Genomic DNA, 230,686 nt, shown 5'->3' on the forward strand with positions numbered 1-230,686 from the left:
TTACTTTCTATCAGACAATCTGTGTGAGCACTTCGAAGGCAGAATCCAGGTTAAGGAGGTGATCCAACCACAGGTTCCCCTACGGTTACCTTGTTACGACTTCACCCCAGTCATGAATCACAAAGTGGTAAGCGCCCTCCCGAAGGTTAAGCTACCCACTTCTTTTGCAACCCACTCCCATGGTGTGACGGGCGGTGTGTACAAGGCCCGGGAACGTATTCACCGTGGCATTCTGATCCACGATTACTAGCGATTCCGACTTCATGAAGTCGAGTTGCAGACTCCAATCCGGACTACGACGCACTTTATGAGGTCCGCTTGCTCTCGCGAGGTCGCTTCTCTTTGTATGCGCCATTGTAGCACGTGTGTAGCCCTGGTCGTAAGGGCCATGATGACTTGACGTCATCCCCACCTTCCTCCGGTTTATCACCGGCAGTCTCCTTTGAGTTCCCGGCCGAGCCGCTGGCAACAAAGGATAAGGGTTGCGCTCGTTGCGGGACTTAACCCAACATTTCACAACACGAGCTGACGACAGCCATGCAGCACCTGTCTCACGGTTCCCGAAGGCACTAAGGCATCTCTGCCAAATTCCGTGGATGTCAAGACCAGGTAAGGTTCTTCGCGTTGCATCGAATTAAACCACATGCTCCACCGCTTGTGCGGGCCCCCGTCAATTCATTTGAGTTTTAACCTTGCGGCCGTACTCCCCAGGCGGTCGACTTAACGCGTTAGCTCCGGAAGCCACTCCTCAGGGAAACAGCCTCCAAGTCGACATCGTTTACGGCGTGGACTACCAGGGTATCTAATCCTGTTTGCTCCCCACGCTTTCGCACCTGAGCGTCAGTCTTCGTCCAGGGGGCCGCCTTCGCCACCGGTATTCCTCCAGATCTCTACGCATTTCACCGCTACACCTGGAATTCTACCCCCCTCTACGAGACTCAAGCCTGCCAGTTTCAAATGCAGTTCCCAGGTTAAGCCCGGGGATTTCACATCTGACTTAACAGACCGCCTGCGTGCGCTTTACGCCCAGTAATTCCGATTAACGCTTGCACCCTCCGTATTACCGCGGCTGCTGGCACGGAGTTAGCCGGTGCTTCTTCTGCGGGTAACGTCAATCGACCCGGTTATTAACCGCATCGCCTTCTTCCCCGCTGAAAGTACTTTACAACCCGAAGGCCTTCTTCATACACGCGGCATGGCTGCATCAGGCTTGCGCCCATTGTGCAATATTCCCCACTGCTGCCTCCCGTAGGAGTCTGGACCGTGTCTCAGTTCCAGTGTGGCTGGCCATCCTCTCAGACCAGCCAGGGATCGTCGCCTAGGTGAGCCGTTACCCCACCTACTAGCTAATCCCATCTGGGTTCATCCGATAGTGAGAGGCCCGAAGGTCCCCCTCTTTGGTCTTGCGACGTTATGCGGTATTAGCCACCGTTTCCAGTGGTTATCCCCCTCTATCGGGCAGATCCCCAGACATTACTCACCCGTCCGCCACTCGCCACCTGAGAAGCAAGCTTCTCTGTGCTGCCGTTCGACTTGCATGTGTTAGGCCTGCCGCCAGCGTTCAATCTGAGCCATGATCAAACTCTTCATTTAAGTTTGATGCTCAAAGAATTAAACTTCGTAATGAATTACGTGTTCACTCTTGAGACTTGATATTTTTAAAGTCCTTGGACTTATTGATATCTGTCCTGCGAGTGCCCACACAGATTGTCTGATAAATTGTTAAAGAGCATGCCGCTATTACTCAGCGGCGAGGGCTGTGTATATTACGCTTTCCTCCCTCAGAGTCAACCACTTTTTTCAGCGATTTTCTCCGGCGACTCAGCTGCCTGCACCTCCTGAACACCGCATTCCGTAAGCCGTTGTGCCGTGTCAGTGGAGGCGCGTTATAGGGCGTCGTTCAGCAAGCTCAAGGGGTAATATTGAAGTTTTGTATCGTTCGTCCGATTTCTGCACAAAGCGCGCGTTTTTAGCGCTTTTTGATGGCATCAGGCAGGTCGGCCAGCGAATTAATCACCCAGTCGGCCGCCGCCTCCCCTTCCGCCATCACCGCTTTACCGCTGCGCACCAGCACTTTGGTGCCGACGCCCGCCGCGCTGCCAGCCAGCATATCTTCTAATTTATCGCCGACCATATAGGAGGCAGCCATGTCGATATGCAGCTCCTTTTGCGCGGAGAGCAGCATACCCGGCTGCGGTTTACGGCAGTCACAGCTTTGACGGTAGGCTTCGACCGGCGCGTCCGGCAGATGCGGACAGAAATAGATGCCATCGAGATCCACATCGCAGTCCGCCAGCGACCAGTCCATCCACTCGGTCAGCTGCATAAACTGATCTTCCGAGAACATGCCTCGGGCCATGCCTGACTGGTTCGTTACCAGCACCAGCGCAAAGCCCATTTTCTTCAGCGCCTGCAGCGCTTCAATTGTGCCGTCGATAAACTGGAAATTATCGATTTCATGAACATAGCCGTGATCGACGTTCAGGGTGCCATCGCGATCGAGGAAAACAGCCGGGACGTTATTCGCCACTGAGAAACTCCTGCTACAAGATGCTACTAAAATTGCCGCCTAGTATTGCATGATTGCAATAAAAGAGAGAATGGCAGTTTATAGCACTTTGATTGATTTAGACGTCTAGATGCCTTAATATCCGTTCAGCTTTCGCGCTCTGGTCGGCGAAAAGGGTTCCACACCACGGACAACGCAAGACGATAATAAATAATCTAATGATTAACATTGAAAATACCACCAAAGTGTTTCAGCAAGGCTCACGTACGATTCAGGCGCCATCCAACGTCAGCCTGCATGTGCCTGCGGGACAGATATATGGCGTGAATCGGCTTGTCCGGCGCCGGCAAAAGCACGCTGATTCGCTTCGTTAACCTGCTGGAGCGCCCTACCTCAGGACGCGTACTGTTCGATAATCAGGGTCTGACTGCGCTGAGAGAACGTCAGCTGACGCAGGCGCGCCGTCAGATCGGCATGATTTTCCAGCACTCCAACCTGATGAACTAGCGCACGGTATTTGGCAACGTGGCGCTGCCGCTGGAGCTGGGCAGCCTGTCGCGCAACGAAATCAAACAGCGCGTAACAGAGCTGCTGGATCTAGTTGGCCTCGGAGACAAACATGATGCCTGGCCGGCCAATCTTTCCGGCGGCCAGAAGCAGCGCGTCGACATCGCCCGCGCCCTCACCAGCAACCCCAAGGTGCCGCTGTGTGACGAAGCCACCAACGCGCTCGATCCGGCAACTACCCGCTCCATCCTTGAGCTGTTGAAGGATATCAACCGCTGTCTCGGCCTGACGATTCTGCTGATCACGCACGAGATGGACGTAGTGAAGCGCATCTGCGATCAGGTTGTGGTCATCAGCCATGGCGAACTGATTGAGAAAGACAGAGTGAGCGAAGTCTTCTCCCATCCGAAAACGCCGCTGGCGCAGCAGTTCATCCAGTCTACGCTGTACCTCGATATTCCTGACGACTATCAGCAGCGCCTCACGCCGCAGCCCGGCGCAGAGAGCGTGCCACTGCTGCGCCTCGAGTTCACCGGTAAATCAGTTGACGCGCCGCTGCTCTCTGAAGCCGCGCGCCGCTTCAACATCAATAACAACATCATCAGCGCGCAGATAGATTATGCCGGCGGCGTGAAGTTCGGCATTATGCTGGCCGAAATGGAGGGCGCTGAAAGCGACGCAAAAGCCGCGATCGCGTGGCTGTAGGAAAATCATGTCAAAGTAGAGGTGCTGGGTTATGTCTGAGGCGATGATGGCTTTACTAGCGCGCGGCGTCTGGGAAACGCTGATGATGACCTTTGTCTCCGGCTTCTTCGGCTTTGTGCTCTGCCTGCCGGTCGGCGTTCTGCTCTATGTTACCCGTCCGGGACAGATTCGTGAGAATGCCACGCTCTATCGCATCCTGTCGGCGCTGGTGAATATCTTCCGTTCGATTCCCTTTATATCCTGCTGGTCTAGATGATCCCCTTTACCCGCGCCATCGTAGGCACCTCGATTGGCCTGCAGGCAGCTATCGTGCCGCTGACCGTCAGCGCCGCGCCCTTTATCGCGCGTATGGTAGAGAATGCGCTGCTGGAACTACCGACCGGACTGATTGAGGCCTCACGCGCCATGGGCGCGACGCCGCTGCAGATTGTCCGCAAGGTGCTGCTGCCGGAAGCGCTGCCCAGTCTGGTCAACGCCGCAACCATTACCCTGATCACCCAGGTCGGCTACTCCGCCATGGGCGGCGCGGGCGGCGCCGGCGGGCTGGGACAGATCGGCTACCAGTACGGCTATATCGGCTATGACGCCACTGTGATTAATACGGTTCTCGTGTTGCTGGTGGTATTGGTATATTTAATTCAGTTTTGTGGCGACCGCGTTGTGCGTACCGTGTCCCATAAATAAGTGCAATATCATTATGTCTCCATAAGCAAGAGATATGACTTTTACATTTAAAAAGATTGCCGCTGTGAGTGCACTGATTAGCGCAATTGCGCTGGCAGGATGCGATCGGCGCGGAGCAGCAGGTCGCGGAAGCGGCGCAAAAAGTGGCGAAGGATAAATATGGCCTTGATGTCGAGCTAGTGACCTTCAACGACTACGTACTGCCGAACGAAGCGCTGAGCAAAGGCGACATCGACGTCAACGCCTTCCAGCACAAGCCTTACCTGGATCAGCAGATCAAAGATCGCGGCTACAAGCTGGTGCCGGTCGGCAACTCCTTCGTTTATCCGATTGCTGGCTACTCGAAAAAATAAAATCGCTGGACGAGCTGCAGAACGGTGCGCAGGTAGCGATTCCTAACTATCCGAGCAATCTTGGTCGTTCGCTGCCGCTGCAGAACGTGGGCCTGATCAAGCTGAAAGAGGGCGTCGGCCTGCTGCCGACCTCGCTCGATATTGTCGAGAACCTGAAAAACCTGAAGATCGTCGAGCTGGAAGCGCCGCAGCTGCCACGCTCGCTGGATGACCAGCAGATCGCGCTGGCAGTGGTCAACACCACCTGCGCCAGCCAGATCGGCCTGACACCGGCCAAATACGGCATCTTCGTTGAAGACAAAGATTCCCCTTAACTTGAACCTGATCGTCCGCCGCGAAGACAACAAAGACGCGGAAAACTTGAAGAAGTTCGTGCAGGCTTACCAGTCCGACGAAGCCGCGGAAGCCGCGAACAAAATCTTCAACGGCGGCGCCGTAGAAAGGCTGGTAATCCCTTTCCTGACACTTCTGACCAGGGCGGCACTTAGCCGCCCTTTCTTTTACGCCGCATCCGCCGCTACTTGTTATTTCGCCTGGTCCTTGTTTCAATAACGCCACTTTTTACAACCTTGAGGATGTTGCCATGCGTTTATTACCGCTCTGCTTGTTGGCATTGATGCTAACCGGGTGCGTTCACGAATATCACCCGATAAGCAGCGGCCCCCTTCATTCGCAGCCATCCCACGAGCCGGCGCGTGAGCCGATGCCGCGTCCCGCGCCGGTTAAAGTCTATACCGACGCTGCCGATCTGATGAGCAAGCCGTTCCGCGATCTGGGCGAAGTGGCCGGCGACGATTGTCAGAGCAGCCGACAGGATTCGCCACCTAATCTCGCCACCGCGCGCAAGCGCCTGCAGGTTAAAGCGTCCTATCTGAAAGCCAATGCCGTCCTGCTGCACAAGTGCGAAATCGTCAGCAGCACGCCGGGCTGCTATCGTCAGGCGATCTGTCAGGGCTCCGCGCTGAAATTGAATCAATGAGCGCATTCGCCTTCGAGCAGATCGGCGTGATCCGTTCGCCGTGGAAAGAGAAGTTCGCCGTTCCGCGTCAGCCGGGCCTGGTGCAGGACGGCCACGGCGAACTGCACCTGCTAGCGCTCTACAACCAGCCGGAAGCGGTGCGCGGTCTGGAGAGCTTTAGCCATCAGTGGGTGCTGTTTGTGTTTCATCAGACCATGGCGGGCGGCTGGCCTCCCACGGTGCGGCCGCCGCGCCTGGTCGGCAACGCCCGCATGGACGTTTTCGCGACGCGCTCGACCTTTCGCCCTAATCCCATCGGCATGTCGCTGGTCGAACTAAAGGGTATACGCTGCGAGAAGCAGCAGGTGATCCTGCAGCTCGGGAGCCTGGATATGGTGGACGGCACGCCGGTAATGGATATCAAGCCCTACCTGCCCCTTGCCGAGGCGCTGCCGCAGGCGTGAACCGGTTTCGCGCAGGCGGCGCCTGCAGCCGATATGCCGGTGCGCTTCTCGCCGCAGGCTGAGCAGCAGCGCGCCGTTCCCCATCTGGAGCGCTTTATCCGCGAGGTGCTAGCGCCGGATCCGAGTCCCGCCTATCGCAAAGGCGAGGCGCAGACGCGCGACTATGCCGTCTGGCTGCTCGATTTCAACATGCGCTGGCGCGTCGATGAAACCGGCACCGAGGTCATAGCGCTCGACCCGTGTGAAAACGCGCTTTTGAGCCCGTAAACTCACTGGTACACTAGTAGCCGCCAACAAAAATTTTCTCAGTGACTTTTCCGTTCAACAGGAATCTTAATCAATGCGTACTACTCAATATTTGCTCTCCACTCTGAAGGAGACGCCCTCCGATGCGGAAGTGATCAGCCACCAGCTGATGCTGCGCGCCGGGATGATCCGCAAACTGGCTTCCGGTCTCTATACCTGGCTGCCGACCGGTTTACGCGTGCTGAAAAAAGTCGAAAACATCGTGCGCGAAGAGATGAACAACGCGGGCGCGATTGAGATCTCCATGCCGGTGGTGCAGCCTGCCGATCTGTGGCAGGAGAGCGGGCGCTGGGAGCAGTACGGTCCGGAACTGCTGCGAATAGCCGACCGCCACGACCGTCCGTTCGTGCTGGGTCCGACGCACGAAGAGGTGATCACCGATCTGATCCGCAACGAGCTCAGCTCCTACAAGCAGCTGCCGCTGAACCTTTATCAGATCCAGACCAAATTCCGCGATGAAGTGCGCCCGCGCTTCGGCGTGATGCGCTCGCGTGAGTTCATCATGAAGGACGCCTACTCCTTCCATACTACGCAGGAGTCGCTGCAGGAAACTTACGACGCGATGTACCGCGCCTACAGCAACAGCTTTAGCCGCATGGGCCTCGACTTCCGCGCGGTACAGGCGGACACCGGCTCTATCGGCGGCAGCGTGTCGCACGAATTCCAGGTACTGGCGCAGAGCGGCGAAGATGACGTGATCTTCTCCACCGAATCGGACTACGCCGCCAATATCGAAATGGCCGAAGCGATGGCACCGGCGGGCGATCGTCCGCAGCCGACCCAGGCGCTGGCGCAGATCGACACACCGAACGCCAAAACCATCGCCGAGCAGGTAGAGCAGTTCCAGCTGCCGATTAAGAAAACCGTCAAGACCCTGATGGTGAAAGCCACTGAAGAGAGCGGCCATACGCTGGTCGCGCTGCTAGTGCGCGGCGATCATGAGCTGAACGAGCTCAAGGCCGAGAAGCTCGACATCGTCGCCTCACCGCTGACGTTCGCTACCGAAGAAGAGATCCGCGCGGCAGTCGGCGCCGGCCCAGGCTCGCTTGGCCCGGTAGGTCTGGCGATGCCGATCGTTGCCGACCATAGCGTCGACAAGATGAGCGACTTCAGCACCGGCGCCAACGTCGACGGCAAACACTATGTCGGCATCAACTGGGAACGCGATCTGCCGCAGGCGATGGTGGCCGATATCCGCAACGTGGTGGAAGGCGATCCGAGCCCGGACGGTAAAGGCACACTGCAGATCAAACGCGGCATCGAAGTGGGCCATATCTTCCAGCTCGGCACCAAGTACTCTGAAGCGATGAAGGCGGCGGTTCAGGGCGAAGATTGTCGCAACCAGGTCATGACCATGGGCTGCTACGGCATCGGCATCACCCGCGTGATAGCGGGGGCGATCGAGCAGAACCACGACGAACACGGCATTATCTGGCCGACGGCACTGGCGCCGTTCGAGGTGGCGATTCTGCCGATGAACATGCATAAATCCTTCCGTGTAAAAGAGCTGGCGGAAGAGCTTTATCACACCCTGCGCGCCAAAGGCGTTGAGGTGATCCTCGACGACCGTAAAGAGCGTCCGGGTGTGATGTTCGCCGATATGGAACTGATTGGCGTGCCACACACCATCGTCATCGGCGACCGCAATCTTGATAACGAAGAGATCGAGTACAAGGCGCGCCGCGCCGGCGAAAAAGAGATGATCAAACAAGGCGACATCGTCGAGTTCCTGCTGAAGGCGCTCAACAAGTAATGCCCCGCTCGCCCCCGCCTGCGGGGGCATTTTTTTTACAGCACTTTTCCCCGCAGCGACTTGGTCGAACTGCGCCGCGCTTTGCCTTCCAGCTGCCGCTCTTTCGAGGCCCGCGTCGGTCGCGTCGCGCGTCGCGCCTTTTCTACGCGCGTCAGCTTCTGAATCAGACTCACCAGCCGCTGAATCGCCGCCTCGCGGTTCATCTCCTGGCTGCGATACTCCTGCACTTTGATAATCACCATGCCTTCCGGCGTAATCAGGTGGTGCTTCGCCGCCAGCAAACGCTGCTTGTGAAACGGCGGCAGCGACGACGCGGCGATATCGAAACCCAGATGAATGGCGGTGCTGGTTTTATTAACGTGCTGGCCACCTGCGCCCTGGGCGCGAATGGCGCTCAGCTCAACTTCACTGTCCGGTAGCTCAACCGTGCGCGAAACCTTAATCATCCATCACCTAAACGCGCGGCGCTCTGTTTAACCTGTTCATCAACTTAACCTTTTGTGCTTGCTGTTTTCGCGGCTTAGCCAGCGAATTCTGTTACTTTAGCGCCTTTCGGCGACGCGATCCTGCTTTGCCTTGGCTGAAATCCCGGAAATGCCTGTGATATAGTGCCTCAGGCAACCAGAGTATTCTTGCTCTGCTGAGGAGGTGCACGTGCAAAAATATTGTGAATTAGTTTGCCAGAAGTATGCCGAGATCGGCAGCGGCGAACAGGGATATGTGCCCGACGCGATCGGATGCGTTTTACAGGCACTCGATGATATTGCCGCAAATTCTGCGCTAAACTCTTCTGACAGGGAACAGGCAGTGTACGCCGCTGCAAACTTATTGGTAAGCGACTATGTCGACGAATGAAGCCTACAAACCCATCAACTGCGACGATTACGACAACCTGGAACTCGCCTGCACCAGACGCTGGACGCTAGAGCTGACCCTGAAAAACGGCGAAGCGCTGAAGGCGAAAGCGACCGATATGGTTTCACGTAAAAACGTCGAATACCTGACGATCGACCACTCTGGTGAAACGCGCGAGTTACGCCTCGATCACATCGCCAGCTTCAGCCATCCTGAGCTGGGCACCGTTGTCGTCAGCGAAGAGTAACGACAACGCCACGGGCGGGATCTTTCCGCCCCCTTCCTCGCCTACGGCTTCAGCGACCCATAGTAAGCCGACAAATCCGCCATATCGCTGTCGCTCAACCCTGCTGAAAACGCCTTCATCACTTCCGCCTGTCCGCCGCTGCGCTCGCCTTTTTTATAGACCTGCAGCGCATGTTAAGGTAGGCGGCGTTCTGCCCGGTAATATTAGGAGAGCGGCACGCTGCTTTTCCCTGCTACGCCGTGGCAGACGGTGCAGGCCGCCGACTTCTCGCGCCCGCGTGGCTGTCGCCGTCCGCCAGTGCCGGCCAGGCCGCCGTCAGCAACAGTACGGCCAGTAATTTGCTTATGTTTGCTCTCCAGCATTATCGTTATTGTTGCCAGACCGCCTGCCAGCCCGCGGCATCCGCAGCGGCGCCTTCCCGGGTAACGAACAGGCCGGGCGCGCAGACAAGCGTCTGATTGTAGTAAATAAGGGGAATGCGTTCGCGCTGCCACGGCGGGATCGCCAGCTCCTGCCACAGCTTTTTGATCTCACGCCCGCCGGCGCGCCCCACCAGATGAAAGTAGCCCTGCGCCTGAAAGCGCACGCTGATCTGCTCGCCGGCGTTGGGCTGGCGCAACACCGACGGCGCGCCGTGCGCGTGCAGCGCACCGAGCTGCTGCGGCAGCGCCAGCGGCTGACTGCGATCGCGCCAGCAGAGCACCTCATCGCGCAGCGAGGCGCGGCGCGGCAGCCAGCAGAGTTTGTCGCGGTAGCGGCGCGCCTCTGCGTCGCCAAACCGCAGGCGCGGCTGCGCATCCTCGCGGCTTAGCATGACCTCCTGACGCAGACGCGACAGCGCCGCGCGCGACGCCATCGGCGCGCCCTGCCGGGCAATCCAGCGGCGCAGCAGCGCGTTGGCGCGCGCCTCGCTCATCTGCAACAGCGGCGGGAAAAAGAGGCTGCCGTCAGGCTGCATCAGACCGTCCAGCTGCTCCGCCAGCAGCTCGTCCAGCAGCTGCTCCTGCTCGCCGCACAGCGCCGCGCTGCGCACGCACGCCTCGGCGAAGCGCGGCCAGCGCGCCTGTAGTTCAGGCAGCAGGCGCTGGCGCAAGAAGTTACGGTCGTAACGCGTATCCTGATTGCTTTCGTCTTCGATCCAGCACAGCTGATGATGCTGCGTATAGGCTTCCAGCTGGTGGCGCGACTGTTCGAGCAGCGGGCGTAGCAGGACGCGGCCGTGCTGCTCTCGCCGCACCGGCATCGCCGCCAGCCCGGCGGGACCACTGCCGCGCTTCAGCGCCAGCAGCAGCGTTTCGCACTGGTCGTCGAGATGCTGCGCGGTCAGCAGCCACTCTTCCGGCGCCAGCGCCGCGGTCAGCACCTGATAGCGCGCGGCGCGCGCGGCGCCCTCAATGCCCTCTTCGCGCGCGTTGATCTGCACGCGCAGCACTTCGCAGCGCAGCTGCCAGGCATCGCAAAGCGCCACGCAGTGCGCCGCCCAGCTGTCGGCGTTGGGGCTTAATCCGTGATGGACGTGCAGCGCGCGCAGGCGCGTTCGCGGGTGCGCCGCGCGCCAGCGAACCAGCTGGTGCAGCAGCACGGTGGAATCGAGACCGCCGCTGAAGGCCACCACCAGCGCGGCATCGGCGGGTAACAGCGAGGCGAGATGTGACAAAGACATAGCGCGTTCCAGAATCGGGGCCGCCGAATGCGGCCCGTCGTGCGCTATTTTACGCCTGATAAAGCTCCAGTGACAAACCTTTCGGGTCGGCGAAGAAGGTGCACTGCTTCCCGGTCAGCTCGTCGATGCGGATCGGCTCGCAGGTAACGCCTTTCTCCGCCAGCGTGGCGACAGCCGCCGCGACGTCTGGCACGGCAAACGCCTAGATGGCGCAGGCCGCAGGCTTTAGGATGGCTGACGCGTGCCGGCGGCAAGGGAAAAGAGAACAGCTCAATGGTGTACTGGCCTTCAGCGCCAGGTCGCCCTTCCATGAATCGCGCGCCTCGCGATAGTATTCCCCCATCAGCGTGAAGCCGAGTACGTCGTAGTAGAACGCCTTGCTGCGCGCGTAGTCGGTGGCGATGATAGCGATATGGTGGATATGAGATAACTGCAGCATAACGACTCCCTGGCTGTTTTTGCCTATCCTGCAGCGTCTGGCTACGGCTTGCAATGCGCAATTGTCTGAAGCCGCAGCCTTTTTCGCTATTCCGCCCCGTTTTTCAGCACGCGCACCCGGTAGTCGCCCTCTTCCGTCAGCGTGGCGCCGTGAATATCGGTTTCAAAGCCGGGATAGTGGCGTCCAATGGTGCAGAGCATCAGCAGGAAGTCGAGCACCGCGCGGCTCTCTTCGGTGATAATCTCGCCCGGCATCACCAGCGGCACGCCCGGCGGATAGGGCAGGATCATATTGGCGGAGACGCGTCCCACCAGCTCGCTGAGATCTACCGTTTCCGCCTTGCCCTGCACCTGCTGCTGAAACGCCTGGTGCGGCGTCATCTTAATCTCCGGCAGCACGTCGAACGCCTTCAGCATCAGGCGCGGCAGATCGTGCTGGCGAATCAGCTGGTGGATGCCCTGCGCCAGCTTCTGGATGCGCATATTGCGGTAGAAGTCAGGATCTTCGGCGTATAGATCCGGCAGCATGTTTTTCACCCGCAGGTTGAGATCGTAGGCGCGCTTGAACTCGGTCAGGCCGCGCAGCACGCTCATCGCACGGGTTTTATCAATGCCGATACTAAAGAGAAACAGCAGGTTATAAGGCCCGGTTTTTTCCACCACGATGCCGCGCTCGTCGAGGAACTTCGCCACCAGCGCCGCCGGTATCCCCTCTTCCGACATGTCGCCCAGCTTACTCATACCTGGCGTCAAGATAGTGACCTTGATGGGATCGAGGTACATGTGATCGGCGTCCGCCTGGGTAAAGCCGTGCCACGCCTCTTCGCCCGGCTGGATCGGCCAGCATTCCGCTTCGTCGACGTGCTCCGGCTGCCAGATATCGAAGAACCAGCTGTCGGACTCCTCGTGCAGCCGCTGGATCTCGCGGCGAAAGTGCAGCGCGCGCTCCACCGAGCGGTTGATTAGCCGCCTGCCCGGATTGCCGCGCAGCATCGCCGCCGCGGTTTCAATCGACGAGACGATGGCGTAGTTGGGCGAGGTGGTGGTGTGCATTATGTAGGCTTCGTTAAAGATCTGCTCGTCGTAGTCGCCTTTAATGTGGATCAGTGAGGCCTGAGAAAAGGCGGCCAGCAGCTTATGGGTCGACTGGGTCTCATACACCACTTTGCCGGGCGTGCGCTCGCCGCTCATACCGCTCTTGCCCGCATAAATGGGATGAAAGTTGGTATAGGGCACCCAGGCTGAATCGAAATGGATCGACGGCACCTCCAGCGTCTGCTTGATGTATTGCGTGTTGTAGAGCAGGCCGTCGTAGGTAGAGTTAGTGATGACGGCGTGCACCGGCCAGCTGGCGCGCGGAGTGGCCGCCACCTTCTGCTCAATGCTGTCGCGGGTAAACTCCCGTTTCGGGATGCCGCCGAGAATGCCGAGCGCGTTGCGCGTCGGCTTCAGCCAGATCGGCACGATATCGCTCATCATCAGCAGATGGGTCAGCGATTTATGGCAGTTGCGGTCAATCAACACCGTGCTGCCCGCCGGCGCGGCGTACATGCCGACAATTTTATTCGAGGTCGAGGTGCCGTTGGTCACCATATAGCTCTGCTCTGCACCGAAGGTACGGGCGACATAATCCTCCGCCTCGAGATGCGGGCCGGTGTGATCGAGCAGCGAGCCCAGCTCCGTCACCGAAATCGAAATATCCGCTTTCAGCGTATTAGCGCCGAAAAAGTCGTAAAAGAGGCTGCCGACCGGGCTTTTCTGAAAGGCGGTGCCGCCCATATGGCCGGGCGTACAGAAAGTGTACTTGCCCTCTTTCACATAGGTGAACAGCGCCCTGGTAAGCGGCGGCGTGATATGGTCGATGTAGTCGTCGGTGTACCGCCGGATGTGCAGCGCAATATCGTCCGCAACGCTCAGCGCATATTCAAAGAAGTGCAGCGCCATGCGCATTTCATTGATGCTGACGTCCATCTGCGAATGGGTGTTGATAAAGGCGTAGAGCGGCAGATGTTCGTTGAGCTGGTTGATATCGGCGCAGAGAGCGGGACTGTTGTGCGCGCCCCAGTCGAAGATAACGCCGCAGATGCGCGGGTTATGCTCAATCAGCTTTAGCAGGTCATCGATGTTTTTCGGGTAGATGATCTGAAAGCCCTGCTGCGTCAGCGCCGTATCCAGTTCGCGCAGCGGCTCATCTTTGTAGAAAACGCCGTGCGAACCCATAATCGCCAGAATATTCAATGCGCACCTCCCTTTTATGTGCACTGTTAAGCATAGCGAAGAGTAGCGGCAGGCTGCTGTCGGAATGCTCCCTCTCTTGCGGCCGTAGCACAGGCATAAAAAAAGCGGACCGGAGTCCGCTTATCAGGCTTTTGCGCGCTTACGAGTAGCCGTAGCTCATCAGACGCTGATAGCGACGGTCGAGCATCTCTTCAGTGCTCAGCGCGTCCAGATCGGCGAGATCCGCCAGTAGCTGGTTTTTCAGCGACAGCGCCATATCCACCGGCTGGCGATGCGCGCCGCCCAGCGGTTCTGGAATAATCGAGTCGATCAGCTTCAGCTCTTTCAGGCGGTTGGCCGTAATGCCCATCGCCTCCGCCGCCAGCGGGGCTTTATCCGCGCTTTTCCACAGAATCGAGGCGCAGCCTTCCGGCGAAATCACCGAGTAGGTGCTGTACTGCAACATATTCACCTTGTCGCCGACGCCAATCGCCAGTGCGCCGCCGGAGCCGCCTTCGCCGATCACGGTACAGATCACCGGAATTTTCAGGCCGGACATTTCGCGCAGGTTACGGGCGATCGCTTCCGACTGGCCGCGCTCTTCCGCGCCCACGCCCGGATAGGCGCCCGGCGTGTCGATAAAGGTGATCAGCGGCATTTTAAAGCGCTCGGCCATCTCCATCAGGCGCAGCGCTTTGCGGTAGCCTTCCGGCGCCGGCATGCCGAAGTTGCGGCGGATTTTCTCTTTGGTTTCGCGACCTTTTTGATGACCAATGATCATGACCGGGCGACCGTCGAGACGGGCGATGCCGCCAACGATCGCTTTGTCGTCAGCGTAGGCGCGATCGCCAGCCAGCTCGTCAAAGTCGTCAAAAGCGTTGCGAACGTAATCCAGCGTATAGGGACGCAGCGGATGACGTGCCAGCTGTGCGACCTGCCATGCGCCTAAATCGGCGAAGATTTTACGCGTCAGCTCTACGCTTTTCTCGCGCAGACGCTGCACTTCCTCGTCCAGATTAATATGTTTATCATCCTGACGGCCAATCGACGTCAGCGAATCGATTTTCGCCTCCAGTTCTGCGATTGGCTGTTCAAAATCTAAGTAATTAAGACTCATAATGTTCCTGTTTTAGTCAAACTCCAGTTCAACCTGCTCCGACCCTATCAACGAGCGTAAATCGTTGAGCAGGCGATCGCTGGGCGAAATACGCCACGCTGCACCAAAGCGTAGCTTCGCTCGCGCATCGGCTCTCTGATAGTAGAGATTCACCGGAATCGTCCCCGAGCGATAGGGCTCAAGAGACTGGCGGAGCCGGTCTAATAGCTGGTCATCAATTTGCCTATCCGTCAGCGAGATAGCAAGTCCACGCGCGTATTTTTCGCGCGCTTCGTCAATATCCATGACTTCTCGGGCGGTCATTTTAAGGCCGCCGCTGAAGTCATCAAAGCTGACCTGTCCGCTGACGATCAGGATACGGTCTTTCTTCAGCAGCTGCTGGTACTGATCTAACGCATCGGTAAATAACATCACTTCCAGACGGCCGGAACGGTCGTCCAGAGTACAGATACCAATTCGGTTGCCGCGCTTGGTCACCATCACGCGCGCCGCCACCACCAGCCCGGCGGCGACGGTAATTTTACCACACTCGGTGGGATGCATGTCCTTCAGGCGCATGCCGCCCACGTAGCGCTCAATCTCTTTCAGATACTGGTTGATCGGGTGGCCGGTCAGATAGAGGCCGAGCGTTTCGCGCTCGCCGTCAAGCTGCACCTGCTCGGGCCACGGCGTCACGCTGGCGTAGGATTTATCTACCTGCTCCGGCTCTTCCGCCAGCACGCCGAACATGTCCGCCTGGCCAATCGCCTCCGCTTTGGCGTGCTGATCCGCCGCCTTCAGCGCGTTGCTGAGGGAGCTCATCAGCGCCGCGCGGTGCGGCCCGAGGCGATCGAAGGCGCCCGACATGATCAGCTTCTCCATCACGCGGCGGTTGATCTTTTTGGTATCGGTGCGCGCGCAGAGATCGAACAGCTCGCGGAAGTAGCCATCCTGGTTGCGCGCCTCGAGGAGCGCTTCGATCGGCCCTTCGCCGACCCCTTTGATCGCGCCAATGCCGTAGACGATCTCGCCGTCGTCGTTGACGTGGAACTGATAGAGGCCGGAGTTGATATCCGGCGGCAGCACTTTCAGCCCCATGCGCCAGCACTCGTCCACCAAGCCAACCACCTTCTCGGTGTTATCCATATCGGCGGTCATCACCGCCGCCATAAATTCGGCCGGATAGTGCGCCTTCAGCCACAGCGTCTGGTAGGAAACCAACGCGTAGGCGGCGGAGTGCGATTTGTTAAAGCCGTAGCTGGCAAACTTTTCCACCAGGCCGAAGATCTTCATCGACAGCTCGCCGTCGATGCCCATGCTTTCCGCGCCCTCTTTAAACACCGAGCGCTGCTTGGCCATCTCCTCCGGTTTCTTTTTCCCCATGGCGCGACGCAGCATATCCGCGCCGCCCAGCGTATAGCCGGAGAGCACCTGGGCTATCTGCATCACCTGTTCCTGATAGAGGATGATGCCGTAGGTCGGCTGCAGCACTGGCTTCAGGCTCTCATGCTGCCACTGGATATCGGGATAGGAGATCGCCTCGCGCCCGTGCTTACGGTCGATAAAGTTATCCACCATGCCCGACTGCAGCGGGCCGGGACGAAACAGCGCCACCAGTGCGATCATATCTTCAAAGCAGTCCGGCTTCAGGCGCTTGATCAAGTCTTTCATGCCGCGCGATTCAAGCTGGAACACCGCCGTGGTTTCCGCGCGCTGCAGCATATCGAAGCTTTTTTTATCATCCAGCGGGATGGCGGTGATATCGATCGGCGGCAGCCCCTGCTTTTCGCGTCGCGGATTGATCATCTTCATCGCCCAGTCGATGATGGTGAGCGTGCGCAGACCGAGGAAGTCAAACTTCACCAGACCGGCGTACTCCACGTCGTTCTTGTCGAACTGCGTCACCGGATGATTGCCGTTTTCGTCGCAGTAGAGCGGCGCAAAGGCAGTAATTTTCGTCGGGGCGATCACTACCCCACCGGCGTGCTTGCCGGCGTTGCGCGTCACACCTTCCAGCTTGCGCGCCATGTCGATCAGCGCCTTGACCTCTTCGTCCGCGTCGTACATCTCCGGCAGCTGCGGCTCGACGGCGAACGCTTTCTCCAGCGTCATGCCGGGATCTGGCGGGATCAGCTTGGATATGCGATCGACGAAGCCGTAGGAATGGCCGAGCACGCGGCCGACGTCGCGGATGACCGCTTTCGCCGCCATGGTGCCGAAGGTAATGATCTGCGACACCGCCTCGCGGCCATACATTTCGGCGACGTGATCGATCACCTGATCGCGCTTTTCCATGCAGAAGTCGACGTCGAAGTCGGGCATTGAGACGCGTTCCGGGTTAAGAAAGCGTTCGAACAGCAGATCGAACTCCAGCGGATCGAGATCGGTAATTTTCAGCGCGTAGGCGACCAGCGAGCCGGCGCCGGAACCGCGTCCTGGCCCCACCGGAATGCCGTTGTCCTTCGACCACTGGATAAACTCCATCACGATCAGGAAATAGCCGGGGAAGCCCATCTGGTTGATAACGTTGAGTTCCACTTCCAGACGTTCGTCATATTCAGGACGCTTCTGCGCACGCACTTCCGGATCGGGAAAGAGAAACTCCAGGCGCTCTTCCAGCCCTTCGCGCGACTTCATCACCAGAAAATCTGCGGTGCTCATGTCGCCGGTCGGGAACTGCGGCAGAAAGTACTCGCCGAGGCGCACCGTGACGTTGCAGCGCTTAGCAATCTCTACGCTGTTTTCCAGCGCTTCCGGGATGTCCGAAAACAGCTCGCACATCTCCTCTTCACTGCGCATATATTGCTGAGGACTGTAGTTGCGCGGGCGCTTGGGATCGTCAAGGGTGTAGCCGTTGTGAATGGCGACGCGAATTTCGTGCGCGTCGAAATCCTCTTCGTTAATAAAGCAAACTTCGTTGGTGGCGACCACCGGCACGCCTTCGGCGATGGCAAGCTCCACCGCGGCGTGCAGATAGCTCTCTTCGTCCGGGCGCCCGGTGCGCGTCAGCTCAAGGTAGTAGCGATTCGGGAAGTGCTCCTGATAGAAGCTCAGGCACTGCGCCACCAGCGCGCTGTTGCCACGCAGCAGGCTGCGACCGACGTCGCCGCGGCGGCCGCCGGAAAGCAGGATTAACCCCTCACCCAGCTCCACCAGCCAGTCACGGTCGATAACCGGCCCGGCAAAGCCGTAGCCGCGCTGATAGGCGCGGGAGATCAGCAGCGTCAGGTTTTGATAGCCGACGTTGTTGGCGGCGAGCACCGTCAGCTGCGCCAGCTCATCGCCCATCAGCTCGCTGGCGACGTTGAAGTCCGCGCCGATAATCGGTTTGATCCCCGCGCCGTGCGCGCTGCCGTAGAAGCGCACCAGCCCGCACAGGTTGGTGAAGTCCGTAATGGCGATAGCCGGCATGCCGAGCGCAGCCGCCTTTTTGACCAGCGGCCCGGTTTTCGCCAGGCCATCGACCATTGAGTAATCACTGTGAACGCGCAGATGTATAAAACGAGGTTCAGCCATATCATTTTCCGGTTAAAACAGCATCAGGCTATGAAAGCGTTGTCGGCTGGCCTGCGGCCAGCACGTCGGCATCAATCAGGGCGTTGCGCACCGGCGCAAAGCTGCGACGATGGTGCGGCGTGGCGCCGTGTTGCGTCAGTTTTTCCATATGCAGCGCCGTGGGATAGCCTTTGTGCTGCGCAAAGCCATAGTCAGGAAACAGCAAATCCAGCGCCGCCATTTCCCGGTCGCGCGTCACCTTAGCGATAATCGACGCCGCGCTGATTTCGGCCACCAGGCTATCGCCCTTCACCACCGCCTGCGACGGCATCGGCAGCGCGGGACAGCGGTTGCCGTCCACCAGCACGAAATCGGGCGTGATGGCCAGACCAGCCACCGCGCGCTGCATCGCCAGCATCGTGGCATGCAGAATATTGATCTGGTCAATCTCCTGCGGCTCGGCGCGCCCCAAGCTCCACGCCAGCGCTTTATCTTTGATCTCGTCGAACAGGGCGAGACGGCGCTTTTCCGACAGTTTTTTCGAGTCGGCCAGCCCCTTGATCGGGTTAGCGGGATCGAGGATCACCGCCGCCGTCACCACCGCACCGACCAGCGGGCCGCGACCCACTTCGTCAACGCCCGCAATTAGACGGGCGTCAGGATAGATAAAATCAGCCATTGGCGATCTCCAGTACGGCGTCCGCTGCCTGTTCGTCGGCGTTCCAGCGGATCTGCTGATGCAGCTCACTGAAGGTCGCCAGCAGCGCATCGCGCTCTGGCCCGGCATGCAGCAGCGGCTCTAGCGCCGCCGCCAGTGCGTGCGGTTCGCACTCCTCCTGTAGCAGCTCTTTCACCAGCTCGCGTCCCGCCAGCAGATTCGGCAGCGAGACGTAAGGCGTCTTCACCAGCCGCTTCGCCAGCCAGAAGGTCGTGGGCCTCATACGGTAGCCGACCACCATCGGGCATTTTGCCAGCATACACTCCAGCGCGGCAGTGCCGGATGCCAGAATCGCGGCGTCGCTCGCAATCATCGCTTCGCACCCCTTGCCGTTCAGCAGGTGCATCGGCAATTCCGGGGCGATATCGGCTTTGATCTGCTCGAACTGCGCGCGATGCTTCACATTAACCAGCGGCACCACAATCTCTAGCGCCGGATAGCGCATGCGCAGCAGCTGTGCCGCCTGCAGAAAATCGGCGCTGAGCATCTCCACTTCCAGATGGCGGCTGCCGGGCAGCAGCGCCAGGCAGATCGCCCCGTCGGCGATGCCGAGTTCGCGACGCGGCGCCAGCTTGTCCGGCTGCAGCGGCATCGCGTCCGCCATGGTATGGCCGATAAAGCGGCACGGCACGTTATAGCGATCGTAGAAGGCTTTTTCAAACGGCAGAAAGGCTAGCACCAGATTGGTGTTGCGGCCGATCTTAAATACGCGCTTTTGCCGCCACGCCCAGACCGACGGGCTGACGTAGTGAATAGTGCGGATGCCGTTGCGCTTCAACCGTCCTTCCAGCGTGATATTGAAATCGGGCGCGTCGATGCCTACGAAAACGTCCGGCTGAAGTTCGGTAAAGCGCTGCGTCAGGTCGCGGCCGATTTTCATCAGGCGCGGCAGACGACCCAGCACTTCAACGATGCCCATCACCGCCAGCTCTTCCATCTCATACCAGGTTTCGCAGCCTTCGGCCTGCATGCGCGGGCCGGCCACGCCGACAAAGCGGGCGTCAGGATGGCGTGTTTTGAGCACGTGGATCAGGCCGGCGCCAAGAATATCGCCGGAGGTTTCTCCGGCGACCAGGGCTATAGTAAGGGGACGCACTGACATTGATTAACGAATTAACCCACGCGTAGAACGGGCAAAGAAGTCGTAGAACGGCTGCACTTCGCTATGCTGCTGCGCCAGCGCTTCGATCTCCGGCTTCGCTTCGTCCAACGTTTTATTGCTGCGGTAAAGGATTTTGTAGGCGTTGCGGATGCCATGCAGCGCCTCTTTGCTGAAGCCGCGACGCTTCAGGCCCTCAATGTTGATGCCGAACGGCGTCGCGTGGTTGCCCTGCGCGATCACATACGGCGGCACATCCTGCGCGACGCCTGAACAACCGCCTACCATCACGTGCGCGCCGATGGTGCACCACTGATGCACCGACGTCATGCCGCCGATAATCACAAAGTCGTCCACGGTGACGTGGCCGCCCAGCGTAGCATTGTTAGCGAAGATGCAGCGGTTGCCGATCACGCAGTCGTGCGCGATATGGGCGTTCACCATTAGCAGGTTATCGCTGCCGACAGTAGTGACGCCGCCGCCCTGCACGGTGCCGCGATGAATGGTGACGCTTTCGCGAATGCGGTTGCGATCGCCGACTTCAACACGCGTCGGCTCGCCCGCATATTTCAGGTCCTGATTCACTTCGCCGATTGAGGCGAACTGATAGATCTGGTTATCTTTCCCGATGCGCGTGTGGCCGTTGACGACCACGTGCGATTTCAGGACCGTGCCCTCACCGATCTCCGCATGGGCGCCAATAAAGCAGAACGGACCGATGTGAATATTGGGACCGATAACGGCCCCTTCTTCGATGACGGCACTGGTATGGATGGTGGCGGTTGGATCAATCACAGATTATGCCTCCCGGCTACGGGCACACATCATGGTCGCTTCACAGACAATCTTGCCGTCAACGGTCGCCACGCCCTTAAAGCGCGTCAAACCGCGGCGGGTTTTCTCGAATGTCACTTCCATAATCATTTGATCGCCTGGCACGACCGGACGTTTGAAACGGGCTTCGTCGATACCGGCGAAATAGTAGAGTTCGCCCGGCTCCAGTTTACCGACGCTTTTAAACGCCAGGATACCGGTGGCCTGAGCCATGGCTTCAAGGATCAGAACGCCCGGGAAAATCGGTTTACCAGGGAAATGCCCCTGGAAAAACGGTTCGTTTACAGAGACGTTCTTTACCGCGCGCAGATACTTGTGCTCTTCAAACTCCAGCACGCGATCAACCAGCAAAAACGGGTAGCGGTGCGGCAGCAGCTCTAAAATTTCTTCAATTTTCAGAGTATGAGTTTCAGTAGTCAAAATACTCTTCCTGTCCTAAAAAATCTGATGACATCAATAACACGGCCTGCACGGATCACCAAGATCCTCCGCAGGCCGAAATCGGTTCAATGGCGCCGGGCTTTCCTGCTTTGCAGTTTTTATTGGAAAAGCCGGTCGCATGTGGGATGGCGTTTAGTCGTCTTTTTTGCCGACCTTCCGCTCGATGGCTTTTAAGCGCTTGCTCATGTCATCGATGTTCATCACCAGCGCTGCAGTTTTGCGCCAGGTTTTGTTGGGTTGTAGCGGGATGCCCGACGAGTATACCCCAGGCTCTGTGATAGGACGCATAACCATGCCCATACCGGTCACAGTCACCTTGTCACAGATTTCCATATGGCCGTTAATGACGCTGGCACCGCCAATCATACAGTAACGTCCAATTTTCAAACTACCCGCCATGATCACACCACCCGCTACCGCGGTGTTGTCGCCAATAACCACGTTGTGTGCGATCTGACACTGGTTGTCTATGATAACACCATTGCCAATCAGAGTGTTATCCAGCGCGCCACGATCGATGGTGGTACAGGCGCCAATTTCCACGCGATCGCGGATAATAACAGCGCCAAGCTGAGGAATTTTCACCCAATTGCCGCGATCGTTGGCATAGCCGAAACCATCCGCGCCAATAACGGTGCCAGACTGAATCAGACAATCCTGACCGATTTCAATTTCGTGATAGACGGTGACGTTGGCCCAGAGACGGCTGTTGTTGCCGATGCGCGTCTTTTTACCGACGAAGCAGCCGGCGCCGATCACCACGTTGTCGCCCAGCACCACGTCAGATTCGATCACCGCGTTGGCGCCGATCGAGACGTTTTGCCCGAGCTGCGCGCTGGGATCGATTACCGCACTCGGCGCGATGTTCTGCACCGGCTGCGGCGTAGTATCCAGCAGCTGCGCCATGCGCGCGTAGGTCAGATAGGGGTTTTTCACTACCAGCGCGGCCGAGTGGCACCACTCCAGATCCGCTTCCGTCAGCACCACGGCCGAAGCCTGACACTGTGCGAGCTGCTCGCGGTAGCGGCTGTTGCTGAGAAATGTGATTTGGCCGGTTCGGGCGGATTGCATAGAAGCAATGCCGGAGATGGCGAGGTCGCCATCTCCGTGCAATTCTGCATCCAACTGCTGGGCTAAATCAGCCAGTCGAATTGATGACATCGATTATTTAACCTGTTTCAGCACGTCAGCGGTAATGTCTTTCGCGTTTGCCGCGTAAGCCACTGCTTTGGCATCAATCACCATGTCATAACCGTCATCATCCGCCACTTTCTTCACGGCGTCCTGAATACGGCTCAGCAGCTTGTTGCGCTCTTCCATCTGGCGACGGTGATTGTCCTGCTCGAACGCCTTCGCTTTAGAAGAGAAAGCTTCGCGCTGTGATATGATGTCTTTTTCCATGCGGCTGCGATCGCTGGCCTTCATGGTTGAGCCATCGCGCTGAAGACGCTGCATTTTGGTCTGCAGGTCACGCTCCTGGCTCTGCAGCTCAGTGGTGCGGCCTTTGAACTCGTTTTCCAGCTGTTTAGCAACGGTCGCACGTTGCGGTAACTGTTGGAAAATGCTAGACACGTTTACCACTGCGATTTTGTCAGCAGCCTGAGCGCCTACGGAAACGGCTAATGCAAGACCCAGACCTGCAGCGCACAACAACTTTTTCACTATAAACTCCTTACCATCAACATTTGTGTCAGCGACATAGTGTTTTCTCCGAACCGCTTTACCTGCCGCAGTCCGGTAACAAGACTTCAGCTACGCTTGCCTGCTCAGAACATTACCAGGTTTTACCAATGTTAAATTGGAACTGCTCTGATTTGTCCCCATCCACTTTTTTGACCGGCTGCGCATAGGAGAAGACCAGCGGTCCCAGCGGCGACATCCACTGCAGCGCAATACCGGTTGAGACGCGGATATTATTTGGATCGCTGTAGTCCGGAATGCCGGCGACGCGCGTATCCTCGCTGTTTTCCCACTTGGTGTCCCAGACGGTACCGGCATCCACGAACAGCGACGTACGCACCGAGTTCGCATATTTCTCGCTCAGGAACGGCGTCGGGGTGATCAGCTCCATACTGGCGACCGCCATGGCGTTGCCACCCACCGCGTCGTTCGACTTACAGAAGCCTTTCAGAGCGCCCTGCTTACAGGTGGACGAACCCTCTTTCAGGTAAACCGCTTTCGGACCAACGGTATTGGAGCGGAAGCCGCGCACGGTGCTGGAGCCGCCCCCATAGAAGTTCTCGTAGAACGGCATCTCTTTACTGTCCAGACCGCTGCCGTAGCCGACGCGGCCACGACCCAGCAGCACCCAGGTGTGATCGCGGTTCAGCGGCATATACTGCTGCATGCCCAGCGTCGCTTTGTAGAAGCAGTTGTTCGAGCCCGGAATGGTGATCTTACCGTTCAGGTTGGTGCGATTACCCTTGGTCGGGAAGACGCCGCGATCCAGCGTATTGTAAGTCCAGCCATAGTTGAAGGCGAAGTCATCCGCGGAGAAGTCGCCTTCGTCGTTGAGCTGCTGCGGCTTACCGACGGAATCGAGGTAGCGCCACATAGCCACCTGCGGCTGCATGTGGGAGAGGGAGTTGTGCACGTAGCCCAGACCGACACGCAGCGTGTTGTTTTCACTGACCGGGAAGCCCAGCGTGCCGTCTAAACCATAGCTCCTGTTGGTATACTCCGACAGGTCAGCGTCGTCCGCCTTAAAGTCGTTATAGAAGAGGCGACCGCCGAGGCTCACGCCGTCCACCGTAAAGTACGGGTCGGTCAGCGAGAATTCCGCATAGGTCTGGTAGTCGTTCTTGGTGCCGCTGACGCTGACCTTGTTGCCAGTGCCCAGCCAGTTATCCTGGGCAACACCGGCCTGGAAGCCGATGCCGCTTTCGGTACCGTAGCCGATGCCGAAGTTAAAGGTGCCGGTGTTACGCTCTTTTACCTTGTAGACCACGTCGACCTGATCCGGCGATCCCAGCACGCGCTGTGTGTCGACATGCACGGCTTCGAAGTAGCCGGTACGGTTCAGACGCTCTTTGCCCTGCTCCACTAGATCGCTGCCCAACCATGCGCCTTCCATCTGGCGCATTTCGCGACGCAGCACGGCGCCTTTCGAAGTGTCGTTGCCCTCGAAGCGCACTTTACGCACGTAATAGCGGTTGCCGGCATCCACGCTGATATGCAGCTTCACCGTTTTGTCGTCGTCGCTGATCTCCGGCTGCGTCATGACGCGCGGATAGCCGTAGCCGTAGCGGCCCAGCAGCTTTTTGATGTTACCTTCCATCTGGGTAACTTTGGTGCCGTTATACAGCTCGCCCGATGGAATTTGCGTCAGGTGTTCAATCTCAGCCGAATGGCCCACCATGCTGCCGTTAACGATCACGCCAGCGATTTTATACTGATCGCCCTCGGTGACGTTGACGGTAATGTAGATGCCTTTTTTATCCGGCGTCAGGCTGACCTGCGTCGAATCGATGTTGAAGCGCGCGTAGCCGCGAGCGAGGTAGAAGCTGCGCAGGGTTTCCAAGTCGCCCGCCAGTTTCTGCTTCTGGTATTTACGATTGCCTACCACGTTCCACCACGGCACTTCGTCGCGCAGATGGAAAAGAGAATTCAGTTTATCCGAGCTAAAGGCTTTGTTGCCAACGATATTGATCTGCTGGATTTTGGCGGAGACGCCTTCGGTAAACACCAGCTTCAGATCGACGCGGTTGCGCGGCAGAGGCGTTACCACCGCCTTCACGTTCGCGGTGTATTTGCCGACGCTGTAATAGAAATCCTCCAGTCCCTTCTCAATGGAAGAGAGCGTGGTGCGATCCAGCGCTTCGCCTACGCGCACGCCGGACGCTTCGAGTTTCTGCTTGAGCGGTTCCACTTTGAACGCTTTGTTGCCGGTAAAGGTAATGCTGGCAATGGTGGGACGTTCTTTGACCTGAACTATCAGCGTATTTCCATCACGCAGGACCTGAACATCCTCAAAGCTGCCGGTAGCGAACAGTGAGCGAATGGTGTTTTTAACATCTTCGTCATTCACCGTATCGCCAACTCGTACCGGCATGCTCAGCAAAGCCGCGCCGACGGTGACTCGCTGCAGCCCTTCGAAATGAATATCCTTCACCACGAAATCGTCTGCACCGTAAACGGTGGCGCTGCTAAACAGCAGCGACGCTATGAGCAACTTTTTCATCGCCATCGTTATTATGCGTTTTCCTAACACATCCCGCGTCTATCTACGTTACAGCGATTACAGACGAGAGAAATCATTGAAAAGTGCAAGCCCCATTAACAGCACCAGCAGTATTGAACCGATGCGATAACTGAAGTCCTGAACTCGCTCGGACACCGGTCCACCTTTAATCTTTTCGATCGCCAAGAAGAGCAAATGCCCACCATCTAACACCGGCAGCGGGAAGAGATTGATGATCCCCAGGTTAACGCTAATCAACGCCAAGAACATCAGGTAGTAAATCATCCCATACTCCGCTGACAACCCTGCACCCTGCGCGATCGAAATCGGCCCGCTCAGATTGTTAAGCTTCACATCGCCGATAATTAACTTGTCCAGCATGGAGACCGTCACCTTCATCAACTGCCAGGTTTTCGCACTGGCCTCACCAATAGCGTCAAACGCGCCATACTGCCTTACCGTCTTGTAGGCGTCCGGCAGCGGGATGACGCGCGGGGTGACCCCGGCGAAACCTTCTGCCTTCGCGCCGGGCCTGGCTTCCGGCGTCAAGATCAGCTGCACTGCCCTGCCGCCGCGATCGATCTCCAGCGCCATGCTTTTGCCCGCATTGTCCCGTACCTGCGCCACAAAAGCCTGCCATTGCGTTAACGGCTGACCATCGACTTTAACGATCCTGTCGCCCGCTTGCAAACCGGCGACGCTTGCCGGCGAATCGGCCTGAACCTCCGCCAGCGTGGTTTCGATCTGCGGCCCGCGGGGACGGATGCCTAACGCTACGACCGGATCTTCTTTGTCTGGCTCGAACTGCCAGTTGTGCAGATCGACCGCATTCTGCTGCGTCGCCTCTTCACCGAAGCGCGAAACGGTCAACACCGTGCTCTCTTCGCCGATTTTACCAATCAGCGCCATGCGCACGGCATCCCAGTCAGGCGTTTCGATGCCGTCTACCGCTTTAAGTTCCATCTCGCTGGCAATTTGCGCTTCCGCCGCCACCGAACCGCTCACAATTTCTCCAACCACCGGACGCACGCCAGGCACGCCGTGCATAAACACCAGCCAGTAGGCGAATACGGCAAAAATGAAGTTGGCAATGGGGCCTGCAGCGATAATCGAGGCGCGCTGCCAGATAGCTTTATTATTGAAGGCCTGATGGCGCAGCTCGGCGGGTACGCTTTCTACCCGCTCGTCGAGCATCTTGACATAGCCGCCGAAAGGAATAAGCGCGATGACGTACTCGGTGCCCTGGCGATCGCGGCGTTGCCAGAGCGCTTTGCCGAAGCCGATGGAGAAGCGTTCAACGCGCACGCCGCAGCGGCGCGCCACCCAAAAATGACCAAACTCGTGCACGGTAATCAGCACGCAGAGGGCGATGATAAAGGCGACAAAACTCCACAGTATACTTAACATCTACGCCTGTCCTCAGAGAGTACGGAATACCAGCAGCAGCAAACAGGCAAAAACCGGCACTGCCGCGGTCAGGCTGTCGATGCGATCGAGAATGCCGCCGTGGCCCGGGATCAGGTTGCCGCTGTCTTTGATTCCCGCTTCGCGCTTGAACATGCTTTCGGTCAGATCGCCCAGCACTGAGGTGAGGGTCGCCAGCACCGCGTAAACCACCAGCGTGCCGGCAGAGACGCTCAGCGGTGCAAAGCTGGCGAACAGCCAGGCGAGTAGCGCAGAGGAGAGCAAGCCGCCGAGAAAGCCTTCCCAGGTTTTGCCGGGCGAGACCTTTGGCGCCAGCTTATGCTTGCCGAACAGCTTGCCGAACATATAGGCACCGGAATCCGCGCCCCAAACCAGGAACATAACGAACAGCAGCCACCAGGAGCCAGCGTAGTGGTCGCTATCATAGTGATACTGGCGCAGCGCCATCATGCCCCAGAAAAAGGGAACCAACGTTAGCAGGCCAAACAGCAGGCGCAACGGACGCGAGTTGCGCCACAGCGCGGCCGACATGGGATAGGTGAGAACCAGAAGCAGCGCGGCGATCCACCACGCCAGCGACGCCCAGAGCGACGTGGCGACCTGCGGCAGATGCACGTCGCGCTGATAGGGGGGAAGCGTAAACTGCATCGCCGCCAGCAGCAGGCCGCACAGCACGGAGAGCCATATGCGCTGTTGACGCGACGCCATGCCCGCAAGCTGACCCCACTCCCAGGCGGCCAGCATGCAGATAATAATTGTCATAATAGCAAACCCAACGGGCGGTAACCAGAATAGTGCAGCGATCACCAGCGGAATGAGAATAAGTGCGGTAATCAGACGAGACTTCAGCAAAGGTTACCCCCTGTTTGCTCAGGCGCCGCTTGGTGCAGCGCCGCCAAAACGACGCTCCCGCAGAGAAAATGCATTCAGAGCACCTTCAAAAACGTATTCATCAAAATCAGGCCAGAGAACATCGGTAAAATAAAATTCAGCATAGGCAATCTGCCACAGCAGGAAGTTGCTAATCCGATGCTCTCCCCCGGTCCTTATCACTAAATCCACTGGAGCCAGCCCCTGCATGCAAAGATGCGCAGATAGGTTTTCCTCGCTGATCTGGTCAGGGCGCAGTAAGCCCTCCTGAACCTGCTCCACGAGTTTTTTTACTCCCTGGATAATATCCCAACGCCCGCCATAGTTCGCAGCGATATTGAGAGTCAGTCCACTATTTTGCTGAGTCAGTTCCTCGGCGCGACGAATACGCTCTTGAATACGGTTACTGAAACGGCTTATGTCACCTATAATGCGCAGGCGCACGTTGTGCTTGTGCAGGCTTTTCACTTCGCTGTCGAGCGCCCAGACAAACAGCTCCATCAGCGCAGTGACCTCCTGAGCCGGACGGCTCCAGTTCTCGCTGCTGAAAGCATAGAGCGTCAGCGCCTCGAGCTTATGGCTGACGCCGAAGCTGACGGAGCGGCGCACCGCTTTCACACCCGCTTTATGGCCCGAGATACGCAGTTTTCCCTGATTTTTAGCCCAACGACCATTGCCATCCATAATGATAGCCACGTGACGCGGGCCAGTTCCCTGCTGGTCATCGGTTTTATTTTGATTGTTGAACGACATAATGCGTAATCAATTCCTGTTGTCAGAAATGCTGTGGTTTCTGAATACATTGCGCCCGGTACTCTCTCCGCCCAAAAGGGGCGAGGCGCATCTGATGCGATGCCATAGCCGGAAACGCGATCGAGCGACTATACCATCTTCGCTACAGGCGAACAAATGGCGGCACGCGCTAGCGCGAGGTCGCGAAACGCGGCAATATCTCTGCGGCTCTGGCGCGTGCGGCGCGGTCTATCTCCAGCACGGCGTCCACGCTCTCCGGCTCCGAAAACGCCTGCGCCGCCAGCACCTCGCTGTTGAGCGCCGCGATGTCGGTAAAGCGTATCTGGCCGTCCAGAAAAGCCGCGACCGCAACCTCATTGGCCGCGTTCAGCGTCGTGGTCGCCGCCTGTCCCGCCTCACAGGCGTCAATCGCCAGCTTCAGACAGGGATAGCGGCCGAAGTCTGGTTCAGCGAACGTCAGTGCAGACATACGCGTAAAGTCCAGCGGCGTCACGCCTGCTGAAATACGCGCGGACCAGGCCATGCAGTGCGCGATGGGGGTGCGCATATCCGGCAAACCGAGCTGAGCCAGCACGCTGCCGTCGCAGTAGCGCACCATGGAGTGGATCATCGACTGCGGATGCAGAATGACCTCCATCTGCGCGGCGCTGGCATTAAACAGCCAACGGGCTTCAATGTATTCGAGACCTTTATTCATCATCGTGGCCGAATCGACGGAGATTTTACGCCCCATCGACCAGTTCGGATGCGCGCAGGCCTGATCTGGCGACATGGTTGACAGGTCGGCCAGCGGCGTGTCACGAAAAGGGCCACCCGATCCCGTAAGGATAATGGACTCAATGCCATTTTCTCGCAGGTCAGCGTAGCCTAACTGATGCTGAATGGAAGCGGGCAAACTCTGAAAAATGGCGTTGTGCTCGCTGTCGACCGGCAGCAGCTGCGCCTGATGATAGCGAACCGCCTCCATAAACAAACGGCCGCAGGTGACAAGCGACTCTTTGTTGGCGAGCAGTACGCTTTTGCCCGCGCGGATCGCCGCCAGCGTCGGCAGCAGGCCAGAGGCGCCGACGATAGACGCCATCACCTGATCGACCTCATCCAGCGCCGCCAGCTCGCAGGCGGCCTGAACGCCGGAGAGCACTTCGGTATTGACGTTGAGTGCTTTCAGTCGTTCACGCAGCGCCTGTGCGGACGCCTCGTCCGCCATCGAGGCATAGCGCGGCTGAAAAGCCAGGCACTGCTCCACCATCAGCGCGACGTTTTGTCCGGCGACCAGCGCCGTGACGCGGTAAAGATCGGGGTTGGCGCGAATCACCGCCAGCGTGCTGGTGCCAATCGAGCCAGTAGAGCCCAGTAAGGTTAATCGCTTCATTAATGCTGTCCCTGTGAAGTCGTCGACAATCTCCGCGGACGCGGAAGGCAAAATGTAAAACGCCGCCAGAGCGCATTCGCAATGAATACCACTCTGAACGGCGTTTGATACCCGGCGCGGCCGGGCACAGAGCGAAACCGATGGGGTTAGAACTTCATCAGCTCCTTCTCTTTTTCAGCCAGTGCGGCATCGACGTTCTTGATGCGCGCATCGGTCATTTTCTGGATTTCGTCCTGGGTGCGACGCTCGTCGTCTTCGCTGATCTCTTTGTCTTTCAGCAAGGCCTTGATCTTGTCGTTAGCGTCACGACGCACATTGCGCACGGAGACGCGGCCCTGCTCGGCTTCGCCGCGCACAACCTTGATCAGCTCTTTACGACGCTCTTCGGTCAGCGCAGGCAGCGGAACACGGATGTCGCTGCCGGCTGAGCTAGGGTTCAGACCGAGGTCGGAAGCCATAATAGCTTTTTCCACTGCCGGTCCCATTGAGCGATCGAACACGTTGATCTTCAGCATGCGGGAATCTTCTACGGTAACAGACGCCAGCTGACGCAGCGGCGTCGGGGTACCGTAGTATTCGACGACGATACCGTCGAGCAAGGCAGGCGAAGCGCGACCGGTGCGCACTTTGCTGATGGTGTTTTTGAACGCTTCGACGCATTTGTCCATGCGCGTTTCAGCATCTTTTTTGATATCGTTAATCACGTTGAAACCCTTGGATTCGGTTTGACTTGGCCATTCCGGCTGTGCCGGAAGCGGTATCGCTGTAGAGCGATAATCCTGAATGGTGCGCGGTGGCGTCCGATGGCGCCCACTGCGCCGACAGAATATACCCTATTTTACCTTGCGTCGGGTATTAATGCGTAATCAGGGTGCCTTCTTTTTCACCCATCACCACGCGGCGCAGCGCGCCAGGCTTGTTCATGTTAAATATGCGGACCGGCAGCTGGTGATCGCGCGCCAGCATAAAGGCCGCTAGATCCATGACCTTCAGCTCTTTTTCTAGCACGTCGGCATAGGAGAGCTGATCGTACAGCGTCGCGTCTGGGTTCTTCACCGGATCAGCAGAGTAAACGCCGTCAACCTTGGTCGCCTTCAGCACCACGTCCGCTTCGATTTCGATGCCGCGCAGGCAGGCCGCCGAGTCGGTGGTGAAGAACGGGTTGCCGGTGCCGGCGGATAAAATCACCACGCGGTTGTTGCGCAGCAGGCTGATCGCTTCGGCCCAGCTGTAGTTATCGCACACGCCGTTGAGCGGAATCGCCGACATCAGGCGCGCGTTGACGTACGCGCGGTGCAGCGCGTCGCGCATCGCCAGGCCGTTCATCACCGTGGCCAGCATGCCCATATGGTCACCAACGACGCGGTTCATGCCCGCCTGCGCCAGTCCTGCGCCGCGGAACAGGTTGCCGCCGCCGATAACCACACCGACCTGTATGCCCAGCTCGACCAGCTCTTTCACCTCTTGCGCCATGCGGTCAAGCACGCTCGCGTCGATACCAAAACCTTCGGCACCTTGCAGTGCTTCGCCACTCAGTTTCAGCAGGATACGTTGATATACGGGTTTTGCGTTGGTCGCCATAGTCGGTACTTCCTGGAAGAGTTGAAAAGGAGAAATTAAATCTGATCGATCATCCGCTTAGCACGGCCAAATTACTATTGGGATGAGACTGAAAAGTGCCTGCTTTGCGCAGCAGGCAAAAAAAGAACCGCCTTCTTGCGGTTCTTTCAGTGCATTAAGACTGTTTAGACATGGCCGCTACTTCAGCAGCGAAGTCGCGTTCCACTTTCTCAATGCCTTCGCCCACTTCGAAGCGGATGAAGTTGATGACGTCAGCGCCCTGCTCTTTCAGCGCCTGGCCAACGGTTTTGCTCGGGTCGATAACGAAAGCCTGACCGGTCAGAGAGACTTCGCCGGTGAATTTCTTCATGCGGCCTTCAACCATCTTCTCTGCGATCTCTTTCGGCTTGCCAGACTGCATCGCGATGTCCAGCTGAACCTGGTACTCTTTCTCAACCACTTCTGCAGACACGTCTTCCGGCTTAACGAACTCCGGCTTGCTCGCGGCAACGTGCATAGCGATTTGCTTGATCAGCTCTTCGTTAGCGCTTTTCGCGGAAATCAGCACGCCGATGCGCGCGCCGTGCAGGTAGGAGCCCAGCTGCTCGCCTTCCAGCACAGAGATGCGACGGATGTTGATGTTTTCGCCGATTTTCGCTACCAGCGCCACGTGCTCTCCTTCGAATTTCGCTTTCAGCGCTTCAACGTCGGTGATGCGCTCAGCGGTCGCTGCGTCCAGTACTTTGTCAGCGAAAGCCTGGAAGCCAGCATCTTTTGCAACGAAGTCGGTCTGGCAGTTAACCTCCAGAATCACGCCGTAGTTGCCGTCGATTTTGGTTTTGATCACGCCGTCAGCCGCGACGTTACCCGCTTTTTTCGCCGCTTTGATCGCGCCGGACTTACGCATATTCTCAATCGCCAGCTCGATGTCGCCGTTCACTTCGGTCAGCGCTTTTTTGCAGTCCATCATGCCCGCGCCAGTACGCTCGCGCAGTTCTTTTACCAGTGCAGCGGTAATTTCAGCCATTCCAGAATCCTCGGTTCGTACCTGTGTGCTTGCGCACCAAGGCACCTGTTACGGAAAATTTACTTTGTCCCGCCCGCCAGAAAGGAGGCGTGACCGACTTGGATAAAATAAAGGGGCCAATACTGGCCCCTTAACAGATTACATCTGATGTCTAAGGGCTCTTTGACAGAGCGAACCTTATTAAGTTAAGCGTTTTCTAAAGACGCCTCTTCAGCCTGCTCAGCCAGATCCTGTGAACGACCTTCGCGCACGGTGGTGGCAACGGCAGTCAGGTAGAGGCTAACAGCACGGATCGCATCGTCGTTACCCGGGATAACGAAGTCAACGCCGTCCGGATCAGAGTTGGTATCAACGATAGCAAATACCGGGATACCCAGGTTGTTTGCTTCTTTGATAGCGATGTGCTCGTGATCGGCATCGATAACGAACAGCGCGTCCGGCAGACCGCCCATGTCTTTGATACCGCCCAGGCTGTTCTCCAGCTTGGCCAGTTCGCGACCGCGCATCAGCGCTTCTTTCTTGGTCAGTTTGTCGAAGGTGCCGTCCTGAGACTGAGTCTCAAGGTCTTTCAGACGTTTGATAGACTGACGAACGGTTTTCCAGTTGGTCAGCATACCACCCAGCCAGCGGTGGTTGACGAAGAACTGGTCGCAGCTCAGTGCAGACTCTTTTACCGCTTCGCTGGCAGCACGCTTTGTACCGACGAACAGGATCTTGCCTTTACGGGCAGAGATTTTATTCAGCTCAGCCAGAGCGTTATTGAACATCGGTACAGTCTGCTCAAGATTGATGATGTGAACTTTGTTACGCGCACCGAAGATGAACGGCTTCATTTTCGGGTTCCAGTAACGGGTCTGGTGACCGAAGTGAACACCAGCCTTGAGCATGTCGCGCATGGAAACAGTTGCCATGATTACCTCTAAAGTATGATTGGGGTTGGGCCTCCATGTATCCCATGCAACCGACCTCTTTCGAAGCACCCCGGCGCATGTGTCGATACATGTGTGTTTTAGTACACATATGATATTGTCGGTAACGGCAGCGGACAAGCGGCAGTGCCCTCATTTCGCTCGCGCGTTACGCAGATTGTGTTTCTCGCCCGGCCTTGCGGTCTGACAGAGAATCGCCGGCGCTTTATACCACAACCGCGCTGCTGAAGCCAGAATTTGTTCAGCGCGCGACCGCGCGGCGCGAACTGTGTTTGGCTGCCTGGTTCTCGGCTGCTAACATGATAGCACATCGTTCATTATTGCTGAAATTTTCGGCAACTGCGGATTAATTAATGTCAATTTCAATCAAAACCCCTGAAGAAATCGAAAAAATGCGCGTTGCGGGCCGCCTGGCCGCAGAGGTGCTGGAGATGATCGCCGAGCACGTTAAGCCCGGCGTCTCTACCGGCGAACTGGATCGCATCTGCCACGACTACATCACCAACGAGCAGCACGCTATCTCCGCCTGTCTCGGCTACCACGGCTTCCCGAAATCGGTCTGCATCTCGGTCAATGAAGTGGTGTGCCACGGCATTCCCAGCGACGATCGCATCCTGAAGGATGGCGATATCATCAACATCGACGTCACCGTGATCAAAGATGAGTATCACGGCGATACCTCGAAGATGTTTATCGTCGGCAAGCCGACCATCCAAGGCGAGCGCCTGTGCCACATCACGCAGGAGAGCCTCTATCTGGCGCTGCGCCTGGTGAAGCCGGGCATCCGCCTGCGCGAGCTGGGCCGCGCCATCCAGACATTTGTCGAATCGCACGACTTCTCGGTGGTGCGCGAGTATTGCGGCCACGGCATCGGCAAGGGCTTCCACGAGGAGCCGCAGGTACTGCACTACGACGCGGACGACGACGGCGTTGTGCTGCAGGCGGGCATGACCTTTACCATCGAGCCGATGGTCAACGCCGGCGACTACTGTATCCGCACCATGAAAGATGGCTGGACGGTAAAAACCAAAGATCGCAGCTTGTCCGCGCAGTACGAGCATACTATTGTGGTGACCGATAACGGCTGTGAAATCCTGACCCTGCGTAAAGACGACACCCTCGACGCGGTGCTGGTCAACAAAGGGTAACTGTTCCCACTGAAGAAAAGCCGGCCCTGCGCCGGCTTTTTTATGGCGCAAAAACAGAGAAGCGGTATGAGCGCGATATTGACGGAAGCGGTTAATGAGGGCCTGAAAGACTCTCCGACGCACTGGGATGACACGCAGATCACCCGCGAGGCGCTGAAACAAAAGCTGGAAACCTTTAACGCCTGCCTTTCGGCAGCGTTTGACACCGGCGAAGCGGTGGCGACGCTGGTGGACGCGCGTACCCGGTTTATCGATCGTCTGCTGCGCCGCCTGTGGCGCTTTTACGGCTTCGACGCCCTGCCCGCTATCGCGCTGGTCGCGGTCGGCGGCTATGGCCGCGGCGAACTGCACCCGCTCTCTGACGTCGATATTCTGATCCTCAGCCGCGAGCCGCTGGATGATGCCAGCGCGCAGCAAACCAGCGAATTGCTGACCCTGCTGTGGGATCTCAAGCTGGAGGTGGTCCACAGCGTGCGCACGCTGGAGGAGTGCTTGCTGGAAGGCCTGGCCGATCTCACTGTCGCCACCAACCTTATCGAGTCGCGCATGCTGACCGGCGACGTCGCCCTGTTTCTTGAGATGCAGAAGAACGTCTTCAGCGAGGGCTTCTGGCCGTCCGCCACCTTCTATGCCGCCAAAATCGAAGAGCAGCAGATGCGCCACCAGCGCTACCACGGCACCAGCTATAACCTGGAGCCGGACATCAAAAGCAGCCCCGGCGGCCTGCGCGACATCCATACGCTGCAGTGGGTGGCGCGCCGCCATTTCGGCGCTACCACGCTGGACGAGATGGTGGGATTCGGCTTTCTCACCGAAGCGGAGCGCAACGAGCTGAACGAGTGCCTGGCGTTTCTCTGGCGCATCCGCTTCGCCCTGCATCTGACCCTGACCCTGACCCTGACCCTGACCCGCTATGACAATCGGCTGCTGTTCGATAGCCAGCTCAACGTCGCGCAGCGGCTAAACTATCAGGGCGACGGCAACGAGCCGGTCGAGCGCATGATGAAAGATTTTTTCCGCGTCACGCGCCGCATCGGCGAGCTGAATCAGATGCTGCTGCAGCTGTTCGACGAAGCGATTCTCGCGCTCTCCACCACCGAAAAGCCGCGCCCGCTGGATGATACCTTTCAGCTGCGCGGCAATCTGATAGACCTGCGCGACGAAACGCTGTTCGAGCGAGAGCCGCAGGCGATCCTGCGCATGTTCTATGTGATGGTGCGCAACGAGCATATTCGCGGCATCTACTCCACCACACTGCGCCAGCTGTGCTACGCGCGCCGCCACCTGAAGCAACCGCTCTGCGAAATCCCGGAGGCGCGCCGCCTCTTTATGTCGATTCTGCGCCATCCGAGCGCGGTCAAGCGCGCGCTGCTGCCGATGCACCGCCACAGCGTGCTCTGGGCCTATACGCCGCTGTGGGGCCGTATCGTCGGGCAGATGCAGTTTGACCTGTTCCACGCCTATACCGTCGACGAGCACACCATCCGCGTGCTGCAAAAACTGGAGAGCTTCGCCGAGGAGACGACGCGGCCGATACATCCGATGTGCGTCGAGCTCTGGCCGCGCCTGCCGCAGCAGGAGCTGCTGCTGATGGCGGCGCTGCTGCACGACATCGCCAATGGCCGCCACGGCGACCACTCGATTCTCGGTGCGCAGGATGCGCAGGAGTTCGCCGAGCTGCACGGCCTGAACTCGCGCGAAACCCAGCTGGTCGCCTGGCTGGTGCGTCACCATCTGCTGATGTCGGTCACCGCCCAGCGCCGCGACATTCAGGATCCCGCAGTGATCCAGCAGTTCGCCGAGGTGATGCAGAATGAAAACCGGTTGCGCTACCTGGTCTGCCTGACGGTAGCCGATATCTGCGCCACCAACGAAACCCTGTGGAACAGCTGGAAGCAGAGCCTGCTGCGCGAACTCTTTTTCGCCACCGAGAAGCAGCTGCGACGCGGCATGGAGAACAGCCCCGACCTGCGCGAGCGGGTGCGTCATCACCGCCTTCAGGCGCTGGCGCTGGCGCTGCTGCACATGGACAATATCGACGAAGAGCGGCTGCACCAGATCTGGAATCGCTGCCGCGCCGACTATTTCCTGCGCCATACGCCGAACCAGCTCGCCTGGCACGCGCGCCATTTGATAGAGCACGATCTGCGTCAGCCGATGGTGCTGGTCAGCCCGCAGGCCACGCGCGGCGGCACGGAGATCTTTATCTGGAGCCCCGATCGCCCCTACCTGTTCGCCACCGTGGCGGGCGAGTTGGATCGCCGCAACCTCAGCGTGCACGACGCGCAGATCTTTACCAGCCGCGACGGCATGGCGATGGACACTTTTATCGTGCTGGAGCCGGACGGCAGCCCGCTGGCGCCCGATCGCCACGCCATGATCCGCCAGGCACTGGAGCAGGCGATCGCCCAGACCAGCTGGAATGCGTCGCGCACGCGTCGGCCGTCGGCCAAACTGCGCCACTTCAGCGTCGAAACCGAAGTCAACTTTCTGCCGACGCATACCGATCGCCGCAGCTATCTGGAGCTGGTGGCGCTCGACCAGCCGGGCCTGCTGGCGCGCGTCGGCGAAGTCTTCGCCGATATGGGCGTCTCGCTGCACGGCGCGCGCATCAGCACCATCGGCGAACGGGTTGAGGATTTATTTATTCTAGCCAACAATGAGCGGCGCGCCCTCGATGGCGAAATGCGCAAAGCGTTGCAACAACGGTTGACAGAAGCCCTTAATCCAAACGATAAAGTGTGACCGCAATCGATTTACTTTGACTCTTTGTGTCGGGACATGGCCCGGCATGCATAAGACAGATTCAGGAAAAAACTATGCAACAGTTACAGAGCGTTATTGAAATGGCCTTCGAGCGTCGCGCCGAGACTACCCCGGCGAGCGTGGACAGCGTGACCCGTGAAGCCATCAATGAGGTTATCTCTCAGCTGGACAGCGGCGCGCTGCGCGTCTCTGAAAAGATCGACGGTCAGTGGGTAACGCATCAGTGGCTGAAGAAGGCGGTGCTGCTTTCGTTCCGCATCAACGACAATCAGGTCATGGAAGGCGCGGCAACCCGTTTCTACGATAAGGTGCCGATGAAGTTCGCCGGCTGGGACGAAGCGCGCTTTAAAGCCGCCGGCTTCCGCGTCGTACCGCCGGCAGCGGTGCGCCAGGGCGCCTATATCGCGCGCAACACCGTGCTGATGCCCTCCTATGTCAATATCGGCGCCTACATCGACGAAGGCAGCATGGTTGATACCTGGGCGACCGTTGGCTCCTGCGCGCAGATCGGCAAAAACGTGCATCTTTCCGGCGGCGTCGGCATCGGCGGCGTGCTGGAGCCGCTGCAGGCCAACCCGACCATCATCGAAGACAACTGCTTTATCGGCGCGCGCTCTGAAATCGTGGAAGGCGTAATCGTGGAAGAGGGTTCGGTGATCTCTATGGGCGTCTACATCGGCCAGAGTACCAAAATCTACGATCGCGAAACCGGCGAAGTGCACTATGGCCGCGTACCGGCGGGTTCTGTGGTGGTTTCCGGCAACCTGCCGTCGAAAGATGGCAGCTACAGCCTCTACTGCGCGGTGATCGTCAAGAAAGTTGACGCCAAAACCCGCGGCAAAGTCGGCATCAACGAGCTGCTGCGCACCATTGACTAAGCTTCACTGACGGGCCGCGCTGGCCCGTCATCTATTTTAAAGGCCAGCCAGCGCTGGCCTTTTTGCCGTCTTAGCTCTGCTCGTCCAGCTGCAGCGCCACATAGAGCAGCAGACGATCGTCAAACTAGTTGAGGTTCAGCTCGGTCAGTTCTGAAATCCGGTTCAGCCAGTACTCCAGCGTGTTGCGGTGAATAAACAGCGCGCGAGCCGTGGCGCTGGGCTGTACGTTACGAGTAAACCGGGCGATCAGCGTGCGCCGCAGCAGCCCGTTATTATCCATGCTTTTCAGCTTCGCCATTGGGCGCGCCAGCTCATTGGCCTGCCAGTCGCCGCGCAGGCTGTCGAGCAGCACCGGCAGCACCAGATCCTGATAAAAATAGCTGCGCAGCTCCGGCATCCGCGGCTTTCCCACCATCATGATGGTGCGCGCCGTGCGATAGGAGCGCGTGATGCTCTGCCCGGTCCGGTAAAAAAGTTGCCGAGCGCGATGCGCATCCGCACCTGCCACTCTCTTTCATGCGCTGCAACAGCTGATTGACGCGTTTGCGGTGATCTTCCTGATCGTAGCGGCCATGGGTGTTAAGCGCCGGCTTCAGCACCACCATCTCCGTCAGGGAGACAATGGCGTTCAGGTTGTCGCGCTCCGGCTTGGTCAGCAGGTTTTGCAGCTGCTAAAGCTCGGACATGGCGCTGTCGACCTCGACCACCTCCACGACGTGCGGCTGATTGAGATCGATGCCGAGCCTCTGCGCCCACTCGGTCAGCGGCGGCGTCAGGGTTTCGCTGCGGATCAGGTTCAGCACCTCTCCTCACGCAGGCGGCTGTCCTGCGCCAGCATATGCAGCAGCCTCGCCTGCTCGCATCATCTCCGCCTTCATGCATACCAGCTCGCCATAGTGGCGCAGCGCGACCGGCTCGCCCGTCAGGCCGATAATACCGACAATCTCGCCGTCAATGCGCAGCGGCAGATTGATACCTAGCCGCACGCCGTGCAGATGCTTTGCCACCGCCTCGTCGATATCGACCACGCGCCCCTGCGACAGCACCAACAGCGCGCCTTCGTGCAATTCGCCAATATGCTCGCGATCGCCACTGCCGATAATACGGTCGCGCGCATCCATCACGTTGACATTGCTGTCAATAATCTTCATGGTGCGCGCCACGATATCCTGCGCCAGACGCGCATCGAGGTGATAGGTTGCCATCTGTTAATTCTGACAGAGAGTGGGAAATACAGCATACGCATGGCGGCAACGCCAGACATTGTGCAATTGCACAGAGCCAAGCGGGGTTTTACAGGTTTTGCAGCGGCGGTCACACTCTGTGCAGCGGGCAGAAAAAAGGCGGACCAGAGTCCGCCTGACAGGATGCGAGTCCGTTACTGCATCAGCAGATAGATGCTGGTGTCGCCGCGCTTGACCTTCAGCGCTAGCACGGAAGGTTTAGTGTCGAGGATTTTGCGCAGCTCGCCCAGATTGCCGACCGGCTGCTGGTTGACGCCGAGGATCACGTCGCCCTTTTTCAGACCGATGTGCGCCGCGGCGCTGTTGGGTTTGACGCTGTCGACGCGCACGCCTTTCTCGCTGCCACTGTGGTTGCTCAGGTCAGCGCCTTCGATGCCGGTATAGATGGTGGCCGACTGCACTTTATCCTGGGTGCTCTGCTGCAGCTCGACGGTGACGCTGACCGGCTTGCCGTCGCGCAGCAGGCCAAGCTGCAGTTTCGTACCGATCGGCAGCGTACCCACCTCGGCGCGCAACGCAGCGAAGTTGCTCAGCGGCTTGCCGTTCATGGAGACCACCACGTCGCCCGCTTTGATGCCCGCCTTCGCGGCGGCGGAATTCGGCAGTACTTGGCTGACAAAGGCGCCGCGCTGCGCGTCTACCTTTATCGCCTTCGCCAGCTCGGAATTCAGCTCAGCACCGAGAATACCCAGCTCGCCGCGTTTCACCTGGCCGAACTCTACCATCTGGATGGTCAGGTTGTTCACCATGTTGCTCGGGATGGCGAAGCCGATACCGATATTGCCACCATCCGGCGCAAGGATGGCGGTGTTGATGCCGATCAGCTCGCCGTTGAGGTTCACCAGCGCGCCGCCAGAGTTACCGCGGTTAATAGCAGCGTCGGTCTGAATAAAGTTCTCATAGTTTTCGACGTTGAGGCCGCTGCGGCCCAGCGCCGAGACGATGCCTGAGGTCACCGTTTCGCCAAGGCCATAGGGGTTACCGATCGCCACGGTGTAGTCGCCGACGCGCAGATTGTCGGAGTCAGCGATTTTAATCGCCGTCAGGTTTTTCGCGTCGATCAGCTGCACCAGCGCGATGTCGGAGCGTGGATCTTTACCGATGACCTTGCCGTCATAGCGGCGTCCGTCGCTGAGCTGAACCTGAATTTTGGTGGCGTTATCCACCACGTGGTTATTGGTGACCACATAGCCTTTATCGGCGTTGATCACCACGCCGGAGCCGAGCGCCCGGAATTTCTCCTGCTGCGAGCTGCCCCAGTCACCATCTGGACCCGCCTGACACATCGGTGAATTCTGGAAGGGCGAACCATCCTGACAGAACGGAGAGTTGTCGCCGAAGAACTGCTGGAACTGCTGCGGCAGGCGCGGCGTTTTCACTGTAGTGCTGCCTTCAACGTTAATACTGGCCACGGACGGCATCACTTTTTCCAGCATTGGCGCCAGGCTGGGCAGCTGCTGACTGGTAAAAGAAGCGGACTCGGCGGCGAAAACGGCCGCTGGTCTTAACGCCAGGCTAAGACTGAGCGCCAGCGCGCTCAACATTAAGGTGCTTTTTTTCATTCGTGTCGGTCTCATCCAAAATTAACGTCAGACAATTGCTATGGTCAGTTTATGAGATTAATGTTTTAATGCGAAGTTCCAGTAAAAGTTTGCTATAAAAGTAAAAATTTATGCACGCGCTTTACAAAACGTCCTTTATTATACCGCCATAAGTCGGCGATACTCATCCCAAGCATAGAGATCAGTCATACCGCTAATATAGTCCTGAATCAGGCGAAAGCGGTAATAACGTTCCCACAGCAGGCGCTGATATTTATGCTCAACCACTAGCGCGCGCATTTGTTGCTGATAGGCCTTGCGGTGTTTACCGGAAAGCTTATGAAACAGTCGGGTTTCAATGGGATGCCTAGCAAGAAAATCGTCATTAATCAGGGTACTAAATGCTTCAAACGTCAAATTCATCAGCGGCTGATAAATATCCAGCAGCCCTTTAATCACGCGGTAGCCCTGTAATTCCAGCTGCTCTACCTCGGTATGACTAAATACGTGGCGCCGCGCCACCGTTTTAAACATCTGCAGCAGACGCCCCTCTTTGCCGTCGTCTTCTAATAACGCATGGTTGAATTCGCCGTGATAAATCGCGGGCAGATTGTCGACGAAGCGTTTCACCGCGTGGCTCACCAGCATGCTCTGCACGTTAACACGCAATGACATAAAGAACTGATCGCTTCGGCTGCGCCGCTTTTTGTTACAGGCTTCGCGCCACGCCTCGCCCACGGTGCGGCTGAATGCGTCGTTGTTTTTTATTGTTCCCCAGCTTTTACATAAAAAGCCATAAAGAGCATCAATGTTAAATATATCTTTCTCAACGGCGTCGTCGAGGTCGGCGATACAGTAAGAAATATCATCCGCCGCCTCCATAATATAGGTCAGCGGAAAGCGATGATGCTCGGCCATCTCGGTAGCGGCACGCAGCTCCGCAATATAGTCGCGTTCCGACAGATAAAAGCCGGGCTTTTTCATCAGGGCGCTGAACTCCTCGGGCTTTTCACCCTGCCACCAGGCCGGCGCCGTATATTTCAGGATGCAGGCCACCTGGGAGTAGCTGAGATTAAGCTGCAGCAGGGTATGCACCATGCGTATCGCCTGCGCGTTGCCCTCAAAATGGCATAAGTCCTGGCGGATCATGCCGTTGAGGCGCGCAAAGTCGGCGTGCTGCTCATCGCCCTGCACGCCCGCCACCTGCGGATCCACCAGCTCTAGCGACAGATAGGCTTCAAACCAGTCGTTGATGGCCGCTTCGCCGAAGTGGCCGAAAGGCGGGTTGCCGACGTCGTGCAGCAGGCAGGCCATCTCGATCAGGCTCTCGAAGGCACCCTCCATCTCATCCAGCCCATACTGCGCCAGACCGCCCTGGCTCTTCAGGGTTTGCAGGATCTCTTTGGCGATATAGCGTCCCGTCTGCTGCACCTCCAGCGAGTGGGTCAGGCGCGAGCGCACCGCGGCGTTGCGCTCCAGTGGAAAGACCTGAGTTTTTTGCTGCAGCCGACGAATAGCGGCCGAATTAATAATACGGCCGCGATCGCTCTCAAAGTGGCGGATAATAGCATATTCCCCGACCAGATCCTTGCGCGTGTTATAAGGGCGGGTGAAACTTATCTTCTTCCTGAAATTGACCGTCGCCATTGCTATCCCTTATACCTTCGTTAATCAATCCCATGCTAGACTATGCCTCACTTTTTACGTCCACTTCCACAACATTAGTGAGACTCTTTTATGAAAGCAGGCATTATTGGCGCTATGGAGCAGGAAGTTACGCTGCTGCGGGATAAAATCGAAAATCGTCAAACCCTGACGCTGGCCGGCTGCGAAATTTACACCGGCACGCTGAACGGCGTTGAGGTTGCCCTGCTGAAATCCGGCATAGGAAAAACCGCGGCGGCGCTGGGCACCACGCTGTTGCTGCAGCTCTGCAAGCCCGATCTGGTGATCAACACCGGCTCGGCGGGCGGTCTAGCGCCGACGCTCTCTGTGGGCGATATCGTGATCTCGGACGAAGTGCGCTACCACAACGCCGACGTTACGGCGTTCGGCTATGAGCCGGGTCAGATGGCGGGCTGCCCGGCCGCCTTTGCTGCCGATGCGGCGCTGATCGCCGCCGCCGAGGCGTGCATCAGCGAGCTGAACCTCAACGCGGTACGCGGCCTGGTGGTCAGCGGCGACGCCTTTATCAACGGCGCCGAGCCGCTGGCGCGCATCCGCACCACCTTCCCGCAGGCGATCGCGGTAGAGATGGAAGCGACCGCTATTGGCCACGTCTGTCACCAGTTCAAGGTGCCCTTTGTCGTGGTGCGCGCCATCTCCGACGTGGCCGATAAGGCCTCGCACCTGAGTTTCGACGAGTTCCTCAGCGTCGTGGCGCAGCAATCCTCGCTAATGGTGGAGAAGCTGCTGGCGCGCCTGGCGCATGGCTAAGCCGCGCTGGCTGCTTGGGCTGCTGCTGTTTTGCGGCAGCCTGTTCGCCGCCGGCATTACGCCGGTGGCGGTCAGCGCTTGGCAAGGCGTCAACATCGAGCGCATCCTGGCGCTGAAGCCGGACGTGGTGCTGGCGTGGCGCGGCGGCAATCCGCAGCGCCAGTTTCTGCAGTTTGCCCAGTAGCCGCTGTTTACCGCGGCGCGCGACACCCTGCAAAACGACATCATCACGCTCTGCGCCGGAAAAAATATCTTTGCCGACAGCAGCCTCAGCTGGCCGCAGGTGAGCAGCGAACAGGTGCTGATGCGCCATCCGCAGGCGACCGTCATCGTCGGCAACGCCGAACAGGCGCGGCAGGTGGCGCGCTTCTGGCAACCGCAGCTTCAGGCGCCCGTTATCGCCATCAACGACGACTGGCTAAGCCGTCCCGGCTCGCGTATGCTGCTGGCGGCGCAGCAGCTCTGCGCCGCGCTGCATCCCGCACAGTAAATCAGCAAAAAACGATTAAAGATTCGGCTGACTTTGCCGTTAATCAAACAACGAGATGCCGACGCCACGTAAGCTCAGCGTCCTTTTTTATGCGCCATGCGCATTTTGACGACACCAGGATTGCACCATGACCAGAGCGTTGCTGCTGGCCCTGGGACTCGCGATCACCGCGCCCTGCGCTGCGGCGTCGACCACGGGAACCATCGGCGTCCAGCTGATCATCTTCTCGCGCTGTGAAATTAACAGCCAGCCGCAGCAGGCCCTGCCGCAGATAGATTGCGGCCGCCACGTCAGCGCGCAGCCGCGCGTTACGGAAAGTGTGTTAAAGCAGGATGCGATGAGTAAGGAAAGCGGAAAGCTGGTAATAGTGGAGTGGTAAAACAGAGGCCGCTGCAAGGCGGCCTTTTTACGTCAGATACTGAAGGAGGAGCCGCAGCCGCAGGTGGTTTTCGCGTTCGGGTTGGTCACGATAAAGCGTGAACCTTCGAGGCCTTCGGTATAATCGACCGAGCCGCCAACCAGATACTGCAGGCTCATGGGATCGACCACCAGTGCCACGCCCTGCTTCTCAATGGTCATGTCGCCGTCATTCATCTTGTCGTCAAAGGTAAAGCCGTACTGGAAACCGCTGCAACCGCCGCCGGTGATGTAGACGCGCAGTTTCAGATCAGGGTTTTTTTCGTCGGCAATCAGGTTTTTGACCTTGTTGGCCGCCGCATCGGTAAACTGCAACGGCAGTGCTGCCACTTCATCACTCATCTCATACTCCAGTAAACTTCCAGGTCATAAAACGACCTCAATCATCGTATTGTCCTCCAGTGCAGTAGCGCAATCAAGTTTTGCCCTTCGCACTGCGTGCCCCCTGCCTTCAGCTAAGGTAAGTATAGCGCGCCGTTTCTGCCCTTTCGCCTGGCCATTATCTTCCCGTAGAATGGCGCAAATTTTTTTCCGAACCGCTGGAGTTGAATTAATGAGTAAGTCAGAAAACCTGTTTGCCGAAGCACAACGCCTCATTCCCGGCGGCGTTAATTCGCCGGTGCGTGCGTTTACCGGCGTAGGCGGCACGCCGCTGTTTATCGAACGCGCCGACGGCGCTTACCTCTACGACGCCGATGGCAAAGCCTATATCGACTATGTCGGCTCATGGGGTCCGATGGTGCTGGGCCATAACAATGCCGAGATCCGCAACGCGGTGATCAAAGCCGCCGCGCACGGCCTGAGCTTCGGCGCGCCGACCGAGATGGAAGTGAAGATGGCGCAGCTGGTGTGCGAGCTGGTGCCGAGCATGGATATGGTGCGCATGGTGAACTCCGGCACCGAGACCACCATGAGCGCCATTCGCCTGGCGCGCGGCTTTACTGGCCGCGACAAGATCATCAAGTTCGAAGGCTGCTATCACGGCCACGCCGACTGCCTGCTGGTGAAAGCGGGCTCCGGCGCGCTGACGCTGGGCCAGCCGAATTCGCCCGGCGTGCCGGCCGATTTCGCCCGTCATACTCTGACCTGCACCTATAATGATCTCGACTCGGTGCGCGCCGCGTTCGAGCAGTATCCGGACGAGATCGCCTGCATTATCGTCGAGCCGGTGGCAGGCAACATGAACTGCATTCCGCCGCAGCCGGACTTCCTGCCCGGCCTGCGCGCGCTGTGCGACGCCTTCGGCGCGCTGCTGATCATCGACGAGGTGATGACCGGCTTCCGCGTGGCGCTGGGCGGCGCGCAGGAATATTACAACGTGAAGCCAGATCTGACCTGTCTCGGCAAAATCATCGGCGGCGGCATGCCGGTGGGCGCCTTTGGCGGACGCCGCGAGGTGATGGATGCGCTGGCCCCGACGGGTCCGGTTTACCAGGCGGGCACACTGTCCGGCAACCCCATAGCCATGGCGGCGGGCTTCGCCTGTCTGACACAGATCGCCCAGCCGGGCACCCATCAGACGCTGACCGAGCGCACCACCCAGCTGGCGCAGGGCCTGCTGGCGGCGGCGCAGGCGGAGAACATCCCGCTGGTGGTAAACCACGTCGGCGGCATGTTCGGCATATTCTTCACCGAGGCTGACAGCGTGACCTGCTACGCCGACGTGACGCAGTGCGACGTGGCGCGCTTTAAGCGATTCTTCCACCTGATGCTGGAACTGGAAGAAGGGGTGTACCTTGCGCCGTCCGCCTTCGAAGCGGGCTTTATATCGCTGGCGCACAGCGTTGAGGACATCGAGCGCACCGTTGACGCCGCGCGTCGCTGTTTCGCGAAGCTGTAAAAAGCGAGCCGGCGCGGTGGTTAGCTCTCTGTGAGAAAGAAATTTACCGCGAGCGTCTTAACAGCCAGATAAAGTAAGGCGCCCCAATGAACGTCGCCATCGGTCCCGCCGGCAGCTGATCCGGGAACGCCAGCAGCATCAGCCCCGCGCCGAATACCCTCGCCATCATCAGCTGCGGCAGCGCGCGGCGGAAGCCGAGCATGCGCGCGATATGCGGCGCCATCAGGCCGATAAAGCCGATAATGACCGCCACGCTCATCAGCTGCGCGCTGAGCAGGATCGCCAGCGCCACGCCGTCTTCCAGCCCCATCAGCGTCAGCGGCCGGCGCAGCACCAGCACAAAGGCGAGCAGCTGACGCGGCCAGAGCAGGCTGACGTTCTCCCAGCCCATCTGGCTCGGCGCACCGGTGCTCCAGAGAAACATCATCTGCAGGTGGTCATGATTGAAGATGGCAAAGATCTGGTTCACCGCGCTGCTGTAGAGGCTCAGCACTAGCCCGGCGAGGATCAGCGTCACCGGCGACAGCCGCCTGCCCTAGGCGACGCCGAACACCACCGCGCCCACCGCCAGCGCGCCAATCAGCGCCGTCAGCGGCGTGGTCGCCGCGCCGCCCGGCAGCTGCCATAGCGTCGCCACGGTAATGCCGAGCTGTGCGCCAGACGAGACGCCCAGCGTGATCGGCTCCGCCAGCGGATTGCGCAGCGCCCGCTGAAACAGCAGCCCCGCCAGCCCCAGTCCGGCGCCGACCAGTAGCGCCAGCCCGATGCGCGGCAGCAGGCTTTAGTAGAACAGCATCTGGTCGATATTATTGAGATCGGGCGCCGTCAGCGCCTGCGACCACTGCGCCGTCGGCAGCGCCGCACGCAGATTGATAACGCTCAGCAGCTGCGCCAGTAAAAACAGCGCGGTCAGCAGCACGGGGAAAATTCGTTGGCACATCAGCGCGTCTCCAGCGCGCGTTCCAGCACGCGAACAAAGTGCAGCGCCGACAGGTTGCACCGTAATACCAGACCGCCGGCACGCGCTGAAAGCGTCCGGCGCGCACAAAGGGCAGTGCCTACCACAGCGGCTGCGGGCGAGCTGTGCCATATCGGTATCGTTGTTATGATCGAAGCAGATCGCCTCGACGTCGCGCAGATGCGTCAGCCGTTCGATGCCGATCACCGCGCTGCCCCAGAATTTGGTTTCGCCCTGCCACGCGTTGGTCAGGCCGAGCTGCTCCATCACCTCCAGAAACAGGCTGTTTTTTGCCGAACGCCAGCGCGCGGCGGAGAGCGGTTTGCCGTCGCCGCGGTTGAGGTCGAAGCCCATGATCGGCGCGATGCGCTGCAGTTTTTCCGGCGGCAGGCCGTAGCCGTTGGAGCAGAGGATTAGCGACGGCTGCAGCTGCGTCATCAGTTCAAGGTTCGGTTCGGTGCACAGTCCGACGTCCACCGTGTGCGGCGGCAGCTGCGGCTCGCCGACCCAGATGTTGTAGTTGCGCGTGTCGGCCACCGCCAGCGGCGCGCAGCAGCAAGGCGCTCAGCCACAGCGACAGCGCCGCCAGCAGGCGACGACGTGTGATCTCCATGCTCAGGCCCTCAGTAGACAAAGCTGACCAGCGCGCCGCCCCGCGGATGCGGCAGGATGCCCATCGGGATGCCGTAAATCGCGCCCAGCACCTCGGCCTGCATGAATGGCGTCTGGCGCCCCTTCGGCGATCACCGTCAGGCCGCGCTCGCGGCTGAGGCGCTGGATCAGCGCCAGCACCTCGACCTGATGGGCGATATCCAGCGCCGAGGTCGGCTCGTCCAGCAGAAGGCAGCGGCTGTTCTGCGCCACCAGCATCGCCAGCCAGGCGCGCTGGCGCTCGCCACCAGAAAGGCTGTCCACCAAGCGCGCGGCCAGCGGCTTTAGCCCGACCTAGGCGATCGCCTCGTCCACGCGCACGCGATCCTGCTGACCGAAGCGCCCCAGAGCGCCGTGCCACGGGTAGCGACCAATCGCCACCAGCTCGCGCACCGTCATGCCTTCGGTGGCGGGCAGCTGCGGCAACAGGTAGGCAACCTCGCGCGCGAAGGCTTTGCTGTTTCCACGCCTCAACCGGCGTATCGTTGAGCAGCACGCGCCCTTCGCTGGCGGCCTGATGGCGTCCCAGCATTTTGAGCAGGGTCGATTTGCCGGAGCCGTTGTAGCCGATCAGCGCGGTGACGTTGCCGGACGAGAAGGTCAGAGAGAGCGGATGCAGCAGCGTACGGCCAGGCACGTGAAAGCTGATGTTATCCAGCGTAAAGGTTGCGGCGTCGTGCGGAGGCACCATTATTATCCCAGGTTAAACGGGCGCCGCAGCGCCCGGTTGCATCAGAAACGGAAAGTGGCGGTGCCGACGATTTGACGTTCTGCGCCCCAGTAGCAGGCGTAGTCGCGATAGCAGCTGGCGACATACTCGCGGTCAAACAGGTTTTTCACGTTGAAGCCCACTGACGAGCCCGGCAGGCCGAAGCGGCCGAGATCGTACTTCAGCATGGCGTCAACCGTGGTATAGCCGGCGACGTCGAAGTTCCGGTTTGAGTTTACACCGTTGCGCTCATTTTCCTCATACAGCCCTTTGCTTTCGCCAACGTAGTGCACGCCTGCGCCGACCGTGACGTCGGAGAGCGCGGTCTCATGGAAGGTGTAGTCCGCCCACAGCGACGCCATATGCTTCGGCACCTGCACCGGCGTGCGGCCGTGTAATTTATTATCTTCTGTGTATTCCGCATCGGTGTAGGTATAGGCTGCCGTCAGGTCGATTATTGGCGTTCACCGCCGCTTTGGCTTCCAGCTCGACGCCGCGTGAACAAATTTCGCCACTCTGCACACTGGAGAACGGGTGATTTAGCGTACCGGGATCCGCCGTCAGGTTTTTCGTCTTAGTCAGCTGGTAGAGCGCCGCAGTCATGGTGATCGGGCGATCCTTCGGCACATACTTCACGCCCGCTTCGTACTGTTTGGCGCGTAAAGGATCAAAGGCCTGGCCTTCATAGGTCGAACCCGAATTGGGAATAAAGGCTTCGCTGTAGCTGAAGCAAGGCGCGATGCCGTTGTCGAAGACGTAGTTCAGCCCGCCGCGCCAGGTAAAGGCCTGATCGTTTTGGCGATCAATGGGTTATTGCGATCTTAGACCGACGTCATGGTGTAATCGTAGCGACCGCCCAGCGTCAGCACCCAATGGTTCTACTCCATCTGATCCTGTGCATAGAAGCCGGTCTGGCGCTGTTTATTGAGGTGCTGATAAGGATCCGTATGGTGTGACGCTCTCATCGCCATACTGCGGCGCAACGGCGTTCAGGCTTCTGGCAGAACCAAACTGCACATCGATATCGTTACGCGTACGCTGGAAATCAACGCCCAGCAGCAGCGTATGATCCAGCGCGCCGGTGGCGAACGTTGCCTGCGTTTGAGTATCGACGGCGAACTGATTCAGCTTCTCATCCGACGACGCCGATCCGCGCATAATCGACTGGGTCGCGGCGTCAAAGCCGTTGCCGTAGATGCTGCGGTAGTCGGTGCGCAGATCGGCTTAGCGCAGGTTCTGGCGCACCGTCCAAGTGTCGTTGAAGCTGTGCTCGAAGCTGTAGCCGAGCATTTTAGTGTTGCGCGAGATTTTGTTGCTCTCTTCGCCCTCATCGAAATCGGTCGGCAGCTTGTACTCGCTGCCGTCGGCGCGCGTAATTGGCACCACCGTGCCCTGGCGCGGCAGCCAGCCGTAATAGCCGGTTTCCGGCTCGTTCAGGAAATAGGTCAGCAGATCGAAGCGGGTATTTTCATCCGGCCGCCAGCTGAACGACGGCGCCAGGGTGTAGCGCTTCTCTTTGTTCATATCCTGCTGCGCGTCGGCGCTGCTGGCGAGGCCGGTCAGGCAATAGCTGTAGACGCCATTGTCATCCAGCGCGCTGCTGAAGTCGAAGCCGGTGGAGAAAAGATTGTCGCTGCCCATCTGAAACTGCACTTCGCGCAGCGTCTCCTGCATCGGGCGCTTGCTAACCAGCACCACCACGCCGCCCGGGTCGCTCTTGCCGTAGAGCACGGAAGCCGGGCCGCGCAGCAGTTCGGCGCGCTCGAGGAAATAGGGATCGATGGCGAATTCAGAGTAGTTGTTGCTCTGCAGCTTCAGGCCGTCAAGGTACTGGTTGGTGTTGGTTTCGCTGAAGCCGCGGATCGACAGGGCGTCGATGACCTGAGAGCTGCCGCGGTTGCCGGTCAACACGCCCGGCGTGTAGTTGAACGCCTCTTTTACCGAGGCGATCTGATGCGCTTCCATCTCTTCGCGCGTCACCACCGAGACCGACTGCGGGTTTTTCTAAAGCTGCGTATTGGTCGGTTTTAGTGCCGGTCGCGCTCTGCTTCGCCGCAATGGTCGGCGCCAGACCCCAGGCACTCTCCTGCGGCACAGCGGCGGCGCCGTCCACCGACACTACCAGCGTCTCCTCAGCCAGCGCGGAGGCGCTTACTGAGTCAACAATCACCGCAATGCTCAATGCCAGCGGGCGGCGGGCGGCGGGAAAACGCGCCGCGCAGGTAACAAGGAAAAATCGATCGCGCATTCATAGTGAGAGTCTCTTGAATGAAATAGTAGGCGGGCGAATGGAAACGAGAATGATTGTTATGCCGGAAGGCATTTTAGGCGAAACTCTGCGCTTTCCACAAGCGCTAATCCCGCGCGTCTCGCCGTCTGGCGGGCCTTTGCGCAGTATTGATCGGGCACAAAAAAAGGGCGCCTTAGCGCCCTTTTTAACCGACGTTTTAGTTGCCGCCGAACATATCTTTAATCCAGCCCGCGACGCCGTCGCTCTCTTTCTGCTGCTGCTGACAGAGCGCGTCAGGATCCAGCGCCCAGACCGGCAGTGAGCGCCAAGTGCTGCTGCCGGTGCCGCAGACGAAGTTGCCTGCCGTGTCGACGTTCATCATTGAGACATCTTCCGGCGGCGTCAGCACCAGTGGCATCGGCGCCTGGTTGTCCAGGTAGCGGCGGTAGATCTGCATCGCGCCGCTGGCGCCGTAGAGCTTGCTCGGCTGGTTGTTGTCGCGGCCCACCCAGGTAATGGCGACCTCTTTGCCGTCGACGCCGGCAAACCAGCTGTCGATCAGGTCGTTGGTGGTGCCGGTTTTGCCCGCCAGATGCGCCTTCGGATAGCGTGCGCCCAGCGCGCGCGCCGTGCCGTGATCGGCGACCTGCTGTATGGTGTAGAGCGTCAGGTAGGCGGCCTGCGCCGGCTCAACGCGCTGCGCCTGCGGATAGCTCTGGTAAAGCATGCTGCCATCTTCGGCGATTACCGAACGCACCGCTGAGAGCGACGCGCGGTTGCCGCCGCTGGCAATAGACTGGAACGCCTGCGCCACTTCAATCGGCGTCAGGTTCAGCGCCCCCAGCAGCATCGACGGCACCGGATTGAGCTGATCTTTCGGCACGCCGAGCTTCGTCCAGGTATCCACCACCGCTTCCAGCCCAAGCGTCGTGCCGAGATTCACCGTCGGCACGTTCATGGAGTTGGTCAGCGCATCCACCAGCATCACCTTGCCGCTGAAGCGACGATTGTCGTTCATTGGCTTCCAGACGCTGCCGTTCGGCTGTTTCAGCGCAATCGGCTCATCGGCAATCCAGCTGTTGAGACGATAGGTGTTCGGCTGGCTGAGCGCGGTCAGGTAGGTCGCCGGCTTGGCCAGCGAGCCGATAGAGCGGTGCGCCTGCAGCGCGCGGTTGTAACCGGCAAACTGCGGATCGGCGCCGCCCACCATGGCGCGAACTTCGCCGCTGAAGCGGTCCACCACCACCATCGCAGTTTCCAGATCCTTCAGGCCATGCTGTTTTTTCAGAGCCGGAATGCCGTCAAGCACCGCTTTTTCCGCCGCGTCCTGCGAGACCGGATCGAGCGTGGTGAAGATTTTCACGCCGGAGAGATCTTTCACCTTATCGCCCAGCTTCGCCTGCAGTTCGTTGCGAACCATCTGCATAAAGGCGGGCTGCGGCGTGATAACGCCACCTTTCGGTTGCACGCCGAGCAGACGTGCCGAGAGCATGTCGTACAGCTCCTGGTCGATCACCTTCTGCTGCAGCAGCAGACGCAGCACCAGATTGCGCCGCTCCAGCGCCAGCTTGGGGTTGCGCCAAGGGTTATAGAGCGAGGCGCCCTTCACCATACCCACCAGCATCGCCTGCTGATCGAGGCTCAGCTCGTCGACTGGGCGGCTAAAGTAGTAGAGGCTCGCCAGCGGGAAGCCGCGGATCTGATCGTTGCCCGCCTGGCCGAGATAGACCTCGTTCAGGTAGAGCTCCAGAATGCGGTCCTTGCTGTAGCGCGCGTCCATGATGACTGCCATATAGGCTTCGCGCGCTTTACGCCACAGCGAGCGCTCGTTGGTCAGGAACAGGTTTTTCACCAGCTGCTGCGTCAGCGTACTGCCGCCCTGCACTGCTTTACCGGCGGTGATGTTGGCGAGGAAGGCGCGGCCAATCGAGTAGGGGCTGATGCCGTCATGCTCGTAGAAGTGGCGGTCCTCAATGGCGATCAGCGTGTCGACCAGCAGATCGGGGAAACCGGCGCGCGGCACGAACAGGCGCTGCTCGCCGTTCGGCGACTGCAGCATGGTGATCAGGCGCGGATCGAGGCGGAAGAAGCCGAAATCACGGCCGGAGTCGAGGTTCTTGATTTCGCTCAGCTCGTCGCCATCGAACACCATCTGCGCGTGTACCTGGCCCTCTTTACTGTCCGGGAAGTCGAACGGACGGCGCAGTATATCAATGGTGTTGCCCTTCACCGAGAATTCGCCGGGACGCGTAATGCGCGATACTTCGCGATACTGCGTGCCTTCCAACAGCGCGATCATCTCTTTCTTGCTGTAGGCCATACCCGGCTCGAGGCTGACCATGCGGCCATAAACGGTGGCGGGCAGCTGCCACACCTTGCCGTCGATGCGCCCGCGGATCTCGGAGTCGAGATAGACGCCCCAGGCGGCCATGCTCACCACAAACACCAGGAACATCTTGATCAGCCAGCTTAACCAGCGGGGCTTGCCACGCAACGGACGCCCTCCTTTACTTTTACGCGGCACGGGCGCTTTCTCCTCAACCTCATCGGCAAAATCATCATTATCAAAGTCATCTTTATCCCTGCTGCGACCCCGGCGCGTAGCGTTACGCGGTGGCCTGGGTTGTTTTCCTTTACGCCCAATGGGTTCGCGATCGTTCCCAGACATTCGTTTTATTCTCCAGGCATGTCATTGGCTGGCCGATACTTTAGCGGCTTTTACCCTTTCCGCATGGCGGAACCTTCTGAATTCGATCCAGCGGATTCAACCCTGCGGGGAATATTTTTTGGTGCGCCTTGTAGGCAAGGCGTTGGTCGGGTTGTCAGGCCAAGGATGGCGGGGATAGCGCCCTTTCATCTCTTTCTGCACCTCCGGATACGCGCCTCGCCAGAACGCGGCCAGGTCGCGAGTGATCTGCAGCGGACGCTGCGCAGGTGACAGCAGTTCCAGCACCAGCGGCACGCGCCCGTCGGCCACAGCAGGATTGCTCGCCTCGCCGAACATCTCCTGAATGCGCACCGCCAGCGCAGGCGGCTTCCGGTCGGCACAGTGTAATGAGTTGGCAGCGCACTATCCAGCCGCTGACGTTTTTTCGTCACAGTATGCACGGCGCCGCACGCGCTGGCGAGCTGGCGAGCTGGCCGCTGCGCTGATCCTGGAGCCCTATGCAGTTTTCACCGCCATTAAAGCCCGCCCGGCTTATTGCCCGCTATAAACGTTTTCTCGCCGACGTCGTCACGCCGGTAGGGGAAACCCTGACCATTCACTGCGCCAATACCAGGGCGATGACCGGCTGCGCCACACCGGGCGATACCGTCTGGTACTCTACCTCCAGCAGCCTGACGCGTAAATATCCGCACAGCTAGGAGCTGACAGAGACGCAGCAGGGTCACTGGATCTACGTCAATATGCTGCGCGCCAACCAGCTGGTCAGGGAGGCGCTGGCGTTGGGCAGCCTGCCAGCACTCGCCGGCTACGAAACCTGTCAGGCGGAGGTCAAATATGGCGCGGAAAACAGCCGCATCAATTTTCTGCTTCAGGCAACCGACAGGCATAACTGCTATATTGAAGTCAAGTCCGTGACCCTTTTACATCAAGGAAAAGGCTATTTTCCGGATGCGGTGACGGTCCGTGGTCAGAAGCACCTGCGAGAGCTAAGCGCCGTCGCAGCTGCCGGTCATAGGGCCGTTCTGTTGTTTGCGGTTCTGCACTCGGGGATTGAGGACGTAGCCCCCGCGCGCCACATCGACGCACGTTACGCAGACCAACTGGTCCAGGCGCAGCAGAATGGCGTAGAAGTGTTGGCTTATCGCGCAGATCTGTCGCCGGCTGGCCTGGTTCTGAAAAAACCGGCCGCCGTCAGCTTGTCATATCTTTTGCCATAAAATTTGATATGAATGCGTTGAGCGAGGCGCCAAATACGCTGTTCTTCACAGGCTTGTCAAGGTGCGATCATCAATAATTGCCAACCCTGACTGCTTCTGTTATATAGCGGCCTGTTTTTTCCCCGTAGGGGGATCGATGTACCGAATTGCGGGCAGCACAGCGCAGCATGCCAGGCAAATTATCGTTGAGTTACTAAAACCCAACCGCCTGACGCCGCGATCGCTGCGGTTGAACCACAAAAGGTATAGTGCGTGTTATCCAGGAGAAACAACATGCAAGAAGAGCAAAACCGTAAAACATCGTCCCTGAGTATTCTTGCCATCGCTGGGGTGGAGCCATACCAGGAGAAGCCGGGCGAAGAGTATATGAACGAAGCCCAGCTGCAACACTTCCGTAAAATCCTCGAAGCCTGGCGCAACCAGCTGCGTGATGAAGTGGATCGTACCGTCTCGCATATGCAGGACGAAGCGGCCAACTTCCCGGATCCGGTTGACCGCGCCGCGCAGGAAGAGGAGTTCAGCCTTGAACTGCGTAACCGCGACCGCGAGCGTAAGCTGATCAAAAAGATCGAGAAGACGCTGAAAAAAGTCGAAGATGACGACTTCGGCTACTGCGAGTCCTGCGGCGTGGAGATTGGCATCCGTCGTCTGGAAGCGCGTCCGACCGCCGATCTCTGCATCGACTGCAAGACGCTAGCGGAAATTCGTGAGAAACAGATGGCTGGCTGATGCCATGCCTGATATCACCGCGCCGCGGAAAAGCATGCTACGGTTCCGCTGTGCGGTGATTTTTAACGCCTATGTCACCACATCCCTGTATCGGGCGCTTCGCCCCCTCTCCTTCTGGCGACCTTCACTTCGGCTCGCTGATCGCCGCTCTCAGCAGCTATCTCAGCGCGCGCGCGCAGCAGGGCCGTTGGCTGGTGCGCATGGAAGATATCGATCCGCCGCGCGAAGTCGCAGGCGCCGCCAGACGCATTCTGCATCAGCTGGAGCACTACGGCCTGCACTGGGACGGAGAGGTGCTGTGGCAGTCGCAGCGGCATGCGGCCTACCGCGAGGCGCTGGCCTGGCTGCAGGCGCACCGCCAGAGCTATTTCTGCACCTGCACCCGCCGTCGCATCCAGCAGATCGGCGGCTTTTACGACGGCCACTGCCGCGATCGTCATCTCGGACCTGAGCACGCCGCGCTGCGCCTGCGTCAGCATGCCCCAGTTTTCCGCTTTCACGATCGACTGCGCGGCGAACTTACGGTGGACGCACGGCTGGCACAGGAGGATTTTATCATCCATCGCCGCGACGGCCTGTTCGCCTACAATCTGGCGGTGGTGGTGGATGACCATTTTCAGGGCGTTACGGAGATCGTGCGCGGCGCCGATTTAATTAAGCCGACGGTGCGGCAGATTGCGCTCTATCAGCAGTTCGGCTGGCCGGTACCTGACTACCTGCATATGCCGCTGGCGATCAACCCCGACGGCAACAAGCTGTCGAAGCAGAACCATGCGCCGTCGCTGCCCGACGGCGACCCGCGTCCGCTGCTGGTGCAGGCGCTGCGCTTCCTGAGGCAGCCGGTATCGGCGGGCTGGCGCGACGAAACGCAGGAGAAACTGCTGGAAAGCGCAGTAGTGCAGTGGAATATCGCTTTGATCCCCCAGCAGAACGCCCCGTTGGCGGCAAAGCCGACAACACCATTCTTAAATGATTCGCAACAGGCTATGATTAGCCGCTGATTTTATTTACACCACTTTACGTCGCTGTCGAGGTGTCCCATTTTTACTCGAGTTGCTAATTTTTGCCGGAAAGTCCTCATGCGTGATGAGGAGGCGCCCGTCGAGGTCGAAGCTGAGCGTCATCAGATGACCATTATCCCTCGTGAGAGCCATAACATCTCGCGCAAAGACATTAGCGAAAATGCCCTCAAGGTGCTCTATCGCCTGAATAAAGCGGGCTATGAAGCCTATCTGGTGGGCGGTGGCGTGCGCGACCTGCTGCTGGGTAAAAAGCCCAAGGATTTCGACGTCACCACCAACGCCACGCCAGAGCAGATGCGCAAGCTGTTTCGCAACTGCCGCCTGGTTGGGCGTCGCTTCCGTCTGGCGCACGTGATGTTTGGCCCCGAGGTGATCGAAGTAGCCACCTTCCGCGGACACCATCAGGCAGAGGCCGAAGGCGAACTGGAAGAAGATCGCAATCTGTCGCAGCGCGCGCAGAGCGGCATGCTGCTGTGCGACAATATCTTCGGCTCAATCGAAGATGACGCGCAGCGCCGCGATCTGACCATCAACAGCCTCTACTACAATATCGCCGACTTTACCGTGCGCGACTACGTGGGCGGCCTGCAGGATCTACAGCAGGGCATTATTCGCCTGATTGGCGACCCCGAGACGCGCTATCGCGAAGATCCGGTGCGCATGCTGCGCGTGGTGCGCTTCGCCGCCAAGCTGGAGATGACCATCGCCGCGGAAACGGCGGAGCCGATCCCGCGCCTTGCGACGTTGCTGCGTGATATCCCGCCGGCGCGCCTGTTCGAAGAGTCGCTGAAGCTGCTGCAGGCGGGCTACGGCTACAGCACCTACCTCAAGCTGCGTGAATTCCAGCTGTTCCAGCCGCTCTTCCCGACCATTACGCGCAACTTCACCGAAAACGGCGACAGCCCGATGGAGCTGATGGTGGCGCAGGTGTTGAAAAACACCGACACCCGTATCCAGAACGATATGCGCGTCAACCCGGCGTTCCTGTTTGCGGCGATGTTCTGGTATCCACAGCTGGAAGCGGCGCAGCAGATCGCGCAGGAGAGCGGCCTGACCTACTACGACGCCTTCGCCATGGCGATGAACGACACGCTGGATGAAGCGTGCCACGCGCTGGCGATCCCGAAACGCATCACCACGCTGATCCGCGATATCTGGCAGCTGCGCATGTCACGCCGCCACGGCAAGCGCGCCTGGAAGCTGATGGAGCATCCGAAATTCCGCGCCGCCTACGATCTGCTGGCGCTGCGCGCTGAAGTGGAGAAGAACCCGGAACTGATCCGCCTGACCCACTGGTGGGGCGAGTTCCAGGCGGCCGCGCCGACGCAGCAGAAAACCATGCTCAACACGCTGGGCGACGATTCGGCGCCGCGCCGCGACAGCCAGAACGCCTCGTGACCCGCGCCTACCTTGCGCTCGGCAGCAACCTTGCCGATCCGCTGCAGCAGGTCGACGCGGCGCTGCGGGCGCTGGACGCGCTTCCGGACACCACGCGCGTCGCCACCTCCGCCTTCTACCGCACGCCGCCCTACGGCCCGCCGAACCAGCCGGACTACCTGAACGCGGCGGTGGCGCTGGAGACGGCGCTTGCGCCGAAGGCGCTGCTGGATCATACCCAGCGCATCGAGCTGGAGCACGGCCGCGTGCGCAAATCGGAGCGCTGGGGCCCACGCACGCTTGATATCGACATCATGCTGTTCGGCCAGCTCAGCCTCAACACGCCGCGCCTGATTGTGCCGCACTACGATATGTACAACCGCGCCTTTATGCTGGTGCCGCTGCTGGAGCTGGCGCCCGACGCCGCGCTGCCGGACGGCCAAGCGCTGCGCGACCTGCTGGCTCGCCTCGACGCCAGTGCCATTCGCCCCTGGCGCAGCTGAGGCCGCGCATGATTCGCACGCGGAACATTTCGATCTCCGCCGCTATCCAGTACACTGCGCCCATCTGAAATACCTAAGTTGAGAGCGCAATGAAACCTACCACTATTTCTCACCTGCGTCAGTGGAAAGCGAGCGGACGCAAGTTCGCCGCGCTGACCGCCTACGACTTCAGCTTCGCCCGCCTGTTCGCCAACGAAGGCGTCCAGGTGATGCTGATTGGCGATTCGCTCGGCATGACCGTGCAGGGCCATGAGTCGACGCTGCCGGTGACGGTCGCCGATATCGCCTACCACACCGCTGCCGTGCGCCGCGGCGCGCCGCAGGCGCTGGTGATGGCTGACCTGCCCTTTATGAGCTACAGCACGCCGCAGCAAACCTTTGACAGTGCCGCGCAGCTGATGCGCGCCGGCGCCAATATAGTGAAGCTAGAGGGCGGCGAATGGCTGGCGGAGACGGTGCGCATGCTGACCGAGCGCGCGGTGCCGGTGTGCGGCCATCTCGGCCTGACGCCGCAGTCGGTGAACATCTTCGGCGGCTATAAGGTGCAGGGGCGCGACGAAGCGGCGGCCGAGCGGCTGCTGGCGGACGCGCTGGCACTGGAAGCGGCCGGCGCGCAGCTGATGGTGCTGGAGTGCGTGCCGGTGGCACTGGCGCAGCGCATCACCGAGGCACTCGCCATTCCGGTAATCGGCATCGGCGCGAGCAACGTCACCAACGGCCAGATTCTGGTGATGCATGACGCCTTCGGCATTACCGGCGGCCATATCCCGAAATTCGCCAAAAACTTCCTTGCCGAGGCGGGCGACATCCGCACCGCTATCCGTCACTATATTGGCGAAGTCGAAGCGGGAACCTATCCTGCGGCTGAACACAGTTTCCAGTAAACCAGGAGCCTTACCGTGCTGATCATTGAAACGCTGCCGATGCTGCGCCATGAAATTCGTCGCTGGCGTCAGACAGGAAAACGCATCGCGCTGGTGCCGACCATGGGCAATCTGCATGAGGGTCATCTGACGCTGGTGGACGAAGCGCGCGAGCGCGGCGACATCGTCGTGGTGTCGATCTTCGTCAACTCGATGCAGTTTGACCGCGCAGACGATCTGGCGCGCTATCCGCGCACGCTGCAGGAAGACTGCGAGAAGCTCAATCGCCACGGCGTCGACGTGGTGTTCGCGCCTGCCCCCGCCGAGGTCTATCCCCACGAGTTGGCGGACCAGACCTTCGTCGAGGTGCCGGTGCTCTCGTCGCTGCTGGAGGGCGCAAGCCGTCCTGGCCACTTCCGCGGCGTCGCCACTATCGTCAGCAAGCTGTTTAATCTTGTGCAGCCTGATATCGCCTGCTTCGGCGAAAAGGATTTTCAGCAGCTGGCGATTATCCGCAAAATGGTGGTGGATATGGGCTTCGATATCGAGATTGTCGGCGTGCCGACGGTGCGCGCCAAAGATGGTCTGGCGCTCAGCTCGCGCAACGGCTACCTCAGCGCCGAGGAGCGCAAACTGGCGCCCGCGCTGGCGCAGGTGATGAACAGCATGGCGGCGCGCCTCGCCAGCGGCGAGCGCCATATTGAGGAGATTATCGAGGCCGCCGAGGCAGCGCTCAGCGAGAAAGGGCTACGTCCCGACGGACTGGCGATTTGCGACGCCGAGACGCTGCAGCCGCTGACGGTCGAGAGCCGGCGCGCGGTCATTCTAATGGCCGCCTGGCTGGGCAATGCGCGTCTTATTGATAACCAACAGGTCGACCTTACGCAGTAAGTGAGGTCGTTTTCAGGCAGAACAACAAGGTGTTCCGGTTATAATTCGTACCGTTTTACAGGGCAAGCTGCACCGAGTGAAGGTGACCCAGGCGGATTTAAACTATGAGGGTTCCTGCGCTATCGATCAGGATTTTCTCGACGCTTCCGGCATCCTTCAGTATGAAGCCATCGATATTTATAACGTTACCAACGGCCAGCGCTTTTCGACTTATGCCATCGCCGCCGAGCGCGGCTTGAAAATCATTTCGGTGAACGGCGCGGCGGCCCGCTGCGTCTGTGAAGGCGATATTCTGATTATCTGCTCTTACGTGCAGGTTGAGGATGCCGAAGCGCGCCAGTAGCAACCGAAAGTCGCCTATTTCGAAGGCGACAATCAGATGAAGCGGCTGGCGGAAGCGGTGCCGGTGCAGATCGCCTGACCTGCGGCGGAACGCCTGAACGGCGTTCCGCCTCTTCTTGCTATACCGTTTTCACTCGCGCCGCCTGCTTCAAGCTGAACAGGAGCCGCATCAGGCAAAGCGTCCAGGGCATCGCCAGCCCCGTCACGAACGCCAGCACGAACTTCAGGTCGTGGCTCCACGGCGACGGGCCATTCAGCTTGACGATCTTGCTGAAGAACTGAATCGCCAGATAGTGCGGCAGGTAAAAGACGATAGAGTTGACCCCCACGTAAAACACCAGACGCGAACGCAGCTTCACCGCCAGCCAGACAAACAGCGGCACCGCCATGGTTAGGTTAATCGTCGAGAGTGCGATAAAGCTGATCAGCGACAGCGCCAGAATCGCGCCGTTTTGCGCCAGCTGCGGAATGTCAGCCTGCTTGCGCACCAGTAGATCACCCAGATTAAAGAAAAGGTAGAGCGATTTATTGACGTGCGCGTTATCGAAGCTGGAGAACATGCTGGTGCCGTCGATGGCGGGCAGCAGATAGCTGGCGGCCAGAAACGCGGGCAATACGATATAGGGTGGCAGCTGACGGACAAACACTATCGCAATAAAAAATAGGAATAACGAGTGCAGGAACCAGGTAATATCGCCGCCGCTCAGGTGCATCATAATAATATTCCGCGGCGACTGCGGCGTATTCGCCATCAAGCTAAAGGCTATTTTCAGACCACCATAGACCAAGCGTCCAGACAATAAACGGATAAAAAATTCTCTTTATTTTATTGTTAATGAATGGTACGAATCCCTTTCTCAGTGCGGTATCCATAAACAGACCGGAAATAAAGAGCATCAAACCAAGACACACCGGCGCAAACAGTTGATTCAACGTATCAGTCACGCCGGTAAAATGACTGACATCCCCTTTCACCGCGATGGTAATGTGAAATAAAATGACCGCAAGTACGCTCATGCTGCGTAGATTGTCTACCCACGTAATTCGATTCATTTGTTTACCCTGCTTGCAGAAAAAAAACCAACATGTGCCACACATGGGGCATTTAAATCCATATGTAAGACGCTCTGTATATTGTCAGTATTGCGTAAAGGAATTATCTCCCTTACAAGCAGAAACAGACAAGGGTAAACATGGATGAAAAACATCCATTTCTTAACATTCTAATGAACAAAGATTTCATTTTGCGACTAAAAGTGATTATCAGATTATTACTTGGTATACGCAGAGATTTGACATAGCGCGAGTAATAAGCGCAGCCAGTGTCCGCTAGATAAAAAATGTCGGTGTTTGTTTAGATTATTTTTAAATATAATCAGATTCCTCTCAGTTATATCTGACAATCAGAGATAAGCTGTCGGAATATTCAGATAAAGGGTTATTTGGCTGCGCTAATGAGGGTAAAGTGGATAGAAATAAAAACGCCCCAGGCTGTTTAAGCCTCGGGGCGCTTTGCTGACGGGCTAATGCAGGTTTATTCGCCGCCGCGCCGCCACGCGGCGCTTAAGCAGACCGCCCGATCAGGTACACAGCCCGCGGCCGCGCTGAATCAGCACGTAGAAGACCAGGATAAAGGGAATAAGCACCGACAGGGTCAACGCCGGCGGCACGTCATTAATGCCGAGGAAGCCGAAGCGGAAGGAACTGATCATATAGACGATCGGGTTCAGCTTCGACACCGCCTGCCAGAACGGCAGCGACAGCGAGTAGAAGACGCCGCCCAGGTAGGTCAGCGGCGTCAGCACAAAGGTCGGGATCAGGCTGATATCGTCAAAGGTGCATGCAAAAACGGCGTTCAGTAGCCCGGCGAGCGAGAAGAGAATCGCCGTCAGCAGCAGCGTCAGCGCCACCAGCAGCTCCTCAATATTGTGCTGGAACTTGGCGCTGAAAAACGATGAGGCGACGTTGGCGTAAGCGTTGGTGATCACTGCTATCATATCAGCGCCGGCACGATAAACTGCATATAGCTGAAGCCGTGCATATCGCCGATGCGCGAACCGATCAGGTTGCCGAAGATAATAAAGTAGAGCGTCATGGTGATCACTGGCGGCACCAGCGTCTGGATCCAGATACGCGCGAAACGGTTGATATCTTTAGCCCAGATGCTTTTCAGCGCTACCCAGTACAAATGTGTCATGCTTTGCCTCCTTTTTGCTCTTCACCAGGCTGACAAACAGCTCTTCCAGGCGGTTCGCTTTGTTACGCATGCTCAACACCTGCACACCCTGCGCGCTGAGCTGATTGAGCACGTTGTTCAGCCCCTGCTCGCGTATCACTTCCACTTCCAGAGTCGCAGTATCCACCAGACTATACTGAAACCCTTCCAGAGTCGGCGGCGTACTGCCCGGCGCCAGATCGAGAATAAAGGTCTCCGATTTCAGCTTGGCCAGCAGCCCCTTCGAGGTGTTCTCCACTAACTCGCCGCTCTGGATGATGCCGATATTGCGGTATAGCATCTCCGCCTCTTCCGGATAATGGGTGGTGAGGATAATGGTGGTGCCTTTTTCATTCAGCTCTTTAAGGAAGGTCCACATGGAGCGGCGCAGCTCAATATCCTCCCCTGCCGTCGGCTCGTCGAGGATCAGCAGCTTCAGCTCATGCATCAGCGCGCGGGCGATCATCAGACGGCGCTTCATGCCGCCAGAGAGCATGCGCGCGCGCTCGTTGCGTTTGCCCCACAGATCGAGCTGCGTCAGTAGTTTTCCGCACGCTGCAGCGCATCGCGGCGCTCCACGCCATAGTAGCCCGCCTAGTTCACCACAATCTGCAGCACGGTTTCAAAGGGATTGAAGTTAAATTCCTGCGGCACCAGGCCAAGCTGGCGTTTGGCGTTGACCACCTAGTTTTCCAGGTCGTAGCCGAAGACGCGCACGCTGCCGGCCGTTTTGTTCACCAGCGAACAGATGATCCCGATGGTGGTTGATTTACCCGCGCCGTTCGTCCCCAGCAGCGCATAAAAATCGCCGGCTTCGACATTGAGATCGATTCCTTTTAGGCCTGTACGCTGCCGGAATAGGTCTTGGTCAGCCGGGAAAGTTCCAGAGTGCATAAGTCATTCCGATTCCATATCCTGTTTTTGTGTCGATGTGTCGCATTGGACAAAGCAAGCCGCTGGCTGACGTCGCCGCAACGCTGCTATTTATGATGAGCCACCCTGAGCGTAAAATCTTCTTGGTTGGGCACTTTTTTGCGGAGGCGAAGGCTGAACTCCAGAGTCGTAGCTAAAGGCGGTCATAAAATCGACTTCGTGAGGCACCTCGACGGCGCGGCAGAGATCGGCCATAAACATAAAGGAGTCGCGCAGCAGTCCGACCAGCACCATTTCGCTGCCGCTGTCGCGGTAGCGATCGGAAATCTCTTTGCCCAGTTCGGCAATACGCGTCGCGATCGCCGCTTCGGAAATCATCACTTCAACAGTATGTTTCAAAACCTGTACTTCTCGTTGATGTTAAAGGTATCGTCCATCCTCAGAAGCGGATGAACAGCGTGAACCCGCTCAGATTTGAACGGGCAGCGATGGGCAAGAGAGTATCACAGCTTGCCGGACGCGGCGAGATGCCGCGCGATGGCGCGGGCGGGCCCAGGATCAGCAGAGGATATAAACTTAGAACTTACCCGCCTTTAACAGAATAATTCGCTGCATTTTTTCCTGCGATCAACATATCGTTACCTTACATCTATTATAAGCAGGAGATCCCATGACTGATAACTCCAGTAAAAAAACATATTGGCGATCGCAAGCTGCATCCCGAAACCCAGATGCTGAACTACGGCTACAATCCGCGACTGTCGGAAGGCGCAGTGAAGCCGCCGGAAGGCAAAAGCGGCGGGCTGGTCTATTCCCGCTTCAATCACCCCAACAGCGAAATTGTCGAGGATCGGCTGGCGATATCTCTACCACGCTGCTAACCTTCGCGCGCCCCGGCGATGTGATCCTGCCCTCGCAGCCGCTCTACGGCGGCACCAAAACGCTGCTGAGCAAAACCCTGCACAACCTGAATATCACGCCGGTAGGCTTCAGCGACGGCACCGACGAGGAGAAGGTGCGCGCCGCCGCGCAGAAGGCGCTGAGCCTGGGCCACGTCGCGCTGATCCTGATCGAGACGCCCGCCAATCCGACCAACAGCCTGGTGGATATCGCGCTGATTGCGCGCGTGGCCGATGAGATCGGCCAGCAGCAGGGATCGCGCCCGATTGTCGCCTGCGACAATACGCTGCTCGGCCCGTTGTTCCAGCGTCCGCTGAACTTCGGCGCCGAATATCTCGCTCTACTCGCTGACCAAATATGTTGGCGGCTACTCCGATCTGATCGCCGGCGCGGCGATGGCAGCAAGGCGCTGATTACCCATATCCGCACGCTGCGCAGCGCCATCGGCACCCAGCTCGATTCGCACTCCAGCTGGATGATCGGCCGCTTGCTGGAGACGCTGTCGCTGCGTATGGAGAAGGCCTGGCAGAACACCGAGGCGGTGGCCGCCTTTTTACGCGGCCATGAGAAAGGGGCGACACTGCAGTGGCTGCCCTATCTCGACGAGAACAGCGCCGAAGGACGCACCTTCCGCCAGCAGTGCAGCGGCGCCAGCTCGATCTTCTCATTCGATATCGTCGGCGGCCAGCCCGCTGCGTTTCGCTTCCTCAACGCGCTGGGGGTGTTTAAGCAGGCGGTGAGCCTGGGCGGCACCGAGTCGCTCGCCAGCCATCCAGGCAGCACTACCCATTCCGGCGTGCCGGAGGCGGTCAGGCAGCGCATTGGCATCAGCGACGCCACCATTCGCCTGTCGATCGGCATCGATAACGCCGGCGATCTGGTGGAGGACATTCGCCTGGCGCTGGAAAAAGCCTGATCAGCCGACGCTGAGGCCCAGCATCATGCCGGTGTCTTCATGCTCCAGCAGATGGCAGTGCGCCATATAGGCGTGTTCGGCGGCGGCGCGGTGGTCAAAGCGCACCAGCACTTCGCTGCGCCAGCCAAGGGATGCAGCATCTTGTCCCCTTCGCCGGAGATGGTCCATTTTTCCAGCTGGCCGGGCGTCACGTTGAACATCGGCGTCGTCATATTATAGGCCTGGCCGTTGATCTTGTTGCCGTTGCGGAAGTCGTAGCGCGCCGTGCGCCGCAGTCATCTGGTGGTCGCCCATCGGCATGCTATGGCCGTGCGTCGCCGGTCGCCATGCCGTTACCGCCTTCGCCATGCATGGCGTGATGGTCCCCCGCCTTGCCCATAGCCTTGTCACCGTAGCGCTGCATCAGCGCCGCCATGCCCTCCTGGTCGAGCTGCGGCTCCATCATCAGCTGCAGCCAGCACGCGTTAGCCCCCTCCGCCGAAGGCACCGGCGGCAGCTAAACCAGCTGGTCCGGCAGCATGGCGCTCGCCATCACGCGCAGCGGCTGGTCGAACGCTGCCAGCGTCATGCCCATCTGCTCTACCGGCAGGGTGACGATATCGAAGCTTTTGCCGTCGGAGGTATCCACCATCACCTTGAAGCGTTCGCCCGGCAGCAGCGGCAGACGCAGCCAGCCGCGCGGCACCGCCTGCTGCGGATACTGGACGCCGTTGGTCAGCATCATATCGCGGCGCTCATGATATCGAGCTGGTAGTCGATGCGGCTGCCGTCCTACGTCAGGCGGTTGTCCTGGAAAATCAGCGGCACATCGTCGGAGCCCCACTGCGTCGGCAGGCGCAGCTTGTCGGTCTCCTCATCCTGCAGGTCGACGTTGACTATATCCTTCCAGCCCTGGCGGTGCGGGTGGCTTGCCGTTTTCCGACAAAATGCGGAACTGGGTGCCGTGAATATGGCAGGATTAGGCCCGCCAGCCCCTGCGCCACCTGATGATCGGTTTTGCCGTGCAGATGGGGATGAAACCAGCAGGTGGCGGCGGGCTGCTCGGACGTAAAGGTGACCTGGCGCGTTGCGCCGGATTCGATGCGCGCCATTGGCCCACCGTCGACGTCGTCAAGGATCGCTAGCCCGTGCCAGTGCAGCGTGGCCGCTTCCGGCAGCCAGTTATGAATCGTGACCGTCGCCGGTTTTCCGAGCCACAGCATGATGGCCGGTCCCAGCAGACTGCCGTTGTAGCCCCACGTTAGCACCGCCTTGCCCTGCCACTGGCTTGGTGCCGGTCATGGCCGTGATCATGAACTGACCGAGCGGATCGGGCTCCAGCCGCGAAGGAACCGGCAGCAGCGGGCGGCTGGCGGCCATCAGGGATCGACTCCAGAGCGGTAGTGCGGCGGTCAGTTTAAGTTTAAGAAAGTGGCGACGATGCATAGCGTATTCATCCGTGTGAAAAGAGAAGCCACAGCCTAAACCCTTCCCCCGCGGGAGGGTCAAGCCTTGATAGCTGATTCCCTTGAAAAAAGCGGGGGCGCAGAAACCCGCAGTAAAATAATCAGAATCCTGCTATCCACTGTGCTATCGTCACAGAATGATTACTGAATGAGAACGACTATGAAGAAAAGCATCAAGATCCTGTTACTGGCAGAACTCCTTGGCTTCTCCACCACCAGTTTTGCCCTGAGCGAATCCGAAGCGGAAGATCTTGCCGATCTGACCGCGGTGTTTATCTACCTGAAAAATGATTGTGGCTATCAGGATCTGCCTGATGCGCAAATCCGCAAGGCGCTGGTGTTTTTCGCCCAGCAGAACCGCTGGGATTTAAGCAACTACGCCAACTACAACATGAAAGTGCTCGGCGAAGCAAGCTACAAAGATCTCAGCGGTATCGCCATCACCAACGATAAAAAGTGCAAGTTGCTGGCGCGCGACTCCCTTAGCCTTCTGGCCTACGTCAAATAAGCTGCCCCCTCCTCTGCTGAACATTGGACCGTGCATACACGGTCAGTCCCGGTTATTATGTCCCGCTCTTTTTCATGGCAATGTCATCAGAGAGGAGTCCCCCATGGCGCAAAATGAAATGTGGTATGAAAACCTTCATGCCGGTTTCGGGCAATATTTCACGGTCGATAAAACGCTCTACCGTGAAAAGACCGCGCATCAGGATTTAATCATTTTCGAGAACGCGCAGATGGGCCGCATAATGGCGCTGGACAGTGTGGTGCAGACCACCGAGCGCGACGAATTTATCTACCATGAAATGATGACGCACGTGCCGCTGCTGGCGCACGGCGCGGCGAAGCGCGTGCTGATTATCGGCGGCGGCGACGGCGCGATGCTGCGCGAGGTGTCGCGCCATCAGCAGCTGGAAAGCATTACTATGGTGGAGATCGACGCTGGCGTCGTGACCTTCTGCCAGCAATATCTGCCCAACCACAGCCAGGGCGCCTATCAGGATCCGCGTCTTAATCTGGTGATTGACGACGGTGTAAACTTCGTCAGCCAGACGCGCGATAAGTTTGACGTGATTATCTCCGACTGCACCGATCCAGTGGGACCGGGCGAGAGCCTGTTTACCTCCGCGTTTTACGCGGGCTGCAAGAACGCGCTCAATCCCGGCAGCATCTTCGTGGCGCAGAACGGCGTCTGCTTCCTGCAGCAGGAAGAGGCGGTCAACAGCCACCGCAAGCTCAGCCACTACTTCGCCGACGTCAGCTTCTACCAGGCGGCGATTCCGACCTATTACGGCGGCATCATGACCTTTGCCTGGGCGAGCGATAATCCGGCGCTGCGTCAGCTCGACACGGCCACGCTGCAGGCGCGCTTCGACGCCGCCGGCTTGACGTGCCGCTACTATAATCCAGCCATTCACGCGGGCAGTTTCGCGCTGCCGCAATATCTGCTGAACGCCCTGTCTGCAGAGCCACTTTCCTGAGGAGGTGAACCAATTGCAAAAGCTTAAACTACATGGCTTCAATAACCTGACCAAAAGCCTGAGTTTTTGTATCTACGATATTTGCTATGCACATAGCGAAGCCGAGCGCGACGGTTATATCGCCTATATCGACGAGCAGTATAACGCCACTCGCCTGACGGAAATCCTGACGGAGACCTGCTCCATTATCGGCGCCAACGTGCTGAATATCGCGCGCCAGGACTATGAGCCGCAGGGCGCCAGCGTCACCATTCTGGTGAGCGAAGAGCCGATCGATCCCAAAGATATCGATAATTCGGAACATCCCGGCCCGCTGCCTAATTCCGTGGTGGCGCACCTGGACAAGAGCCATATTTGCGTGCACACCTACCCGGAGAGCCACCCTGAAGGCGGCCTCTGCACCTTCCGCGCCGATATCGAAGTTTCAACCTGCGGTGTGATTTCGCCGCTGAAGGTGCTGAACTATCTGATTCACCAGCTGGAGTCCGATATCGTTACTGTGGATTATCGCGTGCGCGGCTTTACGCGCGACGTGAACGGCGTAAAACACTTTATCGATCATGAGATTAACTCCATCCAGAACTTTATGTCGGACGATATGAAGGCGATGTATGACATGGTGGACGTCAACGTATATCAGGAAAATATCTTTCACACCAAAATGCTGCTGAAAGAGTTCGATCTGAAACACTACCTGTTCCATACCCGCTCGGAAGATCTCAGCCCGGCGGAGCATAAGCGTATTACCGACCTGCTGTGGAAAGAGATGCGCGAGATTTACTACGGCCGCAATATTCCGGCTGTGGGTTTGAAGACGCTGTAACAAGGAAGCGCGCGACGGATACGCGCGCTTTACTGCTCTTTTTGCCTGTGTGTGCAGAGACAACGGCGAACATTACCTGATCGCAAACAATAACGCGCCTGTTTGCGAGTGCTATTTTCAGCTCTGTATGCTTCTCTTTCCTTGCCCCTACAGGCAGAAAACATGGCAACTATAACCGTTTTAGATTTCAATACCGTCCCGGATGCCACCACCCTTTCCACTCAGGCCCTACATCGGGCTATAGATAGCGCCTCAGCGGGCAATACCTTCCCACCGACCGTTTTCTCACCGGCTCGCTGTTTTTAAAGAGCAATCTGACGCCGGAGCTGGCGGAAAATGCCGTTTTGCTTGGAAGCACGCGGCTGGAGGATTACCCCAGAATTGAGACGCGCATTGCGGGCATCGATATGGTGTAGCCCACTGCGATCCTGAAGATTAACCACTGTCATAACGTCACGCTCTGCGGCAGCGGCATGCTTGACGGCTAGGGCGCGGTCTGGTCGCACAAATTCTAGGGCGACGATGAGAACAGCGGCATGCTGGCTGCCTACAGCCAGCGCGGTCTGCGCTGGGTGGTGGATTACGACTGCGAGCGTCCGCGTAACCTGGTGGTTTATCAAAGTGAGTCAGTGCAGCTGGATAGCTTTACCTCACGTGAGTCCGGCTTCTGGAACGTGCATATCTGCTATTCAAACCAAGTTAGCCTGCGGAACCTCGACGTGCAAAATTCGGCGGGCCCAAGCACCGACGGGATTAATATCGACTCCTCTCAGCAGGTGCGCGTCGAAGGCTGTACCGTTTTCTTCAATGACGACAATATCTGCGTTAAAGCGGGACGTGGCGCAGAAGCGCAGCTGCTGGCCAAAACCGTGCGCGATATTACTATCCGCCACTGTACCCCTGCTGAGAGGTTCAGGCATCACGCTGGGCAGTGAAACCTCCGGCGGCATTGAAGATATAATTATTGAACACAACCATTTTTCAGGCACTGGCGCAGGGTTTCACATCAAGTCCGCCCGCAATCGCGGCGGCTAGATCAAAAATATTATTGTTCGCCATATGACGCTGGAAGATGTTTGCTATCCCTTTATGCTGCAGCTGAACTGGTTTCCGCAATACAGCTGCAGCGAGCAGTGTGCCGATACCGATCGGCCGCCGCACAGGCAAAAACTGGCTGAGGGCGTAGAAGGCGAAGCGGACCCGGGTGGAAAATATCGCCATTAGCCATATTAACGCTCGGCTTACTCAGCCCGCCGTTTTTCCGCGCGCGTTCTTTAATTGAAGGAACAGCTGAGCGCCCGATTGAAGGGCTCCATTTCAGTGATGTCAGTTTGCAGGCGCAGGAGTTTGGCAAGATCGCAGGGGTAAATAAGCTGGTATTTGAGCGGGTGACGGTAGATGCCCCGGCTTCGACACCGCCGGAGAATGATGCTTATCATCGTTAGGTTGTGAGCAGCGTAAGTCACGGAAATATTTATATTTAAACGCTGATAGCGTTATATAGAGAATGATAAGAGCCTCATTGCGAGGCTTTTTTATACATGCCTGTTTGAGTTCAGGCAGAACTCACGCTTAATCGTTCTTTTTGGTTTCCCGTTTTACAGCCAGACAGTGAGAATATGCATTCAGAATAATTTCTAACGTCCCGCCAACTCACGCCGTCAGCGCCAGCGCAATCCCGCACTCGCGCAGCGTGCGGCAGACATCCTCATCCAAGCGGCTGTCGGTCACCACATCGGTCAGCTCATCCAGCGGCACGGCGCAAAACAGCGACCAGGGGCCATATTTGCTGCTGTCCGCCAGCAGGATACGTCGCCGCGCATTAGCCAGCAGATCGCGCTTCAACCCAGCCTTCTCTTCCGTCGGCGTAGTAATGCCGCGCTCAAGGCTCCAGGAGTTGCAGCTGACGAAGGCGATATCAGGATTGATGCTGCGCAGCAGGCGACGCCCGTGTTCGCCAATGCACGACTGGCTGGAGTCGTCGATGCGGCCGCCGATAATGGTGACCTCAATCTGTTTGAATTCTGAGAGAAACAGCGCGGTATGCAGATCCGCCGTAATCACGCGCAGCGGCAGGTGTGTCAGCTGGCGCGCCAGCTCCAGCATAGTGGTGCCGGCGTCGAGCACCACCGCGTCGCCCGACTGAACAAAGGTAGCGGCGTGATGGGCGATCGCCTGCTTCTCCGCCAGGTTACGCTGCATCTTCTCCAGCGTCGTGGGCTGCGCCGGAATAAAGCGGTTCAGCGTGACGCCGCCGTGGCTGCGGCTGATCACCCCTTCTTTGTCCAGCTTGCTCAAATCACGTCGGATGGTAGCGGGCGAGGCGGAGATCGCGCTCACCCGCTGATCCACAGTCACCAGATTATGGCTCTTCAGATAGTCCATAATCTGGTCAAGGCGACTTTGTCCCTTCATATTTCCCTATGCTAGCTGCATCGCGAGTTTAATGGAGATCGCCATGCTCTCAGACTTCGCTTTACCTGTCCATGCGATATCAAACGCGATGCCGTGGTCGGCGGATGTGCGGATTATGCGGATAAAGGGCAAACCAGCAGTAATATTGACGCCATCGTAAAATCCCATTATTTTCAATGGGATATGCCCCTGATCGTGGTACATTGCCACCACGATGTCATACTGCCGACGCGTCACCTGATGCTGCCGGCACAGCGCCTCGATCTCATGGCGCTGGTCGGCGCGCTGGCAGGTACGAATAACGGTATGTTGCCCGGCGCGCAGCGCGGCAAGCGCCTGTTGTGTCCAGCGCGTGCTGTCGGACCAGCGCGGCTGCCCGAACAGCTAGCGGACGTCGACATCCACCAGCGCGATCTCGCACGCGGCGGCCAATCGGGCGATCTGCTGCTGCGCGCTGGCGCTCATGGAGCCGATAACCGCCAGAACCGGCGCGGCGACGCGCTCATCAGAGGGCGCATCGCTCTCTGGCTCGCCGCTGACCCTCGCCAGCTGTTTGCCCAGCACGTCGCTCAGCCCGGCGGCGCCCACTAGCAGCGGCGTCTCCTCAAGCTGCACGGCGGCGGCCAGGATGCGGGCAATATCCTCTTCCCGCTCCGCATCGATCACTACCGCGCCCCGGTGCTCCGCCAGTTGCGCGGCGAAACGATCGCTGCGCAGCGTGGCAAGATCGATTTCCTGGCCGCTGATCCCCAGCTGCGTCAGCACTCGCACGCTGGTCACCGGCGTTTTGGGATCGCTGGCGTATTCCCCGTGTCGGTGAGCCGCACGTTGTTGACCCACACCTCACCGCTGCGCGTCACGCGACCCAGGCGCGGCACGGCGGGCTCGATTAGCGCCGGCCTTTTGCCGCTGGCCGCCAGCGCAGCTCGCAGCTCGCAGCTCGACGCCGATATTGCCGCGCAGCGTTGAATCGATTTTTTTTAATTCCGGCGGGCTAGTTCGCCGATCGCTTCGGCCAGAAAAAAGGGCTCGGCATCGCCGTCGGCTGGTGGTCGATCGCCACCATGGCGATGGGGCTAGCGACCAGCTTTAAGTCGCTTTTGGCGCTGGGCGTCGGCGAAGCGGCCGCCTATCCCAGCAACGCGGGCATCGCTGCACGCTGGTTCCCGGATCGCGAGCGCGCCACCGTATCAGACCTGTTCGACAGCGCCTCAAAATTCGGCGGCGCGATGGCGATGCCGCTGATCGTCTGGATGATCGCCATGGTGGACTGGCGCATCACCTTGCTGGTGTTTATCTACGCCGAAAACTTGGCATAAAAAGATCGACCAACAGGAAGTTCGGCTGCTCCGCGACGGTTAGGCACACAAGCATGGCAAGAAAGGCGTGCGTCCGATGAAGTGGTACAAGCTGCTGCGCTACCGCAATATCTGGGCAATGTGCATCGGCTTTTTTACCATTAACTACACCTCCTGCTTCTTTATTACCTAGCTGCCGACCTACCTGGTAAAAGACAAGGGAATGGATTTTCTCAAAGCAGCTGCGCGCGCGAGGCGGGCTTCAGCACCTCGCCCAGCGTCAGCGTTTGCAGCGTCTTGCTGACCGCGACCGGCGTCGTGCTGTCGCGCGGATCGCCGGGAATGGCGCTGTTGAGCTCAGGTTCATCACGATCCAGCCGCGTCACCTTGTCGCCCAGCTGCGCGAAAAAGCGCGTCACCGCCGCCGGGCCGCCCAGCTTTTCCGCGATCAGATTGGCCTCCGTATTGTCGCTGTAGGCGATCGCCGCGCGGCAAAGCTGCATCCAGCTCATTTCGGCAGGGGCGACAAACTTTTTCGTGACCGGGGAATAAGTGACCAGCGCGGCGCGATCGAACTGCGTGCGCGCCGTGAGCTGCAGTTTGCCTTGATCCTGCTCGCAAAGCAGCACGCTGCACAGCAGCGCTTTATGCGTACTGTTCAGCGGAAAACACTCGTTGCCGCGATAGCTGCTGAGCCTGTCTGACGTGGTATCGATGACGGCAACGCCGATACGCGCTTTCAGCGTCTGCTCTTCCAGCTGCGCTATCGTCGCCAAGCTGGCGTCGTCAAGGCCTGACGCCTAGGCGATCGCAGTGCTGAGCAGCAGCGGAATCGCATGCATGTTGTAATGAAACGCATGGTAATCGTCCTTAATAGTTGAGTCGCTCAGAGCTTGCCTGTTTGCGCGTCGTAACGTAAAAAGTAAACTGCGCGATCGTTAACCGCCTTTTGCAGCATTATAGTCTTGCTGGCTGCTGGTTGAAAAAACAGCTGAGCCAGCTAAAACGTAGCAACATCACTACAAAAAACAGGGCGTGCGATGAAAATCTTCACACTGTCGAGCAGAGAATTCAACCAGCAGGTGTCGAACTCCAAAAAAGCGGCTGAGGAAGGGCCGGTTTACATTACCGATCGCGGCAAACCCACCCATGTTCTGCTGACGTTTGAGGCGTATAAAAAGCTGACCGGAACGCGTCGCAATATTCAGGACGCGCTGGCAATGCCGGACGTGGCGGAGATTGAATTTGAGCCGGAACGCGGCAAAACGGATTTTAGGGACGTCGATTCTTCATGAGATATTTGCTGGACACCAACGTGATTGCCGAGCTGCGCAAGGCGCGAACGCCTGCTATCGAGCCTACCGTCTCCGCCTGGACTGACATCGTCGACGCTGGCGATATGTTTCTCTCGATAATCACCGTGATGGAAATAGAGAAAGGCATCGCGCAGCTAGCGCGGCGCGATCCTGCTCAGGCTGCCCGCCTGCAAACATGGTTTGAAACGGCGGTGCTGACGGAATTCAGCGATCGCATTCTGCCCTTTGACATTGAAGCGGCGCGTTACTGCGCAGCCTGCATGTGCCGGATAAGCGCTCCGCTAACGATGCCATTGTCGCCGCCATCGCCTGGCAGCATGATATGGTGCTGGTGACGCGCAACCTGAAGGACTTTACAGACATGGGCGAGCAGCTGCTCAATCCCTAAGCGTGGCAGCGCTGACTCAGCGCCCCTGCAAAAAACGACGATAGGCGTTCATTACCGCAAGAAAATCCTCCACGCCGCAGAACGACAGGCTCTCTTCGTCGTAGTCGTAGTAGTTCATGCCCTCTTCCAGCCCGTCATCTTCCAGCGCAAGGTCGTTGGCGCGGATCATCACCTCTTCGTCATCCATCCAGAGGGCGTATTCGTGGCCGATGCGCTGCCACTGCGCTTGCTGCCCTTAATGGCGCGCATGGCGGCCTCGACTTCGTCCAGCAGTGCCAAGTTTTCTTTCACTTCGTCGTTGGACCCGTGGCCCACAGCTTCGTGATCCACCGACATGCGTACTTTCACCTGCCCGGTGACGTCGTGTAAAAATTCATATTCCATGGAGCAGCCTTTGGGTTAATGACGCGAGAAAATCCGCACAACGACATTTTGTGCGCATCATCACAGCTAAAGTGAGATCGGGGCGACATTATTACGGGGAAAAAGCAAAAGAAAAAGGGGCTATTATCGCCCCTTTATTTTTTTAGCGCATGACTCAGACCGCCGTCTGGAAAATCACATGGTCCGCTTTATCGGTGTACTGATGCAGCTGGTCAAAGTTGAGGTAGCGGTAGGTGTCGTTAGCGGTTTTATCCACCTGCACCATAAACTGCTGGTACTCCTCCGGCGTCGGCAGCTTGCCGAGCAGCGAGGCAACCGCAGCCAGTTCCGCCGACGCCAGGTAGACGTTGGCGCCGGTACCGAGACGGTTCGGGAAGTTACGGGTCGAGGTGGAGACCACCGTCGCGCCGTCCTGTACGCGCGCCTGGTTACCCATGCAGAGCGAACAGCCCGGGATCTCGATGCGCGCGCCGCTCTTGCCGAAGACGCTGTAGTAGCCCTCTTCCGTCAGCTGAGCCGCGTCCATCTTGGTCGGCGGCGCCACCCACAGACGGGTCGGCAGTTGGCCTTTGTGGCTGTCGAGCAGTTTTCCCGCCGCGCGGAAGTGACCGATGTTGGTCATGCACGAGCCGATAAAGACTTCGTCGATCTTCTCGCCCTGTACGTCAGAAAGCAGACGCGCGTCATCCGGATCGTTCGGGGCGCAAAGGATCGGCTCTTTGATATCCGCCAGATCGATCTCGATCACCGCCGTATATTCTGCGTCTGCATCCGCTTCCAGCAGCTGCGGATCCGCCAGCCATTTTTCCATGCCCTGGATACGACGCTCCAGTGTACGGCGATCGCCGTAGCCTTCCGCGATCATCCACTTCAGCAGCACGATGTTGGAGCTGAGGTATTCGATAATCGGCGCTTTATCCAGCTTGATGGTGCAACCTGCGGCTGAACGTTCCGCCGAGGCGTCGGTCAGTTCGAACGCCTGCTCGACCTTCAGATCCGGCAGACCTTCAATCTCCAAGATGCGGCCAGAGAAGATGTTCTTCTTGCCTTTCTTCTCAACGGTCAGCAGGCCCTGCTTGATCGTGTACAGCGGGATGGCGTGCACCAGATCGCGCAGGGTAATGCCCGGCTGCATCTGACCTTTGAAGCGTACCAGCACCGATTCCGGCATGTCGAGCGGCATCACGCCGGTCGCGGCGGCAAACGCTACCAAGCCAGAACCCGCCGGGAAGGAGATGCCGATCGGGAAACGGGTGTGGGAGTCGCCGCCGGTGCCGACGGTATCCGGCAGCAGCATGCGGTTCAGCCACGAGTGGATCACGCCGTCGCCCGGACGCAGCGAGACGCCGCCGCGGTTCATAATGAAGTCCGGCAGCGTGTGGTGCGTGTTGACGTCAACCGGCTTCGGATAGGCGGCGGTGTGGCAGAACGACTGCATCACCAAGTCGGCGGAGAAGCCGAGGCAGGCCAGATCTTTCAGCTCGTCGCGCGTCATCGGACCAGTGGTGTCCTGAGAGCCGACCGAGGTCATCTTCGGCTCGCAGTAGGCGCCCGGACGGATGCCAGCAACGCCGCAGGCGCGGCCGACCATTTTCTGCGCCAGCGAGTAGCCGCGGCTGCTTTCCACCACATCTTTCGCCTGACGGAATACATCGCTGTGCGGCAGGCCCAGCGACTCGCGCGCTTTGCTAGTCAGGCCGCGGCCGATGATCAGCGGAATACGGCCGCCGGCACGCACTTCGTCGATCAGCACGTCGGTTTTTAGCGTAAAACTGGCCAGCAGTTCGCCGGTTTCATGATTGCGCACTTCGCCTTTATAGGGGTAGACGTCAATCACGTCGCCCATGTTCAGCTCGCCCACGTCCACTTCGATCGGCAGCGCGCCCGCGTCTTCCATGGTGTTAAAGAAGATTGGCGCGATTTTGCTGCCCAGCACCAGACCGCCGCCCTTTTTGTTCGGGACGTTCGGGATGTCGTCGCCCATGAACCACAGCACGGAGTTGGTGGCGGATTTACGCGATGAGCCGGAGCCGACCACGTCGCCGACGTAGGCCAGCGGGTAGCCTTTGGCCTGCAGCGCTTCAATCTGCTTGATCGGGCCAACGTTGCCCGGCTCATCCGGCTCGATGCCTTCGCGGGCGTTTTTCAGCATTGCCAGCGCGTGCAGTGGAATATCCGGGCGTGACCACGCGTCCGGCGCCGGAGAGAGGTCGTCGGTGTTGGTTTCGCCGGTCACTTTAAACACGGTGACGGTAATTTTTTCTGCCAGCTCGGGACGTGACAGGAACCACTCGGCATCCGCCCAGGATTGCAGCACCTGCTGCGCATGGGGATTGCCCGCTTTCGCTTTTTCTTCGACGTCGTAGAAGCTGTCAAACATCAGCAGCGTGTGCGACAGCGCTTTGGCGGCAATAGGCGCCAGCTTCGCGTCGTCCAGCGCATCAATCAGCGGGTGAATGTTGTAACCGCCTTGCATGGTGCCCAGCAGTTCAATCGCTTTTTTGGGGGATACCAGAGGAGAGGTCGTTTCGCCTTTGGCGACCGCGGCAAGGAAACCCGCTTTTACGTAGGCGGCTTCATCAACGCCGGGTGGGACACGTTTGACCAACAGATCGGTCAGGAATTCTTCTTCACCCGCTGGCGGGTTTTTCAGCAGTTCAACCAGCGCGGCCATCTGGGAAGTATCTAACGGCTTAGGTACGACCCCCTGGGCAGCACGCTCAGTAACGTGCTTACGGTATTCTACTAGCACGACGTTCTCCTTGCTCACATTGTATGGGGTTACGGTGCACCCTGGTGACAACAGCATTCCATGAGTAGGGTAAGGTGCCCGGCCCCGCGTGGGGCAGCATAGCAGGGTTCAGGCTGTTTGTTAATCTGTTTACAAAAAAACAACATAATTAACCGGGTCAGAAAGTGCGGTTTTACTTTTTTAGGCTAGCGGCTCAGTAATGCAGGCTGTAAAGGGTTACCCTCGCCTTTTCGCTCAGTCATATGCGTCAGAGCGAAATAATGGCCCAGCGACTGTTAAGACAGAGGCATAACTTTTTTCATAACTATGCTCTCTGATACCTGCCTCTGGGTTATGGGCGTTTTCTGCTTCGCCGCCTCTGGTAAAAGGGATCTCGGTTGCCTGAGGAGCGGTCATGACGCAGGGATCGTCTTGCACGGGCACGGCCGGGGCCTGTTCAGCCCATAAAAAAAGCCCCCGTTTCGGGAGCTTTTCTCTTTCAACCTGAAGCTTACTTCTTCTTCTTCGCTTTCGGGTTCGGCAGGTCGGTGATGCTGCCTTCGAAGATCTCAGCCGCCAGGCCGACCGACTCTTGCAGTGTCGGGTGAGCGTGGATGGTCAGCGCGATATCTTCCGCATCGCAGCCCATCTCGATCGCCAGACCGATTTCGCCCAGCAGCTCGCCGCCGTTGGTGCCGACGATGGCGCCACCGATCACGCGATGCGTCTCTTTGTCGAAAATCAGCTTGGTCATGCCGTCAGCGCAGTCAGAGGCGATTGCACGGGCAGAGGCCGCCCACGGGAAGGTAGAGACTTCGTAGCTGATACCCTTCTCTTTCGCTTCTTTCTCGGTCAGGCCGACCCACGCAGCTTCCGGCTCGGTGTAGGCGATAGACGGGATCACTTTCGGATCGAAGTAGTGCTTCATGCCGGCGATGACTTCGGCTGCTACGTGGCCTTCATGCACGCCTTTGTGCGCCAGCATCGGCTGACCGACGATGTCGCCAATAGCGTAGATGTGCGGCACATTGGTGCGCATCTGCTTGTCGACGCGGATAAAGCCGCGCTCGTCTACTTCGACGCCCGCTTTGCCGGCATCGAGGTTTTTACCGTTCGGCACGCGACCAATCGCCACCAGCACGGCGTCGTAGCACTGCGGCTCGGCCGGCACCTTTTTGCCTACCATCGTCACGTAGATGCCATCTTCTTTGGCTTCTACCGCGGTGACTTTGGTTTCCAGCATCAAGTTGAACTGCTTGGCGATACGCTTGGTGAAAACTTTCACCACGTCTTTATCGGCAGCCGGGATAACCTGATCGAACATTTCAACCACGTCAATCTGTGAACCCAGCGCGTGGTAAACGGTGCCCATCTCCAGACCGATGATGCCGCCGCCCATAACCAGCATACGCTCCGGTACTTCTTTCAGCTCCAGCGCATCGGTAGAATCCCATACGCGCGGGTCGTCGTGCGGGATAAACGGCAGGGTAATCGGACGCGAACCGGCCGCGATGATGGCGTTGTGGAAGTTGATGGTGGTCGTGCCGCCCTCGCCTTCCACCACCAGGGTGTTGGCGCCGGTGAATTTGCCCAGGCCGTTAACTACTTTGACCTTACGCCCTTTCACCATGCCTGCGAGGCCGCTGGTGAGCTGGTTGATGACCTTCTCTTTCCAGGTGCGAACCTTGTTGATATCAGTGGACGGCTGGCCAAACACGATGCCGTGTTCTTCGAGAGCTTTTGCCTCTTCGATCACTTTCGCAACGTGCAGCAGCGCTTTTGACGGGATACAGCCCACGTTTAGACAGACACCGCCGAGGGTGCTGTAACGCTCTACCAGTACGGTTTCCAGACCTAAATCAGCGCAACGGAAGGCTGCAGAGTAACCTGCAGGACCAGCCCCAAGTACCACGACCTGGGTTTTAATCTCTGTACTCATCATGACCTCTTAGTTGTGATCCGGCGGGTCAACGTAGAGCGTTTATCATCAGGCTGGTCAACCAGTTGCATCCGGGTAGTGCACAGCGCCGTGCGTATATCTTGAGTACGCTGCGGGTTCTGCGCGCTGGGCGTCAACAACTGACTGCGCTAGATACGCCTGACGAAACAGGCTCACGATGTCCTTTGCTCCACCGGGACATTTTTCACCGCAAGAGTTTACAGAATTGTTAACAAACTGCAAACCACGGTGCCACGAATCTCTACAACAAGGCCGACAATTGCCGGCCTTGATTGGGCTTACATCACCAGACAGCGAATATCAGACAGCATATTGCCGATGATGGTAATGAAACGTGCACCGGCAGCGCCGTCGATCACGCGGTGATCGAAGGAGAGCGAGATCGGCATCATCAGACGCGGCACAAACTCTTTACCATTCCACACCGGCTCCATCGCCGACTTGGAGACGCCAAGAATAGCGACTTCCGGCGCGTTGACGATCGGCGCGAAATGCGTTGTGCCGAGGCCGCCAAGGCTGGAGATGGTGAAGCAGCCGCCCTGCATGTCGCTGGCGGTCAGCTTGCCGTCGCGCGCCTTCTTCGAGGTCGCCATCAGCTCGCGAGAGAGCTCGGTGATGCCTTTCTTGTTTACGTCTTTGAAGACCGGAACCACCAAGCCGTTCGGCGTATCTACCACCACGCCGATGTTGATGTACTTCTTCAGCGTCAGGCGCTGCGCATCTTCCGACAGCGAGCTGTTGAAGCGCGGCATCTGCTCCAGCGCGGCCGCGACTGCTTTTATGATGAACACAACCGGGGTATACTTCACGTCCAGCTTGCGCTTCTCCGCTTCGGCGTTCTGCTGCTTGCGGAACGCTTCCAGATCGGTGATGTCGGTCTTGTCGAAGTGGGTAACGTGCGGGATCACCACCCAGTTACGGCTCAGGTTCGCGCCAGAGATTTTCTGGATGCGGCCCAGCTCCACTTCTTCAACTTCGCCGAACTTGCTGAAGTCCACTTTCGGCCACGGCAGCAGGCCAGGGCCGCTGGCAGCAGCGGCCGGAGCGGCTTCAGCGCGCTTAACAGCATCCTTCACGTAGCTCTGCACGTCTTCTTTCAGGATGCGGCCTTTACGGCCGGTGCCTTTGACCTTCGCCAGGTTGACACCGAATTCGCGCGCCAGACGGCGGATAACCGGCGTGGCGTGCACGTAGGCATCGTTCTCGCCGAACTCGCCTTTCGCCTCCGCTTTCGGCGCGGGCGCGGCGGCAGGCACCTCGGCTTTCACCGCTGCCGGCGCCGGCGCAGACGCCGCTTCCTGCCTCGGCGCTTCGACTTTCGCCGAGCCAGTCACTTCGAAGACCATGATCAGCGAGCCGGTGCTGACTTTCGCGCCGGTTTCGATTTTGATCTCTTTAACCGTACCCGCGAACGGCGCAGGCACTTCCATCGACGCCTTGTCGCCTTCCACCACGATCAGCGACTGCTCGGCTTCGATTTTGTCGCCGACCTTCACCAGGATCTCGGTAACTTCCACTTCATCGCCGCCGATATCCGGCACGTTGATATCTTTCGCTGCGTTGGAGGCGGCAGCCGGCGCGGCTTCCGCTTTTTTCTCTTCCGCCGCTGGCGCTGGTGCAGTGTCTGCCGCCGCGCCTTCTGCGTCAAAAATCATGATCAGCGAGCCGGTTTCGACTTTGTCGCCGGTCGCAATTTTGATCTCTTTAACCACGCCCGCCTGCGGCGAGGGCACTTCCATAGAGGCTTTGTCGCCTTCTACGGTGATTAGCGACTGCTCGGCTTCGACCTTGTCGCCCACCTTCACTAGGATCTCGGTGACTTCAACTTCATCGGACCCGATACCCGGTACCTTAATTTCAGTAGCCATTACTCTCTTACCTCTTAAGCCAGACGCGGGTTAACTTTATCGGCATCGATGTCGAACTTCACGATCGCGTCCGCCACCACTTTCTTGTCGATTTCGCCACGTTTAGCCAGTTCGCCCAGCGCAGCAACCACCACGCAGGAGGCGTCCACTTCGAAGTGGTGACGCAGGTTTTCGCGGCTGTCGGAGCGGCCAAAGCCGTCGGTGCCCAGCACGCGGTAATCGCTGGCCGGAACGTAGCTGCGAACCTGCTCTGCGAACAGCTTCATGTAGTCGGTCGATGCCACTGCCGGCGCGTCGTTCATCACCTGCGCAATGTACGGCACGCTCGCTTCTTCGGTTGGGTGCAGCATGTTCCAGCGCTCGCAGTCCTGGCCGTCGCGCGCCAGTTCGGTGAACGAGGTAACGCTGTAGACGTCGGAACCGATGCCGTAATCCTTCGCCAAGATCTGCGCAGCTTCGCGCACGTGACGCAGGATAGAGCCTGAGCCCAGCAGCTGCACTTTGCCTTTGCTGCCTGCCACGGTTTCCAGCTTGTAGATACCCTTACGGATACCCTCTTCGGCGCCTTCCGGCATCGCTGGCATGTGGTAGTTTTCGTTCAGCGTGGTGATGTAGTAGTAGATGTTCTCCTGTGCTTCGCCGTACATGCGCACCAGACCGTCATGCATGATGACCGCCACTTCATACGCGTACGCCGGATCGTAAGAGATGCAGTTCGGGATGGTCAGCGACTGAATATGGCTATGGCCATCTTCGTGCTGCAGACCTTCGCCGTTCAGCGTGGTACGACCGGAGGTGCCGCCCACGAGGAAGCCGCGCGCCTGCTGGTCGCCCGCCAGCCACATTAAGTCGCCGATACGCTGGAAACCGAACATGGAGTAGTAAATATAGAACGGGATCATCGGCAGGTTGTTGGTGCTGTAAGAGGTCGCCGCCGCCAGCCAGGATGAACCTGCGCCCAGCTCGTTGATCCCTTCCTGCAGAATCTGGCCTTTCTCATCTTCTTTATAGTAAGCAACCAGCTCGCGGTCCTGCGGAGTGTACTGCTGGCCGTTCGGGCTGTAGATACCAATCTTACGGAACAGACCTTCCATACCGAAGGTACGGGCTTCGTCCGCGAGGATCGGCACCAGACGATCTTTGATCGACTTGTTATTCAGCATCACGTTCAGGGCGCGCACGAAGGCGATGGTGGTCGAGATCTCTTTGCTCTGCTCGTCCAGCAGCGCCTTGAACTCTTCCAGCTTCGGCATTTCCAGCTTTTCAGTGAACTCTGCCTGGCGGGTCGGCAGGTAGCCGCCCAGCTTCTCGCGCTGACCGTGCAGGTAGTTGTACTCTTCGGAGCCTTTATCGAAGGTGACGTACGGCAGCTCTTCGATCTTTTCGTCGGCCACCGGCACGTTGAAGCGATCGCGGATGTAGCGTACGCCATCCATGTTCATCTTCTTGACCTGGTGCGCGATGTTTTTGCCTTCCGCGGTGTTGCCCATACCATAGCCTTTGATGGTATGCGCCAGAATCAGCGTCGGCTGACCTTTGGTCTCCTGCGCTTTTTTCAGTGCCGCGTAGATTTTCTTCGGATCGTGGCCGCCGCGGTTCAGGGCGAAGACCTCGTCGTCTGACCAGTCTTTCACCAGCGCCGCCGTCTCCGGATATTTGCCGAAGAAGTGCTCGCGCACGTAGGCGCCGTCGCGCGATTTAAAGGTCTGATAGTCGCCGTCGACGGTTTCGTTCATCAGCTGGATCAGCTTGCCGCTGGTGTCTTTCTTCAGCAGCTCGTCCCAGCGTCCGCCCCAGATCACTTTGATTACGTTCCAGCCAGCGCCCGCAAAGATGCTTTCCAGTTCGTTGATGATCTTGCCGTTACCGGTGACCGGACCGTCCAGGCGCTGCAGGTTACAGTTGATGATGAACACCAAGTTGTCCAGCTTCTCACGTGTCGCGATGGTGATGGCGCCTTTGGATTCCGGCTCGTCCATCTCGCCGTCGCCGAGGAAGGCGTAAACGGTCTGGTTAGAGGTGTCTTTCAGGCCGCGGTGTTCCAGATACTTCAGGAACTTCGCCTGATAGATGGCGTTCAACGGACCCAGCCCCATGGAAACGGTCGGGAACTGCCAGAAGTCCGGCATCAGTTTCGGGTGCGGGTAAGATGAGAGGCCGTTACCGTACACTTCCTGACGGAAGTTGTTCATCTGCTCTTCGGTCAGACGTCCTTCCAGGAAGGCGCGCGAGTAGATGCCCGGAGAGATATGGCCCTGGAAGTAAACCAGATCGCCGCCGTCTTTGTCGCTGCGCGCGCGGAAGAAGTGGTTAAAGCAGACTTCATAAATGGTCGCCGAGGACTGGAATGAAGAGAGGTGGCCGCCCAGCTCCAGATCTTTTTTCGAGGCGCGCAGTACCGACATAATGGCGTTCCAGCGGATAGCGGAACGGATACGACGCTCCAGCGTCGTATTGCCTGGATACTCCGGCTCGTCTTCAACGGCAATAGAGTTGATATAGTTGCTGACGGCGTTGCCGACCGCCGCAACTTTTACGCCACCTTTGCGGGCTGCGCCCAGCACCTGATCGATCAGATACTGCGCACGCTCAACACCTTCTTCACGGATGACCGATTCGATCGCCTGTAGCCAGTCACGAGTTTCGATCGGATCCACGTCATTCTGTAAACGTTCTGACATGAGGAGTATTCCTTATCTATGTCTAATACGTTGAATTGCCAGGAGCCTGTCTCCCTGTGTTCTGCTTGCCGCCAAAGCACAAGGAGACAGGCCCGTCGTTGATGTCCGCGCGATCTGCGCCGCGCGTTATTCCTTACGTTGCTGTAAACGACGCAGGGAGCGTTCACGACGAGTCTGCTCCCGACTTCTGTCCAGCAAGATTTCCTCAATGAACGCCAGGTGACGGTGCGAAGCCTCGCGCGCTTGTTCCGGCTCACGAGCCACAATCGCCTCGAAAATACTGGCGCGGTGACCGCTCACTTTCGCCAGCATTTCCCGGCGCGAGTAGAGCAATTCAAAATTCTGTCGAACGTTCTGTTCCAGCATCGGCCCCATCGAACGCAGCAAATGCAGCAGCACCACATTATGCGCCGCTTCTGTAACCGCAATCTGATACTGCATCACCGCATCGGCTTCCGCGTCGAGATCGCCGCTCTCCTGCGCCTGCTGGATTTGCACATGGCAGTGCCGGATGCGTTCGATATCCTCTTCGGTACCGCGCAGCGCCGCATAATAGGCGGCAATCTCCTCCAGCGCGTGGCGCGTTTCCAGCAGATCGAACTGATATTCCGGATGCTTGGTGAGCAGGCTGACGAGCGGGTCGCTCAGGCTTTGCCAGAGACGCTCCTGAACGAAAGTGCCGCCGCCCTGACGGCGCAGCAGTAGGCCTTTCGCCTCAAGACGCTGAATGGCTTCGCGAAGGGATGGACGTGAGACATCAAATTGTTTAGCGAGTTCACGCTCGGGGAGCAGCTTCTCGCCAAGGCGCAGCGTCCCTTCCATAATCAGCGATTCGAGCTGCTGCTCAATGGCGTCAGAGAGCTTAGGTTGACGAATCTTACTGTAAGCCATCTTCCCTTCTTATCAAGCCGTCGCCCGGAGTAAATTGGTAATACCAATTAAAAAAGTCGGCCGTAAAGTAACAAAGTATTCACCCTGTGTCTATGTGACGCCCGTGACAAACCTTGTCATATAGACGCCCAGGCAGGGTAAGTTACCTCCGAAAAACCAGAAATGTTATGGTAAACAAATTGTTAAATAGGGCGCTTTTTACCAAACCTCACACAGCGCTGGGTAAAAAAGCCTGTCCGGTCATAAGGGAATTCTATTCGTCATCGCGCGAGATTCATGGCAGAAAGACGCAGGCGACGCTGTGATAAGGACGACGCTTTTTCAGTCAACCCGCAGCACGAAAAGAGAAAGCAGGTGCAAAGCGGCCTGCATATCACTATTCTTGTCGCCAGGGTAGCACCCGCCCGCAGAGAGCGCGCCTGTTACCGTAAATAAATCAATACGTTAATGTAACCACTTCCTGACATCCGTTCTGTGCGGTAACAGAAGAATTAAAACAACATGAGGTTTGTATGGAGCAACAGCACGGCGACACGCTGAAGCGCGGGCTAAAGAACCGCCATATTCAGCTGATCGCGCTGGGCGGCGCGGTGGGCACCGGCCTGTTTCTGGGCAGCGCGTCGGTGATCAAAGCTACCGGGCCGGGCGTGATTCTGGGTTACGCCATTGCCGGTTTTATTGCCTTTCTGATTATGCGCCAGCTTGGCGAGATGGTGGTGGAAGAGCCGGTCGCCGGCAGCTTCAGCCACTTCGCCTACAAATACTGGAGCAACTTCGCTGGCTTCGCGTCAGGCTGGAACTACTGGGTGCTCTATGTGCTGGTGGCGATGGCGGAGCTGACCGCGGTCGGCAAATATATTCAGTTCTGGTGGCCGGAGATCCCGACCTGGATCACGGCGGCGGTGTTCTTCGTGCTGATCAACGCCATTAACCTTACCAACGTCAAAGTCTACGGCGAGATGGAGTTCTGGTTCTCTATCGTCAAAGTAGTCGCGGTCATTGGCATGATCCTGTTCGGCGGCTGGCTGCTGTTCAGTGGCCACGGCGGCCCGCAGGCCAGCGTCAGCAACCTCTGGGTGCAAGGCGGCTTTCTGCCGAACGGCTTCAGCGGGCTGGTGATGGTGATGGCGGTGATTATGTTATCTTTCGGCGGTCTGGAGCTGGTGGGCATTACCGCCGCGGAAGCGGACAACCCGGAGCAGAGTATTCCCAAAGCCACCAATCAGGTGATCTACCGCATCCTGATTTTCTATATCGGTTCACTGGCGGTGCTGCTGTCGCTAATGCCCTGGACGCGCGTCACCGAAGAAACCAGTCCCTTTGTACTGATCTTCCATGAACTGGGCGATGCGGTAGTGGCGAACGCGCTGAACGTGGTGATCCTCACCGCCGCGCTGTCGGTCTACAACAGCTGCGTCTACTGCAACAGCCGTATGCTGTTCGGCCTGGCTCAGCAGGGCAACGCGCCTAAAGCGCTGCTCAAGGTCGATAGCCGCGGCGTGCCGGTGGCGACCATTCTGGTCTCCGCCGCGTCGACGGCGTTCTGCGTGCTGATCAACTATCTGATGCCCGGCGAAGCCTTTGAGCTGCTGATGTCGCTGGTGGTCTCTACGCTGGTGATCAACTGGGCGATGATCAGCATGGCGCACCTGAAGTTCCGCCGCAAAAAGGATCGCCAGGGCGTGACGACCCGCTTCAGAGCCCTGCTCTACCCGTTCGGCAACTGGCTCTGCCTGGCCTTTATGGCTGCCGTGCTGATCATCATGCTGATGACGCCGGGCATGGCGATCTCCGTCTGGCTGATCCCGGTCTGGCTGCTGGTGCTGGCCATCAGCTATGCCGTGAAAAAGCGCACGCAGCGCGCCTGACTTTTCAGCCCGCCGGCTGCTGTCGGCGGGCTGTTCCGCTTTCGATCCAGTTCACACTCTTCCCGCCGCGACCGTTTTGTCCATCTTAGCGACTATTTGCAAGCAGCCATCCTGCTGATCCAGCAACGATAATCCCTACTCATACCGAATGCGCAGGAGAATGACCATGAAGGATTCCGCCCTCTCTTTCCGCGAAAAGCTGGGCTAAGGGCGATGCCGGCTACAATATGATTGGCGGCGCCATTATGCTGTTTCTGAACTATTTCTATACCGACGTCTTCGGCCTAGCGCCTGCGCTGATGGGCACGCTGCTACTTTCGGTACACGTGCTGAATGTGGTGACCGATCCGATTATGGGCGCAATTGCCGACCGCACCCAGAGCCGCTGGGGACGCTTTCGTCCGTGGCTGCTCTGGGTGTCGGTGCCCTAACGTTCTGTTCAGCGTGCTGATGTTCACCACGCCGGACTGGAGCTACGACAATAAAGTCATCTGGGCCTTCGTCACCTATTTTCTGATGTCGCTGACCTATACCGCCATCAACATCCTCTACTGCTCGCTTGGCGGCGTGATCACCAATGACCCCGGCGAGCGTGTCTCCTGCCAGTCCTACCGCTTTGTGAAGGTGGGCATCGCCACTCTGATCCTCTCGCTGCTGCCGATGCCCGAATAGTTCGGCGGCGAGGACAAGGCGCGCGGCTATCAGCTGGCGATGAGCGTGCTAGCGCTGATTGGACTGGGGATGCTTCTATTCTGCTTCGCCACGGTGCGCGAGCGTATTCGCCCGGCGGTGCCGACCCATGACGATTTGAAAAACGATCTGCTCGACGTCTGGAAAAACGACCAGTGGGTACGCATTCTGCTGCTGAACTTTTGCAACGTCTGTTCCGGCTTTATCCGCATGGCCGCCACCATGTACTACGTCACCTGGGTAATGGGGCTATCGACCCACTTCGCCACGCTGTTTATCAGCCTCGGCGTGATCGGCATGATGATCGGCAGCACGCTGGCGAAGCTGCTGACCGACCGCTGGTTCAAGCTGAAGGTCTTTTTCTGGACCAACATCGCGCTGGCGCTCTTCTCCTGCGGCTTCTACTGGATCGACCCGCATGCCACGCTGACGGTGGTGATCGCCTACTTCCTGCTGAACGTGCTGCATCAAATCCCGTCGCTGTTGCACTGGTTGCTGATGGCGGACGTGGATGACTACGGCGAGTGGAAAACCGGCAAGCGCATCACCGGCATCAGCTTCTCCGGCAACCTCTTCTTTCTCAAGATCGGGCTGGCGGTGGCGGGTGCGATGGTCGGCTTTCTGCTCTCTTTTTACGGCTATGAAGCGGGCGCGAAGCAGCAGTCTTCACAGGCGGTCAACGGTATTAGGCTGCTGTTTACCGTGATCCCCGGCGTCGGCTATTTGATTACCGCGGGCGTGGTGCGTCTGCTGAAGGTCGACCGGGCGCTGATACACACTATTCAGGACGATTTCGCCCCGCACCGCGCCAACTTCCACGAGCTGCATGATATGTATCAGCGCGACGGCGCCGTCACCTAACCTGGAGAAGCGAAATGACCACACTCTGGCCGACCCCCCTTTCTCGAACAGCGGGCCGATCCCTTTATCCGCCATGCGCAGAGCTATTACTTTATCGCCTTGGTGCCCGCCTACGATCGGCTGGAGCTGCGCCGCGCCGACACGCTGCTGGGGCTGCGTCAGGCCAAACCGGTGGTGGTATGGCGCAGGCCAGAGAGCGGCCCGCAGCGAGCTGATCTGGGCGCCAGAGCTGCACCGCATCGACGACCAGTGGGTGATCTACTTTGCCGCCGCGCCGACGCGCGATATCAAGGAGGGGCTGTTTCAGCACCGGATGTATGCGCTGGTCTGCGACGACGCCGATCCGCTGAGCGGACGCTGGCAGGCGCCGCGCCGCGTCTTCAGCCAGTTCGATAGCTTTGCGCTGGAGGCCACCCACTTCATGCATCAGGGCAAGAACTGGTATCTGTGGGCGCAGAAGGATCCGCATTCCCGGCAATTCCAATCTCTACTTGGCGGAGCTGCAGAACCCCTGGACGCTGAAAGGCACGCCGGTGATGCTCAGCCGTCCCGAATATGAGTGGGAGTGCGCAGGCTTTAGCGTCAATGAGGGACTGGCGGTGATCAAGCACGGCAACCGGCTGTTTGTCACCTACTTCGCCAGCGCGACCGATGAGAACTACTGCATAGGGCTTCTGTCGATTGACGTTGAGCAGGATCTGTTGAACCCCCGACCACTGGCGCAAATTGGCGCGGCCGGTCTTTAGCTCCAGCTGGGACAATCACCAGTACGGACCGGGACACAACTGCTTTACTCAGGATGAGAACGGCGAGGATGTGATAGTCTATCATGCGCGCAACTACACAGAAATCGAAGGCGATCCGCTGTGGGATCCTAACCGCCATACGCGGCTGAAGAGTTTCAGCTGGCGCGACGACGCCACGCCAAATTTCGGCGTGCCGCCCGCGGACTACACCAGCGTGCCGTAAATGGTCAGCAGCGCTACCACCACGACCAGCACCAGCGAAATGCGTTTCGCCAGCGCCACCGCTACGCGCGGCGTCTTCACTTTATCCAAGTGGGGATCGCGCGCCAGCGAGAACTGCGCCAGGCTGGTGAGCACCTGATACTGCGAGCGGTGCAGATCGGTCAGCGCGGCAAACCACGCCGGCAGCGCTTTCTCGCCGTGGCCCAGCAGCGCATAGGCGACGCCTGCCAGCCGCGCCGGGATCCAGTCAATCACATGCAGCAGGCCGTCGACGCCCGACTGCGCGCGCTGCAACGGCGACTGGTGCTTCGCCAGCCAGCTTTGCCACGCACACAGGAAGGCGTAGCCCACCAGCAGCACCGGACCGTACGGGCCGCCGACCACAAACCAGAACAGCGGCGCCAGATAGTAGCGAAAGTTAATCCAGATCAGCGCGTTTTGCAGCTCGCGCAGGAATTCGCCCTCGCTGCACTCGACCGGCACGCCGTGGATCAGCGTCAGCTCGGCCGCCATCGCCTGATGCGCCGCTACATCGTCCTGGCTCGCCGCTTTCAGATAGGCGTGATAGTGCAGCCGCACCGAACCGGCGCCGATGCAGAACAGCCCGGTCAGGATCCAGACCAGCAGCTGCGGGACGCCAAACAGGATGCCCTTCTGGCTCCAGATCACCAGCGCGGCTATCGCCATCGCCAGCAGCGTCATCGCCAGCGTGCGCAGCAGCGAAAAGCGACGGCGGCGGCGAAACAGCAGCTCGAGGCGATGATCGAGCTGCCAGTGCTCGCCCAGCTTAAACAGGCGTTCCCAACCTAAAACCAGTAGCAAGGTAAACAGCGTCATACCCACTCCGGAAAAGTCAAAAAGAATGCTGCGCCAACAGCTGCTGATAGCGTACCCAGTCGAACGCCGGTCCCGGATCGGTTTTACGCGCCGGGGCGATATCGCTGTGTCCGGTAATGTGCGAGGGCGTCAAGGGATAGCACAGCAACAGCTGCTGCGTCACCGCGGCCAGCGCCTGATACTGAGCGTCGCTGTAAGGCAGGTCATCGGTGCCTTCCAGCCCGATGCCGATGGAAAAGTCGTTGCAGTTTTCGCGTCTCTGATAGCAGGAGACGCCGGCATGCCAGACGAGATGATCGAACGAGACATACTGCACGATCTCGCCGTCGCGGCGGATCAGACAGTGAGCGGCGACCTGCAAGTGGGCGATATCGGCGAAATAGGGATGCGCCTCCGGCGGCAGCGTGCCGATGAACAAGCGATCGATCCAGGGACCGCCGAATTCAACGGGCGGCAGGCTGATATTGTGGATCACCAGCAGCGAGGGCGCCTCGTCATGAGGGCGTGCATTAAAGTGTGGCGACGGCAACTGACGAACGTCGGTCAGCCAGCCCTGTTCTAGTTTCATGCCGGTTCTTCCTTAGCAGCGTCCGGCTGAGAATAGCACGATTTATGATAATTTTTTGCAGCTTAATGCCGCGGCGGCGCGTCATTTGCCCGCCGGAGTTAAGGATACTAAACAAAACGGCGACTTTGGCTGGCAGCCGAGTGAAATTCGGGCTATTGTGACCGCCACTGCTTTTTCGCTTAATGGGAGCCTGCCGCTATGTCAACCCGTCGTTACGACGCCGATCGCCGCCGTCAGGCGCTAATCGCGCGCATTGAACAGGATATTCCCGCCACGGTCGCACGCGCGCTGCAGGAAGATTTGGGCGGCGAAATCGATGCTGACCGCGATATTACCGCTCAGCTGCTTTCCGACCAGAGCCAGGCGCATGCGCAGGTGATTACGCGCGAGGCGGGCGTTTTCTGTGGTAAACTTTGGGTGGAGGAGGTCTTCAATCAGCTGGGCGGTCACGTCACGCTCAGCTGGGAAGTGGACGATGGCGACAGTGTTGTTCCCGACCAGCGGCTTTTTTCCCTGAGCGGCCCTTCCCGCCGACTGCTGACTGCCGAGCGCACCGCGCTCAACTTTGTGCAGACGCTGTCAGGCGTGGCAACAGAAACGAATCGCTATGTACAGCGACTTGAGGGCAGCCAGACCCAGCTGCTTGATACGCGTAAAACCCTGCCGGGACTGCGCACAGCGCTGAAATACGCCGTGCTGTGCGGCGGCGGCGCCAATCATCGCCTCGGCCTTTCCGACGCCTTTTTGATTAAGGAGAACCATATTATCGCCAGCGGCTCGATTCAGCAGGCGGTAGAGAAGGCGTTCTGGCTGCATCCGGACGTGCCGGTCGAGGTGGAAGTCGAATCGCTAGCGGAGCTGGATCAGGCGCTGGCGGCCGGCGCCGACATCGTGATGCTGGACAATTTCACCCTTGATGAGATGCGCGACGCCGTAGCGCGCACTCAGGGTCGCGCGCAGCTTGAGGTCTCCGGCAACGTAACGGAGGCTATGCTGCCTCAGATTGCGCAGACCGGCGTCGACTACATTTCCGTCGGCGCGCTCACCAAACACGTTCGCGCCCTCGATCTCTCCATGCGCTTTACCACGCTGTAAACTCCTGACGCCGTGTCGCTGCGCACGGCATTTTTGCGGGCTGCCTTCCATTTCGTTTGCCAGCCCAGCGCAAGTGTCGACAGCGGTTGCGTAGCCGCTCGCGACGCGCGCAATCGCCGCTGGGTTTCGCGCCGGCGCTTTTCTATGCTGCCGCCTCTTACTCAAGGAGGCGAAACAATGACCCACCAACGGGGATTTACCCTTGTCGAGCTGATGATTGTCGTCGGAATCGTGGCGATTCTCAGCGCGATCGGCCTGCCGGGCTATCAAAACTATCTGCAACGGGCGGCACTTACCGACATGCTGCAAACCGCTATGCCTTTCAAGACCGCCGTCGAGCTGGCGCGATAGAGCACGGCGGACCCGAGGCGTGCCAGGCGGGAGAAAAAAGCATTCCGGCGGGAAAAGGATCGCGCTATATCTCCGCGCTGACCGTAGTTAACGGCGTCATTACCCTGACCGGCCAGGAGAGTCTGACTGGGCTGAGCGTCGAAATGACGCCAGTCAGGGACAGCGCAGACGGCAGCCTTAGCTGGCAGCGCAGCTGTACCAGCAACCTCGACAGCCTGCGTGACAACTGTCTGGAGCAGTTCCGCTTCGACGACCGGGGAGCCGCAATGACAACGCCTGAGTCCTGAGTCCGCCGTGCGCGCGCTTTGCCAGCGCTATCGCGCCGTGGTGCTGCATAATGATGCGACGCTGCTGCGCGTCGCCGTGGCCGAACAGGCGCCAGAGGGGCTACGCGAGGCGCTGCGCTTCGCCAGCCAGTGCTAAACAGAGATTGAGTGCTGGCCGCAGGCGCGCATTAAGCTGCATCTGCACAGCGACACTGCCGCGCAGCCGGGAGGCGACGCGCTGCCCGAATCGGCGGTCGAAGCGGTAGACAGCATGCTGCGACAGGCGCTGCGGCGGCGGGCGTCTGGTATTCATATTGAACCGCAGCGCGACGGCGTGCGCGTGCGGCTGCGCATTGACGGGGTGCTGCAGCCGCTCGCGTCGGCCGCAGCCGCAGGACTGCCAGTTTACGCACACGCTGGAGGGCAACGCCGCCGCCTTTCGCCTCGCGACGGCCGGTGCATCACGGCGAGAAAGCGGTTATCCGCCTGCTGCAAAGCGAAAGCAGCGCCCTGTCGCTGCATAAACTGGGCTTGCCCGCCGCCCAGCGGCGCCTGCTCGACGCCGCGCTGGCGAAGCCGCAGGGGCTGATCCTGGTGACTGGCCCCACCGGCAGTGGAAAAACCTTTACGCTCTAAAGCTGCCTGAGCACCCTCAACCGCCCCGCCCTGAACGTCAGCAGCGTGGAGGATCCGGTGGAGATCCCGCTGAAGGGGATTAATCAGACGCAGATCAACCCGAAATATGGCCTGGATTTTAACCGGGTGCTGCGCGCCCTGCTGCGCCAGGATCCCGACGTGATTATGGTGGGCGGAATTCGCGATGCGGAGACGGCGGAGATTGCAGTTAAAGCGGCGCAGACCGGCCATCTGTTGCTGTCACTCTGCATACTAACTCAACGGCAGAGGCGCTAATGCGGCTGCGGCAGATGGGCATCCCCGGCTATCTGCTCGGCCCGGCGCTGCGACTAGTGGCTGGTGCGCCGCCTCTGCCCGCATTGCCACCAACCGGCGCAGGCGGTTACGCACTTCCCGCCCGACGTCTGGCCTGGCGCGCGCCAGGCTGCGACCACTGTTTTTCCGGCTATTCATGCGCTCGCGTTTCAGCGCCGGGCTGGAAGCGGTCAGCCGTGGCGACACCTCGCTGGAAGAGATGCAGCGCGTGACGAGGCTGGATGATGTTCAGGCTTAGCCTCTATCGCTGGCAGGCAGTAAACAGCCAGCAGCAGCTGCATGAGGGAGAGAGTATCGCGGCCGATGAGCAATGGCTGCTGCGCCAGTTGGCCGAGCAAAATCTGTTACCGCTCAGCTGGCGCCGCCGCAAGGCCTGGCGCGTGCGTGACTGGAAATGGCAGCAAAAAATTGAGCTGATGGCGCAGCTGGCGACGCTGCTGAAAGCCGGTCTGCCGATGGCGCAGGGCCTTGAACTGCTGTCACAGGGGCATCCGCATGCCGGCTGGCGGCGGCTGCATGCTCTGCGGCTACAGGTATCAAGCGGCGTTCCGCTATCGCAAGCGCTGCGTCAGTGGCCGCAAATATTTCTGCCGCTCTTTGCCGCGCTGATGCAGGTCGGCGAGCTGACCAGCCAGCTCGACCTCCGCTGCGCGCAGCTGGCCCAGCAGCAGGCGCGGCAGCAGTTTTTGCGACGCAAAGTCATCAAGGCGCTGCGCTATCCGCTGTTTGTTCTGCTGGTCGCGGTGGCGGTAATGGCGCTTTCCGCGGGGCTGCAGCGCTGGGGCGGCTGGATCGCGCTATTGCTGTTGCTGGCGCTTGCGGGCTGGCAGACGCTGCGTCGGCGCTCTGCAGCGTGGCAGCGAGGAGAGCAGCGGCTGATGCTGCGCCTGCCGCTGCTTTCCACTCTGTGGCGCGGCAGCCAGCTCAGCCAGATTTACGCCATATTGCATCTGACGCAGCAGGCGGGCATAACGCTGCTGCAGGGATTACAGGCGGCCGAGGCAACACTGACGGCGCGACTGTGGCAGGAGGCGGTGGCGGCGCTTCAGCGGCATATTATCCAGGGACGGCCATTAAGTCAGGCGATGCGGGATCATGTGCCGTTTACCCCGCTTTGCGTGCAGCTGGTGCACGTGGGCGAGGAGGCTGGCGCGTTGGACGTTATGCTGGCCAGGCTGGCGGAGGTGGCACGAGGCGCAAACGCTGGCGCTGGCCGACGCTCTCGCTGCCTCGCTGGAGCCGCTGATGATGGTGGTCGTAGGCGGCATCGTCGGAACGTTGGTAATAGCGATGTACCTGCCGGTGTTTGGTCTAGGAGAGGTTATCCACTAGGGTACACGGCGGCACCCTGTGGTGTGCGCGTCGTTAGCGGTTAAAGACGCGGTTTTCCTGCTCGGCAACGCGATAAAGGTGGTGCGTTTGGTCAACTCTTTCAGCCGCTCGGCACCGACATAGGTGCAGGCTGAGCGCAACCAGCCCAGAATATCGCGCGCCGTCTCCTCAACCGGCCCGCGCAGCGGCAGCTTAACCGTTTTTCCTTCCGCCGCCCGATAGCCGGCCACGCCGCCTACATGCCGCTTCATCGCAGATTCAGAGCTCATGCTGTAAAACAGCATAAACTGCTCGCCGTTCTCTTCCACGACCGTGCCTTCGCATTCATCATGCGCGGCAAGCATCCGCGCCCAGCATCACGAAATCCGCGCCGCCGCCGAATGCCTTGGCGATGTCGCCCGGCACCGCGCAGCCGCCATCGCTGACAATCTGGCCGCTCAGCCCGTGTGCCGCGTCCGCGCATTCAATAACGGCGGAAAGTTGCGGGTAGCCCACGCCGGTTTTGGCCCGGGTGGTGCATACCGAACCGGGTCCAATGCCCACTTTGACGATATCGGCGCCGGAAAGAATCAGCTCCTCCACCATTTCGCCGGTAACCACGTTGCCCGCGCAGATGGTGCAATCCGGGAACTGCTCGCGCGCGCTGCAGGAAGGTCACGAAGTGCTCGGAATAGCCTTTCTCGACGTCGATGCAAATAAATTTCAGATCGGCGGAAAGCGCCAGAATGGCGGTGAGCTTTTGCAGATCGGCGTCGGAGGTGCCGGTTGAAACCATAACGTGGTTCAGCACCGCGACCGGCGTGCGCGCGATAAAGGCGCGCCACTCCTCCACGCTATAGTGCTTGTGCACTGCCGTCAGGATGTCGAAGCTGGCGAGCGCCGTCGCCATGGTAAAGGTGCCGACGGTATCCATATTGGCGGCAATCACCGGTACGCCGCTCCAGCTCAGTCCCGAGTGCTTAAAGGTAAAGCTGCGCTCAAGTTCAACCTGTGAACGGCTTTTCAGGGTAGAGCGCTTAGGGCGGATCAGTACATTTTTTCAACCCAGTTTTAAATCTCCTTCAATACGCATAGAAAGTGTCTTGGTGAATGGCATCGAATCGCAGTTCGGGTAGCGCACACGGCTCCAGTGGCATAGTCATACGCGCCGCGACAAGACTGCAAATTTCACTTTATTTATGCTACAATCCAATAAAAATTTAGCGTAGACTTTTTCATTGTGATCGCGCGCGCAGTCCTGTGCTTCCGTCTGCGCTATGCGCCAGAGAGAGCAATATGCCCTATACTGTGGCACTGACCGGAGGAATCGGCAGTGGAAAAAGTACGATAGCCAAGGCTTTCGCGGCCCTTGGCGTACCCGTCATCGATGCGGATGTGATTGCGAGCGAGTTGGTCGAACCAGGCTCGCCGGCGCTACAGCAGATTGCCGCGCGCCACGGCGACAACATACTGACCGAACAGGGCGCGTTGAGCCGCGCCCGGCTGAGAACCCTGATTTTTCAGTCGCCTGAAGAGAAAGTCTGGCTGAATAACCTGCTTCATCCCCTGATTAACGCCCGCACGCAGCAGCTTAAGGCGCTGACGAAGGCGCCCTACGTGCTGTGGGTTGTGCCGCTGCTGGTGGAAAATAACCTGCAGCGCCAGGCGGACCGTGTGCTGGTGGTCGACGTCGATCAGGCTACGCAGCTGGCGCGCACCATGCAGCGCGACGGCATCGATCTTCAGCAGGCCAACAATATTCTTTCCGCCCAGGCGACGCGCGAGGCGCGTCTCGCCGTGGCAGACGACGTGATTAATAACAGCGGCGCGCCGGATAACGTGCTGCCGAAGGTTGCCGCTCTGAATCAGCGCTACCTGGCGCTGGCGGCGACGCAACAGAATTAACGCTATGAGTACAGTCGTTCTGTTTGAGCACTCTTTAAATGAAAAAAGGTGCACCTAGCTTCGCGTCGAGTTTTTAATCCACCAGCTTTATGAAACAGTGCCCGTCAGCCGTTCAGCGACAGCGCTGACCTTTTTCCGCATTATCGGCGAACTGCTGGATATTTTTGAGCGCGACGATATGCGTACCGAACTGCTGAAAGAGCTGGAGCGCCAGCAGCAGAAGCTGCGCGCCTGAGCTAACGTGCCGGGCGTCGATATGGCGGTCGTAGATGCGCTGCGCGACAAGCTACGGACGCAGGCGGTCGCGCTGAACAGCGCGACGCGTATGGGGCAGCCGCTGCGCGAAGGCCGGCTTATCGGCCCAGTGCGCCAGCGTCTCAGCATTCCCGGCGGCTGTTGCAGCTTCGATCTGCCCGGACTGCATATCTGGCTGCATCTGGAAGACGCGCTTTATCCCCAGGTGTCGGGCCATAATAAAAGTCGTTAATCCGTTTTCTGCCGCTCGACAGCGAGCGTGGCGAAGTGCCCGCACGGCTGAATTCCGAACTGGCCTGTTGTTAGAGGTAGCTATGCAAAATGAAGTGATTACCGTGCATTGTCCCCACTGCGGTAAAGATTTGATCTGGGATGAGCTGAGCCCGTGGCGCCCATTCTGCAGCAAGCGCTGCCAGCTGATTGATCTGGACGAATGGGCCGCCGAAGAGAAGCGCATCGCCAGCGAGGGCGATCAAAGCGACAGCGACGACTGGAGTGAGGAGCAGCGGTAGTATCAGGGGCCAGGCTCCTGACGTTAAAGCTCGCCGGCTGTCAGGCGCGCGATCAGCTCATGATTGGCCGGTGGAAACTCTTCCGCCACCAGCGCCTGCTGCGCGACCCAGCGCTGCGGCTGCCCTTCCCGACCCCATGGCTCTCCACGCCAGCCCTCCACTAGGAATAAATGCAGCGTCACGCGCACATCAGCATAGGTGTGATCGGCTAAGCCAATCGCCGTCGCGTGCGTCACCTCGATGCCCGTCTCCTCTAGCAACTCGCGCTTCAGCGCCTCCTCCGTGCTTTCGCCCGGCTCAATCTTGCCGCCGGGAAACTCCCACATATTCGTCATGTGCGATGAGGCGGGACGCTGGGCAAGGAAAATCTGTTTATCGGCGTTACGGATGATGCCGACGGCAACCTGCAGGTGCTTCATAAAATCGGTTCCACTTCGGGTGAATGTACAGGCGCTGATTCTAAAGTAAGGGCGCCGCAAAGTTAATCGCGCGTCAGACAGCCCGCAGCGGCCGGGCCAATAAAAAAGAGAGGCCGCAGCCTCTTTTTCGTTAGCGCCTGTCAGGCCAGTCGGCCGTGACACTGCTTATATTTTTTACCCGAGCCGCATGGGCAGAGATCGTTGCGCCCTACTTTGCGCTCGCCGCTTTGCGCGGCCAGCAAGGCGGCCGCAGCGCTTTCGTCGTCAACGTAGCTGAGCTGCTGCTGTTGCGCCAGACGCTCCGCTTCTTCGCGACGCTGCTGCTCTATCGCTTCGACCTCTTCTGGCATGCGCCCCTGAACCTTGCTCAGGGTGCTGACCACCTCATATTTCAGCGACTCCAGCATTGCCGAGAACATGGCGAAGGATTCGCGCTTGTACTCCTGCTTCGGATCTTTCTGCGCGTAGCCGCGCAGATGGATGCCCTGACGCAGATAGTCCATCACCGCAAAATGCTCTTTCCACAGCGAATCCAGCGTGTGCAGCATGACGCCTTTTTCGAAGTTACGCATCATCTCAGCGCCGACTACCTCTTCTTTACTGGCGTAGTTTTCACGCGCGCGCGTCATGATGCGCTCGCGCAGCGTCTCTTCATGCAGATCCGGCTCTTTGTCCAGCCACTCGGCGATCGGCAGGTCGAGGTCGAAGTCGTTGCGCAGGCGCTCTTCCAAGCCCGGTACGTCCCACATCTCTTCCAGCGACTGCGGCGGAATATAGGTGTCGATGGTGGTTTTGAACACATCATCGCGGATGCTGTTGATGGTTTCGCTAACGTCGGACACGTCCAGCAGCTCGTTACGCTGGCTATAGATAGCGCGGCGCTGATCGTTGGCGACGTCATCATATTCCAGCAGCTGCTTACGAATGTCGAAGTTGCGGCTCTCGACCTTACGCTGTGCGTTGGCGATAGCCTTGGTCACCCACGGGTGCTCAATTGCTTCGCCGGGCTTCATGCCCAATTTGCGCATCATGTTCGAAACGCGATCTGAGGCGAAAATACGCATCAGCGCATCTTCCATCGACAGATAGAAGCGGGAGGAACCGGCGTCGCCCTGACGTCCGGCACGGCCGCGCAGCTGGTTGTCAATACGGCGCGATTCGTGACGCTCGGTGCCGATGATATGCAGGCCGCCTGCCGCCAGCACCGCATCGTGGCGCTTCTGCCACTCAGCCTTGATCGCTTCGATTTGCGCCTCGGTCGGCTCAACCAGCTCAGCCACTTCGGCGTGCCAGCTGCCGCCCAGCATGATGTCGGTACCGCGACCCGCCATGTTGGTGGCGATGGTCACCGCGCCCGGCTGACCGGCCTGTGCGACGATATCCGCTTCGCGGGCGTGGAATTTGGCGTTCAACACGTTGTGCTTGATGCCGGCGCGCGTCAACTCGTTGGAAAACACTTCTGATTTTTCAATGGAGATGGTGCCGACCAGCACCGGTTGCCCATTGGCGGTACGCTCGCGAATGTCTTCGATGATCGCGTCGATCTTCTCTTTCTCGCTCATGTAGACCAGATCGGGCAGATCTTTACGCACAATGGGGCGGTTAGTCGGCACGACGATAGTGTCGAACTTGTAGATAGAGCTGAATTCGAAGGCTTCGGTATCGGCCGTACCGGTCATCCCGGCCAGCTTGTCATAAAGACGGAAGTAGTTCTGGAAGGTAATAGAGGCCAGCGTCTGGTTTTCGTTCTGGATCTCTACGCCCTCTTTCGCTTCGATCGCCTGATGCAGGCCGTCGGACCAGCGACGTCCCTGCATGGTGCGGCCAGTGTGCTCATCGACGATCACCACTTCGCCGTCTTTGACGATATAATCCACATCGCGGGTGAACAGCGCATGGGCGCGCAGCGCCGCGGTGACGTGATGCATCAGCATAATGTTGGTCGGCGAGTAGAGCGATTCGCCATCTTCCATAATGCCCTGGCTGACCAGCAGTTCTTCCACCTTGACCAGACCGCGCTCGGTCATATGCGCCTGACGCGCTTTTTCATCCACCCAGAAGTCGCCTTCGCCCTGGAAGGTGTCGGAGTCTTCTTTCTCCTGGCGCACCAGGCTTGGAATGATTTTGTTGACCTTGATATAGAGCTCGGAGCTGTCTTCGGCCGGACCGGAGATAATCAGCGGCGTACGCGCTTCGTCGATCAGGATGGAGTCGACCTCATCCACCAGTGCGTAGTTCAGTTTGCGCTGCACGCGCTCTTCCGGACTGAACGCCATGTTGTCGCGCAGGTAGTCGAAACCATACTCGTTGTTGGTGCCGTAGGTGATATCGGCCGCATAGGCTTCGCGCTTCGCCACGGACGGCATGCCCGGCAGATTGATGCCGACGCTCAGGCCAAGGTATTCAAACAGCGGACGGTTGTTTTCTGCATCGCGCTGCGCCAGATAGTCGTTGACGGTAACGACGTGCACGCCTTTGCCGCTCAGGGCGTTTAGATAGGCCGGCAGCGTTGCCGTCAGGGTTTTACCTTCACCGGTACGCATCTCTGCGATGCAGCGATCGTTCAGCACCATGCCGCCGATCAGCTGTACGTCAAAGTGACGCATGCCAAAGACGCGCTTGCTTGCCTCGCGCACGGTGGCGAAGGCTTCCGGCAGCAGGCTTTCCAGCGTCTCGCCTTTTTTTAGGCGCTCACGGAATTCGTCGGTTTTCGCCTTCAGCTCATCGTCTGAAAGCTTCTCGAAATCCGGCTCCATTTTGTTGATGACGTCTACCGCTTTGCGCATACGGCGTAAGGTGCGGTCATTGCTGCTGCCAAATACTTTCGTTAACAGTTTAATTAACATAGTAAAAACATCTCAATTCAGCCGCATCGTGCGGGCTGCGATAATGAAAAAGGTATTTAAAAAAGTTGTTCAGACAAGCAGCGTAGACGGTCCAGCGCGAATTGCATGGGTTTTACTGCGCCAGCTGGAGAGCGAGGAGGATGGCGTAAGCCCGTCGGATGGTGCGCTAGTCTGCTGCGGCGGCTGTCGCAGGAAGATATGGGTGGTCAGCAATGCCTGCAGCGAGTCGATCAGCACCAGCTTGTGTTCAGCCAGCGGTAAGGTGTCCAGTTCCGCCTGCGGCGTAAGCGAAAAAGAGAGATGTCGAATAACGGTACGAATGGCGTGCTGATACCAGTAGTCAACCGTAAAACTGGGCCGACGCACCGTTTCCTGTAAACGGATAAGCTGATCGAAGCGCGTGGCGCTACCGACAAAGAGGCTGCTGGAAGGCGATTCGGAAGAGGCGTTAAGCTCGGTGCTTTGCGCGCAGATCGGCAGGCCAAGACTGGCCGCCACCATCCCCAACAGGAGATGAGGCAAGAAATAGCGTCTACCCAATTGTCGCCAGCGTAAAAAAATTCCGATCACAACTGTTCCATTGCGAATCAACGATCGCGCCGTTATTAGGGTTTACCGCCTGTCAGAAACGGCGGCACTCAGCGTTTCAGCGCGCCTGATAGTAACATTTATGTGGGGCGACCACATCAGGGTTTAAAGTCGGACAGGAATAAAACGCGCGCGTTTGTTCAGCGTTTCGACAACGTTGCACATATCACTGCGAGGGATATCGCACATTCAGGGATGAAAAATGCACAATAAAAAAACGGCTGGCGCCGCTGACGGGAGAGGGGTGTCAGCATAACTAGCCGTTCAACGTTCTTAAGTAATTAAGCCAGAACCAGGTTTGGTGCCTTGAATGCCAGCGGCAGTTCCGCTTCGTCTTCAAAGGTAGCCCATTCCCATGCTTCCTGTTTAGCCAGAACGGCCTGCAGCAGCTTGTTGTTCAACGCATGGCCTGATTTGAACGCGCTAAACGCGCCAATAATATTGTGGCCGCACATAAACAGGTCGCCGATCGCGTCGAGCATTTTGTGACGAACAAACTCATCTTCAAAACGTAGGCCTTCTTCGTTCAGCACGCGGAAATCGTCAAGACCGATAGCGCAATCCAGACTACCGCCCAGGCACAGGCCTTTAGATTGCAGGTACTCGATTTCACGCATAAAGCCGAACGTACGGGCGCGGCTGATCTGACGAACAAAGGAATCGGCTGAGAAGTTCAGCTGATAGCGCTGCGAGCTGGAATCAATGGCCGGATGTTTGAAGTCGATGGTGAAGTCAAGAGAAAAACCGTTATAGGGTTTGATCTCGGCCCACTTGTCACCATCTTCCACGCGCACGGCCTGCTTAACACGTACGAATTTCTTCGCGCTGTTGAGCTGCTCAATGCCCGCATCCATCAGGAGATAGATAAAGGGCGCGGCGCTACCGTCCATAATCGGAATTTCCGGCGCATCAACTTCAACGATAATGTTATCGATACCCAGACCCGCCAGAGCGGCGTTCAGATGCTCAACCGTTGAAATACGCACGCCTTCGTCATCCACCAGGCAGGTACTCAGCATGGTGTCGCGCACGTATTTTGCATCAGCCGGGAAATCAACCGGTGGATTCAAGTCAGTGCGACGATAGATGACCCCGGTGTTTGCCGGCGCAGGGCGTAATATCAGCGTGACCTTTTTGCCAGTATGCAAACCGACGCCAGTCGCCTGAACAATACGTTTTAATGTCCTTTGTTTGATCATCGTATTATCTCGCAATATTACCCATCCGACACTGCCAGTGTACTTTACCAGCAGGTAAATACTTTAGCACAAAGAGCGGCGAAACCCAATTCTCAAGTTATTCCTAGTCAGCCTGCTTACGCAAAAACGCGGGAATATCAAGATAATCTGGCTCTTTGTTAGACTGCGCGCTCTGGTCGTTAACGACTTTCGCGGCCGGCTTTTGCTCCTGCGGCAGCGGCGACATGCCGTGCTGCTGGTAGCGGTGATCAATAACCGGCTGGCTGGCTGGCTTCTTGGTCACCAGCGTGATTTCCGGACGCTTGTTCATGCCGATGCCGGTAGCGACCACGGTCACGCGCAGTTCGTCGCTCATCTCTGGATCCAGTGAGGTACCGATAACCACGGTGGCGTTGTCCGAGGCGAAGGCGCGGATGGTGTTACCCACGGTTTCAAACTCGTCCAGACGCAGGTCGAAGCCCGCCGTGATGTTAACCAGCACGCCGCGCGCGCCAGAAAGGTCGATATCTTCCAGCAGCGGGCTGGAGATCGCCATTTCGGCCGCTTCTTCCGCGCGGTCTTCGCCGCAGGCGACGCCGGAGCCCATCATGGCGTAGCCCATTTCCGACATCACGGTGCGCACGTCGGCGAAGTCGACGTTCATCAGGCCCGGACTCGTAATCAGCTCGGCGATACCCTGTACTGCGCCTTTCAGCACGTCGTTTGCCGCGCCGAAGGCGTCGAGCAGAGAGATGCCGCGGCCCAGCACTTTCAGCAGCTTATCGTTCGGAATCGTGATCAGCGAGTCCACGTGCTTCGACAGCTCGGCGATGCCCTGCTCGGCAAAGGCCATGCGCTTTTTGCCTTCGAAGTTGAACGGCTTGGTCACCACCGCAACGGTGAGAATGCCCAGGTCTTTGGCCACTTCCGCCACGACCGGCGCAGCGCCCGTTCCGGTACCGCCGCCCATACCGGCTGCGATAAACACCATGTCTGCTCCCTCCAGCGCAGAACGCAGTGCTTCGCGATCTTCTTCCGCAGAGGTACGGCCGACTTCCGGATTCGCCCCTGCCCCCAGACCTTTCGTAATATTGGTACCGATCTGGATCGTCTGGCCAACCGCTGTTTTACGCAACGCCTGAGCGTCGGTGTTCACAGCAAAGAACTCCACACCTTCGATACGCTCGCGTACCATGTGCTCTACGGCGTTGCCACCGCCACCGCCGACGCCGATGACTTTAATCACCGCGTCATTGGTTAATTCCATCGGTTCAAACATGATTTCTCTCCGTTATGTGCCTGTCGCTAGAGACCATAAACTGTGCCCGGATGGCCTCCTTACAAAAATCAAAATTCTTTCTTCAACCAGCTATTAATGCGCTTGAACCAGTTCCCTACCGATGCGCGCTTTTCCGTCTCTGCATCGCCGTTCATATGAGACTCTTTACCATAGTGCAACAGTCCTACTGCGGTTGAGTAATAGGGTTCCTGTGCGTAATCCGTTAAGCCTGTGATATTGAGCGGTTGTCCAATGCGCACCTGCGTATGGAATACGCGTTGCGCGCAGGCGGCCAGCCCCTCAATTTGCGCCGCGCCACCGGTCAGCACAATCCCGGCTGCCAGATGGTGTTTCACGCCCTGCTGACGCAGTTGTTCCTGCAGCTGCAGAATCTCGTCGTTGACCAGATTCAGCAATTCGGTGTATCGCGGCTCGATCACTTCGGCCAGCGTCTGACGTTGCAGACTGCGCGGCAGACGTCCGCCGACGCTCGGGACTTCAACATTCTCGTCTTTGCCGACAATGGAGCCGAGCGCACAGCCGTGACGAACCTTGATCGCTTCCGCATCTGTCGGCGGCGTGCCGAAGGCGTAAGCGATATCGCTGGTCACTACATTCCCCGCATAGGGGATCACTTTGGTATGACGCAGCGCGCCGCCCGTATAGACGGCAATATCCATTGTACCGCCACCGACGTCGACAACACAGACACCAAGCTCACGTTCATCTTCCGTCAGCACGGCGAAACTGGACGCCAGGCCAGCAAAAATCAGTTGGTCAACTTTCAAGCCACAACGTTCAACGGCTTTGACGATATTTTTCGCCATATCGTTGTGACATGCGATCAGGTGCACTTTTGCCTGCATGCGCACGCCGGAAAGTCCGACTGGGTTTTTGATACCTTCCTGATAATCGATAGCGTATTCCTGAGGAATAACATGCAGGATGCGGTGCTCGTCTCGCACGCGCACTGACTTCGCAGTGTGTACGACGTTTTCCACATCATCCTGAGTCACTTCCTCTTCGGATATCGGAACCATCCCGATTTCGTTCTGACAGCTGATATGTTTGCCCGATAAGGCGAGACAGACGGATGAAATCTGGCAATCCGCCATAAGCTCGGCCTGATCGATGGCATGCTGTACGCACTTCACCACCGACTCCAGGTCGTTTACGCCGCCTTTATCCATACCGCGAGACGGACAGCTGCCCACCCCGATAATGTTGACCATACCATCGGGCAGAATTTCCCCAACTAGGGCGGCGACCTTCGCGGTGCCAATTTCGAGTCCAACTACCAGTTTTCTGTCCGTTGCCTTGATCATTGTTTAGCCTGTGCCTGGTTCTGTTGCTGATTACTGTCCTGTAGCTCCACCGGCTGCGGCGTCCAGCCCACGGCTGCCCCCGGGTCGTAGCGCAAATCCACGTAGCTGATACGGTTGTGCTCGTTCTGCCCTTGCTGCTGCAGCGCCGGATAGAGCTCAATAAATTGGTTAAGACGTTTCATGGTGTCGCTGCGCCCCAGTTCGATGCGCACATCGTCGCTGGTGACCAGCTGCCATGAACGCCGCGCCGTCATCGACGCGACCTTCAGAGTAAACTTGTTGGCCCTCAGCACGTCGCTCATGCTGTGGTAGCCTGCCAGTACCTCTTTCTCGCTGCCTTCCGGCCCGTAGAGCATCGGCATCGCCTCTTTGCCGGTATGGCTCGCCGGCACGCTGAAGGAGACACCCTCCGCGTCCACCATATGCACATCGTTCCAGCGCGCCACCGGCACATACTCCACCAGATGGATTTTCAGCTCATCCGGCCACTGCTTGCGCACGCTGACCTGCTTGATCCACGGCAGCAGTTCAATCTGCTGCTGGATGATGTTCACATCCTGCGACATAAAGGTGCCCGACGCGCCCAGCGACAGAATCGCCTGGCGAATATCGTCGTGGGTGGTGTAGTGGGTTTCGCCCATAACCACCAGCCGGGAAAGCGGCAGGCACGACGCGTCGTTCATCCACTTCACGACCACTAGGCCGCCGAAAATCATAATGCCAACGACCATCAGCAAAAACACGATGCCGAAGAGTCTGGCGCCGTTGCTGCGCCCCGTGCGTGCGCGCTCCTGAGGCTCGTGGTTCCGTGCGTTCAGTGCCACCTGTGGCATAATCAGTCGGCCAGCTCCAGAATACGCGCCACCAGCTCGGAGAAGCGCATACCCGCCGCTTTCGCCGCCATCGGCACCAGGCTGTGGCTGGTCATACCCGGTGAGGTATTTGCCTCCAGCAGCTGGAAGTTGCCTTGCGCATCGGTCATGACGTCTACGCGGCCCCAGCCGCTGCAGCCCAGCGCCTGCCATGCTGCGCGCACCAGCGTCTGCAGCTCCGCCTCCCGCTCCGCTCTTAATCCTGCCGGACAGAAGTATTGAGTATCGTCAGAAATATATTTTGCTTCATAGTCATAAAACTCGCTGGCGGTCTGAATGCGTATCGCCGGCAGAATTTGATCACCGAGGATGCCCACCGTATACTCTTCGCCGCCGAAAAACGCCTCTACCAGCACGTTGTCGTCATGGCGAAAAGCCTCTTCCAGCGCCGCTGGCAGCGCGTCAGGCGCGTTGACGCGGCTGATGCCGACGCTGGAGCCTTCGCAGCTCGGCTTCACGAACAGCGGTAGCCCCAGCACGTCGATAGCCCCGCGCGTTTCCGCCTTCAGGCCCGCCAGATACTCCTCGCGCGTCAGCCAGACGAAGCGGCCCGACGGCAAGCCGCGTCCCTGCCACAGCAGCTTGGTGCGCAGTTTGTCCATGGTGATGGCCGAGGCCATCACGCCGCTGCCGGTATAGGGAAGCTGCAAAAATTCCAGCACTGCCTGCAGCGTGCCGTCTTCGCCGCCGCGCCCGTGCAGCGCGATAAAGGCGGCGTCAAAGCCTTGCTCTTTCAGCGTCAGCACCGAAACGTCGCGCGTATCAACCACATGCGCATTGACGCCCGCTTCGCGCAGCCCGGCCAACACCGCGCTGCCTGACAGCAGCGACACGTCGCGCTCCGCCGAGGTACCGCCCATCAGGACGGCGACTTTATCAGCCATGAAGATCCTCCGCTTTACGCTCGGGCTGCAAACGGCAATCCGCCAGCTTGCGCGCCACTTTGCCGACGTTGCCAGCGCCCTGCACCAGCACCAGATCGTTGCCGGACAGCAGCGGCGCCAGCATTTCCGGCAGCGCATCGTGATCGGGCACCAGCACCGGCTCGACTTTGCCGCGGCCGCGAATCGAGCGGCACAGCGCGCGACTGTCCGCGCCCGGAATCGGCGTTTCGCCGGCAGAATAGACATCCAGCATCAGCAACACATCGACCTGGGACAGCACATTGGCTAAGTCGTCGAACAGATCGCGCGTGCGCGTGTAGCGGTGCGGCTGAAATACCATCACCAGCTTTTTGTCCGGCCAGCCGGCGCGCGCCGCCTTAATGGTGGCATCGACTTCGGTCGGATGATGGCCGTAGTCGTCCACCAGCATCGCCGCGCCCGCGCTGCCGTTCACCGATTCGGTCAGGAATTCGCCCAGCACATCGAAGCGACGACCGGTGCCCTGGAAGCTCTCTAGCGCAGCGAGAATGGCGTTGTCGTCAATGCCCTCTTCGCTCGCCACCGCGACCGCCGCCGCCGCGTTGAGCGCGTTGTGTCGGCCCGGCGCGTTCAGCATCACCAGCAGGCGCGGCTTGTCGTGACGCACTAGCGTAAAGTGCCCCTGCGCGCCGCGCTGCTCATAGCCCTCGATACGCACATCGGCGTCGTCGCTGAAGCCGTAAGTGGTGATCTGGCGTCCAACACGCGGGATCAGGTCGCGGATCACCACATCGTCAACGCACATTACCGCACGGCCATAAAACGGCAGGTTGTGCAGGAAGTTGATAAAGGTCCGCTTCAGATTCTCGAAGTCGCCCTGATAAGTATCCATATGGTCGGCTTCGATATTGGTCACCACGGCGACCATCGGCTGCAGGTGCAGGAACGAGGCGTCGCTCTCGTCCGCTTCCGTAATCAGATAGCGGCTGCTACCGAGACGCGCGTGCGTACCGGCGGCTTTAACCAGGCCGCCGTTGACGAAAGTCGGATCCAGTCCGCCTTCCGCATAGATGCTCGACACCATCGCGGTGGTGGTGGTTTTGCCGTGCGTGCCGGCAATGGCGATGCCGTGACGAAAGCGCATCAGCTCCGCCAGCATTTCAGCGCGGCAGATCACCGGAATGCGCTGCTCGCGCGCCGCCACCAGCTCAGGGTTGTCCTGCGCCACCGCGCTGGAAACCACCACCACGCTGGCGTCGGTGACGTTTTCCGGGCGATGGTTGAGGTAAATAGTCGCGCCCAGCTTTGCTAGGTGCTGCGTCACCGAGTTCGGCGCCAGGTCAGAACCGCTAATGTGGTACCCCTCATTCGCCAACACTTCGGCAATACCGCCCATGCCGGCACCGCCGATGCCAACAAAGTGAATGTGCCGGACGCGACGCATCTCGGGCACAATGGAGCGCAGTTTTGCCAGTTGTTTTGTATTCATCGGTCTCAGTTACCTGTCATCTTGATGCGTGCCTTTTCCGGCACCGGCCAGCCGCGCTGGCCTGATTATTCACTTCGCGACGCGCGCCACTTCCTGCGCAACCCGTTCGGTTGCATCGGGGATCGCCACCTGGCGCGCTTTTTCCGCCATGCTCAACAGCATCGGACGATCCCAGTGGCGCAGCGTGTCCGCTACGGCATCCGCAGTAAACTGCGGCTGCTCAAAAATTTTGGCCGCGCCCGCTTTTTCCAGCGGCAGCGCGTTCCAGTACTGCTGGCGATCTTTGTGCTGAAAAGGTACGAAGATGGCCGGTAAGCCCGCGGCGGCAACTTCGCTGACGGTCAGCGCGCCGGAGCGACACACCACCACATCCGCCCAGGCGTAGGCGGCCGCCATATCGTCGATAAATTCCGTTACCTTGTGCTGCGTCTGGCCCACCTGCTGATACGCTTTGAGCACCTCCTGCAGCGCGCCTTTGCCGGTCTGATGCCACAGCGTGATGCTATCCCCCAGCGCGGCCGCCACCTCCGGCAGCATCTGATTTAGCACGAGAGCCCCCAGGCTTCCGCCGACCACTAGTACGCGCACCGGACCGCAGCGGCCGGCCAGTCGCTGCTGCGGCAGCGGCAGCGCCAGCACTTCGGTACGCACCGGGTTGCCGACCACGTCCGCCTGCGGAAAGGCGCCGGGAAACGCCTGCATCACCTTGCTGGCGATTTTCTCCAGCCACTTGTTGGTCAGGCCGGCGATGCCGTTCTGCTCGTGCAACACCACCGGGATGCCGCAGCTCCAGGCCGCCAGGCCGCCGGGACCAGAAACGTAGCCGCCCATGCCCAGCACCACGTCCGGTTGCCAGGCGCGCATAATGGCGCGCGCCTGCCGCCAGGCGTTGAAAATGCGCATCGGCGCCAGCAGCAGCGCCTTCACGCCTTTGCCGCGCAGCCCGCTGATGCGGATAAACTCAATCTCAATGCCGTGTTTCGGCACCAGATCCGCTTCCATACGGTCGGCGGTGCCGAGCCAGCGCACCTGCCAGCCCTGCTCCATCAGATGATGGGCGACGGACAGACCGGGGAAAACATGCCCGCCGGTTCCGCCCGCCATCACCATCAAACGCTTCCCACTCATCGGGCACCTCGGGTAAACGCCTGCGCTTTCGTCAGGCGTGTTTCATAATCAATACGCAGCAAAAACACGATGGCGGTCGACATAATCAGCAAGCTAGAGCCGCCGTAGCTGATCAGCGGCAGCGTCAGACCTTTGGTCGGCAGCATGCCCGCCGCCGCGCCGACGTTGACCAGCGCCTGGAAGCTGAACCAGACGCCGATCGAGCAGGCGAGAAAGCCGGAAAAACGCTGATCGATCTCCAGCGCGCGTCGGCCGATCGACATCGCACGAAAAGCGACGAAGAATACCATCAACAAGGCCAAAACCACACCGATATAACCCAGTTCTTCGCCGATGATAGAGAAGATAAAGTCAGTGTGCGCCTCCGGCAGATACTCCAGTTTTTGCACCGAATTGCCGAGGCCCTGCCCCCAGAATTCGCCGCGGCCGAACGCCATCAGCGACTGGGTCAGCTGGTAGCCGCTGCCGAAGGGATCTTCCCAGGGGTTCCAGAACGAGGTGACGCGGCGCATACGATAAGGCTCGGCGATAATCAGCAGCACTACGGCAAAAATACTGGAGCCGATAATGGCGAGGAACTGCCACAGCTTCGCGCCCGCTAGGAAGAGCATCGCCAGCGTGGTGACGAACAGCACCACCACGGTGCCGAGGTCAGGCTGCGCCAGCAACAGCACCGCCAGCACCACCATCACGCCCATCGGTTTGCAGAAGCCCCAGAAGTTATTGCGTACCTCTTCGACCTTGCGCACCAGATAGCTGGCGAGATAGCAGAACAGCGACAGCTTCGACAGCTCCGCCGGCTGAATACGCAGCGGGCCGAGGGCGATCCAGCGCGACGCGCCGTTCACCGAGCTGCCCACCACCAGCACAATCAGCAGCATTACCACCGTAGCCAGCAACATGGCGTTGCTGTAGCGCTGCCAGAAATCCATCGGCACGCGCAGCGTCACCAGCGCGATGCCGAGTCCCAGCACGATATAGAAGGCGTCGCGCTTGGCGAAGTAGAAGGGATCGTCGTTGAGGCGCTGGCCCACCGGCATCGAGGCCGAGGTCACCATCAAAAAGCCAATCACCGCCAAGCCGAAGGTCAGCCACAGCAGCGTGCGATCGTAGAGCACCAGCGCGGAGTCGTCGCTGTCGCGCGCGCCCATCACCCAGTTTTTCAGGCGGCTGCCGATAAAGGTGCAGAGTCCGATAATCAGTCCGGCGCCAGGAATATGCATCAGCCTAACGCCTTCGCCAGGTGCGCAAAGCAATCGCCGCGCTGTTCAAAATTGCGGAACTGATCAAGGCTGGCGCAGGCCGGCGACAGCAGCACCATGTCGCCAGGCTGCGTCTGCGGCGCGATCAGCGCCATCGCCTGCTGCAGCGTGTCGGTGCGTACCGCATTATCGGGCCGCAGCGCCGCCAGCGCGTCGCCGTCGCGGCCAAAACAGTAGAGGCGCACCTTTTCATCCTGCACATAGCGCGCCAGCGGAGAAAAGTCCGCCGACTTGCCGTCGCCGCCCAGCAGCAGCCAGAGCGTGCCCGTCACCTCAAGTCCATTAAGCGCCGCTTCGGTGCTGCCGACGTTGGTCGCTTTAGCGTCGTTGATCCAACGCACGCCGTTCGCCTCGTGCACCAGCTGGAAGCGATGCGCCAGGCCGCCGAAACCGGCCAGCGCCGCCAGGCTGGAAGCGCGCGGCAGGCCGACCGCGTCGGCTAGCGCCAGCGCCGCCAGCGCATTGGTGTAGTTTTGCTGGCCAACCAGCTTCATCTCTGCAATGTTCAGCACCTTTTCGCCCTTCACGCGCAGCCAGGTCGTGCCCTGCTGACAGTTAAGGTGATAGTCGCTGAAGTCGATGCCAAAGCTGACGCAGCACGCATCGGCGCCGCGCACCGGCATGGTCATCGCGTCGTCGGCGTTGACCACGCAGACCTGCGCGTTTTCATAAATACGCAGCTTGGCGGCGCGATACTGCTGCATGCCGAGCGGATAGCGGTCCATATGATCTTCGGTGACGTTGAGAATGGTTGCCACTGCGGCTTTCAGGCTTAAGGTCGTCTCCAGCTGGAAGCTGGAAAGCTCCAGCACATAGAGCTGCGCGGGCGACTTGAGCAGCATCAGTGCCGGCAGGCCGATGTTGCCACCAACGCCCACCTGCCAGCCAGCAGCGCGCGCCATCTCGCCCACCAGCGTGGTGACAGTGCTTTTGCCGTTGGAGCCGGTAATCGCCACGATAGGCGCCTGCGCTTCGCGGCAGAACAGCTCGATATCGCCAACGATCTCGATGCCCGCTTCCGCCGCCTCGCTCAGCGCGGGATTCGCCAGCGCGATGCCCGGACTGGCGACAATCAGATCCGCTGCCATCAACCAGTCGGCGTTCAGGCCGCCGGTGTAGCGCTCGACCTGCTCAGGTAGTTTGTCGATTCCCGGCGGCGACACACGGGTATCCATCACGCGCGGCGTCACGCCTTGCTCTAAAAAAAAATCAACACAGGAGAGGCCGGTCAGGCCCAGCCCGATAATGACGACTTTTCTGCCCCGATAGTCAGCCATAGTTAACGTACCTTCAGCGTGGCCAAGCCAATCAGCACCAGCATCAGCGAGATAATCCAGAAGCGCACGATAACGCGCGGTTCCGGCCAGCCTTTCAGTTCATAGTGATGGTGGATCGGCGCCATGCGGAAGATACGCTGACCGCGCAGCTTGAACGATCCCACCTGTAGGATCACGGAGAGCGTTTCAACGACAAATACGCCGCCCATAATCACCAACAAAAACTCCTGACGCAGCAGCACGGCCAACGTGCCGAGCGCGCCGCCTAACGCCAGCGAGCCGACGTCGCCCATGAAAACCTGCGCCGGATAGGTGTTGAACCATAAAAACCCCAGTCCGGCCCCGACAATCGCGGTGCAGACGATCACCAGCTCGCCCGCGTGGCGCAGATAGGGAATATGCAGATATTCGGCGAACTTGACGTTGCCGGTCGCCCAGGCCACCAGCGCAAAGCCGGCCGCCACGAACACGGTGGGCATAATCGCCAAGCCGTCGAGACCATCGGTCAGGTTGACGGCGTTGCCGGTGCCGACGATCACGAAGTAGGCCAGCACCACGTAGAACAGGCCGAGCTGCGGCATGATTTCCTTGAAGAAAGGCACCACCAGCTGCGTCGTGGGCATACCTTTACCGGCGGAGTAGAGCGCGAACGCGACACCCAGCGAGATCACCGACATCCAGAAATATTTCCAGCGCGCGATCAGCCCCTTGGTGTCTTTACGCACCACTTTGCGATAGTCATCGACAAAGCCGATCACACCGAAGCCCACCAGCACCACCAACACGCACCAGACGTAGGGGTTAGAAGGATAGGCCCACATAAGCACCGACACGGTGATGGAGGTGAGGATCATAATCCCGCCCATGGTTGGCGTGCCGCGCTTGCTGAAGTGCGACTCCGGGCCGTCGTTGCGCACTACCTGGCCAATCTGCAGCTTCTGCAGCCAGGCGATCAGACGCGGCCCCATCCATAGTGAAATGAATAATGCGGTCAGCAGGCTGACAATGGCGCGAAACGTCAAATAGGAAAAGACGTTGAAGCCGGAATAAAGAGCGACCAGATGTTCGGCCAGCCAGACTAACATGTTCCCATCTCCTGTAGGTTCTGCACGACCTGCTCCATGGCAGTACTCCGCGAACCTTTAATCAAAACGGTTAATTCCCGATGTTCGGACAACAGCGTCCGTAAACGTTCAGTCAGCGCGGCTTTGTTGTCGAAATGTTCGCCAACGCCGCTGCTTTTGCTAATATTCGCGCTCAGCTCGCCGATGCTCAGCACGCGATCGACGCCTGCAGCTTTCGCCGCCAGACCGACTTCGCGGTGGCACTGTTCTGCCTCGTCGCCCAGCTCCGCCATATCGCCCACAACTATCACGCGGTAGCCGGGCATCTCGCCCAGCACCTGCGCGGCGGCGGTCATCGAACCGACGTTGGCGTTGTAGCTGTCATCAAGCAACAGCTTGTGCTCCGCAAGACGAATGGGAAACAGGCGGCCCGGCACGGCCTTCAGATTTTTCAGGCCGCTCTGAATGGCGTTGAGCGGCGCGTCGACCGACAGCGCCAGCGCGACGGCGGCCAGCGCGTTAGCGATGTTGTGGCGGCCCGGTAGCGGCAGCGTAATGGTGATAGCGCCTGCTGGCGTTTGCATGGTGAAATCGGTGCCGTCAGCGCGCACCACGATATCGCGCGCGCTAAAATCGCTTTCTGCGCCCTGCGGCGAAAAGCGCCATACCCGCTTGCCGTGCAGGTTGTTCTGCCAGTGCGGCCAGTCATTGCTGTCGGCGTTGAGAATGGCGGTGCCGTTCGCCGGCAGGCCGTTGAAAATCTCGCCCTTCGCCTTCGCCACGCCCGCCAGCGAGCCGAAGCCCTCCAGATGCGCCGCCGCAAGGTTGTTCACCAGCGCGCTTTCAGGACGCACCAGCTCAGTGGTATAGGCGATTTCGCCCTGATGGTTGGCACCCAGCTCGATAACCGCATACTGGTGTTCAGCCGTCAGGCGCAGCAGCGTCATCGGCACGCCGAAGTCGTTGTTGAGGTTGCCCGCCGTATAGAGCGTTTCGCCGCACTGGCGCAGGATGGCAGCAGTCATCTCTTTCACGGAGGTTTTGCCGGAGGAGCCGGTCAGCGCCACGACGCGCGCCTGCGCCTGCTGGCGCACCCAGGCGGCCAGTTTGCCGAAGGCGATGCGCGTATCGGCGACCACGACCTGCGGTACAGCTAAAGGTAAATGCTTACTCACTAACAGCGCCTGCGCGCCGCTGGCAAGAGCCTCGGCGGCAAAGTCATGGGCGTCAAACCGCTCGCCGATCAGCGCAACAAACAGACTGCCCTGCGTGACTTTTCGCGTATCGGTCGTCACGTCGCTGATGGTCAGGTCGCCGCAGTGAAGCGCGCCGCCGCTGATGTCAGCCAGAGTTTGCAGGGAAACCGGGATCATGCCGTCATTCCTAACAACGCAGCAACCGTAGCGCGGTCGGAGTAATCCAGACGGCGATTGCCCACGATTTGGTAATTTTCATGGCCTTTGCCGGCTACCAGGACGATATCGTCAGTCTGCGCCTGCATAATGGTGTTGGTGACCGCTTGCGCGCGTCCCGCGACGACGCGCGCCCGGTGTGGTTCAAGCAGACCGGTCAGGATGTCGCTGACGATCGCCTGCGGATCTTCGCTGCGCGGATTGTCATCCGTGATCACCACCCTGTCGGCGAACTGCTCGGCAATCGCGCCCATAAGCGGCCGCTTGCCTTTGTCGCGGTCGCCGCCACAGCCAAACAGACACCACAGCGCGCCCTTACAGTGCAGGCGCGCGGCTTGCAGCGCTTTTTCCAGTGCGTCCGGCGTGTGGGCGTAGTCGACGACAACGGTCGGTTTGCCCGGCGCGCTGAAGATCTCCATTCGTCCGCAGACCGGCTGCAGCTGCGGCGCCGTGCGCACCAGTTCGGCGAGCGGATAGTCGAGCGCCAGCTGCGTGGCGAAAGCGAGCAGCAGATTGCTGACGTTGAAGCCGCCAATCAGGCGGCTCTCGATTTCGCCGTCGCCCCAGCTGGAGCTGAAGCGGATATGGGCGCAGTTATCGTGGTAGTTCACCTCGTCGGCTTTCACCCAGCGGCCGTGACAGCCCGGCTGTAAATTGTTTTCCATCGTGACGGCAACCGCGTCCGGCAGCGCGGCCAGCCAGCGGCGGCCAACCTCGTCGTCGGCGTTGAGGATCATTTCGCCGACCTGATGTTCGGTAAACAGCAGCTTTTTCGCCGACTCGTAGGCGGGCATATCGCCGTGATAGTCGAGATGGTCGCGGCTCAGATTGGTGAAAACGGCGGCGGCGAACGGCAGCGCCGCGACGCGATGCTGCACCAGACCGTGCGAGGAGACTTCTATCGCCGTCAGAGTCGCGCCCTGCCCTGCCAGCTCGCGCAGCACGTGCTGCACCTCTACCGCAGAGCCGGTGGTGTTATCGGTCGCCGTCAGCTGGCCGAGCAGGCCGTTGCCGACCGTACCCATCACCGCGCTAGTTTCTCCCAGCTGCTTCGCCCACTGCGCCAGCAGCTGGGTGGTGGTAGTTTTGCCGTTGGTGCCAGTGACGCCGATCAGCTTTTGTCGATCGCCGGGCTGGCCGTAAAATCGCCCCGCCAGCGCCGAAAGACGCTGCGCCAGCTGCGCCAGGTAGACCACCGGCACGCTGTGCACTTCGCGAATATCGCCGTCGCTGGCTTCGCCTTCAGATTCCGCAATCACGGCGGAAACGCCTTGCGCAATCGCCTGAGGAATAAAACGCCGTCCATCAGCGTAGTGGCCTGCAACGGCCACAAACAGATCGCCGGACGCCGCTTTGCGGCTGTCCAGTGTCATGTCACGTAGAGTACGCGCCGGCGCGCCTGGCACCCATGGGCCCAGCAGGTCGCGCAGGTTACGATCTGTCACTTGATTCCTCACATCTGTCAGTCACCAGATCGTTTTTGTCATTGGTCGGCAGCGCATCCGGCTCGATATTCATGGTGCGTAACACGCCGCCCATGATGGCACCGAAGACCGGCGCGGAAACCGCGCCACCATAATATTTGCCGGCCTGGGGATCGTTGATCACCACCACCAGCGCGAAACGAGGGTGACTGGCAGGCGCGACGCCTGCGGTATAAGCAATGTATTTATTCACGTAGCGACCATGCGGACCGACTTTTTTCGCCGTACCGGTTTTGATCGCGATGCGATAGCCTTTGATCGCCGCTTTAACGCCGCCGCCGCCCGGCAGCGCCACGCTTTCCATCATATGAACCACGGTTTTCACCAGCGATTCAGAAAAGACGCGCTCGCCCGCGACAGGCGGATCGACTTTTATCATGGAAAGCGGACGGTTGATGCCGTAGCTGCCGATCGTGGCGTAGACACGCGCTAACTGTAACGGAGTTACCATTAGCCCGTAGCCGAAAGAGAAGGTGGCCCTCTCTATGTCAGACCACCGTTGTTTTTGAGGGTATAAGCCACTACTTTCCCCGACCAGCCCCAAATTGGTCGGTTTACCCAGCCCGAAGCGCACGTAAGTATCTACCAGCGCTGAGGAGGGCATCGCTAACGCCAGCCGTGAAACCCCGACGTTACTCGACTTCTGTAGAACCCCGGTAAGGGTCAGTTCGTTGTAGCGCGCCACGTCTTTGATCTCGTGACCGTTGACGCGGTACGGCACGGTGTTCAACACGCTGTTTTCTTTAACGACGCCGCGCTGCAGCGCGGTCATCACCACCATCGGCTTCACGGTTGAGCCAGGCTCGAAAATATCGGTGATGGCGCGGTTGCGCATCAGCTCTTTCGGCGTATTGCTGAGGTTGTTCGGGTTATAAGCCGGGCTGTTGGCCATCGCCAGCACTTCGCCGGTATTGACGTCCACCAGCACGGCAGAGCCTGACTCCGCCTTGTTGAACGCCACGGCGTTATTCAGCTCGCGGTAAACCAGCGCCTGTAGGCGCTCGTCAATGCTAAGCGTCAGGTTATGCGCGGCGCGGCTGTCCACCGAGGAGATATCTTCAATGACGCGGCCATTGCGGTCTTTACGCACGGTCCGCTCGCCCGGCGCACCGGTAAGCCATTTGTCGAAGCTCTTTTCGATGCCTTCGATGCCCTGGCCGTCGATATTGGTAAAGCCGATCAGCTGAGAGGTCACCTGACCAGCCGGATAGTAGCGGCGCGACTCTTCACGCAGATGGATACCGGGCAGCCTGAGTTTTCTGATGTAGTCGCTGATGGCGGGACTGACCTGGCGCGCCAGGTAGATAAAGCGTCCCTTAGGATTAGCGTTAACACGCGTCGCCAGCTGATCGAGCGGAATAGAGAGCGCGTCGGCCAGCGCTTTCCAGCAGCTGTCGAGGGTGACGCCGCCCGCGTCATGCAGCTCTTTAGGATCGGCCCAGATGGCGTTGACCGGCACGCTGACCGCAAGCGGACGGCCGGCGCGATCGCTGATCATGCCGCGCGCGGTGGGCACCGCCTGAACGCGCAGCGAGCGCAGATCGCCCTCTTTCACCAGCTTGTCGGGGCTGATGATCTGAAGCCAGGCGACGCGCGACAGCAGTCCGCACAGCGTCAGAAGGATGCAGCCGCACAGTAACGCAAAACGCCAGCTTACAAAGCTGGCTTTATCTTCCTGTTTTCTCAACTTTAGCGTTTCGCTTGCGCCGCTCATTGCGATTTAGCGTTCCTTATTTCTGTACCACAATGTTTTCCTGTGACGGATCGACTTGCTGTAGCTGCAGCTTTTCGGTGGCGATGCGCTCCACCCTACTATGATCGCCCAGCGCGCTCTCTTCAAGGATCAGGTTACGCCATTCAATGTCCAGCGCGTCGCGTTCCAGCACCAGCTGCTCACGCTGCGCGGTCAGGAGACGCGTTTTATGCGTCGTCGTCACTATCATGACGGCAGAGACTAAAACGGCAATCAGCAAAATCAGCGGGATTTTGCCGAATCGCCGCAGATCGCCGCAGATCACTCCCGGCAGGCTGTGACGCTCGTTGCCGATCATGCGTCGGTTCTCTCTGCAATGCGCAACACCGAACTGCGCGCGCGCGGATTATCTGCCACTTCCGCTTCGCCCGGCGTCATTTTGCCCAGCAGCTTCAGCTGGCGTCCGCCCTGCGCGTTAAGCTGCGATTCGGTCATCGGAATGCCGGCCGGCACCTGCGGTCTGCGGCTCTGGTCGCGCATAAAGCGCTTCACCAGCCGATCTTCCAGCGAGTGGAAACTGATAACCGAGAGCCGCCCCTGCGGCGCCAGCGCCGTCAGCGCGCCTTTCAGCGCCTTTTCAATCTCTTCCAGCTCGCTGTTGATCCAGATACGGATCGCCTGGAAGCTGCGCGTCGCCGGATGCTTGAACTTGTCTTTCACCGGCGTTGCCGCGGCAATGACCTCGGCCAGCTTTTTGGTGCGCGTCATCGGCTGCTCGCGGTTGCGCTCAACGATGGCGCGCGCGATGCGCTTCGCGAAACGCTCCTCGCCGTAGGTTTTCAGCACAAAGGCGATATCCGCCTCTTCCGCGTGCAGCAGCCATTCGGCGGCGGAGTGGCCGCGCGTCGGATCCATGCGCATATCGAGCGGTCCGTCGCGCATAAAAGAGAAGCCGCGCTCGGCATCGTCCAGCTGCGGCGACGAGACGCCCAGATCGAGCAGAATGCCGTCTATTTTGCCGCTGAGTCCCAGCTCTTCGACATAGTCGGCCAGCGCCGAAAACGGGCCGTGCATAATTGAAAAGCGCGGATCCGTAATCTCTGCGGCTGCGGCGATAGCTTGCGGGTCGCGATCGATGGCGATAAGCCGTCCCTGCACGCCCAGCTGCGACAGAATTAAACATGAATGTCCGCCGCGACCAAAGGTGCCGTCGATGTAGATGCCGTCTTCCCTGATATTGAGGCCGTTAACCGCCTCGTCCAGCAGCACCGTGGTATGTTTAAAATTTTCCTGCATAGCTATAGTGACAAGTCGTGCAACCGATCAGATAAATGTTCCTGAGCCGACTGTTCTGCGTCAATGTCATCCTTAACTTGTTGATACCAGATCTGTTCATCCCACAGTTCAAACTTGTTGAACTGGCCGACCAGCATCACTTCTTTTGTCAAGTGCGCATGTTGACGAAGGGTATTCACTAGCAGCAAGCGGCCTGCATTGTCCATCTGACACTCACTGGCATGGCCGAGCAGCAGTCGCTGTACGCGACGCTCTACCGGATTCATGCTGGATAAGTGAGACAGCTTTCTTTCAATGATTTCCCATTCGGGCAAGGTATAAAGCAGCAGGCAGGGCTGATGGAGGTCGATGGTGCATACCATCTGCCCTTGAGATTCCCCCATCAGCGTATCGCGATAGCGCGTTGGCACGGCCAGTCGCCCCTTGCTGTCGAGATTGACTAACGTTGCTCCACGGAACATGCCAGCCTTAACCCTCAGCAACCCATTTTCACCACTTTATCCCACTTTTTACCACGCCACGAGTTTACGGAGGCGATGAAATCGTTGTCAAGCCGAAGCGCGGCGGGAATATCACTATTTACAACGATTAATTTCGCTGAGTGAAAAGCGGCTGAGGGGAAAAGGGCTATTAAAAAAATTAAGCCGATGAATATGAATAATGGCCTAAAAACAGAAAGGTTAAAAAAAATTATTAAAAATAAGCCTAATACCTTGCGCTAATAATCTTCACTATTTCTGAGACAGGGGCGGCATTTTAGGGTGTTTCTGAAAGAAAGCCCAGTGGCCAGAAGCCGCGCGAAGCCGCACGGCTGGCGGAAGAAATGGACAATTAATAACCATATCGCCGCTAATTTGTTAGTTCAGGTGTCGCAAATTTACGCTTTTTTACCCTGAATATTGAGCTGAGCGGGGGTATAAAAATTTCAGGACGGCGCAGGCGCCGTCCTGCGATTATTTAATTTTGCGGCTTAGCCGACCGCGACGGAATAAATTGCGCCGAATACGCGTTAATCCCGGTTTCGGTTTTCGCGGCTCATCTAACGAAGCCAGAACTAACTCCAGTACGCACTCCGCAACGTCGCGGTGGCGCTGCCCGACCGCCAGCACTGGACACTCCAGAAAGTCCAGTAATTCGTGGTCGCCAAATGTCGCGATAGCAAGATCGGTTGGCAGCCGACCATCGCGTTTTAGCGTCACATCCATCACCCCCTGCAGCAGGCCGAAAGAGGTAGTAAACAGCGCCTCCGGCATCGCGTGATCCTCAAGGTATCGCTCAAATAACGCCGCCGCCGCGGTGCGCTCAAAGCTGTTGCAGTAGATATAGTCGACGGGACGCGGATCCTCTTTCCACGCGTCGCGAAAGCCTATCTCGCGCAGAAAGCTGACGGAAAGCTCCGGCAGCGCGCCGAGAAACAGGACGTTTTTCACCGGCAGCTGACGTAATTCAGCCGCCAGGGCAAAGGCGTCATCCTGATCGGCACCGACGACACTGGCAAAGTGTTCACGATCCAGCGCGCGGTCCAGCGCGATAATCGGCAGCGGATCGTTGATCCAGCGCTGATAAAAAGGGTGTTCCGGCGGCAGCGAGGTCGACACGATAATGGCGTCCACCTGCCGCTGCAGCAGATGCTCAATGCAGCGCATCTCGTTATCGGGCTGCTCTTCCGAACAGGCGATCAGCAGCTGATAGCCGCGCTGGCGCGCCTGCCGCTCAAGATAGTTGGCGATGCGGGTGTAGCTAGTGTTTTCCAGATCGGGGATAACCAGACCGATGGAACGCGTGCGTCCGGCGCGCAGGCCCGCCGCCACTGCGTTAGGGTGATAGTTATGTTCATGCACTACCGCCATGACTTTCTCAACGGTTTTTTCGCTGACACGATACTGCCTCGCTTTGCCATTGATGACATAACTGGCGGTGGTGCGTGACACGCCCGCCAGACGCGCGATTTCATCCAGTTTCACGATAACTCCATACTTCACGGCAAGCTGGGCTGCGCTAAATGTCCGCAGCTAAACTAAGGGTAACTCGTTTGTCACATCTAACAGCAGAAATCCGCGTTGAGCAACCGCTTTTATTAATGAACTCCACCCAGCGCATAAAATAAAAAAACCCAGCATTACGCTGGGTTAGAGACAATAACCTGCCGTGATTACCGCATAATGCGATCGCCGCGCGACACGCCGACGATGCCGGAACGCGCCACTTCAACAATCTCTGCCACTTCGCGCACGGTATTGAGGAAGGCGTCGAGCTTGTCGCTGGTGCCGGCCAGCTGAACCGTGTACAGCGTCGGCGTCACGTCGATAATCTGTCCGCGGAAGATTTCGGCGCTGCGCTTAACCTCTTCACGGCCGTAGCCGGTCGCCTGCAGCTTCACCAGCATGATTTCGCGCTCGACGTAGGCGCCCTGCCCCAGCTCGCTGACGCGCAGCACGTCCACCAGCTTATGCAGCTGCTTTTCGATCTGCTCCAGCACTTTCGCGTCGCCCACGGTCTGAATGGTCATGCGCGACAGTGTGGGATCGTCAGTCGGTGCCACCGTCAGGCTTTCAATGTTGTAGCCGCGCTGGGAAAAGAGGCCCACCACGCGAGACAATGCGCCGGATTCATTCTCCAGCAGAACCGATAAAATACGACGCATAATTATGTCCTCTCCGTTTTGCTCAGCCACATCTCATCCATCGCCCCACCGCGGATCTGCATCGGGTATACGTGCTCGCTACCGTCAACGGTGACGTCGACAAACACCAGTCGCCCTTTCGCCATGGTGTCGAGCGCCAGCTGCAGCTTCTCTTCCAGCTCGGAGGGATGCTGAATAGCGATGCCGACGTGCCCGTAGGCTTCGGCGAGACGCACAAAGTCAGGCAGCGACTCCATATAAGACTGCGAATAGCGGCCGGAGTAGATCATGTCCTGCCACTGCTTCACCATGCCGAGGAAGCGATTATTCAGGTTCAGCACCAGCACCGGCAGATCGTACTGCAGCGCGGTGGAAAGCTCCTGAATATTCATCTGAATGCTGCCGTCGCCGGTCACGCAGATCACCGTTTCTTGCGGCAGAGCCATTTTCACGCCCAGTGCCGCCGGCAGGCCGAAGCCCATGGTGCCGAGACCGCCGGAGTTGATCCAGCGGCGCGGCTTGTCAAAGGGGTAGTAGAGCGCCGCGAACATCTGATGCTGGCCAACGTCCGAGGTGACGTAGGCGTCACCGTTGGTCAGGCGCCAGATGGTCTCGATCACCGCCTGCGGTTTGATCTTTTCGCTGTTGCGATCGAACGCCAGGCATTTGCGGCTGCGCCAGCCTTCGATGCTCTGCCACCAGTCGCGCAGGCTGTCGAGCTCCTGCTTCGCCTCGCTCTGCCCCAGAAGCTCCAGCATCTGCTGCAGCGTCTGTTTCGCGTCGCCGACGATGGGAATATCCGCCGCGACGGTTTTGGATATCGACGTTGGATCGATATCGATATGCAGCACCGTGGCGTTCGGGCAGTATTTGGCCAGATTGTTGGTGGTGCGATCGTCGAAACGCACGCCGACCGCGAAGATCAGGTCGGTATTGTGCATGGTCATGTTGGCTTCATAGGTGCCGTGCATGCCCAGCATGCCTACCGACTGGCGATGGGTGCCGGGAAACGCGCCCAGTCCCATCAGCGAGGTAGTCACCGGAATGTTCAGCTTTTCTGCCAGCTGCAGCAGCTCCGGCTCGCAGCCAGAAGTGATGGCGCCGCCGCCGGCGTAAATCACCGGCTTGTGCGCGGCGAGCAGCGTGTTCAGGGCGCGCTTGATCTGCCCTTTGTGTCCCTGAATGGTGGGATTGTAGGAGCGCATGCTTACCGACTCGGGATAGACGTAGGGCAGCTTGTTGGCCGGATTAAGAATATCCTTCGGCAGATCGATGACCACCGGCCCCGGACGCCCGCTGGATGCCAGCCAAAATGCCTTTTTCAGCACCGTCGGGATCTCTTCGGTATTTTTCACCAGAAAGCTGTGCTTCACTACCGGGCGCGAGATGCCCACCATGTCGCACTCCTGAAAGGCGTCGTAGCCGATCAGCGAGGAAGGCACCTGGCCTGACAAAATCACCAGCGGAATAGAATCCATATAGGCGGTGGCGATGCCGGTAATGGCATTGGTGGCGCCGGGACCCGAGGTTACCAGCACCACGCCCACTTCGCCCGTCGCGCGCGCCAGTCCGTCGGCCATATGCACGGCGCCCTGCTCGTGACGCACCAGAACGTGATCGATCCCGCCGACCGTTTGCAGCGCGTCATAAATATCCAGCACCGCACCGCCCGGATAACCGAACACCTGCTTCACGCCCTGATCGATCAACGAACGGACGACCATTTCGGCTCCTGACAACATCTCCATTTCTTGCCTCCAGGCTTGAGGAACTGAATCCAATGACGAACGCTTTCCCGCGCGTCACCGGCCTCCTGCCCCTGCTCGCCAGTTAAGATCAAAACCTTATGTTATGCACAGACGACGAAAGTCATTTCCGTCATCCAGATACAGAGAAATCTGCTTGGTTGATTGTTTTAAGAGTTAGCCGATTACCATAACCGCAGAAAACCTAGCAGGCAAACGTCAGACGCCGCGCTTATCGCTGATGCGGCTTGAAAGCCTCTGCGGGATATGTTGACGGCGCGAGGAATTATCTAATTCGTCCAGATTTAGGCAGAAGAAAATGCTGGCGGTGAAAACATTTTCAGCGGGTTATATAAGAAATAATAAAAAATTAACCTCGCGGTTTTTAGCCAACACTTTTCCTGCCGAATTCATTGCTGGCGTTATTACCTTTGCTATTAACCAGAAGCACGACATTATTCTGCCGTACCGTACCGGTTTTACTAAAAGGTAAAAAATATTTTATAAAACTATTAATTTCAATGAGATAAATTAAATTCGCAGACAGACTCCCGCACGCATTCGTTAAATAACGCCGCCCACTTACCCCCGGCACACCTGTTCCACTGAACGCGCGCCAAATAGCAGAATTTTTTCTTAACAGCACGGCGAAAATACCCTTTTACTTATGGTTGACATCCCGTCCCGATTCCAGTACCAATATGTGCAGCACAACATTTACGAGGTTCGAATCCATGTTTCATTCATTTCGCCTACTTGGTCTACTACTTAACGCATTCAGTTTGCGCGGTAGACTCGTGGGCAGAATCAAACACTGATTCGAACCTGCTGAAAGTTAAAAACCCGCGCCATGCGCGGGTTTTTTTATGCTCGTTGCACGGCGAAGTTAACGCATAAGGATGAATACGATGAGCCAGCAAGTCATTATTTTCGATACAACTCTGCGCGACGGTGAGCAGGCGTTACAGGCCAGCCTGAGTGTGAAAGAAAAATTGCAGATCGCACTGGCGCTGGAGCGCATGGGCATTGACGTGATGGAAGTCGGCTTTCCGGTTTCGTCGCCGGGCGATTTCGAATCCGTCCAGACCATCGCGCGCACCATCAAAAACAGCCGCGTCTGCGGACTGGCACGCTGCGTTGAACAGGATATCGATGCGGCTTACGAAGCGCTGCGCGTTGCCGACGCCTACCGTATTCACACCTTTATCGCGACCTCGCCGATGCATATCGCCACCAAGCTGCGCAGCGCGCTGCCGGAGGTGATTGAACGCGCGGTGCATATGATCAAACACGCCCGCAACTACACCAGCGACGTGGAGTTTTCCTGCGAAGATGGCGGCCGCACGCCGATTGACGATCTGTGTCGCGTGGTGGAAGCGGCGATTAACGCCGGCGCCACCACCATCAACATTCCCGACACCGTGGGCTATACCCTGCCGGGCGAATACGCCAACATCATCAGCCAGCTGATCAACTGCGTGCCCAATATCGACAAGGCAATTCTGTCGGTGCACACCCACGACGATCTGGGCATGGCGACCGGCAACACGCTGGCCGCAGTGCAGGCGGGCGCGCGTCAGGTGGAAGGCACGCTGAACGGCCTGGGCGAGCGCGCCGGCAACTGCGCACTGGAAACGGTTATAATGGCGATTAAAATCCGCCAGCAGATCCTGAACGTGCACACCAACATCCACCATCAGGAGATCTACCGCACCAGCCAGATGGTCAGCCAGATCTGCAATATGCCGATCCCGGCGAACAAAGCGGTGGTCGGTTCTAACGCCTTCGCTCACTCCTCCGGCATCCATCAGGATGGCGTGCTGAAAAACCGTGAGAACTACGAAATCCTGACGCCGGAATCGATCGGCCTGCACAAAATCCAGTTGAACCTGACCTCGCGCTCCGGCCGCGCCGCGGTGAAGCACCGCATGGAATATATGGGTTACAAAGAGAGCGACTACAGCCTGGACGCGCTGTACAACGCCTTCCTGAAGCTGGCTGACAAGAAAGGCCAGGTGTTCGATTACGATCTGGAAGCGCTGGCCTTCATTAATAAACAGCATGAAGAGCCGGAATATTTCCAGCTGAATGAATTTAACGTGCAGACCGGCTCCAGCGTCACGGCGACCGCCTCGGTGCAGCTGGGCTGCGGCGACGAGACCAAAGCGGACGCCGCCACCGGCAACGGTCCGGTGGACGCGGTTTACCAGGCGATCAACCGCATCACCGGCTTTGAAGCGGAGCTGATGAACTACAAGTTAACGGCGAAAGGCCACGGCGAGAACGCGTTGGGTCAGGTGGATATTGTGGTCAACTACAACGGCCGCAAATTCCACGGCATCGGCCTAGCGACTGATATCGTCGAATCGTCCGCAAAAGCGATGGTGAATGCGCTGAACAATATCTGGCGCGCCAAAGAAGTCGAAAAAGAACTGCAGCGCAAATTTCAGAAGGAAACGGTGTAACTATGTCTACCTCTTCACATATCGCAGTATTGCCTGGCGACGGTATCGGTCCGGAAGTGATGGCGCAGGCCCTGAAGGTGCTGGACGCCATTCGCCACCGCTTTGATATGCGCATTACCACCAGCGAGTATGACGTCGGCGGCATCGCCATCGATCGCCACGGCGAACCGCTGCCGCCTGCCACCGTGGCGGGCTGCGAGCAGGCCGACGCCATTCTGTTCGGCTCGGTCGGCGGCCCGAAATGGGAACATCTGCCGCCCGCCTCGCAGCCGGAGCGCGGCGCGCTACTGCCGCTGCGCAAGCATTTCAAACTGTTCAGCAACCTGCGCCCGGCCGCGCTCTATCAGGGCCTAGAGGCCTTTTGCCCGCTGCGCGCCGATATCGCCGCGAAAGGTTTCGATATTCTGTGCGTGCGCGAGCTGACCGGCGGCATCTACTTCGGCCAGCCGAAAGGGCGCAAAGGCAGCGGCCCGCACGAGCGCGCTTTCGACACCGAGGTCTACCACAGTTTCGAGATTGAACGCATCGCGCGCATCGCCTTCGAGTCGGCGAGCAAGCGCCGCAGTAAAGTCACCTCCATCGACAAAGCCAACGTGCTGCAAACCTCGGTGATGTGGCGCGAGATCGTTAATGAGGTGGCGCAGGATTATCCCGATGTACAGCTGAGCCATATGTACATCGACAACGCCACCATGCAGCTGATTAAAGATCCGTCGCAGTTCGACGTGCTGCTCTGCTCCAATCTGTTTGGCGACATTCTCTCTGACGAGTGCGCGATGATCACCGGCTCGATGGGCATGCTGCCCTCTGCCAGCCTGAACGAAGAGGGCTTCGGCCTCTACGAACCGGCAGGCGGCTCCGCGCCGGATATCGCCGGGCAGAATATCGCCAACCCGATCGCGCAGATCCTGTCGCTGTCTCTGCTGCTGCGCTACAGCCTGAACGCCGCCGCCGCCGACAGCATCGAGCGCGCCGTCAGCCGCGCGCTGGAAGAAGGCCATCGCACCCGAGATTTGGCCGGTGACGGCCCAGCCGTCACCACGGATGAGATGGGCAGCATCATTGCCCGCTTTATCGTCGAGGAAAAATAATAAAATGAAAACTTTATATCAAAAGTTATTTGATGCACATGTCGTTCACGAAGCGCCCAACGAGACGCCGCTGCTCTATATCGATCGTCACCTGATCCATGAGGTGACTTCACCGCAGGCGTTTGACGGCCTGCGCGCGCACGGCCGCAAGGTGCGTCAGCCGTCGAAGACCTTCGCCACCATGGACCATAACGTCTCGACCCAGACCAAAGACATCAACGCCTCCGGTGAGATGGCGCGCATTCAGATGCAGGAGCTGATCAAGAACTGCGCCGAGTTCGGCGTGCAGCTCTACGATCTGAACCACCCGTTCCAGGGCATATTGCACGTAATCGGGCCCGAGCAAGGCATGACGCTGCCGGGCATGAGCATCGTCTGCGGCGACTCGCACACCGCGACCCATGGCGCCTTCGGCTCGCTGGCGTTCGGCATCGGCACCTCGGAAGTCGAACACGTGTTCGCTACCCAGACGCTGAAGCAGGGCCGTACCAAAACCATGAAAATTGAGGTGCTGGGCGACGCCGCGCCGGGCATCACCGCGAAAGATATTGTGCTGGCGATTATCGGCAAAACCGGCAGCGCGGGCGGCACCGGCCACGTGGTCGAATTCTGCGGCCCGGCTATCGAGGCGCTGAGCATGGAAGGTCGTATGACCCTGTGCAACATGGCGATCGAGATGGGCGCCAAAGCGGGCCTGGTGGCGCCGGACGACACCACCTTCAACTACCTGAAGGGCTGTCAGTTCGCGCCGCAGGGCGAGAAGTGGGAGCAGGCGGTGGCCTACTGGCGCACCCTGAAGTCGGACGAAGGCGCGCACTACGACACCGTGGTGACCCTGAACGCCGTCGACATCGCACCGCAGGTCACCTGGGGCACCAACCCGGGCCAGGTGATCGCCGTCGATCAACTGATCCCGAACCCGGCCTCGTTTGCCGATCCGGTCGAGCGCGCCTCCGCCGAGAAAGCGCTGGCCTATATGAATCTGCAGCCGGGCATCCGCCTGACCGACGTGGCGATCGATAAAGTGTTTATCGGCTCCTGCACCAACTCGCGCATCGAAGATTTGCGCGCGGCGGCGGCGATCGCCAAAGGGCGCAAAGTGGTGCCGGGCGTCGTCGCGATGGTGGTGCCGGGCTCCGGTCCGGTGAAAGCACAGGCGGAAGCGGAAGGTCTAGACAAGATTTTCCTCGAAGCGGGCTTCGAATGGCGTCTGCCAGGCTGCTCGATGTGTCTGGCAATGAACAATGATCGCCTGAATCCGGGCGAGCGCTGCGCCTCAACCAGCAACCGTAACTTTGAAGGCCGTCAGGGCCGCGGCGGACGCACTCATCTGGTCAGCCCGGCGATGGCCGCCGCTGCAGCGGTTTCCGGCCGCTTTGCCGATATTCGTGAACTGACAGGAGCGTGATCATGGCGAATAAATTTACTCAGCATACCGGCATCGTCGCCCCGCTGGACGCGGCGAACGTCGACACCGACACCATTATCCCGAAGCAGTTTCTGCAGAAGGTCACACGTACCGGCTTTGGCGCGCACCTGTTTCACGACTGGCGCTTCGACGATGACGCCGGCACCGTGCCGACCGCAAGCTTTGTGCTGAACAAGCCGGAATTCCAGGGCACCAGCATCCTGCTGGCGCGGGAAAACTTTGGCTGCGGCTCCTCGCGCGAGCACGCGCCCTGGGCGCTGACCGACTTCGGCTTTCACGTGGTGATTGCGCCCAGCTTCGCCGACATTTTCTACGGCAATAGCTTTAACAACCAGCTGCTGCCGGTGCGCCTCAGCGACGAGCAGGTCGACGAGATGTTTAAGCTGGTAGCGGCACAGCCAGGCATTCGCTTTACCGTCGATCTGGAAGCGCAGACGGTGACGGCGGGCGACAAGGTTTATACGTTTGAGATCGACAGCTTCCGCCGCCACTGCATGCTGAACGGCCTCGACAGCATCGGCCTGACGCTGCAGCACGAAGCCGCGATCAGCGACTATGAACAGCGCCAGCCTGCGTTTCTGAATTAAGGCAGACAACGCTCGCTCTCAGACGGCGCCGGAGTTGAAACGCGAGTGGCATGGGCAAAGGAGCAAAGCGTCCCGCGACAGGGACAAAAACGCCGAGGCGTTTTTGCACAACGCAGCGCGTTAGCCCGTTTACGGGCGCACCTCAGGGATGAGGTGCATATCAACGCGGGACGAGCGCGCATGGATGCAATGGACTTTGCGATCGGCCCATGCCCCCCGTCTGCACCTGATCCCAACCCAGGGCGACCACCGCGTCGCCCTTCTCTTTTAAACGTTCTTCACACGCGCCGACATGGCGAACGCCGCGATGGCCAGCGCTAACCAGTAGACCGCAATATGCCCGAAGCGCTCGCTGAGCGTGCCCTGAATCACCCCCCCGCCAGAATCATTCCCGTGGAGATCGAGTTGGTGAACATGGTAGTCGCCGCGCCCGGCCGGCCCGGCATCAGCTCCTGAAACCACAGCATGCCAATGCCGGCGATGATGCCGATAAACACCGCGTTAAACAGCTGCAGCGCCATCAGCGCGGTCTGCGAGGCGAACAGCGCCAGCCCCGGCGTAAAACAGAATGCCCGCAGCCAGCGCGATCAGCATCAGATTGCGCTTGCCGACGCGCTTCGCGTAGTGCCCGGCCAGCAGCATCACTGGGATTTCCAGCCCGGCGGCGGTGCCCATCAGCAGTCCCGCCAGCTTTTCCGGCAGTCCCAGTATGGCGCTGATATAGAGCGGCATATCGATGATACACATGATGTTGCAGGTCCACATGATCACCGAGGCGATAAACAGCAGGCGCACGTCACGGTTGCGCCAGCCGCTCAGCGGCATGCCGCCACTCTGCATCAGCGGCTGCGCGTGCGGCACCGAGGGCAAGGTGAATTTGACCAGCAGAATGCAGAGCAGAAACAGCGCGGCCGCCACCAGAAACAGCGTCACGAAGCCAAAATCGAGCGCCAGCGCAAAGGAGAGCGGCGGCCCGATCACCCTGGCGAGGGAGAGCTGCGCGCGCATCACTGAGCTGAACATCACCGCCTCGCGCGCCGAGCGGTCAGCATACTCGCGCGCCAGCGCGAAAATCTGCGGCATCGAGACGCTGGCCAGCGCCGAGAGCAAGACGCCTAAGGTAATCAGCGTCAGATAGTGGCGGCTGAAGGCGAAAAACAGCACGTTGCACAGCGCCATCAGGCAGCAAAACAGAATCAGGGTGCGGCGATCGCCGCGGCTGTCGGAGCGCTTCGCCACCAGCATGCTGACCGCAATGCCTGCGATGGCGTTGACGGTAAAAAAGATCCCGACCCAGAACGGCCGCGCCTGCACCTAGCGCGTCAGAAACAGGCTCAGCGTCGGCGCCTGCAGCGCACCCGCCACGCCGATCATAAAGGAGGAAGCCATAAAGGCGAGGAAGACCGGGTTAATGTGGCGTGACCGGGTTAACAGCGATTTCATAGCGAAATCCCTTTGCAGTGGTGAAAGCAGAAGCAGAAAAAGAGAGAGGATTTTAACGCAACAGAAAAAAGCCAGCAGAGAAAATCGCTGTTGGCGGTGAAATCGCACCCTACTCAGAAAGGACGCTGCTGAAACGGCATCAGGGTCGAGCGCCATTCAGTGCTGAATGCCTCCCGCTCTTCCCACAGCGCAAAGTTTGCCTTTAATATGGGGCAGGAAAAACTGAGTGCTTTTCGCAAGGAGTTCCTCTTTTTATGTCCTCATCCCGTCTGAAGCAGCAGTTCATCCGCCTGTGGCAAAGCTGCCAGGGCGAAAGCCAGCTGGTCACGCTGAGCGAGCTGGCCGAGCGGCTGCACTGCTCGCGCCGCCATATGCGCAACCTGCTCAACGCGATGCAGATGCGGGCTGGCTCACCTAACAGGCTGAAGCGGGACGCGTCAAACGCTCGCGGCTCAGCCTCTGCTATACCGGCCTGGCGTTGCAACAGCAGCGCGCCGAAGATCTGCTGGCGCAGGACCGCATCGATCAGCTGGTGCAGCTGGTAGGCGACAAGGCAGAGGTACGCCAGATGATCCGCGCCCACCTTGGGCGCAGCTTTCACCAGGGCAAGCATATCCTGCGCGTGCTCAACTACCGTCCGCTGCTTAACCTGCTGCCCGGCTTGCCGCTGCGCCGCTCGGAAACGCAGCGGATATTGCTCACCACTGGCAACGGATGTCGCTGCTGCACTGGCGCTTTTTTATCCGCCCCGCCGTGCGCTTTCACCACAGCCGCGAGCTGGAGATGGAGGATGTGGCGGCAAGCCTGGAGCGGCTACGTGCGCAGCCGCTCTTCTCCCATATCCGCGCCATCGACTCGCCCGCGCCCTGGACGCTGGATATTTATCTCAGCGCACCTGACGACTGGCTGCCATGGCTGCTCGGCAGCGTCAGCGAGATGATCCTGCCGTGTGAATGGCCGCAGATGCGCGACTTCGCCCGCCAGCCTGTAGGCACTGGCCCCTATCGCGTGGTGCGCAACCAGCAAAGCCAGATGAAAATCAAAGCCTTTAACGACTATTTCGGCTTTCGCGCGCTGATCGACGACGTCTCCGTCTGGGTTCTGCAGGAGATCAGCGACGAGGTGGTCTATTTTCCAGCCTACGGCTGCAAGGCGAAACGGCCGATGAAAAATCGGAAGAGAGCTGCCTCGAAGAGGGCTGCTACTTTCTGCTGTTCGACCAGCGCTCCGCCAAAGGACGCGACGCCGCCATTCGCCGCTGGCTCAGCCATCTGCTGAATCCCATCGCGCTGCTCAACCACGCCGAAGCTGGCTATCAGCGCTACTGGTTTCCCGCCGAGGGGCTACTGCCGCGCTGGTATCACCGTCGCGACCTGACGCCGGTGGAGAAACCGGCGGGCCTGGAGAGCCTGACGCTCACCTGGTACAGACAGCATGTCAAGCATCAGGGCATCGCCAGCACACTGCGTCCGCTGCTGGCGCAGCACAATGTCCGGCTGATCACCCGCGAGGTGGAGTACGAAAGCTGGCATCAGGGCGCGGCGGAAAGCGACGTCTGGCTTGGCAACTTTACCCTGCCGCTGGAGTATGTGCTGTTCGCGCAGCTGTATGAGATCCCGCTGCTGCACCACTGCGTGCCAATCGACTGGGAAGCGGACGCCGCCCGCTGGCGGAGGCAGGCGCTGCCGCTCGCCGAATGGAGCAAACGACTGCTGGACGCCGACGCGCTTCATCCGCTGTTCCATCACTGGCTACTGCTGGAAGGCGAGCGCAGCATGCGCGGCGTGCGGCTCAATACCCTCGGCTAGTTCGATTTTAAATCCGCCTGGTTCGCACCGCCGTCGCTGTGAGACTTTCGCCGCGACGATGAAGTGTCTAGAATGAGCCGTTCTCAACAAGGTGCCTGCAAAAGGCTGAGAGAAACCCGTCGAACCTGATTAGGTTAATACCGACGTAGGGATTTGAGAGGCCGCCACGCTCAGATCCTTTGCGACTCATAACAATTCTCCTCAAGGAGCGCAAAGTGGTTAAACAGATTCTCCCCCTGCTGATGTTGCTGTCCGCGCCTGCGCTGGCGGCAAAGCCGGTTCTCACCGTCGACACCTACGACTCCTTTTCCGCTGAATGGGGCCTAGGGCCCGCCGTGAAAAAGGCCTTTGAGGCGCAGTGCGGCTGCGAGCTGCGCTACGTGGCGCTGGAAGATGGGGTGTCGCTGCTGAACCGCGTGCGCATGGAGGGCAAACGCAGCAAGGCGGACGTAGTGCTTGGCCTCGACAACAACCTGCTGCAGGCGGCCCAGCAGACCGGCCTGTTTGCTAAAAGCAAGGTCGATCTGCAGCGCCTGACGCTGACGGGCGGCTGGCAGGATCAGACCTTCGTGCCTTACGACTACGGCTACTTCACCTTCGTCTACGATAAAATCCGCCGATCAGCCTGAAATAGCTGGTGGAGAGCCCGGAAAAATGGCGCGTGATCTATGAAGATCCGCGCCCCAGCACGCCGGGGCTGGGCCTGCCGCTCTGGATGCAGAAGGTGTATGGCGACCAGGCGCTGGAGGCTTGGCAGAAGCCGGCGCAGAAAACCGTTACCGTCACCAAAGACTGGAGCGAAGCCTACGGCCTGTTCCTGAAGGGCGAAGGGGAGCTGGGGCTGAGCTATACCACCTCGCTCGCCTAACCTGATCGAAGAGAAGAAAGCGAACTATGCCGCCGCGCCGTTCGCCGAAGGCCACTATCTGTAGGTTGAGGTCGCCGCGCAGCTAACAGCCCAGGCTGGCGCAGCAATTTATGCTGACGCCCGCCTTCCAGCAGACGATTCCCACCGGCAACTGGATGTATCTGGTGGTGAAAAGCGATCTGCCGGCCGGTTTCGCGACGCTGAACGTGCCTCAAACCGCCCTGCAGTTTAGTCCGCAGGAGGTGGCGCAGCAGCGCGCAGACTGGATCAGTACATGGCAACGCGCCGTCAGCCGCTGATTCCACTGTGGATGGTGCCGGGCGCCAGCGCCGCGCTGCCGCTGATCGCGGTGGCGCTGCTGGCGTTCGGCGCGCTCTGGTTCAGCGCGCCGGCGGGCGACTAGCGGGCGCGGCTGCACGACAGCTATCTGCGTCACGTGGTGCGCTTCTCCTTTACCCAGGCTGCCCTCTCCACCCTGCTGTCGCTGCTGCCGGCGACCCCGCTGGCGCGCGCCCTCTACCAGCGGCGTTTTCCTGGACGTCAGCTGCTGCTGCGCCTCTGCGCCATGACGCTGGTGCTGCCGGTGCTGGTGGCGGTATTCGGCCTGCTGACGGTTTATGGCCGAGTCGGCTGGCTGGCGCAGATCTGCCAGTGGCTCGGCCTCGACTACCGCTTTTCGCCCCACGGCCTGCAGGGCATTCTGCTAGCGTACCTGTTTTTTAACCTGCCGCTGGCGACGCGCCTGCTGCTGTAGGCGCTGGAGAGCATTCCCGGCGATCAGCGCCAGCTGCTGCCCGCCGGCGCGCTGATCTTTATGCTCTGCTTCGCCAGCTTTGCCACCGTGCTATCGCTGGGCGGCGGGCCGCAGGCCACCACTATCGAGCTGGCCATCTTCCAGGCGCTGAGCTACGGCTACGATCCCGGCCGCGCCGCACTGCTGGCACTGATTCAGCTCGCCTTCTGTCTGACGCTGGTGCTGCCGCCGCTGCTGGCGGTGATCGCCGACGGGCTGCGCGGCGGCCTGCTCTGCATGGTGCTAACCATGATGCTGCTCTGGAGCAGCCGCGAGCTGCGCCTGCGTCAGCGCGTCTGGCCGGCGTAGCTCATGGAGACCAGCGGCATGCTGCTCCTGGCGATGCCCGGCATCATGCTGGCAACTGGTTTCTTTCTACTGCTCAACGCCACCACAGGGCTGGCCGACGCGCCCGACGGGCTGGTGATCTTAGCCAATGCGCTGCTGGCCGTTCCCTATGCGCTGAAGGTGCTGGAGAACCCGATGCGTGATATCGCTGAGCGCTACGCCAGCCTGTGCGCGTTGCTGGGCATCAGCGGCTGGCACCGCGGCTGCGCCTGATTGAGCTGCGTGCGCTGAAGCGGCCGCTGGCGCAGGCACTGGCCTTTGCCTGCGTGCTCCTGCACCCGGGATTAAAGCTGAACGAGGCGCAGCGGCGACAGCTGGAGGAGATTGCCGAACAGGTGGGATTAAGCGATCTGCTGACGCGGCTGCCGAGCCTGCTCTCCGGCGGCCAGCGGCAGCGCGCGGCGCTGGCGCGCTGTCTTCTGCGCGACCGCCCGTTGCTGCTGCTGAACGAGCCCTTCTCGGCGCTCGATCCGGCGCTGCGCAATGAGATGTTGCAGCTGGTGCGCCACGTCTGCGAGGCGCGCGCCATCACTCTGCTGATGGTGTCGCACAGCCTGGAGGATGCGCAGCAGATCGCACCACGTAGACAGATAATCGTCGATGGCGTCGTCTCCTGGGACGGCGCGACCGAGGCGCTGCTGTCAGGCAGCGCGCGCGAGGCGGAAGTGCTCGGCATCCGCCACGCCTCAGGCAAAGAAGACGCGCCCTAACAGCTCGCGGAACATCGGCGTCATCGGATGGAACTGAATGGCCACAAAGGCGCCGGCGGCCACCAGCAGTCCCAGCGGCGCCAGCCAGCGCAGCCGCTCGGGCGGCAGATACGCCGTCGCCCAGTCCTGGGTTTTGCCGCTGCGCCACCAGCGCCAGCCGAGCCAGCCGAGCCAGCAGCGCCACCAGCAGCCACTTAAAGGCGCCGCTCTGCGCATCCCTCGGCACGTCGATGGCCACGCCCGCCAGAATGTCCGGCAGCAGATAGAGCGGCGGCCAGAAGACGCAGCCGATCAGATTCGGCGGCAGAAACTTGCGTACCGGCAGCTCCAGCATGCCTGCCGCCAGCGGGATCAGCGGACGCGTTGGCCCGACGAAGCACCCTACCAGAATTGTGAACATGCTGTGCTGATGCAGCGCGTGCTCGGTTTTATCCAGCAGCCCTTTGTACTTTTGCAGATATTTCCAGCGGTGTAGAGGCCCCTGAAACTTCCAGCCAATGCCGTAGGAGATCTAGTCGCCCAGTAGGCAGCCAACGAAGCCCGCCGCCCAGGCGGGATAAAGCCCAATCTGGCCGCTGCTCACCAGCGCGCCCAGGCTCGCCATCATCACTGTGCCCGGCAACAGCAGGCCGACGAAGGCCAGCGATTCAAGAAAGGTCACCAGCGCAACGGCAATCAGCGCTTACTCTAGCGACTGCGTAAACAAATGTTGAATCTAGGCTTCCATAACCTTCCTTATCAGACGTGGGATGCTGGATTGTCCAGAGGCGGCGCGACAGCCCTCAGGGCATCGAAATCGTTCTCTGGCTCTCCACGGACAGCGGCCCGCAGCGCCTGGTACTGCCCCGCGCAGGAGTCGGTCGCCTTTATTCCGTGCCACTATCAGCCGCAGGTAGAGGCGCTGCTGCGCGACGAGCGTCAGGTGCGCTTACAGCCGCTGACGCTGCGGGATTTTCGCCGCCGTCTGGTGTTTGGCCTCTACTGCCGCCAGCATCGCCAGCTGCAGAGGCTGGAGAAGCTGCTGCGCGAACAGGGCATTCCGATTTACGAGGCGGATATTCGGCCGCCGGAACGTTTCCTAATGGATCGCTTTATCACCGCGCCGGTGTGGTTCAGCGGCGAGCCGCAGGGCGACGCGCTGGTCAACGCGCGCCTGAAGCCCCATCCTGACTACCGCCCGCCGCTGAAGTGGGTATCGCTCGATATCGAAACCACCCAGCACGGCGAGCCTTACTGCATCGGCCTTAAGGGGTGCGGCCAGCGCCAGGTCTTTATGCTGGGGCCGCCCAACGGCGACGCCAGCGCGCCCGGCCGCCTGCTGATCGACGGCATCGAGGCGCTGAAATCTGCCTTCTGGGATTTTCCCTCTTACATCCTGGAGTCGGTATCGCAGCAGCTGTTGGGCGAAGGCAAGGCGATTAACAATCCCTGGCAGCGCATGGAGGAGATTAACTGGCACTTCGCCAACGATAAGCCGGCGCTGGCGCGCTACAACCTGAAAGACTGCGAGCTGGTGACGCGCATCTTCCATAAAACCGAGATCATGCCGTTTCTGCTGGAGAGCGCGGCGGTCAACGGGCTGACGGCGGATCGCCACGGCGGCTCGGTGTCGGCCTTTAATCATCTCTATATTCTGCGCATGCACCGCGCGGGCTTTGTCGCGCCCAACCTAGGCGACGTGGCGCCGGAGGCGAGTCCCAGCGGCTATGTGATGGACTCGCGCCCCATCTCTACGACTCGATGCTGGTGCTCGATTACAAAAGCCTCTACCCCTCGATTATTCGCACCTTATTTTGATCGATCCAGTGGGGCTGGTGGAAGGCCTGGCGCACCCGGACGACGCCGATTCGGTGCCCGGCTTCCGCGAGGCGCGCTTTTCACGCCAGACCCACTGTCTGCCCGCCATCGTCGAGCAGATCTGACAAGGGCGCGAGGCGGCGAAAAAACAGGGCAACAAGCCGCTGTCGCAGGCGCTGAAGATCATTATGAACGCCTTCTACGGCGTGCTCAGTACCAGCGCCTGCCGCTTTTTCGATCCGCGTCTCGCCTCGTCAATCACCCTGCGCGGCCACGCCATCATGCAGCAAACGCGCAAGCTGATTGAGGCGGAGGGTTTCGACGTTATTTACGGCGACATCGACTCGACCTTTGTCGGGCTGAAGTCGCCGCACGGCGAAGCGGAAGCGGCGCAGATCGGCCGCCGCCTGGCGGCGCGGGTCAACAGCTGGTGGCGCGACCATCGGCAACAGCAGTACAGCCTTACCAGCGCGCTGGAGCTGGAGTATGAAAACCACTTTTGCCGCTTTCTGATGCCGATCATTCGTGGCGCCGAACAGGGCAGCAAAAAACGCTATGCCGGGCTGGTGCGCGACGGCGCGCAGGAGCGGCTAATCTTCAAGAGGCTGGAGTCAGTGCGTACCAACTGGAAGCCGCTGGCGCAGCAGTTCCAGCAGGCGCTCTACGGCCGCATTTTCCGCGGCGAGCCCTGGCAGGATTACGTGCGCGACACAACAGTAGTGCAGCTGCTGGCGGGCGAGCTGGACGAGCAGCTGGTGTATAAAAAACGGCTGCGCCGCCTGCTGGCCGACTATGAGCGCAACGTGCCGCCGCACGTGCGCGCCACGCGGCTGGCGGATGAGCAGAACCGCAAGCTGAATCGCCCGCTGCAGTACCACAACGGCGGATCCATTAGCTACGTGATGACCATAGCCGGACCGGAGCCGCTGGAGGCGCGCGTCACCCCGCTCGACTACGATCACTACGTCAGCAAACAGCTGCAGCCGGTGGCTGATGGCATACTTCCTTTCGTCGACGGTGACTTTGCTGCACTGATTACTGGGCAGCTGGGGCTTTTTTGACAGGTGACGAAAGGCCTGCCTTCCAGTACCATAGCGCCCTTCCTGAATCCTACCGCGCTTAAAACCTGACCAGACCTCTACCTTGTCTGGGGAAACGGTGTTGCCTGTGGTCGGGAAACATCACCAAAAACACATTAAAAATTCGAGCTAAAAAGATATGGTTTTTACATTAGGTCAACGTTGGATTAGTGATACGGAAAGTGAACTGGGACTGGGAACGGTGATTGCGGTCGATGCGCGCATGGTCACGCTGCTCTTCCCGGCGACAGGCGAAAACCGTCTGTACGCCCGTAACGACTCCCCGGTGACCCGCGTAATCTTTAATCCAGGCGATACGGTGACCAGCCACGAAGGCTGGCAAATGCGCGTCGATGAAGTACGCAATGAAAATGACCTGATGACCTATATCGGCACGCGTCTGGATACCGATGAAAGCGACGTGGTGCTGCGGGAAGTGATGCTCGACAGCAAGCTGGTGTTCAGCAAACCGCAGGATCGCCTGTTCGCCGGTCAGCTAGACCGCATGGATCGCTTCACGCTGCGCTATCGCGCGTACAAATACCAGAGCGCCCAGTATCGCCTGCCAGTGAGCGGCCTGCGCACCAACCTGATCCCGCACCAGCTGCATATCGCCCAAGACGTGGGCCGCCGCCACGCGCCGCGCGTGCTGCTGGCGGACGAAGTCGGCCTCGGCAAAACCATCGAAGCGGACATGATCATCCAGCAGCAGCTGCTGGCGGGACGCGCCGAACGCGTGCTGATTATTGTGCCAGAAACCCTGCAGCATCAGTGGCTGGTGGAGATGCTGCGCCGCTTTAACCTGCGCTTCGCCCTGTTCGACGACGAGCGCTACGCCGAGGCGCAGCACGACAGCGACAACGCCTTCGAGACCGAACAGCTCATTATCTGCTCCCTCGACTTCGTGCGCCGCAACAAGCAGCGTCTCGAGCTGTTGGCGGACGCCGAGTGGGATCTGATGGTGGTCGACGAAGCGCACCACCTGGCTTGGCGCGAAGGCGAGCCGAGCCGAGCCGCGAATATGCGGTAATCGAGAAGCTGGCGGAGCAGATCCCTGGTGTGCTGCTGCTGACGGCGACGCCGGAACAGCTGGGCATGGAGAGCCATTTCGCCCGTCTACGCCTGCTCGATCCTAATCGCTTCCACGACTTCGCGCAGTTCGTCGAAGAACAGCAGCACTATCGCCCGGTTGCCGGTGCGGTCTCGTCGCTGCTGGCCGATCACGCTATCTCGCGGGATGAGATGAACAGCATCAACGATCTGGTGGGCGAGCAGGATATCGAGCCGCTGTTGCAGGTCGCCAACAGCGATCGCGACGGCAAACTGGAAACGCGCAAAGAGCTGATCGCCATGCTGATAGATCGCCACGGTACTAGCCGCGTGCTGTTCCGCAACACGCGTAACGGCGTGAAGGGCTTTCCTAAGCGCGAACTGCACCAGATCCGCCTGCCGCTGCCCGCGCAGTATCAAACTGCAATCAAGGTCTCCGGCATTATTGGCGCGCGTAAGAGCGCCGAGGAGCGCGCGCGACCTGCTTTACCCCGAGCAGATTTATCAGGAGTTCGAAGGCGACAGCGGCACCTGGTGGAACTTCGATCCGCGCGTCGAGTGGCTGCTCGGCTACCTGACCAGCAACCGCAAAGAGAAGGTGCTGATGATTTGCGCCAAAGCGGCCACCGCGCTGCAGCTGGAGCAGGTGCTGCGCGAGCGCGAAGGCATCCGCGCCGCGGTGTTCCACGAAGGACTGTCAATTATCGAGCGCGACCGTGCCGCCGCCTGGTTCGCCTCAGAAGAGAACGGCGCTCAGGTGCTGCTATGCTCAGAGATCGGCTCCGAAGGGCGCAACTTCCAGTTCGCCAGCCGCCTGGTGATGTTCGACCTGCCGGTCAACCCGGATCTGCTGGAGCAGCGCATCGGCCGTCTCGATCGTATCGGCCAGGCGCACGACATTCAGATCATTGTGCCCTGGCTGGAGAAAACCGCGCAGGCGGTGCTGCTGCGCTGGTATCACGAAGGACTGGACGCCTTCGAGCATACCTGTCCGACCGGCCGCACTATCTACGACAGCGTGCATCAGCCGCTAATCGACTTCCTCGCCGCGCCGGAGGACAGAGAAGGGCTGGATGAATTTATCGCCGAATGCCGCAAGCAGCAAGCAGCACGAGGCGCTAAAGTCGCAGCTGGAGAACGGCCGCGATCGCCTGCTGGAGCTGAACTCCAACGGCGGCGAGGCGGCGCTGGCGCTGGCGGCGGAGATCGCCGCGCAGGACAACGACACCGAGCTGGTGAACTTCGCGCTCAACCTGTTTGATATCGTCGGCATCAATCAGGAAGATCGCAGCGACAACCTGATCGTGCTGACGCCGTCCGACCATATGCTGGTACCCGATTTCCCCAGCCTGCCGGAAGATGGCTGCACCATCACCTTTAACCGCGACCAGGCGCTGTCGCGCGAAGATACCCAGTTTATCACCTGGGAGCACCCGCTGATCCGCAACGGCCTGGATCTGATCCTCTCCGGCGACACCGGTAGCTGCGTGCTGTCGCTGCTGAAGAACAAGGCGCTGCCGGTCGGCATGCTGCTGGTAGAGATGATCTACGTGGTAGAAGCGCAGGCGCCAAAACATCTGCAGCTGACCCGCTTCCTGCCGCCGACGCCGATCCGCATGTTGCTGGATCGCAACGGCATCAACCTCGCCGGCAAGGTAGAGTTTGAGAGCTTCAACCGCCAGCTCAACGCGGTCAATCGCCACACCAGCAGCAAGCTGGTTAACGCGGTGCAGCAGGATGTGCACGACATTCTGGTGCAGGCCGAGGAGAAAGTGGTGCCAGAAGCGCAGGCGCTGATCGCCGCGGCGCTCGCCGAGGCGGATGAGAAGCTGGGCGCCGAGCTGTCGCGCCTAGAAGCGCTGAAGGCGGTCAACCCCAACATCCGCGAAGATGAGATCGAGGCGCTGGAGAGCAATCGCCAGCAGGTGCTGGAGAGTTTAAGCCAAGCGAACTGGCGGCTCGACGCGCTGAGCCTGATCGTCGTGACGCACCAGTAATCTCTTTCAGACGGTTAAAATGCCTGCAAGCAGGTGAAAGGGACCGGGGAGCAAAGCGTCATGCGTCAGGGGAAAAAAACGCCGGGAGCGTTTTTGAACAACGCGGCGCGTTGGCCCGGTAACGGGCGCGCTGCAAAGATGAGGTGCGTAATTGCTCGGGCCGAGCTGGCAGATGCCGCCTTTTGCGTCTTTGGGATCGGGCCCTCTCACCTGCGTTGGCGCAGAGTGAATAAACGCTGGTGTCATCTGGCTCCTTTTCTTTGATCAACAAGCAGAATGAATCATGGAACCCTACAACCCGCCGCGCGAGCCATGGCTGCATATCTTCTATCAGGATGCGCATATTATGGTGGTGAACAAGCCCAGCGGCCTGCTCTCCGTTCCTAGCCGCCTGGAGGAGCACAAAGACAGCGTGATGACGAGCATTCAGCGCGACTATCCGCAGGCGGAATCGGTGCATCGCCTGGATATGGCCACCAGCGGCGTGATCGTGGTGGCGCTGACCAAAGCGGCGGAGCGCGAGCTTAAGCACTAGTTTCGCGAGCGCGAACCGCAAAAAAACTATATGGCGCGCGTCTGGGGCCATCCGTAGCCGGAAAAAGGGGTGGTGGATCTGCCGCTGATCTGCGACTGGCCGAACCGGCCGAAACAGAAGGTCTGCTTTGAAACCGGCAAGGCGGCGCAGACGGAGTATCAGGTGCTGGCGCATCTGCCCGACAACAGCACACGCGTGGCGCTGAAGCCTATTACCGGCCGCTAGCGCCAGCTGCGGTGCATATGCTGGCGCTAGGCCATCCTATCCTCGGCGACGGCTTTTACGCCCATCCCGAGGCGAAGGCCGCCGCGCCGCGTCTGCTGCTGCATGCCGAATCGCTGACCAGTACCCATCCGGCGCTCGGCAACAGCATGACGTTTCGCCAGCCTACGGAGTTCTAGCCGGGTTGGCCCCGGCAGGCCGGCTATTTAAATCCTTTCTCGCGGCGGATCAGATCGTAGGCCGCCTGAATCTCCTGCGCCTTCTGCTTCGCCATCTCCATCATCTCCGGCGGCAGCCCTTTCGCCACCAGCTTGTCGGGATGATGCTCGCTCATCAGCTTGTGGTAGGCGCGCTTGATGTTGGTGGCGTCGTCGCTGCTTTTCACGCCCAGCACGCTGCAGGCGTCTTCCAGCGTCGGCCCGCGCTGCGCCTGCTGGTAGCCACCGCCCTGCCCGCCACCAAACTGCTGGCCACTCTCCATCATGCGCAGGAACTAGTCGAACTGAATGCGCGAAATCCCCAGCTCTTCGGCGATAACGTAAAGCACCTGACGCTCGTTCGGGTGCAGCGAGCCGTCGGCGAAGGCCGCCTAGATCTGGATTTCCAGAAATATCCGAATCAGGTCGAAGCGGCCAAAACAGGCGCTGCGCGCGTCACCGTGCAGCTGCATGCTATCCATTAATAACGAAGCGATTTGAATATCGGCTTCGGTGACGTGCCCTTTGGATTTGGTGAGATGGCCCATCACCTGAAAGGTGGTCTGGAAAAAGAGCGTCTGGCGGGTTTGATTGTTGGCAAACCAGGCCAGTCTCTTCGCGCCGCGCACCTTGTTGACCAGATGGCCGATCAGCAGGCCGAGCACAATGCCCCAAAAACCGATGCCGGAAAACAGTCTCAGCACCAGCCCGATAACTTTACCCCAGTAGCGCATAAACTCCTCAATTCGCCATGCTTGTGGCTGAAAATTGCATTATCATACTTGTCATTTATCTCAGCGCCTAACGGCAACGCGGACAGACAAGGATTAACACTGGCGCAACGCCGGGCAGTACGTTAGTCTCTGACTCGATTGTCGTCATGATGCCAGTTTTCATGGAATTCTTGATACCGCGTATGAAAAAACAGCTACCTACCCTGCTGGCCACCATGATTGGCGCAGCGATTTCCAGTCAGTCTGCTCTGGCCGACGATCTTATGTCGCAGTGTATGCTGGGCGTGCCGAGTTTTAACCGCCCGCTGGTATCAGGCCAGACCAACGAACTGCCGGTGACCATCCACTCCGACGCGGCTAAAGGCAACTATCCGGACGACGCGGTATTTACTGGCAACGTTGACGTTCAGCAGGGCAACAGCCGCCTGCGGTCAGATGAGATGCAGCTGCATCAGCGCCAGCAAGAGGGGCAAACCACGCCGGTTCGCACCGTCGACGCGCTGGGTAATGTGCACTATGACGACAATCAGGTCATCCTCAAAGGTCCGAAAGCCTGGTCCAACCTGAACACCAAAGACACTAACGTCTGGAACGGCAACTACCAGATGGTAGGCCGTCAGGGGCGCGGTGACGCCGATCTGATGAAGCAGCGCGGCGAAAACCGCTACACCATTCTGGAAAACGGCAGCTTTACCTCTTGCCTGCCCGGCTACAACAGCTGGAGCGTGATGGGATCGAAGGTGATCCAGGATCGTCAGGAAGAGGTGGCGGAGATCTGGAACGCACGCTTCAAGCTAGGCACGGTGCCGATCTTCTACAGCCCCTATATGCAGCTTCCGATCGGCGATCGCCGCCGCTCCGGCTTCCTGATCCCGAACGCGAAGTACAGTAGTAGCAAGGGATTCGAGTTTGTGCTGCCCTACTACTTGAACATCGCGCCGCAGGCGGACTCTTCCATCACGCCGCACTATATGTCGAAGCGCAGCCTGCAGCTGGAGAACGAATTCCGCTACCTGACGCACTTTGGCGCGGGCCTGATGGAGTTCGACTACTTGCCGTCGGACGACCAGTACGATAAGGACAAGGCGGTGCGCGGCATCGCCGAAGACAAGAGCAGCGATCGCTGGCTGTTCTACTGGCAGCACGCCGGCGTCTACGAGCAGTACTGGCGCTTCAACGTTGACTATACCAAGGTCAGCGACGCCTACTACTTCAACGATCTCGACTCGAAGTACTACAGCTCAACCGACGGCTATGCGACGCAGAAGTTCAGCATCGGCTACGCCGACACAAACTGGGACGCTACGCTCTCCAGCCGCGATTTCCAGGTGTTCGGCACCACCAATAACGTCTACCGCGCGCAGCCGCAGCTGGATCTTAACTTCTACCAGAACGATATGGGTCCGTTCGACGGCCGTATCTATGCGCAGGCGGTGAAGTTCACCAACGTTAACGACAATTACCCGGAAGCAACGCGTCTGCATATCGAGCCGACGCTCGACCTGCCGCTCTCCAACGGCTGGGCCAGCCTGGACACCCAGGCCAAATTCCTGGCGACGCACTACCAGCAAGATTCGCTGGAGTACTACAACACCAACCTAGCGGGTAATGCCAACAGCCAGAGCGGCCAGATGAAAAGCTCCGCCAACCGTACCCTGCCGCAGTTCAAGGTGCACGGCCGTCTGGTTTTCGACCGCGATATGAACTGGGCCGAGGGCTATACCCAGACGCTGGAGCCACGCCTCCAGTATCTCTATATCCCCTATCGCAACCAGAGCGACATCTATCCCTACGATTCGACGTTGCTGCAAACCGACTACACCGGCCTATTCCGCGACCGTACCTACAGCGGCCTGGATCGTATCGCCTCGGCCAATAAAGTCGCGACCGGCGTCACCACGCGTATTTATGATCAGGATTTAGTTGAACGTTTTAACGTTTCCGTTGGTCAAATCTACTCGTTTACCCCTTCTCACACCGGCGTGAACCAGATCAGGCAGGAAGATGACACCGGCAGCCTGATTTGGGCCGGCGACACCTACTGGAAAGTGAGCGATCTTTGGGGCGTGCGCGGCGGGCTGCAGTATGACACCCGCCTCAATAACGTCGCGCAGGGCAATACCGTGCTGGAATACCGCCGCGACGCGGACAGCGTCATGCAGCTGAGCTACCGCTACAGCAGCCCGGAATATGTGGCGAGCGCACTGAATAACTCAGACCTAGTGAAAAACCCCATCTATAAAAACGGGATTTCACAGGTGGGCGGCACCGCCAGCTGGCCGATTGCGGACGCATGGTCGGTGGTGGGCGCGTATTACTATGATACGCGCAACAGCAAGCCGGCTTCGCAGCTGCTTGGGGTACAGTACAGCTCCTGCTGCTACGCGATTCGCGTCGGCTACGAACGCAAAATCAACGGTTGGGAAAACGACGACAGTAAGTATGACAACCAAATCTCATTCAACATTGAGCTGCGTGGTTTGAGCTCCGATTACGGCTTAGGCACCGACAAAATGCTGCTTCAGGACGTCATTCCCTACCAGCGCGCTTTCTGATGTTGTGGTGTTTGACTGGTCATTACCGCACTGCGGAAACAACAATGGAAAAAGTATGAAGAACTGGAGAATACTGATTCTGGGTGTGGCGCTGAGCGCCAGCACCGCGTTCGCAGCACCACAAGTGGTTGATAAAGTTGCCGCCGTCGTCAATAACGGCGTCGTGCTCGAGAGCGACGTAGACAATATGCTGCGCACCGTGAAGTCGCAGGCGCAGCAGGCTGGCCAGCCGTTGCCCGACGACAAGACGCTGCGTCATCAGATCCTTGAGCGTCAGATCATGGACAACATCATTCTACAGATGGGCGAAAAAGCGGGCCTGCAAATCAGCGATCAGCAGCTCGACCTGGCGATTGGTAATATTGCCGCGCAGAACCGCATGAGCCTCGATCAGCTCCGCAGCCGCCTGGCCTATGGCGGCGTTAACTACAGCGACTACCGCGCGCAGATCCGCAAAGATATGCTGATTGCCGAAGTGCGCAACAACAAAGTGCGCCGCCGCATCACCATCCTGCCGCAGGAAGTGGACACGCTGGCAACGCAGGTCGGCGCGCAAAATATGCAGGGCACCGAGCTGAACGTCAGCCAGATTCTGCTGCCGCTGCCGGAAAACCCGTCGCAGCAGCAGGTTGACGATCAGGAAACGCTGGCTAAACAGCTGGTGCGCGAACTGAAAGGCGGCGCGAACTTCGGCAAGCTGGCCGTGACCTACTCTGCCGATCCGCAGGCGCTGAAAGGCGGCAACATGGGCTGGGGCAAAATTGAAGAGCTGCCGACCCTGTTCGCGCAGGCGCTGTCGACGGCGAAGAAAGGCGATATCGTCGGCCCGATCCGTTCTGGCGTTGGTTTCCATATCCTCAAAGTCGACGATCTGCGCGGCAAGAGCAAAAACATCTCCCTCACCGAAGTGCATGCGCGCCATATCCTGCAGAAGCCGTCGCCGATTCTGACCGACGACCAGGCACGCGCGAAGCTGGAACAGATCGCTGCCGATATCCGCAGCGGAAAAACTACCTTTGCCGCCGCGGCGAAGCAGTTCTCTGACGATCCCGGCTCTGCCAACCAGGGCGGCGATCTGGGCTGGCGCTCTCCAAAAGCCTTCGATCCCGCCTTCCGCGACGCCCTGCTGAAACTGCAGAAAGGCCAGACCAGCCAGCCGGTTTACTCCTCCTTCGGCTGGCATCTGATTCAGCTGCTGGATACCCGTCAGGTAGATAAGACCGACGCGGCGCAGAAAGAGCACGCCTACCGTCTGCTGTTCAACCGCAAGTTCGCCGAAGAAGCGCAGACCTGGATGCAGGAGCAGCGCGCCAGCGCCTACGTGAAGATTCTGGACGGCAATGCGCAGTAATTTACGCGTCGTTATCACGCCCGGCGAACCCGCCGGGATTGGACCCGACCTTACCCTTCAGCTGGCGCAGCAGAGCTGGCCGGTTGAGCTGGTGGTGTGCGCCTCGCCGCAGCTGCTGCGCGAACGCGCCGCGCTGCTCGGCTTGCCGCTGACGCTGCGCGACTATCAGCCCCACGCGGTGCCCCAGCCGCAGCAGGCGGGCACGCTGACGATTCTGCCGGTTGAAACCGCACAGCCGGTGACGCCGGGCGAACTTCAGGCGGCCAACAGCCCCTACGTGCTGGCGACGCTGGCACGCGCCTGCGACGGCTGCCTGAACGGCGAATTCGCCGCCTTGATTACCGGTCCGGTGTATAAAGGCGTCATTAACGATGCCGGCATCCCCTTTACAGGCCATACCGAGTTTTTCGCCGATCGCGCCGGCGGACACCGTGTGGTGATGATGCTGGCGACCGAAGAGCTGCGCGTGGCGCTGGCGACCACGCACCTGCCGCTGAAGGATGTTTCCGCGGCGATAACCTATGCCAGCCTGCGCGAAGTAATTACCATCCTGCACCACGATCTGCAGGAAAAATTCGAGATCCCGCAGCCGCATATTCTGGTCTGTGGGTTAAACCCGCACGCGGGCGAAGGCGGCCACATGGGGCGCGAAGAGATCTATACCATTATCCCGGCACTGGAGACGCTGCGTCAGCAGGGCATCCAGCTGACCGGTCCGCTTCCTGCCGACACCCTGTTTCAGCCGAAATATCTGCAGCACGCCGATGCGGTGCTGGCGATGTATCACGATCAGGGGCTGCCGGTGCTAAAATTTCAGGGGTTTGGCCGCGCGGTGAATATCACCCTTGGCCTGCCTTTTATCCGTACCTCCGTTGACCACGGTACCGCACTGGAACTGGCGGGCCGCGGGCTGGCAGAGCCGGGCAGCTTTATCACAGCGCTTAACCTCGCTATCACCATGATCAAGAGCAGTAATGAATAATCGCATCCATCAGGGGCACTACGCCCGTAAACGTTTCGGGCAGAACTTCCTGAACGATCAGTACATTATCGACAGCATTGTCTCCGCCATCCATCCGCAGCGCAGCGAAGCGCTGGTGGAGATTGGGCCGGGCCTCGGCGCGCTGACTGAACCGGTCGGCGAGCGTCTCGACGCCCTGACGGCGGTCGAGCTGGACCGCGATCTGGCGGCGCGTCTGCAGACGCATCCCTTCCTCGGTCCCAAGCTGACAATTTACCAGCGGGATGCGATGACCTTTGATTTCGCCGCGCTGGCGCAGGAGAAAGGTCAGCCACTGCGTGTTTTCGGCAACCTGCCGTACAATATTTCGACGCCGCTGATGTTTCACCTTTTCGGCTATACTGGTTCGATTAAAGATATGCACTTCATGCTGCAGAAAGAGGTGGTTAACCGTCTGGTCGCCGGGCCAAGCAGCAAAGCCTATGGCCGCCTCAGCGTGATGGCGCAGTACTATTGCCAGGTTATTCCCGTGCTGGAAGTGCCGCCGCAATCCTTTACGCCACCGCCTAAGGTGGATTCGGCGGTGGTACGCCTGGTACCTTTCACTGAACCGCCCTGCCCGGTCAGCAATGTGCGCATCCTGAGCCGCATTACGACCGAAGCTTTTGGACAGCGCCGCAAAACGCTGCGCAATAGTCTTGGCCACCTGTTTGCCGCCGGCGTGCTGGACGCGCTGGGCATCTACGCCGGATTGCGCGCAGAAAACGTGACGGTGGCGCAATACTGCCAGTTAGCCAACTGGCTGGCGACGCACCAGAGTAAACCGCTGGAGTAACGCATGAGTGAATCGACCCGGATCGCTATTCAGGTACAAAGTGTCTACATTGCCTCTCAGTCCTCGCCAGAGGAAGAGCGCTACGTTTTTGCCTATACTATTACCATCCGCAATCTGGGCCGTAACGCGGTGCAGCTGACCGGCCGCTACTGGCTGATCACCAACGGCAACGGCCGGGAAACCGAAGTTCAGGGCGAAGGCGTAGTAGGCGAGAAGCCGGTGATCGCGCCAGGCAGCGAGTTCCAGTACACCAGCGGCGCGGTAATCGAAACGCCGATGGGTACCATGCAGGGACACTACGTGATGCAGGATGAGGAGGGCGAAACCTTCCATGTCGATATACCTGTCTTCCGCCTCGCGCTGGAAACCCATGTTCATTAATGACGTGATTTCTCGCCCGGCTCTGCCGGGCGAGGCTTTTTATTGTGGATGATTTTCTATGAGCACCTATCTGATTGGCGATATTCACGGCTGTTATGATGAACTGCGCGCGCTGCTGAAGCAGGTCGACTTTTCGCCGCAGCAAGATACGCTGTGGCTGACCGGCGACCTGGTGGCGCGCGGGCCGGGCTCGTTTGAGGTACTGCGCTACCTGAAGTCGCTCGGTGACTGCATACGTATGGTGCTGGGCAATCACGATCTCCACCTGCTGGCAGTGTTTGCTGGCATCAGCCGCAATAAACCGAAAGATCGCCTGACGCCGCTGCTGGAAGCGGAGGATGCTGACGAACTGATCAACTGGCTGCGTCGTCAGCCGCTGCTGCAGGTAGACGAAGAGAAGAAGCTGGTGATGGCGCACGCCGGGGTTACGCCGCAGTGGGATCTGGAAACGGCCCGCGCCTGCGCGCGTGAGCTAGAGGCGGTGCTCTCCAGCGACAGCTATCCGCTGTATCTCGACGCCATGTATGGCGACATGCCGAACAACTGGACGCCCGAGCTGAGCGGCCTGGCGCGCCTGCGCTTCAGCGCCAACGCCCTGACGCGCATGCGCTTCTGCTTTCCTAACGGCCAGCTCGATATGATTTGCAAAAAGGCGCCGGATGCCGCACCGCCGCCACTGAAGCCCTGGTTCGCCATTCCCGGCAAGCTGCCCGCCGACTACACCCAGGTGTTCGGCCACTGGGCTTCGCTGGAGGGCAAAGGCACGCCGCCCGGCGTGATCGGGCTGGACACCGGCTGCTGCTGGGGCGGCACGCTGACGCTGCTGCACTGGGAGAGCCAGCGTTACTATACGCAGGCCTCGAATCGCCAGCAATCGGCCACCGACATCGTCCCGCCGCAGCACTCCGCCTGAGCGCATTTCGGCCGGGCTGGCCGAAAGATCGCCTTATCGTCAGATCGCCGTTATCGCGTCTATAAACAAACGCCTTGTCGATGGACAAGGCGTTTGTTTTGCGCGCCCTTAGCGGCGATCGAGGATTTCGAAGCAGTAGCTGTGGGAGTTCTGCTCGTCCACATCGTGGAATTCGCTAAAGGTTGATTGCCACTCATCCGGCTCGTAGTCCGGGAACTGGATATCCCCTTCGACTTCCGCGTCGATATGGGTGAGATAGAGACGGTCGGCGCGGTTAAGCATCTGTTCGTAGATGCGCCCGCCGCCAATCACCATAATTTCCGGCACGTCGCCGGCCGCCTGAATCGCCTCATCCAGCGAGGAGACCCAGGTCACGCCCTCTGCCGTGCCAGGCTGGCGGCTGACCACAATATTGAGCCGTCCCGGCAGCGGTCGGCCGATCGATTCAAAGGTCAGTCGACCCATAATGACCGGCTTGTTAAGGGTGTTACGTTTAAACCACGCCAAATCTGCAGGCAGGTTCCACGGCATGGCACCTTCCATACCAATGACGCGATCTGCTGCCAATGCCGCGATCAGACTAATCATGTTAAAAGACTCACCAATAAAAATTGGCGTCATCATACGTAAAGGCGAAACTTTCGTCGATAGCGAGACGAGTGTTATTACGTAAAGCTTTTTTGCTACCGTCAGTTCTTGTACAGAGTTTTACACCGTCTTTTTTGCGTGCGGTACCGCAAAAGCCGCCAGATAAAATCGGTTACCCGGCACAAGGGAAAGAATGGAGGCTGACGCCCTTTCAACCTGTAAGGATCGTTGAGTGAATCACTATCTGTCCGTTTTAAAGCAGTACGCGGTGTTTAGCGGCCGCTGCCGTCGCAAAAACTTCTGGCTTTTTCTGCTGTTCAGCACGCTAATCTCGCTGGCGTGCAGCGCGATAGACGAGCTGCTCGCGAGCTGCGTATTTTCCGCAAGCAGGGCTTGCTCTCTTTTCTTTACTCCGTCGCGGTGCTGCTGCCCTCTCTTGGCGTCGGCGTGCGTCGCCTGCACGATTTGGACCGCTCCGGCTGGTGGCTGCTGATGATGCTGATCCCGCTGGTGGGCAAACTGCTGCTGATCTACTTCTGCCTGCGCGGCACGGCTGGCCCGAACCGGTTTGGCCCCGATCCGTTCGATGCCCCCGCCCTGCCCGCCTGAAAAAAAACGGCTCCCGAAGGAGCCGTTTTTGATCGCTGCGAGAATCAGAAGTCGTAGCGCAGACACACCAGATTGATGTCGCCCAGGTTGTCGGTGCTGGAGGTAAAGACGTGTTCATAGTCGACGCGGAAGCCATAGTCGAGGAACAGCGTTATGCCTAGGCCGTTGTCGATGCGCTGGTAGTTACGGCCGGTAACATACTCCAGACGGGCGCCCATGACGTAGGGCTGCACCGCTTTCAGGCCGTACTGTTTCTCACCGAGATCTTGTAGCCCGCGAAGTATTCCAGGCCCCACACGTCGTCGGCGAAGTAGTCGTTGACGTTGCTGCGCTTGGTCAGCAGGAAATTCTGGTACCAGCCGCCGGCGGCGGAGAGGGTCCAGTTGCCCGGCTTCCAGCTTAACGCGGTGCCGTAGATGTTCTGGTTGTAGTCGCCGCTTTCGTCGTTGCCCGGATTACGCATGGTAGCGCGGGTATAGTTCCACGCGGTGCCCCAGGTCAGATCGTCGGTGATATGGTACCACGCCCAGCGAGCCGCCGCCTTTGCGCTTGTAGCGCAGGCCGTTGCCCGGTAGATATTCGTTGTCGCTGAACAGGTAAGAGGCGTACAGGTCGACCGCGCCGAAGCTATTTTTATACTTCAGCTGCTTGCGCGAGCGGTAGGAGCCGTCATAGTCGCCGTTGATGCCGTTGCCCGGCGCCTGGCCCTTCATGTCGTAATCCCAGATATCGGTCTTCGCATCCACGACGTCATAAAAGACGCTGTTCTGCTGGCCAAAATAGATCTCGCCCCAAGTTTTACTTTTCAGGCCGGTATAAAGCTGGCGACGCGAGGTGTCGTTGGCGCCCTCTTTATAGTGATTATCCCAGTCGAATACCGCAGGAATATTGACGCCCACTTCGTAATAGCTGGCCCAGCTGATATCGTCGAACAGATAACAGTCAGCGGCGAAGCGGAAACGGGTGCCGCCGTCAAAGCCGTTACGCTTGTAGGATTTATCGTTAATGCCGGTCTGATGCTCGAACTGCGGACGAATGCTGCCGCCAACGGTGAAATTCAGACGGCTCAGCGGATCGCCCGCCTGCGGGTCTTGCTTGAGCAGCATTATCTTTGCCTGGCTGGCGAAAGGTGCAGCTGCCATTAACACAGCAATAGCGCTCAGTGTAAAAACACGCATTTTCATTTTTATAAATATTCCTGATTGGGCTCGAAATTTTAAGCGGCGGAATATTACGTTGTGCCGATACGCTTTCGCTTTATAATTTTGTGCGTTTTTTAAAAGAAATGGCGCTGGCAGCATGCTGCGCTAAGCCAAAATAGAAATCCGCAAAAGTTTAATCGTTTTTAGTTATTTATTATTTAATAATCGATTTATAAAAATAAAAAAACGGCCCCAGATGGCCGTTTTATCGCGTGCGGCAATTAGCCTTTAATCAGCGCATGCACTTCCTGCACGGAAATCACTTTTTCCGTCGGGTCGGCGTTCAGCGACATCGCCGTGGCGAAGCCGCCGTTCAGCGTGGTATCGTAGTGCACCTTGTACTGCAGCGCGCTGCGGCGGATAACGCGCGAATCCTCAATCGCCTGACGACCGGCGGTGGTGTTGACTATGTAGGTGTATTCGCCATTCTTCAGGCGATCCTGAATGTGCGGACGACCTTCATGCACCTTGTTCACCAGACGCGGATTAATGCCCGCTTCGCCCAGCACCACGGCGGTGCCGTGGGTGGCGTCCAGCTCAAAGCCGAACTTCAGCAGCTTGGCCGCCAGATCCACAATGCGCTTCTTGTCGCCTTCGCGCACCGAGAGCAGCACGCGTCCGCTTTTCTTCATGTTGCTCTGCGCGCCCAGCATCGCCTTGGAGAACGCCTCAGCAAAGGTGCGGCCAACGCCCATCACCTCACCGGTAGAGCGCATTTCCGGGCCGAGAATCGGATCCACGCCCTGGAATTTGTTGAACGGCAGCACCACCTCTTTCACCGAGTAATAGGGCGGAATCACCTCTTCGGTGACGCCCTGCTCGGCCAGCGTTTTGCCCGCCATCACGCGCGCCGCCACTTTCGCCAGCGGCACCCCGGTGGCTTTAGAGACGAACGGCACGGTACGCGCGGCACGCGGGTTGACCTCAATCAGGTAAACCTCGTTATCCTTCACCGCGAACTGCACGTTCATCAGGCCGCGCACGTTAAGCTCGAAGGCCAGCTTCTCAACCTGCTGACGCATCACGTTCTGAATTGCTTCGCTCAGCGTGTAGGCCGGCAGCGAACAGGCGGAGTCGCCTGAGTGCACGCCTGCCTGCTCGATATGCTCCATGATGCCGCCGATCAGCACGCGCTCGCCGTCGCAAATCGCGTCAACGTCCACTTCCACCGCGTCATCGAGGAAGCGGTCCAGCAGCACCGGCGCGTCATTGGAGACGGAAACCGCGGTCTGGAAGTAACGCTTCAGGTCGATTTCGTCATAGACGATCTCCATCGCGCGGCCACCCAGCACGTAGGAAGGACGCACCACCAGCGGATAGCCGATGGCGACCGCCTTCTCTACCGCCTGCTCCAGCGTGGTCACGGTGGCATTGGCGGGCTGCTTCAGGTTCAGGCGATCCACCGCCTGCTGGAAGCGCTCGCGGTCTTCCGCGCGGTCGATAGCGTCCGGGCTGGTGCCGATAACCGGCACGCCGGCCGCCTCCAGCGCGCGCGCCAGTTTCAGCGGTGTCTGACCGCCATACTGCACAATCACGCCCTTCGGCTGCTCGATGCGCACGATCTCCAGCACGTCTTCCAGCGTTACCGGCTCGAAGTAGAGACGGTCGGAGGTATCGTAATCGGTGGAGACGGTCTCCGGGTTGCAGTTCACCATAATGGTTTCGTAACCGTCTTCGCGCAGCGCCAGCGCGGCATGTACGCAGCAGTAGTCGAACTCGATACCCTGGCCGATACGGTTGGGACCGCCGCCCAGCACCATGATCTTGTCGCGATCCTGCTTCTGGTTCGATTCGCACTCCTCCTCATAGGTGGAGTACATATAGGCGGTATCGGTGGCGAACTCCGCGGCACAGGTGTCGACGCGCTTGTAGACCGGATGCAGGTCGTACTGCTGACGCAGCTTGCAGATCTCGTCTCCCGCGACGCCCGCCAGCGTCGCCAGACGCGCATCGGCGAAGCCTTTGCGCTTCAGGATACGCAGGAACGGCTGGCTCAGGCCGTTGACGCCTTCGCGCGCCACCTGCTCTTCCAGACGCACCAGCTCTTCGATCTGTACCAGGAACCAGCGGTCGATATTGGTGAGGTTGAACACGCTGTCGACCGACATGCCCGCGCGGAACGCGTCAGCGATGTACCAGATACGCTCGGCGCCGGCGTCTTTCAGCTCGCGGCGGATGCGGGTCAGCGCGTCGGCGTCGTCAAGATGCACTTTCGGATCGAGGCCGGTGGCGCCGACTTCCAGCCCGCGCAGCGCTTTCTGCATCGACTCCTGGAAGGTGCGGCCAATCGCCATCACTTCGCCCACCGATTTCATCTGCGTGGTCAGACGATCGTTGGCGCCGGCGAACTTCTCGAAGTTGAAGCGCGGGATCTTGGTAACGACGTAGTCGATAGAGGGTTCGAACGACGCCGGGGTCAGGCCGCCGGTGATGTCGTTCATCAGCTCGTCAAGGGTGAAGCCGACCGCCAGCTTGGCCGCCACTTTGGCGATCGGGAAGCCGGTGGCTTTAGAGGCGAGCGCCGAGGAGCGCGACACGCGCGGGTTCATCTCAATCACGATCAGGCGGCCATCTTTCGGGTTCACCGAGAACTGCACGTTAGAGCCGCCGGTTTCCACGCCGATTTCACGCAGTACCGCCAGCGAGGCGTTACGCATGATTTGATACTCTTTGTCGGTCAGGGTCTGCGCCGGCGCCACGGTGATGGAGTCGCCGGTGTGAATGCCCATGGCGTCGAAGTTTTCGATTGAGCAGACGATGATGCAGTTGTCGTTCTTGTCGCGCACCACCTCCATCTCATACTCTTTCCAGCCAATCAGCGACTCGTCGATCAGCAGCTCGTTGGTGGGCGAGAGATCGAGGCCGCGCTCGCAAATCTCTTCAAACTCTTCGCGGTTGTAGGCGATGCCGCCGCCGGTGCCGCCCATGGTGAACGAGGGGCGGATGATGCAGGGGAAGCCAACATCTTCAGCCACCGCCAGCGCTTCTTCCATGGTATGAGCGATGCCGGAACGTGCCGTATCCAGACCGATACTTTTCATCGCCACGTCGAAACGACGGCGATCCTCTGCTTTATCGATCGCATCAGCCGTGGCGCCAATCATAGTGACGCCGAACTCTTCCAGCACGCCCTGACGCTCCAGCTCCAGCGCGCAGTTCAGCGCCGTCTGGCCGCCCATGGTCGGCAGCATCGCGTCCGGGCGCTCTTTTTCGATGATTTTGCGCACCACTTCCCAGTGGATCGGCTCGATGTAGGTAGCGTCGGCCATTTCCGGGTCGGTCATAATGGTGGCCGGGTTCGAGTTCAGCAGAACAACGCGGTAACCCTCTTCGCGCAGCGCCTTACACGCCTGCGCGCCTGAGTAGTCGAACTCACAGGCCTGGCCGATAACGATCGGGCCTGCGCCAAGGATCAGGATGGATTTTATGTCGGTACGTTTTGGCATGTTAGGCTCCTGATTACTTAGCTTGCGAACGGTAGGCGTCGATTAATTCGATAAAGTGGTCGAACAGCGGCGCGGCATCGTGCGGGCCAGGGCTCGCTTCCGGATGTCCCTGGAAGCTGAAGGCTGGCTTGTCGGTGCGGTGAATCCCCTGCACCGTTTTGTCAAACAGTGACACGTGCGTCACGCGCAGGTTCGCAGGCAGATTCGCGTCGTCCACGGCGAAACCGTGGTTTTGCGCGGTGATCATCACGCGGTTGTTATCGAGATCCTGCACCGGGTGGTTGCCGCCGTGATGGCCCAGCTTCATTTTTATCGTTTTGGCACCGCTCGCCAGCGCCAGCAGCTGATGGCCGAGGCAGATGCCGAACACCGGAATATCGGTCTCGAGGAAAGTTTTAATCGCGCTGATGGCGTAGTCGCACGGCTCCGGGTCGCCCGGACCGTTGGAGAGGAAGATGCCGTCCGGATTAAGTTTCAGCACCTCGTCCGCAGGCGTCTGCGCCGGCACCACCGTCAGGCGGCAGCCGCAATCCACCAGCATGCGGAAAATGTTGTATTTCACGCCGTAGTCGTAAGCCACCACATGGTAGGGCAGCGCTTCGGCGCTCTGCTGCTCCGGCAGACCGTCGTTCAGCGTCCAGGAGACCTGCTGCCAGCTGTAGGTTTCGGTGGTGCTTACTTCTTTCGCCAGATCCATCCCTTTCAGGCCGGGGAACGCCTGCGCTCTCTGCAGCGCCAGTGCCGCATCCGGGTTATCGCCCGCGATGATGCAGCCATTCAGCGCCCCTTTCTCACGCAACAGACGCGTCAGCTTGCGCGTGTCGATATCGGCGATGCCCACTACGTTGTTGCGCTGCAGGTAGGCCGAAAGGCTCTCCTCGCTGCGAAAGTTGCTGGCAATCAGCGGCAGGTCGCGGATAACTAGGCCTTGTGCGTGAATTTGGTTGGATTCTGCGTCGGCGGCGTTGGCGCCAACATTGCCGATATGGGGATAAGTGAGGGTAACGATCTGGCGGGAATAGGAGGGATCAGTGAGGATTTCTTGATAACCGGTCATTGACGTATTGAAAACGACCTCCCCCACTGCCGATCCCGCTGCCCCGATGGCCCGACCGTGGAATTGGGTTCCGTCTTCCAGAACCAAGAGCGCTGCCTTAATCAAAACATCCCCCAAGGAATAAAAAGTCATAATATTTGCATATTAATTCAAGTTTTAGCCCTGGATCAAGGTAAAAATCGCCTGACTGGTCGATTTTTTGCAAATTGCGCGCAATCTAATGATCGCCCTGAGGCTTGTCTACCCTGGGAGGCTATTTTTTTGCTTATTTCGGAGTGCTGGAGGTTAAAAAGAGAGTTAAGCCGTGAAAAAGCGTAATTTAGTCGCGAATCAATCGGTTGCCTGCGCCAAAAAAGATAAAACCGACCCTCTGTGATCGTTTTTTGACCATTTGGTCAAAAATGGTCTTTCTACGCTCAAAAAAAAACAACAAAATACTAAATTAACCAATTTTTAGTCAAAAAATAAATCCCAACCCTTATCTGTAAACAAAATAAAGGGCGATAATCTTATCGCCCCATGCCAATCAATAACTTAATGATTGAAACAACCACGATGGTTCACAACACTCACAACATCGATAAATCCAGTACGTCTCGCATATCATAAAGGCCATATTTCTTATCTTTCAGCCACAAAGCAGACTTAACCGCGCCTTTTGCAAAGGTCATGCGGCTCAAGGCATTGTGGGTAATCTCTACGCGCTCGCCAATATCGGCAAACATCGCGGTATGCTCGCCGACGATATCCCCGGCGCGCACCGTGGCAAAACCGATGGTTTGCGGCTTGCGCTCGCCGGTATGGCCTTCGCGGGCGTAGACGGCGTGCTCGCTCAGCTGCCACGCCATCGCGTCGGCAATCGCTTCGCCCATCGCCAGCGCGGTGCCGGAAGGGGCATCCACTTTATGACGGTGGTGGGCCTCGATAATTTCAATGTCCGCATAGTCGCCCATCACCTTCGCCGCCTTCTCCAGCAGCTTCAGCACCAGGTTGACGCCGACGCTGAAGTTAGCGGCGAAGACGATGGAGATCTCCTCGGCCGCTGCCTTGATGGCCGCCTTGCCCGCCTCGTCAAAGCCGGTGGTGCCGATCACCATCGCTTTTTTATGTTCGCGGCACAGCGCCAGATAGTGCAGCGTGCCCTCTGGACGGGTGAAATCCACCAGCACGTCGAAGTCGTTAATGACGCTGCGTAAATCGTCGGTGATAAGGATGCCGATTTTACCCAGCCCGGCGAGTTCGCCGGCGTCACTGCCCACCAGCGACGCCCCTGGACGCGCCAGCGCCGCGACCAGCTCAACCCCTTCCGCCTGCTGCGTCGCGTCAATCAGATAGCGGCCCATACGGCCCGGCGCGCCTACGATGGCGATACGGTAATTACTCATATTTATTCATTCCTGATACAAAACTATGCATACAAAGCGATCTCAGGTTAACGGTCAGTTAACGGTCTCTCCACTCAAAATGCGGAATAATTAGAATTTCAGGGTAGCGCCTGCGGATTATCAGTAAAAGCAATTCCAGCAGTCGGAACAGCGCGCGTCGCCCATAAAAAGGCCGAACAAGTCGGCTTGATAAAGCGAGAGCGTCAGTCAGCAGCTTACTGCACATTGCGCACGTCGACGCGAAGCTCTTTAGGCACTTCAAACACGATGTTCTCTTCGCGCCCGATCAGTTCGATCGCCGCTTCGCCGCCCAGCTCGCGCAGACGCTGGATCACCTGCTGCACCAGAATATCGGGCGCGGATGCGCCCGCGGTGACGCCGATGCACTCGACGCCTTTCACCCACTCTTCCTGGATGTCGTCTGCAGAGTCGATCAGCTTCGCCAGCTTGCCGGCGCGCTGCGCCAGCTCCGCCAGCCGGTTGGAGTTAGAGGAGTTCTTCGAGCCGACCACCAGCACTACCTCTGCGTCACGCGCCAGCACACGCACCGCTTCCTGACGGTTGGTGGTGGCGTAGCAGATGTCATCCTTGCGCGGGCCGATAATCGCCGGGAAACGGGTGCGCAGCGCATCGATAACGTCCGAGGTATCGTCCACCGACAGCGTGGTCTGGGTCATAAAGCAGAGGTTGCTCTCGTCTTTGACCTGCAGTTTGAACACATCTTCCGGCGATTCAGCCAGATACATGCCGCCGTTGGGGTTGCTGTACTGCCCCATCGTGCCTTCCACTTCCGGATGGCCGGCGTGGCCGATAAGAATCACTTCCACGCCTTTGCGGCTGGCGCGCGCCACTTCCATATGCACTTTGGTCACCAGCGGGCAAGTGGCGTCGAACAGAATCGTCAGGTTGCGTGCTTTCGCCTCGGCGCGCACCGCCTGTGACACGCCGTGCGCGGAGAAAATCAGGATGGCGTCATCCGGCACTTCGCCAATCTCTTCGATAAAGATGGCTCCGCGCTCGCGCAGGCTGTTCACCACATAGCTATTATGCACAACTTCGTGACGGACGTAGATAGGCACGCCGTACATCTCCAGCGCGCGCTCCACGATGCTGATGGCGCGATCGACGCCGGCGCAGAAGCCGCGCGGGTTAGCCAGCAGGATTTGCATAGTTTGCCTCCAGTACTGGATTAACCTCCAGCACGTCAATGTCGAAATGAACCTGATGACCGGCCAGCGGATGGTTGAAATCCACCGTAATGGAGTCGCCGGAGATATCGCGGATCACGCCGGGCATTTCGCTGCCGCCCATGCCGGTAAACAGCATGATAGCACCGATCTCCGGCTCGCCCGCATCGATAAAGTCGCGGCGCGAGAAGTACTGGATCAGATCGGGGCTGACCGCGCCGAACGCTGCTTCCGGCGGCAGGGTAAAGGCGTGCTTGTCGCCCGCCTTTAGCCCCAGCAGCGCCTGCTCCAGCGCGTCGGAGAGGCTGCCGTCGCCCAGCCGGAACAGCGCCGGCTTGCCAGAGGCGGAGGTGGACTCCGCGACGGAGCCATCTTCGAGCTTCAGCGTAAAATGCACCAGCACCGCGCTGTCGCGCTCTACAGAGACTGTCATGTCTTACCCTTAGCCTGTTTGCCGGAGGGGCTGAAAAAAACCTCCAGCACCACTAACACGGCGCCGATACAGATGCCGCAGTCAGCGATATTAAAAGTGGCGAAATGCCAGTTACCAATATAGAAGTCGATAAAGTCGACAACAAAGCCGTGATAAGCGCGATCGAACAGGTTGCCTGCCGCACCGCTGATAATCAGCGCATAGGCGATGTTGACGAGCCTCTGGCTGGCGCGATTGCGATACATCATTACCAGCAGCGCCACCACGATAGCGATGGCAATGCCGGCGAAGAACCAGCGCTGCCAGCCGCCTTTGTCCGCCAGGAAGCTGAACGCCGCGCCGTAGTTGTGCGCGTAGAACAGGTTTAAGAACGGCATAAGCGACTGCGTTTCATGCAGCATCATGTTGTTCATCACCCACTTCTTGCTGGCGAAATCTACTAGGGTCACCGCCAGCACCAGCCATACCCAGCGCAAGCCGGTTGAGAGAATAGGTCTACGCATCAGGCAAATTTACGCTCTTCGCCGTTGCCGGCCAGGTTGGTGTAGCAACGTCCGCACACGGCGAGATGCTCCGCGTTCTGGCCGACGTCGGTGGTGTAGTGCCAGCAGCGCGGGCACTTCTCGCCTTCTGCCTTATGCAGCGCGATTTTCAGCCCCTTCGCCAGCGCGTAATCCGCCACCGTCGCGCCCGAAGTCAGCAGCACAAAGCGCAGCTCGTCACCCAGCGCCTGCAGCTTCGCCGCAAGCGAAGCGTCCGCATACAGGGTCACGGTCGCTTCCAGCGCGCTGCCGATGCGCTTGTCGCTGCGCGCCTGCTCGATCGCCTTGTTGACTTCGCCGCGCACCTTCAGCAGCTCCGCCCAGTAGGCGTCGTTCAGCGCTTCGTCCTGCGACAGGCCGAACAGCCCCTCATACCACTCTTCGGTGAAGACGTACTGCGCGCGTTTGCCCGGCAGATAGCCCCAGATTTCGTCGGCGGTAAAGGACATGATCGGCGCCATCCAGCGCACCAGCGCCTCGACGATATGCCACAGCGCGGTCTGGCAGCTGCGGCGCGCCAGGCTGTCGCGCTTCGCGGTGTACTGACGATCCTTGATGATATCCAGGTAGAAGGAGCCCATCTCCACCGAGCAGAACTGCATCAGGCGCTGGATAACTTCATGGAAGTCGTAGTTTTCGTAGGAGGCGACGATATCCGCCTGCACGGCCTGCGCGCGGCCCACCGCCCAGCGGTCCAGCACCACCATCTCTTCCGGCTTGACCATATCGGTTTCAGGATTAAAGCCGTTCAGGTTCGCCAGCAGGAAGCGCGCGGTGTTGCGGATTCGGCGATAGGCGTCAGCGGAACGCTTCAGGATCTCGTCGGAGACCGCCATCTCGCCGGAATAGTCGGTAGAGGCGACCCACAGACGCAGAATATCCGCGCCCAGCTTGTTCATCACGTCCTGCGGCGACACGGTGTTGCCGATCGACTTGGACATTTTGCGGCCCTGACCGTCCACGGTAAAGCCGTGGGTCAGCACCTGGCGGTACGGCGCTTTGCCCTTCATCGCCGTCGAGATCATCAGTGAGGACATAAACCAGCCGCGATGCTGGTCGGAGCCTTCCAGATACATATCAGCAGCGTGGCCGCCGAACTCTGGACTCGCGTCAACCACCGCATAGCTGGTGGAGCCGGAGTCGAACCAGACGTCCAGCGTGTCCGGCACTTTCACGTAGCTGTCGGCGTCGTCGCCCATCAGGTCGCGCGGATCGAGATCCCACCACGCTTGAATGCCGTCCTGCTCGACGCGCTGCGCCACTTTTTCCATCAGCGCCAGCGTGTCCGGGTGCAGCTGCTCGGTCTCTTTATGCACGAACAGCGCAATCGGCACGCCCCAGGTGCGCTGACGCGAGATGCACCAGTCGGGACGGTTTGCCACCATCGCTTCGATGCGCGCCTGGCCCCAGTCCGGAATCCACTGTACGCCTTTGATCTCCTTCAGCGACTGCGCGCGCAGCCCTTTCTGATCCATGCTGAAAAACCACTGCGGCGTGGCGCGGAAGATGATCGGCGTTTTGTGGCGCCAGCAGTGCGGGTAGCTGTGCAGCATTTTTTCCATGTGCAGCAGCGCGCCCTTCTCCTTCAGCAGCTCGACGATAACGTCGTTGGCTTTAAAGACGTTCAGGCCGTCCAGCGTCGGATAGGTGCCCGGCAGATAGGTGCCGTCCGGAGCGACCGGGTTGGCCACTTCGATGCCGTACTTCTGGCCGATCACGTAGTCGTCCGGACCGTGGCCCGGCGCGATGTGCACGGAGCCGGTACCGGCATCGAGCGTCACGTGCTCGCCCAGCACCACCGGCGACTGAATGTTGGTCAGGAACGGGTGCTGGAAGGTCAACAGCTCCAGCGCCGCACCTTTGCATTCGCCCAGTATGGTCCACTCGCTGACGCCGGCGCGCTTCATCACGCTCTCGACCAGATCTTTGGCGAGGATCATCGCGCGGCCGTCGATCTGCAGCAGCTGATAGTCGAACTCCGGATGCAGCGAGATGGCGCGGTTAGCGGGCATGGTCCACTGCGTGGTGGTCCAGATCACCAGCGAGATCGGGCCGTTGACCGGCGCGTCGCCAAATTTCGCGCGCACCGCATCGACGTCGACCGCATTGAACATAACGTCGATAGAGAGCGAGGTTTTGTCATAGTATTCGACTTCCGCTTCAGCCAGCGCCGAACGGCAGTCCAGGCACCAGTGCACCGGCTTCGCGCCCTTGTGCAGATGGCCGTTGCCGATGATTTTGCCCAGCGCGCGGATGACGTTGGCTTCGGTCTGGAAGTTCATCGTGAGATAGGGGCGTTCCCAGTCGCCCAGCACGCCGAGACGGATAAAGTCTGCCTTCTGGCTTTCTACCTGCTCGGCGGCGTATTTGCGGCACGCTTCGCGGAATTCGGCCGGCGTCGCTTTCTCGCCCGGCTTGCCGATCATCTGCTCGACCTTGTGCTCGATCGGCAGGCCGTGACAGTCCCAGCCCGGAACGTAAGGCGAATCGTAGCCCGCCATGCATTTCGACTTGACGGTAATGTCTTTCAGAATCTTGTTAACTGAGTGACCAATATGAATGCTGCCGTTCGCATAGGGAGGGCCGTCATGCAGGATAAAAATTTTTTTCCCTTTTTTGGCTTCGCGGATGATACCGTACAGGTTGTCATCATACCAGCGTTGCAGCATTCCCGGCTCGCGTTTGGCGAGATCGCCACGCATCGGGAACCCCGTTTCGGGCAAATTCAGGGTAGATTTATAGTCACTCATCAGATTCTCGTTTCCGTATTTCGCGGGGTTAAAGCCCAAAGAAGTGCCGGGCGGTTACCACATCTTTCGCAATTTGTTCTTTCAACGCCTCTAGTGAGGCAAAGCGCTGCTCGTTACGTATCTTGTGCTTCAGCACCACATCAATGTGTTTGCCATACAGATTGATATTGATGTCAAGCAGGTGAACTTCAAGCTGCTGGCGAAAACCTTTTACCGTCGGCCGCGTGCCGATATTGGCGACGCCCGGAACAGGCGCGCCCAGGCCAAGCACCTCGACCGCATAAACGCCTTTCACCGGTGAGACGATGCGGCGCAAGGGAAGATTCGCGGTGGGAAAACCGATGGTGCGTCCCAGCGCCTCGCCGTGTACGACGCGGCCGGAGATACTAAAGGGATGGCCCAGCAGCATATGCGCCAGCGCCAGATCGTCCTCGGCCAGCGCCTGACGCACGGCGGTGCTGCTGATGCGCTTGCCCCCGTCGCAGAAGGTTTCGGTGCTGACAACGTCAAAGCCATACTCGACACCGGCCCTCTGTAATAACAGGAAATCGCCCTGGCGGCCAGCGCCAAAGCGGAAATCGTCGCCGACCGCCAGATAGTTGACGCCCAGCTTGTCCACCAGCAGATCGGTGATGAAGCACTGCGCCGACAGCGCGGCAAAGCGCCGGTCGAAACGCACGCACAGAACCCGATCGACGCCAGCTTCCGCCAAGTATTTCAGCTTCTCACGCAGGCGCGTCAGGCGAGCGGGCGCTTTGTCGCCGGCAAACAGCTCCAGCGGCTGCGGCTCGAACAGCATCACCATGACCGGAAGCTGGCGTTTGCGTCCTTTCTCACACAGACGTGCCATCAGGGCCTGATGGCCGCGATGCACGCCGTCAAAATTGCCAATGGTCAGGACACAGCCGCGATGCTGCTGGGTGAGATTATGAATACCGCGAATAAACTTCATGGCTGACTCAAACCTGTGGAAATCGGCGGATTATACTCTTGAAACTGGCTAAGGTTAACCCGTTACCACACCTTTCCTGCGCAGAGCTCGCCATTTCCCGGGGCTTCGCGCCTGCTCCCTGCGCGTCAGAGAATTTTGTTGCGAAACGCTGTATTCAGGGAGGGGAAGCTGGTAGAATTTTACGCTATCAATTACGTAACCGGGCGTTGTTTGTAAAGCGGCGCTTATTTGCACAAATCCATTGGCAAAAGAAGGTACAAAAGGCATAGCCCTCGGCCTTTGATTTGTCCATATAGAACACATTTGGGAGTTGGACCTTGGCTAATATCAAATCAGCTAAGAAACGCGCCGTAACATCTGAAAAACGTCGCAAGCATAACGCGAGCCGTCGTTCTATGATGCGTACTTTCGTTAAGAAAGTATACGCGGCGATCGCAGCCGGTGACAAAGCTGCTGCGCAGAACGCATTTAACGAAATGCAACCGATCGTGGACCGTCAGGCTGCTAAAGGTCTGATCCACAAAAACAAAGCGGCACGTCATAAAGCTAACCTGACTGCTCAGATCAACAAAATGGCGTAAGCCTTTGTTCATCGCTTTGTAAAAAAGGACCGGCGCTTAGCCGGTTCTTTGTTTATCACGCCGCGCGCCGCGCCAAGCAACGTCCCAGGATCAGATAGCCCGCGACGGCCGAGAGAATCGAGCCCAGCAGAATGCCTAGCTTCGCCAGTGTAATCAGCTGCGGATTGGCGTCGCCGTAGGCGAGCGATGTGATAAAGATCGACATGGTAAAGCCGATGCCGCAAAGCACGCCCACCGCGGCAATATCCGCGAGCGTGGTGTTTTGTGGCAGCGTGGCGATGCGACACTTCACCGCCAGCCAGCAGAACAGCGTAATGCCAAGCGGTTTGCCGAGCAGCGCCCCGCCGCGATTCCCATGGGCAGCAGCGAAAAGATATCGCTAGCCTGCACACCCGCCAGCGTCGCGCACGCCTGACTTCAGCACGGCGGTCCACAGCACCATGCCCACCAGCAGATAGAGCCCGGCATTGCGCACCGGCAACGCCCAGCGGCGTCAGCGACAGCTCGCTGGTGTGGAACAGCGCGATAATCACAATGGCACCGAGATCGTCGATGATCGCAAGCGCCATCAGAAAGATCTTCAGCGCAGGCGGCTGCCGAGCGCGAAGGCGATATCGGGGGCGGTGGGAATCGCCCAGCTGCTGCGCATGGCGGCGTTCGCACGGTTAAACACAAGGAACAGCAGGCCAGGCATCAGCATGCCACCCAGCGCGGCGATCAGCGGGAATACGGCCTGTTCGCGCTTCGCCAGCGCGCCCATCACCATTTCGCGCTTTACCTCGAGGCCGACCATCAGGAAGAAGAGTGCCATCAGCGCGTCGTTAATCCACAGCAGCAGGTTTTTGCTGATGTCGAGGGAGCCGAAGCGGAATTCGACCGGCACCGCCAGCAGCACCTGATAATCCTGCTGCGTGCTGGCGTGATTCGCCAGAAACATGGCCAGCGCGGCCGCAAGAATAAGTACGACGCCGCTGGTGGCGTCATTTTGGAGTAATTTTTTTAGCCCGATATTCACGAGTTATCCTTGCCAGAAATGAAACGCAAACCAGACGTAATGATAACATTTTGTAAACGCAGTTGATTTAGCCGCGGCACCGAATCGCTCCCATGGGCAAAAAAAAGCCAGCGACAGTGCGCTGGCCTGGTGTTCAGTGATGCCCGTTAGCGGGTCAGGTCGTCAAAAAACTTCTTCACGCCGTCGAAAAAGCTTTTGGAGCGCGGGCTGTTGTTTTCCCCCGTCGGACCGCCGAAGCTCTCCTCCAGGTCGCGCAGCAGTTTTTTCTGCTTCTCGTTGAGGTTGACCGGCGTTTCCACCACCACACGGCACAGCAGATCGCCGACCGCGCCGCCGCGCACCGATTTCACTCCTTTGCCGCGCATGCGGAACAGCTTACCGGTCTGGGTTTCAGACGGCACTTTCAGCTTCACACGGCCATCCAGCGTCGGCACTTCAATCTCGCCGCCCAGCGCCGCCATAGCAAAGTTGATCGGCACTTCGCAGTAGAGGTTGTTCTCTTCGCGCTCAAAGATCGGGTGTTTCTTCACCGATACCTGGACGTAGAGGTCGCCCACTGGCGCGCCCTGCTCGCCCGCTTCACCTTCGCCGCTAAGACGGATACGGTCGCCGGTATCCACGCCTGCGGGAATTTTCACCGACAGGGTTTTCGACTTCTCGACGCGGCCGTGGCCGTGACAGGCGTTGCACGGATCTTTAATCACCGAGCCGCGGCCGTGACAGGTCGGACAGGCCTGCTGCACGGTAAAGAAGCCCTGCCGCATCTGCACCTGGCCCGCGCCGTGACAGGTCGGACAGGTCTGCGGCTGGGTGCCCGCTTTCGCGCCGCTACCGTGGCAGACGTCGCACTCCTGCAGTGTCAGGATGCGGATCTCTTTGGTCACGCCGCGCACCGCTTCTTCCAGCGTCAGCTCCATGTTGTAGCGTAAATCGGCGCCGCGCGCTGCGCGCTGACGACGACCGCCGCCAAAGATATCGCCGAAGACGTCGCCAAAGATATCGCTGAAGTCTGCGCCGCCGCCAAAGCCGCCGCCGCCGAATCCACCGCCGCCCATTCCGCCCTGTTCAAACGCCGCATGGCCGTACTGATCGTACGCCGCGCGCTTCTGCGCGTCGGTCAGGATTTCGTAGGCTTCCTTGACCTCTTTGAACTTGGCTTCCGCCTCTTTGTCACCCGGATTGCGATCGGGGTGATATTTCATCGCCAGGCGTTTGTACGCCTTTTTAATTTCGCGCTCGTCCGCGGATTTGGAGACGCCTAAAATCTCGTAATAGTCGCTCTTTTCCATTTTTAGCCCTTAACATACTCGCACGGGCGTGGAGAGATCTCCTACGCCCGTGCTGGTTTCAACGGCTGTCAGGCCAACCGTCGCGCCCGGTCAGGGGCAATTATTTTTTGTTGTCTTTCACTTCTTCGAATTCAGCGTCGACCACGTTGTCATCTCTCTTCGCCGAAGAGTCGGCTGCATTCGCGCCGCCCGCCTGTGCCTGCTGCTGCTGCTGCTGCGCCGCTTCCATCAGCTTGCTGGAAACCTGCATCAGCGCCTGCATTTTCGCGTCGATCGCCTCTTTGTCTTCGCCTTTCAGCGCGCTTTCCAGCTCGCTCAGTGCGGACTCGATCGGCGCCTTATCATCGGCGGAGAGCTTGTCGCCCGCTTCATCCAGCTGCTTACGGGTGCTGTGCGCAATCTGGTCGCCCTGGTTGCGTGTCTGCACCAGCTCTTCGAACTTACGATCCGATTCAGCATTCGCTTCTGCGTCGCGAACCATTTTTTCGATTTCGTCTTCGTTCAGGCCGGAAGAAGCTTTGATGGTGATCTTCTGCTCTTTACCGCTGTTTTTGTCTTTCGCCGAGACGTGCAGGATGCCGTCCGCATCGATATCGAAGGTCACTTCGATCTGCGGCATGCCACGCGGCGCCGGCTGGATACCGTCCAGGTTGAACTGGCCGAGGGATTTGTTATCGCTGGAACGCTTACGCTCGCCTTGCAGCACGTGAATGGTTACGGCAGACTGGTTATCTTCAGCGGTCGAGAACACTTGGGTGTGCTTGGTCGGAATGGTTGTGTTCTTGCTGATCAGCGAAGTCATCACGCCGCCCATGGTTTCGATACCCAGCGACAGCGGGGTAACGTCCAGCAGCAGCACGTCTTTCACGTCACCCGCCAGCACGCCGCCCTGCACTGCTGCGCCCACGGCAACCGCTTCGTCCGGGTTAACGTCCTTACGCGGCTCTTTGCCGAAGAACTCCGCCACTTTCGCCTGTACCATCGGCATACGCGTCTGGCCACCAACCAGGATGACGTCGTTGATGTCGGACACAGAGAGGCCCGCATCCTGCAGCGCGACTTTCAGCGGCTCGATTGAGCGGCTGACCAGATCTTCTACCAGCGACTCGAGCTTCGCGCGGGTCACTTTGATGTTCAGGTGTTTTGGACCGGTCGCGTCCGCCGTGATGTACGGCAGGTTAACGTCGGTCTGCTGCGCAGAAGAGAGTTCGATTTTCGCTTTCTCTGCCGCTTCTTTCAGACGCTGCATCGCCAGCGGATCGTTGTGCAGATCGATGCCCTGATCTTTCTTGAACTCTGCAACCAGGTAGTTGATCAGACGGCTGTCGAAGTCTTCGCCGCCCAAGTGGGTATCACCGCTGGTGGCCAGCACTTCAAAGGTTTTTTCGCCGTCGACTTCGTCGATTTCGATAATTGAGATATCGAAGGTACCGCCGCCCAGGTCGTATACCGCGATGGTGCGGTTGCCCTGGCCTTTGTCCAGACCGTAAGCCAGCGCGGCTGCGGTCGGTTCGTTAATGATACGTTTCACTTCCAGACCAGCGATACGGCCGGCGTCTTTGGTCGCCTGACGCTGCGCATCGTTGAAGTAGGCCGGCACGGTGATAACGGCTTCGGTCACCGGCTCGCCGAGATAGTCTTCAACGGTCTTTTTCATTTTCTTCAGCACTTCCGCAGAGATCTGCGGCGGCGCCATTTTCTGACCTTTTACTTCCAGCCAGGCATCGCCGTTGTCGGAAGAGGTAATTTTGTACGGCATGATTTTGATATCACGCTGTACTTCTTCATCCTGGAAACGACGGCCGATCAGACGCTTGATAGCGAACAGCGTATTCTGCGGGTTGGTCACCGCCTGACGTTTAGCCGGTTGACCGACCAGAGTTTCACCATCCTGCGTATACGCAATAATTGAAGGCGTGGTGCGATCGCCCTCGGCATTCTCGAGCACGCGCGCTTTAGTGCCGTCCATGATCGCAACACAAGAGTTGGTTGTACCCAGGTCAATACCAATAATCTTACCCATCTAAACGTCTCCCACTTAAATTCTTTTTCAATTTGGCTTGTGAACCCTTAATGCGGGCGCTTTGTTGGCTTTCAACCGCAATTACTCGCTTTTTTTCCCGGGCTCACAACGCTCGATGACAACTAAATGGGGCCGCTTCAAAGCGCATCAAGGGTTAAAAAGAAATTTTTTTTCAACACCAGCGATTTTTTTCGGGTCGGGCGGGCGCAAGCCTGACGGACACGGTAGTAAAAAGGCCGCCCTGGGCGCCTTGAAAAGCAGAGAGGCGAACAGGATGGCGAGCGGGTGCTGCCAGCGCGTCATCCCATGCCGGCTACAGGCGAGTGCCTGCCAGCACGCGCTGCCGCCCACTGTAGTGCAGCCAAAGCCCAACCACCAGCCCGAGCGCCGCCAGCGTCAGCACGTGCCAGGCGGGCGCCAGCGGCGTCAGGCACATGATTAGCGTGACGAAAACGGGCGTCAGGCCGCCAAAGATGACGTAGGCGACGTTGTAGGAAAAGGAGATGATGGATGCAGGTAAAGCACACCGCCGCAGGAAAAGCGCGCACCATCAGAAAAGGCACCACGCCGACAACGCCGACGCTGAGGCCCGCCAGCCCGTAGTTAACGAACAGGCTGTCGGCGTCAGGCTGGAGAAAAAGTGCCAGCAGCAGTGAACTGCCCATCAGCGTTTTCGCCGCGCCCATCCAGTCCACCAGCCAGCCGGTGATGACGCAGCCCGCCAGCAGCATCACCGTCGCCAGGCAGTTGGCCTGCAGGCTCAGCGCGGCGCTGATACCGTGCTGTTTCTGCATCAGCGCCGGTGCCATCAGGATCACTACCACAATGCAGGCGGAGAGCAGCCAGGTGAGCAGCATCGAGAGCTCGACGCCGCCTTTTTGTTGCGTCAGCACGGTTTTCAGCGGCAGCGTCTTGCGCTGCTGCATTTCCTGAAACACCGGCGTTTCGTGCAGCCAGCGGCGCAGATACATCGCCAGCAGGCCGAACAGGCTGCCGACGAAGAAGGGAATGCGCTAGCCGATGCTGGCCACGGTCTGCGGCGTCATGCTGCTGGTGATGGCGGTCGCCACCAGCGATCCGAGCAGAATGCCGGCCGTCAGCCCGGCGGTCAGGGTGCCGCAGGCGAAGCCGACGCGCCCTTCCGGCACGTGCTCCGCCACAAAGACCCACACGCCCGGCACTTAGCCGCCGATGGCCGCGCCCTGCAACAGGCGCAGCAGCAGCATCAGCAGCGGCGCCGCGATGCCGGCCACGTCATACAGCGTCGGCAGCGCCATCAGCAGAATGCTGAGGCTGAACATCGTCTTGCGCCCTACCTTGTCGCCGAAGTGCGCCATCACCAGCCTGCCCAGCGGCCGCGCCAGGTAACCGGCGGCGAAAATGGCGAAGGTCTTCAACTGGCGCAGCCAGTCCGTAATATCGGGCAGGAAGAAGAGTTCGCCGATTACGGCGGCGAAGAAGACGAAAATAATAAAGTCGTAGAACTCCAGCGCGCCGCCGAGCGCGGCCAGCGACAGCATTTCATAGTCCTGACCCGTCAGGCGGTGAGAAACAGGCGAATCCATACAGACAGCTCTTTCCGAAGCAAAAGTAGAGGTTGTAAACAGAGGATTACTATACCGTCAATCTTTCACCACACCAGCGCTACCAGAGGCTATGCCTGAAATGCGCTGTTTTCAGTTATTTATCTCTTTTAATGGCGCTTTTGGGGCGAAAAGCTGCTATCACCTGCGGATGGGTTTCCACATACGATCCTTCCAGCAGCTGTAAACAATAAGGTACGGCGGCAAAAATGCCTGGCACGCTGACCTTGCCATCGGCATCCTTCAGCCCTTCCAGCGTCTCTTTAATCGATTTCGGCTGCCCTGGCAGATTAAGCACCAGCGACTGCTTGCGGATGACGCCAACCTGGCGCGACAGAATGGCGGTCGGCACGAACTTCAGGCTGATCTGCTGGCATCTGCTCGCCGAAGCCCGGCATTTCGCGGTCGGCAACCGCCAGCGTAGCGTCAGGCGTCGCGCCGGGCCGGGCCGGTGCCGCCGGTGGTCAGCACCAGATGGCAGAAGCGCTCATCCACCAGCTTGCAAATTGCCTGTTCGATTTGCGGCTGCTCGTCCGGCACCAGCCGGGTTTCCGTGATAAAGGGCGTAGCCAGCGCGCTGTTGAGCCCAGGCCTCCAGCGCAGGAATACCCTGATCCTGATAAATGCCGTTGGCGGCGCGATCGGAAACGGAGATCAGGCCAATGCGTAAAGTATCCATGCGATTTCTACCCGGGTTAACCGCTGAGCGGCGAGACATGAAAGAGACAGAGAGAAGGATAATAGAAGTGAGGCCAGGAGAAAACCGTGGCGGACGGGCTGCCACGGTCGCAGATTACAGCAGGTCGGCGATTATCTTCTCGAGTTTGCCCTGATCGACGGCGAAGTCTCGGCGGCCTGTTAATGACTATTTTTCCCGCAGAAACAAGGGACAACCGAGGAAGCAATGATGTTAATGGTGATATCACCCGCCAAAACGCTAGATTACAGCAGCCCGCTGGCGACCCAGCGTTTTACCCAGCCTGCGCTGTCCGATAAATCGCAACAGCTGATCGAGGTGGCGCGCGATCTCTCACCGGCGCAAATTGCCTCGCTGATGCACATCAGCGACAAGCTGGCGCATCTCAATGCCGAACGCTTTAACAGCTGGTAGCCCGCTTTCACGCCGGAAAACGCCCGTCAGGCGATCCTCGCGTTTAAAGGCGACGTCTATACCGGCCTGCAGGCGGAAAGCTTTAGCGAGGCGGATTTCGACTTTGCGCAGCAAGCATCTTCGCATTCTCTCCGGCCTTTACGGCGTGCTGCGCCCGCTCGACCTGATGCAGCCCTACCGCCTGGAGATGGGCACAAAGCTGGCCAACCCGGCAGGCAACGATCTCTACAGCTTCTGGGGCGACCTGTTGACGGCGCATCTGAACGCCGCGCTGCAGGCGCAGGGCGACGACGTGCTGATTAACCTGGCGTCGGAAGAATATTTCCGCGCGGTGAAGCCGAAGCAGCTGAAAGGACGGCTGGTGAGGCCGGTGTTTCTCGACGAGAAAAACGGCAGCTTCAAGGTGATCAGCTTCTATGCGAAAAAGGCGCGCGGGCTGATGAGCCGCTATATCATTCAGCAGCGTCTGACCGATCCCGAGGCGCTGAAAGGGTTCGACACAGACGGCTATTTCTTTGACGAAGCGGCGAGCCGCGAGAACGAGCAGGTATTTACGCGCGACGAGCAGAAATAAAAAAAGGGCGGCCAACCAACGGGCCGCTCTGTTTAAAGTCGCCAGTCAGGCCTTAATTAAAAAGGCGCGCAGCGCGGCGAAATCAGCCGGCATATCGTGCGACAGCAGCGGCAGGCCGGCGCGGTCCGCCAGCTCCTGTGGCAACGGCAGCGCCTGGCCGAGAATCACCTCAACGCTCTCTTTGAACTTCGCCGGATGCGCCGTGCCGAGGAACAGGCCAAACTCCCCGTCCTGCAGCTGATCGCGCAGCAGACGGTAGGCGATGGCCGCGTGCGGCTCGGAGATATAGCCGATCTCCGCCAGCTCGCGTATCGTCGCCTCGGTCGTTTCATCGCTCACCGCGCCGTAGGCGAGATCGGTCAGGCGCCAGGTTTTTCGGCGGAACAACTCTTCCACGCGCGGCCAGTTGTTCGGCTGGCTGACGTCCATGGCGTTGGAGAGCGTGGCCACCGCGGCGTTCGGCGTCCAGCTGCCGCCCTGCAGAAAGCGCGGCACGGTGTCGTTGGCGTTGGTGGCGGCGATAAAGCGCTTGATCGGCAGCCCCAGCGACTTCGCCAGCAGGCCGGCGGTGAGATCGCCGAAGTTGCCGCTCGGCACCGACACCACCAGCTGATTGCGCTGCTCCTGCGGCAGCTGCGCCACCGCTTCGAAGTAGTAGCAGATCTGCGCCAGCAGGCGGCTGATGTTAATAGAGTTTGCGGAGTTGAGGCCAATCGCCTTTTTCAGCTCCTCGTCGTCGAACGCCTGCTTCACCAGCGCCTGACAGGCGTCGAAGTCGCCGTCGATGGCGATGGTTTCAATATTGCCGCCCAGCGTGCAGAACAGCTTCTCCTGCAGCGGGCTGATTTTGCCCTGCGGATAGAGGATCACTACGCGCACGTTTTCCATGCCGTAGAAGGCGTGGGCCACCGCCGCGCCGGTGTCGCCGGAGGTCGCGGTCAGAATGGTGATCTGCTCGTCCGCGCTAGATACGTACGACAGCATCTGCGCCATAAAGCGGCCGCCGAAATCTTTAAACGCCAGCGTCGGGCCGTGGAACAGCTCTAGACAGGCGATATCCTCACTGACTTTCGCTACCGGTGCCGGAAAGGCGAAGGCGGCTTTCACACGCTCGGCCAGCTGGTGCGGCGCGATCTCATCGCCGATATAGGCAGAGAGAATTTTGCTGCTGCGGCTGACGAAGTCCATCTCCAGCATCGCGTCGATATCGGTCAGCTCGAATTCCGGCAGTTCCAGCGGGAAGAACAGCCCCTGCTGCGAGCCTAGGCCCTGTTTCACCGCCTGCGAAAAGCTCACCTGCTCGTTATGATCCTTAAGGTTGTAGAGTTTCATGCGTTATCCCAGTTTACGTGCGCCAGCCATATCAATACGGCAAATATGGACGAAGCCTTCATCATTCTGCAGATAGTGCTGGCGCAGCCAGTCCGCCATCCGCTGTACCGTTTCCATCTGGTTGCAAACGGCGAAAAACGTGGGGCCGGAGCCGGAGATGCCGTAGGCCAGCACGCCGATATCGGCGGCGGCGCGGCGCGCCTCAGCGAAGCCCGGCAGCAGTTTGGTGCGGTACGGCTCGGCAATCACATCCTGCATCAGTTTAGCGGCCAGCTGCGGCTGGCGGGTGTGGCAGGCGTGAATAAAGCCCGCTAGCAGACGGCCATGCTTGATGGCGTCCTCTTTGCGGTACTGCGCCGGCAGGATGGCGCGCGCTTCGGCGGTGGAGACCTTGATGCCCGGATAGGCCATCACCCACAGCCAGTCGTCAAAGCCCGGCACCGCCTGGCTGATGATGCCATTCTCCTCCAGCATCAGCTGGATGCCGCCAAGGAAGCACGGCGCGACGTTGTCATAATGCACACTGCCGGAGATGCGTCCTTCCAGTTCGCCCATCAGCGCCAGCAGCTGGGTATCACTGAGCAGCTTGCCGCAAAACTCGTTCATCGCCATCAGGCCAGCCACCACCGAGCAGGCGCTGGAGCCGAGGCCTGAACCGATCGGCATGTTTTTCTCCAGCGTCATCGCTACCGGCACCGTTTCGCCAATCGCTTCGCAAAAGCGCTGCCAGCACTGATAGACGATATTCTCCTGCGGATCGGCCGGCAGCTTGCTGACGAAGCGCCCGCTGTTGTGCAGCGAAAAGCGCGGCGCCGCCTCTACCGTGACGCAGTCGCCCAGCAGCGTGCCGTCCACCGGCGACACCGCCGCGCCCAGCACATCAAAGCCGACGCTAACGTTGCCAATCGAGGCCGGCGCGTAAATTTTTACCATCATCAAACCCCCAACTTCCACGACAGGGTGCGCAGTAGATCGGCGAAAACGCCCGCTGCCGTCACATCATTTCCCGCGCCGTATCCGCGCAGCACCAGCGGAATCGGCTGATAATAGCGGCTGCAGAACGCCAGGGCATTCTCGCCGTTTTTCACTTTATAGAGCGGATCGTTGCCGTCGACCGCGTCGATCTTCACCTTGCAGACGCCGCCCGCTTCGATGGCGCCGACGAAGCGTAATACTTTACCCTCATCGTGCGCTTTGGCAACGCGCGCGGCGAAGGCATTGTCCAGCTCCGACAGGCGCTGCATAAAAAGCTCGACGTCGGCGATGTCGGTCAGGCTGGCGGGCAGCAGCGGCTCAATGGCGATATCGCTCAGCTCCAGCTGATAGCCCGCCTCGCGCGCCAGGATCAGCAGCTTGCGCGCCACGTCCATGCCGGAAAGATCGTCGCGCGGATCCGGCTCGGTAAAGCCCATCTCGCGCGCCATCTTCGTCGCCTCGGAAAGGGAGACGCCCTCGTCCAGCTTGCCGAAGATAAAGGAGAGCGAGCCGGAGAGAATGCCGGAGAAGGTGATCAGCTCGTCGCCCGCGTTCAGCAGGTTCTGCAGGTTTTCAATCACCGGCAGGCCTGCGCCAACGTTGGTGTCGTAGAGGAATTTGCGGCGCGATTTGGCGGCGGCGGCGCGCATCTGCTGGTAGTAGTTCCATGACGAAGTGTTGGCCTTTTTATTGGGCGTCACCACGTGGAAGCCGTCGGCGAGGAAATCGGCGTACTGATCGGCCACCGCCTGGCTGGAGGTGCAGTCGACGATCACCGGGTTGAGCAGATGATACTCTTTGACCAGCCGGTTCAGGCGCTGGAAATTGAACGGCTCTTTGGCCTCGCCCAGCGCCGTTTTCCAGCTGCTCAGGTCGATGCCGTGCACGTTGGTCAGCAGCGCACGCGAGTTGGCGATGCCGCAAACGCGCAGATCGATATGCTTCTGTTTCAGCCATGCCTGCTGGCGATGCAGCTGATCCAGCAGCGCGCCGCCAACCCCGCCGACGCCTACCACAAAGACCTCGATCACTTGATCGGTGGCGAACAGCATCTGATGCACCACGCGCACGCCGGTCGTAGCGTCATCGTTGCTGACCACCACCGAAATTGAGCGCTCCGACGAGCCCTGAGCGATGGCGACGATATTGATGTTGGCGCGCGCCAGCGCAGAGAAGAATTTCGCGGAGATGCCGCGCAGGGTGCGCATGCCGTCGCCGACCACGGAGATCACTGCCAGCTGCTCCATCACCTCCAGCGGATCGAGCAGGCCGTTTTTCAGCTCCAGATAGAACTCCTCCTCCAGCACGCGGCGCGCCCGCGCCTGCTCGTTCTGCGGCACGCAGAAGCTGATGCTGTATTCCGAAGAGGACTGGGTGATCAGCACCACCGAAATGCCGGTGCGCGACATGGCGGCGAAGACGCGTGCCGCCATCCCCACCATCCCCTTCATGCCCGGGCCGGAGACGTTGAACATCGCCATATTATTGAGGTTGGTGATGCCCTTCACCGGGTTCTCGTCCTGCTCGCCCTCGCCGCCAATCAGCGTGCCGGGCGCCTGCGGGTTGGCAGTGTTTTTAATCAGGCAGGGAATCTGGAACTGGGCGATAGGCGCGATGGTACGCGGGTGCAGCACTTTGGCGCCGAAATAGGAGAGCTCCATCGCCTCCTGGTAGGACATCGACTTCAGAAGGCGCGCGTCGGGCACCTGGCGCGGATCGCAGGTATAGACGCCGTCGACATCGGTCCAGATTTCACAGCAGTCGGCGCGCAGGCAGGCGGCCAGCACGGCGGCGGAGTAGTCGGAGCCGTTGCGGCCTAGCACCACCAGCTCGCCCTTTTCATTGCCGGCGGTAAAGCCCGCCATCAGGATCATGTTTCGCGGCGGGATCGGACTGGCGGCGATGCGGCGCGTCGATTCGGCGATATCGACGGTGGACTCGAGATAGTGGCCGACGGCCAGCAGCTTCTCCACCGGATCGATCACCGTGACGCTGTGGCCGCGCACCAGCAGCAGCGCTTCCATAATGGCGACGGAGAGCTTTTCGCCGCGGCAGATAATGGCGGCGTTGACGCTGTCCGGGCACTGTCCCAGCAGGCTGATGCCGTGCAGCACCTGCTTCAGCTGGGCGAACTCGATATCGACGCGGGTTTTCAGCCCTTCGTAGTCGAAACCCGGCTGCGCCGCGGCCAGCCCCTGTAGCAGTTCATCGAAGATGCGCTCGGCGTCGCTGATATTCGGCAGGACGTCCTGGCCGCTAATGGTTTTCTCAACCATCGCCACCAGATGGTTGGTAATTTTCGCGGGTGCAGAGAGTACGGTGACAACCTGTCCCTGCTGCGCATTGCTTTCCAGAATGTCAGCGACGCGGAGAAACCGTTCCGCATTCGCTACCGAGGTCCCGCCGAATTTCAGCACTCGCATGTTAAAGCTCTCCTGAATTTTTGCTGAAAAAAAAAGCCCGCACTGTTTAGATGCGGGCTTTTTTTATTTTTCCTCTATGCGTCAGCCCGGACCCTTACCTGTGGTAATGGTGGTGGTAATAATGATGGTGTTCAGGCTGGTTGAGTTACGCATCGTGATTTTTTCTGTCTGTCTTTTTGAGTCTGTCTGCCTTCCAGAAGTAAAGCAAAGCGCCGGTTAAGTCAACGAATTTGTCCGGCGCTGAATTTATCGCCGCTGCGCACTGCTGCGTGCTGACTACGCGATTTCTTACAGGATCGTTTGCTCACTGCAGGCTTTGTACGATCAGCCGCTGCGAAAACCGCTTTTTCAAGAAGATTTATCTATAAGTTTTTTTCTGTGTCGTGCAGCAGGCTTTCGCAGCGCGCGTGCAGCGCCTCCAGCTGCTGGCCGTCCGTCGGCGCGACGCGGTTCAGCGCGGCGAGCTGGTAGCAGTACACCATGACTGCCTGGCCGAGGTTGAGCGACGGATAACCCTGCGCCATAGGGATGCCGGTAGCAGATCGACCTAGTCCAGCTCCTCATTCGTGAGCCTGCTGTCTTTGAGTCCGAACACCAGCGCCATGCTGCTGACCCACTGACGCTTCTCCAGCAGCTGCGCTTCAACCTGCTGCGGCGTCGCGTAGTAGCGGAATTTTGCGCGCCGGGCGGGCGGGCGAAACAAGAATGAGGGGGAAGCGCATGATTATTTCATCTGTGTTTAGAAATCGCGCCTTAGTAGCATGTGCTGCCGTTAAAGCCGGAATGCCCGCGGATCGGAAAATAAGTTGTTAAGGTTGTTAAATTTTAATAACTGTCCCGATCGCTAAAAAATCCGTCGAATCTCCCGTTAATTGAAATTACACGCATAAAAGCGTGGTTAATCAGCTTAATACCACATTTCTATTTGCGCATACATAATGTAAAAATGTAGCTAAATTGATATTTTTTGTGAGCTAAGCTAGCATCACAAGAGAATTTTTCCACACAAGTGTTAACGTGCTACAATATCCATTTGATATAAGTCAACGAAGCGTTGTTTTTATGCTTATCGGTTATTGTTGGTGCTGTTAGGTTGCTGTTAATGCAGTCAGGATATGCGCCAAATCATTTTCCCCTGGGGCATGCAATACTCATCCTGACTGGCTGAGCTGACACTGTTGTTGACGATAGATGCTTTATCAAGAACATAATTTCGTACAACGGTTAAGCGCCACGTAGGGGCGCTTTTTAGCGAGCCTGAATACCCGCGTACGCCCTGTTTTCGATTTGTTGGCAAATTTTTAGGTAGCGAAACATGCAGACCCCACACATTCTTATCGTTGAAGACGAACTGGTCACGCGTAACACCCTCAAAAGTATTTTTGAGGCGGAAGGTTACGTTGTGTATGAGGCAACCGACGGTACTGAAATGCATCAGGTACTCACCGACAATGACGTCAATCTGGTGATCATGGATATCAATCTGCCAGGCAAAAACGGCCTGCTGCTGGCGCGCGAGCTGCGCGAGCAAGCGAACGTGGCACTGATGTTCCTCACCGGTCTTGATAATGAAGTGGACAAAATCCTTGGTCTGGAAATTGGCGCGGATGACTACATCACCAAGCCGTTCAACCCGCGCGAACTGACCATCCGTGCGCGCAATCTGCTGTCGCGCACCATGAATCTGGCTATGCCGAACGAAGAGCGCCGTCAGGTTGAGAGCTACAAGTTCAACGGCTGGGAGCTGGATATCAACAGCCGCTCGCTGATCAGCCCTAACGGCGAGCAGTACAAGCTGCCGCGCAGCGAGTTCCGCGCCATGCTGCACTTCTGCGAGAATCCGGGCAAAATTCAGACCCGCGCCGATCTGCTGAAGAAGATGACCGGTCGCGAGCTGAAGCCGCACGATCGCACCGTCGACGTCACTATTCGCCGCATCCGCAAGCATTTTGAATCCACGCCGGGCACCCCAGAGATCATCGCCACCATTCACGGCGAAGGCTACCGCTTCTGCGGCGACCTGCAGGAATAATTAACCCCGCCCTATTTGCCGTGACAGACGGCTGAGGGGGCTGGCAAGCGGATGAGTCGGATCGAAGAGCAAAGCGTCCCGCCCCAAGAACAACAACGCCGGACACAGTTTTGCACAACGCAGCGCGTTGGACCGGTAAGGGCACATCAGGGATGAAGTAATCATGGCGCAGAACAAGCCGGCCGAGATGCAGCTTGTTGCCTCTTGGCGATTGGGACGTCTCATCCGCTGTCACGGTAATAAACGCCCCTGAGGGCGTTTTTTTATTCCCGCCACGGCATAATCGGCACCGCGCTCAGGGCGTTCTTCGGCGACCCTTCCACCACCCGGTCGGAGTAGCTCAGGTAGATCAGCGCATGACGCTTCTGATCGAAAAAGCGCACCACCTGAAGCTTTTTGAACACCAGCGAGGTGCGCTTCTTGAACACCACCTCGCCCTGCGCTTTTCCGCTGGCGTCGCTGAGCGTCACTGGCCCCACCTGCTGACAGGAGATCGCCGCATCGGCGGTATCCTCCGCCAGGCCCAGGCCACCTTTAATGCCGCCGGTTTTAGCCCGGCTGATATAACAGGTTACATTTTTTACGTCCGGGTCATCGAACGCCTCTACCACAATCTTGTGGTCAGGCCCAAACATCTTGAAGACCGTATCGACCGAGCCGATCTCTTCGGTCATCGCCGGCGAGGCCAGCAGTAGCGTGGCGAGTGAAGCGGCGAGAAAACGAGATATTGTCATAGCATTACCATTGCAAACCTAATAGACGAGCATGTAATGTACTGGCAATTGTCCGCGTTGACCAAACCAGAACCGGTTTTACCCCACATTGACATGGCACAATCTCCCAACAGAACGGCCCACGCCTGATGTGCAATTAGTGCTATTATTCGGCGACTGCATTAGTCGCACCCAGAGAGTATGAGGATGTTTTATGGACCAAGCCGGTATCATTCGAGATTTGCTTGTCTGGCTGGAGAGCCATCTGGATCAACCCCTTTCACTGGACAACGTTGCCCTGAAAGCGGGTTATTCTAAATGGCATTTACAGAGGATGTTCAAGGACGTAACGGGCCATGCCATCGGCGCCTATATCCGCGCTCGCCGCCTGTCGAAAGCGGCCGTCGCGCTGCGTCTGACCAGCCGTCCCATACTGGACATCGCCCTGCAATATCGCTTTGATTCACAGCAGACGTTCACGCGCGCGTTTAAAAAGCAGTTCAACCAGACGCCCGCCTGGTACCGTCGCTCATCCGAGTGGAACTCTTACGGCATCCGACCGCCGATCCGCCTCGACGATAACAGCATGCCGGCCTCGTCGTTCGTCATGCTGCCGGAAACGGTGCTGGTGGGACAAACACAGACCTATAGCTGCACACTGGAGCAGATCTCCAGCTACCGCGACGAGATGCGCATTCACTTCTGGAAGCAGTTTCTGCTAGAAACCGACACCGTGCCGCCAGTGCTCTACGGCCTGCACCAGGTGCGCGCCAGCCAGGAGAAGGATGACGAGCAGGAGATCCTCTATACCACCGCCGTGCCGTCCGATCAGGCGGTCAACCTGCACTCCGGCCAGAGCGTGATCCTGGAGGCAGGCGACTACGTGCAGTTCACCTACAGCGGACCGCGCAATGAGCTGCAGGAATTTATTCTGCTGCTCTACGGCACCTGCATGCCGACGCTCGGCCTGACGCGCCGTCAGGGTCAAGATATCGAGCGTTTCTACACGCACGGCGGCAAAAAGCGCCCCGAGCCGCCGAAAGAGATCCGCTGCGAGTACTTAATCCCGATTCGCCGCCAGCAGGCAGCATAACGACAGGGCTATCAGCGCGACGGCCCTTTTTGTTAGCGCTGCAGCTCGTCCAGCGCGGGCGCGTCCAGATGCGACACATCTCCCGCCGTTTCCACGATCCAGCCTTCCGCCAGCCAGGCACTGTGCTGGTGATCGACGCGCGAAATCGAGCAGTTGCGCAGGCGCAGACGGCGCTCCGCATGGGCAGGCAGGCCGAGAATGGTGCTGATCAGCACGCCGAGCGCCATACCGTGACTCACCAGCAGCGGGCGGCTGCCGGCGGGCAGCGACAAACAGGCGTTCAGCGCCTCGTGCATGCGCGCCGCCATCTCCGTCATCGACTCGCCCTGCGGAATACGACCGTTCTCCGTGCCGTCTACCAGCGTGCTGCGCCAGCGCTCCTCTTCCTCGCTTAACCCGTCCAGCGGCCGCTTTTCCAGCACGCCCATATTCAGCTCGCGCAGGCGCGGCTCAAGGGTCACCGCGCAGCCGCAGGCGTCGGCGATAATCTCTGCGGTGCGCCGCGTGCGGCCCAGATCGCTGGCGATAACATGGGTGATGCCAAGCTGTTTCACCCGCTCGCCCACCTGATGGGCCTGCTGCTCTCCTTTCTCCGTCAGCGGACTGTCGGATTGTCCCTGAATGCGGCGCTCCGCATTCCATACCGTTTCACTGTGACGAACAAGATAGACCTGTAACATGCTGAGTTTCCGTTATACTGCGACAAATTTGCCTAAAGGGTTCAATAAATTATGAACCAGGTTGTCGCAGCCACCATCAATCCGGCAAAAATTCGCGCAATTTCTCAGGCGTTCAACGACGTTTTCGGCGAAGGATCCAGCCGTATTCGCGGGGTAGAGGTTGATAGCGGCGTGGCCGCGCAGCCGCTGAGTGACGCAGAAACGCGAACCGGCGCACGCCAGCGCGTGGTCAACGCGCGTCAGGCCGCGCCCGACGCCGACTTCTAGGTGGCGATCGAGGAGGAGGATTGCGCCTTCGCATGGATAGTGGTGGAGAATACGGAACGGCGAGTCGCGCTCGGCGAGCTTTACGCTGCCGCCGGTGGTGCTGGAAGGCTTACGCGCCGGGTGCGAGCTGGGCGATGAGATGGCGCGGCTCACCGGTGTGGAGAATATCAAACATAAAGGCGGCGCCATCGGCGCCTTTACCCAGGGACTGCTGACGCGTTCCAGCGTCCATCAGGCGCTGATCCTCGCGCTCTGCCCCTTTACTCATCCGCTTTATCAGCGTTGATGTCGGCGCGTCCCAGACGCGCCTCCAGCCAGCGGCGCAGCTCGGGCGGCGCCTCTTTCAGACTGTTGGAGCCGCGCGTAATGGTGGCGATGCCTACGCCCAGCTCGTTTTTCAACTCGCGCTGGCTCATCACGCCATTAATTAACTCTTCGACGATGCGCAGCCGCGTGCCAAGCGCCTCGCGCTCATCCGGCGTCAGCATCAACTGCAGCAGCGGCAGCGCCACGCCGTCGGCGTAAGCCTGCTCCATCAGCGCGCTAAAGCGTCGCCAGTTATCTTCAGAAAGGGGATGTTGCGCCGATCGGGCGGAGGATTGCGTCATTGACAGGCTTCCGTACTCATTAACGAGTACGGAAGCATAGCACAGTTAATAACGGCGATTCCACTCGCTGTCCGATAGCACCTTGTCCGGCTCGCTCATAAAGTGGCGGTAGTAGGCGTCATAGGCCAGCACGTTCTTCACGTAGCCGCGCGTCTCGGAAAAGGGAATGGTTTCGATAAAGGCCACCGCGTCGAGATTGCCCGCGCTGACGTTCTGCCAACTGCGTACGCGTCCCGGCCCGGCGTTATAGGCCGCCGAGGCGAAGATGCGGTTCTGCCCGAACTGCTGATAAACATACTCCAGATACTGGGTGCCGATCTGGATATTGGTCTCCGGATCCAGCAGCTGCGCGCTGTTGCTGTAGCCCGGAATGTTATACATCTTTACGGTATGCGCGGCGGTCACGGGCATCACCTGCATCAGGCCTCTGGCGCCGACCGGCGAGCGCGCTTTCGGATTCCAGGCGCTCTCCTGGCGCGAGATCGCCATGGCGTAGCTCGGCGAAATGCCTTTGTCGCGGGTATTACTCTGGTAGAAGCTCTCCCACGCCAGCGGGAAGCGCTCTTTCAGGCTGTCCCACATCTTCGCAGTAATGGTCGCCTGCACGTTGAGATCCCACCAGTTCTGCTCGTTGGCGTAGCGCGCCAGCATCTGCTGCTGCGTATGGTTTTTGCTGGCGATCAGGTTGGCCCACTCGCTGCACGCCAGGTTATCCTGCCCCCAGAACATCAGCTCGCGCACCCGCGCCAGCTCCGGCCCCTGCACCGTCGCGCTGTCCGGCTGCGGCGCCTCGTCGATCTGCAGCGGATATTTCACGCCCAGCCGCTGCGCCGCCACCATCGGGTAGAAGCCGCGCGCCTGCATCAGCTTATGCAGGATCTCATCAGCCTCCTCTTTGCGCCCCTGTGAATAGAGCAGATCGGCCTGCCAGTACTGCCACTCATCCTTCTCTTTCGCCTCGACCGGCAGACGCGCGATCCAGGTATTCAGGCCGCGGCGGTCGTGCTGCGACAGTGCAAGGCGCACGCGGCGCTCGATCAGCGCCGTCGACTCGCTGTTCATCACCACGGCGTCGCGCCAGCGCGCCTGCTCCGAGGTGAGATCGCTGCCCATCATACGCCAGACCACTATCTCCTTCAGCGCCTGCTCATCTTCCTCCTCCATCTTCTGCGCCTGCACCAGCAGCGGGATCATGCTGCGCGCGTTCTCCATATCGGCGCGCGCCACGCGGGTAAAGGCGTAGATCGTCGCCTGGCGGGTAAAATTGGTCGGCCCCACGGACGGAGCGAAGCTCACCACCGTCTGCGGATCGTTTTGCAGCATCTGCACGCCGTTGGCGATAGTCTGGTAATCCTTCGGCAGGGTTTTCGCTAGGAAGCTGACCAGGCTGTCGTTGCCCGCCTTCATCGCCAGGCGAATGCGCTCCAGCACGGTGATGGGCGACATCTGCCCGGAGGCCTGCCAGACGGAGAAGAGCCGGTCGCAGTCGTTGGGCAGCGAGGTGCCGCGCAGCCAAATCTCTTTCGCGCCGGCAAACGCCTGCTGCTGTGCGCCGGTCGCCCATTTGGCGTAGAGCCAGTTACAGCGCGCCTGCACCGGCCCCGGCTCATCCGGGCTAAAGCTCAGAATCCCCTGCCAGTCCTGTCGGTGCGCCAGCATGTTAACGAAGCGGGTTTTCAGCGAGCGCGCCGGCGGCAGCGTTGGGTATTCTTGAATAAAGTTTTTAACCGCGAGCGGGGTTTCCTGATCGAGATCCTGCGCCAGCAGGCGATACTGCAAATAGGGGTAGAGCGGATAATCCTGCAGCGTCGGCAGCAGCTGCTCGACCGTCGCCATCTGATTGCTGTCCCAGGCCCGTTTAATCTGTTGGTACCGCTGCCGCTGATCGTCCAGCGAGTCTGCCCACGCGCTGCCGGCCGCTGCGGCCAAGCAGATCCCTGCTATCCAGTTACGCCACTTCTCCACGAAAATCTCCTCTGTTGTTGCTCTCCGGCTGCGCGCCAGGCACTCTTCATGCTAACCAAGGGAACCGGCTCTTGCCACGTTCTTCACAAAATTTACGCAGCGCAACGCGCTGCGCACTGAAAACGGCCACGGCTGCGCCTTTGCTGTGCATCCCGCACGGGCAAACCCCGACCTTTCGCCTTTAAATACTTCATTTTCAGCTATTTATCTGGCACAGGCTTTGCTGAACAGAAACGGTTTTGTATACAACAGACGCCGTTAACGGCGACAACAGCCTGCTTTACGCTGATCTACCAATGATGCATTCAGGGGTTATGAGAATGAAAAAACGTTTGTTGCTTAAAGCTTTCGCACTTTCCGCCAGCGTAGTAGCCGCTCTAGGATTCACCTGGGCGGCGCACGCCGCCGATACCATAAAAGTCGGCATGATACACTCGCTCTCCGGCACTATGGCTATTTCCGAAACGCCACTGAAGGATGTGGCGCTGATGACCATCGATGAGATCAACGCCAAAGGCGGCGTACTGGGCAAAAAGCTGGAGCCGGTGGTGTTCGGCTGCTGGACCTCGGTATCGCGCAAGTCGGTGCTGCCGGTTTTCGAGGAGCTGAACGGCCTGCTCTTCTACCCGGTGTAGTATGAGGGCGAAGAGATGTCGCCCAACGTGTTTTACACCGGCGCCGCGCCGAACCAGCAGGCAATTCCGGCGGTAGAGTATCTGATGAGCGAAGATGGCGGCAGCGCGAGGCGCTTCTTCCTGCTCGGCACCGACTATGCCTATCCACGCACCACCAACAAGATTCTGCGCGCCTTCCTGCACAGCAAAGGGGTACAGGACAAGGATATCGAAGAGGTTTATACGCCGTTTGGCTACAGCGACTACCAGACCATCGTCGCCAACATCAAGAAGTTCGCCGCCGGCGGCAAAACCGCGTTGGTGTACACCATCAACGGCGACTCCAATTTTCCCTTCTATAAAGAGCTGGCCAACCAGGGCATCAAGGCCACCGATATTCCGGTAGTCGCCTTCTCGATCGGCGAAGAGGAGCTGCGCGGCATCGACACCAAACCGCTGGTCAGCCAGCTCGCCGCCTGGAACTATTTCGAGTTCGTGGATAACGCGGAAAACAAACAGTTCGTCGCAGACTATCGTGCCTGCGCCAAAGCGCACAATCTGCCGAACGCCGCCACAGTGGTCATCAACGATCCAATGGAGGCGACCTGGGTGGGCATCCATATGTAGGCGCAGGCGGTGGAAAAAGCGGGCACGACCGATGTTAATAAGGTGCGCGCTGCCATGGCCGGACAAACCGTCAAGGCGCCGGACGGCTTTACCCTGAAGATGGATCAGACCAACCACCATCTGCACAAGCCGGTGATGATCGGCGAGGTAGAAGAGAACGGTCAGTTTAACATGGTGTGGCAGACCGATGGGCCGGTACGCGCCCAGCCGTGGAGCCCCTATATCGCCGGCAACGATAAAAAGCCGGATCATCCGGTGAAATCAACGCAGTAAGGAACGCGCGCCTGTCCCAGCCGGAACTGGGACGGGCGTCCCCTCAACAAGAAGATATGATGCGAGGCCTACGCCCATGACTATTCGCCTCTTGTTCGCCAGCCTGCTGCCGTTGCCCTTACTGGTTCATGCAGGCCCCGCCGCCGATTTCGTCAGCGCCAGCCGCCTGCCGCTGCTGGAAGCGCTCAGCGCGGAGAGCGTGGTGGTTGACGCAGACAAACAGCCCCTTCGCCAGCAGCAGGATCGCCTGCTGCCGCTCGACACCGCCGAGCAGCCCAGCGGCGACGTCAAAAAACTCTTTATCAACAACCGGATGCGCGTGCTGATCGCCAACGCCCTCGCCGCGCATCAGCTGGTGAGTCAGCAGGTCGACGTGCGCCTGCGCACCGCGCAGCAGCTGTAAAACGCCGCCGCCAAGCAGCTGCCACTCATTGAACGGCGCCTGGCCGCCGAGCCGGATGCGCAGGTGCGCGCCGCGCTGACGATGGCGGCTGCCAGCCTGCGGCTCAGCGATCCCGACCCGCTGGTATGGCTGAACGCCGTGCAGCAGCTGGGGGAGCTCGAGCCCGCCGGAAACAGAGGCCAGGCTGCAGCGCCTGACGCAGCCCGACAGCTAGCCGGAAGCGGCCGGGCGCGCGGCGGCGGCCGATAGCCTGCAGCAAATCGCCCAGCGCCTGAAGTGGGGCGACCTGCTCGGCCAAGTGTTCAGCGGGCTGTCGCTGGGATCGATTTTACTGCTCGCCGCCCTCGGCCTGGCGATCACCTATGGCCTGCTCGGCGTGATCAATATGGCGCACGGTGAAATGCTGATGATCGGCGCCTACGCCACCTGGCTGGTGCAAAACCTGTTTCAGCAGTTCGCGCCGCAGTGGCTGGCGTAGTATCCGCTGCTGGCGCTGCCGGCGGCGTTTTTCCTCACCGCCGGCATCGGCATGCTGCTGGAGTGCACCGTTATCCGTCATCTCTACGGCCGTCCACTGGAGACGCTGCTGGCGACCTGGGGCATCAGCCTGCTGCTGATCCAGCTAGTGCGCATGCTGTTCGGCGCGCAGAACCTTGAGGTGGCCAACCCGTCATGGCTGTCGAGCGGCCTGCAGGTGCTGCCGAATCTGGTGCTGCCGTGGAACCGCATCGCGGTGAGCCTGTTTGTGATCGGCGTACTGGCGCTGACGTGGCTGCTGCTGAACCGCACCCGCCTGGGCATGAACGTGCGTGCCGTGACCCAGAACCGCGCGATGGCCGACTGCTGCGGCGTGCCGACCAGGCGCGTCGATATGCTCGCCTTTGGGCTGGGATCCGGCATCGCCGGGCTGGGCGGCGTGGCGCTGTCGCAGCTGGGAAACGTCGCTCCTGAACTGGGCCAGGGCTACATTATTGGCTCGTTTCTAGTGGTGGTGCTGGGCGGCGTCGGCCAGCTGGCTGGCACCGTGGTGGCCGCCTTTGGCCTCGGTATCCTGAACAAGGTGCTGGAGCCGCAGATCGGCACGGTGCCAAGCAAAATCCTGATCTGGTGCTGATCGTACTCTTTATTATTCAGAAGCGCCCGCAGGGACTCTTTGCCATGACATGAAAGGGAGGATCCTCGACTGATGACACAGCCACTGCCCCTTAACGTCGCGCGCCGCGCCTGACGCTGCTGTTGGCGCTGCCCTTTTTCGCACTGCTGCCCGCCAGCCATCCGCTGGCGCTCTCGACCTATACGCTGACGCTGGTGGGCAAGATCCTCTGCTACGCCATCGTCGCGGTGGCGCTAGATATGGTGTGGGACTATGCCGGGCTGCTGTCGCTCGGCCACGGCCTCTTTTTTGCGCTGGGCGGCTACGCCATGGGCATGTACCTGATGCGGCGGGCGGCGGCCTGCCGGCGTTTCTCTCGTTTCTCTCCTGGCGCGAACTGCCCTAGTTTTGGGCCGGCACGCAGCACTTTGGCTGGGCGCTCTGCCTGATTATGCTGGTACCCGGTCTGCTGGCGCTGCTGTTCGGGTTCTTCGCCTTCCGTTCGCGCATTAAAGGGGTTTACTTCTCTATCATGACCCAGGCGCTGACCTATGCGGGCATGCTGCTCTTTTTCCGCAACGAAACCGGCTTTGGCGGCAACAACGACTTTACCGGCTTCACCACCCTGCTGGGCTTCAGCATCACCGCCACCGGCACGCGCATCGCCCTGTTTATCGCCACAGTGCTACTGCTGGCGGCCAGCCTGGCGCTGGCGCGCAGCAAGTTCGGCCGGGTGCTGACGGCAGTGCGCGACGTGGAGAACCGCCTGATGTTCTGCGGCTAAGATCCCCGCGGCTTCAAGCTGTTTGTCTGGACGCTCTCCGCCATCCTGTACAGGCTAGCGGGCGCGCTCTATGTGATGCAGGTCGGCATCATCAACCCCAGCGAAATGTCGCCAACCAACTCCATCGAGGCGGCCATCTGGGTGGTGCTGGGCGGACGCGGCACGCTGGTTGGCCCGCTGCTGGGTGCGGCGATCGTCAACAGCGCGAAAAGCCTCTTCACCGTGGCTTTCCCGGAGTTCTGGCTTCTGTTTCTCGGCCTGATGTTTATCCTGGTCACGCTGTTTTTGCCGCGTGACGTGATTGGCCTGCTGTGTCGGAGGCGACATGAGTTATGCCCTGTTTACCCAGCCACAGCCTGCCGACCGCTACCGCGGCCAGCGCGATCCGCTGCTGCAGCTGGAGAAGCTCAACGTCTCTTTTGACGGCTTTCGCGCGCTGACCGATCTGTCGTTGCAGATCGGCGTTGGCGAGCTGCACTGCATTATCGGTCTTAACGGCGCGGGCAAGACCACGCTGATGAACGTGATCACCGGCAAAACCCGCCCCGACAAAGGCCGGGTACCCTATGACCAGAACAGCGATCTCCTGAATTTTGAACTGTACCTGGGCGCTGCGCGCCGTATCGATGCTCTCGGCGATCAGCATTTCCCGCGCCATCACCGATTCGTTGTTTTTCAGCGCCTGTTGGTTAACGCGCAGTCCATGCAGCCCTATAAGCAAGGTCGCCAACAACAGCAGCGTGGCGAGAAATCCCAGTCGCTGCCCAATTTTTAAAATGATTAAGCTTCATAAAGCCGATACCTGCTAATGGTTGGATAAGGCGCCGGACGACGCCACCTATGGTTATCGTCTGGCAAGGGGCAGGCTTTACGACATCGCCGTTTGTTTTACATGACACTTTTATGACACGTTTAAAAGCAACGGGTTAGCGGCGCGCGGCGACGCGCCATTTGCGGGCCGATCCCATAAAGGGTAAGATTGAAGGCCTGCTCAACTCATTAAAAAAAGGCAAGTTTTGCTGTGATTTCCGGCAGTATGGGTCGGCGCAGTACCGCTTTCGGCTATCACTTATCCCAGAGACACATATGGAAACCCGGCGCGACGAACGTATTCAGAAACTGATCCTGGCGCTAAAACGCACCGACAAGCTGCATCTGAAAGACGCCGCACAGCTGCTGTGGGGGTGTCGGAGATGACTATCCGTCGCGACCTGAATGAAGCCACGTCGGCGGTAGTGGTGCTGGGCGGCTATATCGTCAGCGACCCGAAAAGCCACGTCGGGCACTATTTCGTCTCCGATCAGCATGGGCAGAACGCCGCGAAAAAGCAGCGCCTGGCGCAGGCTGCCGCCAGCCTGATCGGCGAGAACGACACGGTGTTTTTCGACTGCGGCACCACCATCCCCTATATCGTCGACGCGCTACCCGACACCCTGCCCTTCACCGCCATTTGCTGCACGATGAACACCTTTCTGGCGCTGAAGGAGAAGCCGGCCTGCAACGTTATCCTGAGCGGCGGCGAATTCCACGCCGACAACGCCGTGTTTACCCCGGTCGGCGCGTACTCGATTCTTGACGATCTCTGCCCGACGCCGGCGTTTATCTCGGCGGCGGGCATCGACCAGTAGCAGGGCGCAACCTGCTACAACCTCAACGGGCTGGCGATGAAGCATCACGCCATGCAGCGCGCGCCAGCGCATTCTGGTGGCCGACAGCAGCAAATTTGGCAAGGTTTTGCCCGCGCGCATCGGCGAGCTGCGCCATTTTGACCTGCTGGTCAGCGACGGCGCGCCGGAGCGCGGACTGGCTGGCCGCACTGCCGCTGCACCTGCCCGACCTAACGCGTCGCCCGCTTTTTTCGCCCTTACGCCGCCGCGCGCGCCGAATTAACCGGACGCGCGGCTGGGATTAGCCAGGCAAAAAGGCTAAACTTCGACACTAATTCACTCACCTAGAATCAGAGGCTCATTATAACGTGGCTCAATTCGTCTATAGCATGCATCGCGTCGGTAAAGTGGTACCGCCGAAGCGTCATATTCTGAAGAACATCTCCCTCAGCTTTTTCCCCGGCGCGAAAATCGGCGTGCTCGGCCTGAACGGCGCGGGTAAATCTACCCTGCTGCGCATCATGGCGGGCATCGACAAAGATATAGAAGGGGAAGCGCGTCCGCAGCCAGGCATCAAAGTGGGCTACCTGCCGCAGGAGCCGCAGCTCAACCCGGAGCAGACGGTGCGCGAATCGATCGAGGAGGCCGTTTCTGAAGTGGTCGGCGCGCTGAAGCGTCTGAATGAGGTCTATGCGCTCTACGCCGAGCCGGACGCCGACTTCGACAAGCTGGCCGCCGAGCAGGGCCGTCTGGAAGAGGTTATCCAGGCGCACGACGGCCACAACCTGGAAACTCAGCTGGAGCGCGCCGCCGATGCGATGCGTCTGCCGGACTGGGACGCAAAAATCGGCAACCTCTCCGGCGGTGAGCGTCGCCGCGTGGCGATGTGCCGCCTGCTGCTGGAAAAACCGGACATGCTGCTGCTGGACGAACCGACCAACCACCTGGACGCCGAGTCCGTGGCCTGGCTGGAGCGCTTCCTGCACGAGTTCGAAGGCACCGTAGTGGCGATTACCCACGACCGCTACTTCCTCGACAACGTCGCCGGCTGGATCTTGGAGCTGGACCGTGGTGAGGGCATTCCGTGGGAGGGCAACTACTCCTCCTGGCTGGAACAGAAAGATCAGCGACTGGCGCAGGAAGCCTCTGCCGAAGCGGCGCGTCGCAAATCGATCAAGAAAGAGCTGGAGTGGGTGCGTCAGGGCACCAAAGGCCGTCAGTCTAAAGGCAAGGCGCGTCTGGCCCGCTTTGAGGAGCTGAACAGCACCGAATATCAGAAGCGTAACGAGACCAGCGAACTCTTTATTCCGCCGGGTCCGCGCTTGGGCGATAAAGTGGTCGAGGTGAAAAACCTGACCAAATCCTACGGAGACCGCGTGCTGATCGACGATCTCTCCTTCTCGGTGCCGAAAGGCGCTATCGTTGGTATTATCGGTCCTAACGGCGCGGGTAAATCGACCTTGTTCCGCATGATGACTGGCCAGGAGCAGCCGGATGCCGGCACTATCGAGCTGGGCGACACCGTGAAGCTGGCGTCGGTGGATCAGTTCCGCGACGCAATGGATAATTCCAAAACCGTGTGGAAAGAGGTTTCTGGTGGGCTGGACACCATGCGCATCGGCACCTTCGAGATGCCGAGCCGCGCCTATGTTGGCCGTTTTAACTTCAAAGGCACCGATCAGGGCAAACGCGTCGGCGAACTCTCCGGCGGTGAGCGCGGTCGTCTGCACCTAGCGAAGCTGCTGCAGATTGGCGGCAACCTGCTGCTGCTTGACGAACCGACCAACGACCTGGACATCGAAACCCTACGCGCGCTGGAAAACGCCCTGCTGGAGTTCCCGGGCTGTGCCATGGTGATCTCGCACGACCGCTGGTTCCTCGACCGTATCGCCACCCATATCCTCGACTACCAGGATGAGGGCAAGGTGAAGTTCTTCGAGGGCAACTTCAGCGAGTACGAAGAGTACAAGAAGCGCACCCTCGGCGCCGACGCGCTGGAGCCGAAGCGCATCAAGTACAAGCGTATCGCCAAGTAATCTCCCCAGGCGGCAGCAATGCCGCCTTTTCTTTTTCTGTGACTCCCTGCGCGTTTCTTTGTCTTTTCGCCCAATTATTCCCGCTATTTCGCCCTTAACCCTGGGCTGTCGCCTGATGTGACGCGCGGGCGTGCTTTTTATACTCGCTGCTGATCTGACCCGCTCTCCCTTACCGTTCCGGCAGGCTCTGACAATAATTCACGCCGGAGGTCATCTTACGAGGTTTATGGCATGAAAATAGTGTCCATCAACGTAATGCGTATCGCAATCCCCTTTGACGCGCAGCGGCGCGCGCCCAAGCAGAAGGAAACCACCTTCAACGCCGCCTCGCCGTCGCTGCGCCGGATGGAGACGCTGCTGATCAAAATCAGTACCGACAATGGCCTGTGCGGTTGGGGCGAAGCCTTTGGCCATCTGGCTAACCCCGTCACTGAACAGGCGCTCTGCACGCTTGTCGCCCCGCTTTTCATCGGCAAAGCCCTGCCCGATTCGCCGCAGGCGATAGCGGAGCTGATGCAGCAGGAGGAACAGGCGCTGCACGCCTTTGGGGCCCGGTGCGCTACGCGCTCTCCGCGGTGGATATCGCGCTGTGGGACGCGCTGGGGCAGCGCCAGCAGCAACCGCTCTGGCAGCTGCTCGGCGCCATGCAGCAGCGCATTGAACGCTACGCCAGCCTGATCAGCTACGATAACGATCCGGTGGCCGTGGCGGCGCAGATGAAGCGCGGCTAGGCGCAGGGCTTTACCACGCTGAAGCTGCATGAAACCCACGTTGGCGCGATCCAGGCGGCGCGCGCGCTGCAGCTCGGCTGGCTGGAAGAGCCAATCTGGCCGCCAGACGATTATCAGAGGCTAGCGCAGCTGAAGCGCGTCGGCATGCCGCTGGCGGCAGGCGAAAACGTCGACGGCGACTGGGGCTTTATCAACTGGCTGGAAAACGGCGCGGTGGATGTGGCGCAGCCGAGCGTGGCGAAAGTGGGCGGCATCAGCGCCGCGCTGCGGGTGTTTGCTGCGGCGCAGCCCTACCGCGTGCGGGTGGTGCCGCACTGCTTCTACCACGGCGCTGGCATGCTGGCGACCGCCCACCTGGTGGCGCATCTGCCTGACGACGTCAAGATGGAGGTGCCGTGGATCGCCTTTGAGGCAGCGCTCTATCCCGACCTGCCGCGCGACGTGGTCTTCACCCTCTCCTCGCGCCCCGGCCTCGGCTATGCGCCCGATGAGGATGTGCTGCGCCATTACCGCCTCTCCCTGACGACGATCACCCTCAACGGAGCACGCCGCCATGTTTAAACGCTACCGTTTCGTCATCGCGCTGCTGCTGTTTTTCGCTGGCATGCTCAACTACCTCGACCGCGCCGCCCTGTCGGTGATGGCGCCGCTGATTAAAAGCGATCTGCATATCAACGACGCCAGCATGGGCATCCTGTTTAGATGTTTTTTTATCGGCTACTGCGCCTTCTGCTTTCTCGGCGGCTGGGCCGCCGCGCCGCTGGGCGGCGAGCATCTGGTCGCTGTTCTGCGGCGCCACCGCGCTAGTCACCGGCTTTACCCACCTGCTGATCGTGCGCATGCTGTTCGACATCGGCGAAGGGCCGATGGGCACCACTACCAACAAATCGATCGCCAACTGGTTTCCGAAACAAGAGACCGGGCGCTCGGTCGGCTTCACCAACGCCGGACAGCCGCTCGGCTCGGCCATCGCGGCGCCGATTATCGGGCTGGTGGGATTGCACTACGGCTGGCGCATCGCCTTTATCGTCATCGCGCTGGCGGGCTTTGTCTGGGTGGCCTGCTGGCTGTGTCTGTTCCGCGACAGACCAGAGGATCATCCGCGCGGCGGCGCGGCGGAGCGCGAGCTGATCGGCAGCCAGCGCCCGGCGACGCAGGCCGCCGCTTACCCCATTCGCTGTGGCGCTATATCTTTTCGCTGCTGGTGCTGGGTGTGGCGAGCACCTTTTTCTGCTTTAACTACATAATAGTACTTTTCCTGTCGTGGCTGCCGAGCTACCTCACCGACTTTCAGCATCTGGATATTAAAAGCATGAGCACTATCGGCGTGCTGCCGTAGCTGGGGGCGACGGTGGGCTTTCCCGGCGGCGGGCTGGTGTCTGACTGGCTGTTTCGCCGCACGCAAAACTTCCTGCTGTCGTGCCAGCTGATGATTTTCGTCGGGCTGGCGGTGGCGGCGCTCTGCGTGCTGCTTACGGCGTGGAACAAGGATGTGGTCAGCGCCGTTGCCTTGATCACGCTGGCCAGCGTCTTCGCCTATATGACGCCGCAGGCGTGCTGGTCGCTGCTGCAGGATATTGTGCCGGCAGGCCGCATCGGCACCGCGGGCGGCTTTGTGCATTTGCTGGCGAATCTGGCGGGGATTTTGTCGCCGGGCATTACTGGCTTTTTGAGTCAGTATGGCGGCGGCTACCATACGGCGTTTCTGCTGGCGAGCGTACTGGCGCTGGCCGGTATGCTGCTGCTGGCGCTGCTGGTGCGGCAAAAAGGGCTCAATACCCTGCGCGCGCTGGCCGCCTCTTGGGCAGCCGGGGGCGGCGTCCCGGTTTTCCATCAGCCCTTGCCGTCCAGCATCGCTTTGACCAGCTCGATGCAGCGCAGGAAGCGCGTATCGTAGTCATCTTCACGCACGTGCACGAACTCGACGTTGTTTTCGCGCAGCATGGTCACCAGCATCGACTGAAACTCGCGGCGATCTACCGAGCTGCCGAGGCTGCGCAGGCCGTCCGCCACCCAGGGCACGTTGTTCTCCAGCAGGATCACCAGATCGAAGCGGTATTCGTCGATCAGCGCCTGCACGAAAGGATGCTCGCGCCCCTCATATTTCAGGCAGAACGCCTGGGTAGTGATGAAGTCGGTGTCGATAAAGGCGACCTTATTGGCGTACTTCACCGCAAAGTCGATGTACTGCGCCTGGCCGAGGGCGATCTTGTCGTAGTCGGAGTACTGTAGCGCCATCTCGTCGCCGCCGAGGTGGGAGAAGACGTAGTCGCGGCCATACTCCCAGGCGCTGGTGGTGTTGAAGATGTTGGCCAGCTTGTTGACCAGCGTCGACTTGCCGCTCGACTCGCCGCCGAGCACCGCCACGGTGCGCACGAAGAAGGGCTTCACCTCGGTAGGAATATATTCCCAGTAGCGGAACGGATCCTGGCGGATCTGCGCGCCGCTGATGTTCATAAAGGATCGCGTCGGATCCACCAGCACGGTCTGCACGCCGAGGTGCTGCTGATACATCTCCGCGTCCGCGGTTTCGCTGGTGTAGATACAGTCGGGCGCGATTCCCTGCTCGCTGAGAAAGGCTTTTACCCCTTCGCTCCAGACGTCCCAGCCGTGCGGATAGGGCTCGATGCCCTCTTCGTTGAAGGAGTGAATGCGGATGTTTTTCTGGTACTTAAAGGTCTGCAGCAGCCAGCGCAGCCGATCGCTGACGGTCGGCTGCTGCGACATAGCGCTGTTCTCGAACAGCTCGCGATCGCGCGGCTCGTCGTGCCCCATGATGATATGCAGCTCGTCCACCTGGCTGCAGGCGCGCTGGATCAGGTAGATGTGGCCGGTATGCAGCGGGTAAAACTTGCCGAACACCACGCCGACGGTTTTATCGCGGCGCGGGAACTCCAGCCCCAGGAACCGATGCAGCGCCTCCAGCTTTTGCGCGCTCGGGCTTTTGATTTTAGCGTTGAGCAGCTGGCTCAGATAGCCCTTGGTCATCCCGCTGGCGTCGGCCACCTGCTGCAGGGTGTGCCCCTGCTGGCGAATGGCGGTTTTCAGATAGTCGAACGACGTCATGCTGCCTCCTGCATCGATTAGCGTTGCGTGGAGTGTACCCGCTCAGTCGTTAAAGCTCATCCAGTATTGCCAGCGCGTCCGCCAGTTTTTTCGCGCTGTAAACCTTCATGCCGTCGATCGCTTTTTTCGGCGCATTGCCGGCCGGCACGATGGCGCGCTTAAAGCCGTGCTTGGCCGCTTCGGAGATGCGCTCCTGGCCGCTCGGCACCGGACGGATCTCGCCCGCCAGCCCCACCTCGCCGAAGATCACCAGATCCTGCGGCAGCGGACGGTCGTGCAGGCTCGATACCATCGCCAGCAGCAGCGCCAGATCGGCGCTGGTCTCGGTGACCTTCACGCCGCCGACCACGTTGACGAATACATCCAGGCCTGCCATCTGCAGGCCGCCGTGGCGGTGCAGCACCGCCAGCAGGATCGCCAACCGGTTCTGCTCCAGCCCGACCGCAACGCGGCGCGGGTTGACCATCATCGATTGATCCACCAGTGCCTGGATCTCCACCAGCAGCGGGCGCGTGCCTTCCCAGACCACCATCACCGAGCTGCCGGCGGTGATCTCGTCGCCGCGCGACAGGAAGATCGCCGAGGGGTTGCTGACCTCGCGCATGCCCTGTTCGGTCATGGCGAAAACGCCCAGCTCGTTGACGGCGCCGAAACGGTTTTTATGGCTGCGCAGCGTGCGGAAGCGCGAGTCGGCGTCGCCGTCCAGCAGCACCGAACAATCGATGCAGTGCTCCAGCACCTTCGGGCCGGCCAGCGAGCCATCTTTGGTAACGTGGCCGACCATCACGATCGCCACGCCGCGCGTTTTGGCAAAGCGCGTCAGGTAGGCGGCGGTTTCGCGCACCTGCGCCACGCTGCCCGGCGACGACTGGATATCAGCCATGTGCATCACCTGGATGGAGTCGATCACTATCAGCTTTGGCTCTTCCTGCTCAGCGATCTGGCAGATCTGCTCGATGCTGGTTTCCGACAGCATATTGAGGTTTTCGCTCGGCAGGCCGAGGCGGTGCGCGCGCATCGCCACCTGCTGTAGCGACTCTTCGCCGGTGACGTAGAGAGTTTTCATCTCCTGCGCCAGACGGCACATCACCTGCAACAGCAGCGTTGACTTGCCCGCGCCAGGGTTGCCGCCAATCAGGATGGCGCTGCCCGGCACCACGCCGCCACCCAGCACGCGGTCGAACTCTTTAAAGCCGGTAGAGAAGCGCGGCAGCGCCTCTAGGCTGATTTGCGACAACTTCTGCACCCGGCTGACGCCCGCGCTGCCGGCGTAGCCGCTCAGCCGCTCGTTGCGCGCCGCCGCCGGCGAGGCCGCGATGCGCACTTCGGTGATGGTGTTCCAGGCGTGGCAGGCGCTGCATTGCCCCTGCCAGCGCGGATAGTCTGCGCCGCATTCGTTGCAAACGAAGGCGCATTTTGCCGCTTTGGCCAAATCAGTACCTCTAACGCTCTTCGTGAATCAAGCTGCCGCTAAGGATGCAAAACACCCCCATCAGATCGGCGTGACGGATGGTAATGGCCGCCTGCTTGTTCACTTTGGGTTTAGCATGATAGGCGATACCCAGCGCCGCGGCCTTTATCATCGGCAGGTCGTTGGCGCCGTCGCCGATAGCGACGGTTTGCTCCGGCGCGATGTCGAATCGCTGTGCCAGTTTCTTCAGAGTATCGGCCTTGTATTGCGCGTCGACAATCTCGCCCAGCACTTCGCCGGTCAGCTTGCCGTCGCGCATTTCCAGCTGATTGGCGACGATATGCACTAGATGCAGCTTATCGCGCAGGTATTCCGCGAAATAGGTGAAGCCGCCGGAGGCGATCGCCACCTGCCAGCCCAGCGCCTGCAGCTTCTGCACCAGCTCGGTGAGTCCCGGCATCAGCGGCAGCACGTCGCGTACCTGCTTCAGAATATTGGCGTCGGCGCCTTTCAGCGTCGCCACGCGCTGGCGCAGGCTGGCAGTAAAGTCCAGCTCGCCGTGCATCGCACGCTCGGTCACTTCCGCAACCAGCTCGCCGCTGCCCGCCAGTTTGGCGATCTCATCGATGCACTCGATCTCAATCGCGGTAGAATCCATGTCCATCACTAGCAGGCCCGGCGTTTTCAGTTGCGGGATCTTGCCCAGCGGCGCGACGTCGAGGCCGTACTCATGCGCCAGCCTGGAGGCGCGCGCCGTCAGCGAACCGGCCAGGCGCACAACCTGATACTCATCGATACGCCAGGCGCTGACGATCACCATCGCCGCCCCCAGCTGATGCTGGTAATCGGTAAGCTGCTGCTTATCCAGCCCGCGGCCGTAGAGCAGCCAGCCGGTCCGACCGGCACGGTAGTCCAGCGGCATCACTTCATCGCCGCTAAGGGAAAGGGGCAAACCCGGCCATTCGGAGAGGTCGGCGGGCAAATCGCACCAGGAAAGATGGTTTGGCATCAGGGCTCCTGTAGGGGACAACAAAACCACGCAAGAGGCTACCTTGTCTGCGCCGCTTCTGGCAACATAGTCTCCTGGTTTCTGTTGTGACGTGATACGGGTAATTGACGGCTAAAAGCGCACTGATATCTCGCCTCCATTGCACGGTGATCTCGCTCAGGGCGCCTCCTGGTTCAGCCTCAGCCATCAGATGACGCGCTCAGAACAGGTTGAAGAGCTGGCGAAAACGCTGACGACGGCAGCCTGGTGGCGCACAGCGGCAAGAATATCAACGTGTGCGATCGCCTAGCGCGTCGACGGCAAGCGCGACGGCAGCTACTTCAACCACCAGCTAGTGCAGCCGCTCGGCAACAGCGACGGCCCGCTCGGCTTTCTGCGCGTCACGCTCGATACGCACGTGCTGGTCACCGAATCGCGCCAGGTGGACAACACCACCAATATCCTGCGCCTGATGATGCTGCTGGCGCTCGCTATCGGCATTATCCTGTCACGCACGCTGCTGCGCGATCGCCGCACCCGCTGGCAAGCAGTCGCCCTTTTTGCTGACCGCCAGCACGCCGGTGAAAGAGGATAGCGACGACGAGGGCGAGAAAAAGGAGCCTACGCCTTAAGCCATCTGCGCGATAGTCGCGTCGAGCGCCTACACCTGCTGCAAAGCCTAGCACACAATAGTGCGAAACGCTTCGCTGAACGTCTCCTCATTGATAACCGCTTGCCAGTAAGTCTTCGCCATCACGCTGGCGAGCTGCCAGACCGCGCACGTCAACGTCGTATCTACCCGAAACGTCACGTTATCGCGCATCTGGCCCAGACTGTTGGGCGCTAGCGCCATCGGCAACATATCGTAGGCGGGCGTCAGCATCAGCCTGTCGCCGTCCATAAAGAAAGAGAGGTTGCCCGCATGCATGTCGCTGTTGGCGATAAGGCAGCCAAAATCCCACTGTAGCGTGCCCTGGTGCGCATCCTGCTCGCTTATCTTTTTTGTCTGCGCCAGCTGGCGCAACGCGGCGGGCCAGTGTGCCAGGCTACCGAGAAAATCGGCGCCGACCGCCTCCAGCGAAACCATGCGGCGCCGTCCTCATTGTTTAATGCGGTCGAAGAGCTCGACTTCAAGGAACAGCTGCGAATTTATCTCAATCAGCTGACTGAGCGCCGTCGGCAGGTTATTTTGCGCCAGCAGATTAAGCGCAAGGTCAAGGTGTTCAGCGCGCAGCAAATCGCGCCAGCGCTGACTGCTTTTGTTCTCGCGCTGACCGCTGAATTTCACCAGACAATGGCCGTTATCTTCGGTGTAGCAGAGCAACTTCGGCTGTTCGCCGCCAGCCGAAGAGCCAGACTCTTCACCTCCCAGCGCTCGCTCCGCCAGTTGCGGATAACGCTGGCCTTTTTCGTGGTGGGCACTTCCGGTTCACGGGCGGTAAGCCAGCGTTGATAAGAAACCTGGCCGATCAGCCAGTTGCCAGGTATATCAACGCAGGTTTTACCCAGCGCCAGCAGGCTTTAATCGTCGTTCCACAGGCGAATATCTGCCGGCAGCCCAAGTGCCGTCGCGCTTTCCCGTCCCTAATGCGCGACCTAAAAATCCCTGTGGTCGCATATCGCTAAGAAACCAGGGCCGCCCGGCATAAAACTGCCACTCTCCCGCTGTGCCCTGCACCACGTAGATCCCCTGCGGCCATACTGGTCTCGCAGTGTGCCCGCCGCATGCGCGCCCCCCCGCTTAGTCAATGCGCCACAGTGGCCATTCATCTGTCTGGTGGATTGGCCGCAGCAGCGCATAGCGCGTCGCCCGCGCGCGACCATATTTCAGGATATCTGTTTGCCGGGCCACCAGCCGCAACAGGGGTGCCTGGCTGACGTAAAGCCGAGCCATCAGTTCAGCCGCCGATAGCAGTCCTTCTAGCAACAGTGAAGTCAGCTTAGACATTGGGCACTCGTGAATAGATTTGTGAATAGATACTACATGACAAAAGGCCCATTGGATGGGCCTTTTAGTGTAAATGAGGGGATATAATGAATAGATATTCAGGCCAGCAGCAGCGCCTTCAGCTCGCCCAGCAAGCTCACCGTCCAGCTCGGATGGATATGCGCGGGCAGCGGGCGCGTGCCATGATCGAGCCAGCAGGTTTTCAGCCCGGCGTTCATGCCGCCGAGAATATCGGACTCCGGCGTATCACCCACCATCAGCACGCGGCTGCGATCCGGGTTGCCCATCTTCTCCAGCGCGTAGTCGAAAATCGCGACGTCCGGCTTGGGCACGCCCACCTGCTCGGAGATCACCAGCGCGGAGAAGTAGTCGCGAAAGCCGGTGCGCTCAAGGCGCGCCTGCTGCAGCGCGGTAAAGCCGTTGGTGATAATGCCCATCGGCACCTGGTTATGCAGCGTATGCATCAGGCTGACCACGCCCTCCAGCGGCACGCAGATTTCCGACATGGCGCTGAGGAAGCCGCTGTTAAGCACCTCCGGCGCCACGCTGAGCTTCTCCGCCCAGTAGGTAAAACGGCGCGTCTGCAGCTGCAACGCTGAGATCGCGCCGTTCTGGTAGTCGACCCACAGCGGCGTGTTGAGCGCCTGATAGTCGACGTAATCCTGATCGGTGAAGTGCACGTCATAGCCGGCAAACAGGCGTTGCAACCCGGCGAAGGCGTCAAAATGAAAAAGGGTATCGTCGGCATCGAACAGGATGCAGTCCCAGTCTTTTAGCATTACAGCTCCTTAGGGCCTACAGCGTCAGCGCCATGATAATGGCGTCTTCACGTCCGCTGGCGGTGGGATAGTAGTTGGGGCGGCGGCTCACCTGGTGAAAATCGAGCTGTTCGTACAGCGCGATAGCGGGATGGTTAGAGGCGCGCACCTCCAGCCACAGCGTCATCACCTCGCGCTTCTCCAGCTCGGCGATCAGATGCTGCAATAACTGGCGGCCATAGCCGCGCCGCTGGAAAGCGGGATCGACGGCGATATTGAACAACGACGCCTCATCTAGCACCACCTGGGTGATGGCGAAGGCAGCCATCACGCCGTCAGCGTCGAGGCGATAGTTAAGAAAGCGTTCGCCCTGATTGCTGGCGAAGGTCTGTTCGCGCCACGGAAAGGCGTGGCTACGGCGCTCAATGGCGAAGGCCTGCGCCGTGTCCTCAGGGATGAGGAAAGAGATCGCTGTCATGGTTACACATCTGTTGCCAAAGCGCGCGTTTCGCCGCGCCGCTGCTGGAGAGTTCGCTTAACGAGGAGGAGTAGAGCGCCACGCCGGTAAAGGGGTGCGTGCAGTCGATGCCGATTAGCCAGCCCGCGCACGGCGTCGACTCCGGCAGCATCAGCAGCTGATCGGGGGTCAGCGTCATCACCTGGGCGGGCTGCAGGCCAAGCACGTGCAGCACGTCGCGTACCAGCGGCTCGTGCAGGCCGGGCGGGACGTTGGCGACGATAATCAGCCTGGTGTCTGGCATCAGCCGCACCGCGATTTCGCCCTGGAGCACGCGCGGGCGACGCAGTTGATACTGTGTTATTCCCATTTGCTGTAACAGCCAGTCGCGCCTGGACGTCATGTTCTACCTTCGATGTGCTGCCGGAATGCGACGCTATGCTAGCAAACCCATCGAACATGCGCCAACAAACCACTATAATCACCGCTCAGATCTTACAGGAGCCTTTCATGTCTGCTTTTACCCCGCTCAGCGAAGTCATACTGCGCCACAGTGATGAATTTACCGCCCGCCAAGTCTTATTCGCTGGCGATATGCAGGATGACCTGCCCGCTCAGCTGGAGACCGCCTCGTCGCGCGTGCATACCCAGCAGTATCATCACTGGCAACCCCTAAACCGCTACCTGGGCGATCGGGCGCGCTACGGCCTGGTAGCGACGCAGGAAGAGGTAGAGGACTGCGATACGCTGGTCTACTTCTGGCCGAAGAACAAGCCGGAAGCGCTGTTCCAGCTGACGAACCTGCTGTCGCTGCTGCCGCTGGGCTGCGATATCTTCGTGGTCGGCGAAAACCGCAGCGGCGTGCGCAGCGCCAAAGGCATGGTTGAAGCCTGGACGACGCTGGACAAAATCGACAGCGCGCGCCGCTGCGGCCTCTATCACGGCCGCCTGGAAAGCCAGCCGACCTTCGACCTGGAGCGCTTCCGCGGCAGCTACGATCTCGATCCGCTGACCATCTGCACGCTGCCGGGCGTCTTCAGCCGCGACGATCTCGACGTCGGCAGCGCGCTGCTGCTCACCACCCTGGCACCGCACACCAAAGGCAAGGTGCTGGATATCGGCTGCGGCGCGGGCGTGCTCTCTGCGGTGCTGGCCAACCACTCGCCAGAGGTGCGCCTGACGCTGTGCGACGTGCACGCCGCCGCGATTGAGGCGAGCAAGGCGACGCTGGCCGCCAACAGCTTCGAGGGCGAGGTTTTCCCCAGCAATGTCTTCTCTGACGTCACCGGCCGCTTCGACCTGATCCTCTCCAACCCGCCGTTCCATAAAGGGCGCGAAACCAGCCTGGACGCGGCGCAGACCCTGATCCGCGGCGCGGTGAAGCACCTCAGCAGCGGCGGCGAGCTGCGCATCGTCGCCAACGCATTCCTGCTCTACCCGCAGGTGCTGGACGAGACCTTCGGCAGCCATGAAGTGCTGGCACAAAACGGCCGCTTTAAGGTCTACCGCGCCGTTTACGGCCGCGGCACGCACGCACGCTAAGCCGGCGCGACGGCGGAAACGTTGCTTTTTGCAGCAGTCAGTTCGCCGTCGCGAAATATCTGTTGACGCCGCAGCGAAAATCTCTAAAATTCGCCTCCGTGGTTACAATACTGTCATGTATTGATGGTACGCGAAGGTGGCGGAATTGGTAGACGCGCTAGCTTCAGGTGTTAGTGTCTTAACGGACGTGAGGGTTCAAGTCCCTCTCTTCGCATCGCACCAAGGTTGCCCCTCTCTGCTGGTGTTCCTCATGTTATTCCCTTGCTTTCTTGCTTGCTCTGCCTGTTCCTCTAGTTCACAGCGCATGAAAGTTCACTGAAACGGCCGCGATTCCGCCCGTAAGCGCCAGGCATGACGGCAACAGCAGATAGTTTCGAAAGCGCCGGTGAAACAGCATTGCCACCGTCAGCAGCAGTGCCACAATCATCACCAGCCGCCCCTGGCTAAAGCTTGGCTCCCACAGTGCAATGCACGGCATCGCCGCGCGCAGGGCAACACTACGCCCCAGGCGCTATCCAGTTTTTCCCCCCATTATCCAGCTGACTCCCCGCAGGCAGCAGGCAGTGCCATTAACATCGCGCCGGCCTCAAATGATAAGAATTCGCATTATCATAAGATAACCAATCTCATCTTGCAGTCTGTTTTTTCTTCGCCTGCATGAATGAAAATGAAGATGACAGACCAGTTGGAAAATGCTAGGTTGCGGTCGATAATAGCTTCTATAATATAGAAAATTTGCTCATTATCCGGCAGAAATCTTTGTTTTTGCCGGAATGCGCTTTGATATTTCAAGGCCGATTCGAGTATTAATAATGAAATTACAATCTTACGATGAATTGAAACACAGCAAATATCGGCTTTCGCTGATGCTCTTCCTGTTTTTAAACGTCGCCGTATCGTTTTTTTGTCTGCTTCCTTTTACCGGCAGCCCGGGAACCGAATTGTCCATACCGGTTATTAGTGTCGCCTTATTTAGTGCCACCGCGTTAATTACAAGTTTAATCAGACCCAAACTCAAATTACCTTTATTAAATCCTGTCGCCCTGCTGCTGGGCGCGCTCTAGGCTTGGCATATTTATCATCGCTATCATCAGGTGTTCTATTTTGACGGCAGCTTTTTGATTATCAGCCTGCTCAGCGTCTTTTTTATTAGCGCCATTGCGCTGAGCGACTATCTGGCGGCCTTCTGCCTGCATATCACGCCGCCGGTCGTCACCGTGCTGCTGGATGACGGCGAACATCTGGCGATGCTACTGCTCGCCATTTCTCTGCCGCTGATCGGCTTCTCCCTGCAGCATCTGATACGCCGCCGCGTCAACCGCTTTACCCGCCGCCTGATGCACAAGCTCTATGAAGAGAAATAGACCTTCAGGGATCTCACATGCTCGATCCCCTCACCGGGCTCTATAACCGCCGTGGCCTGAAAAACCGGCTCGACAATATTCAGGAAAACCACGCCGGCAGCCATTTTGTGCTGCTGGATATCGATCATTTCAAGTCGTACAACGACAATTACGGCCGTGCGATGGGTGATCAGGCGCTGGCGAGCGTATCGGTGGCGATCCGGGACGCAGCGCGCTCGCGCGACGTGTGGTGGTACGCTACGGCGGCGAGGAGTTTCTGGTGCTGATGACCCACGTCAACGCCTCTATCGCCATGAAGCTGGCGGAGCTCATCCGTCAGTACGTGCTGGATTTAGCGATTCCCCACCGCTTCAATGAGAAGGTCTCGACCCACGTCACCATCGCCCCATCTTTGACGACGAGTTCGACCAAGCAGTAGCCAACGCCGACCGCGCACTCTACATTGCCAAAAATCAGGGGCGCAATACCATTCTCGCCTAGAACGACCTGCCTCATGCGCGGGTAGTCAGAAACGAAGCGCATTAATCCCCGCCTTAGCGCTCCGCCCGCGCTGCCGCCTGTTCGCTCTCTCTACTGTTTATCGCGCCCCGCTGCGTTAAAAAGCGCCTACTTGTGAATATAACCAAGAACATTATCATTTTTTCTTCTCTGTTTCCAGGGCGCACTACGCAGCATGTCGACCATCAGGCAGCAACCTCAACGCTTTCAGCACGGCCAGCCGATCTTTATGCAGTGCGATCGTTCGCTGGCCTGCGCGATCTGATGCGCGAGCAGCGCAGTTATATGCTGGAAACCATTCACCTTGACGAAGCCGCGCCCGCAGGCGCCCTGACGCTGGCGGAGTGGTTGCGCGCGGCGCACTTTCCCGCGCTGGCGCAGCGCTACGGTGACTATCTCTATAGCCAGCATCTCGATGTCTCGCAGGAGGCGAAGCCGGTGCAGTCGCTCTGGGCTCAGTGGAACTTCGGCCTGCTGCTGCCGCCGCTGATGCTGGCGGAGTTGCGCATGCTCGACTGCTCGCCGCAGCATACCCACGTTGAATTCCACGAGAACGGTCATCCCTGCGCCTTCTGGATCGCCGCGCATGAAGATGAAGAGACGCGCCATCTCAACGCGGCGCAGCGTATCGATCGGCTGATCTAGCAGCATCTGATCCCGGTCGTCAACGCCATCGCGCAGCACGGTGGCATTAACGCCCGGCTGATCTGGAACAATTATGGGCTTTTCCTTTCACTGGTTACTCGGCTAGCTGAAAACGCTGCTGGACGAGGCGACAATACTGCAGCTGGATTAGACGCTGTTTTCTCCAGCCGTCTGCTGAACGGCAGCGATAACCCGCTCTACCGCACCATGCTGCCACGCAACGGCGAAATGGTGCGCCGACAGCGGCTACCAGCACTACCTCATTCCCGACGTTGAGCGCTGCGGCAACTGCACGCTGAGCTAGCCGGCGCATAAAATCCCGCGCACCGGCGCGATTTCTCCCTTTCTCCCGTTTACACTTTTTCCACCTTGTGGCAGTTTTTACGCCTTCGATCAGCATGGAGAAAAAGATGAGCCAAGAGTCGGTACGGCAGCTCTTTGCCAAACACGCACCTGAAATCGACATCCCTGTCGCTGAAGGTGAAAGATGAGGTCGTGCTGACCGTCACGCGCGGCGACGCGCGGCTGGACAACCGCAAGCTGAAATCGGCGCTGGGCGCCAAGGCGCGCATGCTGAGCATGGACGAGATGGTGAACTGGACTGGCCATCCGATCGGCGGCGTCTGCCCGTTTGGGCTGGAAAACCTGCTGAAGGTGTTTTGCGATCTCTCGCTGCGCTATTTTGACGAGGTATTGCCCGCGGCCGTAATTGCCGCTATGCGCCTCGGCGATGTGCGACTGCAGCATGGCGTTGACCGAAGCGATCAGGTTGCCCAGCAGATAGACGAAGCCCGGCAGCACCGCGCGCGCCCTAGCAGGCACCAGCTCGGTCAGCCAGGTTGGCACCACGCCCCACGCGCCCTGCACCACAAACTGCATTAAAAACGCGCCGACGCCAATCGACCAGTCGCCGCTGGAGAAGGCCCAGAGCGGCAGCACCGGCAGCGACGCCAGCATAATCGCCCTTTTCCGCCCGATGCGCTCCGATAGCGCGCCGAAGCAGACGCTGCCCAGCATCGCCGCGATATTGTAGCTGATGGCGATCAGGCTGACGGTGTGGGCGTCAAACTGGTGCTGCACCTTGAGAAAGGTGGGATAGAGATCCTAGGTGCCATGGCTAAAGAAGTTAAAGCAGGCCATCAGCAGCACCAGATAGAGGCAGAGCCGCCAGTGCTGGCGAATAATCGGCAGCAGCGCGCTTGCTCTCCTGGCGCTGACGCGCCGCCAGCCAGACCGGCGATTCAGGCACTTTGAAACAGATAAACGGCAGCAGCAGGATCGGCAGCACGCCGATGAGAAACATGCCGCGCCAGCCCACCGCGTCGAAACGGAGCCCAAAAACTACCGAGGCCAGCAGATAGCCGTACGGGTAAGCCCGCCAGGAAGATGCTAGACATCAGCCCGCGCGAGCGGTCGGGAATGGTTTCCATCGCCAGCGACGAGGCGACGCCCCAGATGCCGCCCATCGCCACGCCATAAATAATGCGAAGGGCGAGAAAGGCGCCGAAGGTCGATGACCAGGCGGAGAGCAGCGAAAACAGCACGATATTGAGCATCAGTATTGGCCGCCGGCCATACTTCTCCGCCAGTCGGCTGAAGAGCAGTGCGCCAAGGGGGCGCACCGCCAGCGTCAGCATAATCGCCAGCGACACGTCGGCGATGGAGTTGTGGAAATAGCTCGCCAGATCGCTCAGCACAAACACCAGTATAAATAAAGTCAAACGCGCCCAGCTGGCGAAGCTGGCAAACGCCACATTCCGCTGGGTCGGGGTCCAGTTAAACATACAGCCATCCTGTCTTTGCTATAGGGACCAGAGGTCCTAAAAGAAGCGTCACAGCCGTAACGGTTACGATATTGTTAAAATTTTGTTTATAGCATTTTGAAAACTAGCGGCGCGCTCATTAACTGGCATCGCTGGCGTCAGGATGTAACTAAGGGTGTCGGCAGATTACAGCGCAGCGGGCGGCGCGGGCCGCCCGGCGGTTAGCGGGAGGAGGTGGAGAACGCCTGTTCGAGAATCGCCAGCAGCAGCGCGTTATCGACATGATCCAGCACATGCACCAGCGCGCCGCAGTCGGCGGGGATATTGACGTCCACGCGCAGCGGCGTGCGGTAGCGCCAGCTTTTGCCCCGCGCCGCGCCGGGGCGCAGTTCAATATCGACGCGGTAGTCGGTGCCGCTGGCGACGTGCTGATTGAGCAGCCAGGCGACGGTCAGCGCGTCGTGGATCCAGCTGCCTAGCAGGCTGCGGGTGCGGACAGAGTAGTCGATTCAGGGCCGCAGGGTTTCGAGCACAAAGTTCGCCAGCGGGCTGTTGCAGGCGGTGATGCGCGCCAGATCCTGCTGCGTCAGAAGCGTCTGGGTGGTGACGTCCATCGGTGCAAGCGTAATGGCCGCGCCGCTGTGCAGTACCTGGTGTGCCGCCTCAGGACCGAGGCCGAAGTTGGTGTCTTTGATACAGTCATCCAGCGCGAAAACGCCGCCCATAATGACGATTTCCGCCTCCGCCATCGCCGGATAGCGCTGCAGCGCGGTCGCCACGTTGGTGAGCGGGCCGATAGCCTCCAGGGTGTCTCGCCCGGGCTGACGCAAATCAGTTTGCCCATCGCGTCGGCGGCGGAAGAGCGCGGCGAATCGCGCTCAACGGAGCGTTGTACCGTCATACTGTTTCCCTGTTTAGCGATTGTAAACGCCCATCTGTAGGTGAAGGATCCCACGGGGACGATGTACTGGTTGGCTACCCCATATTGCGGTCAGCAAAGTATTCCCTAGTGTCAGGATCTTTTTCACTCTGCCGGTGTCGTCACCGGTCGCCTGAAGCAGGCAAAGCACTTAACCTTGTGGGCCAATTTCGCATCGTCCGCCGCGAGTAATCACTGCCCGCAAGTGTATCTATGCGCGTAGATAAATCAAGCAAATTTCGCTATAATTATCAGTTCCTCTACACTATCACTATCTCGACGAGACACATACTATTTGTGTCTTTATTTCAATTAGTTAGTTAAATTCATCTCTTGGATTACAGACGACTGTTGCCTATTGAGACATAACACTTTCACTTAACAATACCTCTGCGCAACCTGTCATTACGGCGCAGGCAAGGTTATCGCCTGAAATCATGACCGGCAGATGATAGGGCGCGGGTTTAGCGCGGCGGCTGGGCGATTTTTACATTTCGCCGCTTTGCAGTAGGCTTAGAAAAAAAACGATTCGAGAGCGCTATAACGATTATCCTGATGCGACACGGCAAACCGGACTATTGCGCAGGCGGGCGGCTCAGCGCGCAGCGCATGGCCGACTGGTGCGAGGCGTACAATCTGGCACTGGTGTGCGACACGCAGCCCGACCGCAGTCTCGCCATTGCGCGCCAGGCGGCGGTGATGGTCTGCAGCCCGCTGCCACGTGCGCGCTCGTCGCTGACGCGGTTGGGTCTGCAGCCAGACGAGAGCGACGCCCTGTTCAGCGAAGTTTCGGTGCCTCGGAGCGCCTGACGCTGCCCAGCGTTGTGTGGCTGGCGCTGCTGCGCCTGCTGTGGCTGTGCGACTATGCGGGACAGAGCGAGTCGCTGCGTCGGGCGCGGACGCGCGCCGCCCAGGCCGCCGAAAAGCTGATTGCGCTCTCCGAGCGCGGCACGGTGCTGCTGCTCGGCCACGGCCTGATGAATAAGATGATTGCCCGCGAGCTGCGCAAGCGCGGCTGGCAGGCGGAGAAACATGCTAGCAGCCGCTACTGGAGCTCGGCGATTTACCACCGCCCTTTTATCTAGGCAGCGTAAAAAGCTCAGCACTTCTCAGCCAGTGCCGACGCGCGGCGTCGCCACGACCTTGCGCTGCGCCAGATCGATAACGCTCAGCGTACCGTCGCCCTCGTTGGCGATCAGCAGCTGCTGATTGTCTGGCGTAAAGCAGCCGTCCATCAGCTTCGCGCCCACCGCAATATCCCCCGGCGGATCAAGCAGATCGTCAAACAGGGTGATCACCGGCTCCTAGTCGCCTATCGCCACCAGCCGTTCGCCGTCGGCGCTGAAGCGCACCACCTGACACGACTGCTGATGGCCGGGCAGCGCCAGCCGCTGGCGCACGCGGTGGCTCTGCCGGTCAATCACGTAGAGATGCGGCGCATCCGCCGCGCTGGCCATCAGATAGGGATGCTTTGGCGACGCTGCAATGCCGGCGATGGGGCCAAGCAGCAGAAATGGTGTCGATGACCCGCCCTTCCGCCTAGCACAGGTCCACCACGGTAATGGTGGCGTCCTCTTCGTTGTCGGTAAACAGCTTGCGCCCGCTGGGCGAAAGCGTCAGGCGGTGCGCGTTATGCAACGGGATCGGAATACGCTTTTCCACCCGTTCGCTGACCGGATCGATCACCGCCACCACCGCGCTCTTTTCGCAGCAGAGATAGACCTTGCCGTCGCGTCCCAGCTGGCCGCTGTGCGGCGCGCGCAGCGAGCTAAGGTTGATAAAGCCACTGATATCGCGCGTCGCCAGATCGATGACCGCCACCTTGTGGCCGGAGTGCGGATTATCGCCGTGGACGCCGTCGCCGTAGATCGGCACACAGGCTTTGCGCCACGGCGTCAGCATCAGCAGCTCATGTGGACGCAGCGGAAAGGCGTTTAGCTCGCGCTCGACGGCGAAGGTGTCGGGATTAAGAAACAGCACGCGGTTGCCCTGCTTGTCCACCGCCAGCAGCCCGTGATTGTTGTCTGACATGCACGCAACTGGCTGCGCTTCGACGGCGGTCTGTTCTGGGAGGCAGACGACTTGTCCGGCACCTAGACGCGCCATGCGTATGAAAAAGCGCACGGCTACGACTCGTGGCTAGTGACGCGCGACAGCCTGGCGCAGGCCGATGCGCAAGTCGAGGCGGCGGCGCTACCGCAGGCGGCGATTTTCAATTCCGGCGAAGGCTGGGTCAGCCTGCCGCACCTGGTGGCGTATCTGGCGCAGCAGTTGCGCGCGCTGGGCGGCGAGATCGTCGAACACGCCGGAAAATGTGAGGTGCTGCGCGACGGCCAGCGCGCTAGCGGCGTCAGGCTGGCAAGCGGCAACACGCTGTACGCCGACGCGGTGCTGGTCGCCTGCAGCCCCGCCACGCCCGACATGGTCGCGCCGCTTGGCGTTACCATTCCCAACGGTTTGCTCGTTTCGATGCTGGTGATCACTGAACCGGGCACACACGGGCTGAAGGCGGTACTGAATACGCCGCGCGCCGCAGTGCGCCCCAACCCCGGCAACACCCTGGCACTGGATCATGACTGGTATGAAGAAGCTATTCAGCCGTAGGCCGACGGCAGCTATACCATCGACGAAGGCGTGGTGGCGCAGCTCGCCGCCAAGGCGAGCAAGCTGATTAAAAGGCGAGCCGCTGCGCGCCGACAGCTGAAAGCCGGGATTAAAACCGATCCCTGGCGACGGCGAGCCGGGTTGCTTTGTCGCCTTTACCCACTCCGGCGCCACGCTGGCGCTGATTGTGGGCGAGCTGCTGGCGGAGGAGATGGTGACGGGCAAGAAGCAGCCGATGCTGGCGAGCTTCCGGCCGGAACGTTTCGCATAAAAAGCTGGTCGCGTGACCGGCTTCAACCTGCACATAATGCCCACACGCGGGTGACAGGCATTCACGCCTTCTTCACCCGCGTCAGCGCGCTTAGCCGCGACAGTAGATGTCGCCCGACTCCGCCTTGAGGATTTTGCCGACGTCGTTGGTGATCAGCAGGTAGTTGCCGCCGATATAGGTCCAGTGGCTGCCGGTTTCCGGCGCGGGCAGGTTGCGCTTCTGCCACTCGACGATGGTGTAGGATTTGTTGAGGTACTGCTGCGGCACGTTGTCGCCGATTTTGTAATCTTTATAGTCGATGATGATGCGGTTGAGCTCGTAGTTCGACTGCGCCGACGGGCTGCCGGCATTGGCGTCCGGCGCTGGCGCGCTGCCCGCTTCCGGCTCTTCAGCGTTTGGTCCCAGCGGCGGCTGGCCGCTGCTGTCTGACGCGTCGCCCTGCGGCTGCGCGTCGGCATGCTGGATCTGCGGCGGCGGCGGCACGCTGTCGGCTGCTTCGCCTTCGGCCTGTGCAGCGGGAACAAGGCTCAGCGAGCCAAACAGTAATCCCGAGAAAAAGAGTGCGTTCTGGGTCCTGCGCATAGTGTTTTCCAAGTTAGTTGATTTTGCAGACAGTAGACCAGATAAAGACACTCTGTACAGCCTCTCAGTTCCATAGTAAAGCAGGAAAGGTTCTTATAACCGTCTCTGCAGCAATAAAACCGCCACATCAAGATTGGTTTCTGCAGCTTTGGCTCAGCGATGGAACAGCGCCAGCTCTCTTGGTATTTCGGCTAAACGGCCAGGCGGAAAAGCTGTAAGGATCTCGCAGCGTTTATCCAGCAGCGACTCCACCGAGGCGCAATTGCCCTTATACCAGCCGCGGCGGGTGGTCAGCAGGATAAAGCCCTGTCCCTCCTCAAAGGTGTTGGGTGTCAGCGCCACGCTATACTCCGCCAGCTGCGGCAGCGACAGATGAAAATGGCGCGTCACCGAGACGATGGGATAGCTCCCCATCGCCGCTGGCTGCACGACGCGGCGGGCATAGTAAGTATGCTTCAGCAGGCGGTCGGGCAACGGCCGCCACTCCTCACTAATACTAATGTATGGTCGCTCGGCCTGCAGCTGGCGGCGCACATCTTCCCGCAGACAGGTCAGATGGATATGCAGCTGGTTCTAGCTGCGTCCGTAAGCGGAGTTAATCGCCAGCCCCAGCCTATCGTCAGGAACGGCGGCACCATAAGCCGCCATCAGGCGATAGCGCATCAGCCAGGCGTAGCCGAAGTAGTCGGTGCGCCCCGCGCGCGACAGAGCGATGCTCTCCATACCCAACATCGCGAGGTTTGGCACCAGGATAAAGTTGTAGGGATAGCGGGGATTTTGCAGGATGCTAAAGCCCTGCTCTTTATCCTTGCGGCTGATAGATTTGCTGGTACGGCGCCGGATCACGCCGAAGGTCGTAGTTGGTCATGCAGTGATCCTGCGTGACCATCCACAGCGTATCGGAGCGCGCGCAGCCGGTCAGCAGAAACGCCATGGCAGAGAGAATCAATCCTCGATATAACTCAAGTCGCCTAGGGTCAGCCAGTGGTTTGAGTGGTGCTGCGCATCACGCAGGTGATGTTTTCAGGACAAGATAAGCGATCTTGCCGTCTGGATGTTAACTCAGGCTCGGCCAGCTGAATCACTCTTTCTCATCTCAAAAAAGCGGGTACAGCACATAGAATTGTGCTAATTTCTCAATATAAAACTTCTGCGGAATTATGTAAAAGAAACGCTGAGCGGAGCAGCGACGGTGAATTCGCTATCCGGCAGCGTCCTAATGGTTTCTCTCAGGAGAAAAAGATTTATGAATAAACGTCTCATACTGGTGCTGGTTGCCTGCGGCTTATCAGCCTGTAGTTACGATGACCGCGAGGGGAACAGAATGCCGGATACTAGCCGACGCGTTATGCCGGGTATTCTCCAGTCGGTCACGCCTTCGCAGCAGCGAGCCATTATGTCGGGCGAGCGGCCCGACTGGACGGAGGTGCCGCCGGTAAAGATTCCGCGTCGTTAAAAAGGCTAATGCGGGCTGCTTACTGTTTTACCGTGAGTACTGAGCTGGGGTACGGCTGTTCGATAAACTTCGGCAGTCATCCCCTGCTGCCAGGCATTGATCACCGGACGCAGCTGCGGCAGCGCCTCTGACCAGAGGTTGGGTTTCTGCTAGACGCCTTTACGCCGCATCGTCTGGCTGCAGCAGCAGCGGTTCGCAATCCGTACTGATATCGAACTGCTCGCGCTGTTCACATTGTACTCCACACCAGCCAGGTTGTAGCCGCGGAAGTGCGGCAAGTGGAGCATCGAGACGCGCAGCTTCTCTTTCTGCGGCAGGTCAAAAAAAGGCGCGCGTGATGCTCTGCACGTTCTGCTGCAGCTGCGGGTTGATGTCGTGATTGATGAGGTAGAAAAAGTCCACGTCGCGCACGCTTTCGCGCAGACGGGTTAGGAAGTCAGTTTGTTCAGTTTCGATACCGGCGAGTTGCGCCAGATCCAGCACCGGTAAGCTTGTCCAGATCATTGTGCGTTTTCCAGAAGGATGCCGGGATGTACCCTCGCAATAATAAAACGCATCGGCAAATAGTGAAACGCTGTATGTTATCGCTAGGGGTCTTTTGAAGAAGTTGAGGAAAGGATGTTCGGGAATGGGATTTGGAAAGCGCATCAATAAAGATGCCATGATAAATTAACGACATTGAAAGGGATTTTTACCTCCCTCTAAACGACACATTAGGCTATACTTCTTTCATTCCATGCGTCAGTATATTGAATATTTCCACCACAATACTTCTAGATTATTTTTTCATAGCGTAACTCAACCCGTTCCATATGATTGCATTTTTCGACAGTTTTGGTGTTATACATAACAGGATTCACATCAACAATCTTGACACCTTCGAGTAGCATATTAAAATATTCAAAATCTTGTTTTGCATCATTAATCTTATACCATTTCACTTCGGCACTTTGTAAAGACGGCCCTGTTGCAACTGCTTTGTATAGATATGGACTTAAACTATCGAATTTTCTATTACTACACAGGAGCATGAATTCGCGTTGCAGTTATTTTTCCAGCGCTATTGTCAGTCGGTATGTGTAATCCATGACTAAAACCTATAATCTCTATACTTCCTTCACGATCTGATACATCAGAGGATCCTTTTATTAAGGCACCTCCATCATCTTTAAGCCAAAGGTGAGAAGGAATAGCCATAACTGAACTCCTTTTTAGTCATATAACCAGTAACCCGCTTTTGCCGATTTAGCGAGCATTTTTAATGTAATGCGGTTCTGGCTTAACTCAACGCCATTTTCGCTCTTTAGAACGTAAGATATTCAAGGGAAAAACGGCTTCTTCGTTAGGCCAGTATTTGTTAAAAGAGAATTTTTTCTGTCCACATTGAAGCACCTGAAATAGTCATCAAGTATTTCCATGGCATCCTCATCTGCCCAAGGATCTTTTCCGGTAAAGAGGCTTGTCTCTAAAGTCAATGCTGGTTTTAAAAAAAGGCAATACACGACCGTTCCAGTTTTTTTCATACTATTCCATTATCTGTTTTTCAATGTTATGTAAGTCAATCATAAAACTTCTACCAGATACGATCGGATGGATGTGCAATCATATTATATTTATTAATCGATTTATAGAAAATAATCGCAACATCACCTGCAAGAACGCCCCATCCCACCAGAGGAATCGTCCTGCCTACAAATGTGCCTAATCGTTGCGTCATTACTCTTTTTGCATGAGGAGGATAGCCGATCCAGGTGGGTAATCTAACTGGTATCATACGGCCTCTGAATAAACGCCTTGAATAAATCGATGCGACAGAGGCTTCAGGGGTTGCGCCTGCCAGTTTACTCACAACAGTAATACTATTTGATCCAAGATCGATGACGGTGACGGTGACGGTGACGGTGACGGCCGCTATATCAGAAATCCCAAAATGACCTAAGGTCTCATCAATCATAATCCAGAAAAAAATTTACCAGCACTCAAATTTGATGAGCCATCATAAAAATAGGTTCAGTTTAATTCCTCAACTGAATCTATCATGAATCCCTTCGTCATTTCGTGAGAATGGAAATCATAATAAATAATATTGAATCATTTTAGCTGCGTCAGATTTTTGTTGATATCAAATGACGCTCGCCATTATAAAAAGGTTATTGTACCAAGGGGAAGAAAATTAACTCATTCATATATTCCTCATGTGTTTCAATGTTTTTTGATGAAAAGCACCTGCATATATTCTTTACCTAAACACTTAATCAGACGTAATGAATATGTAAAAAAATAACTTCGATTATTTCTCTTTGCTGACAGGATGCATTTTTTCCCCTGTTATGCAAAACTGTCACTTGTTTCGTTAATCAGGAAGCCATTTACGCGCCAGCGCGAGCGACGCGTCGATATCACCGGCTGTCGCAACAGCCTGAACGGCTACCAAAAAGGACGCTGCTTCTACTGCTATCGGCCGGTCAGCCTTGAGCGCGGCCACGCGGAGCTCACCGATGTCGATCACTTTATTCCCTATTCCCTATTCCCTATTCCCTATTCCCTGGGCGGCGCGAGACCAGGTGCCGAACCTTAACGGCGTCTGGAATCTGGTGCTGGCGTGTCAGAGCTGCAATCGCTGCAAGGAAGGCAAGTTCGCCCATCTCCCGTCGCAGCAGCTGCAGGAACGGTTGCATAAGCGAAACGAGTATTTTATTAACAGCCATCTGCCGCTGCGCGAGACGCTGATTCGGCAGACCGGCAACAGTGAAGCGATGTGGCGCAGCTTTCTGGCATCAGGCTGGCAGGCGGCGCGCAGCGTTCCATATCTGGCAGCCTCGGGCTTGTGGAGAAGCCTTATTTTGAGTACGCAACGCTATTATCAGTGCAATGCTCAGCAGTTCTTCGAGAGCACGGTCGCGGTTGATATGGCAGAGATTCGCGATAGCTTCACTGCCCTGCTCCCTGCGCACGGCTCTGTTCTGGATGACGGTTGTGGTTCAGGACGCTATGCTAAGGCCTTTATTGAACAAGGATTTCAGGTAGAAGCGTTTGATGCCTCGCCTGAGCTGGCTGAGCTGGCTGAGCTGGCTGAGCTGGCTGAGCTGGCTGAGCTGGCTGAGCTGGCGAGTCAGCATAGCGGCTTGCCGGTTCAGGTAATGCGGTTTCAGGAACTGGATGTGTCTGCGCGCTATGACGGGATCTGGTGCTGCGCATCGATGCTGCATGTGCCGCGAGCGGAGCTGCCGGCGGTGTTCAGGCGGCTGGCGCAGGCGTTGAAGGCTGATGGCGTGCTGTATGCGTCCTTTAGGTATGGTCAGGGCGAGCGGGAAGATAATGGGCGGGTGTTTACGGATATGCGCGAGGGAGAGATTGCGGGAATGTTGAGGAGGATTGGTGGGGATGAGCTGGAGGTGATGAAGGAATGGTTGAGTGAAGATCGGCTAAAGGAAAGAAGCAATCGGTGGGTGAAGGTGTTCGTTGGGAAAATAGGTTAGCGGATTTCTGATAAAGAATATTGCTTTGGGCTAGCGCAAAAGTGATATTCCCAGCAGGCGATCTTCAGCAGTTTAGGGTGTTGATGGAAGCAATCGCTTCCTGATATTTAACCGCTCCCGATGCTGTGCCAGGAGCGGTTTTCCATTCAGGCGGCTTTCTGTTTACTTGCAATGACTTTGATAAATTCCAGCACCTGCTTTTGTTTCCGCGCCGACAGCTTGCACACCTAGCGCAGCGACTGCATTAGTTCAGTCTTTGCTGCTGGGCTGTGAGCACAATGCAGCCTTTCATTACCTTCACCTCTACCGCTGTGCCACTGGCAAAATCGGCAGCTTCCAGCCATTGTCCTTTCATGGTGATGGCGGGAGAGCTCGACTGTAATCTGGATAGCGACTCGCATAGCCAACGTTTATTTGGCGATTATTTGCCGGGAAGACATCTGGTTCAGTCGGTTGTGCAATAGAATGCGTGTCAGTCATGATTACTATTCCCTATAAATAGTGATTGTGATTAGCGGCGCGGGGTGTGTTGCAGCACATCCACTCCGCGCTAAATATCTATATATATCATCAGAAAATGAAAAATAAGTCCAGATTGAAGTGGGTTAAAATATGCTTTTTCTGAAATAATTTTAATATATAGATGAGAAATTTTTTTAGACTTAAAGAATAAAAAGTACCCGGGAAATTGCGCCCAAAAATCATGTTTTTTTACATCAGGCGATCTATCTTAAAAACCTCATATTGAATAAAATCCTTACCTGGCTGCTGACGGCTTTGCCGCAGGGCTAATTAAACCATTCAGCCTGGCTTTCAACAGTTCTCAATAGGATTGTCGGTCTTTTCTGCTCCTCGCTTACTGTGCAAATAATCACTATTGCTTGATTCTGGTCAATTCTGACAGCCGACTGACGTGTACATTCCTGAATGTTTATTCACCAGAAAGGGAGTTCAGGTTATGGCAATACCCGTTTATCTGTGGCTTTACGATGAAGAAGATGATTTGGTCAGAGGTGACGTAGACATTAATAGGCGTGAAGGTAGTATTGAAATTGTGGGCATACAGCATGACGTGTTTCTACCCACTGACGATTTGACGGGGCAACGACCGCAATGCGCCAGCATGAGGCATATACATTCGAAAAAGAAATTGACCGCTCTTCGCCTCTGCCATTACCGCTCACGAACAATGGTCAGATCACTGACAAAAGCGATCTTCAGGTATTACCACATCAACTATAACGGCATGGAAGAAGAATATTTCAATATTATACTCGAAAACGTAAAGATATGCCACGTTGTGCCCATCATGTTTGATATAAAAGATCCAGACTTCAAAAAGCATAGACATATTGAGCACGTTGGCCTGCGCTACGAAAAAATAACCTGGAACTATGTAGACGGCAACAATCCAGCACACTGAAAGCTGGAAAGAGCGTAAAACCGCATAAGGAAATCATTATGGCACACTGGACTTATAAGTAAAGCACAGGTGAACTTTTCAAAAACGACAAACTTATCGATAAAGGCTATTCTGGTGTCTTAACCAATAAAAATAATCCCGATTGAGAACAGGTCAGAGGAATGGGCCCCATTCCTCGTGGAAAGTGGGAAATTGGCCGCATACTAACAGCAAAGGTCCGCTGACTATCACCTTGGTCCATGTAAGCGGCAATGCCTACAGACGTGATATGAGTAATTTCCGTATGCATGGAAAAAGAGTTCATGGCGTCCCTGGATTAGCATCTGAGGGCTGTATCATTATGGGTCGTGCTATGCGGTTACTCGTAAGCAAAGATATCGGGGCAACGCTGGAGGTTGTGCGATGATTAAAAGGGCATTGCTGGCTATAGTGTTTTCGCCATCGTTAAGCAATGCAGCGGATCTTCCAAGAAGTGAATTTGCAGCTCCAGGACATTTTGTTAAAGGAATGCTTCTCGCAAGCATTAAAAACGATCTCGGTATCGACCTGACTACAATTCAGTATAATAAAACTTCTGTCGAACTATTAAGTATCAAACCGGTATCTGAGCTGTTTGCCCGGAAGCTTGCCATTGCTGACAGCAAAGAGAATCCAGAGCTTGCTGAGAAAGATTATTACGACATATACCGTAATGGTCATGTACTGACCGTAACGGCTAAATACACATTTACTGACAGGGAAAATAAACGGGATGAATTTATCTCTTCAGCATTAGTAAACGATGATGAATGCTCGGTAAAATACAACGACTATATAACGCTATCCCGCGAGTTCTGAATAATGTATACCTTCACGTTTACCCACAAATGAAATGCGCACAAAAAACAGACACTATATATCGGTATAAAGCTATATCAGTACAACACCGATATGGCTAGAAAAGCAAGATTCAGGCAGGCGGAAAGTTTTCTTCAGAGGCACCCAAAGTTTGGTTTCGATATCAACCTGCTCATAGTTTTCGATTAGCGACCTGACAAGATCGCCCAACGTCCAGAGCGTTAGCGGTATCGTCGAGCGGTCGGCTTCATAGCGAGCATCTTTTGTAAAACCACCGGTACTGACAATAGCACTCGATCGTCTTTATAGCGGCCGTCGATAAAGCTACGGATCTATTGGCTTCCGCTTCCCATTTGTTTTCCACGATGTTTTACCTCAACGACGACACGTGGATTCTCAAATCTATCAGGTGAGGCAATGATATCCTTCCCACAATCTAGGCCCACAGGAGACACCTGTATTTTATATCCCATACTGCGTAAAACGCCTGCAACTAGATACTCCATCTCCTTCGGGTCAAGTCTATTAACTCGATCTTTTATGCCTTCACGCGCCAACGACTCCACATCGCGAAGCGGATCAGAAAAGACTTCATCTTCATCCATCGTAACTGGATTCTGAGTAATAACGTCTACAGTGGGTTTCTTATCCTGCAAAAGCTTTTCTAGCGCATATTCTAGAAGCAGGAAAACCTTCAGCATAGAATCTAATGTGTTTTTGGTAGCAACAGACAATCGATCGCGGTCAATTTCTTGAGTATTCCATTTAACCTGTCGAGTGATACCCATCTCCTCTTCCACCATTCAGGATTATATTGGAAGTCGGATGTGACTTTGCCTCGGAGATAAGTACTGTTGGCTGGTGAATAGGTAATAACCCAATCACCCTTTTGGATTTCGTTCACAAAACGCCAGACCTGCGATGCACCAGAACGCGTAGTTCCCAGCTTTGTTAAGGGATCTGCCTCTTGGTATAAGGCGAGTAACTGGGCTCGGGACAGTCCAAGTTTAACCAATGGAGCTAATTGAAACCAACCAATACCCGCAATTTTTTTATCGCGAAAATCGTTATAGAGTTTGCTGCTATCGTCGCGAGTCATCCACATTCTGTTGCCCATATCCGTTCCTTGATAAGGAAAATGAATTAGGCTGGATCATAAGCTTGTTATTCAAGGGCGTCAAAACTCTTAATAACGACGACTTAGCATGTCTGGATTACGTTTTTTCGAAGATATAATTAATTAAAATAAGGCTTCTATTTACATAGTATTTTATACGCATAAAACAAAAACGCCTGCCAGCATCAGCAAACGCATTTCGTAATTAGTAAATAAGCAAAAGATATTTGAATATGAACCAAGGAAGCTATTTCTAACAGAATCAATAAGTAACCAGAGTGGTGATCAGCAAGCAGGTAATGGTTGATTTCTGGAACATGGCAGCTAGCCAAAGATTAGTAAAATACATATCACTATCATAAATAATGCTTAATGAATGACAAAATTCTAACGATTACGTTAGTAGAATGACGAAATATAAAAATCCCTAATTATTAACCTCCTTCCACAAATTATCTTTTCTCATAGCATCCCGCCCTTTACCTCATTACAATCATCGTTTGTTTTTTTGCGAGCATCACAGCAGTTTTCATAGAGTAGAAATGACGATCAAAAACGATAAGGCATGGATTGGAGATCTGTTAGACGGGTCGCTAATGAGCAGGGAAACCCGAATCATCGCTGAGCTCATGCTTACCGAAACCGATGAACAGACCTGGCAAGAGCAGATCGTTGGTCATAACATACTACAAGCCTCCTCTGCCAATACGGCGAAGCGCTATGCCACGACGATAAAATTACGCCTGAATACGCTTGATAAAGCCGCGTGAATGCTCATTTCAGAGGTAAGCGAGCGCGAGCGTCAGCAATTGCTGTTTGTCGCTCTTGAACTCCATTCACCGGTTGTTAAAGACTTCCTAGCTGAAGTAGTGAACGATCTGCGTAGACAGTTTAAAGCAAAGCTCCCTATGGATAGCTGGGATGAGTTCGTGACCAGCCATCTTCGTCAGCAGCCCGTACTCAACAGTTACTCAGATTCATCCATCAAAAAAATGGGTAACAACCTGATCAAAGCACTGGCTGAAGCGGGTTATCTGGATACGCTGCGTCGGCGCAATCTACAGTCAGTTTTTCTTTTACCAGAGACCCAGGTAACCTTGCAGCGTCTTGGGCAACAGGAATTGGTTTCTATTCTGGAGAGGCAACGGTGATCGATCCCGTACTTGAATATCGCCTTTCACAGGTTCAGAGAAGAATTAGCGAAGAGCGCTTCCTCAAAAATAATGGCTCTGGAAACGATATTGTTTTTTGGATTTTTGATTATCCTACTCAGAATGAGCTGCAGGTGCGTGAACACCTGAAATATCTGTTCAGTAATGTGGAAAAGACCATAGTTTGAGCATCTTAATATCTTTCAGATCATTATCGATATGCTTACTGAACGTGGGTTATTTGAGCGCGTCTGTCAGCAGGAAGTGAAAGTTGGTACCGAAGTGCTGAAAAAACAGCTCGTTGGCTCGTTAAACCAGAAAAAAAATCGCAAATTACATAGCAAGAAAAGTCGATCTTCAGAACCAAAAATTTGTCATCCTGACGGGCATGGGTAATGCCTGTCCGCTGGTTCATGGCCGTGAGCTGATGAGCGCCTTGCAGGACGTGATGGGGGTTCCCCCCCTGTTGATGTTTTATCCGGAATCCTATTGCGGACACGACCTATCTCCGTTGGCGGGTATAGATTCCCGAAATTATTATCGCGCCTTCAGACTGGTGCCTGAAAGTGGGCCAGCAGTGACATTGAATCATCGTTAAATAGCACAGCAATGAATATTGAACAGATCTTTGAGAAATGTCTGGACCGAAATATTAATGGCGTTGTAAAAGCCGAACAGACGGACGATGTCAGTGCCTGGATTGAGCTTGATAAATATGTAATCACCCGGGAACTGGAAGGACATCTTCGCCACTTTTTCGAGTCCTATGTTCCGGCAACCGGTCCGGAACGCATACGCATGGAAAACAAGATTGGCGTATGGGTTTCAGGATTCTTTGGATCTGGTAAATCGCACTTTATTAAGAGCCTGTCGTATCTGCTGTCTAACCGCAAAGTCAGCCATAACGGTACAGAAAGTCATGCATACTCTTTCTTTTAATTCTTTTAAAAAAAATAAAAGATGCTCTGTTCCTCGCTGATATCAATAAAGCAGTTCATTACCCGACGGAAGTGATTCTGTTCAATATTGATTCTCGTGCTAACGTCGATGATAAAGAAGACGCGATACTTAAAGTCTTCCTGAAGGTGTTTAACGAGCGAGTGGGTTACTGTGCTGATTTTCCGCACATTGCCCATCTGGAGCGTGATCTGGCTAAACGCAGCCAATACGAAGCGTTTAAAACTGCATTCTCCATTATCCCTGGGTCAAGCTGGGAAAAAGAGCGCGATTCCTACTATTTCATCAGCGATGAGATGGCAGAGGCCCTAAGCCAAGCCACCGGTCAAAGCTTTGATGCCTCACGTCAATGAGTGGAACAGCCAGATAAGAAATTCTCATTAGATATCAATAAGTTTTGCCAGTGGGTCAAAGAGCGTCTGTATGAAAACGGCAAAAATATCCTCTTTATGATTGATGAGGTCGGCCAGTTCATTAGTAAAATACGCAGATGATGTTGAAGTTGCAGACTATCACTGGAAACCTAGGTATAATCTTCGGTGGACGCGCATGGGTTATTGTTATCTCTCAAGCGGATATCAATGCGGCCATTGGTGGTATGAGCAGCCGCGATGAACAAGACGTCTCTAAAATTCAGGGCCGTTTCTCTACCCGTTTGCAGCTTTCAAGCCCCAACACGGGGTATTGCGTACATTTCTCCGAAAAGTGCCATCTGACGCCTAAAAACTCATAATAATATTTCGGACACTATGCTCCCGTAACATGCAGAGGGATTTATGTAAAACAAGAAAAAAAGAATAAAATATTAACTAACAACAAAATTAATGGGCTATATCAGCTCCTGGCCTTCAACTCTGCTGAAAGAGAAGAATATTTCTCATTAGATAAAGATCTTCGTAGAAGAGTCAATGCCATATCAAAAACAGAGAATAGAATATATATGATATTGTTTATCTGTTACTTTAAGTATAAACCTATAGCCCACGATCTTTCGGAAAAGAACGATAAAAAGGATATCCAATATATTGTCCAGCAATATTACCCAAGGGTCAATCATGACGTTTGTTTAACTATATCTATCTAAAAGAACAAAATCACGATTGATTAACAGTATGCTCTCAATACTTGGATTCAGACAGTTAACAGCACCTCTGAAAGCTCCGCTAATGATAAGGCTAAAGGATGTAGCTACCATCTGCATGGATCCTAAATATATATTCGGCGAACTTCTGGCATTTCCAGGTCAAAACAGAATTGCACTACCTGGCTACAGTACAATCCAAGATTTAATCTCTGAAGCGTTAAACTATGAGAGAGAACGAGTTTCAAGTATTCTTTCAAATAAGATGTCAGTATCTACTGCAGAAAAACTTAAGTCAATATTACACGAGGATGGGAAACTAAATGGAATTAGGGGATAGTGGTGCCGCAAAATATTTTTCATCATCATGATGATTGATAAAGAGCTATGTACGCATAATACAATTATGCAAAGTTTACTATGAAATTAAAGATTTAATTAATGAATTGAGAATTTCTTAAGGGAATATAGATTATTACTCAACCATAGTAAAACATAGTTCAGCATTTACCTTTAAAAGTCATCCTAAGTGGCAAAGTATACTATACTTATGTTGTTATCTCTATTTCAGGTATAGAGAGATAAAAGAAAAAATAATTACAGCATGATATCTTATAAAAAAGCACAGTGAAGCATCTGTTCTTTCTGCTAAGAGTCGCATAACAGAAAAAATTGACTTGGTGAATAAGAAGTTAAAGTTTGCCAATGATGTTTTTAAATTTTTTTTGATAAAAGCCTAGAAGATTCAATTCCTTTTAGTGAGGTCGGGAAAAAGTGTTTTCTCTTATACCTGAGGAGGATTTTCAGCTTGTAAGTGATTTTTTTGACAAGAAGAAAATCGATGCTGAATAATATCAGTGGCAATACATTGACAACAATCACCACAAAGTGGCCAACTCCATCAGAAAGCTATTTATGGCTATCGATATTATCTATGATAAAGAAAAATCAGCCATAGGCAAACAAATAAGCACAACAAGGGATGAGTTAAGAAAAAAGAAAACACTGGACTCGGTAGATCAAAGGGTAATCCGTCCGGCAGAAATGAATCATATAATTAATGAAGGGAAAGTAAATACAAATAGATTTGAATTTCATATATACACCAGAGTGTATAACCTACTGGAAAATAGCAGAATTTACGCTTCTGAAAGCGAGAAAAACAAACGACTGAAGGATGACTTGATAGATGCAGAGACTTGGAGTAAAGACCGTCTAAATTTGATAAAAAATACAGGATTAGCAAGACTGATAACTCCTATAGGTGAAACTTTGTCAGCCTTAGTGGCTAAATTTAATAATGCGCCAGCTGCGCCCGGCGCGATCAGGATTTGGGCACAACAGCAGGCAGGCGTGGCAACTTCGCCGGCTTCAGGCCGAACAGCCGCGACAGCAGCGGCAACTGTTTAAAGATCAGGTAGAGCGCAGCACTGCATATCAGCCCCAGTGCCGTGACGACCGCGACGTAGGTAACCGGCATGGCATTCGGCAGATAGCTGTCCAGCAGCCAGGCAAAGGTAATCACCAGCGGGTAGTGCATAATATAGATAATCAGCGCAGAGTCGACAATGCCCTGCACCAGCCGGTTTTCCTTCATACGCAGCTTCTCGAAGGTGAAAACCAGCCAGTAAGAAAACATAACGGAGAAGACGCTGGCGCACAGCACCGGCAGATATCTCAGGTTGCTGGTGACGTTGAAATGGAAGGTGGCATAGAATGCCAGCCAGCAGACGACGGCGAACGCCAGCACCACTTTGCTGTTGACCAGCAGGCTGCGCGCCTGACGTGGGATCTGCTCGCTGTTGAGATAGAACGCGTAGCCCGCGGCGTAAAACACCAGGAAACGCGCCTTGACCGGCACCAGGCTCAGGCTGGCCCATTCGCTATAGCCCTTGAGCAAAACTTCACGACGAAGAAGGCGTTGGCTGTGGCGATCAGCAGCGGGAAAGGCAAGCGCCGCGGCGCGCTCGAAGAAGCTGACCGGCAGCAGGAAGGGGATCGCCGCCAGCGTGAGCAAAAACCACAGGTGATGCAGCAGGCCATAGGCGTGCAGCACACCCTGGGTTGACAGCGGCTCGCCGTCGATTTGAGCATGGATCAGATACATCAGGCCGGGGATAAACAGGAAGGCGGAAACCAGCGGCACCAGCACGCAACAGCGGCGGTTGCGGTAGAAAAAGCCGATGACCTTACGCAGGATCACCATGGCGAAAAACATGCCGGACAAAAAGAAAAAGGCTTCCATAAGAAAGGTATGCACAAATTCGATCAGTGCGCTGAATCCATCCGCCTCATTTTTGCCGGAGATATAATACCAGTTGTTTCCACCGGGAAGGCTACGCGCCGCGTGATATACACGCCATCAAGAATAAGCAGGGCGCGCAATAAATTCAGCCCAATATTGCGGCTTGAAAGAAAACCGTTATTTTCCGCCTGTTATTCCTCTGTATACCGCCGCAACGGCGTGCCGCCGCTATAAATGTTTCTCGCGCGGCCTACGCTTATTTCTGACGGAGATGATGCGCCAGCGGGGGGATCGGAATTAGCCCGGCTGGCTTAAGGAGGAAAAGCGTATCACTGCTTAACAATAAAGAGCATTACTCTGAACTCACAATAAGAATTTCCTCGTAGCAAAATTGAGGCTTTCAGAATATCGCCAGCACAGCCTGTTCAGTCCTTAATTTACTGGCAAAATTACGCCTTGCGCTTCATTGCCTTGCATCAGGAATATGCCGTAAAGACGCGTGCTTCATTGCGCTGCGCAACGGGCGCGGCGAACCTGCACGGGCGGCAAGGTCGCTAATGATTGCTGCCGGAAAGCGTTAAGGGGAAAAAAGAACCGTTTCAGCCGCGCCGTTATTCCGCGCCTCCACCAGCCTGACTGCCGCTAAGCACAATGCCCCGGTTTGCGGCGGATTTTCTTTCAGATTGTTGCCGCATCAGGCTATTTGCTACCCTGCTCTTCCAGCTCGCCCCAGCAGCTTTTGCTGACGATAAAAAGCCTGAAAATAAGCATGCCGCGTATTTTATTCTGCTTGAACCTGGCGCTGTTTTGCGCCTCTGCCGCCGCGCCTGCGATTCATGCTGTGTCGCCCGATACCTTTATTTTGAAGCCTGGGGCGGTTCAAGCACCCGAGCGTGATGGCAGTGCGCGAAAACGGCAGGCTGCGCAATATCGTTGCCGCCGAAAATGAGATGGCGGTGCTGAATCAGCTGCTACAGGCGAAATATGGCGACGGCGTACGCGTGGTCAACCGCGGCGCGCCCTCGGCGCAGGCGATAGAGTTGCTGAACGACCGCTATAAATATCAGCATAACCCGCCGTGGCCGGAGGTGATGAAACGCTCAAGTGCCCGCCTGATTTTACTCAACTTCGCCACCAACGATGCGCGCCAACTTTCACTTCCGCGACATTGAAAAGCGTATCAGGTCAGTCTGCAGCGCTACAGCGAGGTGATGAAGGCGCTGATTGACAGCGCCCGGAGCAACGGCAAGGCAGTGGGGTGTTGCCGGAGCCGCACCCGCTGGCCGGGTGGAGCAGTGGAACGTGGCGCCCTATGCCGCGCAGCTCGGCGCGGTGGCGCGCGCCGAACTATCCACCTGCACGCTGCAGAACCGTGCGTCGCCGCGCGCCACCGGGCTGCGGCTCAGGCCGGTGCCCTGCCAGCCCTGCGCTAGCAGCTCGATGACAATCGCTTCGCCAATGCCGGAGCTAGCTCCGCTGACAATTGCATGCGCCATTTACGCCTCCAGCAGCGATCGGAGAATTTTAAACACCGCTTTGCGCACCTGCCCAAGCTGCGCGGACTGGCGTTGATGATCTTCTCTCCCGCCAGCACCAACTGAATGTCGGCCCACTGGCGATGATACTCGGTATGGCACTGTGCGGACGGCTCGGTCTGCGCCGGACCGATATGGCAGAACCACGCCGCCCCGCCGGGCTGGAAACGGCCATCTTCCCGCTGCTGCAGCGCCGTCAGCGAGCAGTCCGCGCGCGTCAGGATGGCGCGCAGCGGCTCAGGCAGGCCCGTCAGCGACTGCATCGTGCCGATAATCATGACGCCTCCTTAATCCATGCCGGCGACAGGCGGACATATTTGATCGCCTGTCGGTCGAAGGTGTAGGCGATATGCAGCTGGCCGGCCGCATCCTGCTTGATGGTGGGATAGGAGAACTCGCGGTTGAGTTTCTGCTGCGAGTTGTTGGTCATGCAGTAGCCGTCGCCCTTGTCGAGATTGCGCTGCCACGGCCAGCTTTTGCCGCCGTCCGGCGACAGCGCCACCGTCATCGGCGCGCGCGGCGCACCCCAGAAGGCGCTGCGCCCTTCGCGCGCCTGCGGCTCTTTGCGGCTGTCATCGCCGTCGTCGATCTCGTCGTAGAGCAAGGCGCGCCGCGCTCATGTTGTTGAACACCAGCGCGAGGGTGCCGTCCTGCAGCGTGGTGACCTGAATCGAGGAGTTGTTATTAGGCAGCGAAGTTGGTGCGGGCGGCGTCCTTTGACTAGCTGGCATAGATGAAGTTCGCCCATCGGCTGCGATAGAGCGCCACCAGCGTGCCGTCGGGCAGCGCGGCGATACTCATATGCACGCAGCCGAGGCTGTCGGGCACCGCGACGTCGCGCCAGCTTTTGCCGCGGTCACTGGAGATTTTCACCGCGCTAATGTCGTCGTTACCGACCCACGTCTCTCCCGGCTGGGTGCGGCAGTAGAAGACCGGCAGCAGCCAGTTGCCGTTGGCCAGCACGGTTATCGGCTGGCGAATAAAGGTACCGGGCCGATCGAGCAGCGTGGCAATTTCGCCCCAGCTTTGCCCCAGATCGTGCGACTGGCGGTAGCGCACAATTGCCGTTTCCTGATTGCCGGAGAGCTGCGCCGTCCAGAGCAGCCACAGCACGCCATCGGGCGCCAGGAAAAGCACCGGATTCTGCTCAGAGCGGGTGGGATCGTCGGAGAACTTCTCCGCCTCGCTCCAGTGCTCCGCCCCGGCGGCGAGACGTGCGCTGTAGATGGAAATATCCGCGACGCCCTCCTGCGTGCCGCCGAACCAGACGCCCATCAGCGCGCCATCCGGCAGCGGCAGTAAATTCGCCGCATGGTTTTGCGGGCACGGCGACGGCAGCATCGCCGTGACGACGCGCGTATCCTGTTCAGTCGGGCGCAGCACACCATCGCGGTTAACGGTTACGGACATATCAAACTCCCCTTTGCTCTATGGTCTGGTGCGCTTTGCTTGCCTGTCGGTTCGGGATCAGATGGTCTATCGCCATAATGATGGCCGGCGTCACCAGCGCGATAGATATATATATATATATATTGTTAATGCCGAAGGGATCCCCCAGCAGATACCAGACGGAGGTCACCACGCAGGCGCCGATCAGGCCAGCGTTCGCGCCGCGAGCGCTTTTGAAAAACGGCGCGTAGAAGGTGATGACCGCCACCACGGAGATCGACAGGCGAATCGCGCGCGTAAAGAACGAGAGCTTCAGCACTTCCGGCACCAGCAGCACGAAAATCAGCGGCAGAAAGCCGATAATCAGCGACAGCCAGCGCGTCGCCTTGAACTCCTGCTCCGCGGTCGGCTTGCGCAGCGGCACGTAAAAGTCCTTCACCACCAGAGAGGCGATGGCCAGCGCGACGGTACTGACGCTGACGAAGATCGACGCCACCAGCGAGGTGGTGACCGCGCCGGCTATCCACGGATTCATATCCTGCAGGAAGACGGGCATCGCATAGAGGCTGTTGATTTCCAGGTGCAGGAATTTCGCCACCACGCCGATCACCGCAATCGCCAGACAGATCGGCAGGCAGAAAAAGAAAGTGACCCAGGTGGCGCGCTTCGCCGAACGCACATCTTTGGTCGAGGAGATGGCCTGAATAACGAACTGGGTGCAGAAAATCTAGCCTATTGTACCAATCAGCCAGGCGACGATGGTGCTCGCCGATATGTCCGTCCCACGTCCAGTAGTATTGCGGCATCTGCTCGATCATCGGCGTGAAGCCGCCTGTTTTATAGAGCGCGAAGCCCATGATGGCGAGGATGCCGAAATATTTCAGCGCGCTGGCATGGTGACTCAGACCAGCCCTTTCATGCCGCCGAAACTGAAGTAGAAGGTGCTGACAATCGCGGTGATAAAGGCCGCTATCGGGAGATTCACCTAGAGAATGGTGGATATTGCCGCCGCGCCGCTGACGTAGTTGTCCACGTTCACCAGCAGCAGCGCGTAAATCATAATCACCGATATGATGTTTTTAGTGGTGTTGCTATATTTTTCGGCAATCGCGCCGGAGATGGTGATTTTACCGGTGCTGTAGATGCGGCGCACCAGCATTAGGCCGAACAGCGGAAAGCCAATGGCGGCACCGATCACCGACCACGACGCGGCGAAGCCGCTTTCAAACGCCGCCTGCGCGGTGCCGACGGTAGACTTGGCGCCGATATATTCCGACATCAGCAAAATCCCCACCACCAGCGCCGGCATAGCGCGCGAGCCTTCCATAAAATCACCGCTGCTTTTGCTGCGCAGCCGTTAGGTCAGCTAGGTGGTGAAGAGTATGTAGGCCACCACGATGCCGACAATGATCAGCGTTAAACGTATTCATCTGAGCCTCTCTTGAGGATGAGCAAAACTGTGAGGGCGCAAGCCCCCGCTTTTTTATCTGCTGGGTGATGAACTAGCGTTCCGCTGTAATACCGTCTGACAGAGGCCCGCGCAGGCGGGCCGCAGCCGCTGAGCACATGGACGCGGGCGGGCCGAGAAGAGGCGCAGAAACGCCGTTATGATTAACCACGTTAATCTCCTGTAGGGGACAAATTGATTTAATTTAATCAGCCCACTTTCTGGACGAAGGCATCACAGAGAAGTTTATAGGACAGCTAAGGATAAAACAAATTGGTCATGCTCACACACTCGGATGTGATTTTATGCAATCACATTTTGCGCGCGCTGGTAACGCGAGGAGCTAGACGGTTCAGCGGGAAAAAGCGCGCAAAGGGCGATGCGGAGCAGGTAAAACAGCAGGCATGCGGGCAAAGGCCAGGCGGTCAGGCAAGAAAGTCGGCTAGCTGTGCCGTCAGGCAGACGAGCGGCCGATCGACTGGCGACCGGCCCGCTACGCGCAGCTTAGCCTTGCTCAGCCGGCGGCGTCCATTCGGTAAAGGTGGGCTTGTCCTTTTTCACTTCATAGGCGACATGCTTCACTTCGCCCTTGGCGGTGGTCACCTCCACCGGATTGATGGTCACGCGCCCTAGGCCAAACAGCGTCGCCACATAGCCGCCGATCTTATGCTTGCCCGGCGTCAGGAACAGATCTTTGCTCTGACCGCCGTTCAGCTGGCCGGCATCTTTGCCGTCCACGGTGACAAACACCGAGGAGCCGTCGTCGGCGTGCGTTCTAACGTGGGAAACGCTCACCTGGGCGGAACCGGCGGTGAAACCCGCATCGTCCTGGCTGGCCTGTTTTTTGGCGCAGCCGCTCAGGGCGACCAGCGCGACAACTGCAAGGGGATTAAAACGTGACATCATCTTTTCGGTTATACCTCTGCTACGGCTAAGCCACTATTTTAGCGTTGTCACACTTTCTCCCACCAGACAATGCGTCAGCATGTTCTGAATTCGCCCATGCTGCTGCTTTTCCCGCCAGCCACCGCACAAAAGGTTTAGCCGTCGCGCTGACGAACCGCAGTGCTTTTCGTGACGTTATCACTCACACAGACCGCGCCACAGTTGCTCTGCCGCCAAGCCGTCGCGGTTTCAGACGTGACGATTCAGCCTGAAATCGGCGGCAGCGCGGCGATAATGCGCCGAGCTTCATCCGGGCGCAGTGGATAATCGAAAAAGCTCTGATAGAAGCGCTGCGTCGCCTTAACCATATCCAGCTGCGGAAACAGCTCGGGATGCAGCTGCTTCGCGGCCCACTGAATCTGCTGCGCCGCCTCGGTGCCGTAGCGATCCCAGGGAAAGACCCCCGATAGGTTTTGCAGCACCCGATGCTGCCTGACCGCCTTCAGGCCGCTGAACAGGGCCGCATAGTCCGATCTCGCCAGCGAGCCGGCGCCTGCGCCGAGAATAATCACGTCGGGATCCCAGGCGATGACCTGCTCCGGCGACACCTCTTTCATATTGCCCGTGACCTGCGCCGCGGCGTTCTGACCGCCGGCCAGCCTGATCCAGCGATCAATCAGCGTCGCGCTGCCGTCGATTTTGAGCGGATGCAGCGACTGAATATGCAGCACGCGCGGCCGCTGCGCTGAGGTGAGCGCGGCGGTTTTGGCCGTAACAGCGGCGATCTGCATCTCCAGATAGCGGTTATAGGCCGCCGCGCGCCGCTGCGCCGCCGCTGTGTCGACTACCTGCGCGGTGGCGAGCAGCGAACGCTGCATGGCGTCGAACGTGG

The 230,686-nt window shown here is 58.4% G+C and carries 166 protein-coding genes, 1 tRNA gene, 1 rRNA gene, 70 pseudogenes, 1 riboswitch and 1 other annotated feature (1 of these 240 cut by a window edge); of the genes and pseudogenes, 104 read left to right on the top strand and 134 right to left on the bottom strand.

Annotated features, from left to right (window positions below):
- Positions 1-51: 51 nt before the first annotated feature.
- Positions 52-1,593 (bottom strand): 16S ribosomal RNA (locus EIO60_RS06945).
- A 376-nt stretch (positions 1,594-1,969) separates the two neighbouring features.
- Positions 1,970-2,530 (bottom strand): D-glycero-beta-D-manno-heptose 1,7-bisphosphate 7-phosphatase, encoded by a 561-nt coding sequence (gene gmhB / locus EIO60_RS06950; protein ID WP_258576314.1) that lies wholly within the window; start codon positions 2,528-2,530, stop codon positions 1,970-1,972.
- Positions 2,531-2,727: 197 nt separating this feature from the next.
- Between gmhB and metN the strand changes: the two are divergent.
- The 6 genes and pseudogenes from metN to proS all read left to right on the top strand — a co-directional run bounded on the left by metN (position 2,728) and on the right by proS (position 8,239).
- A pseudogene (gene metN / locus EIO60_RS06955) lies at positions 2,728-3,721 on the top strand (methionine ABC transporter ATP-binding protein MetN).
- A 31-nt stretch (positions 3,722-3,752) separates the two neighbouring features.
- Positions 3,753-4,405 (top strand): annotated as a pseudogene (locus tag EIO60_RS06960) (methionine ABC transporter permease MetI).
- Positions 4,406-4,439: 34 nt separating this feature from the next.
- Positions 4,440-5,209, top strand: a pseudogene (locus tag EIO60_RS06965) (MetQ/NlpA family lipoprotein).
- A gap of 132 nt (positions 5,210-5,341) precedes the next feature.
- Positions 5,342-5,737 carry an envelope stress sensor lipoprotein RcsF gene (gene rcsF / locus EIO60_RS06970; RefSeq protein ID WP_258576315.1) on the top strand — a complete coding sequence of 132 codons (396 nt, stop codon included), beginning with the start codon at positions 5,342-5,344 and terminating at the stop codon, positions 5,735-5,737.
- Positions 5,734-6,447: pseudogene (gene tsaA, locus EIO60_RS06975) on the top strand (tRNA (N6-threonylcarbamoyladenosine(37)-N6)-methyltransferase TrmO). The gene rcsF and the pseudogene tsaA overlap by 4 nt, the downstream one beginning before the upstream one ends.
- A gap of 73 nt (positions 6,448-6,520) precedes the next feature.
- Positions 6,521-8,239: a proline--tRNA ligase gene (gene proS / locus EIO60_RS06980; protein WP_258576316.1), complete on the top strand. Its 1,719-nt coding sequence runs from the start codon at positions 6,521-6,523 to the stop codon at positions 8,237-8,239.
- A 35-nt stretch (positions 8,240-8,274) separates the two neighbouring features.
- On the opposite strand, the gene arfB is transcribed toward proS, so the two are convergent.
- Positions 8,275-8,685, bottom strand: a complete 411-nt coding sequence (gene arfB / locus EIO60_RS06985) for an alternative ribosome rescue aminoacyl-tRNA hydrolase ArfB (protein ID WP_258576317.1) — start codon at positions 8,683-8,685, stop codon at positions 8,275-8,277.
- A 208-nt stretch (positions 8,686-8,893) separates the two neighbouring features.
- Between arfB and EIO60_RS06990 the strand changes: the two genes are divergently transcribed.
- Positions 8,894-9,094 carry a YaeP family protein gene (locus EIO60_RS06990; RefSeq protein ID WP_258576536.1) on the top strand — a complete coding sequence of 67 codons (201 nt, stop codon included), beginning with the start codon at positions 8,894-8,896 and terminating at the stop codon, positions 9,092-9,094.
- Complete coding sequence (gene rof / locus EIO60_RS06995; protein WP_258576318.1) at positions 9,081-9,341, top strand: Rho-binding antiterminator; 261 nt, start codon at positions 9,081-9,083, stop codon at positions 9,339-9,341. Before EIO60_RS06990 ends, rof begins: the two co-directional genes overlap by 14 nt.
- 41 nt (positions 9,342-9,382) lie before the next feature.
- Here the strand turns inward: rof and EIO60_RS07000 are convergent.
- From EIO60_RS07000 to rpsB, 21 genes and pseudogenes are all read right to left on the bottom strand, one after another.
- Positions 9,383-9,687 (bottom strand): annotated as a pseudogene (locus tag EIO60_RS07000) (c-type cytochrome).
- 21 nt (positions 9,688-9,708) lie between these two features.
- Positions 9,709-11,004 carry a tRNA lysidine(34) synthetase TilS gene (tilS, locus tag EIO60_RS07005; protein ID WP_258576319.1) on the bottom strand — a complete coding sequence of 432 codons (1,296 nt, stop codon included), beginning with the start codon at positions 11,002-11,004 and terminating at the stop codon, positions 9,709-9,711.
- Positions 11,005-11,053: 49 nt separating this feature from the next.
- Positions 11,054-11,443 (bottom strand): annotated as a pseudogene (locus EIO60_RS07010) (VOC family protein).
- Between the two features lie 86 nt (positions 11,444-11,529).
- Positions 11,530-13,680: a lysine decarboxylase LdcC gene (locus EIO60_RS07015; protein ID WP_258576320.1), complete on the bottom strand. Its 2,151-nt coding sequence runs from the start codon at positions 13,678-13,680 to the stop codon at positions 11,530-11,532.
- A gap of 139 nt (positions 13,681-13,819) precedes the next feature.
- Positions 13,820-14,776, bottom strand: coding sequence for an acetyl-CoA carboxylase carboxyl transferase subunit alpha (accA, locus tag EIO60_RS07020; protein ID WP_258576321.1), 957 nt, complete (start codon positions 14,774-14,776; stop codon positions 13,820-13,822).
- Between the two features lie 12 nt (positions 14,777-14,788).
- Complete coding sequence (gene dnaE / locus EIO60_RS07025; protein WP_258576322.1) at positions 14,789-18,271, bottom strand: DNA polymerase III subunit alpha; 3,483 nt, start codon at positions 18,269-18,271, stop codon at positions 14,789-14,791.
- Between the two features lie 28 nt (positions 18,272-18,299).
- The gene (gene rnhB / locus EIO60_RS07030; RefSeq protein ID WP_258576323.1) at positions 18,300-18,929 is read right to left on the bottom strand and encodes a ribonuclease HII; all 630 of its coding nucleotides are present in this window, start codon (positions 18,927-18,929) and stop codon (positions 18,300-18,302) included.
- Positions 18,922-20,070, bottom strand: a complete 1,149-nt coding sequence (gene lpxB, locus EIO60_RS07035) for a lipid-A-disaccharide synthase (RefSeq protein ID WP_258576324.1) — start codon at positions 20,068-20,070, stop codon at positions 18,922-18,924. The genes rnhB and lpxB overlap by 8 nt, the downstream gene beginning before the upstream one ends.
- Before the next feature lie 3 nt (positions 20,071-20,073).
- Positions 20,074-20,862 carry an acyl-ACP--UDP-N-acetylglucosamine O-acyltransferase gene (gene lpxA / locus EIO60_RS07040; protein ID WP_258576325.1) on the bottom strand — a complete coding sequence of 263 codons (789 nt, stop codon included), beginning with the start codon at positions 20,860-20,862 and terminating at the stop codon, positions 20,074-20,076.
- 3 nt (positions 20,863-20,865) lie between these two features.
- Positions 20,866-21,321, bottom strand: a complete 456-nt coding sequence (gene fabZ / locus EIO60_RS07045; RefSeq protein ID WP_013507953.1) for a 3-hydroxyacyl-ACP dehydratase FabZ — start codon at positions 21,319-21,321, stop codon at positions 20,866-20,868.
- 153 nt (positions 21,322-21,474) lie between these two features.
- Complete coding sequence (gene lpxD, locus EIO60_RS07050) at positions 21,475-22,503, bottom strand: UDP-3-O-(3-hydroxymyristoyl)glucosamine N-acyltransferase (RefSeq protein WP_258576326.1); 1,029 nt, start codon at positions 22,501-22,503, stop codon at positions 21,475-21,477.
- Between the two features lie 3 nt (positions 22,504-22,506).
- On the bottom strand, positions 22,507-23,004 hold the full coding sequence (skp, locus tag EIO60_RS07055; RefSeq protein ID WP_258576327.1) for a molecular chaperone Skp: 498 nt from the start codon (positions 23,002-23,004) through the stop codon (positions 22,507-22,509).
- Between the two features lie 112 nt (positions 23,005-23,116).
- A complete protein-coding gene (gene bamA, locus EIO60_RS07060; RefSeq protein ID WP_258576328.1) occupies positions 23,117-25,528 on the bottom strand; it encodes an outer membrane protein assembly factor BamA in 2,412 nt (803 codons plus the stop codon).
- 51 nt (positions 25,529-25,579) lie between these two features.
- A complete protein-coding gene (rseP, locus tag EIO60_RS07065; protein WP_258576329.1) occupies positions 25,580-26,929 on the bottom strand; it encodes a sigma E protease regulator RseP in 1,350 nt (449 codons plus the stop codon).
- A gap of 12 nt (positions 26,930-26,941) precedes the next feature.
- A complete protein-coding gene (cdsA, locus tag EIO60_RS07070) occupies positions 26,942-27,799 on the bottom strand; it encodes a phosphatidate cytidylyltransferase (RefSeq protein ID WP_258576330.1) in 858 nt (285 codons plus the stop codon).
- Positions 27,800-27,817: 18 nt separating this feature from the next.
- Positions 27,818-28,570 (bottom strand): (2E,6E)-farnesyl-diphosphate-specific ditrans,polycis-undecaprenyl-diphosphate synthase, encoded by a 753-nt coding sequence (ispU, locus tag EIO60_RS07075; RefSeq protein ID WP_258576331.1) that lies wholly within the window; start codon positions 28,568-28,570, stop codon positions 27,818-27,820.
- Positions 28,571-28,739: 169 nt separating this feature from the next.
- Positions 28,740-29,942: a 1-deoxy-D-xylulose-5-phosphate reductoisomerase gene (gene ispC / locus EIO60_RS07080; RefSeq protein WP_258576332.1), complete on the bottom strand. Its 1,203-nt coding sequence runs from the start codon at positions 29,940-29,942 to the stop codon at positions 28,740-28,742.
- Positions 29,943-30,088: 146 nt separating this feature from the next.
- Positions 30,089-30,646 carry a ribosome recycling factor gene (frr, locus tag EIO60_RS07085; protein ID WP_258576333.1) on the bottom strand — a complete coding sequence of 186 codons (558 nt, stop codon included), beginning with the start codon at positions 30,644-30,646 and terminating at the stop codon, positions 30,089-30,091.
- Between the two features lie 151 nt (positions 30,647-30,797).
- Positions 30,798-31,523: a UMP kinase gene (pyrH, locus tag EIO60_RS07090; protein ID WP_258576334.1), complete on the bottom strand. Its 726-nt coding sequence runs from the start codon at positions 31,521-31,523 to the stop codon at positions 30,798-30,800.
- A 154-nt stretch (positions 31,524-31,677) separates the two neighbouring features.
- Positions 31,678-32,529, bottom strand: a complete 852-nt coding sequence (tsf, locus tag EIO60_RS07095) for a translation elongation factor Ts (protein WP_258576335.1) — start codon at positions 32,527-32,529, stop codon at positions 31,678-31,680.
- Positions 32,530-32,714: 185 nt separating this feature from the next.
- Positions 32,715-33,440 carry a 30S ribosomal protein S2 gene (gene rpsB, locus EIO60_RS07100; RefSeq protein ID WP_143806260.1) on the bottom strand — a complete coding sequence of 242 codons (726 nt, stop codon included), beginning with the start codon at positions 33,438-33,440 and terminating at the stop codon, positions 32,715-32,717.
- Positions 33,441-33,811: 371 nt separating this feature from the next.
- Between rpsB and map the strand changes: the two genes are divergently transcribed.
- The 3 genes from map (at position 33,812) to dapD (ending at position 38,250) form a co-directional block, all read left to right on the top strand.
- Positions 33,812-34,606, top strand: a complete 795-nt coding sequence (gene map, locus EIO60_RS07105) for a type I methionyl aminopeptidase (RefSeq protein WP_258576336.1) — start codon at positions 33,812-33,814, stop codon at positions 34,604-34,606.
- Positions 34,607-34,672: 66 nt separating this feature from the next.
- Complete coding sequence (glnD, locus tag EIO60_RS07110; RefSeq protein ID WP_258576337.1) at positions 34,673-37,351, top strand: bifunctional uridylyltransferase/uridylyl-removing protein GlnD; 2,679 nt, start codon at positions 34,673-34,675, stop codon at positions 37,349-37,351.
- Between the two features lie 74 nt (positions 37,352-37,425).
- Positions 37,426-38,250: a 2,3,4,5-tetrahydropyridine-2,6-dicarboxylate N-succinyltransferase gene (gene dapD, locus EIO60_RS07115; protein WP_258576338.1), complete on the top strand. Its 825-nt coding sequence runs from the start codon at positions 37,426-37,428 to the stop codon at positions 38,248-38,250.
- Positions 38,251-38,374: 124 nt separating this feature from the next.
- Here dapD and EIO60_RS07120 read toward each other — a convergent pair.
- The 3 genes and pseudogenes from EIO60_RS07120 to dgt form a co-directional block, all read right to left on the bottom strand.
- Positions 38,375-39,455 (bottom strand): annotated as a pseudogene (locus EIO60_RS07120) (CdaR family transcriptional regulator).
- 173 nt (positions 39,456-39,628) lie between these two features.
- Complete coding sequence (gene degP, locus EIO60_RS07125) at positions 39,629-41,056, bottom strand: serine endoprotease DegP (RefSeq protein WP_258576339.1); 1,428 nt, start codon at positions 41,054-41,056, stop codon at positions 39,629-39,631.
- A gap of 138 nt (positions 41,057-41,194) precedes the next feature.
- A complete protein-coding gene (gene dgt, locus EIO60_RS07130; RefSeq protein WP_258576340.1) occupies positions 41,195-42,682 on the bottom strand; it encodes a dGTPase in 1,488 nt (495 codons plus the stop codon).
- 90 nt (positions 42,683-42,772) lie between these two features.
- On the opposite strand from dgt, the gene mtnN reads away from it, so the two are divergent.
- The 3 genes and pseudogenes from mtnN to EIO60_RS07145 all read left to right on the top strand — a co-directional run bounded on the left by mtnN (position 42,773) and on the right by EIO60_RS07145 (position 44,340).
- Positions 42,773-43,471, top strand: coding sequence for a 5'-methylthioadenosine/S-adenosylhomocysteine nucleosidase (gene mtnN / locus EIO60_RS07135; protein WP_258576341.1), 699 nt, complete (start codon positions 42,773-42,775; stop codon positions 43,469-43,471).
- Positions 43,464-43,961: pseudogene (locus tag EIO60_RS07140) on the top strand (TroA family protein). Before mtnN ends, EIO60_RS07140 begins: the two are co-directional and overlap by 8 nt.
- 127 nt (positions 43,962-44,088) lie before the next feature.
- The gene (locus EIO60_RS07145; protein WP_258576342.1) at positions 44,089-44,340 is read left to right on the top strand and encodes a hypothetical protein; all 252 of its coding nucleotides are present in this window, start codon (positions 44,089-44,091) and stop codon (positions 44,338-44,340) included.
- Between the two features lie 32 nt (positions 44,341-44,372).
- Here EIO60_RS07145 and erpA read toward each other — a convergent pair whose 3' ends face one another.
- Positions 44,373-44,720, bottom strand: a complete 348-nt coding sequence (erpA, locus tag EIO60_RS07150) for an iron-sulfur cluster insertion protein ErpA (protein WP_258576343.1) — start codon at positions 44,718-44,720, stop codon at positions 44,373-44,375.
- A gap of 211 nt (positions 44,721-44,931) precedes the next feature.
- Between erpA and hemL the strand changes: the two genes are divergently transcribed.
- Positions 44,932-46,218, top strand: a complete 1,287-nt coding sequence (gene hemL / locus EIO60_RS07155; protein ID WP_258576344.1) for a glutamate-1-semialdehyde 2,1-aminomutase — start codon at positions 44,932-44,934, stop codon at positions 46,216-46,218.
- Between the two features lie 46 nt (positions 46,219-46,264).
- Here the strand turns inward: hemL and EIO60_RS07160 are convergent.
- The 6 genes and pseudogenes from EIO60_RS07160 to EIO60_RS07185 form a co-directional block, all read right to left on the bottom strand.
- Positions 46,265-47,158: pseudogene (locus EIO60_RS07160) on the bottom strand (iron chelate uptake ABC transporter family permease subunit); the annotation flags it as partial.
- Positions 47,158-47,722: pseudogene (locus EIO60_RS07165) on the bottom strand (ABC transporter substrate-binding protein); the annotation flags it as partial. The pseudogenes EIO60_RS07165 and EIO60_RS07160, both read right to left, overlap by 1 nt.
- Before the next feature lie 77 nt (positions 47,723-47,799).
- A pseudogene (locus EIO60_RS07170) lies at positions 47,800-48,518 on the bottom strand (ATP-binding cassette domain-containing protein).
- Between the two features lie 41 nt (positions 48,519-48,559).
- Positions 48,560-50,784, bottom strand: a pseudogene (gene fhuA, locus EIO60_RS07175) (ferrichrome porin FhuA).
- Positions 50,785-50,983: 199 nt separating this feature from the next.
- Entirely contained in the window at positions 50,984-53,434 is a 2,451-nt protein-coding gene (mrcB, locus tag EIO60_RS07180; protein WP_258576345.1) for a bifunctional glycosyl transferase/transpeptidase, read from the bottom strand.
- Positions 53,435-53,530: 96 nt separating this feature from the next.
- Positions 53,531-53,859, bottom strand: a pseudogene (locus tag EIO60_RS07185) (ATP-dependent helicase C-terminal domain-containing protein); the annotation flags it as partial.
- Positions 53,860-53,931: 72 nt separating this feature from the next.
- Here EIO60_RS07185 and sfsA point away from each other — a divergent pair.
- From sfsA to panD, 8 genes and pseudogenes are all read left to right on the top strand, one after another.
- Positions 53,932-54,651, top strand: a pseudogene (sfsA, locus tag EIO60_RS07190) (DNA/RNA nuclease SfsA).
- A 273-nt stretch (positions 54,652-54,924) separates the two neighbouring features.
- The gene (gene dksA / locus EIO60_RS07195) at positions 54,925-55,380 is read left to right on the top strand and encodes an RNA polymerase-binding protein DksA (protein ID WP_258576346.1); all 456 of its coding nucleotides are present in this window, start codon (positions 54,925-54,927) and stop codon (positions 55,378-55,380) included.
- 71 nt (positions 55,381-55,451) lie between these two features.
- The gene (gene gluQRS, locus EIO60_RS07200) at positions 55,452-56,381 is read left to right on the top strand and encodes a tRNA glutamyl-Q(34) synthetase GluQRS (protein ID WP_258576347.1); all 930 of its coding nucleotides are present in this window, start codon (positions 55,452-55,454) and stop codon (positions 56,379-56,381) included.
- 39 nt (positions 56,382-56,420) lie between these two features.
- Complete coding sequence (pcnB, locus tag EIO60_RS07205) at positions 56,421-57,800, top strand: polynucleotide adenylyltransferase PcnB (protein WP_258576537.1); 1,380 nt, start codon at positions 56,421-56,423, stop codon at positions 57,798-57,800.
- Complete coding sequence (gene folK / locus EIO60_RS07210; protein WP_258576348.1) at positions 57,797-58,282, top strand: 2-amino-4-hydroxy-6-hydroxymethyldihydropteridine diphosphokinase; 486 nt, start codon at positions 57,797-57,799, stop codon at positions 58,280-58,282. Before pcnB ends, folK begins: the two co-directional genes overlap by 4 nt.
- Positions 58,283-58,371: 89 nt before the next feature.
- Positions 58,372-59,166 (top strand): 3-methyl-2-oxobutanoate hydroxymethyltransferase, encoded by a 795-nt coding sequence (gene panB, locus EIO60_RS07215; protein ID WP_258576349.1) that lies wholly within the window; start codon positions 58,372-58,374, stop codon positions 59,164-59,166.
- Positions 59,167-59,181: 15 nt separating this feature from the next.
- Positions 59,182-60,036 (top strand): pantoate--beta-alanine ligase, encoded by an 855-nt coding sequence (gene panC, locus EIO60_RS07220; RefSeq protein ID WP_258576350.1) that lies wholly within the window; start codon positions 59,182-59,184, stop codon positions 60,034-60,036.
- Between the two features lie 40 nt (positions 60,037-60,076).
- Positions 60,077-60,457, top strand: a pseudogene (gene panD, locus EIO60_RS07225) (aspartate 1-decarboxylase).
- Positions 60,458-60,497: 40 nt separating this feature from the next.
- Here the strand turns inward: panD and EIO60_RS07230 are convergent.
- The 5 genes and pseudogenes from EIO60_RS07230 to EIO60_RS07250 all read right to left on the bottom strand — a co-directional run.
- Positions 60,498-61,094: a hypothetical protein gene (locus tag EIO60_RS07230; RefSeq protein WP_258576351.1), complete on the bottom strand. Its 597-nt coding sequence runs from the start codon at positions 61,092-61,094 to the stop codon at positions 60,498-60,500.
- 40 nt (positions 61,095-61,134) lie between these two features.
- Positions 61,135-61,431: an acyltransferase family protein gene (locus EIO60_RS07235; RefSeq protein WP_258576352.1), complete on the bottom strand. Its 297-nt coding sequence runs from the start codon at positions 61,429-61,431 to the stop codon at positions 61,135-61,137.
- Positions 61,432-61,958: 527 nt separating this feature from the next.
- Positions 61,959-62,575 (bottom strand): annotated as a pseudogene (locus EIO60_RS07240) (ABC transporter permease).
- Positions 62,532-63,494, bottom strand: a pseudogene (locus EIO60_RS07245) (ABC transporter ATP-binding protein). The pseudogenes EIO60_RS07240 and EIO60_RS07245 overlap by 44 nt, the downstream one beginning before the upstream one ends.
- Before the next feature lie 149 nt (positions 63,495-63,643).
- Positions 63,644-63,865: pseudogene (locus EIO60_RS07250) on the bottom strand (type I phosphoribosyltransferase); the annotation flags it as partial.
- Positions 63,866-64,197: 332 nt separating this feature from the next.
- On the opposite strand from EIO60_RS07250, the gene EIO60_RS07255 reads away from it, so the two are divergent.
- Positions 64,198-64,347: a hypothetical protein gene (locus tag EIO60_RS07255; RefSeq protein WP_258576353.1), complete on the top strand. Its 150-nt coding sequence runs from the start codon at positions 64,198-64,200 to the stop codon at positions 64,345-64,347.
- A gap of 20 nt (positions 64,348-64,367) precedes the next feature.
- Positions 64,368-65,282: a PLP-dependent transferase gene (locus tag EIO60_RS07260; RefSeq protein WP_258576354.1), complete on the top strand. Its 915-nt coding sequence runs from the start codon at positions 64,368-64,370 to the stop codon at positions 65,280-65,282.
- Here the strand turns inward: EIO60_RS07260 and EIO60_RS07265 are convergent.
- A pseudogene (locus tag EIO60_RS07265) lies at positions 65,283-66,707 on the bottom strand (multicopper oxidase domain-containing protein).
- Between the two features lie 180 nt (positions 66,708-66,887).
- Here EIO60_RS07265 and EIO60_RS07270 point away from each other — a divergent pair.
- The 4 genes from EIO60_RS07270 to EIO60_RS07285 all read left to right on the top strand — a co-directional run bounded on the left by EIO60_RS07270 (position 66,888) and on the right by EIO60_RS07285 (position 69,966).
- On the top strand, positions 66,888-67,235 hold the full coding sequence (locus EIO60_RS07270; RefSeq protein ID WP_258576355.1) for a YacC family pilotin-like protein: 348 nt from the start codon (positions 66,888-66,890) through the stop codon (positions 67,233-67,235).
- 103 nt (positions 67,236-67,338) lie between these two features.
- On the top strand, positions 67,339-68,208 hold the full coding sequence (gene speE / locus EIO60_RS07275; protein ID WP_258576356.1) for a polyamine aminopropyltransferase: 870 nt from the start codon (positions 67,339-67,341) through the stop codon (positions 68,206-68,208).
- A 13-nt stretch (positions 68,209-68,221) separates the two neighbouring features.
- The gene (speD, locus tag EIO60_RS07280) at positions 68,222-69,031 is read left to right on the top strand and encodes an adenosylmethionine decarboxylase (RefSeq protein ID WP_258576538.1); all 810 of its coding nucleotides are present in this window, start codon (positions 68,222-68,224) and stop codon (positions 69,029-69,031) included.
- Between the two features lie 536 nt (positions 69,032-69,567).
- Entirely contained in the window at positions 69,568-69,966 is a 399-nt protein-coding gene (locus EIO60_RS07285) for a glycosyl hydrolase family 28 protein (RefSeq protein ID WP_258576357.1), read from the top strand.
- Between the two features lie 46 nt (positions 69,967-70,012).
- Here the strand turns inward: EIO60_RS07285 and EIO60_RS07290 are convergent, their stop codons facing one another.
- From EIO60_RS07290 to EIO60_RS17140, 4 genes and pseudogenes are all read right to left on the bottom strand, one after another.
- Positions 70,013-70,252, bottom strand: coding sequence for a hypothetical protein (locus tag EIO60_RS07290; protein ID WP_258576358.1), 240 nt, complete (start codon positions 70,250-70,252; stop codon positions 70,013-70,015).
- Positions 70,253-70,684: 432 nt separating this feature from the next.
- Positions 70,685-71,446 (bottom strand): DeoR/GlpR family DNA-binding transcription regulator, encoded by a 762-nt coding sequence (locus EIO60_RS07295; protein ID WP_258576359.1) that lies wholly within the window; start codon positions 71,444-71,446, stop codon positions 70,685-70,687.
- 6 nt (positions 71,447-71,452) lie between these two features.
- Positions 71,453-71,686, bottom strand: a pseudogene (locus EIO60_RS17135) (4-hydroxythreonine-4-phosphate dehydrogenase PdxA); the annotation flags it as partial.
- Between the two features lie 144 nt (positions 71,687-71,830).
- On the bottom strand, positions 71,831-72,286 hold the full coding sequence (locus tag EIO60_RS17140) for a four-carbon acid sugar kinase family protein (RefSeq protein WP_258576360.1): 456 nt from the start codon (positions 72,284-72,286) through the stop codon (positions 71,831-71,833).
- Positions 72,287-72,444: 158 nt separating this feature from the next.
- Here EIO60_RS17140 and EIO60_RS07310 point away from each other — a divergent pair.
- Positions 72,445-72,934, top strand: a pseudogene (locus EIO60_RS07310) (MFS transporter); the annotation flags it as partial.
- 43 nt (positions 72,935-72,977) lie between these two features.
- On the opposite strand, the gene bla reads toward EIO60_RS07310, so the two are convergent.
- On the bottom strand, positions 72,978-73,520 hold the full coding sequence (gene bla, locus EIO60_RS07315) for a class A beta-lactamase (RefSeq protein WP_258576361.1): 543 nt from the start codon (positions 73,518-73,520) through the stop codon (positions 72,978-72,980).
- 264 nt (positions 73,521-73,784) lie between these two features.
- Between bla and EIO60_RS07320 the strand changes: the two genes are divergently transcribed.
- Complete coding sequence (locus tag EIO60_RS07320; RefSeq protein ID WP_258576362.1) at positions 73,785-74,039, top strand: type II toxin-antitoxin system Phd/YefM family antitoxin; 255 nt, start codon at positions 73,785-73,787, stop codon at positions 74,037-74,039.
- A gap of 283 nt (positions 74,040-74,322) precedes the next feature.
- Positions 74,323-74,448: a PIN domain-containing protein gene (locus tag EIO60_RS07325; RefSeq protein ID WP_258576363.1), complete on the top strand. Its 126-nt coding sequence runs from the start codon at positions 74,323-74,325 to the stop codon at positions 74,446-74,448.
- 16 nt (positions 74,449-74,464) lie between these two features.
- Here EIO60_RS07325 and EIO60_RS07330 read toward each other — a convergent pair.
- The 6 genes and pseudogenes from EIO60_RS07330 to pdhR form a co-directional block, all read right to left on the bottom strand.
- Positions 74,465-74,832, bottom strand: a pseudogene (locus EIO60_RS07330) (YacL family protein).
- A gap of 154 nt (positions 74,833-74,986) precedes the next feature.
- Complete coding sequence (gene acnB / locus EIO60_RS07335; RefSeq protein ID WP_258576540.1) at positions 74,987-77,584, bottom strand: bifunctional aconitate hydratase 2/2-methylisocitrate dehydratase; 2,598 nt, start codon at positions 77,582-77,584, stop codon at positions 74,987-74,989.
- Between the two features lie 490 nt (positions 77,585-78,074).
- On the bottom strand, positions 78,075-79,502 hold the full coding sequence (lpdA, locus tag EIO60_RS07340; RefSeq protein WP_258576364.1) for a dihydrolipoyl dehydrogenase: 1,428 nt from the start codon (positions 79,500-79,502) through the stop codon (positions 78,075-78,077).
- A 299-nt stretch (positions 79,503-79,801) separates the two neighbouring features.
- Entirely contained in the window at positions 79,802-81,391 is a 1,590-nt protein-coding gene (gene aceF, locus EIO60_RS07345; protein ID WP_258576365.1) for a pyruvate dehydrogenase complex dihydrolipoyllysine-residue acetyltransferase, read from the bottom strand.
- A gap of 14 nt (positions 81,392-81,405) precedes the next feature.
- Positions 81,406-84,072: a pyruvate dehydrogenase (acetyl-transferring), homodimeric type gene (gene aceE, locus EIO60_RS07350; protein ID WP_258576366.1), complete on the bottom strand. Its 2,667-nt coding sequence runs from the start codon at positions 84,070-84,072 to the stop codon at positions 81,406-81,408.
- 126 nt (positions 84,073-84,198) lie between these two features.
- Positions 84,199-84,963 carry a pyruvate dehydrogenase complex transcriptional repressor PdhR gene (pdhR, locus tag EIO60_RS07355; RefSeq protein WP_258576367.1) on the bottom strand — a complete coding sequence of 255 codons (765 nt, stop codon included), beginning with the start codon at positions 84,961-84,963 and terminating at the stop codon, positions 84,199-84,201.
- A gap of 512 nt (positions 84,964-85,475) precedes the next feature.
- On the opposite strand from pdhR, the gene aroP reads away from it, so the two are divergent.
- The 3 genes and pseudogenes from aroP (at position 85,476) to EIO60_RS07370 (ending at position 89,351) form a co-directional block, all read left to right on the top strand.
- Positions 85,476-86,831, top strand: coding sequence for an aromatic amino acid transporter AroP (gene aroP, locus EIO60_RS07360; RefSeq protein WP_258576368.1), 1,356 nt, complete (start codon positions 85,476-85,478; stop codon positions 86,829-86,831).
- Between the two features lie 173 nt (positions 86,832-87,004).
- Positions 87,005-88,382: pseudogene (locus EIO60_RS07365) on the top strand (glycoside-pentoside-hexuronide (GPH):cation symporter).
- Positions 88,383-88,448: 66 nt separating this feature from the next.
- Positions 88,449-89,351, top strand: a pseudogene (locus EIO60_RS07370) (glycoside hydrolase family 43 protein).
- Here the strand turns inward: EIO60_RS07370 and ampE are convergent.
- Positions 89,333-90,187, bottom strand: coding sequence for a beta-lactamase regulator AmpE (gene ampE / locus EIO60_RS07375; RefSeq protein WP_258576369.1), 855 nt, complete (start codon positions 90,185-90,187; stop codon positions 89,333-89,335). The pseudogene EIO60_RS07370 and the gene ampE overlap by 19 nt on opposite strands.
- A gap of 16 nt (positions 90,188-90,203) precedes the next feature.
- Positions 90,204-90,755, bottom strand: a complete 552-nt coding sequence (gene ampD, locus EIO60_RS07380; RefSeq protein ID WP_258576370.1) for a 1,6-anhydro-N-acetylmuramyl-L-alanine amidase AmpD — start codon at positions 90,753-90,755, stop codon at positions 90,204-90,206.
- Positions 90,756-90,953: 198 nt separating this feature from the next.
- Between ampD and nadC the strand changes: the two genes are divergently transcribed.
- The 6 genes and pseudogenes from nadC (at position 90,954) to EIO60_RS07405 (ending at position 94,750) form a co-directional block, all read left to right on the top strand.
- Positions 90,954-91,850 (top strand): carboxylating nicotinate-nucleotide diphosphorylase, encoded by an 897-nt coding sequence (gene nadC / locus EIO60_RS07385; RefSeq protein WP_258576371.1) that lies wholly within the window; start codon positions 90,954-90,956, stop codon positions 91,848-91,850.
- A 177-nt stretch (positions 91,851-92,027) separates the two neighbouring features.
- Positions 92,028-92,488, top strand: a pseudogene (ppdD, locus tag EIO60_RS16130) (prepilin peptidase-dependent pilin).
- 7 nt (positions 92,489-92,495) lie between these two features.
- Positions 92,496-92,624, top strand: coding sequence for a hypothetical protein (locus EIO60_RS17145; RefSeq protein ID WP_445082594.1), 129 nt, complete (start codon positions 92,496-92,498; stop codon positions 92,622-92,624).
- A gap of 114 nt (positions 92,625-92,738) precedes the next feature.
- Positions 92,739-93,056 (top strand): hypothetical protein, encoded by a 318-nt coding sequence (locus EIO60_RS17150; protein ID WP_445082595.1) that lies wholly within the window; start codon positions 92,739-92,741, stop codon positions 93,054-93,056.
- Positions 92,957-93,495: pseudogene (locus EIO60_RS17155) on the top strand (ATPase, T2SS/T4P/T4SS family); the annotation flags it as partial. The gene EIO60_RS17150 and the pseudogene EIO60_RS17155, both read left to right, overlap by 100 nt.
- A gap of 147 nt (positions 93,496-93,642) precedes the next feature.
- Positions 93,643-94,750 (top strand): annotated as a pseudogene (locus EIO60_RS07405) (type II secretion system F family protein).
- A 33-nt stretch (positions 94,751-94,783) separates the two neighbouring features.
- On the opposite strand, the pseudogene EIO60_RS07410 reads toward EIO60_RS07405, so the two are convergent.
- Positions 94,784-95,780 (bottom strand): annotated as a pseudogene (locus EIO60_RS07410) (GMP reductase).
- A gap of 245 nt (positions 95,781-96,025) precedes the next feature.
- On the opposite strand from EIO60_RS07410, the gene coaE reads away from it, so the two are divergent.
- From coaE to yacG, 3 genes and pseudogenes are all read left to right on the top strand, one after another.
- The gene (gene coaE / locus EIO60_RS07415) at positions 96,026-96,634 is read left to right on the top strand and encodes a dephospho-CoA kinase (RefSeq protein WP_258576373.1); all 609 of its coding nucleotides are present in this window, start codon (positions 96,026-96,028) and stop codon (positions 96,632-96,634) included.
- 4 nt (positions 96,635-96,638) lie between these two features.
- Positions 96,639-97,195, top strand: a pseudogene (gene zapD, locus EIO60_RS07420) (cell division protein ZapD).
- An 8-nt stretch (positions 97,196-97,203) separates the two neighbouring features.
- On the top strand, positions 97,204-97,401 hold the full coding sequence (yacG, locus tag EIO60_RS07425; protein WP_258576374.1) for a DNA gyrase inhibitor YacG: 198 nt from the start codon (positions 97,204-97,206) through the stop codon (positions 97,399-97,401).
- 23 nt (positions 97,402-97,424) lie between these two features.
- On the opposite strand, the gene mutT is transcribed toward yacG, so the two are convergent.
- The 22 genes from mutT to ilvI form a co-directional block, all read right to left on the bottom strand.
- Entirely contained in the window at positions 97,425-97,820 is a 396-nt protein-coding gene (gene mutT / locus EIO60_RS07430) for an 8-oxo-dGTP diphosphatase MutT (RefSeq protein ID WP_258576375.1), read from the bottom strand.
- 140 nt (positions 97,821-97,960) lie between these two features.
- Entirely contained in the window at positions 97,961-100,666 is a 2,706-nt protein-coding gene (gene secA, locus EIO60_RS07435) for a preprotein translocase subunit SecA (protein WP_258576376.1), read from the bottom strand.
- A gap of 69 nt (positions 100,667-100,735) precedes the next feature.
- The gene (secM, locus tag EIO60_RS07440; protein ID WP_258576377.1) at positions 100,736-101,236 is read right to left on the bottom strand and encodes a secA translation cis-regulator SecM; all 501 of its coding nucleotides are present in this window, start codon (positions 101,234-101,236) and stop codon (positions 100,736-100,738) included.
- Between the two features lie 299 nt (positions 101,237-101,535).
- Positions 101,536-102,453: a UDP-3-O-acyl-N-acetylglucosamine deacetylase gene (gene lpxC, locus EIO60_RS07445; RefSeq protein ID WP_258576541.1), complete on the bottom strand. Its 918-nt coding sequence runs from the start codon at positions 102,451-102,453 to the stop codon at positions 101,536-101,538.
- 103 nt (positions 102,454-102,556) lie between these two features.
- Complete coding sequence (ftsZ, locus tag EIO60_RS07450; RefSeq protein WP_258576378.1) at positions 102,557-103,711, bottom strand: cell division protein FtsZ; 1,155 nt, start codon at positions 103,709-103,711, stop codon at positions 102,557-102,559.
- A 68-nt stretch (positions 103,712-103,779) separates the two neighbouring features.
- Positions 103,780-105,036 (bottom strand): cell division protein FtsA, encoded by a 1,257-nt coding sequence (gene ftsA, locus EIO60_RS07455; protein ID WP_258576379.1) that lies wholly within the window; start codon positions 105,034-105,036, stop codon positions 103,780-103,782.
- On the bottom strand, positions 105,033-105,869 hold the full coding sequence (gene ftsQ / locus EIO60_RS07460; protein ID WP_258576380.1) for a cell division protein FtsQ: 837 nt from the start codon (positions 105,867-105,869) through the stop codon (positions 105,033-105,035). The genes ftsA and ftsQ overlap by 4 nt, the downstream gene beginning before the upstream one ends.
- 2 nt (positions 105,870-105,871) lie before the next feature.
- A complete protein-coding gene (locus tag EIO60_RS07465; protein WP_258576381.1) occupies positions 105,872-106,792 on the bottom strand; it encodes a D-alanine--D-alanine ligase in 921 nt (306 codons plus the stop codon).
- Complete coding sequence (gene murC, locus EIO60_RS07470) at positions 106,785-108,260, bottom strand: UDP-N-acetylmuramate--L-alanine ligase (RefSeq protein ID WP_258576382.1); 1,476 nt, start codon at positions 108,258-108,260, stop codon at positions 106,785-106,787. The genes EIO60_RS07465 and murC overlap by 8 nt, the downstream gene beginning before the upstream one ends.
- A 69-nt stretch (positions 108,261-108,329) precedes the next feature.
- Positions 108,330-109,388 (bottom strand): undecaprenyldiphospho-muramoylpentapeptide beta-N-acetylglucosaminyltransferase, encoded by a 1,059-nt coding sequence (gene murG / locus EIO60_RS07475; protein ID WP_258576383.1) that lies wholly within the window; start codon positions 109,386-109,388, stop codon positions 108,330-108,332.
- Complete coding sequence (gene ftsW / locus EIO60_RS07480; RefSeq protein ID WP_258576384.1) at positions 109,385-110,611, bottom strand: cell division protein FtsW; 1,227 nt, start codon at positions 110,609-110,611, stop codon at positions 109,385-109,387. Before ftsW ends, murG begins: the two co-directional genes overlap by 4 nt.
- On the bottom strand, positions 110,611-111,927 hold the full coding sequence (gene murD / locus EIO60_RS07485; RefSeq protein WP_258576385.1) for a UDP-N-acetylmuramoyl-L-alanine--D-glutamate ligase: 1,317 nt from the start codon (positions 111,925-111,927) through the stop codon (positions 110,611-110,613). Before murD ends, ftsW begins: the two co-directional genes overlap by 1 nt.
- Before the next feature lie 2 nt (positions 111,928-111,929).
- Positions 111,930-113,012 carry a phospho-N-acetylmuramoyl-pentapeptide-transferase gene (mraY, locus tag EIO60_RS07490; RefSeq protein ID WP_258576386.1) on the bottom strand — a complete coding sequence of 361 codons (1,083 nt, stop codon included), beginning with the start codon at positions 113,010-113,012 and terminating at the stop codon, positions 111,930-111,932.
- The gene (gene murF, locus EIO60_RS07495) at positions 113,006-114,364 is read right to left on the bottom strand and encodes a UDP-N-acetylmuramoyl-tripeptide--D-alanyl-D-alanine ligase (protein WP_258576387.1); all 1,359 of its coding nucleotides are present in this window, start codon (positions 114,362-114,364) and stop codon (positions 113,006-113,008) included. The genes mraY and murF overlap by 7 nt, the downstream gene beginning before the upstream one ends.
- Positions 114,361-115,848: a UDP-N-acetylmuramoyl-L-alanyl-D-glutamate--2,6-diaminopimelate ligase gene (gene murE, locus EIO60_RS07500; protein WP_258576388.1), complete on the bottom strand. Its 1,488-nt coding sequence runs from the start codon at positions 115,846-115,848 to the stop codon at positions 114,361-114,363. Before murE ends, murF begins: the two co-directional genes overlap by 4 nt.
- Positions 115,835-117,601, bottom strand: a complete 1,767-nt coding sequence (ftsI, locus tag EIO60_RS07505) for a peptidoglycan DD-transpeptidase PBP3 (protein ID WP_258576389.1) — start codon at positions 117,599-117,601, stop codon at positions 115,835-115,837. The genes murE and ftsI overlap by 14 nt, the downstream gene beginning before the upstream one ends.
- Positions 117,602-117,617: 16 nt before the next feature.
- A complete protein-coding gene (gene ftsL, locus EIO60_RS07510) occupies positions 117,618-117,938 on the bottom strand; it encodes a cell division protein FtsL (protein ID WP_258576390.1) in 321 nt (106 codons plus the stop codon).
- Positions 117,935-118,876, bottom strand: a complete 942-nt coding sequence (gene rsmH, locus EIO60_RS07515) for a 16S rRNA (cytosine(1402)-N(4))-methyltransferase RsmH (protein WP_258576391.1) — start codon at positions 118,874-118,876, stop codon at positions 117,935-117,937. The genes ftsL and rsmH overlap by 4 nt, the downstream gene beginning before the upstream one ends.
- A 2-nt stretch (positions 118,877-118,878) precedes the next feature.
- On the bottom strand, positions 118,879-119,337 hold the full coding sequence (gene mraZ, locus EIO60_RS07520; protein WP_258576392.1) for a division/cell wall cluster transcriptional repressor MraZ: 459 nt from the start codon (positions 119,335-119,337) through the stop codon (positions 118,879-118,881).
- Positions 119,338-119,829: 492 nt separating this feature from the next.
- Positions 119,830-120,840: a catabolite repressor/activator gene (gene cra / locus EIO60_RS07525; protein ID WP_258576393.1), complete on the bottom strand. Its 1,011-nt coding sequence runs from the start codon at positions 120,838-120,840 to the stop codon at positions 119,830-119,832.
- A gap of 188 nt (positions 120,841-121,028) precedes the next feature.
- Positions 121,029-121,520 carry an acetolactate synthase small subunit gene (ilvN, locus tag EIO60_RS07530; protein WP_258576394.1) on the bottom strand — a complete coding sequence of 164 codons (492 nt, stop codon included), beginning with the start codon at positions 121,518-121,520 and terminating at the stop codon, positions 121,029-121,031.
- A 2-nt stretch (positions 121,521-121,522) separates the two neighbouring features.
- Positions 121,523-123,247, bottom strand: coding sequence for an acetolactate synthase 3 large subunit (ilvI, locus tag EIO60_RS07535; protein WP_258576395.1), 1,725 nt, complete (start codon positions 123,245-123,247; stop codon positions 121,523-121,525).
- A 316-nt stretch (positions 123,248-123,563) separates the two neighbouring features.
- Here ilvI and EIO60_RS07540 point away from each other — a divergent pair, with 316 nt between their 5' ends.
- From EIO60_RS07540 to leuD, 6 genes are all read left to right on the top strand, one after another.
- On the top strand, positions 123,564-123,737 hold the full coding sequence (locus EIO60_RS07540) for a hypothetical protein (RefSeq protein ID WP_258576396.1): 174 nt from the start codon (positions 123,564-123,566) through the stop codon (positions 123,735-123,737).
- A gap of 241 nt (positions 123,738-123,978) precedes the next feature.
- Positions 123,979-124,062, top strand: a complete 84-nt coding sequence (gene leuL, locus EIO60_RS16635; protein WP_127908400.1) for a leu operon leader peptide — start codon at positions 123,979-123,981, stop codon at positions 124,060-124,062.
- A gap of 90 nt (positions 124,063-124,152) precedes the next feature.
- On the top strand, positions 124,153-125,709 hold the full coding sequence (gene leuA / locus EIO60_RS07545; RefSeq protein WP_258576397.1) for a 2-isopropylmalate synthase: 1,557 nt from the start codon (positions 124,153-124,155) through the stop codon (positions 125,707-125,709).
- Between the two features lie 2 nt (positions 125,710-125,711).
- A complete protein-coding gene (gene leuB / locus EIO60_RS07550; RefSeq protein WP_258576398.1) occupies positions 125,712-126,800 on the top strand; it encodes a 3-isopropylmalate dehydrogenase in 1,089 nt (362 codons plus the stop codon).
- A gap of 4 nt (positions 126,801-126,804) precedes the next feature.
- The gene (gene leuC, locus EIO60_RS07555) at positions 126,805-128,208 is read left to right on the top strand and encodes a 3-isopropylmalate dehydratase large subunit (protein WP_258576399.1); all 1,404 of its coding nucleotides are present in this window, start codon (positions 126,805-126,807) and stop codon (positions 128,206-128,208) included.
- A 2-nt stretch (positions 128,209-128,210) separates the two neighbouring features.
- A complete protein-coding gene (leuD, locus tag EIO60_RS07560) occupies positions 128,211-128,816 on the top strand; it encodes a 3-isopropylmalate dehydratase small subunit (protein ID WP_258576400.1) in 606 nt (201 codons plus the stop codon).
- A gap of 267 nt (positions 128,817-129,083) precedes the next feature.
- On the opposite strand, the pseudogene EIO60_RS07565 reads toward leuD, so the two are convergent.
- Positions 129,084-130,259 (bottom strand): annotated as a pseudogene (locus EIO60_RS07565) (MFS transporter).
- A gap of 254 nt (positions 130,260-130,513) precedes the next feature.
- Here EIO60_RS07565 and sgrR point away from each other — a divergent pair.
- The 4 pseudogenes from sgrR to EIO60_RS07585 form a co-directional block, all read left to right on the top strand.
- Positions 130,514-132,067, top strand: a pseudogene (gene sgrR, locus EIO60_RS07570) (HTH-type transcriptional regulator SgrR).
- A 77-nt stretch (positions 132,068-132,144) separates the two neighbouring features.
- Positions 132,145-132,237: riboswitch (TPP riboswitch) on the top strand.
- A 72-nt stretch (positions 132,238-132,309) separates the two neighbouring features.
- Positions 132,310-133,234: pseudogene (gene thiB, locus EIO60_RS07575) on the top strand (thiamine ABC transporter substrate binding subunit).
- Positions 133,210-134,348: pseudogene (locus EIO60_RS07580) on the top strand (ABC transporter permease family protein); the annotation flags it as partial. The pseudogenes thiB and EIO60_RS07580, both read left to right, overlap by 25 nt.
- A pseudogene (locus tag EIO60_RS07585) lies at positions 134,349-134,786 on the top strand (ATP-binding cassette domain-containing protein); the annotation flags it as partial.
- Here EIO60_RS07585 and EIO60_RS07590 read toward each other — a convergent pair.
- Positions 134,763-135,465, bottom strand: a pseudogene (locus tag EIO60_RS07590) (DedA family protein). The pseudogenes EIO60_RS07585 and EIO60_RS07590 overlap by 24 nt on opposite strands.
- A 110-nt stretch (positions 135,466-135,575) precedes the next feature.
- Between EIO60_RS07590 and EIO60_RS07595 the strand changes: the two are divergent.
- The 3 pseudogenes from EIO60_RS07595 (at position 135,576) to rluA (ending at position 141,645) form a co-directional block, all read left to right on the top strand.
- Positions 135,576-137,644: pseudogene (locus EIO60_RS07595) on the top strand (DNA polymerase II).
- A 157-nt stretch (positions 137,645-137,801) separates the two neighbouring features.
- Positions 137,802-140,709, top strand: a pseudogene (gene rapA / locus EIO60_RS07600) (RNA polymerase-associated protein RapA).
- A gap of 283 nt (positions 140,710-140,992) precedes the next feature.
- A pseudogene (rluA, locus tag EIO60_RS07605) lies at positions 140,993-141,645 on the top strand (bifunctional tRNA pseudouridine(32) synthase/23S rRNA pseudouridine(746) synthase RluA).
- A gap of 23 nt (positions 141,646-141,668) precedes the next feature.
- Here rluA and djlA read toward each other — a convergent pair.
- A pseudogene (djlA, locus tag EIO60_RS07610) lies at positions 141,669-142,397 on the bottom strand (co-chaperone DjlA).
- A gap of 182 nt (positions 142,398-142,579) precedes the next feature.
- On the opposite strand from djlA, the gene lptD reads away from it, so the two are divergent.
- From lptD to apaH, 6 genes are read left to right on the top strand one after another with little or no spacing between them, the layout of a single operon-like run.
- Positions 142,580-144,952, top strand: coding sequence for an LPS assembly protein LptD (lptD, locus tag EIO60_RS07615; RefSeq protein ID WP_258576401.1), 2,373 nt, complete (start codon positions 142,580-142,582; stop codon positions 144,950-144,952).
- A gap of 55 nt (positions 144,953-145,007) precedes the next feature.
- A complete protein-coding gene (surA, locus tag EIO60_RS07620) occupies positions 145,008-146,303 on the top strand; it encodes a peptidylprolyl isomerase SurA (protein WP_258576402.1) in 1,296 nt (431 codons plus the stop codon).
- Entirely contained in the window at positions 146,293-147,285 is a 993-nt protein-coding gene (gene pdxA, locus EIO60_RS07625; RefSeq protein WP_258576403.1) for a 4-hydroxythreonine-4-phosphate dehydrogenase PdxA, read from the top strand. The genes surA and pdxA overlap by 11 nt, the downstream gene beginning before the upstream one ends.
- A complete protein-coding gene (rsmA, locus tag EIO60_RS07630) occupies positions 147,278-148,099 on the top strand; it encodes a 16S rRNA (adenine(1518)-N(6)/adenine(1519)-N(6))-dimethyltransferase RsmA (protein ID WP_258576404.1) in 822 nt (273 codons plus the stop codon). The genes pdxA and rsmA overlap by 8 nt, the downstream gene beginning before the upstream one ends.
- A gap of 3 nt (positions 148,100-148,102) precedes the next feature.
- Complete coding sequence (apaG, locus tag EIO60_RS07635) at positions 148,103-148,480, top strand: Co2+/Mg2+ efflux facilitator ApaG/CorD (protein ID WP_258576405.1); 378 nt, start codon at positions 148,103-148,105, stop codon at positions 148,478-148,480.
- A gap of 58 nt (positions 148,481-148,538) precedes the next feature.
- Positions 148,539-149,393, top strand: a complete 855-nt coding sequence (gene apaH / locus EIO60_RS07640; RefSeq protein WP_258576406.1) for a bis(5'-nucleosyl)-tetraphosphatase (symmetrical) ApaH — start codon at positions 148,539-148,541, stop codon at positions 149,391-149,393.
- Between the two features lie 108 nt (positions 149,394-149,501).
- Here apaH and folA read toward each other — a convergent pair whose 3' ends face one another.
- The gene (gene folA, locus EIO60_RS07645; RefSeq protein WP_258576407.1) at positions 149,502-149,981 is read right to left on the bottom strand and encodes a type 3 dihydrofolate reductase; all 480 of its coding nucleotides are present in this window, start codon (positions 149,979-149,981) and stop codon (positions 149,502-149,504) included.
- A 268-nt stretch (positions 149,982-150,249) separates the two neighbouring features.
- Here folA and EIO60_RS07650 point away from each other — a divergent pair.
- A pseudogene (locus EIO60_RS07650) lies at positions 150,250-150,590 on the top strand (DUF805 domain-containing protein).
- Between the two features lie 44 nt (positions 150,591-150,634).
- Here EIO60_RS07650 and EIO60_RS07655 read toward each other — a convergent pair.
- The 3 genes and pseudogenes from EIO60_RS07655 to carA all read right to left on the bottom strand — a co-directional run bounded on the left by EIO60_RS07655 (position 150,635) and on the right by carA (position 156,400).
- A pseudogene (locus EIO60_RS07655) lies at positions 150,635-151,768 on the bottom strand (porin).
- Between the two features lie 245 nt (positions 151,769-152,013).
- On the bottom strand, positions 152,014-155,238 hold the full coding sequence (gene carB / locus EIO60_RS07660) for a carbamoyl-phosphate synthase large subunit (protein WP_258576408.1): 3,225 nt from the start codon (positions 155,236-155,238) through the stop codon (positions 152,014-152,016).
- 13 nt (positions 155,239-155,251) lie between these two features.
- Complete coding sequence (carA, locus tag EIO60_RS07665) at positions 155,252-156,400, bottom strand: glutamine-hydrolyzing carbamoyl-phosphate synthase small subunit (RefSeq protein WP_258576409.1); 1,149 nt, start codon at positions 156,398-156,400, stop codon at positions 155,252-155,254.
- On the opposite strand from carA, the gene EIO60_RS07670 reads away from it, so the two are divergent.
- On the top strand, positions 156,353-156,613 hold the full coding sequence (locus EIO60_RS07670; protein ID WP_258576561.1) for a hypothetical protein: 261 nt from the start codon (positions 156,353-156,355) through the stop codon (positions 156,611-156,613). The two genes, carA and EIO60_RS07670, sit on opposite strands and share 48 nt — an antisense overlap.
- Before the next feature lie 251 nt (positions 156,614-156,864).
- Here the strand turns inward: EIO60_RS07670 and dapB are convergent, their stop codons facing one another.
- The 6 genes from dapB to ribF all read right to left on the bottom strand — a co-directional run bounded on the left by dapB (position 156,865) and on the right by ribF (position 163,544).
- On the bottom strand, positions 156,865-157,680 hold the full coding sequence (dapB, locus tag EIO60_RS07675) for a 4-hydroxy-tetrahydrodipicolinate reductase (RefSeq protein ID WP_258576410.1): 816 nt from the start codon (positions 157,678-157,680) through the stop codon (positions 156,865-156,867).
- Positions 157,681-157,895: 215 nt separating this feature from the next.
- Positions 157,896-158,849 carry a 4-hydroxy-3-methylbut-2-enyl diphosphate reductase gene (gene ispH / locus EIO60_RS07680; protein ID WP_258576411.1) on the bottom strand — a complete coding sequence of 318 codons (954 nt, stop codon included), beginning with the start codon at positions 158,847-158,849 and terminating at the stop codon, positions 157,896-157,898.
- Positions 158,830-159,300, bottom strand: a complete 471-nt coding sequence (gene fkpB / locus EIO60_RS07685; RefSeq protein WP_258576412.1) for an FKBP-type peptidyl-prolyl cis-trans isomerase — start codon at positions 159,298-159,300, stop codon at positions 158,830-158,832. Before fkpB ends, ispH begins: the two co-directional genes overlap by 20 nt.
- Entirely contained in the window at positions 159,297-159,803 is a 507-nt protein-coding gene (lspA, locus tag EIO60_RS07690) for a signal peptidase II (RefSeq protein ID WP_258576413.1), read from the bottom strand. Before lspA ends, fkpB begins: the two co-directional genes overlap by 4 nt.
- Positions 159,803-162,592, bottom strand: coding sequence for an isoleucine--tRNA ligase (ileS, locus tag EIO60_RS07695; protein WP_258576414.1), 2,790 nt, complete (start codon positions 162,590-162,592; stop codon positions 159,803-159,805). Before ileS ends, lspA begins: the two co-directional genes overlap by 1 nt.
- Before the next feature lie 28 nt (positions 162,593-162,620).
- Positions 162,621-163,544: a bifunctional riboflavin kinase/FAD synthetase gene (gene ribF / locus EIO60_RS07700; protein ID WP_258576415.1), complete on the bottom strand. Its 924-nt coding sequence runs from the start codon at positions 163,542-163,544 to the stop codon at positions 162,621-162,623.
- A gap of 317 nt (positions 163,545-163,861) precedes the next feature.
- Here ribF and rpsT point away from each other — a divergent pair, with 317 nt between their 5' ends.
- Complete coding sequence (gene rpsT, locus EIO60_RS07705; protein ID WP_033749434.1) at positions 163,862-164,125, top strand: 30S ribosomal protein S20; 264 nt, start codon at positions 163,862-163,864, stop codon at positions 164,123-164,125.
- A 55-nt stretch (positions 164,126-164,180) separates the two neighbouring features.
- Here rpsT and EIO60_RS07710 read toward each other — a convergent pair.
- From EIO60_RS07710 to mog, 5 genes and pseudogenes are all read right to left on the bottom strand, one after another.
- Positions 164,181-165,140 (bottom strand): annotated as a pseudogene (locus EIO60_RS07710) (Na+/H+ antiporter NhaA).
- Positions 165,141-165,286: 146 nt separating this feature from the next.
- Positions 165,287-166,429 (bottom strand): molecular chaperone DnaJ, encoded by a 1,143-nt coding sequence (gene dnaJ / locus EIO60_RS07715; RefSeq protein ID WP_258576416.1) that lies wholly within the window; start codon positions 166,427-166,429, stop codon positions 165,287-165,289.
- Between the two features lie 100 nt (positions 166,430-166,529).
- The gene (gene dnaK, locus EIO60_RS07720; RefSeq protein ID WP_258576417.1) at positions 166,530-168,452 is read right to left on the bottom strand and encodes a molecular chaperone DnaK; all 1,923 of its coding nucleotides are present in this window, start codon (positions 168,450-168,452) and stop codon (positions 166,530-166,532) included.
- Between the two features lie 313 nt (positions 168,453-168,765).
- Positions 168,766-170,017 (bottom strand): annotated as a pseudogene (locus tag EIO60_RS07725) (MFS transporter).
- Positions 170,018-170,132: 115 nt separating this feature from the next.
- Positions 170,133-170,714 (bottom strand): annotated as a pseudogene (gene mog / locus EIO60_RS07730) (molybdopterin adenylyltransferase).
- Positions 170,715-170,942: 228 nt separating this feature from the next.
- Here mog and yaaA point away from each other — a divergent pair.
- Positions 170,943-171,720: pseudogene (yaaA, locus tag EIO60_RS07735) on the top strand (peroxide stress protein YaaA).
- A 45-nt stretch (positions 171,721-171,765) separates the two neighbouring features.
- Here the strand turns inward: yaaA and thrC are convergent.
- The 4 genes and pseudogenes from thrC to EIO60_RS07755 form a co-directional block, all read right to left on the bottom strand.
- On the bottom strand, positions 171,766-173,052 hold the full coding sequence (thrC, locus tag EIO60_RS07740; protein WP_258576418.1) for a threonine synthase: 1,287 nt from the start codon (positions 173,050-173,052) through the stop codon (positions 171,766-171,768).
- A gap of 3 nt (positions 173,053-173,055) precedes the next feature.
- Entirely contained in the window at positions 173,056-173,985 is a 930-nt protein-coding gene (thrB, locus tag EIO60_RS07745; protein WP_258576542.1) for a homoserine kinase, read from the bottom strand.
- A 2-nt stretch (positions 173,986-173,987) separates the two neighbouring features.
- Entirely contained in the window at positions 173,988-176,450 is a 2,463-nt protein-coding gene (thrA, locus tag EIO60_RS07750) for a bifunctional aspartate kinase/homoserine dehydrogenase I (RefSeq protein ID WP_258576419.1), read from the bottom strand.
- 26 nt (positions 176,451-176,476) lie between these two features.
- Positions 176,477-176,593 (bottom strand) — a sequence feature (Thr leader region).
- Positions 176,594-176,824: 231 nt separating this feature from the next.
- Positions 176,825-177,132, bottom strand: a pseudogene (locus tag EIO60_RS07755) (TrmH family RNA methyltransferase); the annotation flags it as partial.
- Positions 177,133-177,765: 633 nt separating this feature from the next.
- Here EIO60_RS07755 and arcA point away from each other — a divergent pair.
- Positions 177,766-178,482: a two-component system response regulator ArcA gene (gene arcA, locus EIO60_RS07760; RefSeq protein WP_258576420.1), complete on the top strand. Its 717-nt coding sequence runs from the start codon at positions 177,766-177,768 to the stop codon at positions 178,480-178,482.
- A 263-nt stretch (positions 178,483-178,745) separates the two neighbouring features.
- Here arcA and creA read toward each other — a convergent pair whose 3' ends face one another.
- On the bottom strand, positions 178,746-179,216 hold the full coding sequence (gene creA, locus EIO60_RS07765) for a protein CreA (protein WP_258576421.1): 471 nt from the start codon (positions 179,214-179,216) through the stop codon (positions 178,746-178,748).
- A gap of 193 nt (positions 179,217-179,409) precedes the next feature.
- Here creA and robA point away from each other — a divergent pair, with 193 nt between their 5' ends.
- Entirely contained in the window at positions 179,410-180,288 is an 879-nt protein-coding gene (robA, locus tag EIO60_RS07770; protein WP_258576422.1) for an MDR efflux pump AcrAB transcriptional activator RobA, read from the top strand.
- 32 nt (positions 180,289-180,320) lie between these two features.
- Here robA and gpmB read toward each other — a convergent pair whose 3' ends face one another.
- On the bottom strand, positions 180,321-180,968 hold the full coding sequence (gpmB, locus tag EIO60_RS07775; RefSeq protein ID WP_258576423.1) for a 2,3-diphosphoglycerate-dependent phosphoglycerate mutase GpmB: 648 nt from the start codon (positions 180,966-180,968) through the stop codon (positions 180,321-180,323).
- A 51-nt stretch (positions 180,969-181,019) separates the two neighbouring features.
- Here gpmB and yjjX point away from each other — a divergent pair.
- Positions 181,020-181,521 (top strand): annotated as a pseudogene (gene yjjX / locus EIO60_RS07780) (inosine/xanthosine triphosphatase).
- Here yjjX and trpR read toward each other — a convergent pair.
- Positions 181,496-181,843 (bottom strand): trp operon repressor, encoded by a 348-nt coding sequence (gene trpR / locus EIO60_RS07785; RefSeq protein WP_258576424.1) that lies wholly within the window; start codon positions 181,841-181,843, stop codon positions 181,496-181,498. The pseudogene yjjX and the gene trpR sit on opposite strands and share 26 nt — an antisense overlap.
- 45 nt (positions 181,844-181,888) lie before the next feature.
- The gene (gene sltY / locus EIO60_RS07790; RefSeq protein ID WP_258576425.1) at positions 181,889-183,808 is read right to left on the bottom strand and encodes a murein transglycosylase; all 1,920 of its coding nucleotides are present in this window, start codon (positions 183,806-183,808) and stop codon (positions 181,889-181,891) included.
- A 320-nt stretch (positions 183,809-184,128) separates the two neighbouring features.
- Between sltY and EIO60_RS07795 the strand changes: the two are divergent.
- The 6 genes and pseudogenes from EIO60_RS07795 to ettA all read left to right on the top strand — a co-directional run bounded on the left by EIO60_RS07795 (position 184,129) and on the right by ettA (position 191,245).
- Positions 184,129-185,322: pseudogene (locus EIO60_RS07795) on the top strand (transporter substrate-binding protein).
- Positions 185,323-185,398: 76 nt separating this feature from the next.
- Positions 185,399-186,892, top strand: a pseudogene (gene urtB, locus EIO60_RS07800) (urea ABC transporter permease subunit UrtB).
- 57 nt (positions 186,893-186,949) lie between these two features.
- Positions 186,950-187,926 (top strand): annotated as a pseudogene (gene urtC / locus EIO60_RS07805) (urea ABC transporter permease subunit UrtC); the annotation flags it as partial.
- Between the two features lies 1 nt (position 187,927).
- Positions 187,928-188,377 (top strand): ATP-binding cassette domain-containing protein, encoded by a 450-nt coding sequence (locus EIO60_RS07810; RefSeq protein WP_258576426.1) that lies wholly within the window; start codon positions 187,928-187,930, stop codon positions 188,375-188,377.
- A gap of 311 nt (positions 188,378-188,688) precedes the next feature.
- Positions 188,689-189,492, top strand: a pseudogene (gene deoR, locus EIO60_RS07815) (DNA-binding transcriptional repressor DeoR).
- Positions 189,493-189,577: 85 nt separating this feature from the next.
- A complete protein-coding gene (gene ettA / locus EIO60_RS07820; protein WP_258576427.1) occupies positions 189,578-191,245 on the top strand; it encodes an energy-dependent translational throttle protein EttA in 1,668 nt (555 codons plus the stop codon).
- A gap of 210 nt (positions 191,246-191,455) precedes the next feature.
- On the opposite strand, the gene EIO60_RS07825 is transcribed toward ettA, so the two are convergent.
- Positions 191,456-191,785, bottom strand: coding sequence for a hypothetical protein (locus EIO60_RS07825; RefSeq protein ID WP_258576428.1), 330 nt, complete (start codon positions 191,783-191,785; stop codon positions 191,456-191,458).
- Between the two features lie 14 nt (positions 191,786-191,799).
- Between EIO60_RS07825 and EIO60_RS07830 the strand changes: the two genes are divergently transcribed.
- Positions 191,800-191,976: a hypothetical protein gene (locus tag EIO60_RS07830; RefSeq protein WP_258576429.1), complete on the top strand. Its 177-nt coding sequence runs from the start codon at positions 191,800-191,802 to the stop codon at positions 191,974-191,976.
- A gap of 93 nt (positions 191,977-192,069) precedes the next feature.
- Positions 192,070-192,537, top strand: coding sequence for an enolase C-terminal domain-like protein (locus EIO60_RS07835; protein WP_258576543.1), 468 nt, complete (start codon positions 192,070-192,072; stop codon positions 192,535-192,537).
- On the opposite strand, the gene EIO60_RS07840 is transcribed toward EIO60_RS07835, so the two are convergent.
- Positions 192,512-192,817, bottom strand: coding sequence for a hypothetical protein (locus tag EIO60_RS07840; protein WP_258576430.1), 306 nt, complete (start codon positions 192,815-192,817; stop codon positions 192,512-192,514). The genes EIO60_RS07835 and EIO60_RS07840 overlap by 26 nt on opposite strands.
- On the opposite strand from EIO60_RS07840, the gene EIO60_RS07845 reads away from it, so the two are divergent.
- The 3 genes from EIO60_RS07845 to EIO60_RS07855 are packed head-to-tail and all read left to right on the top strand — an operon-like array spanning position 192,759 to position 193,873.
- A complete protein-coding gene (locus tag EIO60_RS07845) occupies positions 192,759-193,223 on the top strand; it encodes an MFS transporter (RefSeq protein WP_258576544.1) in 465 nt (154 codons plus the stop codon). The genes EIO60_RS07840 and EIO60_RS07845 overlap by 59 nt on opposite strands.
- On the top strand, positions 193,190-193,315 hold the full coding sequence (locus EIO60_RS07850) for a hypothetical protein (RefSeq protein WP_258576431.1): 126 nt from the start codon (positions 193,190-193,192) through the stop codon (positions 193,313-193,315). Before EIO60_RS07845 ends, EIO60_RS07850 begins: the two co-directional genes overlap by 34 nt.
- Positions 193,316-193,327: 12 nt before the next feature.
- The gene (locus EIO60_RS07855) at positions 193,328-193,873 is read left to right on the top strand and encodes an MFS transporter (protein ID WP_258576432.1); all 546 of its coding nucleotides are present in this window, start codon (positions 193,328-193,330) and stop codon (positions 193,871-193,873) included.
- On the opposite strand, the gene nadR is transcribed toward EIO60_RS07855, so the two are convergent.
- Genes nadR through serB form a run of 3 tightly spaced genes read right to left on the bottom strand, consistent with a single transcriptional unit; the run spans position 193,810 to position 197,462 of the window.
- Positions 193,810-195,042 (bottom strand): multifunctional transcriptional regulator/nicotinamide-nucleotide adenylyltransferase/ribosylnicotinamide kinase NadR, encoded by a 1,233-nt coding sequence (gene nadR, locus EIO60_RS07860; protein ID WP_258576433.1) that lies wholly within the window; start codon positions 195,040-195,042, stop codon positions 193,810-193,812. The genes EIO60_RS07855 and nadR overlap by 64 nt on opposite strands.
- Before the next feature lie 49 nt (positions 195,043-195,091).
- Complete coding sequence (radA, locus tag EIO60_RS07865) at positions 195,092-196,474, bottom strand: DNA repair protein RadA (protein WP_258576434.1); 1,383 nt, start codon at positions 196,472-196,474, stop codon at positions 195,092-195,094.
- A gap of 10 nt (positions 196,475-196,484) precedes the next feature.
- Positions 196,485-197,462, bottom strand: coding sequence for a phosphoserine phosphatase (gene serB, locus EIO60_RS07870; protein ID WP_258576435.1), 978 nt, complete (start codon positions 197,460-197,462; stop codon positions 196,485-196,487).
- 127 nt (positions 197,463-197,589) lie between these two features.
- Between serB and EIO60_RS07875 the strand changes: the two are divergent.
- Positions 197,590-198,073: pseudogene (locus EIO60_RS07875) on the top strand (AhpA/YtjB family protein).
- 47 nt (positions 198,074-198,120) lie between these two features.
- On the opposite strand, the gene EIO60_RS07880 reads toward EIO60_RS07875, so the two are convergent.
- The gene (locus EIO60_RS07880; RefSeq protein WP_258576436.1) at positions 198,121-198,528 is read right to left on the bottom strand and encodes a HipA domain-containing protein; all 408 of its coding nucleotides are present in this window, start codon (positions 198,526-198,528) and stop codon (positions 198,121-198,123) included.
- Between the two features lie 15 nt (positions 198,529-198,543).
- Here EIO60_RS07880 and EIO60_RS07885 point away from each other — a divergent pair, with 15 nt between their 5' ends.
- Positions 198,544-198,894: a hypothetical protein gene (locus EIO60_RS07885; RefSeq protein WP_258576437.1), complete on the top strand. Its 351-nt coding sequence runs from the start codon at positions 198,544-198,546 to the stop codon at positions 198,892-198,894.
- Between the two features lie 48 nt (positions 198,895-198,942).
- Here the strand turns inward: EIO60_RS07885 and EIO60_RS17270 are convergent.
- The 5 genes and pseudogenes from EIO60_RS17270 to EIO60_RS07905 form a co-directional block, all read right to left on the bottom strand.
- Positions 198,943-199,137, bottom strand: a pseudogene (locus EIO60_RS17270) (hypothetical protein); the annotation flags it as partial.
- Positions 199,138-199,182: 45 nt separating this feature from the next.
- Positions 199,183-199,389, bottom strand: a complete 207-nt coding sequence (locus tag EIO60_RS07890; protein ID WP_258576438.1) for a hypothetical protein — start codon at positions 199,387-199,389, stop codon at positions 199,183-199,185.
- Positions 199,390-199,487: 98 nt separating this feature from the next.
- Positions 199,488-200,168 carry a pyrimidine 5'-nucleotidase gene (gene yjjG / locus EIO60_RS07895; protein ID WP_258576439.1) on the bottom strand — a complete coding sequence of 227 codons (681 nt, stop codon included), beginning with the start codon at positions 200,166-200,168 and terminating at the stop codon, positions 199,488-199,490.
- Between the two features lie 16 nt (positions 200,169-200,184).
- A complete protein-coding gene (gene rimI / locus EIO60_RS07900; RefSeq protein WP_258576440.1) occupies positions 200,185-200,625 on the bottom strand; it encodes a ribosomal protein S18-alanine N-acetyltransferase in 441 nt (146 codons plus the stop codon).
- Positions 200,597-201,007, bottom strand: a complete 411-nt coding sequence (locus tag EIO60_RS07905; protein WP_258576441.1) for a DNA polymerase III subunit psi — start codon at positions 201,005-201,007, stop codon at positions 200,597-200,599. Before EIO60_RS07905 ends, rimI begins: the two co-directional genes overlap by 29 nt.
- Before the next feature lie 107 nt (positions 201,008-201,114).
- Between EIO60_RS07905 and rsmC the strand changes: the two genes are divergently transcribed.
- Positions 201,115-202,146, top strand: coding sequence for a 16S rRNA (guanine(1207)-N(2))-methyltransferase RsmC (gene rsmC, locus EIO60_RS07910; RefSeq protein WP_258576442.1), 1,032 nt, complete (start codon positions 201,115-201,117; stop codon positions 202,144-202,146).
- A 130-nt stretch (positions 202,147-202,276) separates the two neighbouring features.
- A tRNA-Leu gene (locus EIO60_RS07915) sits at positions 202,277-202,360 on the top strand.
- Between the two features lie 81 nt (positions 202,361-202,441).
- Here EIO60_RS07915 and EIO60_RS07920 read toward each other — a convergent pair.
- Positions 202,442-202,678 (bottom strand): annotated as a pseudogene (locus EIO60_RS07920) (DUF1435 domain-containing protein).
- A 280-nt stretch (positions 202,679-202,958) separates the two neighbouring features.
- On the opposite strand from EIO60_RS07920, the pseudogene EIO60_RS07925 reads away from it, so the two are divergent.
- From EIO60_RS07925 to EIO60_RS07935, 3 genes and pseudogenes are all read left to right on the top strand, one after another.
- Positions 202,959-203,990: pseudogene (locus tag EIO60_RS07925) on the top strand (GGDEF domain-containing protein).
- 252 nt (positions 203,991-204,242) lie between these two features.
- A complete protein-coding gene (locus EIO60_RS16645; protein ID WP_258576443.1) occupies positions 204,243-204,653 on the top strand; it encodes an IucA/IucC family C-terminal-domain containing protein in 411 nt (136 codons plus the stop codon).
- Positions 204,654-205,063: 410 nt separating this feature from the next.
- Positions 205,064-205,379: pseudogene (locus EIO60_RS07935) on the top strand (YbaK/EbsC family protein); the annotation flags it as partial.
- Positions 205,380-205,430: 51 nt separating this feature from the next.
- Here the strand turns inward: EIO60_RS07935 and EIO60_RS17275 are convergent.
- From EIO60_RS17275 to EIO60_RS07945, 4 genes and pseudogenes are all read right to left on the bottom strand, one after another.
- Positions 205,431-205,733, bottom strand: a pseudogene (locus EIO60_RS17275) (MFS transporter); the annotation flags it as partial.
- 46 nt (positions 205,734-205,779) lie between these two features.
- The gene (locus tag EIO60_RS17280) at positions 205,780-205,956 is read right to left on the bottom strand and encodes a hypothetical protein (RefSeq protein WP_508278746.1); all 177 of its coding nucleotides are present in this window, start codon (positions 205,954-205,956) and stop codon (positions 205,780-205,782) included.
- Positions 205,895-206,437 carry an MFS transporter gene (locus EIO60_RS17285; protein ID WP_508278747.1) on the bottom strand — a complete coding sequence of 181 codons (543 nt, stop codon included), beginning with the start codon at positions 206,435-206,437 and terminating at the stop codon, positions 205,895-205,897. Before EIO60_RS17285 ends, EIO60_RS17280 begins: the two co-directional genes overlap by 62 nt.
- Before the next feature lie 200 nt (positions 206,438-206,637).
- Positions 206,638-207,272, bottom strand: a pseudogene (locus EIO60_RS07945) (nucleoside hydrolase); the annotation flags it as partial.
- A 618-nt stretch (positions 207,273-207,890) separates the two neighbouring features.
- On the opposite strand from EIO60_RS07945, the gene EIO60_RS07950 reads away from it, so the two are divergent.
- Both EIO60_RS07950 and EIO60_RS07955 read left to right on the top strand, forming a co-directional pair.
- Entirely contained in the window at positions 207,891-208,145 is a 255-nt protein-coding gene (locus tag EIO60_RS07950) for a hypothetical protein (RefSeq protein ID WP_258576562.1), read from the top strand.
- Entirely contained in the window at positions 208,040-208,420 is a 381-nt protein-coding gene (locus EIO60_RS07955; RefSeq protein ID WP_258576545.1) for a histidine phosphatase family protein, read from the top strand. The genes EIO60_RS07950 and EIO60_RS07955 overlap by 106 nt, the downstream gene beginning before the upstream one ends.
- Positions 208,421-208,444: 24 nt before the next feature.
- Here EIO60_RS07955 and EIO60_RS07960 read toward each other — a convergent pair.
- A pseudogene (locus EIO60_RS07960) lies at positions 208,445-209,366 on the bottom strand (beta-propeller fold lactonase family protein).
- A gap of 111 nt (positions 209,367-209,477) precedes the next feature.
- Between EIO60_RS07960 and EIO60_RS07965 the strand changes: the two are divergent.
- A complete protein-coding gene (locus tag EIO60_RS07965; protein ID WP_258576444.1) occupies positions 209,478-209,939 on the top strand; it encodes an FAD-dependent oxidoreductase in 462 nt (153 codons plus the stop codon).
- Positions 209,940-210,300: 361 nt separating this feature from the next.
- Here EIO60_RS07965 and EIO60_RS07970 read toward each other — a convergent pair whose 3' ends face one another.
- Together EIO60_RS07970 and EIO60_RS07975 are read right to left on the bottom strand one after the other, a co-directional pair.
- Positions 210,301-210,792 (bottom strand): RcnB family protein, encoded by a 492-nt coding sequence (locus tag EIO60_RS07970; RefSeq protein WP_258576445.1) that lies wholly within the window; start codon positions 210,790-210,792, stop codon positions 210,301-210,303.
- A 153-nt stretch (positions 210,793-210,945) separates the two neighbouring features.
- Positions 210,946-211,726 (bottom strand): annotated as a pseudogene (locus EIO60_RS07975) (CDP-diacylglycerol pyrophosphatase).
- A gap of 390 nt (positions 211,727-212,116) precedes the next feature.
- Here EIO60_RS07975 and EIO60_RS07980 point away from each other — a divergent pair.
- Positions 212,117-212,248, top strand: coding sequence for a hypothetical protein (locus tag EIO60_RS07980; RefSeq protein WP_258576446.1), 132 nt, complete (start codon positions 212,117-212,119; stop codon positions 212,246-212,248).
- Positions 212,249-212,566: 318 nt separating this feature from the next.
- On the opposite strand, the gene EIO60_RS07985 is transcribed toward EIO60_RS07980, so the two are convergent.
- From EIO60_RS07985 to EIO60_RS08000, 4 genes and pseudogenes are all read right to left on the bottom strand, one after another.
- A complete protein-coding gene (locus EIO60_RS07985) occupies positions 212,567-212,752 on the bottom strand; it encodes a 2-oxoglutarate and iron-dependent oxygenase domain-containing protein (protein ID WP_258576447.1) in 186 nt (61 codons plus the stop codon).
- Between the two features lie 269 nt (positions 212,753-213,021).
- Positions 213,022-213,445: pseudogene (tssD, locus tag EIO60_RS07990) on the bottom strand (type VI secretion system tube protein TssD).
- A gap of 14 nt (positions 213,446-213,459) precedes the next feature.
- On the bottom strand, positions 213,460-213,567 hold the full coding sequence (locus tag EIO60_RS16140) for a DUF1493 family protein (protein WP_309484701.1): 108 nt from the start codon (positions 213,565-213,567) through the stop codon (positions 213,460-213,462).
- Between the two features lie 254 nt (positions 213,568-213,821).
- Positions 213,822-214,231, bottom strand: a pseudogene (locus tag EIO60_RS08000) (STM2901 family protein).
- A 385-nt stretch (positions 214,232-214,616) separates the two neighbouring features.
- On the opposite strand from EIO60_RS08000, the pseudogene EIO60_RS17160 reads away from it, so the two are divergent.
- Both EIO60_RS17160 and EIO60_RS16150 read left to right on the top strand, forming a co-directional pair.
- A pseudogene (locus tag EIO60_RS17160) lies at positions 214,617-215,095 on the top strand (HNH endonuclease family protein); the annotation flags it as partial.
- Positions 215,096-215,157: 62 nt separating this feature from the next.
- Positions 215,158-215,727, top strand: a complete 570-nt coding sequence (locus EIO60_RS16150) for a class I SAM-dependent methyltransferase (RefSeq protein ID WP_309484702.1) — start codon at positions 215,158-215,160, stop codon at positions 215,725-215,727.
- 146 nt (positions 215,728-215,873) lie between these two features.
- On the opposite strand, the pseudogene symE reads toward EIO60_RS16150, so the two are convergent.
- Positions 215,874-216,207 (bottom strand): annotated as a pseudogene (symE, locus tag EIO60_RS08015) (endoribonuclease SymE).
- Positions 216,208-216,685: 478 nt separating this feature from the next.
- Here symE and tssD (EIO60_RS08020) point away from each other — a divergent pair.
- Positions 216,686-217,150, top strand: a complete 465-nt coding sequence (gene tssD, locus EIO60_RS08020) for a type VI secretion system tube protein TssD (RefSeq protein ID WP_258576451.1) — start codon at positions 216,686-216,688, stop codon at positions 217,148-217,150.
- Between the two features lie 402 nt (positions 217,151-217,552).
- Positions 217,553-217,987 carry a Shiga toxin A subunit gene (locus EIO60_RS08030; protein ID WP_258576452.1) on the top strand — a complete coding sequence of 145 codons (435 nt, stop codon included), beginning with the start codon at positions 217,553-217,555 and terminating at the stop codon, positions 217,985-217,987.
- Positions 217,988-218,059: 72 nt separating this feature from the next.
- On the opposite strand, the pseudogene EIO60_RS08035 reads toward EIO60_RS08030, so the two are convergent.
- Positions 218,060-219,104, bottom strand: a pseudogene (locus EIO60_RS08035) (restriction endonuclease).
- Between the two features lie 548 nt (positions 219,105-219,652).
- Between EIO60_RS08035 and brxA the strand changes: the two are divergent.
- The 6 genes and pseudogenes from brxA (at position 219,653) to EIO60_RS08065 (ending at position 223,703) form a co-directional block, all read left to right on the top strand.
- Positions 219,653-220,255 (top strand): annotated as a pseudogene (brxA, locus tag EIO60_RS08040) (BREX-1 system protein BrxA).
- A pseudogene (brxB, locus tag EIO60_RS08045) lies at positions 220,252-220,853 on the top strand (BREX-1 system protein BrxB). Before brxA ends, brxB begins: the two co-directional pseudogenes overlap by 4 nt.
- 11 nt (positions 220,854-220,864) lie before the next feature.
- Positions 220,865-221,891: pseudogene (gene brxC / locus EIO60_RS08050) on the top strand (BREX system P-loop protein BrxC); the annotation flags it as partial.
- 123 nt (positions 221,892-222,014) lie between these two features.
- Positions 222,015-222,296, top strand: coding sequence for a DUF4158 domain-containing protein (locus EIO60_RS08055; protein ID WP_258576547.1), 282 nt, complete (start codon positions 222,015-222,017; stop codon positions 222,294-222,296).
- A gap of 28 nt (positions 222,297-222,324) precedes the next feature.
- Complete coding sequence (locus EIO60_RS08060; protein ID WP_258576548.1) at positions 222,325-222,633, top strand: DUF4158 domain-containing protein; 309 nt, start codon at positions 222,325-222,327, stop codon at positions 222,631-222,633.
- Positions 222,634-223,181: 548 nt separating this feature from the next.
- Entirely contained in the window at positions 223,182-223,703 is a 522-nt protein-coding gene (locus tag EIO60_RS08065; protein ID WP_258576453.1) for a hypothetical protein, read from the top strand.
- Here the strand turns inward: EIO60_RS08065 and EIO60_RS08070 are convergent.
- Positions 223,618-224,553, bottom strand: a complete 936-nt coding sequence (locus EIO60_RS08070; RefSeq protein WP_258576454.1) for an acyltransferase family protein — start codon at positions 224,551-224,553, stop codon at positions 223,618-223,620. The two genes, EIO60_RS08065 and EIO60_RS08070, sit on opposite strands and share 86 nt — an antisense overlap.
- A gap of 636 nt (positions 224,554-225,189) precedes the next feature.
- Between EIO60_RS08070 and EIO60_RS08075 the strand changes: the two genes are divergently transcribed.
- The gene (locus EIO60_RS08075) at positions 225,190-225,435 is read left to right on the top strand and encodes a hypothetical protein (RefSeq protein ID WP_258576455.1); all 246 of its coding nucleotides are present in this window, start codon (positions 225,190-225,192) and stop codon (positions 225,433-225,435) included.
- Positions 225,432-225,710 carry a hypothetical protein gene (locus EIO60_RS08080; protein WP_258576456.1) on the top strand — a complete coding sequence of 93 codons (279 nt, stop codon included), beginning with the start codon at positions 225,432-225,434 and terminating at the stop codon, positions 225,708-225,710. The genes EIO60_RS08075 and EIO60_RS08080 overlap by 4 nt, the downstream gene beginning before the upstream one ends.
- A 138-nt stretch (positions 225,711-225,848) precedes the next feature.
- Here EIO60_RS08080 and EIO60_RS16655 read toward each other — a convergent pair whose 3' ends face one another.
- The 6 genes and pseudogenes from EIO60_RS16655 to EIO60_RS08110 all read right to left on the bottom strand — a co-directional run.
- A complete protein-coding gene (locus EIO60_RS16655; protein ID WP_374058154.1) occupies positions 225,849-226,034 on the bottom strand; it encodes a hypothetical protein in 186 nt (61 codons plus the stop codon).
- On the bottom strand, positions 225,968-226,351 hold the full coding sequence (locus EIO60_RS08090) for a YhcH/YjgK/YiaL family protein (RefSeq protein ID WP_258576457.1): 384 nt from the start codon (positions 226,349-226,351) through the stop codon (positions 225,968-225,970). Before EIO60_RS08090 ends, EIO60_RS16655 begins: the two co-directional genes overlap by 67 nt.
- Positions 226,348-227,483, bottom strand: a pseudogene (locus tag EIO60_RS08095) (sialidase family protein). Before EIO60_RS08095 ends, EIO60_RS08090 begins: the two are co-directional and overlap by 4 nt.
- Before the next feature lies 1 nt (position 227,484).
- A pseudogene (locus EIO60_RS08100) lies at positions 227,485-228,888 on the bottom strand (sodium:solute symporter family protein).
- A gap of 525 nt (positions 228,889-229,413) precedes the next feature.
- Positions 229,414-229,815 carry a hypothetical protein gene (locus EIO60_RS08105; RefSeq protein WP_258576458.1) on the bottom strand — a complete coding sequence of 134 codons (402 nt, stop codon included), beginning with the start codon at positions 229,813-229,815 and terminating at the stop codon, positions 229,414-229,416.
- 242 nt (positions 229,816-230,057) lie between these two features.
- A protein-coding gene (locus EIO60_RS08110) for an ABC transporter substrate-binding protein (protein ID WP_258576459.1) crosses the window boundary here: on the bottom strand, positions 230,058-230,686 show its 3' portion. The gene runs 355 nt beyond the window's last position; the window shows 629 of its 984 coding nt (coding positions 356-984); the start codon falls outside the window, past its right edge; the stop codon is at positions 230,058-230,060.

This window comes from Candidatus Pantoea persica (assembly GCF_013753875.1).
Classification (GTDB): Bacteria; Pseudomonadota; Gammaproteobacteria; order Enterobacterales; family Enterobacteriaceae; genus Pantoea; species Pantoea persica.

Bases quoted from the DNA above. Each gene is read 5' to 3' on its own strand.
- rcsF (WP_258576315.1), top strand. From the start codon at position 5,342: ATGCGTTTATTACCGCTCTGCTTGTTGGCATTGATGCTAACCGGGTGC.
- proS (WP_258576316.1), top strand. From the start codon at position 6,521: ATGCGTACTACTCAATATTTGCTCTCCACTCTGAAGGAGACGCCCTCC.
- arfB (WP_258576317.1), bottom strand. From the start codon at position 8,685: ATGATTAAGGTTTCGCGCACGGTTGAGCTACCGGACAGTGAAGTTGAG.
- rof (WP_258576318.1), top strand. From the start codon at position 9,081: ATGTCGACGAATGAAGCCTACAAACCCATCAACTGCGACGATTACGAC.
- tilS (WP_258576319.1), bottom strand. From the start codon at position 11,004: ATGTCTTTGTCACATCTCGCCTCGCTGTTACCCGCCGATGCCGCGCTG.
- accA (WP_258576321.1), bottom strand. From the start codon at position 14,776: ATGAGTCTTAATTACTTAGATTTTGAACAGCCAATCGCAGAACTGGAG.
- dnaE (WP_258576322.1), bottom strand. From the start codon at position 18,271: ATGGCTGAACCTCGTTTTATACATCTGCGCGTTCACAGTGATTACTCA.
- rnhB (WP_258576323.1), bottom strand. From the start codon at position 18,929: ATGGCTGATTTTATCTATCCTGACGCCCGTCTAATTGCGGGCGTTGAC.
- lpxB (WP_258576324.1), bottom strand. From the start codon at position 20,070: ATGTCAGTGCGTCCCCTTACTATAGCCCTGGTCGCCGGAGAAACCTCC.
- lpxD (WP_258576326.1), bottom strand. From the start codon at position 22,503: ATGTCATCAATTCGACTGGCTGATTTAGCCCAGCAGTTGGATGCAGAA.
- bamA (WP_258576328.1), bottom strand. From the start codon at position 25,528: ATGGCGATGAAAAAGTTGCTCATAGCGTCGCTGCTGTTTAGCAGCGCC.
- rseP (WP_258576329.1), bottom strand. From the start codon at position 26,929: ATGTTAAGTATACTGTGGAGTTTTGTCGCCTTTATCATCGCCCTCTGC.
- ispU (WP_258576331.1), bottom strand. From the start codon at position 28,570: ATGTCGTTCAACAATCAAAATAAAACCGATGACCAGCAGGGAACTGGC.
- ispC (WP_258576332.1), bottom strand. From the start codon at position 29,942: ATGAAGCGATTAACCTTACTGGGCTCTACTGGCTCGATTGGCACCAGC.
- pyrH (WP_258576334.1), bottom strand. From the start codon at position 31,523: ATGGCGACCAACGCAAAACCCGTATATCAACGTATCCTGCTGAAACTG.
- tsf (WP_258576335.1), bottom strand. From the start codon at position 32,529: ATGGCTGAAATTACCGCTGCACTGGTAAAAGAACTGCGCGAGCGTACT.
- rpsB (WP_143806260.1), bottom strand. From the start codon at position 33,440: ATGGCAACTGTTTCCATGCGCGACATGCTCAAGGCTGGTGTTCACTTC.
- map (WP_258576336.1), top strand. From the start codon at position 33,812: ATGTCAATTTCAATCAAAACCCCTGAAGAAATCGAAAAAATGCGCGTT.
- glnD (WP_258576337.1), top strand. From the start codon at position 34,673: ATGAGCGCGATATTGACGGAAGCGGTTAATGAGGGCCTGAAAGACTCT.
- dapD (WP_258576338.1), top strand. From the start codon at position 37,426: ATGCAACAGTTACAGAGCGTTATTGAAATGGCCTTCGAGCGTCGCGCC.
- degP (WP_258576339.1), bottom strand. From the start codon at position 41,056: ATGAAAAAAAGCACCTTAATGTTGAGCGCGCTGGCGCTCAGTCTTAGC.
- dgt (WP_258576340.1), bottom strand. From the start codon at position 42,682: ATGGCGACGGTCAATTTCAGGAAGAAGATAAGTTTCACCCGCCCTTAT.
- mtnN (WP_258576341.1), top strand. From the start codon at position 42,773: ATGAAAGCAGGCATTATTGGCGCTATGGAGCAGGAAGTTACGCTGCTG.
- EIO60_RS07145 (WP_258576342.1), top strand. From the start codon at position 44,089: ATGACCAGAGCGTTGCTGCTGGCCCTGGGACTCGCGATCACCGCGCCC.
- erpA (WP_258576343.1), bottom strand. From the start codon at position 44,720: ATGAGTGATGAAGTGGCAGCACTGCCGTTGCAGTTTACCGATGCGGCG.
- hemL (WP_258576344.1), top strand. From the start codon at position 44,932: ATGAGTAAGTCAGAAAACCTGTTTGCCGAAGCACAACGCCTCATTCCC.
- mrcB (WP_258576345.1), bottom strand. From the start codon at position 53,434: ATGTCTGGGAACGATCGCGAACCCATTGGGCGTAAAGGAAAACAACCC.
- dksA (WP_258576346.1), top strand. From the start codon at position 54,925: ATGCAAGAAGAGCAAAACCGTAAAACATCGTCCCTGAGTATTCTTGCC.
- gluQRS (WP_258576347.1), top strand. From the start codon at position 55,452: ATGTCACCACATCCCTGTATCGGGCGCTTCGCCCCCTCTCCTTCTGGC.
- panB (WP_258576349.1), top strand. From the start codon at position 58,372: ATGAAACCTACCACTATTTCTCACCTGCGTCAGTGGAAAGCGAGCGGA.
- EIO60_RS07230 (WP_258576351.1), bottom strand. From the start codon at position 61,094: ATGATGCACCTGAGCGGCGGCGATATTACCTGGTTCCTGCACTCGTTA.
- EIO60_RS07235 (WP_258576352.1), bottom strand. From the start codon at position 61,431: ATGAATCGAATTACGTGGGTAGACAATCTACGCAGCATGAGCGTACTT.
- EIO60_RS07255 (WP_258576353.1), top strand. From the start codon at position 64,198: ATGCTGAACTACGGCTACAATCCGCGACTGTCGGAAGGCGCAGTGAAG.
- EIO60_RS07270 (WP_258576355.1), top strand. From the start codon at position 66,888: ATGAAGAAAAGCATCAAGATCCTGTTACTGGCAGAACTCCTTGGCTTC.
- speE (WP_258576356.1), top strand. From the start codon at position 67,339: ATGGCGCAAAATGAAATGTGGTATGAAAACCTTCATGCCGGTTTCGGG.
- EIO60_RS07285 (WP_258576357.1), top strand. From the start codon at position 69,568: ATGCTGGCTGCCTACAGCCAGCGCGGTCTGCGCTGGGTGGTGGATTAC.
- EIO60_RS07290 (WP_258576358.1), bottom strand. From the start codon at position 70,252: ATGGCGATATTTTCCACCCGGGTCCGCTTCGCCTTCTACGCCCTCAGC.
- EIO60_RS07295 (WP_258576359.1), bottom strand. From the start codon at position 71,446: ATGAAGGGACAAAGTCGCCTTGACCAGATTATGGACTATCTGAAGAGC.
- EIO60_RS07320 (WP_258576362.1), top strand. From the start codon at position 73,785: ATGAAAATCTTCACACTGTCGAGCAGAGAATTCAACCAGCAGGTGTCG.
- lpdA (WP_258576364.1), bottom strand. From the start codon at position 79,502: ATGAGTACAGAGATTAAAACCCAGGTCGTGGTACTTGGGGCTGGTCCT.
- aceF (WP_258576365.1), bottom strand. From the start codon at position 81,391: ATGGCTACTGAAATTAAGGTACCGGGTATCGGGTCCGATGAAGTTGAA.
- aceE (WP_258576366.1), bottom strand. From the start codon at position 84,072: ATGTCAGAACGTTTACAGAATGACGTGGATCCGATCGAAACTCGTGAC.
- pdhR (WP_258576367.1), bottom strand. From the start codon at position 84,963: ATGGCTTACAGTAAGATTCGTCAACCTAAGCTCTCTGACGCCATTGAG.
- aroP (WP_258576368.1), top strand. From the start codon at position 85,476: ATGGAGCAACAGCACGGCGACACGCTGAAGCGCGGGCTAAAGAACCGC.
- ampE (WP_258576369.1), bottom strand. From the start codon at position 90,187: ATGACGCTGTTTACCTTGCTACTGGTTTTAGGTTGGGAACGCCTGTTT.
- ampD (WP_258576370.1), bottom strand. From the start codon at position 90,755: ATGAAACTAGAACAGGGCTGGCTGACCGACGTTCGTCAGTTGCCGTCG.
- nadC (WP_258576371.1), top strand. From the start codon at position 90,954: ATGTCAACCCGTCGTTACGACGCCGATCGCCGCCGTCAGGCGCTAATC.
- EIO60_RS17150 (WP_445082595.1), top strand. From the start codon at position 92,739: ATGCTGCGACAGGCGCTGCGGCGGCGGGCGTCTGGTATTCATATTGAA.
- coaE (WP_258576373.1), top strand. From the start codon at position 96,026: ATGCCCTATACTGTGGCACTGACCGGAGGAATCGGCAGTGGAAAAAGT.
- yacG (WP_258576374.1), top strand. From the start codon at position 97,204: ATGCAAAATGAAGTGATTACCGTGCATTGTCCCCACTGCGGTAAAGAT.
- mutT (WP_258576375.1), bottom strand. From the start codon at position 97,820: ATGAAGCACCTGCAGGTTGCCGTCGGCATCATCCGTAACGCCGATAAA.
- secA (WP_258576376.1), bottom strand. From the start codon at position 100,666: ATGTTAATTAAACTGTTAACGAAAGTATTTGGCAGCAGCAATGACCGC.
- lpxC (WP_258576541.1), bottom strand. From the start codon at position 102,453: ATGATCAAACAAAGGACATTAAAACGTATTGTTCAGGCGACTGGCGTC.
- ftsZ (WP_258576378.1), bottom strand. From the start codon at position 103,711: ATGTTTGAACCGATGGAATTAACCAATGACGCGGTGATTAAAGTCATC.
- ftsA (WP_258576379.1), bottom strand. From the start codon at position 105,036: ATGATCAAGGCAACGGACAGAAAACTGGTAGTTGGACTCGAAATTGGC.
- ftsQ (WP_258576380.1), bottom strand. From the start codon at position 105,869: ATGCCACAGGTGGCACTGAACGCACGGAACCACGAGCCTCAGGAGCGC.
- EIO60_RS07465 (WP_258576381.1), bottom strand. From the start codon at position 106,792: ATGGCTGATAAAGTCGCCGTCCTGATGGGCGGTACCTCGGCGGAGCGC.
- murC (WP_258576382.1), bottom strand. From the start codon at position 108,260: ATGAATACAAAACAACTGGCAAAACTGCGCTCCATTGTGCCCGAGATG.
- murG (WP_258576383.1), bottom strand. From the start codon at position 109,388: ATGAGTGGGAAGCGTTTGATGGTGATGGCGGGCGGAACCGGCGGGCAT.
- ftsW (WP_258576384.1), bottom strand. From the start codon at position 110,611: ATGCATATTCCTGGCGCCGGACTGATTATCGGACTCTGCACCTTTATC.
- murD (WP_258576385.1), bottom strand. From the start codon at position 111,927: ATGGCTGACTATCGGGGCAGAAAAGTCGTCATTATCGGGCTGGGCCTG.
- mraY (WP_258576386.1), bottom strand. From the start codon at position 113,012: ATGTTAGTCTGGCTGGCCGAACATCTGGTCGCTCTTTATTCCGGCTTC.
- murF (WP_258576387.1), bottom strand. From the start codon at position 114,364: ATGATCCCGGTTTCCCTGCAAACTCTGGCTGACATCAGCGGCGGCGCG.
- ftsI (WP_258576389.1), bottom strand. From the start codon at position 117,601: ATGAGCGGCGCAAGCGAAACGCTAAAGTTGAGAAAACAGGAAGATAAA.
- ftsL (WP_258576390.1), bottom strand. From the start codon at position 117,938: ATGATCGGCAACGAGCGTCACAGCCTGCCGGGAGTGATCTGCGGCGAT.
- rsmH (WP_258576391.1), bottom strand. From the start codon at position 118,876: ATGCAGGAAAATTTTAAACATACCACGGTGCTGCTGGACGAGGCGGTT.
- mraZ (WP_258576392.1), bottom strand. From the start codon at position 119,337: ATGTTCCGTGGAGCAACGTTAGTCAATCTCGACAGCAAGGGGCGACTG.
- ilvN (WP_258576394.1), bottom strand. From the start codon at position 121,520: ATGCGTCGTATTTTATCGGTTCTGCTGGAGAATGAATCCGGCGCATTG.
- ilvI (WP_258576395.1), bottom strand. From the start codon at position 123,247: ATGGAGATGTTGTCAGGAGCCGAAATGGTCGTCCGTTCGTTGATCGAT.
- EIO60_RS07540 (WP_258576396.1), top strand. From the start codon at position 123,564: ATGCTGGCGGTGAAAACATTTTCAGCGGGTTATATAAGAAATAATAAA.
- leuL (WP_127908400.1), top strand. From the start codon at position 123,979: ATGTTTCATTCATTTCGCCTACTTGGTCTACTACTTAACGCATTCAGT.
- leuA (WP_258576397.1), top strand. From the start codon at position 124,153: ATGAGCCAGCAAGTCATTATTTTCGATACAACTCTGCGCGACGGTGAG.
- leuB (WP_258576398.1), top strand. From the start codon at position 125,712: ATGTCTACCTCTTCACATATCGCAGTATTGCCTGGCGACGGTATCGGT.
- leuC (WP_258576399.1), top strand. From the start codon at position 126,805: ATGAAAACTTTATATCAAAAGTTATTTGATGCACATGTCGTTCACGAA.
- leuD (WP_258576400.1), top strand. From the start codon at position 128,211: ATGGCGAATAAATTTACTCAGCATACCGGCATCGTCGCCCCGCTGGAC.
- lptD (WP_258576401.1), top strand. From the start codon at position 142,580: ATGAAAAAACAGCTACCTACCCTGCTGGCCACCATGATTGGCGCAGCG.
- surA (WP_258576402.1), top strand. From the start codon at position 145,008: ATGAAGAACTGGAGAATACTGATTCTGGGTGTGGCGCTGAGCGCCAGC.
- pdxA (WP_258576403.1), top strand. From the start codon at position 146,293: ATGCGCAGTAATTTACGCGTCGTTATCACGCCCGGCGAACCCGCCGGG.
- rsmA (WP_258576404.1), top strand. From the start codon at position 147,278: ATGAATAATCGCATCCATCAGGGGCACTACGCCCGTAAACGTTTCGGG.
- apaG (WP_258576405.1), top strand. From the start codon at position 148,103: ATGAGTGAATCGACCCGGATCGCTATTCAGGTACAAAGTGTCTACATT.
- apaH (WP_258576406.1), top strand. From the start codon at position 148,539: ATGAGCACCTATCTGATTGGCGATATTCACGGCTGTTATGATGAACTG.
- folA (WP_258576407.1), bottom strand. From the start codon at position 149,981: ATGATTAGTCTGATCGCGGCATTGGCAGCAGATCGCGTCATTGGTATG.
- carB (WP_258576408.1), bottom strand. From the start codon at position 155,238: ATGCCAAAACGTACCGACATAAAATCCATCCTGATCCTTGGCGCAGGC.
- dapB (WP_258576410.1), bottom strand. From the start codon at position 157,680: ATGAGTAATTACCGTATCGCCATCGTAGGCGCGCCGGGCCGTATGGGC.
- ispH (WP_258576411.1), bottom strand. From the start codon at position 158,849: ATGCAAATCCTGCTGGCTAACCCGCGCGGCTTCTGCGCCGGCGTCGAT.
- fkpB (WP_258576412.1), bottom strand. From the start codon at position 159,300: ATGACAGTCTCTGTAGAGCGCGACAGCGCGGTGCTGGTGCATTTTACG.
- lspA (WP_258576413.1), bottom strand. From the start codon at position 159,803: ATGCGTAGACCTATTCTCTCAACCGGCTTGCGCTGGGTATGGCTGGTG.
- ileS (WP_258576414.1), bottom strand. From the start codon at position 162,592: ATGAGTGACTATAAATCTACCCTGAATTTGCCCGAAACGGGGTTCCCG.
- ribF (WP_258576415.1), bottom strand. From the start codon at position 163,544: ATGAAGTTTATTCGCGGTATTCATAATCTCACCCAGCAGCATCGCGGC.
- dnaJ (WP_258576416.1), bottom strand. From the start codon at position 166,429: ATGGAAAAGAGCGACTATTACGAGATTTTAGGCGTCTCCAAATCCGCG.
- dnaK (WP_258576417.1), bottom strand. From the start codon at position 168,452: ATGGGTAAGATTATTGGTATTGACCTGGGTACAACCAACTCTTGTGTT.
- thrC (WP_258576418.1), bottom strand. From the start codon at position 173,052: ATGAAACTCTACAACCTTAAGGATCATAACGAGCAGGTGAGCTTTTCG.
- thrB (WP_258576542.1), bottom strand. From the start codon at position 173,985: ATGGTAAAAATTTACGCGCCGGCCTCGATTGGCAACGTTAGCGTCGGC.
- thrA (WP_258576419.1), bottom strand. From the start codon at position 176,450: ATGCGAGTGCTGAAATTCGGCGGGACCTCGGTAGCGAATGCGGAACGG.
- arcA (WP_258576420.1), top strand. From the start codon at position 177,766: ATGCAGACCCCACACATTCTTATCGTTGAAGACGAACTGGTCACGCGT.
- creA (WP_258576421.1), bottom strand. From the start codon at position 179,216: ATGACAATATCTCGTTTTCTCGCCGCTTCACTCGCCACGCTACTGCTG.
- robA (WP_258576422.1), top strand. From the start codon at position 179,410: ATGGACCAAGCCGGTATCATTCGAGATTTGCTTGTCTGGCTGGAGAGC.
- gpmB (WP_258576423.1), bottom strand. From the start codon at position 180,968: ATGTTACAGGTCTATCTTGTTCGTCACAGTGAAACGGTATGGAATGCG.
- trpR (WP_258576424.1), bottom strand. From the start codon at position 181,843: ATGACGCAATCCTCCGCCCGATCGGCGCAACATCCCCTTTCTGAAGAT.
- EIO60_RS07810 (WP_258576426.1), top strand. From the start codon at position 187,928: ATGAGTTATGCCCTGTTTACCCAGCCACAGCCTGCCGACCGCTACCGC.
- EIO60_RS07840 (WP_258576430.1), bottom strand. From the start codon at position 192,817: ATGCGCACGATCAGCAGGTGGGTAAAGCCGGTGACTAGCGCGGTGGCG.
- nadR (WP_258576433.1), bottom strand. From the start codon at position 195,042: ATGACGTCGTTCGACTATCTGAAAACCGCCATTCGCCAGCAGGGGCAC.
- serB (WP_258576435.1), bottom strand. From the start codon at position 197,462: ATGCCAAACCATCTTTCCTGGTGCGATTTGCCCGCCGACCTCTCCGAA.
- EIO60_RS07880 (WP_258576436.1), bottom strand. From the start codon at position 198,528: ATGGTTTCGCTGGAGGCGGTCGGCGCCGATTTTCTCGGTAGCCTGGCA.
- EIO60_RS07890 (WP_258576438.1), bottom strand. From the start codon at position 199,389: ATGTCTAAGCTGACTTCACTGTTGCTAGAAGGACTGCTATCGGCGGCT.
- yjjG (WP_258576439.1), bottom strand. From the start codon at position 200,168: ATGCTAAAAGACTGGGACTGCATCCTGTTCGATGCCGACGATACCCTT.
- rimI (WP_258576440.1), bottom strand. From the start codon at position 200,625: ATGACAGCGATCTCTTTCCTCATCCCTGAGGACACGGCGCAGGCCTTC.
- EIO60_RS07905 (WP_258576441.1), bottom strand. From the start codon at position 201,007: ATGACGTCCAGGCGCGACTGGCTGTTACAGCAAATGGGAATAACACAG.
- rsmC (WP_258576442.1), top strand. From the start codon at position 201,115: ATGTCTGCTTTTACCCCGCTCAGCGAAGTCATACTGCGCCACAGTGAT.
- EIO60_RS17280 (WP_508278746.1), bottom strand. From the start codon at position 205,956: ATGTTTCTCATCGGCGTGCTGCCGATCCTGCTGCTGCCGTTTATCTGT.
- EIO60_RS17285 (WP_508278747.1), bottom strand. From the start codon at position 206,437: ATGTTTAACTGGACCCCGACCCAGCGGAATGTGGCGTTTGCCAGCTTC.
- EIO60_RS07950 (WP_258576562.1), top strand. From the start codon at position 207,891: ATGCGACACGGCAAACCGGACTATTGCGCAGGCGGGCGGCTCAGCGCG.
- EIO60_RS07970 (WP_258576445.1), bottom strand. From the start codon at position 210,792: ATGCGCAGGACCCAGAACGCACTCTTTTTCTCGGGATTACTGTTTGGC.
- EIO60_RS07980 (WP_258576446.1), top strand. From the start codon at position 212,117: ATGCCGGATACTAGCCGACGCGTTATGCCGGGTATTCTCCAGTCGGTC.
- EIO60_RS07985 (WP_258576447.1), bottom strand. From the start codon at position 212,752: ATGATCTGGACAAGCTTACCGGTGCTGGATCTGGCGCAACTCGCCGGT.
- EIO60_RS16150 (WP_309484702.1), top strand. From the start codon at position 215,158: ATGGCAGAGATTCGCGATAGCTTCACTGCCCTGCTCCCTGCGCACGGC.
- tssD (WP_258576451.1), top strand. From the start codon at position 216,686: ATGGCAATACCCGTTTATCTGTGGCTTTACGATGAAGAAGATGATTTG.
- EIO60_RS08030 (WP_258576452.1), top strand. From the start codon at position 217,553: ATGATTAAAAGGGCATTGCTGGCTATAGTGTTTTCGCCATCGTTAAGC.
- EIO60_RS08060 (WP_258576548.1), top strand. From the start codon at position 222,325: ATGCTCTCAATACTTGGATTCAGACAGTTAACAGCACCTCTGAAAGCT.
- EIO60_RS08075 (WP_258576455.1), top strand. From the start codon at position 225,190: ATGCCCCGGTTTGCGGCGGATTTTCTTTCAGATTGTTGCCGCATCAGG.
- EIO60_RS16655 (WP_374058154.1), bottom strand. From the start codon at position 226,034: ATGGCGCATGCAATTGTCAGCGGAGCTAGCTCCGGCATTGGCGAAGCG.
- EIO60_RS08090 (WP_258576457.1), bottom strand. From the start codon at position 226,351: ATGATTATCGGCACGATGCAGTCGCTGACGGGCCTGCCTGAGCCGCTG.
- EIO60_RS08105 (WP_258576458.1), bottom strand. From the start codon at position 229,815: ATGATGTCACGTTTTAATCCCCTTGCAGTTGTCGCGCTGGTCGCCCTG.